This is a genomic window from Flammeovirga agarivorans, from assembly GCF_012641475.1.
Taxonomy (GTDB): Bacteria; Bacteroidota; Bacteroidia; order Cytophagales; family Flammeovirgaceae; genus Flammeovirga; species Flammeovirga agarivorans.
In genome coordinates this window covers 403,699-634,384 of sequence record NZ_JABAIL010000004.1, presented here as the reverse complement: position 1 = coordinate 634,384, position 230,686 = coordinate 403,699, and the positions used below count along the sequence as shown (strand labels likewise).

Annotated in this window: 190 protein-coding genes and 1 tRNA gene (2 of these 191 running past the window's edge); 88 read left to right on the top strand and 103 right to left on the bottom strand. The window is 32.9% G+C overall.

Features of this window, described 5'->3' with window-relative positions; translation table 11 throughout:
- Positions 1-1,343 carry the 3' portion of a methylmalonyl-CoA mutase gene (scpA, locus tag HGP29_RS15480; protein WP_168883325.1) on the top strand. It extends 805 nt beyond the left edge of the window, so 1,343 of the gene's 2,148 nt are visible here — the last part of the coding sequence; its start codon lies beyond the left edge, outside the window; it ends in the stop codon at positions 1,341-1,343.
- A gap of 43 nt (positions 1,344-1,386) precedes the next feature.
- On the opposite strand, the gene HGP29_RS15475 is transcribed toward scpA, so the two are convergent.
- The 12 genes from HGP29_RS15475 to HGP29_RS15420 all read right to left on the bottom strand — a co-directional run bounded on the left by HGP29_RS15475 (position 1,387) and on the right by HGP29_RS15420 (position 22,790).
- Positions 1,387-3,015: a mechanosensitive ion channel family protein gene (locus tag HGP29_RS15475; protein ID WP_168883324.1), complete on the bottom strand. Its 1,629-nt coding sequence runs from the start codon at positions 3,013-3,015 to the stop codon at positions 1,387-1,389.
- 77 nt (positions 3,016-3,092) lie between these two features.
- Entirely contained in the window at positions 3,093-4,208 is a 1,116-nt protein-coding gene (locus HGP29_RS15470; protein ID WP_168883323.1) for a hypothetical protein, read from the bottom strand.
- Positions 4,209-4,225: 17 nt separating this feature from the next.
- A complete protein-coding gene (locus HGP29_RS15465; RefSeq protein ID WP_168883322.1) occupies positions 4,226-6,793 on the bottom strand; it encodes a TonB-dependent receptor in 2,568 nt (855 codons plus the stop codon).
- Between the two features lie 215 nt (positions 6,794-7,008).
- Entirely contained in the window at positions 7,009-8,433 is a 1,425-nt protein-coding gene (locus HGP29_RS15460) for a hypothetical protein (protein ID WP_168883321.1), read from the bottom strand.
- 20 nt (positions 8,434-8,453) lie between these two features.
- Positions 8,454-10,985 (bottom strand): TonB-dependent receptor, encoded by a 2,532-nt coding sequence (locus HGP29_RS15455; RefSeq protein WP_168883320.1) that lies wholly within the window; start codon positions 10,983-10,985, stop codon positions 8,454-8,456.
- 463 nt (positions 10,986-11,448) lie between these two features.
- Positions 11,449-13,221 carry a 30S ribosomal protein S1 gene (gene rpsA / locus HGP29_RS15450; protein ID WP_168883319.1) on the bottom strand — a complete coding sequence of 591 codons (1,773 nt, stop codon included), beginning with the start codon at positions 13,219-13,221 and terminating at the stop codon, positions 11,449-11,451.
- A 287-nt stretch (positions 13,222-13,508) separates the two neighbouring features.
- Positions 13,509-15,479, bottom strand: a complete 1,971-nt coding sequence (ispG, locus tag HGP29_RS15445; protein WP_168883318.1) for a (E)-4-hydroxy-3-methylbut-2-enyl-diphosphate synthase — start codon at positions 15,477-15,479, stop codon at positions 13,509-13,511.
- A gap of 231 nt (positions 15,480-15,710) precedes the next feature.
- Positions 15,711-16,631, bottom strand: coding sequence for a helix-turn-helix domain-containing protein (locus HGP29_RS15440; RefSeq protein WP_168883467.1), 921 nt, complete (start codon positions 16,629-16,631; stop codon positions 15,711-15,713).
- A 343-nt stretch (positions 16,632-16,974) separates the two neighbouring features.
- Positions 16,975-17,457 carry a flavin reductase family protein gene (locus HGP29_RS15435; protein ID WP_168883317.1) on the bottom strand — a complete coding sequence of 161 codons (483 nt, stop codon included), beginning with the start codon at positions 17,455-17,457 and terminating at the stop codon, positions 16,975-16,977.
- Positions 17,458-17,483: 26 nt separating this feature from the next.
- On the bottom strand, positions 17,484-19,370 hold the full coding sequence (locus HGP29_RS15430) for a GAF domain-containing protein (RefSeq protein ID WP_168883316.1): 1,887 nt from the start codon (positions 19,368-19,370) through the stop codon (positions 17,484-17,486).
- Positions 19,371-19,410: 40 nt separating this feature from the next.
- Positions 19,411-20,403, bottom strand: coding sequence for a DUF4249 family protein (locus HGP29_RS15425; protein ID WP_168883315.1), 993 nt, complete (start codon positions 20,401-20,403; stop codon positions 19,411-19,413).
- Positions 20,404-20,408: 5 nt separating this feature from the next.
- Positions 20,409-22,790 (bottom strand): TonB-dependent receptor, encoded by a 2,382-nt coding sequence (locus tag HGP29_RS15420; RefSeq protein ID WP_211093307.1) that lies wholly within the window; start codon positions 22,788-22,790, stop codon positions 20,409-20,411.
- 247 nt (positions 22,791-23,037) lie between these two features.
- On the opposite strand from HGP29_RS15420, the gene HGP29_RS15415 reads away from it, so the two are divergent.
- The gene (locus HGP29_RS15415; RefSeq protein ID WP_211093306.1) at positions 23,038-24,594 is read left to right on the top strand and encodes a glycerol-3-phosphate dehydrogenase/oxidase; all 1,557 of its coding nucleotides are present in this window, start codon (positions 23,038-23,040) and stop codon (positions 24,592-24,594) included.
- Between the two features lie 38 nt (positions 24,595-24,632).
- Here the strand turns inward: HGP29_RS15415 and pafA are convergent, their stop codons facing one another.
- Entirely contained in the window at positions 24,633-26,303 is a 1,671-nt protein-coding gene (gene pafA / locus HGP29_RS15410; protein WP_168883314.1) for an alkaline phosphatase PafA, read from the bottom strand.
- Between the two features lie 110 nt (positions 26,304-26,413).
- Positions 26,414-27,394, bottom strand: coding sequence for a GSCFA domain-containing protein (locus HGP29_RS15405; RefSeq protein ID WP_168883313.1), 981 nt, complete (start codon positions 27,392-27,394; stop codon positions 26,414-26,416).
- A gap of 109 nt (positions 27,395-27,503) precedes the next feature.
- On the opposite strand from HGP29_RS15405, the gene HGP29_RS15400 reads away from it, so the two are divergent.
- Positions 27,504-28,457, top strand: coding sequence for a transketolase family protein (locus HGP29_RS15400; RefSeq protein WP_168883312.1), 954 nt, complete (start codon positions 27,504-27,506; stop codon positions 28,455-28,457).
- 96 nt (positions 28,458-28,553) lie between these two features.
- On the top strand, positions 28,554-30,575 hold the full coding sequence (locus HGP29_RS15395) for a tetratricopeptide repeat protein (protein WP_168883311.1): 2,022 nt from the start codon (positions 28,554-28,556) through the stop codon (positions 30,573-30,575).
- A gap of 66 nt (positions 30,576-30,641) precedes the next feature.
- Here the strand turns inward: HGP29_RS15395 and HGP29_RS15390 are convergent, their stop codons facing one another.
- Together HGP29_RS15390 and HGP29_RS15385 are read right to left on the bottom strand one after the other, a co-directional pair.
- Positions 30,642-31,217: a Pathogenesis-related transcriptional factor and ERF protein gene (locus HGP29_RS15390; RefSeq protein ID WP_168883310.1), complete on the bottom strand. Its 576-nt coding sequence runs from the start codon at positions 31,215-31,217 to the stop codon at positions 30,642-30,644.
- A 70-nt stretch (positions 31,218-31,287) separates the two neighbouring features.
- On the bottom strand, positions 31,288-31,575 hold the full coding sequence (locus tag HGP29_RS15385) for a hypothetical protein (RefSeq protein WP_168883309.1): 288 nt from the start codon (positions 31,573-31,575) through the stop codon (positions 31,288-31,290).
- Positions 31,576-31,873: 298 nt separating this feature from the next.
- On the opposite strand from HGP29_RS15385, the gene HGP29_RS15380 reads away from it, so the two are divergent.
- The 4 genes from HGP29_RS15380 (at position 31,874) to HGP29_RS15365 (ending at position 36,993) form a co-directional block, all read left to right on the top strand.
- Positions 31,874-32,152 (top strand): DUF2061 domain-containing protein, encoded by a 279-nt coding sequence (locus tag HGP29_RS15380; RefSeq protein ID WP_168883308.1) that lies wholly within the window; start codon positions 31,874-31,876, stop codon positions 32,150-32,152.
- A 90-nt stretch (positions 32,153-32,242) separates the two neighbouring features.
- Positions 32,243-35,812 (top strand): caspase family protein, encoded by a 3,570-nt coding sequence (locus HGP29_RS15375; protein ID WP_211093305.1) that lies wholly within the window; start codon positions 32,243-32,245, stop codon positions 35,810-35,812.
- Between the two features lie 2 nt (positions 35,813-35,814).
- The gene (locus HGP29_RS15370) at positions 35,815-36,390 is read left to right on the top strand and encodes a Maf family nucleotide pyrophosphatase (protein WP_168883306.1); all 576 of its coding nucleotides are present in this window, start codon (positions 35,815-35,817) and stop codon (positions 36,388-36,390) included.
- 3 nt (positions 36,391-36,393) lie between these two features.
- Positions 36,394-36,993: a DUF445 domain-containing protein gene (locus tag HGP29_RS15365; protein ID WP_168883305.1), complete on the top strand. Its 600-nt coding sequence runs from the start codon at positions 36,394-36,396 to the stop codon at positions 36,991-36,993.
- A 59-nt stretch (positions 36,994-37,052) separates the two neighbouring features.
- On the opposite strand, the gene HGP29_RS15360 is transcribed toward HGP29_RS15365, so the two are convergent.
- Complete coding sequence (locus HGP29_RS15360) at positions 37,053-37,298, bottom strand: hypothetical protein (RefSeq protein ID WP_168883304.1); 246 nt, start codon at positions 37,296-37,298, stop codon at positions 37,053-37,055.
- A gap of 171 nt (positions 37,299-37,469) precedes the next feature.
- On the opposite strand from HGP29_RS15360, the gene HGP29_RS15355 reads away from it, so the two are divergent.
- The 5 genes from HGP29_RS15355 to HGP29_RS15335 all read left to right on the top strand — a co-directional run bounded on the left by HGP29_RS15355 (position 37,470) and on the right by HGP29_RS15335 (position 40,979).
- Complete coding sequence (locus HGP29_RS15355) at positions 37,470-38,159, top strand: pseudouridine synthase (RefSeq protein WP_168883303.1); 690 nt, start codon at positions 37,470-37,472, stop codon at positions 38,157-38,159.
- The gene (locus tag HGP29_RS15350) at positions 38,156-39,007 is read left to right on the top strand and encodes a CvfB family protein (protein ID WP_168883302.1); all 852 of its coding nucleotides are present in this window, start codon (positions 38,156-38,158) and stop codon (positions 39,005-39,007) included. Before HGP29_RS15355 ends, HGP29_RS15350 begins: the two co-directional genes overlap by 4 nt.
- 130 nt (positions 39,008-39,137) lie before the next feature.
- Positions 39,138-39,695 carry a SiaB family protein kinase gene (locus tag HGP29_RS15345; protein ID WP_168883301.1) on the top strand — a complete coding sequence of 186 codons (558 nt, stop codon included), beginning with the start codon at positions 39,138-39,140 and terminating at the stop codon, positions 39,693-39,695.
- An 11-nt stretch (positions 39,696-39,706) separates the two neighbouring features.
- Positions 39,707-40,096: a DUF1987 domain-containing protein gene (locus HGP29_RS15340; protein ID WP_168883300.1), complete on the top strand. Its 390-nt coding sequence runs from the start codon at positions 39,707-39,709 to the stop codon at positions 40,094-40,096.
- Positions 40,097-40,211: 115 nt separating this feature from the next.
- Positions 40,212-40,979 (top strand): hypothetical protein, encoded by a 768-nt coding sequence (locus HGP29_RS15335; protein WP_168883299.1) that lies wholly within the window; start codon positions 40,212-40,214, stop codon positions 40,977-40,979.
- Between the two features lie 39 nt (positions 40,980-41,018).
- Here HGP29_RS15335 and HGP29_RS15330 read toward each other — a convergent pair whose 3' ends face one another.
- Complete coding sequence (locus tag HGP29_RS15330) at positions 41,019-42,362, bottom strand: hypothetical protein (RefSeq protein WP_168883298.1); 1,344 nt, start codon at positions 42,360-42,362, stop codon at positions 41,019-41,021.
- 269 nt (positions 42,363-42,631) lie between these two features.
- Between HGP29_RS15330 and HGP29_RS15325 the strand changes: the two genes are divergently transcribed.
- Entirely contained in the window at positions 42,632-43,657 is a 1,026-nt protein-coding gene (locus HGP29_RS15325) for a rod shape-determining protein (RefSeq protein ID WP_168883297.1), read from the top strand.
- Between the two features lie 190 nt (positions 43,658-43,847).
- Positions 43,848-44,123, top strand: a complete 276-nt coding sequence (locus HGP29_RS15320) for a hypothetical protein (RefSeq protein WP_168883296.1) — start codon at positions 43,848-43,850, stop codon at positions 44,121-44,123.
- Positions 44,124-44,183: 60 nt separating this feature from the next.
- Here the strand turns inward: HGP29_RS15320 and HGP29_RS15315 are convergent, their stop codons facing one another.
- Positions 44,184-45,215, bottom strand: coding sequence for a guanosine monophosphate reductase (locus HGP29_RS15315; RefSeq protein ID WP_168883295.1), 1,032 nt, complete (start codon positions 45,213-45,215; stop codon positions 44,184-44,186).
- Positions 45,216-45,309: 94 nt separating this feature from the next.
- On the opposite strand from HGP29_RS15315, the gene HGP29_RS15310 reads away from it, so the two are divergent.
- The 4 genes from HGP29_RS15310 (at position 45,310) to rplI (ending at position 47,504) form a co-directional block, all read left to right on the top strand.
- Positions 45,310-46,266 (top strand): CobW family GTP-binding protein, encoded by a 957-nt coding sequence (locus HGP29_RS15310; protein ID WP_168883294.1) that lies wholly within the window; start codon positions 45,310-45,312, stop codon positions 46,264-46,266.
- A gap of 137 nt (positions 46,267-46,403) precedes the next feature.
- Entirely contained in the window at positions 46,404-46,772 is a 369-nt protein-coding gene (rpsF, locus tag HGP29_RS15305; protein WP_168883293.1) for a 30S ribosomal protein S6, read from the top strand.
- Entirely contained in the window at positions 46,772-47,026 is a 255-nt protein-coding gene (gene rpsR / locus HGP29_RS15300; protein ID WP_168883292.1) for a 30S ribosomal protein S18, read from the top strand. The genes rpsF and rpsR overlap by 1 nt, the downstream gene beginning before the upstream one ends.
- Before the next feature lie 34 nt (positions 47,027-47,060).
- Entirely contained in the window at positions 47,061-47,504 is a 444-nt protein-coding gene (gene rplI, locus HGP29_RS15295) for a 50S ribosomal protein L9 (protein ID WP_168883291.1), read from the top strand.
- Positions 47,505-47,614: 110 nt separating this feature from the next.
- Here rplI and HGP29_RS15290 read toward each other — a convergent pair whose 3' ends face one another.
- A complete protein-coding gene (locus tag HGP29_RS15290; protein WP_168883290.1) occupies positions 47,615-49,252 on the bottom strand; it encodes an acyl-CoA carboxylase subunit beta in 1,638 nt (545 codons plus the stop codon).
- Between the two features lie 310 nt (positions 49,253-49,562).
- Here HGP29_RS15290 and HGP29_RS15285 point away from each other — a divergent pair, with 310 nt between their 5' ends.
- The 6 genes from HGP29_RS15285 (at position 49,563) to HGP29_RS15260 (ending at position 63,815) form a co-directional block, all read left to right on the top strand.
- Positions 49,563-50,543 (top strand): isoaspartyl peptidase/L-asparaginase family protein, encoded by a 981-nt coding sequence (locus tag HGP29_RS15285; RefSeq protein ID WP_168883289.1) that lies wholly within the window; start codon positions 49,563-49,565, stop codon positions 50,541-50,543.
- Between the two features lie 43 nt (positions 50,544-50,586).
- A complete protein-coding gene (locus HGP29_RS15280; RefSeq protein ID WP_168883288.1) occupies positions 50,587-52,800 on the top strand; it encodes a GH92 family glycosyl hydrolase in 2,214 nt (737 codons plus the stop codon).
- A 58-nt stretch (positions 52,801-52,858) separates the two neighbouring features.
- On the top strand, positions 52,859-55,051 hold the full coding sequence (locus tag HGP29_RS15275; RefSeq protein ID WP_168883287.1) for a glycoside hydrolase family 20 protein: 2,193 nt from the start codon (positions 52,859-52,861) through the stop codon (positions 55,049-55,051).
- Positions 55,052-55,073: 22 nt separating this feature from the next.
- On the top strand, positions 55,074-58,109 hold the full coding sequence (locus HGP29_RS15270; protein ID WP_168883286.1) for a GH92 family glycosyl hydrolase: 3,036 nt from the start codon (positions 55,074-55,076) through the stop codon (positions 58,107-58,109).
- Between the two features lie 51 nt (positions 58,110-58,160).
- Positions 58,161-60,401 carry a GH92 family glycosyl hydrolase gene (locus HGP29_RS15265; protein WP_168883285.1) on the top strand — a complete coding sequence of 747 codons (2,241 nt, stop codon included), beginning with the start codon at positions 58,161-58,163 and terminating at the stop codon, positions 60,399-60,401.
- Between the two features lie 168 nt (positions 60,402-60,569).
- The gene (locus tag HGP29_RS15260) at positions 60,570-63,815 is read left to right on the top strand and encodes an MFS transporter (protein WP_168883284.1); all 3,246 of its coding nucleotides are present in this window, start codon (positions 60,570-60,572) and stop codon (positions 63,813-63,815) included.
- A gap of 54 nt (positions 63,816-63,869) precedes the next feature.
- On the opposite strand, the gene HGP29_RS15255 is transcribed toward HGP29_RS15260, so the two are convergent.
- On the bottom strand, positions 63,870-64,337 hold the full coding sequence (locus HGP29_RS15255) for an NDR1/HIN1-like protein (protein WP_168883283.1): 468 nt from the start codon (positions 64,335-64,337) through the stop codon (positions 63,870-63,872).
- Between the two features lie 372 nt (positions 64,338-64,709).
- On the opposite strand from HGP29_RS15255, the gene HGP29_RS15250 reads away from it, so the two are divergent.
- Entirely contained in the window at positions 64,710-66,377 is a 1,668-nt protein-coding gene (locus HGP29_RS15250; RefSeq protein ID WP_168883282.1) for a coiled-coil domain-containing protein, read from the top strand.
- Here the strand turns inward: HGP29_RS15250 and HGP29_RS15245 are convergent, their stop codons facing one another.
- The gene (locus tag HGP29_RS15245; protein ID WP_168883281.1) at positions 66,378-68,801 is read right to left on the bottom strand and encodes a PspC domain-containing protein; all 2,424 of its coding nucleotides are present in this window, start codon (positions 68,799-68,801) and stop codon (positions 66,378-66,380) included. It lies immediately after the preceding gene.
- 274 nt (positions 68,802-69,075) lie between these two features.
- Between HGP29_RS15245 and HGP29_RS15240 the strand changes: the two genes are divergently transcribed.
- Entirely contained in the window at positions 69,076-69,744 is a 669-nt protein-coding gene (locus HGP29_RS15240) for an FKBP-type peptidyl-prolyl cis-trans isomerase (RefSeq protein ID WP_168883280.1), read from the top strand.
- Between the two features lie 106 nt (positions 69,745-69,850).
- On the top strand, positions 69,851-70,315 hold the full coding sequence (locus tag HGP29_RS15235) for a hypothetical protein (protein WP_168883279.1): 465 nt from the start codon (positions 69,851-69,853) through the stop codon (positions 70,313-70,315).
- 92 nt (positions 70,316-70,407) lie between these two features.
- Here the strand turns inward: HGP29_RS15235 and HGP29_RS15230 are convergent, their stop codons facing one another.
- Together HGP29_RS15230 and HGP29_RS15225 are read right to left on the bottom strand one after the other, a co-directional pair.
- Positions 70,408-70,812: a SiaC family regulatory phosphoprotein gene (locus tag HGP29_RS15230; RefSeq protein ID WP_168883278.1), complete on the bottom strand. Its 405-nt coding sequence runs from the start codon at positions 70,810-70,812 to the stop codon at positions 70,408-70,410.
- 122 nt (positions 70,813-70,934) lie between these two features.
- Entirely contained in the window at positions 70,935-71,630 is a 696-nt protein-coding gene (locus HGP29_RS15225) for an SIR2 family NAD-dependent protein deacylase (RefSeq protein ID WP_168883277.1), read from the bottom strand.
- 97 nt (positions 71,631-71,727) lie between these two features.
- Between HGP29_RS15225 and HGP29_RS15220 the strand changes: the two genes are divergently transcribed.
- From HGP29_RS15220 to HGP29_RS15200, 5 genes are read left to right on the top strand one after another with little or no spacing between them, the layout of a single operon-like run.
- Entirely contained in the window at positions 71,728-72,645 is a 918-nt protein-coding gene (locus HGP29_RS15220; RefSeq protein WP_168883276.1) for a 1,4-dihydroxy-2-naphthoate polyprenyltransferase, read from the top strand.
- 12 nt (positions 72,646-72,657) lie between these two features.
- Positions 72,658-72,993, top strand: a complete 336-nt coding sequence (locus HGP29_RS15215) for a tetratricopeptide repeat protein (protein WP_168883275.1) — start codon at positions 72,658-72,660, stop codon at positions 72,991-72,993.
- Positions 72,983-74,353 carry an exodeoxyribonuclease VII large subunit gene (gene xseA / locus HGP29_RS15210; protein WP_168883274.1) on the top strand — a complete coding sequence of 457 codons (1,371 nt, stop codon included), beginning with the start codon at positions 72,983-72,985 and terminating at the stop codon, positions 74,351-74,353. Before HGP29_RS15215 ends, xseA begins: the two co-directional genes overlap by 11 nt.
- 47 nt (positions 74,354-74,400) lie before the next feature.
- A complete protein-coding gene (gene xseB, locus HGP29_RS15205) occupies positions 74,401-74,607 on the top strand; it encodes an exodeoxyribonuclease VII small subunit (protein WP_168883273.1) in 207 nt (68 codons plus the stop codon).
- Positions 74,608-74,623: 16 nt separating this feature from the next.
- A complete protein-coding gene (locus HGP29_RS15200; protein ID WP_168883272.1) occupies positions 74,624-75,862 on the top strand; it encodes an ABC transporter permease in 1,239 nt (412 codons plus the stop codon).
- A gap of 223 nt (positions 75,863-76,085) precedes the next feature.
- On the opposite strand, the gene HGP29_RS15195 is transcribed toward HGP29_RS15200, so the two are convergent.
- The 3 genes from HGP29_RS15195 to HGP29_RS15185 all read right to left on the bottom strand — a co-directional run bounded on the left by HGP29_RS15195 (position 76,086) and on the right by HGP29_RS15185 (position 81,782).
- Positions 76,086-78,497 carry a thiamine pyrophosphate-dependent enzyme gene (locus HGP29_RS15195; RefSeq protein ID WP_168883271.1) on the bottom strand — a complete coding sequence of 804 codons (2,412 nt, stop codon included), beginning with the start codon at positions 78,495-78,497 and terminating at the stop codon, positions 76,086-76,088.
- A gap of 311 nt (positions 78,498-78,808) precedes the next feature.
- Entirely contained in the window at positions 78,809-80,293 is a 1,485-nt protein-coding gene (locus tag HGP29_RS15190) for an MltF family protein (protein ID WP_168883270.1), read from the bottom strand.
- Positions 80,294-80,372: 79 nt separating this feature from the next.
- Positions 80,373-81,782 (bottom strand): PP2C family protein-serine/threonine phosphatase, encoded by a 1,410-nt coding sequence (locus HGP29_RS15185; RefSeq protein WP_211093304.1) that lies wholly within the window; start codon positions 81,780-81,782, stop codon positions 80,373-80,375.
- Positions 81,783-82,002: 220 nt separating this feature from the next.
- Between HGP29_RS15185 and miaA the strand changes: the two genes are divergently transcribed.
- The 3 genes from miaA to HGP29_RS15170 are packed head-to-tail and all read left to right on the top strand — an operon-like array spanning position 82,003 to position 84,539.
- A complete protein-coding gene (gene miaA, locus HGP29_RS15180) occupies positions 82,003-82,962 on the top strand; it encodes a tRNA (adenosine(37)-N6)-dimethylallyltransferase MiaA (protein WP_168883268.1) in 960 nt (319 codons plus the stop codon).
- 38 nt (positions 82,963-83,000) lie between these two features.
- Positions 83,001-83,753, top strand: a complete 753-nt coding sequence (locus HGP29_RS15175; RefSeq protein WP_168883267.1) for a DUF4184 family protein — start codon at positions 83,001-83,003, stop codon at positions 83,751-83,753.
- 24 nt (positions 83,754-83,777) lie between these two features.
- A complete protein-coding gene (locus HGP29_RS15170) occupies positions 83,778-84,539 on the top strand; it encodes a DUF4184 family protein (protein WP_168883266.1) in 762 nt (253 codons plus the stop codon).
- Between the two features lie 7 nt (positions 84,540-84,546).
- Here HGP29_RS15170 and HGP29_RS15165 read toward each other — a convergent pair whose 3' ends face one another.
- Together HGP29_RS15165 and HGP29_RS15160 are read right to left on the bottom strand one after the other, a co-directional pair.
- Complete coding sequence (locus HGP29_RS15165; RefSeq protein WP_168883265.1) at positions 84,547-85,188, bottom strand: YceI family protein; 642 nt, start codon at positions 85,186-85,188, stop codon at positions 84,547-84,549.
- 45 nt (positions 85,189-85,233) lie between these two features.
- Complete coding sequence (locus HGP29_RS15160) at positions 85,234-85,740, bottom strand: HIRAN domain-containing protein (RefSeq protein ID WP_168883264.1); 507 nt, start codon at positions 85,738-85,740, stop codon at positions 85,234-85,236.
- Positions 85,741-85,890: 150 nt separating this feature from the next.
- On the opposite strand from HGP29_RS15160, the gene HGP29_RS15155 reads away from it, so the two are divergent.
- A complete protein-coding gene (locus HGP29_RS15155) occupies positions 85,891-86,466 on the top strand; it encodes a hypothetical protein (RefSeq protein ID WP_168883263.1) in 576 nt (191 codons plus the stop codon).
- A 43-nt stretch (positions 86,467-86,509) separates the two neighbouring features.
- Here HGP29_RS15155 and nadE read toward each other — a convergent pair whose 3' ends face one another.
- From nadE to HGP29_RS15095, 13 genes are all read right to left on the bottom strand, one after another.
- The gene (nadE, locus tag HGP29_RS15150) at positions 86,510-88,501 is read right to left on the bottom strand and encodes an NAD(+) synthase (protein WP_168883262.1); all 1,992 of its coding nucleotides are present in this window, start codon (positions 88,499-88,501) and stop codon (positions 86,510-86,512) included.
- Between the two features lie 152 nt (positions 88,502-88,653).
- Entirely contained in the window at positions 88,654-90,090 is a 1,437-nt protein-coding gene (locus tag HGP29_RS15145; protein WP_211093303.1) for a ferrous iron transporter B, read from the bottom strand.
- Positions 90,080-90,856, bottom strand: coding sequence for a FeoB small GTPase domain-containing protein (locus tag HGP29_RS28745; RefSeq protein ID WP_211093302.1), 777 nt, complete (start codon positions 90,854-90,856; stop codon positions 90,080-90,082). Before HGP29_RS28745 ends, HGP29_RS15145 begins: the two co-directional genes overlap by 11 nt.
- The gene (locus HGP29_RS15140) at positions 90,843-91,805 is read right to left on the bottom strand and encodes a metal-dependent transcriptional regulator (protein WP_168883261.1); all 963 of its coding nucleotides are present in this window, start codon (positions 91,803-91,805) and stop codon (positions 90,843-90,845) included. The genes HGP29_RS28745 and HGP29_RS15140 overlap by 14 nt, the downstream gene beginning before the upstream one ends.
- A 166-nt stretch (positions 91,806-91,971) precedes the next feature.
- Positions 91,972-92,571 (bottom strand): OmpW family outer membrane protein, encoded by a 600-nt coding sequence (locus HGP29_RS15135; RefSeq protein WP_168883260.1) that lies wholly within the window; start codon positions 92,569-92,571, stop codon positions 91,972-91,974.
- Between the two features lie 9 nt (positions 92,572-92,580).
- Positions 92,581-93,240 carry a DUF4136 domain-containing protein gene (locus HGP29_RS15130; RefSeq protein WP_168883259.1) on the bottom strand — a complete coding sequence of 220 codons (660 nt, stop codon included), beginning with the start codon at positions 93,238-93,240 and terminating at the stop codon, positions 92,581-92,583.
- A gap of 260 nt (positions 93,241-93,500) precedes the next feature.
- Positions 93,501-93,902, bottom strand: coding sequence for a YkvA family protein (locus HGP29_RS15125; protein WP_168883258.1), 402 nt, complete (start codon positions 93,900-93,902; stop codon positions 93,501-93,503).
- Between the two features lie 71 nt (positions 93,903-93,973).
- Positions 93,974-96,244: a M1 family metallopeptidase gene (locus HGP29_RS15120; protein WP_168883257.1), complete on the bottom strand. Its 2,271-nt coding sequence runs from the start codon at positions 96,242-96,244 to the stop codon at positions 93,974-93,976.
- A 66-nt stretch (positions 96,245-96,310) separates the two neighbouring features.
- Positions 96,311-98,653 carry a M1 family metallopeptidase gene (locus HGP29_RS15115; protein WP_168883256.1) on the bottom strand — a complete coding sequence of 781 codons (2,343 nt, stop codon included), beginning with the start codon at positions 98,651-98,653 and terminating at the stop codon, positions 96,311-96,313.
- Between the two features lie 195 nt (positions 98,654-98,848).
- Positions 98,849-99,976, bottom strand: coding sequence for a glycerate kinase (locus HGP29_RS15110; protein WP_168883255.1), 1,128 nt, complete (start codon positions 99,974-99,976; stop codon positions 98,849-98,851).
- 1 nt (position 99,977) lies between these two features.
- Entirely contained in the window at positions 99,978-101,102 is a 1,125-nt protein-coding gene (gene dprA / locus HGP29_RS15105; protein ID WP_168883254.1) for a DNA-processing protein DprA, read from the bottom strand.
- A gap of 170 nt (positions 101,103-101,272) precedes the next feature.
- The gene (gene rsmA, locus HGP29_RS15100; protein ID WP_168883253.1) at positions 101,273-102,067 is read right to left on the bottom strand and encodes a 16S rRNA (adenine(1518)-N(6)/adenine(1519)-N(6))-dimethyltransferase RsmA; all 795 of its coding nucleotides are present in this window, start codon (positions 102,065-102,067) and stop codon (positions 101,273-101,275) included.
- A 112-nt stretch (positions 102,068-102,179) separates the two neighbouring features.
- Positions 102,180-105,653 (bottom strand): VPS10 domain-containing protein, encoded by a 3,474-nt coding sequence (locus HGP29_RS15095; protein ID WP_168883252.1) that lies wholly within the window; start codon positions 105,651-105,653, stop codon positions 102,180-102,182.
- 420 nt (positions 105,654-106,073) lie between these two features.
- Here HGP29_RS15095 and pdxA point away from each other — a divergent pair, with 420 nt between their 5' ends.
- From pdxA to HGP29_RS15075, 4 genes are all read left to right on the top strand, one after another.
- Positions 106,074-107,429: a 4-hydroxythreonine-4-phosphate dehydrogenase PdxA gene (gene pdxA / locus HGP29_RS15090; RefSeq protein ID WP_168883251.1), complete on the top strand. Its 1,356-nt coding sequence runs from the start codon at positions 106,074-106,076 to the stop codon at positions 107,427-107,429.
- Positions 107,430-107,450: 21 nt separating this feature from the next.
- Positions 107,451-107,885 carry a DUF3299 domain-containing protein gene (locus HGP29_RS15085; RefSeq protein WP_168883250.1) on the top strand — a complete coding sequence of 145 codons (435 nt, stop codon included), beginning with the start codon at positions 107,451-107,453 and terminating at the stop codon, positions 107,883-107,885.
- An 8-nt stretch (positions 107,886-107,893) separates the two neighbouring features.
- A complete protein-coding gene (locus tag HGP29_RS15080) occupies positions 107,894-108,373 on the top strand; it encodes a Fur family transcriptional regulator (RefSeq protein ID WP_168883249.1) in 480 nt (159 codons plus the stop codon).
- A 142-nt stretch (positions 108,374-108,515) separates the two neighbouring features.
- Positions 108,516-108,860: an Imm51 family immunity protein gene (locus HGP29_RS15075; protein WP_168883248.1), complete on the top strand. Its 345-nt coding sequence runs from the start codon at positions 108,516-108,518 to the stop codon at positions 108,858-108,860.
- Between the two features lie 74 nt (positions 108,861-108,934).
- On the opposite strand, the gene HGP29_RS15070 is transcribed toward HGP29_RS15075, so the two are convergent.
- From HGP29_RS15070 to HGP29_RS15050, 5 genes are all read right to left on the bottom strand, one after another.
- Positions 108,935-109,438: a hypothetical protein gene (locus tag HGP29_RS15070; RefSeq protein WP_168883247.1), complete on the bottom strand. Its 504-nt coding sequence runs from the start codon at positions 109,436-109,438 to the stop codon at positions 108,935-108,937.
- A gap of 190 nt (positions 109,439-109,628) precedes the next feature.
- A complete protein-coding gene (gene deoD / locus HGP29_RS15065) occupies positions 109,629-110,333 on the bottom strand; it encodes a purine-nucleoside phosphorylase (protein ID WP_168883246.1) in 705 nt (234 codons plus the stop codon).
- A 21-nt stretch (positions 110,334-110,354) separates the two neighbouring features.
- Entirely contained in the window at positions 110,355-111,500 is a 1,146-nt protein-coding gene (locus tag HGP29_RS15060) for a phosphopentomutase (protein WP_168883245.1), read from the bottom strand.
- Positions 111,501-111,513: 13 nt separating this feature from the next.
- Positions 111,514-112,179 (bottom strand): deoxyribose-phosphate aldolase, encoded by a 666-nt coding sequence (deoC, locus tag HGP29_RS15055; protein WP_168883244.1) that lies wholly within the window; start codon positions 112,177-112,179, stop codon positions 111,514-111,516.
- 158 nt (positions 112,180-112,337) lie between these two features.
- Complete coding sequence (locus HGP29_RS15050) at positions 112,338-113,642, bottom strand: thymidine phosphorylase (protein WP_168883243.1); 1,305 nt, start codon at positions 113,640-113,642, stop codon at positions 112,338-112,340.
- Between the two features lie 65 nt (positions 113,643-113,707).
- Between HGP29_RS15050 and HGP29_RS28740 the strand changes: the two genes are divergently transcribed.
- The 4 genes from HGP29_RS28740 (at position 113,708) to HGP29_RS15030 (ending at position 119,111) form a co-directional block, all read left to right on the top strand.
- On the top strand, positions 113,708-115,708 hold the full coding sequence (locus HGP29_RS28740) for a peptidylprolyl isomerase (RefSeq protein WP_211093301.1): 2,001 nt from the start codon (positions 113,708-113,710) through the stop codon (positions 115,706-115,708).
- A 94-nt stretch (positions 115,709-115,802) separates the two neighbouring features.
- A complete protein-coding gene (locus HGP29_RS15040) occupies positions 115,803-117,203 on the top strand; it encodes an SPOR domain-containing protein (protein ID WP_168883242.1) in 1,401 nt (466 codons plus the stop codon).
- On the top strand, positions 117,203-118,255 hold the full coding sequence (locus HGP29_RS15035; RefSeq protein WP_168883241.1) for an o-succinylbenzoate synthase: 1,053 nt from the start codon (positions 117,203-117,205) through the stop codon (positions 118,253-118,255). The genes HGP29_RS15040 and HGP29_RS15035 overlap by 1 nt, the downstream gene beginning before the upstream one ends.
- Positions 118,256-118,361: 106 nt before the next feature.
- Positions 118,362-119,111 (top strand): hypothetical protein, encoded by a 750-nt coding sequence (locus tag HGP29_RS15030; RefSeq protein ID WP_168883240.1) that lies wholly within the window; start codon positions 118,362-118,364, stop codon positions 119,109-119,111.
- A 57-nt stretch (positions 119,112-119,168) separates the two neighbouring features.
- On the opposite strand, the gene HGP29_RS15025 is transcribed toward HGP29_RS15030, so the two are convergent.
- On the bottom strand, positions 119,169-120,680 hold the full coding sequence (locus HGP29_RS15025; protein ID WP_168883239.1) for a peptide MFS transporter: 1,512 nt from the start codon (positions 120,678-120,680) through the stop codon (positions 119,169-119,171).
- 221 nt (positions 120,681-120,901) lie between these two features.
- On the opposite strand from HGP29_RS15025, the gene floA reads away from it, so the two are divergent.
- Positions 120,902-121,906: a flotillin-like protein FloA gene (gene floA, locus HGP29_RS15020; RefSeq protein ID WP_168883238.1), complete on the top strand. Its 1,005-nt coding sequence runs from the start codon at positions 120,902-120,904 to the stop codon at positions 121,904-121,906.
- An 81-nt stretch (positions 121,907-121,987) separates the two neighbouring features.
- On the opposite strand, the gene HGP29_RS15015 is transcribed toward floA, so the two are convergent.
- The 3 genes from HGP29_RS15015 to HGP29_RS15005 all read right to left on the bottom strand — a co-directional run bounded on the left by HGP29_RS15015 (position 121,988) and on the right by HGP29_RS15005 (position 127,765).
- Positions 121,988-123,865, bottom strand: a complete 1,878-nt coding sequence (locus HGP29_RS15015; RefSeq protein WP_168883237.1) for a peptidase U32 family protein — start codon at positions 123,863-123,865, stop codon at positions 121,988-121,990.
- 196 nt (positions 123,866-124,061) lie between these two features.
- Entirely contained in the window at positions 124,062-125,363 is a 1,302-nt protein-coding gene (locus tag HGP29_RS15010; protein ID WP_168883236.1) for a dicarboxylate/amino acid:cation symporter, read from the bottom strand.
- 257 nt (positions 125,364-125,620) lie between these two features.
- Positions 125,621-127,765, bottom strand: a complete 2,145-nt coding sequence (locus HGP29_RS15005; RefSeq protein ID WP_168883235.1) for a S9 family peptidase — start codon at positions 127,763-127,765, stop codon at positions 125,621-125,623.
- Between the two features lie 151 nt (positions 127,766-127,916).
- Here HGP29_RS15005 and HGP29_RS15000 point away from each other — a divergent pair, with 151 nt between their 5' ends.
- Together HGP29_RS15000 and HGP29_RS14995 are read left to right on the top strand one after the other, a co-directional pair.
- A complete protein-coding gene (locus tag HGP29_RS15000) occupies positions 127,917-128,426 on the top strand; it encodes a thioredoxin family protein (protein WP_168883234.1) in 510 nt (169 codons plus the stop codon).
- 95 nt (positions 128,427-128,521) lie between these two features.
- Positions 128,522-130,507 (top strand): ATP-binding protein, encoded by a 1,986-nt coding sequence (locus HGP29_RS14995; protein WP_168883233.1) that lies wholly within the window; start codon positions 128,522-128,524, stop codon positions 130,505-130,507.
- A gap of 59 nt (positions 130,508-130,566) precedes the next feature.
- Here the strand turns inward: HGP29_RS14995 and HGP29_RS14990 are convergent, their stop codons facing one another.
- Together HGP29_RS14990 and aat are read right to left on the bottom strand one after the other, a co-directional pair.
- Positions 130,567-132,021 carry an aminoacyl-histidine dipeptidase gene (locus HGP29_RS14990; RefSeq protein WP_168883232.1) on the bottom strand — a complete coding sequence of 485 codons (1,455 nt, stop codon included), beginning with the start codon at positions 132,019-132,021 and terminating at the stop codon, positions 130,567-130,569.
- A gap of 53 nt (positions 132,022-132,074) precedes the next feature.
- Complete coding sequence (aat, locus tag HGP29_RS14985; RefSeq protein WP_168883231.1) at positions 132,075-132,779, bottom strand: leucyl/phenylalanyl-tRNA--protein transferase; 705 nt, start codon at positions 132,777-132,779, stop codon at positions 132,075-132,077.
- Positions 132,780-133,036: 257 nt separating this feature from the next.
- On the opposite strand from aat, the gene HGP29_RS14980 reads away from it, so the two are divergent.
- The 4 genes from HGP29_RS14980 (at position 133,037) to HGP29_RS14965 (ending at position 138,076) form a co-directional block, all read left to right on the top strand.
- Positions 133,037-134,308 carry a T9SS type A sorting domain-containing protein gene (locus HGP29_RS14980; protein ID WP_168883230.1) on the top strand — a complete coding sequence of 424 codons (1,272 nt, stop codon included), beginning with the start codon at positions 133,037-133,039 and terminating at the stop codon, positions 134,306-134,308.
- A gap of 100 nt (positions 134,309-134,408) precedes the next feature.
- On the top strand, positions 134,409-135,299 hold the full coding sequence (gene folD, locus HGP29_RS14975) for a bifunctional methylenetetrahydrofolate dehydrogenase/methenyltetrahydrofolate cyclohydrolase FolD (protein WP_168883229.1): 891 nt from the start codon (positions 134,409-134,411) through the stop codon (positions 135,297-135,299).
- Between the two features lie 100 nt (positions 135,300-135,399).
- Positions 135,400-136,044 (top strand): 7-carboxy-7-deazaguanine synthase QueE, encoded by a 645-nt coding sequence (locus tag HGP29_RS14970; RefSeq protein WP_168883228.1) that lies wholly within the window; start codon positions 135,400-135,402, stop codon positions 136,042-136,044.
- A gap of 196 nt (positions 136,045-136,240) precedes the next feature.
- A complete protein-coding gene (locus tag HGP29_RS14965) occupies positions 136,241-138,076 on the top strand; it encodes a TrkH family potassium uptake protein (RefSeq protein WP_168883227.1) in 1,836 nt (611 codons plus the stop codon).
- A gap of 3 nt (positions 138,077-138,079) precedes the next feature.
- On the opposite strand, the gene HGP29_RS14960 is transcribed toward HGP29_RS14965, so the two are convergent.
- From HGP29_RS14960 to HGP29_RS14940, 5 genes are all read right to left on the bottom strand, one after another.
- The gene (locus tag HGP29_RS14960; RefSeq protein WP_168883226.1) at positions 138,080-139,204 is read right to left on the bottom strand and encodes an acyltransferase family protein; all 1,125 of its coding nucleotides are present in this window, start codon (positions 139,202-139,204) and stop codon (positions 138,080-138,082) included.
- Between the two features lie 69 nt (positions 139,205-139,273).
- A complete protein-coding gene (locus HGP29_RS14955; RefSeq protein ID WP_168883225.1) occupies positions 139,274-139,666 on the bottom strand; it encodes a methylglyoxal synthase in 393 nt (130 codons plus the stop codon).
- 113 nt (positions 139,667-139,779) lie between these two features.
- The gene (locus HGP29_RS14950) at positions 139,780-141,012 is read right to left on the bottom strand and encodes a hypothetical protein (RefSeq protein ID WP_168883224.1); all 1,233 of its coding nucleotides are present in this window, start codon (positions 141,010-141,012) and stop codon (positions 139,780-139,782) included.
- 210 nt (positions 141,013-141,222) lie between these two features.
- Complete coding sequence (locus tag HGP29_RS14945; RefSeq protein WP_168883223.1) at positions 141,223-142,059, bottom strand: hypothetical protein; 837 nt, start codon at positions 142,057-142,059, stop codon at positions 141,223-141,225.
- Positions 142,060-142,196: 137 nt separating this feature from the next.
- Positions 142,197-142,661 carry a GreA/GreB family elongation factor gene (locus HGP29_RS14940; protein ID WP_168883222.1) on the bottom strand — a complete coding sequence of 155 codons (465 nt, stop codon included), beginning with the start codon at positions 142,659-142,661 and terminating at the stop codon, positions 142,197-142,199.
- A gap of 68 nt (positions 142,662-142,729) precedes the next feature.
- On the opposite strand from HGP29_RS14940, the gene HGP29_RS14935 reads away from it, so the two are divergent.
- The 3 genes from HGP29_RS14935 to HGP29_RS14925 all read left to right on the top strand — a co-directional run bounded on the left by HGP29_RS14935 (position 142,730) and on the right by HGP29_RS14925 (position 146,566).
- Positions 142,730-143,962 (top strand): oligosaccharide flippase family protein, encoded by a 1,233-nt coding sequence (locus tag HGP29_RS14935; protein WP_211093300.1) that lies wholly within the window; start codon positions 142,730-142,732, stop codon positions 143,960-143,962.
- Positions 143,952-144,722: a hypothetical protein gene (locus HGP29_RS14930; RefSeq protein ID WP_168883220.1), complete on the top strand. Its 771-nt coding sequence runs from the start codon at positions 143,952-143,954 to the stop codon at positions 144,720-144,722. Before HGP29_RS14935 ends, HGP29_RS14930 begins: the two co-directional genes overlap by 11 nt.
- Before the next feature lie 119 nt (positions 144,723-144,841).
- A complete protein-coding gene (locus HGP29_RS14925) occupies positions 144,842-146,566 on the top strand; it encodes an ABC transporter ATP-binding protein (RefSeq protein ID WP_168883219.1) in 1,725 nt (574 codons plus the stop codon).
- Positions 146,567-146,628: 62 nt separating this feature from the next.
- Here the strand turns inward: HGP29_RS14925 and HGP29_RS14920 are convergent, their stop codons facing one another.
- A complete protein-coding gene (locus tag HGP29_RS14920; protein WP_262889532.1) occupies positions 146,629-149,613 on the bottom strand; it encodes a T9SS type A sorting domain-containing protein in 2,985 nt (994 codons plus the stop codon).
- Positions 149,614-149,669: 56 nt separating this feature from the next.
- Here HGP29_RS14920 and HGP29_RS14915 point away from each other — a divergent pair, with 56 nt between their 5' ends.
- The 10 genes from HGP29_RS14915 (at position 149,670) to HGP29_RS29080 (ending at position 160,097) form a co-directional block, all read left to right on the top strand.
- A complete protein-coding gene (locus HGP29_RS14915; RefSeq protein ID WP_211093299.1) occupies positions 149,670-150,338 on the top strand; it encodes an NAD-dependent epimerase/dehydratase family protein in 669 nt (222 codons plus the stop codon).
- Entirely contained in the window at positions 150,316-151,161 is an 846-nt protein-coding gene (locus HGP29_RS14910) for a sulfotransferase domain-containing protein (RefSeq protein ID WP_168883216.1), read from the top strand. The genes HGP29_RS14915 and HGP29_RS14910 overlap by 23 nt, the downstream gene beginning before the upstream one ends.
- Positions 151,161-152,375 carry a glycosyltransferase family 4 protein gene (locus HGP29_RS14905; protein ID WP_168883215.1) on the top strand — a complete coding sequence of 405 codons (1,215 nt, stop codon included), beginning with the start codon at positions 151,161-151,163 and terminating at the stop codon, positions 152,373-152,375. The genes HGP29_RS14910 and HGP29_RS14905 overlap by 1 nt, the downstream gene beginning before the upstream one ends.
- Positions 152,376-152,380: 5 nt before the next feature.
- Positions 152,381-153,385 (top strand): glycosyltransferase, encoded by a 1,005-nt coding sequence (locus HGP29_RS14900; protein ID WP_168883214.1) that lies wholly within the window; start codon positions 152,381-152,383, stop codon positions 153,383-153,385.
- A gap of 489 nt (positions 153,386-153,874) precedes the next feature.
- A complete protein-coding gene (locus tag HGP29_RS14895) occupies positions 153,875-154,681 on the top strand; it encodes a putative capsular polysaccharide synthesis family protein (RefSeq protein ID WP_168883213.1) in 807 nt (268 codons plus the stop codon).
- Between the two features lie 11 nt (positions 154,682-154,692).
- Positions 154,693-155,703 carry a glycosyltransferase family 2 protein gene (locus tag HGP29_RS14890; RefSeq protein WP_168883212.1) on the top strand — a complete coding sequence of 337 codons (1,011 nt, stop codon included), beginning with the start codon at positions 154,693-154,695 and terminating at the stop codon, positions 155,701-155,703.
- Positions 155,700-156,830 (top strand): glycosyltransferase family 4 protein, encoded by a 1,131-nt coding sequence (locus tag HGP29_RS14885; RefSeq protein ID WP_168883211.1) that lies wholly within the window; start codon positions 155,700-155,702, stop codon positions 156,828-156,830. The genes HGP29_RS14890 and HGP29_RS14885 overlap by 4 nt, the downstream gene beginning before the upstream one ends.
- Positions 156,823-157,722 carry a glycosyltransferase family 2 protein gene (locus HGP29_RS14880; protein WP_168883210.1) on the top strand — a complete coding sequence of 300 codons (900 nt, stop codon included), beginning with the start codon at positions 156,823-156,825 and terminating at the stop codon, positions 157,720-157,722. Before HGP29_RS14885 ends, HGP29_RS14880 begins: the two co-directional genes overlap by 8 nt.
- Before the next feature lie 81 nt (positions 157,723-157,803).
- Positions 157,804-159,030, top strand: coding sequence for a glycosyltransferase (locus HGP29_RS14875; protein ID WP_168883209.1), 1,227 nt, complete (start codon positions 157,804-157,806; stop codon positions 159,028-159,030).
- Positions 159,027-160,097: a glycosyltransferase family 4 protein gene (locus HGP29_RS29080; protein ID WP_168883208.1), complete on the top strand. Its 1,071-nt coding sequence runs from the start codon at positions 159,027-159,029 to the stop codon at positions 160,095-160,097. Before HGP29_RS14875 ends, HGP29_RS29080 begins: the two co-directional genes overlap by 4 nt.
- Here HGP29_RS29080 and HGP29_RS14865 read toward each other — a convergent pair.
- The 3 genes from HGP29_RS14865 to HGP29_RS14855 are packed head-to-tail and all read right to left on the bottom strand — an operon-like array spanning position 160,080 to position 163,752.
- Positions 160,080-161,441, bottom strand: coding sequence for a hypothetical protein (locus tag HGP29_RS14865; protein ID WP_168883207.1), 1,362 nt, complete (start codon positions 161,439-161,441; stop codon positions 160,080-160,082). The two genes, HGP29_RS29080 and HGP29_RS14865, sit on opposite strands and share 18 nt — an antisense overlap.
- Before the next feature lie 14 nt (positions 161,442-161,455).
- Positions 161,456-162,667 carry a PAS domain-containing protein gene (locus HGP29_RS14860; protein WP_168883206.1) on the bottom strand — a complete coding sequence of 404 codons (1,212 nt, stop codon included), beginning with the start codon at positions 162,665-162,667 and terminating at the stop codon, positions 161,456-161,458.
- Positions 162,664-163,752: an NAD(P)/FAD-dependent oxidoreductase gene (locus tag HGP29_RS14855; RefSeq protein ID WP_168883205.1), complete on the bottom strand. Its 1,089-nt coding sequence runs from the start codon at positions 163,750-163,752 to the stop codon at positions 162,664-162,666. The genes HGP29_RS14860 and HGP29_RS14855 overlap by 4 nt, the downstream gene beginning before the upstream one ends.
- A gap of 104 nt (positions 163,753-163,856) precedes the next feature.
- On the opposite strand from HGP29_RS14855, the gene HGP29_RS14850 reads away from it, so the two are divergent.
- Together HGP29_RS14850 and pssA are read left to right on the top strand one after the other, a co-directional pair.
- A complete protein-coding gene (locus tag HGP29_RS14850; protein WP_168883204.1) occupies positions 163,857-164,498 on the top strand; it encodes an MBL fold metallo-hydrolase in 642 nt (213 codons plus the stop codon).
- 24 nt (positions 164,499-164,522) lie between these two features.
- On the top strand, positions 164,523-165,200 hold the full coding sequence (gene pssA, locus HGP29_RS14845; protein ID WP_211093298.1) for a CDP-diacylglycerol--serine O-phosphatidyltransferase: 678 nt from the start codon (positions 164,523-164,525) through the stop codon (positions 165,198-165,200).
- Positions 165,201-165,270: 70 nt separating this feature from the next.
- Here the strand turns inward: pssA and HGP29_RS14840 are convergent, their stop codons facing one another.
- Together HGP29_RS14840 and HGP29_RS14835 are read right to left on the bottom strand one after the other, a co-directional pair.
- The gene (locus tag HGP29_RS14840) at positions 165,271-166,449 is read right to left on the bottom strand and encodes an AI-2E family transporter (protein ID WP_168883203.1); all 1,179 of its coding nucleotides are present in this window, start codon (positions 166,447-166,449) and stop codon (positions 165,271-165,273) included.
- A 127-nt stretch (positions 166,450-166,576) separates the two neighbouring features.
- The gene (locus tag HGP29_RS14835) at positions 166,577-166,897 is read right to left on the bottom strand and encodes a DUF3276 family protein (RefSeq protein WP_168883202.1); all 321 of its coding nucleotides are present in this window, start codon (positions 166,895-166,897) and stop codon (positions 166,577-166,579) included.
- A gap of 156 nt (positions 166,898-167,053) precedes the next feature.
- On the opposite strand from HGP29_RS14835, the gene HGP29_RS14830 reads away from it, so the two are divergent.
- From HGP29_RS14830 to HGP29_RS14810, 5 genes are all read left to right on the top strand, one after another.
- Positions 167,054-167,836: an RlpA-like double-psi beta-barrel domain-containing protein gene (locus tag HGP29_RS14830; RefSeq protein WP_168883201.1), complete on the top strand. Its 783-nt coding sequence runs from the start codon at positions 167,054-167,056 to the stop codon at positions 167,834-167,836.
- Between the two features lie 12 nt (positions 167,837-167,848).
- Complete coding sequence (locus tag HGP29_RS14825; RefSeq protein ID WP_168883200.1) at positions 167,849-168,643, top strand: septal ring lytic transglycosylase RlpA family protein; 795 nt, start codon at positions 167,849-167,851, stop codon at positions 168,641-168,643.
- Positions 168,644-168,710: 67 nt separating this feature from the next.
- The gene (locus HGP29_RS14820; RefSeq protein WP_168883199.1) at positions 168,711-169,622 is read left to right on the top strand and encodes a DUF58 domain-containing protein; all 912 of its coding nucleotides are present in this window, start codon (positions 168,711-168,713) and stop codon (positions 169,620-169,622) included.
- 193 nt (positions 169,623-169,815) lie between these two features.
- Positions 169,816-171,186, top strand: a complete 1,371-nt coding sequence (gene hisS, locus HGP29_RS14815) for a histidine--tRNA ligase (protein ID WP_168883198.1) — start codon at positions 169,816-169,818, stop codon at positions 171,184-171,186.
- A gap of 85 nt (positions 171,187-171,271) precedes the next feature.
- Positions 171,272-172,297, top strand: coding sequence for a DUF481 domain-containing protein (locus HGP29_RS14810; protein ID WP_168883197.1), 1,026 nt, complete (start codon positions 171,272-171,274; stop codon positions 172,295-172,297).
- A gap of 82 nt (positions 172,298-172,379) precedes the next feature.
- Here HGP29_RS14810 and HGP29_RS14805 read toward each other — a convergent pair whose 3' ends face one another.
- From HGP29_RS14805 to HGP29_RS14780, 6 genes are all read right to left on the bottom strand, one after another.
- Positions 172,380-173,444 (bottom strand): M42 family metallopeptidase, encoded by a 1,065-nt coding sequence (locus tag HGP29_RS14805; RefSeq protein WP_168883196.1) that lies wholly within the window; start codon positions 173,442-173,444, stop codon positions 172,380-172,382.
- 49 nt (positions 173,445-173,493) lie between these two features.
- The gene (locus HGP29_RS14800; RefSeq protein ID WP_168883195.1) at positions 173,494-174,147 is read right to left on the bottom strand and encodes a metal-dependent transcriptional regulator; all 654 of its coding nucleotides are present in this window, start codon (positions 174,145-174,147) and stop codon (positions 173,494-173,496) included.
- A 33-nt stretch (positions 174,148-174,180) separates the two neighbouring features.
- Positions 174,181-175,293, bottom strand: coding sequence for a glycosyltransferase family 4 protein (locus HGP29_RS14795; protein WP_168883194.1), 1,113 nt, complete (start codon positions 175,291-175,293; stop codon positions 174,181-174,183).
- Between the two features lies 1 nt (position 175,294).
- Positions 175,295-176,317 (bottom strand): acyl-CoA reductase, encoded by a 1,023-nt coding sequence (locus HGP29_RS14790; RefSeq protein WP_168883193.1) that lies wholly within the window; start codon positions 176,315-176,317, stop codon positions 175,295-175,297.
- A 67-nt stretch (positions 176,318-176,384) separates the two neighbouring features.
- Entirely contained in the window at positions 176,385-177,059 is a 675-nt protein-coding gene (locus tag HGP29_RS14785; RefSeq protein ID WP_168883192.1) for a DUF4159 domain-containing protein, read from the bottom strand.
- A 108-nt stretch (positions 177,060-177,167) separates the two neighbouring features.
- Complete coding sequence (locus HGP29_RS14780) at positions 177,168-177,869, bottom strand: 16S rRNA (uracil(1498)-N(3))-methyltransferase (RefSeq protein WP_168883191.1); 702 nt, start codon at positions 177,867-177,869, stop codon at positions 177,168-177,170.
- A 146-nt stretch (positions 177,870-178,015) separates the two neighbouring features.
- Between HGP29_RS14780 and HGP29_RS14775 the strand changes: the two genes are divergently transcribed.
- The 7 genes from HGP29_RS14775 to HGP29_RS14745 all read left to right on the top strand — a co-directional run bounded on the left by HGP29_RS14775 (position 178,016) and on the right by HGP29_RS14745 (position 184,127).
- The gene (locus tag HGP29_RS14775; RefSeq protein ID WP_168883190.1) at positions 178,016-178,546 is read left to right on the top strand and encodes a YceD family protein; all 531 of its coding nucleotides are present in this window, start codon (positions 178,016-178,018) and stop codon (positions 178,544-178,546) included.
- A gap of 19 nt (positions 178,547-178,565) precedes the next feature.
- Entirely contained in the window at positions 178,566-178,772 is a 207-nt protein-coding gene (gene rpmF / locus HGP29_RS14770) for a 50S ribosomal protein L32 (RefSeq protein ID WP_168883189.1), read from the top strand.
- Between the two features lie 155 nt (positions 178,773-178,927).
- Positions 178,928-179,914 carry a beta-ketoacyl-ACP synthase III gene (locus HGP29_RS14765; RefSeq protein ID WP_168883188.1) on the top strand — a complete coding sequence of 329 codons (987 nt, stop codon included), beginning with the start codon at positions 178,928-178,930 and terminating at the stop codon, positions 179,912-179,914.
- Positions 179,915-179,997: 83 nt separating this feature from the next.
- Positions 179,998-180,567, top strand: coding sequence for an elongation factor P (efp, locus tag HGP29_RS14760; protein ID WP_168883187.1), 570 nt, complete (start codon positions 179,998-180,000; stop codon positions 180,565-180,567).
- Between the two features lie 83 nt (positions 180,568-180,650).
- Positions 180,651-181,163, top strand: a complete 513-nt coding sequence (gene accB / locus HGP29_RS14755) for an acetyl-CoA carboxylase biotin carboxyl carrier protein (protein ID WP_168883186.1) — start codon at positions 180,651-180,653, stop codon at positions 181,161-181,163.
- A gap of 64 nt (positions 181,164-181,227) precedes the next feature.
- Entirely contained in the window at positions 181,228-182,571 is a 1,344-nt protein-coding gene (gene accC, locus HGP29_RS14750; protein ID WP_168883185.1) for an acetyl-CoA carboxylase biotin carboxylase subunit, read from the top strand.
- Positions 182,572-182,861: 290 nt separating this feature from the next.
- On the top strand, positions 182,862-184,127 hold the full coding sequence (locus HGP29_RS14745) for a tyrosine-type recombinase/integrase (RefSeq protein ID WP_168883184.1): 1,266 nt from the start codon (positions 182,862-182,864) through the stop codon (positions 184,125-184,127).
- 14 nt (positions 184,128-184,141) lie between these two features.
- On the opposite strand, the gene HGP29_RS14740 is transcribed toward HGP29_RS14745, so the two are convergent.
- From HGP29_RS14740 to pyk, 9 genes are all read right to left on the bottom strand, one after another.
- On the bottom strand, positions 184,142-184,567 hold the full coding sequence (locus HGP29_RS14740) for a DUF2147 domain-containing protein (protein ID WP_168883183.1): 426 nt from the start codon (positions 184,565-184,567) through the stop codon (positions 184,142-184,144).
- 21 nt (positions 184,568-184,588) lie between these two features.
- On the bottom strand, positions 184,589-185,938 hold the full coding sequence (locus HGP29_RS14735; RefSeq protein ID WP_168883182.1) for a TolC family protein: 1,350 nt from the start codon (positions 185,936-185,938) through the stop codon (positions 184,589-184,591).
- A 74-nt stretch (positions 185,939-186,012) separates the two neighbouring features.
- Positions 186,013-186,690 carry an L-serine ammonia-lyase, iron-sulfur-dependent subunit beta gene (sdaAB, locus tag HGP29_RS14730; protein WP_168883181.1) on the bottom strand — a complete coding sequence of 226 codons (678 nt, stop codon included), beginning with the start codon at positions 186,688-186,690 and terminating at the stop codon, positions 186,013-186,015.
- Positions 186,691-186,829: 139 nt separating this feature from the next.
- Positions 186,830-187,927, bottom strand: coding sequence for a Nif3-like dinuclear metal center hexameric protein (locus HGP29_RS14725; RefSeq protein ID WP_168883180.1), 1,098 nt, complete (start codon positions 187,925-187,927; stop codon positions 186,830-186,832).
- 69 nt (positions 187,928-187,996) lie between these two features.
- On the bottom strand, positions 187,997-188,875 hold the full coding sequence (locus HGP29_RS14720) for a universal stress protein (protein WP_168883179.1): 879 nt from the start codon (positions 188,873-188,875) through the stop codon (positions 187,997-187,999).
- 84 nt (positions 188,876-188,959) lie between these two features.
- Entirely contained in the window at positions 188,960-190,165 is a 1,206-nt protein-coding gene (locus HGP29_RS14715; protein ID WP_168883178.1) for an alpha/beta hydrolase family protein, read from the bottom strand.
- Positions 190,166-190,213: 48 nt separating this feature from the next.
- Positions 190,214-191,125 (bottom strand): DMT family transporter, encoded by a 912-nt coding sequence (locus HGP29_RS14710; RefSeq protein ID WP_168883177.1) that lies wholly within the window; start codon positions 191,123-191,125, stop codon positions 190,214-190,216.
- Between the two features lie 107 nt (positions 191,126-191,232).
- Complete coding sequence (locus tag HGP29_RS14705; protein WP_168883176.1) at positions 191,233-192,312, bottom strand: LptF/LptG family permease; 1,080 nt, start codon at positions 192,310-192,312, stop codon at positions 191,233-191,235.
- A gap of 296 nt (positions 192,313-192,608) precedes the next feature.
- Positions 192,609-194,039 carry a pyruvate kinase gene (pyk, locus tag HGP29_RS14700; protein ID WP_168883175.1) on the bottom strand — a complete coding sequence of 477 codons (1,431 nt, stop codon included), beginning with the start codon at positions 194,037-194,039 and terminating at the stop codon, positions 192,609-192,611.
- A gap of 161 nt (positions 194,040-194,200) precedes the next feature.
- Here pyk and HGP29_RS14695 point away from each other — a divergent pair, with 161 nt between their 5' ends.
- Positions 194,201-194,968 (top strand): geranylgeranylglyceryl/heptaprenylglyceryl phosphate synthase, encoded by a 768-nt coding sequence (locus HGP29_RS14695; RefSeq protein ID WP_168883174.1) that lies wholly within the window; start codon positions 194,201-194,203, stop codon positions 194,966-194,968.
- Between the two features lie 35 nt (positions 194,969-195,003).
- Here the strand turns inward: HGP29_RS14695 and HGP29_RS14690 are convergent, their stop codons facing one another.
- From HGP29_RS14690 to HGP29_RS14645, 10 genes are all read right to left on the bottom strand, one after another.
- A complete protein-coding gene (locus HGP29_RS14690; protein WP_168883173.1) occupies positions 195,004-196,362 on the bottom strand; it encodes a DEAD/DEAH box helicase in 1,359 nt (452 codons plus the stop codon).
- A 22-nt stretch (positions 196,363-196,384) separates the two neighbouring features.
- Positions 196,385-197,194: an N-acetylmuramic acid 6-phosphate etherase gene (gene murQ, locus HGP29_RS14685; protein ID WP_168883172.1), complete on the bottom strand. Its 810-nt coding sequence runs from the start codon at positions 197,192-197,194 to the stop codon at positions 196,385-196,387.
- Positions 197,195-197,252: 58 nt separating this feature from the next.
- The gene (locus HGP29_RS14680; protein WP_168883171.1) at positions 197,253-198,065 is read right to left on the bottom strand and encodes a hypothetical protein; all 813 of its coding nucleotides are present in this window, start codon (positions 198,063-198,065) and stop codon (positions 197,253-197,255) included.
- Between the two features lie 228 nt (positions 198,066-198,293).
- Complete coding sequence (locus HGP29_RS29075; RefSeq protein ID WP_168883170.1) at positions 198,294-199,043, bottom strand: TrmH family RNA methyltransferase; 750 nt, start codon at positions 199,041-199,043, stop codon at positions 198,294-198,296.
- Positions 199,043-200,200 (bottom strand): serine hydrolase domain-containing protein, encoded by a 1,158-nt coding sequence (locus HGP29_RS14670; RefSeq protein WP_168883169.1) that lies wholly within the window; start codon positions 200,198-200,200, stop codon positions 199,043-199,045. Before HGP29_RS14670 ends, HGP29_RS29075 begins: the two co-directional genes overlap by 1 nt.
- A 9-nt stretch (positions 200,201-200,209) precedes the next feature.
- Complete coding sequence (locus tag HGP29_RS14665; protein WP_168883168.1) at positions 200,210-200,821, bottom strand: fumarylacetoacetate hydrolase family protein; 612 nt, start codon at positions 200,819-200,821, stop codon at positions 200,210-200,212.
- A gap of 80 nt (positions 200,822-200,901) precedes the next feature.
- Entirely contained in the window at positions 200,902-201,690 is a 789-nt protein-coding gene (locus HGP29_RS14660) for a zinc ribbon domain-containing protein (protein ID WP_168883167.1), read from the bottom strand.
- A 181-nt stretch (positions 201,691-201,871) separates the two neighbouring features.
- Positions 201,872-201,945: transfer RNA gene (locus HGP29_RS14655), tRNA-Ile, on the bottom strand.
- 189 nt (positions 201,946-202,134) lie between these two features.
- Positions 202,135-203,745 carry an adenine deaminase gene (gene ade / locus HGP29_RS14650; RefSeq protein WP_168883166.1) on the bottom strand — a complete coding sequence of 537 codons (1,611 nt, stop codon included), beginning with the start codon at positions 203,743-203,745 and terminating at the stop codon, positions 202,135-202,137.
- Between the two features lie 110 nt (positions 203,746-203,855).
- Positions 203,856-204,461 carry a porin family protein gene (locus HGP29_RS14645; RefSeq protein WP_168883165.1) on the bottom strand — a complete coding sequence of 202 codons (606 nt, stop codon included), beginning with the start codon at positions 204,459-204,461 and terminating at the stop codon, positions 203,856-203,858.
- 263 nt (positions 204,462-204,724) lie between these two features.
- Here HGP29_RS14645 and HGP29_RS14640 point away from each other — a divergent pair, with 263 nt between their 5' ends.
- The gene (locus HGP29_RS14640; protein ID WP_168883164.1) at positions 204,725-206,356 is read left to right on the top strand and encodes a GMC oxidoreductase; all 1,632 of its coding nucleotides are present in this window, start codon (positions 204,725-204,727) and stop codon (positions 206,354-206,356) included.
- 2 nt (positions 206,357-206,358) lie between these two features.
- On the opposite strand, the gene HGP29_RS14635 is transcribed toward HGP29_RS14640, so the two are convergent.
- The 5 genes from HGP29_RS14635 to HGP29_RS14615 are packed head-to-tail and all read right to left on the bottom strand — an operon-like array spanning position 206,359 to position 211,260.
- On the bottom strand, positions 206,359-207,144 hold the full coding sequence (locus HGP29_RS14635; protein WP_168883163.1) for a C40 family peptidase: 786 nt from the start codon (positions 207,142-207,144) through the stop codon (positions 206,359-206,361).
- 9 nt (positions 207,145-207,153) lie between these two features.
- Positions 207,154-207,777, bottom strand: a complete 624-nt coding sequence (locus HGP29_RS14630) for a hypothetical protein (protein ID WP_168883162.1) — start codon at positions 207,775-207,777, stop codon at positions 207,154-207,156.
- A 47-nt stretch (positions 207,778-207,824) separates the two neighbouring features.
- Complete coding sequence (locus HGP29_RS14625; RefSeq protein WP_168883161.1) at positions 207,825-208,838, bottom strand: potassium channel family protein; 1,014 nt, start codon at positions 208,836-208,838, stop codon at positions 207,825-207,827.
- Positions 208,839-209,849 (bottom strand): UDP-N-acetylmuramate dehydrogenase, encoded by a 1,011-nt coding sequence (gene murB / locus HGP29_RS14620; protein ID WP_211093297.1) that lies wholly within the window; start codon positions 209,847-209,849, stop codon positions 208,839-208,841. It abuts the gene before it with no gap.
- 52 nt (positions 209,850-209,901) lie between these two features.
- Positions 209,902-211,260, bottom strand: coding sequence for a UDP-N-acetylmuramate--L-alanine ligase (locus tag HGP29_RS14615; protein ID WP_168883160.1), 1,359 nt, complete (start codon positions 211,258-211,260; stop codon positions 209,902-209,904).
- Between the two features lie 251 nt (positions 211,261-211,511).
- On the opposite strand from HGP29_RS14615, the gene dnaB reads away from it, so the two are divergent.
- Complete coding sequence (dnaB, locus tag HGP29_RS14610; RefSeq protein ID WP_168883159.1) at positions 211,512-213,191, top strand: replicative DNA helicase; 1,680 nt, start codon at positions 211,512-211,514, stop codon at positions 213,189-213,191.
- 38 nt (positions 213,192-213,229) lie between these two features.
- Here dnaB and HGP29_RS14605 read toward each other — a convergent pair whose 3' ends face one another.
- The gene (locus tag HGP29_RS14605) at positions 213,230-214,219 is read right to left on the bottom strand and encodes a M48 family metallopeptidase (protein WP_168883158.1); all 990 of its coding nucleotides are present in this window, start codon (positions 214,217-214,219) and stop codon (positions 213,230-213,232) included.
- 119 nt (positions 214,220-214,338) lie between these two features.
- Between HGP29_RS14605 and tamL (HGP29_RS14600) the strand changes: the two genes are divergently transcribed.
- The 3 genes from tamL (HGP29_RS14600) to rlmD are packed head-to-tail and all read left to right on the top strand — an operon-like array spanning position 214,339 to position 218,932.
- The gene (tamL, locus tag HGP29_RS14600; protein WP_449401707.1) at positions 214,339-216,966 is read left to right on the top strand and encodes a translocation and assembly module lipoprotein TamL; all 2,628 of its coding nucleotides are present in this window, start codon (positions 214,339-214,341) and stop codon (positions 216,964-216,966) included.
- A 31-nt stretch (positions 216,967-216,997) separates the two neighbouring features.
- Positions 216,998-217,507 (top strand): 2-amino-4-hydroxy-6-hydroxymethyldihydropteridine diphosphokinase, encoded by a 510-nt coding sequence (folK, locus tag HGP29_RS14595; protein ID WP_168883156.1) that lies wholly within the window; start codon positions 216,998-217,000, stop codon positions 217,505-217,507.
- A gap of 12 nt (positions 217,508-217,519) precedes the next feature.
- Positions 217,520-218,932 (top strand): 23S rRNA (uracil(1939)-C(5))-methyltransferase RlmD, encoded by a 1,413-nt coding sequence (gene rlmD / locus HGP29_RS14590; protein WP_168883155.1) that lies wholly within the window; start codon positions 217,520-217,522, stop codon positions 218,930-218,932.
- Between the two features lie 37 nt (positions 218,933-218,969).
- Here rlmD and HGP29_RS14585 read toward each other — a convergent pair whose 3' ends face one another.
- The 3 genes from HGP29_RS14585 to HGP29_RS14575 form a co-directional block, all read right to left on the bottom strand.
- A complete protein-coding gene (locus HGP29_RS14585) occupies positions 218,970-219,284 on the bottom strand; it encodes a hypothetical protein (RefSeq protein ID WP_168883154.1) in 315 nt (104 codons plus the stop codon).
- Between the two features lie 113 nt (positions 219,285-219,397).
- Positions 219,398-219,808 (bottom strand): hypothetical protein, encoded by a 411-nt coding sequence (locus tag HGP29_RS14580; RefSeq protein WP_168883153.1) that lies wholly within the window; start codon positions 219,806-219,808, stop codon positions 219,398-219,400.
- A gap of 102 nt (positions 219,809-219,910) precedes the next feature.
- Entirely contained in the window at positions 219,911-221,011 is a 1,101-nt protein-coding gene (locus tag HGP29_RS14575) for a hypothetical protein (RefSeq protein ID WP_168883152.1), read from the bottom strand.
- 98 nt (positions 221,012-221,109) lie between these two features.
- On the opposite strand from HGP29_RS14575, the gene HGP29_RS14570 reads away from it, so the two are divergent.
- The 3 genes from HGP29_RS14570 to HGP29_RS14560 all read left to right on the top strand — a co-directional run bounded on the left by HGP29_RS14570 (position 221,110) and on the right by HGP29_RS14560 (position 223,883).
- Complete coding sequence (locus HGP29_RS14570; RefSeq protein ID WP_168883151.1) at positions 221,110-222,108, top strand: DUF6588 family protein; 999 nt, start codon at positions 221,110-221,112, stop codon at positions 222,106-222,108.
- Positions 222,109-222,304: 196 nt separating this feature from the next.
- A complete protein-coding gene (locus HGP29_RS14565; protein ID WP_168883150.1) occupies positions 222,305-223,549 on the top strand; it encodes an aminotransferase class I/II-fold pyridoxal phosphate-dependent enzyme in 1,245 nt (414 codons plus the stop codon).
- A gap of 157 nt (positions 223,550-223,706) precedes the next feature.
- On the top strand, positions 223,707-223,883 hold the full coding sequence (locus HGP29_RS14560; RefSeq protein WP_066207506.1) for a histone H1: 177 nt from the start codon (positions 223,707-223,709) through the stop codon (positions 223,881-223,883).
- A 58-nt stretch (positions 223,884-223,941) separates the two neighbouring features.
- Here HGP29_RS14560 and HGP29_RS14555 read toward each other — a convergent pair whose 3' ends face one another.
- From HGP29_RS14555 to tamL (HGP29_RS14535), 5 genes are all read right to left on the bottom strand, one after another.
- Positions 223,942-224,487: a DUF6913 domain-containing protein gene (locus HGP29_RS14555; RefSeq protein ID WP_168883149.1), complete on the bottom strand. Its 546-nt coding sequence runs from the start codon at positions 224,485-224,487 to the stop codon at positions 223,942-223,944.
- 1 nt (position 224,488) lies between these two features.
- Entirely contained in the window at positions 224,489-226,513 is a 2,025-nt protein-coding gene (ligA, locus tag HGP29_RS14550; RefSeq protein ID WP_168883148.1) for an NAD-dependent DNA ligase LigA, read from the bottom strand.
- 29 nt (positions 226,514-226,542) lie between these two features.
- On the bottom strand, positions 226,543-226,935 hold the full coding sequence (locus HGP29_RS14545; protein WP_168883147.1) for an HIT family protein: 393 nt from the start codon (positions 226,933-226,935) through the stop codon (positions 226,543-226,545).
- A gap of 9 nt (positions 226,936-226,944) precedes the next feature.
- Positions 226,945-228,612 carry an ABC1 kinase family protein gene (locus HGP29_RS14540; RefSeq protein WP_168883146.1) on the bottom strand — a complete coding sequence of 556 codons (1,668 nt, stop codon included), beginning with the start codon at positions 228,610-228,612 and terminating at the stop codon, positions 226,945-226,947.
- A gap of 239 nt (positions 228,613-228,851) precedes the next feature.
- Positions 228,852-230,686, bottom strand: the 3' portion of a protein-coding gene (gene tamL / locus HGP29_RS14535) for a translocation and assembly module lipoprotein TamL (protein WP_168883145.1). The gene runs 469 nt beyond the window's last position; the window shows 1,835 of its 2,304 coding nt (coding positions 470-2,304); the start codon falls outside the window, past its right edge — the gene reads right to left on this strand; the stop codon is at positions 228,852-228,854.

The following is a 230,686-nucleotide window of genomic DNA, read 5'->3' as shown; positions in this document are numbered from 1 at the left end:
ATTTTGCTCCACGTTTATCCTTCTTCTGGGCAATTGGTATGAACCATTTCATGGAGATTGCAAAAATGAGAGCAGGTAGAATGTTATGGGCTAAAATTGTAAAACAATTCAAACCTAAAAACCCTAAATCAATGGCCTTGAGAACGCACTCTCAAACTTCAGGTTGGTCATTGTCGGAACAGGATCCTTTTAACAACGTAGCTAGAACAGCCATTGAAGCAATGGGAGCAGCATTAGGTCATACTCAATCATTGCATACCAACGCATTGGATGAGGCCATTGCATTACCAACGGACTTCTCTGCAAGAATTGCTCGTAACACTCAGTTATACATCCAAGATGAAACAAATGTGTGTAAGGTAATTGACCCTTGGGCTGGATCTCATTATGTGGAATATTTAACACATGAAATTGCACATAAAGCTTGGAAACTTATCGAAGAAGTAGAAGAGCATGGTGGTATTGCAAAAGCCATTGAAAAAGGTATTCCTAAAATGCGTATCGAGGAGGCATCTGCAAGAAAACAAGCTAGAATTGATTCTGGCCAAGATACAATTGTGGGTGTTAACAAATTTATCGCAGACGAAAAGACAGAAATCGACGTTTTAGAAATAGATAACACTGCAGTTAGAGAAGGACAAATTGCTGGATTAAAGTCTCTTAGAGCAAATAGAGACCAAGCAAAATGTGATGCTGCATTGAAAGCTATTGAAGAAGCGGCAGCAACTGGAAAAGGTAACTTACTAGAGTTAGCTGTAGAAGCTGCTAAATGTAGAGCGTCTTTAGGTGAAATTTCTGATGCTATGGAAAAAGATTTCGGAAGATATAAAGCTACAATTCGTAACATTTCAGGGGTATACTCTCATGAAGTAGCCGGTGATAAAGCATTTGCTGAGGCAAAGGCATTAGCCAATGAATTTGAGAAACTTGAGGGTAAACGTCCTAGAGTAATGGTTGCGAAAATGGGACAAGATGGCCATGATAGAGGAGCTAAAGTAATTGCAACATCATTTGCAGATATTGGCTTTGATGTAGATATGGGTCCACTTTTCCAAACTCCAGAAGAGGTAGCAAGACAAGCGGCTGAAAACGATGTAGACTGTGTGGGTGCATCTTCATTAGCGGCTGGTCATAAAACTTTAATTCCACAATTAATTGAAGAGTTAAAACGTCTAGGACGTGAGGATATTATGGTATTTGCAGGGGGAGTTATCCCTGAGCAAGATTATCAATTCCTTTATGATTCTGGTGTAGCTGCGATCTTTGGTCCAGGTACAAGAGTTCCTTACTCTGCTAAGAAAGTACTTCAAATCTTGTTAGAAGATGAGCAAGTGGAAAACTAAGGACATATTTTAAAATTTGAATAGATAATAAGGGTATCTCTTTTTAAGTGATACCCTTTTCTGTATCATTATTTATTTCATCTTCATTATTAAAATAAACCGTTTGAGTTGGGAACGCAAACTCAACACCTATTTCTTCCGATAAGCGAATGATTTCTAACATAATTTCTTCTCGAGCTTGAAGCTCAATAATCCTCTCATTGGTACAGATGTACATTTGAAAAAGAAGATCTAACGAACTTGGCCCAAACTCATTTAGATGTACATAATAAGCATCAGGTTTACTTAATGGATGATTTTTGATAATCTCTCTAATCTCATTTGTAAACTTAATAATCTTTGTCCTCGGAGTATTATAAGTAATCGAAATCAAGGTTCTAAACCTTCTTGAGTTACGCATTCCTTTATTATCAACTCTATTATCTGATAATAAACTATTCGGGAATACCATTACTGAATCTTCAAAAGTTCTAACTTTGGTAGAACGGAATCCAATTTCCTCAACCACACCACTCAAATTATCGATTTCAATATAATCTCCAACTCTAAACGGCTGATCGGCAAAAAGCATAATGGAGCCAATAAAGTTTTTTACTGTGTCTTGAGCAGCAAAAGCGATGACAATACCACCAAATGAAAGTCCTGCTATAAAGTTGGTGATATCATACCCAAGCATATTAAAGAAAATTCCTATACCAATTAATACTGCGAAAATCCTCATCGAGGTTTTCACAATAGGAGATAGGTTCTCATTAAAGTTTAATCTATTGTATTTTGTCTTGTGATACATCTGATACACAATAATATCAACAGATCTATAGAGTATTAGTAAAATAGCGATGCCTAATAATACTCGTACAACAGTAGAAAGGTAATAAGATAAATCACTATCAATCAAGAATAATGGTAATAGCCAATTAAACATGTATAATAGAATAGCATAGTTTACGGGCTTGATAAAATGATTTATGATCCGATCAAGGATAAAGCTTTTATAATCTGGGTTAGTGATCTTAAGAGTGGCAAACTTTAATAAGTAGTTCAATAAATAACCCACTATTACTAACATCAGGATTAATGAAAATAACGATGTGATTTGCCATGTATCTTTCCCTAATAGTTGATTGTTATTTTGTTTGATTTTTAAGACAAACTCAATAATTTTTCTTGAGATGCCTGGATAGATTTCATTAAATATATAAGGAATCCTTTCGGATGTATATCTTGAGAAGTACCAGTTTCCATCTGAATATTTAATAAGATAAATGTCAGGGTATTTATCTGTTATAGTAAACCTTCTTTTGTTTGTCTTTTTATCCACATAGTTCTTAAGTAATGAAACATTAGTGTTGTGTGGATAAATACCTTTGGCACTTAGAATAAGTTTTAAATCTTCTGCTAACTGTTGTCGTTTTTCTATTGAACCAATATTTTTATTAAATACTCTCGCAGCAATTCCAGGATGAAAATTATCTTCATCCAAAAAGTCATACAATGTATGAAAAGTATGGTATGGACTACTTAATGAATATTCGAAACTATCAATTTTATGATATGAATAAAACTCATGATCCTCAGGGAAACTGATTAGTGAATCAAGAGATTGTGCATTCAATTGAATGGTGAAAAATGAAAGTAATAATAAAAATAGTTTACTGATTGGTTTTACCATAATAGAAAAAATCTTAGACTAAAAAGAGGCATCAAATCAACGATGCCTCTATATATACTGTAAAAAGTCAATTATGTTTACGGTAAACTTGCCTGATAGTTTCCTGTAGTAGGAGCAGTACCTGTTGGGTAAACCGCATAATTCACTTTTATAATATCACCATCTTCAATAACAATCTCACTTTGAGCATTTAGAATGTTTCCAATTTTTCTATCGATATCTTCTTGTGAGTTATATCTAGTATCAAAATTTGGATAACTTTCCCCTTGTGTTTTATAGTCTGCTTCTGTTAAAGTATACTCTTTGTCATGTGTGTCTCCGCCTATGTTTGTAAAAGTATAAACTGGAGCAATCTCCCAAGCCTGTAAATCTACTTTCCATTTAAAAGCATCGGTAGCAGGGTAGGTATCTGCTGTATAACTCCAGGCAGAATTGGTAAAGCTAAAGTAAACAACATACTCTTCGTTTCCGTCTCGATTATATACTTCATATTGTAATACTTGAACATCACCTTCATTAGCATAAGGGTTGAAGAACAAATTCATCCAAGTAGTCATACGCCCTAGACCATCATCTTTAGACCCGAAATTACTATGTGACTGATCCATTGCAGTATAATCATCAGCAGTAAGTACATATACTTGTTCCCAAGCAGGACTTCCTGTGGCAATATATTGGATTAGAGTGTCACTATGAGTTGTACTTCCATCATAGTAATTTGCTGTTAAAGCGACAACATCTGTTCTTGTAGCTGTTTCTCCATAAGTTGCTGTCCAAACAGAATCGACAATGATAATGGATTGACTTAGAGATAAAGAACTAAATGTACCAAAGCGATCGTAATCCGCCTGAGTTGCTTGATATTGTAATGAAGTGCCTTTGAATAAAGGATCATATAAGTTGTAAGTCGCGTTTAAGATATCGCCATCAACACCTACAAATTTTTGATCCAGAATTTGTGCTACACCACACGTATCATTATCTGGAGGGACATTTGCTGAAAAACTTTCAAAGTTTTGTACATCTTCTGAACAAGATAATCCATAGTCATCTGATGTAAGAGTGTAAGCAATTTCTGTAGGGGAAACTGCTGAACTATTCTCAAGTTCTTTATTTATATCTTTCAGTGGATCGCAGGAATTCAATCCTAATATGCCTATGAGTACGCCTGCAATTTTATATATATTTTTCATTATCAGAGTATTTCAAATTAGAATTGAACTTTTAAAGAAGTCGACCATGTTGTACCTGCTCCATAGAATACCTGAGCAGTTTGGTAATCATGAGTAGAACCATCAAATGCATCTGACACATATTTTACATTACCAACATTGTTGACTTTAGCATTTAAACTTGCATCAAATGGTCCCATAGGGAATTTATAACTAGCGAATAAATCGAATAAGTTATAAGTAGGAACTTGCCATGAATCAACACTTTTCTCAGGGCTATCTAATTGAGTAACATTGAAATTAGCGTATAATCTATCTGCTATATTCCAATCTGCACCAACTTTTAAACCACCAAGAACTAAATAACTAACACCGATAGCACCAGTAGTCTGAGCCGCGTCACCTACATGAACGCCTTTAGCATAGATATCAACTTCACCAACTACTTGTTGAGTGTTATCTAGGATTGGAACACCTAATACATCACTGTTCCATTTCCAATCACCATAAGAGAACATCGCTGTGATATTCAACTTATCAGTAGGGCGAATAACAAGGTCTAATTCAACACCCATGTGTAAGGCATCGATACCAGGAATATTTGCCGAGAAAGTTTCAGATGAATTGTCCGGTCTTACGGATGCTCTATAGTACTTGTCTTTCCATGTAGTATGATAAAGGTTAACATTACCAGAAACTAATTTACTTCTGTAGCCATATCCTACTTCAAAGCTTAGTGCTTTTTCATTTACTACACCTGTATTTGTGTCGTTTGTGTAAGTAGGCCAAACACTATTAAAGAAGGGTTGTCTTGAAAAATAACCTGCATTGACAAAAACATTGTGATTTTCATTTAGGTTATAGTTAGCACCACCTTTTATATTATATCCAAAGAAGCTTTGCCAATCAGTGGCTTGGTTTTCAGGTCGATATTGTAAGTAATCGATTCTTTGGAAAGATTGGTTAGATATTGATGCAGAAACAAAAGCAGAAAGTGCATCTTTAGAATACTCAGCTTGTGCAAATAAAGCTTGCCACCATACTAGGCCATCATTGTTATATTCTACTTTATCACCAACCTTAGAAGGTCTAGCAAATGAGCCAGGAGCTCCAGCTTCAGCACCACTTAAGGCAGGGTCCATATAGAATTGACCTCCTAATAAATCTTTTACTTCCCTGTAGTGATTGCCTTCATAGTATCTGATATCAAGACCGCCAGTAAAGGTGATATAATCAGAGAATGTTGCTGTAAGTGTAGATAAACCTCCATACCATTGGTGGTTGTTTACACCATTTACAATGATAGATTCTGAACCTTGTCGACCAAGAGCAACATTTTCATCAACAATTCTATCAATATCAATAACACCGTCTCTTCTGTAAGGGGAGCTCCAATTAGGAGAGAATTTATCTACACCTACACCTCGAGATCCACCACCTCGACCAATAGAAGCATAAACTACAGTAGCAAGGTCTAACTTGTCATTGATGTTATAATACCAGTTTAATGACATTTGAGGTTTGTGGTAATAGTTCTCTCTAATATTAAAAACTTCACCATTTCTATACCCCCAATCACCGTTGAATTTTATTCCTCTACCGGATTCTTGATAATCCAATAAGTTCAATTTATTTGATCTTTGACCATGAACTTGAGGTGCTCCAAATACAGTAAATGATAATTGATGTTGAGCGTTAATTTCTTTTGAAACGTTGGCAAAGTAGGAGTAACCTTCAAATTGTGTTGCATCTACAAATCCATTACCAGTAGTTTTTGCTCCTGAAACAGTGATTGCCCATCCGTTTTCGGTTTTACCAGTAGAAGCCGTAAATGCTATCTTATTATAATTATTGTTTCCTATTCCGTAATACACGCTACCACCTTTTTTTGCATCGGTAGTTCTCGTTAAGATATTTATCGTACCACCTACAGATGGTACAGCAACTTTAGAGGCTCCTAAACCTCTTTGAACTTGCATTGTTCTTGTAACATCTGAAAGTCCTGCCCAGTTTGACCAATATACGGCACCATTTTCCATGTCGTTTACAGGAACACCGTTAATCATCACCGCAATATTTTCAGAAGAGAAGCCTCTAAGATTAATTCTTGAGTCTCCAAATCCGCCACCAGATTTTGTAGCATAAACCCCTGGAGTAGATTTTAATATTTCAGGAAACTCTTGAGTACCAAGTTTTTCTTCAAGTACTTCTGGTTTTACTGTGGAAACTGCAACAGGTGTCTTACGGTCTACTGCAACAGAGGCTACTACTTCAACCTCTGCAAGGCCAATAGCATCTGATTCCATGTAAATTTCACCCATTTCAACAGTAGCACCATTGAAATCCACTTCCGTTTCTATGGATTGTAAACCAACAAATGAAATTACCACCGTAGCAGTTCCAGTAGTATTGGATTTTAATGCAAAGTTTCCATCAAAGTCTGAAGTTGTCCCTGTGGTGGTACCCTTAATAATAATAGATGCACCAATTACAGGTTGATCTATTTCTTTTTCAATTACAGTACCTTTAATGATTGTAGTCGCTTCCTGGGCATACATTAATTGAGAGAGCAATGTACATAGAAGCAGCAAAATTGCCTTTTTCATAAATTCTTTATCGTATAGAATTGTAATAATGAATAGATTGTTTTTGAATTGTGTTTTTGAGTTATGATTTGATAACTATATACAATATAAGTAATAGAGTTTATGTTAAAAGAAATTTCGTATCGCCTTAAATATATTGCCTCTCAGTTTCTTAGAAAAAGAAAAGGCCAACAAGAAATAATCCTGTTGGCCTCTTTTTTTGATTGGAAATCTACTTAGTTTCTTTCAAAAGTTTCAGTAGCTCCAGAGTAAATATAGTTTCTAGAAACTTCATTAGTACCGTTGTCATAGTACATGTAGTTTACGATAACTTCTTGTCCATCCTTCATTAAATCTGGATAGTTTTCAGTTAAGATATGATTGATTTTTGCATCAATGATATTCTCAACAGGAGTACCCTCAGGATATTCACCTTCAACGTTGTCATAGTAACCGAAGTTACCATATTTGTCATCTCCAGTTACTGCATAATCAGCAGTTGTTAAAGTAATTACTTCAGCTAAAGATACTTTCCAAGCAGTCTCTGCATGTAAGTACTTAAACTTGTCAACAGTTACAGTATTTTCTTCGAAAGGTGCTACTTCGTTCCACATACCTGCAGTGAATGTATATTCTGCTAAATAGTCGTCTGTAGATCCACTTACATAAGCATCATAACTTACTCTAATATTATCGCCTTCTTGAGCGTAAGGGAATTTTAGAGTTAAGAATTGAGGTAAGTAATTTTGGTAAGCAGTAGCTCCTGAGAAGCTATTGTATTCTAAACCAAATGAAGTATAATCCGCATCTTGTAAAGTATCATATTCATGAACAAGAGCATCTGTTGCAATTACAGCCCATTTAGCTTCTTCACTTTTCTGGAAGAAATTAACTTCATTAGAGATGTCACCAATTTCACCAACTTTATAAGCTACTTCAATTTGACTTGCAACAGCTTGGTCTTCATTTAATGTATTTAAAATCTCAGTGATTTTAGATTCAACATTATCTGTTGGTAAGAATTGGTATGTACAACCAGTTAATGTATCCGCAGCATAAGTAATTGTATCTGTACCTGCCTTGTATACTTCGAAAATTACGTCAACAGTTTTTGTTCTGTCGAATGATCTGTGGTTCTCAAGGATGTCACTAATCATTGCGTCTAATCTGCTGTCATAAGTATAACCTTTGTAGTCTCCTTCGTCATAATCTGACTCACTGAAGTTAGGGTATCTGTTTCCAGCAAAAGTGTAATCATCAGAAGTTAAAGTGATTTCTTCTTCAGCGTCTGCTTCAGTTGGTAACCATCCTTCACTTTCTAAGCAATACTCATTACCAGTAATTTGGTAATGCTCGTTTTGAAGATAAATTTTTGGAGCTAAGCTCTGAGTTAATAATGTATACTCAACTTCAATTACTCTTTGATCAGTATAAGAATTGGCATTATATGTCTCCGATAATTGTACTGGGATATCAGTGTGAGCTTCATTGATCGTAGCGAAAACTCTATCATCTTCAGAGATAACTAATGATGAAGGAATTGCATCATTTTCTCTTTGAAGCTTTAAATCTTCTTGTGTCTCATTATGTAACTCCTTGTAAGGATCACATGAAAATAGACCTGCGGCTACTGCTGCAATATATATTAATGACTTTTTCATTTTTCTTAATTAAGCTTTGATTAGAAGTTTAGTTTCATACCCATGTTCCAAGTTCTACCTAAACCGTAGTAAACTCTAGTAGCAGATTGTGCAGTGTGGTCAGCACCATCTTGAGCATCTGTGATGTACTCAACATCGAATAAGTTGTCAACGTTGCCATAAAGAGTAGAGTTTAATTTACCGATTTGGAATTTGTAACGGATATTGATATCAACTACGTTGAAATCTTCCATCTTCCATGCTTCGCTTCTGTCTTCTGAATCGTTACGACGAGTAGGGTCGAAGTCAGCATAATTGTTTCCGAAGAAGTTATAATCAACACCTAATTTTAAACCTTTTACTAATTCATAATCGAAACCAAGTGCAGCAGTTGTTTGAGCAGAGTTACCTACATGTAGGTCTTTGATAAATACGTTTACTGAATCAACAACTTGATTATTTTGGTCGTAAATAGGTACATTATTTAAATCATTATCCCATCTCCAGTCGCCAACAGAAAGCATACCGTAGAATGATAATTTGTGATTCACCTTGTACTTCGCATCCACCTCAATACCTTGGTGAGTAGCATTTACACCTAATAAGTTTGCAGTGAAATCTTGGTTGACTGTTCTTGTAAATGAACGGTCTTTCCATTGAGTATGGTAGATGTTCACGTTAGCATTGAACTTAGCTGAACGGTAACCATAGCCTAATTCAAAAGATAAGATTTTTTCATTTTCCGCATCTTTGTTTCCATCGTTAGTGTAATTAGGGAAAACAGAACGGAAGAAAGGAGCTCTTGAGATATAACCTGTATTGAAGAATACATTGTGGTTATCTGTTAAGTTGTAGTTTACACCACCTTTTGCACTGTAACCTAAGAAGTTGTAGTTATCAGACTTTTGATTCTCAGGAGTGTAGTTAAAGAAGTCGTAACGAACGTAAGTCGTTTGAGATACAGCTGCAGATACAAAAGCAGAAAGTCTATCTTTAGAGTACTCTAATTGTCCAAAACCACCTAACCAGTATACTTCACCATCATTGTGGTAAGCTACTTTGTCGCCAACAACAGCTTTTTGATTTGGAATGTTTACGTTAGATGTATTTAAGAAGTATTCGCCTCCTAATAAGTCTTCAACTTGTCTGTAGTGTTCGCCATAGTAGTATCTTACATCTAAACCACCCATGAAAGTTAAGTAATCTGTAAGTTTATTATCATAAACAGATAATGCACCTACCCATGTGTGATTGTTATTTGATGATCTTAAGATAGTTTCTGATCCTAAACCTTGCTCAGCTAAAGCTACGTTTTCATCTCTGATTTTCTCAAAGTCGATTTGACCATCAGCTCTTCTGTAAGCGTCAGTATCTTTAGAAGTACCTAAGAAACCAGTACCGCCACCTTGACCGATAGAAACATAAGCAGATGTACTTAAGTTAGACTTTTCATTGATTGTCCAGTAGTGGTTCAATGAAATTTGCGGCTTATGGTAGAAGTTAGTGAATAAGTTGTATTCTTGACCGTCTAAATATCCCCAGTCTGGGTTATATCTGATACCACCATTCTTTTGGTAATCTTCGATACCTTGGTTGTAACCATTTCTTTGGCCGTGAGTTTGTGGTGCACCAAATGCAGTGAATGAAAGCATGTGGTTCTTGTTGATCTCTTTTGAAACGTTCAAGAAGTATGAGTAACCTTCAAACGATGTAGCATCTACAAAACCTTGACCTGTTGTTCTTGAACCAGAGAAAGTTACAGCAAATCCATTATCCATTTTACCAGTTGATAATGTTAAGCCGATCTTTTCTCTACCGTCATTACCAATACCATAGTAAACGTTACCGCCTTTGTCAGCATCAGTAGTTTTAGTAAGGATGTTGATTGTACCACCAATAGAAGGAACAGCTACTTTAGAAGCACCTAAACCTCTTTGTACTTGCATTGATCTAGTCACGTCAGATAAACCAGCCCAGTTCGACCAGTATACAGAACCGTTTTCCATATCGTTAACTGGCACACCGTTGATCATTACAGCGATGTTAGCAGAAGAGAATCCACGAAGGTTAATTCTTGAGTCACCATAACCACCACCTTGTTTAGTAGCGTATACACCAGGAGTCGATTTTAATATTTCAGGAAATTCTTTTGTACCTAATTTAGTTTCGATAGACTCAGGGTTGATTGTAGAAACTGCAACCGGAGTCTTACGGTCGATTGCTACAGAAGCAATCACTTCCACTTCATTCAGACCAATTGCATCAGAAGCTAATTTTAACTCACCGAATGAAACTTCTTCACCAGTAAGGTTTACTTCTTTTTCAATTGATTTGTAGCCAACAAATGAGATGATGACTTTTTTTGGACCTTGTTGTTGAGTTCTGATAGCGAACTCTCCATTGAAGTTTGTAATAGAACCTGTTTTAGTTCCGTCAATAACAACCGTAGCACCGATAACTGGGTCTTTAGTGTCATTGTCAATTACAATACCTTTAATCAAGGTTGACACTTCTTGGGCAAATGTTGAAAATGAAATCAACGTTGTTAGAAGCAGTAAATAAAACTTTTTCATAAAAAGAAAAAAAGTTAAATGTTAGATGGAATAAATTTGAAATTGTTCGCCACAAAAGTATACATACAATCGATATCTTAAAATAGTTAACATTAATCTTAATATTGTTAAATATTTAAAACCTTCAAATTCAGTGTTTTACGGATTGTTAATAATAATAAATGAATAATAATTCATGATAAGTTAACATATAAAACGAATGTTAACTACCTGACAGTTAGTGTATTGCGTAATTTAATTTATTGCATTTTAACATAGTGAAGATTGTTTGTTTTATAAAAATAGGCTGATGTAGAATAATCTTTTGCTGATTGGGTAGTATTGCAATTATTTTTTCTTTAAACAGAATTTAAGTTTTCTCTTTTCTGTTTGGGTAAAAATTTAAAAAATAAAAAAACACCCTATCAACTCAATGATAGGGTGTACCTGTATGCTATAAATTAAAAGCTTTTGTAATCAGAGATTACTTCTTGTCTTTTAATTGTTGTTTCAAGTTAGCTAAAGCATCTAAATCACCTAAAGAAGTCGTAGCTTCTTCATTTGACGCTGCTTGTGCTTTTCCGCCACCTTTCTTAGGAGCCGCTTTTTTGCTTGGAGCTGGATCCGAGTAAGTGTGAACGTGAGAAAGAAGGATTCTCTTATCCTCTTTTGAGAATTCTAATACTTTGAAGTCTAAAGACTCACCAGTTTCTGGTGTAGAACCGTCTTCTTTCTTCAAGTTTTTAGTCATTGCGAAACCTTCGATACCGTATGGTAATTCGATAACTGCACCTTTGTCTGATTTAGAAAGGATAGTACCTTTGTGCTCAGAATCAATAGTAAATACAGTTTCGAAGTGCTCCCATGGGTTTTCTTCTAATTGCTTATGACCTAAAGCTAAACGACGCTCCTCAGGGTTGATCTCAAGAACGATTACGTCTAATTTCTCACCTTGTTTGATGAACTCAGATGGATGCTTGATCTTCTTAGTCCATGATAAGTCAGAAACGTGAACTAAACCGTCGATACCTTCTTCTAATTCTAAGAATAGACCGAAGTTAGTCAAGTTACGAACAACGCCAGTGTGTTTAGTACCAACAGCGTACTTGTCTAATAAGTCTTGCTTAGTCCAAGGATCTTCAGTTAATTGCTTGATACCAAGAGACATCTTACGCTCGTCACGATCGATAGTTAATACAACTGCTTCGATTTCGTCACCAACTTTGATGAAGTCTTGAGGGTTACGTAGGTGTTGTGACCATGACATTTCAGAAACGTGGATCAGACCTTCAACGCCTGGCATGATTTCTAAGAATGCACCGTAATCAGCAACGTTTACGATTTTACCTTTAACTTTAGCTCCAACTTCAACATCTGCACCAAGAGAATCCCAAGGGTGAGAAGTAAGTTGTTTCATACCTAATGAGATACGTTTCTTGTCATCATCAAAGTCAAGTACAACAACGTTAACTTTTTGGTCAAGCTGCAATACTTCCTCTGGATGAGAAATACGACCCCAAGAGATGTCTGTAATGTGAAGAAGACCATCTACACCACCTAAATCGATGAATACACCGAAGTTTGTCATGTTTTTGATCACACCTTCCAAGATTTGACCTCTTTCTAGGTTGTTCAAGATGCGTTGTTTTTGCTCTTCCAAATCCTTCTCGATAAGGATCTTATGAGAAACTACAACGTTATCATTTGCGTGGTTGATTTTAACCACTTTCAATTCCATCTTCTTACCAACGAATACGTCGAAGTCACGGATAGGCTTCACATCAATTTGAGAACCTGGCAAGAACGCCTCGATTCCAAAGATATCAGTGATAAGACCACCTTTTGTTCTACGCTTAACAACACCTTCGATAACAACGTCGTTATCAAGAGCATTTTGGATATTCTCCCAAGCGCGAACGATTTTAGCTTTTCTTCTAGAAAGAACAAGTTGACCGTGATTGTCTTCTTGTTGCTCAACAAATACCTCAACTTCATCACCTACTTTTAGGTCTGGAGTGTCACGGAATTCGTTTGAAGGAACTAAACCATCAGATTTGAAGCCGATGTTTAAAACTACGTCACGATCAGTAATAGAAACTACAGTAGCTTTAACTACTTCCTGCTCGTTAAGTTGGTTTAATGTACCTTCGTACATTTTTAACATTTCTTCTTTTTCGGCAGCTGAATAACCGTCACCGAATGCTGATTGTGAGCTTTCAAACTCGTCCCAGTTGAAGTCTTGTGATTGTTCTGACATAATTGTAATAGCACTTTTTACGCCCTTACGTTAGTGCTGTCACGTAAGAGATTAATTTTAAATATGTTATAAATTTGTTGACCCCAGAGCTAGTACGTGGAAAATCAAACAGTCGAAATACAGAGCTAGTACGTGTATTTCGGCCTGCAAAGATAGTGAATAATTTTCAATATTAAAAAACTGACTATAGGTGTAATGTTAAGAAGGGTAAATGTGAATCAGAACAGTTTTATAAATTAAGAGGGTAAAAAGAAAGCCTATTGTTAAGAAAACAATAGGCTTTTATATTATGCTTCGATTTCGCTGGTTTCTGGTTCAAACCAATTGCCATCTCCATCAATAATTTTTATCAGTTCATCTACAGCACTTTCAGAAGGGACGCCTCTTTTTACTACATCTTGGCCTCTATATAAGGTAATCTTTCCTTTACCAGAACCAACATATCCATAATCAGCATCTGCCATCTCTCCAGGGCCATTGACAATGCATCCCATAATACCAATTTTCAAACCTTTTAGATGATCCGTTCTTTTTCTAATCATCGCTGTTGTCTCTTGAAGATCGAATAAAGTACGTCCACAAGAAGGACAAGAGATGTATTCGGTTTTTGTCATTCTTGTTCTTGCTGCTTGAAGGATACCAAACGCAAGGCGATTACTTGTAGTTAATTGATCAAGTAATTCTTCTTTATTGTTTGAAGGAAGCGGTTTTAAGAAAACGCCATCACCTAAACCATCTATTAAGACACCACCAATATCCGTTGAGCTATATAATTGTAGTTCATCTGGAGTGACATTCTTATAATCTCTTTCAATGACAACAGGGCAACCAACATTAGCAGCATATAATTTAAATAAGATAGCCCTTAACTCAGGCATTGTATGAGAGTTCTCAGAGAAAATCCATAAGACTACAGTTGTATCTTTTGATAAATCCTCAATAACTTGCTCATTAATATCATTGATATTTCCTCTGACAAAGTTTAAACTATTGTGCTTGATAGCAGAAGAAAAATAGTTCTCAACAGAGAATAGTGGATAGGTATCCATATTAGATTGCCAAATATCAGCATCTACAATATTTTTCATCCCGCTAGGTGACATAAATGGGAGAGGTGCTTTACCTGTATAAATAAAATCAGCACCATGGTCTGACATTCCCCATTTGTCAGTTGCAGGAAGATAATGATGCCCGATACTTTTAAGATCTGACATTTGTATGTTTTCCACTTCACTAAAGTCAGCAATTACTCTTGGAACGTTATGATCACCAAAAGTATCTACCTCGATAGTTTTACGTCTTTCGTATTGGAAAGGGTTTTTGGGAGAAGCATCAATTGTTGTATTAATTCGATCTGCAGTAGCTGCTCTATCATCATATCTGTTGATAAGGGCTGCTGCAACTGGAGCTTCCGCTTCTGGAGCTTCTGTTAAAGAAACACGAACCGTGTCGCCAAGCCCATCTTCAAGCAAAGTACCAATACCAACAGCAGATTTAACTCTACCGTCTTCACCATCACCTGCCTCAGTTACACCTAAATGAAGAGGATAGGGTTTGAGCCCTTCTTCTTGCATTTTCTGTACAAGTAGGCGATAGGCCTGAACCATCACTTGCGTATTACTTGCTTTCATTGAAAGAACAATATTGTGATAGTCTAAGTCATTACAAATCCTTAAGAACTCAAGAGCTGATTCTACCATGCCTAGTGGAGTGTCTCCATATCTACTTAGGATACGATCAGATAAAGAACCATGGTTAGTACCGATACGCATAGCAGTCCCATGTTCCTTACAGATTTCCACAAGTGGAATAAAACGTTCTCTAATTCTTTCTAACTCTGCTTGATATGTTTCATCATCATATTCAATGAAATCAAATTTCTTTTTATCAGCATAGTTACCCGGGTTGATACGTACTTTTTCAACGATCTTTGCTGCAACTTCTGCAGCATTGGGAGTGAAGTGAATATCGGCAACTAATGGGACATCGTACCCTCTTGCCTTTAATCCTTCTTTTATATTTTTAAGGTTCTCAGCCTCTTTAATACTAGGAGCAGTAATTCTAACGTATTCACAACCAGAATCTACCATTCTTATTACTTCTTCGATAGATCCTTCTGTGTCCATCGTGTCCACTGTTGTCATAGACTGTACTCTAATCGGGTTTGAACCACCCATTGGAATACCTCCAATTGTTACTTCAACAGTTTCCCTTCTCTGGTAAGAGTTAATATCGTCACAATACCAATTTGTGTGCATAACTACAATTCTTCTTTTAAACGTTATTTGTGGCAAAAATAGGGATAAAAATTAATTAAGAATGATGATTTAAAAATAATAAAGAAGTTTAAACCTACATTTTTAAAATTTGATTTAAATCAGGAATACAACCCTGTAACTATCAAATAGTTTTAAGAAAGAAATAAAAAAAAGAGACTCACAAAAAATGAGTCTCTCACCTGATATCTTTAAGATGTGGATTCTTTCCAACTAGACATTCATTAATGAATCTCTTCTACGCATTTTACCTGCTGGAATACCAAACATCATTTTAAATCTTCTACAGAAGTAAGCTGTATCTTTGTACCCAACCTCTGAACCAATTGCTCGAATACTCTTTCTAGAAGTACGAAGAAGCTCAACAGCTTTCTCCATTCTTTGGTATTCAATGTAATCTTGTGGGTTAATACCTGTCAACATCTTAAAGTATTGCCCAACATAGTCTTCAGATACATTGGCAACATTTGCTAAAATTTTGTTAGACAAATCGCTAGATAAATTGTCTTTGATAAAATTGAAGATATCGATTAGACGAGGATCTTTAAAGTAGTTGCTATTTGTAGCAATTTGCTCAACAAATAGTTTCTGCTCTAATACATGTCTAAACACTTCAATGACAGCATACTCAGTTAAGTTCGTAGCAATACGGTCTTTGCCTGGCTTTTCGCCTAAAGATTCTTGATAAATTTTATCAATAGCCTCATTAACTTCTACTTGCTCCGGAATAATAAAAGGGGGGATGTCAAGAGAATTAAAAAAGTTTACTGAATCAAAAGCCTTGGCGTCAAAAGTTACAGAAGTGAAACTAGTTTGTATGGTATGGATAGATACATCGTCAGTGATTTTTCTTAAGTATGAGTCTCTATCGTTAATAAAACTTTCGTTAGTAACTTCAGTAGTATCAGAATCACCAAAAGTGATTTCGACAGATTTACCACCTGGAATAAAAACTAGGTCACCTTTCTTTGCTATTTCATCTTCGGTGATTTGGATAACGCCTGATTTCACCTGGATGACAGTGTTTTGTACGTCGTAGAAGTTAGAAACTTTTACAGAACGTATTACATTCAGACTGTTGGATCTGATAAACTTGATGTTTAATGATTCAATAATTTTGTTGTACTCTTCAATCATAGTCATTGTAAATTAATGAGGAGAAATACTATTAACTACACAGTTATTGGGTTCGTAATCTTAAATGAATTATATAAATTGTACAATTTCTAAATTCGTTTACCTGATTAATTATTGGACAAAAATAGGATAAAAACTATGTAACAATAGTTAAAATTAGTTCCATATCTTAAATAAAGTAATAATGAATCTTAAAATCAAGCATTTTTTATTTTATTTTTTTTGGTGATGGGTCGTTTTTATCTTGAATTAGTCCAAAAAAAGACCCCGAAGGGCCTATTTTTATGTTTTTTGTAATCATCTTATTTACAAATAAATATCTGTAATTGGGATAATTATATTATTTGATGCTAGTGTATTTACCGTTTCCGTACAGTAAAGGTTTGTCATTTTCATCAGAAAGAGTAATCTCTGTAATCTCCCCAATTAAAATGTTATGTGTAAAACCATTATGAGCTTCTATCAATTTACAGTGGATAGTTGCTAAAGCACCTTCCATTGATTTATACTGTCCTTGATCAGCCCATTCAACAATGGAAAACTTATCGTCACCTTGTCTATCAGTATAACCGGCAAATGTATTTGAAACAGCTTCTTGGTGCTCATTCAAAAGGTGAATCGAAAAGGTTTTATTTCGTAAAATCACATCATGAGCTTTACTCTGTTTGTTGACACATACTAGAAGACTAGGAGGAGTGTCTGATAGGGAAGTTACGGCTGTTGCTGTTAGTCCTTCTTTTCCTGAAATTCCTTCGGAAGTAACAATTGTTACAGTTGAAGTGATGCGTCTCATTGCCGCTTTAAATAATGCGGAATCAATCATTTTTTGTTGAGTTGTTGTGTCCAAAGTTATTTCTTGTTTCGTAAATCTTGGTGCAATTTACCAATTTCCAGTTCAAGCTCACTAATTCTTTGATGAGCTTTATTCAACCTATCTTTGGTATTTATGTTCATTAGTAGACTTTCCTTCATCGTTTTCTCTTGTTCAAGAAGCTGTTCGTTCTTTACTTGAGCTCGATCAAGGAGAACCCTTAGTTCTTTCTCTTTTTTGTCTTGTTCAGAAATGTCCTGAATATAGGCAATGCGTCTTAGTTGTTCGTTTGTAGTAATCTCAGTAATAAAGATTAGTGCAGTGAATACGTCTCCATTTGCTCTTTTGAGTTTCATCGTTCTACGATTATTCACTGCTCTTTCAAAACTTTTACCTAAAACATCTTGGATTTTCTGTCCTTCAGCAACGATACCAATTTGGAAAATATGAGAAGCTGCAGGGTTTAATCTAAGTATATTGCCTTCCTCGTCAAAAGCAATCATAGCATCCATTGCTCTTTCAAAGAATAGTAAACTTTCTTCTTCTTGTTCCTCTAACTGCTTTTGCTTAATCTCCATCTGACGTTTAGTATCTTGGAGTAGCAACATATTTTCCTTTAAGGTCTCTTCCTTATTTTTTAGGATGTCGTTGGTCTTTTGAGAATCTTCTAGTAACTCATTAGTTCTATTTTGAGAGTTAATAGTTCTTATCGTTAATGCAATAGAAGGTGCGATTTCCGTAAGTAATGCTCTTTCTTGCTCGGAGAATTCACGCAATGAAGCTACTTCAATGACACCGACCACGTCCTTATTTACAGAAAGCGGTACGATAAAGATATTTTTTGGTAGAGATTCGCCAAGACCAGAGTTGATCGGCGTATAGTCCTCAGGAATATTTGTAATCAAAGTAGGGGTGTTCTTTAGAAATACTTCACCAACTTGACCTTCACCTACATTATATTTATCACCTACCTTTTTTCTACGGTGTTCGCTGTAGCAGGCGCTAATTTCCAATTGCTCAGTTTCGGGATCGTACAAATAGAAAGCTCCTAGTCCCGCATGAAGGTATTCAGTGATCTCTCTTAATGTTTTCGTACTTAACTTTTTGATATCCTTTACAGAAAGTAAAAGCTCACTAATAGAACTTAGACCAGAGGCAATCCAACCTTGTTTTTCAACACTTTCTTTCTGTTCACGGACCTGATCTCTCATACTAATTAATAAGTTACCAAGAATGTCGTTTTCATTGATATCGTATTTTTCATATAACTTATCATTAGCAATATCTTGTGCAAGCTTTGTATTTTCTTCAATATGCATTTGATCTTCTAAGAAAATAGCATATCGAGCATTTCTGTAGGATTGATCTTTAAGCCTAGCTGCAATAAACAAGCAAATACCAAAATAGAAGAAAGTGATTAAAGGTACTGAGACCAACCCTTCGTAAGATCTATTTTCTATACTCTCCTCTAAAAGTCTCGTTAACCACATGTCTGTCCCCAAAAGGGATAAGGAAACATACATTAAGAAGGTCAACATGAAATATATGGTGAGAACTGTCCAGGACTGATACATAGTCAGTAATGTCAATGCTCCAAAAAAAGCGAATTGTGCATAGGGAAAGTTGGGGGCAACGATCAAATACTGAACTTGAAATAAGAAAAATGTAAACGCAAGAATATAACGCGGAGAGGTGCTATTTGTACTATTGTAGAGTAAAATGAAGTAGGCAATAGAACAAGCAGAAGCTAACCCTAATGCGATAATCCATTTTCCTGTTTCAAAAGAAAGACCAATAGCAAGTGCAAACATACCTAATAGGGTATATTGCATACTTCTGTCTATCAGTTTGTAACTTTCAGAATAATACCCTTCTACGCGTTCTCTTGATGGGTTGAATTTTTCGACATCCTGTTGAATCGACATATAAAAAAATCTTCTTCTATGATAAATCTTTCCTTATGAATTAACGATCATCATAAGGAGGCTTACTATTAATACGATAGCCAAGCGAAGTTATTGCGGAACCACAGAAAACTCCAACTACCATACCCTCAGTTGCTTCGTTAGAAGCTTTAATATTTGAAGGTACATTTGCTAAAGGAGTAGCAAAAAGCCCTCCATTTGCCATAGATGACTTTGATCTACTCATAAAATCAAACGCATCTTCAGTCATAGAATGTATTTCACAATAAACGGTATCACCCACTTCATAAAACTTTTCCCCAGCATCTGCTTCTTCATCAGATAACACTGGATTGATTCCTAATCTTACAGGTGGAATAAAAACGGTGGGTTCCGTAAGAATATTACCGTAATCACTTCTACCAGGAGTAATATCAAAGGCTAGTTGCATCTCCGAAGATTTATTTAAGAAAGAACCATTTTTCCAAGTCTTGATCCAATAGCAGTCAGCAGGTCCTGCAAAATCTTTAGCCCATAATTCACCATAAATCTCATCATCTTCTACCTTTTGACCTTTATCGGTCATAAATACTAATGAATCGATAACTGGTACTCTTTCAAGAGATGTAAAAGCTTCGAAAGCTAAATCTTTATCGTCAAAATTTACAGATACTTCTAATTTGTAGTAATTATTGTAATTGCCATCACTGTCTCGGTCAAAATCTCCAGGACGTTCCCTTACAATTAATGTATCATCAATAGATGATGGTGTCCAAGTATAATATCCGTTTTCATCATAAGTGAAATCCATGACTTTATTATTTACAAGGTCGTGTAATTTGACAACTGCATTTTCGACAGCGGGAGGAGTGTTATTATCAAAATAGCCTACTGTTGAAATTAAACGGATACGCTGTTCTTCAAATTTATTATTAACCCAGCCATCAACTACAATTTGTGCTCTACCTGTTTCAAGATCTACATCAATAACATCTTCACAGGAGAAAAAGATAAAAATTGAAAATAGGAGATATATGTTTGCTAACTTTTTCATTTTGCTTACCATTTAAAATTGTATGAAACCGATGGGATAATAGTACCAATCACAGAAAGGCGAATGGCTTGATTAGGGGCTGGTTGCCCTTCAGGTGGTCTTTGTGCTGAAGGTTGGAAGTAGACAGAATATGGATTTCGTCTTGCATACGTATTGTAGAAGCCAAAAACCCAATAATGTTCCCATCTTTTATCTGGTTTCTTTTTACCATTAAGTGTAGCGGAGATATCCAATCGGTGGTAGTACCCAATACGTTGATTGTTTCTAACTCCATCAACATTATGAGGGACACCATAATCTTGTACCACAATTTGATTGGTAGGGAAGGTAGTTGGAGTTCCTGTTACAAAATTGAAATTGGCAGATAAACTCCAGCGTTCATTGATATCATAAAAACTACTTACTGTTAAGTTATGCGCTTGATCGAAACGAGCAGGATAGTATTCACCTAAATTAATACCATCAGTTTTTTGTTCTGATCTGGCAAAAGTATAACTCACCCATCCTGTAAGCTTACCTTTATTCTTTTTCATGTATAATTCTAAACCGTAAGCTCGGCCTTCTGATGGTAATAAATCGCCTTCTAGATATTCATTTAAAAGAATGTCAGCACCATCAATATAATCAATTAGGTTTTGAAGAGGTTTGTAATAAACTTCTCCAGAGAACTCAAAAGTATTTTCTTTAAAGTTTCTGAAATATCCTAATGCGTATTGATCTCCAATTTGAGGTCGGATGTTATTCGTACTAGGCGACCATACATCTAAAGGTGATGCTGCACTGGTATTAGAAATTAAGTGAATATATTGAGCCATTCTGTTGTAGCTGGCTTTTAATGAACTTTTCTCATTGAATTGATATTTAACAGCAAATCTAGGTTCTAAATTATAGTAGGTTTCAATAGGCTCCCAAGCTTCATACGTTTTTTCAGACTCAAGAATTGGTTCTTTTCTAGTGTTTGGAGGAGCAGGGGCATATTCATATGTAGTGGCAGGTCCCATATACGAGAAAGTAGAAAATCTTAATCCATATTGTAAGGATACCTTTTTTGATAATTTTTGATCATTACCGATGTATAAGGCATTTTCCCAGCCGTATTGTTTTGCCAATGAGAATGGAGGAAGTTCTTGTCCACCACTTTTAGCAGTTGTTGTACCAGGTGAAAAGTCATAGACAATAGATTGTCCACCGAATGTGATTGTATTTTTTGTTCCTAAGTACCAAGTCAATTCAGGTTTTACTGAGTAAGTTTTTACTCTAGAATCCCATTCGAATGAATCTTGAGTATCATTTACACCTAAGTGATAGTCGTAATCAGAAATATATCCTGTAACATTCATAAATAACTTTTCAGTGAATAGGTGATTCCAACGAAGAGTTCCGGTAACATTACCCCAATTGGACTCAAAGATATTTGATGATCCAAAGGTATCTCGTCCCCAATATCCTGAAACGAATATTTTGTTGTTCTCATTAATATCATAGTTGATTTTAGCGGTAAGATCCCAAAAATTAAACTTTGAGCCACTTAAGTCATCATTTAAGAAAGGAGCAGCAAGAATATCAATGTAAGAACGTCTACCACCAATCAGGAAAGACATTTTGTCCTTAATAATCGGTGCTTCAACAGTTAATCGACTGAAAATTGCCCCAATACCACCTTGAACTTTCAATTGCTTACTATTACCTTCTTTCATTCTTACATCAAGAATAGACGAGAGACGGCCACCGTATTGAGCGGGAATACCTCCTTTAATTAATTTCACATCCTTAACTGCATCTGGATTAAATACAGAAAAGAATCCGAAGAGGTGAGAGGAATTGAAAACAGGGGCTTCATCCAAAAGGACTAAGTTCTGACCAACGCCACCACCACGAACATTAAAGCCAGTAGCACCTTCGCCAACAGTACTTACTCCAGGTAAAAGTTGAATGGACTTGATGACATCTACTTCGCCTAATAATGCTGGTATTTTTAAAATGGTTTCTATTTCCATTTTTTGAGTACTCATTTGTACATCTGCAACGTTAGCATCCTCTCTTTCACCTGTAACTACTACTTCAGCCAGTTCAACGTCGGCACTTACTAAGTTAATATTTAACTTTTGGTTGGCAGTGAGACTAATTTCTTTATTGAAAGTCTGAAAACCGACAAATTTGAAAGAAATATTATGAGTGCCTTCAGGCAGAGTAAGTGAGTAAAAACCGTAAGGATTAGTAATTACTCCAGCTTTAGCTTCAGCAGAATAAACAGACGCCCCAATTAGAGTTTCTCCAGAGGAGTTATCTTTTACATATCCACTAATTGTAAACTGCTTTTCTTGAGCAATAATTACCTGACTTATCAGCAAGAATAGCAAGGCAATGGTTAGCTTGATAGTTCGCATAAAATTTGGATAGATTGAATAGTTCAAGTTAATAGATTGAAAGAAAGATGATTTCTATAACACAACTACTAAATAAGTACAATTTTGTTTTCAAATTGCAATATTCACTGAATAAATTTAGCAATAATCGGTTTTTAATTGATCTAATTTTCTAAACCCTGTTTTTTGTAAATATTCCTCTAAAAAAGACTGACCTATTAATCTTTATTCTTAAATTAAGATATATAAACACAAAATAAACAAGACCATGATAAACCGAGAGGAAATTCTCAAAAACATAAATGAGACTGACAACTACGACGTAATTATAATTGGAGGTGGAGCAACAGGTTTAGGTGCTGCCCTCGATAGTACTTTAAGAGGATACAAAACCTTATTATTAGAACAACATGACTTTGCTAAAGGGACATCAAGTAGAAGCACCAAACTTGCACATGGCGGTGTTCGGTATTTAAAGCAAGGAGATGTGGGTATGGTAAGAGAAGCGTTGAGAGAACGAGGTCTAATGAAAGAAAATGCTCCACATCTAGTTCATGATCAAAAATTTATTGTTCCAGTTTACGATTGGTGGGACGCACCTTTATATACAACAGGTCTAAAGGTATATGATGTCATGGCAGGCGACTTAGGTATTGGCCCGTCAGAAATGATATCAAAAGAAAAGACCTTATCATTAATCCCTAACTTAAATGAAGAAGGTTTAATTGGCGGTGTACTTTATTATGATGGGCAGTTTGATGATGCTAGACTAGCGATCACTTTAATGAAAACAATCCATGATTATAAAGGTGACGTTTTGAATTATGCCAAAGTAGTATCATTAAAAAAAGATGAGAATGGTAAAGTTTGTGGTGTAACATTTAATGACCAAGAAACAGAAGATACTTATCAAGTTAAGGCTAGCAATGTGATAAATTGTACAGGTGTCTTTGTTGATGAAATTTTAGCATTAGATGAAAAAGAACACAAGCCAGTTGTAAAACCAAGTCAAGGGGTTCATATAATTTTAGATAAAGAGTTTTTACAAGGACAATCTTCTATTATGGTACCAAGGACAGAAGACGGGAGGGTATTATTTGCAGTGCCATGGTATAATAAAATTGTTGTTGGAACTACAGATACACCATTAGATGAGGTGTCAGAAGAACCAAGAGCGTTAGAAGAGGAAATTGAATTTATACTCAAAACAGCAGCAAAATATTTAAACGAAGAACCAAAAAGATCTGATGTGAAAAGTGTTTTTGCAGGATTACGACCATTAGTGAAAACTGAAGATGAGGAGACCAAGAAAATCTCTCGTTCACATAAAGTAATTGCCAGTAAGTCCAAGATGATAACAGTCGTTGGAGGTAAATGGACAACTTATCGACAAATGGCAGAAGATACAATCAATTTAATGGAGAGAATGAACAATGATGTGGGGGTGCATTGTATTACCAAAGACGTTTTACTTCATGGATATAAAAAAGGAGTTGATCGGTTAGATTTTAGAAGTGTTTATGGTAATGATATCTCTAAAATAGATAAGTTGATTGATGAAATTCCTGATTTACAACATAAAATCCATAAGAATTTGCCTTATAGATTTGCTGATATTGTTTGGGGTGTGACCCATGAAATGGGAAGGACTTTAGAAGATGTCTTAGCAAGACGAACAAGGTCGTTACTTTTGGATGCTAAGGCAAGTATTGAGGCAGCACCTGAAGTGGCAAAACTTATGGCTAAATATTTAGAAAAAGATGACGAGTGGGTCAACGATCAAGTGAAAGATTATACTGAGTTGGCCAATGGTTACCTTTGTTAAAAAAGAAGCAGTTAGTTGAAACTAACTGCTTCTTTTTTTTAATCTTCATCCTCTAATGGAATAATGATTGGATCACTATAACAACCTGATGGATAGTTCATGTTTAAGAATGAACAAATGGTTGGTGCAATTTCAGTAATTGTATGAGGAGCATGAGTATATCCCGATTCAATTTTCCAACCGTAGAACATAATAGGAACATGAGTATCATATCTATATGGAGAGAAGTGAGTTGTACCACCTTTTCCATAATCAACATTATGAGACTTTAATACACCATATACATCTGGTGAATACCTTGGGTTAAATCCGTTATATATTAAACCTTTATAGCCAAGTGTATATTCATTTCTTTCTAAGTCCTTGCCTAAAATTGCAGCTGCATATTGAGGCATCGTCATAAATGCTTCTGCAGTAGCAGCTTGAACTTCCTCTAGATCAAGTTTCTTTTCAGCAATAAGGTTTCTATCTAAGTATAATTGACCAGAGTAATTGGAAGCAACATATTTTCCTTCGCCAAACTTCTCACTTAAGTAAGCATCAATTACTTTAGTATCTTCTTTGCTTTTGATATTTACGGCTTCGAAATTCATGCGGTCTCTCATGAAACCAGCATTTTGGGCTCCGGCATGGTCAGCAGTTAAGAAAATAACATAATTTCCTTCGCCTACTTTTTCATCTAAGCTTTTGATAAGAGTAGCAATTTCTCCATCAAGTTTAATGTACATATCTTCTACTTCCATAGATTGTGGTCCATATGCATGCCCTGCATAGTCTGTAGAAGAATAAGAAACACCTAAAAGGTCAGTGAAATTATCTTGACCTAAGCCTTCATTATCTAAAATGTTGATAGCCATTTCAGTGACAACAGTATTTCCATAAGGTGTACCTTTAATGATGTCATATTTTCTACCTGACTTTGCTCTTACTCTATCAGCTGCTACACCTTTCTTAATATCATATGGGAAAGTGGGTTCAGATTTACCAGGGAAAAGTGATTCATAGGCAGTGCTGTCTTCTGTAGAGGCAGTATATCTATCCGCAGGTAATGAAAGCTCCCAAGTAGATTTTAAATACTGATCAATGGGTCTTTTCTTAGCATTGTTCATTTTTTCAATCCATTCCGGTAGGTTTTCCATATAGAAAGATGAACTAATCCAGTTACCAGTTTTATCATCTAACCAATAAGCACCATCAGCTCTATGCCCAGCAGGTAAAACTGCAGATCTATCTTTAATTGAAACCGTATACACTTTAGATCTAAAATTACTTGCCCATTTCAATTCATCAGATAAGTTAGTAACTGCTAATCGGTAAGGTGATTTTTTGCCATTTTTAGTATCGGCACCTACCGTAGTGTATCTGTCGTCGTCTACACAATACACAGATTTTCCTTTCTCTCTGTCATAGAAATGGTTGTTGACAATCGAGTGATAGGCAGGGCTTGTTCCTGAGTATACTGAAGCATGGCCAGGACCGGTAACCGTTGGAGCGTAATTATATTGACCATTTCTTACGAAATAACCTTCATCGACTAATTTTTTGAAACCATCCTCACCAAAGTTATCCCAATAGCGAGAGATGTAATCGTATTTCATCTGATCAACGATAATACCTACAACTAGTTTTGGTTTATCTTCTGTAAATTGAGCAAAAGCTGATACAATAGCGCTTGCTACAAGTAAAAATGATAGTGTAAACTTTTTCATTTAGTGTATAATTGTAATGTGTTATGATGCAATATTAAGGTAAACAACTGTTTTAATTGATAAAGCTCTGCTTTAATATTTTTAATTAATGGTAATGATTTTAAATGTATTTATTGCTTGATGATCTGTTCATCAATTATTGATATAATATCCTCTGTTTTAAACTTTTTTATTTGTAAAGCTTTAGTCTTTAACTTTCTTAAAAACTTTTGGTGTGCTTCAGTTTTTGGGTTAAATGGCCTGTGATTTACCCCTTGGATAATCTTTTCCCAATCTCTCATAAGAGGGTAACAGTTTTCCTCAATCAAAGAGTTCTTAAATTGCTCCCAAATATATTTGATAGCTAACTTTGAAGGATGTACCATATCCTCAGCGTAATATCGATAATCTCTTAAATCATCCATCATGATTTCATAAGATGGAAAGTAGTGTACATTATTATGTTCCTCTTCAAAAAGATGACAAGCATATCTTAATAATGATTTACTTAAACTGTTATCCACCAATCCATTTCTAAAGTGACGAATAGGAGAGACTGTAAATATTATTGTGGTAGACTTTGGGAGTAGAGCATATAATTTTTGAAATGATTGCTGTATTTCATCTATGGTCAACAGTCTTTGTCTAAATTCTTTGGCAGGAACCTTATGACAATTGGCTACAATTTCATTATCGGAGCTTCTTTCAAAAACAAAAGAAGTTCCTAGCGTAATAAATAGAAACTGTGTAGTATCTAATATTTTTTTTACTGTATTATGAGTCGAATTGATTTTAGATTTCAATTCTTCTAAAGAATGAGCTGAAATATCTGAATGAAAATCGAAATGTCTGAAGACATTTTCTACTTCAACGATTTTATGATCATCAATAATTTTCCCTTTTATTGAAGTGGAAAGATTATCAAAAATTGAGATAGGGTTATATAAAGTTCCGTAAGGGTTGGTGGTAATTTGAAAGCGGTAATCACTTAACTTATTTCCTATATTTTCGGAAAAACATGACCCGATTGAGAAGATATTTGAGCTATAATCAATTTTTTTATCAAATTCTTCTACTAAAACAGGGGTCCTGAATGTATCATTTTGCATCATTTCGACAATATACAGTTTTGTTACATAAATAATTTTGTGAACAAGAAGACAAACCTTAGATTTGTACCCGAATTTATTTGAAAGAATCAAAATTACTTCAAATACACTAATGAAGAAGTACACATACACAGAGAAAAAAGATACTCGCTCAGGATTTGGTGCGGGCTTACATGAACTAGGTAAGATGAACGAGGACGTGGTCGCATTATGTGCAGACTTAACAGGTTCTCTTAAAATGGACGCTTTCAAAAAAGATTTCCCTGAGAGATTCTTTCAAATGGGTATCGCAGAAGCGAACATGATCAACGTTGCAGCAGGTATGACTGTTGGTGGTAAAATTCCTTTCACAGGTACTTTTGCTAACTTCTCTACTTCTCGCGTTTATGATCAAATCCGTCAGTCAGTAGCTTACTCTGGTAAAAATGTGAAAATTGCAGCTTCACATTCAGGTTTGACTTTAGGTGAAGACGGAGCAACTCACCAAGTATTAGAGGATATCGGAATGATGAAAATGCTTCCGAATATGACTGTAATCAATACTTGTGATTTCAACCAAACTAAAGCGGCTACAATTGCAGCTGCTAAACATGATGGCCCTGTTTACTTACGTTTTGGTCGTCCTGCAATTCCAGTATTCATGCCAGAAGGTGAATTTGAAATTGGTAAAGCAGTGATGTTAAACGAAGGTACAGACGTTACTATCGTTGCGACAGGCCACTTAGTATGGGAAGCAATCCTTGCAGGTGAGAAATTAGCAGAAGAAGGTATCTCTGCTGAAATCATCAACATTCATACAATTAAGCCGTTGGATGAAGAGGCTATCTTGAAGTCTGTTAAGAAAACAGGTTGTATTGTAACTGCTGAAGAGCACCAAATTGCTGGTGGTTTAGGCGAAAGTGTTGCAGGTGTTTTAACAACAAAATTCTTAGCACCTCAAGAATTTGTTGCAGTTAATGATACATTCGGTGAAAGTGGTACTCCAGCTCAATTAATGGAGAAATACGGTCTTACATCAAATGACGTAGTTGCTGCTGCTAAAAAAGCAATCGAAAGAAAAGGATAATTTTTTCTTTATAATGATATATAAAAGAAGCTAGTTCTTATATTTGAACTAGCTTCTTTTTTTTAGCTCAACTAAACACTACTCTAGACATATTTAATGAAATTTATTCCTTTACTACTGATCTGTATCTTCTTAACTGTAACATCAAACGCTCATATTCATACTTCACAAACAACAACTCCAAAGTTTGATAGCTTACTGACACTTTTTGAGAAGAAGGAAATTTCCGATTCTTTAAGAATTGAAATTGCTTTGGAATTGTCATGGCTAAACAGAAATGTCTCTCCGGATAATGCATTCCTATATGCAAAAATTGCTGAAGATTTCAGTAAAGAGAATCAATTAAAAAAACTAGAGGTAAAGGGAATTGCATTTCAAGGTATTGCACTTAGAAATAAAGGGGAGTATCAAAGAGCAATGAAGAAGTTTATGTTAGGTTTAGACAAATCTAACTCTATTGATGCTGAAGAAGATCAAGCTTATTCCCATATTAATATTGCAAGTGTCAATATCTATCAAGAAAATTATGATGAAGCTACTGTCCACCTAGAAATGGCAGAGGTGTTGGCAAATAAATTAAAAGACTACAGAATACTTGGATATATCTTTACCAACTATGGTAGGGTTTATGGAGGGACTGGTTTATATAATAAAGCCGTTAAGAATTTCAATAAAGCTTTAGAACTTAGAGAGAAAGAAAATGATATTTATGGTCAGGTAGTCACTTATTCTGATATTGGTAATGTATATCTTGAGATTGGTGATGTAGACCAAGCATTAAAGTACTTAACAGCATCGTTGGAACTAAATGAAAAAAATGTTCATGATGCCGATAATATGGTTAGTACCTTAACTGATATTGCCGTAATTTATAGAGAAAAAGAAAAGTTTCGAAAAGCAATACATTACGCAAAAAAAGCAGCAGATATCTCTGTTAATTCTGGCTTAAGACATATGGCATTAAATGCCTTTATGGAGCTAAAAACCATTGAAAGGTTAAGAGGGAAATATGATCAGGCATTACGTTACGATGATTTGATTGAGTTATATAGAGATTCTATTTTCAATGAAGATATTCGACTGAAACTAGCCGAAATGAATGTTCGTTACTTAGTGGAACAGAGAACAAAAGAAAATGAAATTCTAAAAAAGGATAAAGAGATTAATGAAATCATGCTTGAAAGACAAACGGTGATTTCCTTTTCTGCATTTATCTTAATTTTAATACTCTGCTTGTTCGTCTATTTCTTATTTATTGAAAATAAAAATAAGAAAGTAGTAAATAATAAACTCCAACTACAAAAAAATGAATTGGAGATGCAATCCATTGAGATCAAACGTATCAATACATTATTGAAAGCAAAGTCTCAAGATATGATGGATAGCATCAATTATGCTAAAGGAATTCAAAGTGCTATACTTCCAAATTGGTCATATGTAAAACAATTTATTCCCAATTCATTTGTATTCTTTGAGCCAAGAGATATTGTATCAGGTGATTTCTATTGGTATAAGCAAATAGATGAGCAGAGAGCAATATTAATTGCTGCCGATTGTACAGGACATGGTGTCCCTGGTGGATTTATGAGCATGGTAGGGGAAACAGCTTTGGAATATATTGTTGATTCTCAAGATATCTATGAACCATCAAAAATTTTAGAAGAATTGCATTCTAGGTTATCAAGTATTCTTAGACAAAAGAAATCTGGGAATATGGATGGTATGGAAATCGCCATTTGCTTGATAGATCAAGAGGCAGAAACAGTACAATTTGCAGGAGCTGGGATGTCTATGACAATTGTAAATAATAAAGGACATGAAATTATAAAAGGAGCTAACAGAGGAGTTGGAGGAGTAAATTCGTTCTCAACAGCACCTACATATGTTTTCGACCTAAAACCATCCAACATGTTTTTCTTATATTCTGATGGATATGCAGATCAATTTGGAGGGCCAAAGGGTAAAAAAATGAAGAGCCCTAACTTTAGAAAAATATTAGAAGCTTGTTACCAAATTCCATTTAAAGATCAAAAGCAATTTATTAAAACACAGTTCGATTCTTGGAAAGGAGATGAGGACCAAGTTGACGATGTTATGGTAATTGGTTTTAGCTGTTAAAAAGATAACGGGACCACTATGTGAGTGGTCCCGTTATCTGCAATGTGTATGTTCTTATTGCTTAATTTATTCACCCTGTTCAATTTCTTCTATTTTCTTAATAGAAGATTCTGATACTTTATTTAAGTTTCTAGTTTTACCAAAAAGCTCGATAGATTTCTTATTATAAGCTAAAGCAGCTTCTTCGGCAGTAGTGTAGCTTCCCAAAAAGATTGGTTTTCTGTCTTTGTAAATTACAGCCTTATAACGGTTTTTCTCTTTTAATACACCGATATAACCTGTTTTATTAGTAGAAGTACGAGTGTTCCTCTTTATTTCGGAGCGGTTCGAATATGCTAAGTTCTTAATACGGCAATCTAGCCTGTTTCCATTAATGATTCGAATTAATGTACCTTCATTGTCTTCTTCTTTTTTAAGGAAGTTTTCAGCAACAAATTTGTGCAAATAAATCGTATCAGTTTTGTATTTACCATTGCTTTGTTTCCAAGACTTTTGGAAAACAGCTCTTCCTGAAGAGTGTTCTCTAAGGTTATAAACAAAATCAATGCTTTTTAAATAAGGATTAGAACATAGATACTCATATACAAAATCATCCACAATGACTTGATTGGGAGAGTTCTTTAGTTGAATTTTTATTAGCATAATGATAAAAATGCAATGAGTAAGTTAAAAAAAATTGAAAGTTATGTTGAAGAAAGATTGAGAACAAATATTAGAGACTTAATGCTGGTGCTGCTACACGTGACTTTTTCTTCTGTTTGGCTGTCTCATGTTTTTGTTTTCCTGAATGCCAGCATTTGTTTGAGATTTCAATAACATCATTCTTTCTTTTTTGAGAGATGCTGTATTCTCCGCTGATTCCTTTATTGCCAATTTTAGTTTTTACAGAATCTGATGCTCTGATAAAACCAAGTTCTTTAAGCTTTTCCGATATCTTACTAAAGATTAATGCCATTTTAGCATCTTCACTTTCCCGAAGTAGTTGGTTTCTGTAGTTCATCAGACTGCTTAAGATTAGTCCATAGTCCTTGGTGCCCACAACTCGCTCCTCACCAGGATAATTTTTTCTTTTTCTCATCAGTTGTTTGATTATTATAGCAACGTGTTTCGCTAAAAATATTATAGTTTTGTTAATTAAATCAAATACATTGAATTATACAATATTTTCAAAAATTATTTCAATGAAAAGGGGTAATTCAAATAAATAAACAATTTCAATTTTGACTTTTATTTTCTTATCACTATAATTGCCTACAGATTTAGTAGGGTAATAAGAAATTGGTTACAAATAAACTTTTATGTTAGCAGATAAATTAATAGAACACAAACTTGAACAGTATAAAGCTGAGGAAGAAGCTGCTGAAAAAACAGGTGTTAGGACTAAGCCTAAATGGGTTAGTGTTGCTAAATCTGTATCATGGAGAATGGTTGGAACAATAGATACAATGGTTATTTCTTACTTTATTACAGGTGAATTAACAATGGCTATCTCTATTGGTTCTGTAGAGGTTTTTTCTAAAATGGTCCTCTATTATTTCCATGAAAGAATTTGGGAGAAGTTTACATCAAAATTTTAATGATACATACTTAGTGATTTGTATCTTTACTCTAATAAGGGTAAATCAACTATGAATCCAACAAGAAAAACTATTCAAATAGGGAGACTAATGATTTGCATTGGTCTCTTTTTTTATGCTGCCTTATTAAAAGCACAAGAGAATAATATTGCTATTACTTTTTCACAAGGCCACTTAGGTAAAGTTAATGCCTTGGATATTTCCAATGACGGTAACCTTGTAATTTCTTCTGGGGAGGACCGTACAATAAAAATTTGGGATGCTGGTCAAGAGCGCTTATTGAGAACTATAAATGCTCATGATATAGCTATTACCGATATTTCCTTATCTAGGAATAACGAATTTATTGTATCGGCAGGTTTAGATCATTCTGTAAAGGTTTGGTCTGCCAAAAATGGGATGTTGCTCGCTTCTTTAAGAAGTTTACCTGAAGCGGTACAAGAAGTGAGATTTCAGAAGAACCTGATCCTATATATTAATGCACAAGGGCAAGTGTTTTATTGGGATTGGAGTAAATCAAATAAAAATGAGCTGATAGACTGGTCTGATGAATTGAAGAGTGGTATTTCAACTTTTACGACTTTTGGGAAACAAAATCAGACTATTTTTCTCGGTAAATTTAATGGGGATGTCCAGGAATGGAATGTGGTGACAAAAAAAATGAAGAGACATCACATTCTTCATAATGATTGGGTCGCAGACATTGTTTTTCTGAAGAAACGAAAATTAGTAGTTAGTGGATCATGGGATGGATCTTTAGTTTCATGGAATTTATCTACCGATTCTACCCATCATAACGGGCATTTACCGGATGGTACGGGAGTGAGAAGCATGAAATACTCAGAGTCTATCAATCAATTGATTGTGACGTCTTTAGGAGATCATGCTTATATCTATGATATCGTTGATGATAAATTAGTTTTAAAAGAGAAGTTCGAAGAGAGGAATATTGTTACAACTTCATTTAATAAAGATGGGAATGTTGCTGTAGTGGCATATAAAAGTGGTGAGATCTCTATGTGGGAAATGGAGGGGATGAAACTTGTGAGCTCTTGGAAACCCATAAAGACAAAGGCCAAAGAGTTTTCTGTTTCATTAGAAGTAGGTGCAATTGCCGTTGCTTCTGAAGATGGAAATGTGAGATTGTGGAATGTTGGGAGTAGAGATGACCTTAAAAAAATAGAAGCACATACGAAGGATATTTCGAAATTAGAATTTTTGAAAAGAGGAGATCTATTAACAACAAGTTTGGATTCAACAATTAAGATTTGGGAAGGTATCAATAACTTTCAAAAGAAAATTGAATTTAAACACTATGCTCCAATTGTACATACTCATGTTTTACATAACGACTCATCAATAATTTTCACAGATGATAGAGGGGATATATTTTTATCAAACCCTTATATCAACCCTGATTCTGCACGAAAAATACATAGCTCGTTTGCTAATATTACTGCCATTACTTCCAACCCTAGAAAAAATAATGTGATTATGGCATTTTCTGATCGAAAGATTGGAGTTTTGGATTTGGATTCAAATAAGATTGTAAATTCTTTTTCAAGTAAAGATTGGTATATCCATTCTATGACTTTCAGTTCGGATGGAAAATATTTAGTGGTTGGAGGTAAAAACAAGTTAAGTATTTGGGACTTGGATAGCCGAACTTTACTAAGAAGTATTCCAGTTAAACATAAAATCCTAAGTGTATCATATACTTATGATAATAAATATTTAATTGTATCGGAGGAGAATGGAACTTTAAAGACATATACACCAGACCTATCGCAAGAAATAAACATCTATAACCAAAGTACTGGTAATGTTATTCAAGTGGCAGATTTTCCAGGTAAAGATGTATTCCTAACCTTATCAAGTGATTATAATGTAGGTATTTGGGATTTAGCGTCTCCTTATAAATATGGAGGGGTATATACGAATGGTGACTCAGGTTGGTTGGTAGAACATTATTCTGGATTATTTGATGCTTCTGAGTCAAATATGAAAAACTTATACTATGTAGTAGATTCTGAAATTATTGATCTCCATCAACTACAAGATATGTATTGGGAACCTGGGTTAGGGACAAAGCTATTTACTGGTAATGATTTAAGACCGGTACCTAATCTTCATGAGATATCTTTATTCCCATCGGCATCTCTTTATAAAAGAGAAAATAAACTAATTATAGACGTTGAAGATAGAGGTGGAGGAATTGGTCGAGTGTCAGTTAATGTGAACGGTAAAGAAGTACTTTCAGATATCTCAAAATATAAGAGTACTAAACCCATTAAGAAACTTAATATCATCTATCAGAATACATCAAAACAACGATATGTAGTACCTATGGATAGTATTAAGTACTTATTCCAAGGTGGAGAACTTAATGATATAACAATTAATGTTGAAAACCTCGATGGTACTTTATCTGGAAGAGGATTAACCATAAAGCACAAAGCCTCTAAGGAAGATAAAACCGTACCTTCTTTCTATGGTATCGTTATTGGAGTTTCCAATTACAGAGGAAATACACTTGATTTGAAATACGCAGCCAAGGATGCAGAGCAAATTGCAGCTTCAATAGAAGGTGCTGCAACAGGTTTGTTTGGTGAACATAGGGTAAATATTGAGTTATTTACGACAGATCAAGAAGAGGATAATTATCAGCCTACAAAAACAAACATAAAAAATGCTTTTGACTCATTAGCAACACGGATGAACCCATCAGATGTTCTCTTTATTTTTATGGCAGGGCATGGTATGTCACAAATGGAAAAAGATGGAGATGAAGACTTCTATTTTTTAACTAAGGATATGATTACTGCGGATATCAAGGATGAGTCTATAAAAAATAATTATTGTATTGCTGGTAAAGAATGGATTGAGTGGATGAGGAATATTCCTGTGACGCGACAAGTATTTATTATGGATGCATGTAATGCGGGGAAATTTGCAGAAACGGTCATTGCCATGAGGAATGTTGACGAAGAGGCGATACGTTTAAGAGCTCTAGAAAGAGTACGTACTCGTTCAGGAATGTATTTGTTGGCAGGTGCTGCTGCAGATAAAGTTAGTTATGAATCAACAATGTACGGTCAAGGTCTACTTACTTATTCTATTCTGGACTATCTGAAAAGTGGTGATTTAAGACAAGGTGAATTTTTAGATGTTCAAAGAATGTTTGGTAATTCTGTAGATGAAGTACCAAGGTTAGCCGAACGATTTGGGGCCATGCAACAACCTGAAATGAGAATTCCTACCGGTGGAGATAGTTTTGATATTGGAAGGGTGACGGATAATGTAAGAGATAACATCGTTTTATATTCAACATTGTCTAGAATAACAGGTTCACAGTTTGAAGATGGTCAGTCTTGGTTGGACCCATTAGAACTAACAAAAAAAATTGATAAAGCATTATTAGCTCAATCAGAAGGGAAAAACACTGGATACAATTCTTTCACATTTACGCCAAATGCAAATGGTAGTGATGTGTATCAATTAAGAGGAAAATACGTGTCTTCAGGATCTGGAACTAGATTGATGGTTAAGATTATTTCAGATAATGAAGTGAAACATTCTTTCAATGTTGTGGATGCAGATCAAGAAAAATTAATAGATAAAGTTATCTTTGAGGTCATTTCGTATTTTCAAGATATATAAACATGATTCAATTAAAAGGTTATGAGGTGATTTTAGCCTCAAAATCACCTAGGAGAGCTGAATTGTTAAAAGGATTGGACATTGATTTCAAAGTTGAAGTAAGGGAAGTTGATGAATCATATCCATCAGATATAGAAATAGAAAAAGTGGCAGAATATATCGCAGGATTAAAGGCTGCCGCTTTTGAAGACTTGTCCTCAAAACAACTTGTTATTTTCTCTGATACTGTTGTAGTGGTAAACAACAAAGTACTAGGTAAACCTAAGAGTAGAGAAGAGGCATTTGAAATGATTCAATTGCTTTCCAATAATGTACATCATGTGTATTCTGCTGTTTATATAAAAACGGAAGATAAAGAAGTAAGCTTTACAGATGTTGCAGAAGTACATTTCAATTCGATTTCTTTAGAAGAAATGGAATACTATGTAGATCATAAAAAACCATTTGATAAAGCAGGAGCATATGGTATTCAAGAATGGATAGGCATGGCTTTTATTAAAAAGATCAATGGTTCATATTTTACTGTAATGGGCTTACCAACAGAGAAATTATATTCAACTTTAAAAGAAATTATTTAAACTATGAGTACTGTGATGTGGATACTCCCTGTGATCTCAGCAGGTATAGGATGGGTAACAAACTATGTGGCTATCAAAATGTTATTTCATCCAAGAAAACCAATTAACTTAGGTTTATTTACACTTCATGGGGTGTTTCCAAGAAGGAAAGAAACATTAGCAAGAAGATTAGGTGTAATTGTTGAGAAAGACCTTTTTACACCAGAGATGATTGTCGATAAGCTTAATACAGAAGACAATAAGGCTAAACTAAAGACTGCAGTGATGAAACGAATCAATGAATTTGTTGACGAGAAGGCTGTGCAATTTGGCCCAATGTTGCAAATGTTTGGTGGCGATGCAATTATCGATCAAATTAGAACTGGAATGGAAAAATCAGTCGATGATATGATTCCAAAACTTATGGAAGATATTGGCTCTAATATCACCTCTATTAGTATTGAACAGATAGTGTATGAAAAAGTAATGGATTTTTCTGATGAAAAGTTTGAAGATCTTTTAATGGCTGTAATAAAGTCTGAACTTACATTTATTGAAATAATGGGAGCTGTTTTAGGTTTCTTTATTGGTTTAGTTCAGGTGGCTATTTTAATGATGCAATAAATAATCATATATAATTGAAACGGGCCTATGTCTTAGTATTCTGACATAGGCCCGTTTTGTTATTTTTTCTTTTTTGGAACATAAATGGTCATATCCTCATCGACCTGTATTGCTTTTTCAAACTGCTCTGAATATTGAGGTTGTTGATGTCTTGTTTGTTGAGAATGAAAGTTGTTCACTTGCTCTTGTTGCATTTTCATCAATCGCTTTGATAAAACGTTCATCAAAAATTTGATAATAACTTTAGAATAACGTTTAAATAAGAAAGCAAAAGCAAAAGCAACTATTAATATCTTTAATAACATAATTATTAATTGCTGTAAAAATTCGTAATGTTTATATATAAATAATCATTTTCACAAAGAAATGATTTTATACCTTGTATATTTGTTCAAGTGCAAATATAAACAGTTATATGTACGTATACAGGTACATTAGCGTTTATTTTTCAGCAGTTTTTAAGCAAAATTTAATAAATGTTAGACATCTTATACAGAGATGATCATTATGTGGCCATTAATAAGCCGTCAGGTTTAATGGTTCATCCTTCAGAATTAACCGGAAAAGAAGGTGAATTTGCCATTCATCTATTGAGAGATCAAATCAATCAATATGTTTATCCTTGCCATCGTCTAGATCGAGCGACCTCTGGAGTACTAATTTTTGGACTGTCTTCTGAAGCTTGTCAGAAATTTCAGGAATTAAATAATGAAAATGGTGATGTTGACAAACGATACCTATCATTGGTAAGAGGTCATCTTTTAGAAGAAAAACTTTGTACAAAAGATATAAAAAATCGTTACGACAAAGTATATAAGAAAGCTAAAACATTCATTAAACCTATTGCAAAGGTAGAACTGAATATTCCTGTAGGTAAATATCAAACCTCTAGGTATACACTTGTCGAGTCTAAACCTTATACGGGTAAAACACATCAAATTAGACTTCATTTAAGAGGTGAAAACCATCCAATTATTGGAGATAGAAGATACGGAGATCATAGACATAACAATATGATGTTGGAGAATTTTCAATTGGATAGGTTGTGGTTGCATGCCTCAAAGTATTCATTTATTCATCCCTACCTTAATACAATGGTGAGTATTCAAGCTGACTTGCCAGAAGATTTTCAACAATTATTAAACAAATTAGAGATTAAGATATGAATAAAATACTTGTAGGCTCGTACAATGACCTCGAAGTATCTAGAATTACTGACTTTGGTTATTTCTTTTCAACTGAAGAAGGTGATGTTTTTATGCCTATACGTTTAGCCAACGAAGAGTTAAAAGTAGGGGAAACAACTACTGTTTTTATATATACTGATAATGAAAGAAGATGGGTAGCAACTCATGAGAAGCCAAAAGGTATCGTAGGAGAGTTTACTACATTGGAATGTAAAGACACTAATAAAAATGGAGCATTCCTAGATTGGGGTATCTCTAAAGACTTATTTGTGCCATTTTCTGAGCAGTCTGCAACTCACCCGATGAGAAAAAAGAAGACTTACACGGTTTATGTCGACTTAGATCGTAAAACGGGTAGGGTTTTTGCTACATCTAAATTACACAAACACCTGAATACAAATACTTCAGATTTTTCGACTAACCAAGAAGTATTTATGTACATAGCTCAAGAAGTTGAATTGGGTTACGAATGTATCGTAAACAGGAAATGGCTGGGTTTGTTATATAAGAATCAAATTTACTCTCCTCTAAAATTAGGTAAGGTTGTAAAAGGATATATCAGTAATATACGACCTGATGGAAAACTTGACTTGACTACTGCAAGACCTGGTTATCATGAAGAAAGTATTGAGAAAACGGCAAAGACATTATTGTTAAAAATGAAAAAGACTGGTGGTTTTATTCCTTTTAACGATAAGAGTCATCCAGCTGAAATCAAGAAAGAATATAAAATGAGCAAAAAGCAGTTTAAACAAATATTGGGTTATTTGTATAAGATGGGAGTGGTAAAATTCACTGCTGAAGGGACTGAACTTGTAGATTTTTAATATTTTGCAATAAATTTTTTAGAAAACATTTTGAATACTAGATGAAGTTAAGGTAATTGTATACAATTAATTTTTCTCATCTGATATAAAAAATGAGAGCTTGACAAAATTGGATAACACTATAATAAAAGTGCATTCAGAAGTAAATTCTCTATATGAAAAGCTGAGGGGAGCAAATGGTAAAGAACTATTTGCTTTCAGAGGCATGATGAATGATGACATTTTAGGAGAAATACTGAGTAGAGTTGAAGACGCACTATCTGAACAAGAATCACTGATGAAACTTCAGAGAAGAATCAATGTGATTGCTGTAGAGATATTGCAAAATATTTTCCATCATTTTGAAGGAATTGAAGCCAACTCAACAGTTGATCCTAAAACGAATGTTGTTCTATTTCTACTCTCTAAAGATGTAGATGCCTATTATATTGTCGCAGGCAATTATGTGCCTATCGAGACAGCTAACTTTCTTAAGGAAAGGATTGACTCTATTAATGAACTTTCTGTTGATGAGTTGAAAAAACGTTACAGAAAAGTTTTAAGTAATGGAGATTTTTCGGAGCAAGGCGGAGCCGGCCTTGGTATCATTGATATTGCAAGAAAATCTGGTCAAAAACTAGACTATGATTTTACTAGTACTGATGACACACATTCCTTTTTTACTATCAAAGTTAGCGTACCGATTTAACCTGCACAAAAATGAAAGATTTTTTAAAGAAAGATACACCAAAGACTCCTCTAATTCAGATGGAATATGAGAGTGGTCATTTTCTTATATCAGGAAGATCGATTCCTGAAAATTCTATTGAATTTTATAAACCTTTGTTCGAGTGGATGGATGAATACAACACCAAGCCACAAAGCAAAACTATTTTCGACGTTCGTCTTGAATACTTTAATACCTCATCATCAAAATGTTTAGTTGAAGTTTTTAGAAAACTTGAATTACTAAAAGCAAGTGGACATGATGTTGAAGTAAATTGGTATTACGAAGAAGACGACGAAGATATGCAAGAGTCTGGAGAGGATTTTAAAGAAGTTATTAAACTTCCAATTCACATGCATATTCTTGAAGAAGAAGACGAATAAAATAATTTTAAATAGGATATCTTAAATACATTTAAGGTATCCTATTTTTTATTGGAACAAAAGTGGGGGGAATTATGTTCTCGAGGTTAAATCAACCAGTTTACTACATTTACCCATGAAGACTACTTATAACCTAATATTAACGTTATTATTCATTTCCTTTATTTCTTGTAATAGTTCTAGTGATGTTCAACCTGTTTCTGAAACAGGAACAATTGAAGTATCCCTGAATTCACAACTAGAATATTCTACATCAAATTTAAAGTCCTCAACAATAAAGGTATTACCAACGATGCCGTTATTGATCGATTCAGTTCGTTTTATTATTGATGATGGAAACGAGGAAGTTACCCATGTAGTTCCTCCAACATCTTTGTTGATAGGTAACGAGGAGCCCATACTATCTTTATCTGGATCAATGGTAGGTGACTATGATCTAGAAATGGAAACCATTAGATATGGAGATAATCAGATATGGACAGAAAGATTAGATGTTCGTTCTTCTCAATCCTATAATTTTAGCGTTGGTAGAGATAGTGTTACCTCATTAAATATACAAGCTACAACCAACCGTAGTTCAATATTGGTTTTTCCTGAAAGTAATATCACAACAATAGATAGTGTTGTAGCCAATAATGCTTATTCATTTTCACAAGTTCCAGAGAGTTCTACTTCCTTTTATGCTTATACTAATGAGGGAGGGAGTAATAATATCAAAATATATTATTCTGAAAATGGACAGCATGGTATGGTTGAGACAAATGTGACGCATGTGGCAGGTCAGGCCTCATTTATAGAATTAAAACCTCGAACAGGAAATACTAATATAGATATAGATTTTAGTCAGCTTTTTTCTAATCAAAATCATGTAGAGTTAGATTAATAAAAAAGGCTACCAATTAATACTTGGTAGCCTTTTTTGTTATATCTGAGGATCATTATCGATTGCTGTTTGTATCAGATTGTCTACAAATACCTTTGCTTTCTTAGGTAATGAGAGGACAATTTTTCCTGATTGGTACAGTGGTAATTGATCAAATATTTTTTCAATTTTATCAAGTTCATTACGGTTGAGCTTAAACTTGTGTAATTCACTTTCAAATGATTTTTTGTTTTTGAAGACAGCATCTAGAAGGTTAAACTGTTCATCTGTAAATATTAATTCACCAATTGATGAACCGATAGATTCTACCTCATTTCTTTCGATTTGATCCATGAGGAAGAAAACTTCAATATCAATTCTTTCTTCATCGTCATTCTCATTTTCTATGAGGAACTGATTTTCGTAAACCAAGAATATATGAGTAATTAATTCCTGTTGGGATTCAGAAAAGTATTTTTTTATTTCACTCCATTCAATTTCTTCAGTGAAAGCTCTTTTTAAACTATCTAACTGTTTCTTGTTGTATTTAGAATCACCTATTTTGATGAATCCTTTGTCATTAAAAACAGCATCCAATAATTTGAGTTCAGCCTTTGAAAAGTTGTTATCGGCAAAAATGGATGATTCATTATTATTCGAAGTAGATGAAGATTCTATCTCAAATAATTCTTTAATACTGAAGGTGTGGAATTCATCTTCTTCCTCTTCATTTAAGTGAGAACACTTTTCAAGGATTCCAAGAATAAAGTTCTCTTGGTCTAAATTAAGAGGAGTATTTTCAGGGTATTCTAAAGTAGAAATAATTTCTCTCACATAATCCAATTGAGCAAGATTAAAGGTTAACTTTCCAACAGTTACCTCTTTTTTATTCTTTGTTTCATCCTCATGAATAATAGAAAGAAATCTAAACTCATCATCAGTAAGTGTAGTAGAATTAGATAAATCACTATCTCCAAATTCTCTTTCAATTTCGTTCATCATGAAAAGAACAGAGATATTCTTAAGCGAATCAATTAATTCCCAACGGTTTTCATCTTCAAATTCCCAATCAGTTTCTACTTCATCCAATTTTGTAATAATTGGAGTTAAGAAATCCGTTTGGATAGAATCTAACTTAATTGTTGCTAACTGAGGTAGAAATGACTTACGGTTTTTCTGACCCAAATCAAATGAATCCAGTAAAGACTTTAATTTAGCAAGAACACTTTCAGAGAATTGAGGAAATAATGAGCTATTGATTTGCTCACCAGTATCATACAATAATTTAAGGAATTCGTACTCATTTTTAGAGAAAATGAAATCATCAGAAACAGGAGTGATGTTATGGGCTTCCAAATCTAAGCGATCACTTTTCTCTAATTCATAAAGTTCATTAAGATGCATTCGATTGATTTTTTAATGATTTTCTTAAATACTTCCTCAAGTATACTTAGTTTGCATCGAATTACATAGTAAAAAAACAAAACAGATGTAAAAAAAGTGATGTAATTTTTACACATACTTTCTATTTAGAGTATGTTTTTGTTGATTTGCAAAGTTAAAGTTTAAGCTAAGGCATAAACTGTCTTAAAGGGCAACATTTTGACGGATTTAATAACCTAGCAGACTTGAGTAAATACAATAACTTGAAACTGATAGCAAAAATATAATATATGGGATTATTTGATTTCTTTTCTAGCGATTTAGCAATTGACCTAGGCACAGCAAATACTCTGATTATCCAAAAAGATAAAGTGGTAGTAGACGAGCCTTCAATCATTGCATTGGATCGTCAGAACGGAAAAGTTATCGCGGTGGGTAACAAAGCCATGCAGATGCATGAGAAAACTCACGAAAATATTAGAACAATTAGACCTTTAAGAGATGGTGTAATTGCCGATTTCCATGCTGCTGAACAAATGATACGTGGTATGATCAGAATGATCAACCAGGGAAAAAGATTCTTCACTCCATCTCATAGAATGGTAATTTGTATTCCTTCTGGTATTACAGAAGTTGAAAAACGTGCCGTTCGTGACTCTGCTGAACATGCAGGAGCTAAAGAAGTATACATGATTCCTGAGCCAATTGCTGCTGCTATTGGTATCGGTATTAATATTGAACAGCCAGTAGGTAGTATGATTGTTGATATTGGAGGTGGTACAACTGAAATTGCAGTAATTGCTCTTTCTGGTATCGTTGGTGATCAATCAATCAGAACAGCAGGTGATGTATTTACAAGAGATATTCTTGATTACATGCGTCGACAACATAACCTTTTAATTGGTGAACGTTCTGCCGAGAAAATTAAAGTAGAAGTAGGTTCTGCTTTAACAGAATTGGAAGAAGAAATCGAGCCATTCGAAGTACGTGGTCGTGACTTGATGACAGGTATTCCTAAAGTAATTACTGTAACATATTCTGAAGTGGCTTATGCAATTGATAAGTCAATCTCTAAGATAGAAGAAGCTGTTTTAAGAGCTTTGGAAACTGCTCCTCCAGAATTATCCGCTGATATCTACGATAGAGGTATTCACTTAACTGGTGGTGGTGCATTATTGAGAGGTCTCGATAAAAGACTTTCAATTAAGACAAAACTTCCAGTCCATGTTGCTGATGACCCGTTAAGAGCGGTAGTTAGAGGTACAGGTCAAGCATTAAAAGATCTAGATGATTATAAAGCAGTATTAATGACTTAATAGCTTTATAGTTTATTATATAAAAACTCTTTAGTAGAAGGTTATCTTTTACTAAGGAGTTTTTTTTTGTTTACTAATCATAAAAAATGACAAGTTCATTGATATATGGTAATTATTTTCTGATTTCTCTCGTATATAACATTGTTTACTATTAAACAATCAATTAACTATTATAATCTATATTACTACAGTGAGAAGAAATTTCAGGTATTTAGTCCCACAAACTACGATGTCATTAAATGAAATAGAAAAGGTGATTACCTCATGGGAAGTTCCATTTATTTTCGAAGGAAAAGAAGTGAAAGTTTTTAATATTGGAAGAATGATCGAGATATGTATCAATTTCAATACCGTGATGAATGGAGGGAAGCTAGTGCAGAAAAATAAGCTTTCTAAAGTACGGAAGTTACAAATCCATGAATGTTTCGAAAAGAAAATATTATTAGAGTTAGTTCATGATAATTAAAAAAACACCCTGTTATCAATATAGATAGCAGGGTGTTTTACATTATGTTAGGTGTATATATTATCTTACACCATGTGCTTTACTTTCGTATAAGCCTGATGAAGTCATTTCTACAAACTCTACCTGACCTTTCATTTGGTCGATAGCTGTAGCTCCTTGGTAAGTCATACCAGAAGCAAGACCTCCTAAATATTTTTTGATAATAGGTTCAACTGGCCCTTTATAAGGGACCAAAGTCTTTTCACCTTCGACAGAAATTACTTCTCTCGATTTTTTATTGTCTTTTTTCAATTTACTGATCGCAGCATCAAAAGAGGCCATACCTCTATAAGTTTTGAATTTGCCTTCAGTAGTAGTGATCAATTCACCTGGAGCTTCATCAGTACCAGATACGATTGAACCTACCATTACATTATCAGCACCAGCTCCAATTGCTTTAACAATATCACCTGGAGTTTTGATGCCACCATCTGCACAAATTGGAATACGATCACCAACAGCTTGATAAACATCATCAATGGCAGTTAATTGTGGTACTCCTGAACCTGTCATGATACGAGTAGTACACATAGAGCCAGGGCCAATACCAACTTTTAATGCATCTGCACCCCATTCTAAGAAATCTACAGCTGCATCGCGAGTGGCAATGTTACCAACCATTACATCAATTTGAGGATAATTCTTTTTGATGAATAGAAGAGTCTCTTTTGTCATTTCAGAGTGCCCATGAGCAATATCTAAAACAATAATATCGACCTTAGCTTCTGCAAGTGCTGCTAATCTTTCTTCATAATCTTTAATACCTAAAGCAGCTGCACATAAAAGACCTTCTGCCTTAACTTTTTTTACTTCTTCAGCTTGCTCTTCAATCGTTAAAAAACGGTGAAGAACACCTAAACCACCAAGTCTACCAACTGCAATACACATATTGCTTTCGCAAACTGTGTCCATGTTAGCAATTAAAACTGGGATATCAATTGAATGATTTTTAGTTACTTTAGTAGTAAATTTCACATCCCTACGAGATTTGATGGTGTTGTATTTAGGTACAATTAACACGTCATCAAAACTATATGCCTTTCTGATTTTCATACTGAAAGATTATACTGTAATTTTACATTCACAAAACAAACAAATATAATGTTTTCAATGCAATTGCATTGTTAATGAGTTGTGAATAAATATTATGGAAAATAAAATAGGTGTGACCTTGATCACAGGGTTCCTTGGTGCAGGCAAGACCACTTTTCTTAACAATTTAATCGAAAAATATCCGAATACAAAGTTTGCCGTTATCGAAAATGAATTTGGTGAAGTAGGTATTGATGGAGGATTAGTTGTAGATAAACAAGAAGATATATTTGAGCTGTCTAATGGATGTATTTGTTGTAATCTAAATGGTGAGCTAAGGGATATACTTAGAAAACTATTACAATGTGAAAATAAGATAGACCATTTATTAATTGAGACTACTGGAATTGCTGAGCCTAGCGCTGTCGCCGCTGCTTTTGTAGGTGATCCAGGTATTGCAAGTATTTTTGAAATTAATGCGACTGTAGGTTTAGTAGATGCTAAAAATTTTGTGCAGTCATTAAGTGATCATGAGGTAGCATTAAAACAAGTCGCATTTTCAGATATATTATTTCTTACCAAATGTGATTTAGCGACTGAAGATGAAATCAAATCTGCTGCATTACAGGCAAAACTTATTAATCCTGCAGCTTTTGTTGAAAGAATTTATAATGGTGAAAAAGTAGAGAATGATATTCTTTCATTGAATTCTTACAATGCAAATAAAGTGGAAGAAAGGACGAGCTTTATTCAACATCACCATGAGCATCAACACGGAGATGTAGTTTCTTATTCATTCACTTTTGAGGGTGGAGTAGACCCTGTGAAGTTGGAAATGTGGCTCTCGGTATTATTACAATTACAATATGAAGTTATCTATCGCTTTAAAGGGATCTTCAATATTAAAGGAGAAACGAATAAAGTAATTGTACAAGGTGTTAGAAATGAATCAAAAATTGTAATAGGGAACCCTTGGAAACCTTCAGAAGATAAATTGAATAGGATAGTAGTAATTGGAAAAGGTATCAAAAAGGAGGCTATAGAGAGAAAAATTAAGTCCATCCTAAGATAGATGTTTTCTAAATTCTTGTTAATCCATAATTTCATTTCGGATAATTGTTGGGTTTAAAATGAAAAGTTCTTACTTTTGCAAACCCGAAAAGTATTCGGGTAATGAATTTTTGAATTTTTCAAAAAATTTTATTTAAAATGGCAATTAAGCATTATGAAGTAGTCTTCATCGTGACACCTGTGTTGTCCGATTCCGAAACCACGGAGACTATTGCTAAATTTGAAGGTCTTTTGAAAGGTGCAGATGCAGATGTGTACCATTCTGAAGATATGGGACTTAGAAAGTTAGCGTACCCAATCGACAAAAAGTCTACGGGTCACTACCACCTGTTTGAATTCAAAGCAGATCCGTCAATCATCGCTAAATTCGAAATCGAATTAAAGCGTGACGAAAACATCTTACGTTTCTTAACTGTCTCTTTAGACAAGCACGGTGTTGATTTCAACGCTCGTAGAAGAAATGGTGAGTGGGCAAAAAAATCTGAAACTGAAGAAAAATCGGCATAATGAGTCTCCAAAACGAACCTATCAACAGAAGACAAGAGCGTACTAAAAAGTACTGCCGCTTCACAAAGTACGGTGTGAAATACATCGATTATAAGGATCCTGAATTCTTATTAAAATTCTTAAACGAGCAAGGTAAAATTTTACCTCGTCGTATTACAGGTAACTCGCAAAAATTCCAAAAGAAAATTGCTAGATCTGTAAAACGTGCTCGTCAACTTGCTCTTCTACCTTACGTAGCAGACGGTTTAAAGTAATCTTTATTAGATATTTAAAAATTTATCCTTAATCATGGAAGTAATTTTAAAAACAGATATCAAAGGTTTAGGTTACAAGAACGACATTGTTAACGTTAAACCTGGATACGGTAGAAACTATTTGATCCCTCAAAACTTCGCTACATTAGCTACGCCAGCTAACATTAGCATGAGAAACGAAGAGATCAAGCAAGCTGCTCACAAACTTGAAAAAGTTAAGCAAGATGCTGAAGCATTAGCAGCTAAAATTGGCGAAATGACTTTAACACTTACTGCTAAAGCAGGTGAAAGTGGTAAAATATTTGGTGCGGTTACTCCATTGCAAGTAGCTGACGCTTTGAAAGCTCAAGGTTATGATATTGACCGTAAGCGTATTGGTTTCAATGCTGAAATCCGTATGTTAGGTGAGTATACAGCTATCCTTGATCTTCACAAAGAAGTTCAGCACGAAATTGCATTAGAAGTAGTTTCTGCATAATTAAAGTTTAAGAATTTACTGCCGTTAGGCAGCAATCTTATCACTTTGAGTTTTTTCCTTAAGAGGCTTTCTGGTTTTTATCAGAAAGCCTCTTTCGGTTTTATACAATTCTATGTCTGAATAACACCGACATTATATCTTTTATCTGTTTTGTTTTGGTTGGCAGCTTCTATCCCAAGCGAAATATACTTTCTGGTTTCTTCTGGCTTAATAACTTCATCAACCCATAATCGAGCAGCAGCATAATATGGAGATAGTTGATCATCATATTTAGCTTTAATTTCATCAAAAAGTTCTTTCTCTTCTTCTTTCGAAAGCTCTTTTCCTTGTGACTTTAGGGTGGAAATTTTTATTTGTAGAAGAGTAGTAGCAGCAGATTTCCCAGACATAACAGCTATTTGTGAAGTAGGCCAAGCTAACATTAATCTTGGATCATAGGCTTTGCCACACATGGCATAATTACCAGCACCGTATGAATTACCAATCACTAATGAAAATTTAGGTACAACAGAGTTACTCATGGCATTAACCATTTTTGCTCCATCTTTTATGATACCATTATGTTCTGAACGGGATCCGACCATAAACCCTGTTACATCATGAATAAATAATAAAGGAATCTTTTTCTGATTACAATTCATGATAAAACGAGCTGATTTGTCAGCAGAGTCAGAATAGATAACTCCACCCATTTGCATTTCTCCCTGCTTTGATTTCACAATTTTTCTTTGATTAGCAACAATACCTACAGCCCAGCCGTCGATTCTTGCATAACCACATAAGATACTTTGTCCATATCCTTCTTTGTATTGATCAAATTCAGAGTTGTCAACCAATCGATGTATCACCTCAAGCATATCATAAGGCTTTGTTCTGTCTATTGGGAAAACATTTTCGATGGTACTGATACTTTCTTTTGGAGATTGTGAAGGTTTTCTATTGAAACCAGCTGTGTCATTCTCTCCAATTTTGTCCACAAGCCTTTTTATTTGCTCAAGACATGCAGTATCATCTTCACATTTATAATCTGTAACACCAGAAATTTCAGAATGTGTACTTGCTCCGCCCAAGGTTTCATTATCGATGCTTTCTCCAATAGCGGATTTCACTAAGTAAGAGCCTGCTAGGAAAACTGATCCTGTGCCATCAACAATTAATGCCTCGTCAGACATAATGGGTAAGTAGGCACCTCCTGCAACACAACTTCCCATGATTGCTGCAATTTGTGGAATACCTTCAGAAGACATGATCGCATTATTTCTGAAGATTCTTCCAAAGTGTTCTTTGTCTGGAAAAATTTCATCTTGCATTGGAAGGTATACTCCAGCACTATCCACGAGATAAATGATGGGAATTTTGTTTTCAATGGCAATTTCCTGTGCTCTGAGATTCTTTTTTCCAGTTATTGGAAACCATGCACCGGCCTTAACGGTAGCATCATTGGCAACGATGACGCATAGTCGATCGGAGACTTTGCCCATAACGACGACGACACCTCCAGATGGGCATCCGCCATGCTCTTTGTACATTTCATCTCCTGTAAAAGTACCGATTTCAATACTTTCATTGGGGAAGTCAAGTAAAAGATTCACCCTTTCTCTAGCAGTAAGTTTTCCTTTAGACTTGTGTTTTGCAATCTTCTTTTCACCACCGCCAAGATGAGTGGTTTTTCTTTTTGCGTCAAGTTCATTGAGGTAAGTAGCTAGTGTTTTTTCTGAGTGTTGATTTTGTTTAGTAGAATAATTCATATGTGTTATATACTGGGTTTGATGCGTGTTTAAATCATCAATTCAAATTACAAGTACATATTGAAGGAACAAATTTTTTATAGAAAAAACATTCCACAGAATATACATTTCATGAATTAATTCTAGTCTTTAGTCCGATGAATTCTAAATAAAAACTAAAATATTGTTTCATCTCATACTGTTTCTTGCATGATATTGTTAATATTTATCATTAATCGAAGCTTGTTTGTGCGTTTTTGTGCGTATATCTGCTTGAGTGTGTAAATTTAACACGAATAAAAAATTACCGTCAATACATACAATCACGATTATGCGTACTAGAAGAGAATTTCTCAAATTTTCAGCATTAACATCAGCAGCTTTAGTTACTCCACAATTATCAACATTTGCTTTTTCAGGTAAAAGTAAAGGCACAAAACCAATTATGATCTCAACATGGAACCATGGTTTTGGTGCAAATGCAGCAGGATGGGAAATACTAAACAAAGAAGGTTCAGCAATGGATGCTATAGAAGCAGGGGTTAGAGTTCCAGAAGCAGATCCTAACGAAAGAAGTGTTGGATATGGAGGTCTACCTGATCGTGATGGTAAGGTAACATTAGATGCATGTATCATGAATCATAAATATGAGTGTGGTTCAGTAGCGTTTTTAGAAGATATTATGCATCCTATCTCAGTTGCTAGATTGGTAATGGAAAAAACGCCTCATGCAATGCTAGTAGGTGAAGGAGCTAAACAATTTGCACTAGAAGAAGGGTTTAAAGAAGAGAATCTTTTGACACCAAAATCTGAAGCAGATTGGAAAGAATGGCTAAAAAAATCAGAATATAAACCTGTTATTAATATAGAAAACCATGATACTATTGGAGCACTAGCATTAGATGCACAAGGTAATTTAGCTGGAGCTTGTACTACTTCAGGTGCAGCGTACAAAATGCATGGTAGAGTTGGGGATTCTCCTTTGATTGGTGCAGGACTTTTTGTTGATGGAGAAATTGGAGCAGCTTGTGCAACAGGACTTGGTGAAGCAGTAATTAGAACGGCTGGTTCAGCAATGGTAGTTGAGCAGATGAGAAATGGGAAATCACCAAAAGAGGCTTGTGAGATTGTTGTTAAAAGAATCATCAAAACTCATCAAGATAAAATGGAGAACCTTCAAGTAGGGTTCTTGGCTTTAAATAAAGACGGTGAATATGGAGGCTACAGTATTAGAAGTGGATTTAACTTCGCTGTAGTTGATAATACTAACGGGAATAGAATGGAGGATGCTTCATTCAAAATGAAATGGTAAAAAACTTAGTTAAAATTCTACTTACTTCAACGATTGATAAATAATGAAATCTAGATTACTACTATCCTTGGTAACTATTTTTATAGTTGCTGCCTGTGGCACAAAGGAAAAACAAACAGAAACGAAAGAAAGATATACATCTTATGTAAACCCATTTGTTGGTACTGACGGACCTGGTAATACATATCCAGGAGCAACTGTACCTCATGGTATGGTTCAATTAAGTCCTGATAACGGCATTTCTGGTTGGGATAGAATTGCAGGATATTTTTGGCCAGATTCAACAATAGCAGGTTTTTCACACACCCATTTATCAGGTACAGGTGCAGGTGATCTGTATGATATCCTTGTGATGCCTTTAAATAGTAAGAGTACTAGAATGGTAGAAGAAGGTGGAAATCTAAGACCTGTTTCTCTTTTCTCTCATGATCAAGAACATGCGGAACCTGGCTATTATACCGTTGACCTTTTAGATTATGATATTAAAGCGGAGTTAACAGCTACATCTAGAACGGGTTTTCATAAATACACTTTCCCAAAGGATAAAGAGTCTTTTATTCTTTTCAACTTAGGATATTCTCTAAACTGGGATGGACCCACTGATACCTATATTAAAGTAGTTGATGAAAAAACAATTGAAGGTTATCGTTTTTCTTCTGGTTGGGCACCTGAACAAAGAGAATACTTTGTAGCTGAGTTTAGTCAACCTTTTACCAAGTACCAATTAATTAATTCAGTAGATGGTAAAAATCTAAAAGAGATAAAAGGAGAAGAGGTAAAAGCGAAGAAAACGAGAGGTTATTTCTTCTTTGATACTCCAGAGGTAAAAAATGAAATTTTAGTGAAAGTAGGTTTGTCAAATAGTAGTATTGATGGTGCTAGAAAGAATTTGCAAGCCGAAAATACGGGTTGGGATTTTGCAAAAATCAAACAACAAGCCTCTGATACTTGGGAAGAGGAACTGAAAAAAATTGAAATCGTAACCCCAAATAAAGAATATAAACGAGTATTCTATACTGCAATGTATCAAGCTTTATTAGCTCCAACTTTACTTTCTGATATAGATGGTAATTATAAAGGAGCAGACCAGAAAGTGCATAAAGCTGAAGGGTATGATAAGTATGATACTTTCTCACTTTGGGATACTTACAGAGCAACACATCCATTATATACTTTAATTCATACGAATAGAGTACCTGACATGATCAATTCATTCTTATCTCATTACGATGAAACAGGATTACTTCCTGTATGGTCAATGAAAGGTAATGAAACAAATATGATGATTGGTTACCATGCTGTTCCTGTAATTACCGATGCATACTTTAAAGGAATTAAAGGATTTGATGTAAAAAAGGCTTACGAAGCTTGTAAGGCTTCTGCAATGAATGAGCAAGGGGATGCAATGGCTGATTATATGAAATTTGGTTATGTTCCATTAAACTTCGATCACGAAAACTGGTCTGTTTCAAAAACATTAGAATATGCTTATGATGATTGGTGTATTGCACAGTTTGCAAAAGATTTAGGGAAGATGCAAGATTACGAATACTTCTCAAAAAGAGCTGAAAACTGGAGAAATGTTTATGACAAAGAATCTAGCTTTATGCGTCCAAAAGATGATAAAGGAGAGTTTATTAAAGATTTTATAGCAAAAGATTATACAGATCATTTCTGTGAGAGTAATGCTTGGCAATACTTCTGGTATGTTCCTCAAAATGTTGATGGTTTAATTGAGTCAGTTGGAGGAGCAGAAAGGTTCGAACAGAAACTGGATTCAATGTTTTCTTATTACCCAACAGCAGATGATAAATTACCTATTTTCTCAACAGGTATGATCGGTCAGTATGCTCATGGTAATGAACCTTCTCACCACGTAGCTTATCTATATAACTACATCAATAAGCCAAAGAAAGGACAGAGGGTATTAAGAGAAATCATGGATACACAATATAAGTCAACACCTGATGGGGTATGTGGTAATGAAGATTGTGGACAGATGTCATCATGGTTTATCTTAAGTTCATTAGGTATTTATCCGGTGAATCCTGGTAATGCAGTGTATGATTTAGGAACACCATTATTTCCTAAAGCTACTGTTCACTTAGGAAATGGTAAAACACTAACAGTTATCGGACACCAAACAAAAACAAACCCTACAGTTACAAAAGTGATGTTTAATGGTAAAGAGTTGAAGGACCTAACTATTACTCATCAGGAGCTTACACAGGGCGGTACCTTAGAATTTTTACAATAAAAAAAATATACCCACAGTATTTAATTACTGTGGGTTTCCCATAATTATCAATCAAGAAATGAAATTACTACTACTAACGCCAATCATCTTACTAATCCAAATAACCAGTGTTTTTGGACAACAACCTTCACTAGTACCTCAACCCAAAGAAATTCGTTGGGAAAAAGGGAACTTTATATTGACTGAAGATATAAAAATCACAAAGGGAAACTCAGATTTACCTTTGGATTACTTTATTAGTCAGTTAAAGTTTCAGACTGGTATTCAAATCAAAGAATCCTTAGAAGATTATGCGGATATAACATTGAATATAGTAGATGAAATTCCTTTAGGAGAGGAGGCATATATCTTAACTGTAAAAGAAAAGAATATTGATATAACCGCCCATAACCAACAAGGGTTATTACATGGATTATCCACTTTGCTTCAATTGGCAAACCTCGATGCAAATGTACCATGTGTTGATATTCACGATGCACCAAAATACCCTTGGAGAGGATTAATGTTAGATGTAAGTCGACATTTCTTTACAATTGATGTCGTTAAAGAATACTTGGATTTAATGGCTTATTATAAGTTGAATAAATTTCATTGGCATTTAACTGAAGACCAAGGTTGGAGAATAGAGATTAAAAAATACCCAAAACTGACAGAGATAGGTGCTTGGAGAACAGAAAGTGACGGCTCAAAATATGGCGGTTTTTATACTCAAGAACAGATTAAAGAAATTGTTGCTTATGCAGCTAAAAGAGGAATAGAAGTGATTCCCGAAATTGATATGCCTGGCCATATGTTAGGAGCGTTAGCAGCTTATCCAGAATTATCATGTACAGGAGGCCCATTCGAAGTATGGACACGTTGGGGTGTAAGTAAAGATGTATTATGTGCAGGAAATGAAGAGACATATCAATTTATAGAGGATATCTTAGAAGAAGTAATTCCATTATTTCCTAGTAAATATTTTCATGTGGGTGGAGATGAATGTCCCAAAGACCGATGGAAAGCATGTGATAAGTGTCAGTTGAAAATTAGAACTGAGGACCTAAAAGATGAACATGAATTACAAAGTTATTTTATTCATAGAATTGAAAAGGTAGTCAACGAAAATGGAAAACAGATAATTGGTTGGGATGAAATTCTAGAAGGTGGCTTATCTCCAACCGCGACTGTACAATTATGGAGAGATTGGCATGATCCAGAGGCAGTTGGCAAAATTGCCAAAATGGGAAATGATGTGATTGCTTCTCCAACTAGTGCTTGTTATTTTGATTATGATATTGTAACAACAGATGTAGCTCAAGTATATGCTTATAATCCAACACCTAAAGGTCTTTCAAAAGAGGATCAGAAACATATATTAGGTGGAGAATGTACTGTTTGGACAGAAAGAATTCCGGATAAAAATAGAATAGATTTTCAAGTATTCCCTAGGGTCTTAGCATTTTCAGAAGCACTGTGGAAAGGAACAAAAGAGGATGGATTCCATGCTTTTGAAGAAAGAATGTTAGGCCAATATCCAATTTTGGATAAAAAAGGTGTTGCATTTGGTCCATCATCTCAAGTAATGGAAGTGACAACCGAAGAAAAAAATGAAAAATTGGAAGTTTCTGCGAATCTATTGATTGATAATGTGGATTTGAAATATAAAAGTCCAGATCAAACTACATTTACAGAATATAAGAACACTATCCAAGTTACATCATCAGGAGAAATTGTTTTTCAAGCATTTATGGGTGATAAAACATATGGAGACCCTGAGAAAGTAAGTTTCGAAATTCATAAAGGCAATCAAGCTGAATTGAGCTTAATAGATTTACCTTCAACTCCTTATCAAGGTGTTGGTGTAAATAGTTTAATAGATGGAAAATTAGGGAACCCTGAGAAGTTTAAAAATTCAAATTGGATTGGCTTTAATGGATCGTCAATTAATGCAACTTTTCAGTGGAAAGAATCGATTAATATAAAAAGCATTGAATTTAATACTTACGATGAAGTAGCATCATGGATTATGGCACCAAAAGAAATAGAGATTGCCTATTCATTAGATGGTAGCTCATTTAAGAAGTTAAAGACTAAAATCGAAATCACTAAAATCAATCAAAGTAACCATTATCAAGTCAAATTTAAGAAAGAATTGAAAGGTGTGAGAGCCTTAAAATTACTGATTGAAAATGGAGGGTTATTACCTGAAGAGCATCAAGGAGCAGGTAACCCTTCTTGGTTATTTGTCGATGAAATCATTATTAAATAATACAATCTTTTAAAAAATAAATATGCGTCACTATTTCATTTCATTACTCATCTTGCCATTCTTGTCAAGTTGTGTGAAAAATTCAGTTACTAAAGCCAGCAAAGAAAATATACCGGCTTCTTATACAGATTATGTTGATCCATTTATTGGTACGAGTGCACATGGCCATACATTCCCGGGAGCAACTGTACCTTTTGGTATGGTACAATTAAGCCCTGATACTGGAATTGAAGGATGGGACTGGTGTTCAGGATATCATGCTTCTGATAATTCAATTATGGGTTTCTCACACACTCACTTGTCTGGTACTGGTGGAGGTGATTATGGCGATATATTATTAATGCCAACGGTTGGCGAAGTAAAAACAGAGCCAGGATCAAAAGAGAATCCAGATGAAGGTTATAGATCAAGATTTGAACAGGTGAAAGAAGAAGCTTCACCAGGTTTTTACAGTGTATTTTTAGAAGATTATAATGTTACTGCTGAATTAACAGCAACAACAAGAGTAGGTGTTCATAGATATCATTTTCCAGAAACTGAGGATGCTCATATAATTGTCGATTTAAAACACGGAATTTCTGATTCTGCAAGAGAAACTTGGTTTCAAGTAACTGGAGAGAATGAGATTGTTGGTTTAAGAAGATCTTCAGGTTGGGCAAGAGATCAGTATGTATATTTTGTAGCTCAATTCTCGAAACCTTTCAAATCAATTCAAGGGGTATCTGCAGGGCAAACTATAGATAATCCACAAAATGTGAAAGGTGATGATGTGAAAGCAGTAGTTAATTTCTCAACTAAGCAGGATGAAGCTATAGTTGTGAAAGTTGCTATTTCTGGGGTGAGTGTTCAAGGTGCTAGAAAAAACTTGGAAGCTGAAGTGCAAGACTTTGATTTTGATAAAGTGAAAAATCAAGCAAAAACAACTTGGAATGAAAAGCTATCAAAAATTGAAGTAGAAGGTGGTGATCAAGTGAATAAAACTATTTTCTACACAGCACTATATCACTCTATGATCGCTCCAAATGTATATATGGATGTTGATCATAATTATAGAGGAATGGATCATAAAATCTATAAGGCAGAAGGATTTACTAATTATACTTTATTCTCATTATGGGATACATTTAGAGCCACACACCCATTATTTACTTTAATTGCACCAAAGGAAAATAACGATTTTATTAAATCGATGATTGCAAAGTACGAGCAGTCTGGTCAGTTACCTATTTGGGAATTATCAGCGAATGAAACCGGTACAATGATTGGTTTCCATTCAGCTCCAGTAATTGCGGATGCTATTTTAAAAGGACAAGGAAACTTTGATCAGGAATTAGCTTATCAGGCATTGGTAGCAGCTGCAGAAGATCCAAGAAGAGGCTTAAATTGGTTTAACTCTGAAGGTTTTATTCCAGTGGAAAAAGAAGCAAATGCGGTATCGAAAGGGGTTGAGTATGCATATGATATGTGGGTTGTAGCACAAGTAGCTAAGAAATTAGGTAAAACTGAAGATTACAAAAAATATAGTAATAGATCATTAAACTATAAAAACCTTTATGATTCTGAAACAGGATTCTTGAGAGGTAAAAATATGTATGGTGTATGGGATGAGCCTTTCGACCCAATGGCAATTTCATTATTAGGAGCAGGAAATTATACAGAAGGTAATGCATGGCATTACAACTTCTTTGCACCTCAAGATATCAATGGATTAATTGAACTTCATGGAGGCGATCAGGCGTTTGTGAAGAAAATTGATGATATGTTCTCACAAGAAGCTGTAAATGATAATCATATGGCTCATGATGTGACAGGACTTATTGGGCAATATGCACAAGGTAATGAGCCATCGCATCATGTTATTTATCTATACAATTATGCTGGAGAACCGTGGAAATCGCAAGCTCGAATTCGTCAAGTAATGGACGAAATGTATACTTCAGAACGTGATGGATTATGTGGTAACGAGGACTGTGGACAGATGTCTGCTTGGTATGTTTTCTCTGCAATGGGATTCTATCCAGTAAACCCTGCTGATGGACAATATGCTATCGGTAGCCCTGTTTTTGGAAAAGTGACAATACATTTAGATAATGGAAACGATTTTGTGATTGAGGCTGAAAACAATAATGTAAACAACACTTACATACAATCAGCTAGCTTTAATGGGTCTGAATACGACAAGACTTTCATTACTCATAATCAAATTGAAACAGGAGGTGTGATAAAGTTAACAATGGGAGATACACCTTCAGAATGGGGTAAAGAAAAATCAGCTAGACCTACTTCTTATGCTGTACCTCCTTCAGAGGCATTGTCTATCATTGATACAAAAGAGGAAGTTTTTAGACCTTATATCACTAATAAATCGGTCATTTTTAATTCAACAATTGATGTATCATTGAAGGATGTGACACCAGAAGTAGATATTTACTATACTATTGATGGAACTACACCTGATATTAATTCAACGAAGTTTGATAAACCATTTAAATTAGAAAAATCTACTGTTGTTAAGGCTATTGCAGTGAACAGTAAAGGAGTTTCTAGTAAAGTATCTGATTTTGAATTTAAGAAAGCTTACTTTAATACAGGTGAAGAATATCCTAAGTTAAGCATCAACTATGAAAAAAATGCTACATATGATGCGGGTAATAATGGTATCTTGGATGGCGTTTATGCATCAGATAATTTAAGAGATGGTAAGTGGGATGGCGTTTCAAAACAAAACCTTGAGGCAATAGTAGATTTAGGGCAACCTGAAGAATTACATCAAGTGTCTATGGGATTCTTAGAAAATACAAGTTCATGGTTATTCTTACCTAAGAAAATTGAATTCTTAGTATCAAATGATGGAGAAAACTATACTAGTATTGGAATTCAAGAAACTAAAATGCCAAACGATCACCCAATTATTAGTGTCACAAGATTTACTGAAAAAATTGCTGGTGAATATCGCTATGTGAAGGTAATTGCAACTCCTTTTGAGGCAATTCCAAATTGGCACCCTGGCGCAGGAAATAACCCTTGGTTATTCTCAGACGAAATTGTTATTGAGTAAAAATAAGATGCCCACTATTTATTAATAATAGTGGGCTAAATAGCTAAAACGATGAAAAAAATACTTCTACAACTACTTTTGTGTATATCCTTTATGGGGTATTCACAAGATTATACTACCTACGTTAATCCCTTTATTGGTACTACAAATTATGGAGCAACAAACCCTGGAGCAATAGCACCAAGGGGTATGGTTTCTGTTGTACCTTTTAATACATCAGGAGAAGGAAATACTCATGAGAAAGACCAGAATTGGGTATCTTTTCCTTATGCTTATGAAAACAAGATTTTTACAGGATACAGCCATGTCAATCTAAGTGGTGTTGGTTGCCCTGATTTAGGTGCCGTTATTCTGATGCCTACCACAGGTGAACTAGAAATCGATCCTAAAAAATATGGATCTTTATATTCTGAAGAAAAAGCACAGGCAGGTTTATATTCTAATCATTTAGATAAATATGATGTCGATACAAAAGTAACGGCAACCCAAAGATCAGGTATCAGCAAGTTCTCTTTTCCAGCCGGACAAGCCAATATATTAATGAACCTTGGTCAAGCTTTATCCAACGAAAGTGGGGGTATGATTAAAGTGGTGAATGATCAAGAAATTGAAGGAATGCGTATGGTGGGCTCTTTCTGTTACAATAATCCAAAAACAATATACCCTGTTTATTTTGTGATGAAAGTCAACCATAAAGCAGGTAAAGTTGGTGTTTGGCAACAACATAGAAAGATCGAAGGGATCGAAGCACAATGGATGTCCGCTTACAATGGACAACAAAGAATTATTGAAGATGCCTATTATCCAATTATTGGAGATTCATTAGGCGCATACTTCTCTTATGACTTTGAACAGCCAACTGAAGTTGAGGTAAAAATAGGTATATCTTATGTGAGTATTGAAAACGCAAGAGAAAATCTTGAAACTGAAGTGGCTAACGTATCATTTGATGAAATTGCTCAGAGATCAAAAAATAACTGGAACGATGTATTGTCAAAAATTGATGTAAAAGGTGGTTCTAATGATGATAAAACAGTTTTCTATACAGCATTATATCATTCAATGATACATCCTAATGTTCTCAGTGATGTAAACGGAGAATACCCAGCAGCTAAAACCAGAAAAACTAAAATTACTGAAGGAGAAAGATATACTGTCTTTTCATTGTGGGATACCTATAGGAACTTACATCAACTAATGACTTTGGTGTATCCTGAGCAACAGTTAAATATGGTAAATTCCATGTTGGATATTTATGATGAAACAGGTTGGTTGCCAAAATGGGAATTAAATTCAACTGAGACTTTTACAATGGTTGGTGATCCCGCTGCTATTGTAATTTCAGATACTTACATGAGAGGTTTAGATCAATTCGATCAAAAGAAAGCATTTGAAGCAATAACCAAAAGTGCTTACCCTGTAGATGGAGGGAATCCTGTAAGACCTTGTATTGATGATTATATTAAGTACGGATACATTCCTGTTGAAGATGAATTGGATAAGAAATTATGGGCTTCAGTATCTACATCTTTAGAGTATAATATTGCAGATTGGAATATTGCTCAATTTGCTAAAAAGTATGGTGATGAAGATAAATATAAGGAGTTCTTGGCAAGGGCAAATGGTTATAAAAAATTATTTGATAAAGAAACGGACTTCTTAAGACCAAGACATAAAGATGGAACTTGGTATTCACCTTTTGATCCAAACCATGGAGCAAACTTTGAACATAATGTTGGTTACGTGGAAGGGAATGCTTATCAATACAACATGATGGTGCAGTATGATATTCCTGGATTGATCAAACAATTTGGTGGTAATAAATCATTTACAAAACGTTTGGATGAAATATTCTCAACTGGTCAATATGATATGGCCAATGAGCCAGATATCGCTTATCCTTATGCTTATAACTATATCAAAGGGCAAGAGTATAAAACTCAAGAAAAAGTATTAGAACTAAGAGAAAAGTACTTTACAAATCAACCGGATGGTATTGCAGGTAATGACGATACAGGAACAATGTCAGCTTGGGTTGTATTTTCTATGATGGGAATTTATCCGGATGCTCCTGGTACTCCTCAATATGCGATGACAACTCCAGCTTTCGATGAAATAAAAATCACTTTAAATGACCAGTTCTGGGATAACAAGGAAGTGATTATCAAGAAAACAGGAGGAGACTCTAATAGAATAGCTTCTATTAAGATTGATGGAAAAACAATCAAAGGGTATTTTATCCAACATAAAGATCTAGTGAAAGCAAAAGAAATTACTTTTGTGATGAAATAGAACAAAACTAATAGAACTAAAAGGCAGTGCTTAGGCATTGCCTTTTTTTATTGGTATGATATTTTTAGGTAAAGGTGAAAATTGTTTCTATTTTCATTATCTTCAATTGAGACAATTTTTTGATGAGTTTTCTAGATTCTCTCTAACATACTTTCTTAAGAATAAACTATGAAAAAACTATTACTCAATATGGTGGGAGGCCTTCCCTCGGAATGGGCTAGAATTGCAGCCTTGCTTACATTAGGCTTCTTCACTGGTATATTCATGGCGAGTTATAGTGTATCTATAAATACCTTATTTATTTCTCAATTTGGGAATGAAAATGATTTCCCTTTAGCTTTGGTTACTCAAGGTATTTTAGGGATAATCTTTACCATTTTATTTTCAAGACTTCAGAATATTATTGGCTTTAGAAAGCTCGTCTATTATACTTCAATTATCATTTTACTAATAGTAGGGTCTATAGCAACCTCTTTATTAATACTAGAGAAGAATGATATTGTTGTTTTCTTAGGGTTTGCGACTCTTGGACCAATTGCATCGATATCGTTATTGATATTTTGGGGTGCTTTTGGACGACTATTTAACTTTACTCAAAGTAAAAGATTATCTGGTGGTATTGATACGGGACAAGCTGTAGCAACAATTTTAGCCTTTTTCTCTGTTCCTTTAGTTCAACAATTACTTCCATCTTTAGAATACCTGTCTCTTATAGGCGTCTTATCCTATGTTGGCTGTTTCTTTTCAATCGTTTATATCCTAAGGAAATTTAAAATGCATTCTGCGGAGGCGTTGACATTAGGAGGGAACTCAAATGAAGACAAAACAAAAAGAGTTAAGCTTCGAGATTATAAAAGTTACTTTTTTGTGATAAGTATCTTTGTTATGTGTTCTAGTTTTTCTGCTGCATTTGTAGACTATTCTTTTGTAACTGTCACTCCTCAATATTTCTTGGAAGAACAGGAATTAGCGAATTTCTTGGCCTTTTTTGAAGCATTTGTAATCATCGTTTCTTTCTTAGTACAGACGTTTTTAAATGATAGAATATTGGAGGTTTATGGTTTGCAATATTCATTGATGTTACTCCCTGGTATATTAGTTTTCTTCTGTGTTATTGACTTGGTTATCGGATCATTATTTGGACATGATCAATCATCCAATGCTTTCTTAATGTTCTTCTTGATCATTAGTATGTCAAAGCTAGTAACAGATGCATTAAGAGACTCCCTGGAAAACCCGACAGTAAAAATATTCTTCTTTCCGTTACCATCTGAAATTAGATATGAAGCTCAAACTCTTGTTGAAGGTACAGTTGCTCAATTTTCAACACTAGGTGCGGGTATACTTATGATAGGTATCTCAAAACTCAATAGCTACAATATCCTTTATAATAACTTTGTGATATTTGCAATTGTAGGCGTTTGGGTTTTTGTGACTTTCAAAATGTATAACCAATATAGAATTTCTCTTCAAAACTTATTGTCTGCCAATTCAACAGAGTTGGATTATCATGATTCCGTTGGACATAGATTCAAAAATAATAAGATTCAGAATCTATTACAGATGCGTTGGAATAGTGTTCCTCAGAAAGTAGCTCCCTTATTATTTAAGTTAATTGAGCGTTTAGATATTTTTCTTTATAGAAATATTCTCTCTGATGAAGGTAACTTACTTCGTTTCATCAATAAGAGAGAGGCATTAATGAAAATCAAAGAGTATAGTATCTATGAGAGTATTCCTGCCTTAGACAATTTCTCAAATGGTTCTTTTGATGATGATGATATTTTGCTTGTAGTTGCTAAGAACTTAAGTGAAGAATTGAATGCTGAAATAACGCTTGAAATAAATGATGAGAACATTCTGTATTTATCGAAATCATCCACTCCATCTGATAGAATTAGAGCTGCTCGATTGATGTTTAATGAATACAAAGAATCGTATGATGGAATTATTTCAAGGTTAATTCGTGATTATAACTATCAAGTAAGGGTAGAAGCGATGGGATTGGTTGGTCATCATAAAATTTCAACAATGATTCCAGCATTAGTAGAACGTTTATCAATAAAAGGAGATGAACGTATTGCTCTTTCTGCAATTATTGCAGTTGGTGAATCTGGCGCTAAAATCTTAGAAACAGCTTTCCATAAAAACGGTCAAGTACAACAAACCAAACGTCTGATATTACAAGCTTATGCTAAAATAGGTAGTGAAGAGTCAGTACAATTATTGGCGGATAAAATTACTTCACCAGAACGTAAAATATCTTATGAAGCATTATCATTACTTAGTGAACTTGGATGGAATGCAGAAGATGAATACAGTCAACTTTTCTTGAAGGAAGCATTAAAAAGAGAGGCAAATAACTGTTATTGGAATATCGCTACAACTTTAGAAATAGGTGATTCTAAGGAAACGACTTTACTTCATAGAGCTATTCAATCAGAGATATTGGATAACTATAATCAGATGTTCCTTATCATGAATATGCTTTATGACAGAGGTTCACTAAATTTGATCAGAAAAAACCATGAATTAGGTACAGCTGATAGTATCGGTTATGCCGTTGAGCTTTTAGATGTACTGATAGATGAAGATATAAAAGCATATGTATTACCGTTATTTGAGGATATAGGAGTCGAAGATAGGATTAAAAAACTATCTGAATTATTCTATAGAGAACAATATTCTAGTGAATATGTATTGGTTAGATTAATTACTCGAGATCCAAACTGGTTGTCATCATGGGTTAGAGCTTGTGCTTTGTATGCTATTTCGTATAAACCCGCAATTATTAATTCTGAAATTATAGTAGGGCTGTTATTTGACAGTGAGTTGTTAATGTCAGAAATGGCAGCATGGATATTAACCGTAAACTTCCCTGAATTACTTGAAGAAGCATATCCTAGGCTATCACAATCAAAAGAAGCAGATATAAGAGATAAAATGAGGTCTATAGAAAACATGAAATGGACCAACGCACCACACTTAGTGTTCTCAAAAGCTCTCTATTATTCTAATTTATCAGAGTTTCATGGTTTAAGCGGTAACGAACTAGTAGAAATTGCTTCTATAAGTTCTATCCGATTTGTAGAAGCGGGTAAAAAATTAGGTACTGCTGAGGAATTAAAAAGAAGTGGATTATTTGTAGTAAAAGAAGGTGAGCTTGGAATAGGAGAAGGAGATGAGCATACAATTCTATATAAAAAACGTAGTTTATTAGGTACTTATATCTCTCCACAGTCAGATGCATGGATAGGAGATTGCTATGCAATTGAAGATACTAGTTTGTATGAAATTGACGAAGAGTCATTCTTCTTATTGATGACTACAGATATGCACATGGTAGAGCTTATTATGAATAACGTTAGAAGGTCCTTTAGGACATCTATTAATCTTCAAAAAGTTGCTCTATAAAAAATGGCATTCACTGATAAGGTGAATGCCATTTTTTGTAATTCAATATTCTAATTACATGTTTAGTCCAATTTTTTCTTTTTGATCGAATGGAACTTTAAATGTAACTCCAATTACTTTAGTTTTGATATATCCAGTATATCGAACTTCAAAATCTTCACCAGTAGCCATGTCAATCAAACCTCCAAGGAAGTTAGAAAATAAAGCTTTTGGAGGAAATTGAACTTCCAATGGAAGACTAAACTCGGATTTCTTTTTTGCCTCCGAAGAGACTTTCTGATCAACGTTTCCAATCATATTACCATTGATTAAAACATCGACATGAATCTCTTCAATAGTGATTGACACACCATTTGGATTATATAATACGGCATCTGCTTTCACAACAAAATTCCCATCTTCTAATGAGAACATTTCCATATTTTCTAATGAAACAAATTCTGGAGATTCTGGTCCACAAGATGTTGTAGAGAGTAATACAATAAGTGAAAATAAGTATTGAAAGAATGTTTGAGTTCTCATTATAAAAAAGTGTATAATCTGTTTATAAAAGTATATTACAATTATAGTTCTATTTTAGAAAAAATACCCAAAATAATAGGATCAATCCAAGGATTTAGCGTATTGAAAAAAGATCGAGTTGATAAAGAGAAATAATTAAATGACCTTTATTTATTGAAATAAAGACTATTTCATAAACAAAGTGGTAATAATTGTTAATTGATATAACAAAGAAGAATTATAGAGGTTTTTCGTGTTATTTTTGTTTAAATCTATGGTTTACATTGACTACTCACAAAATATTCTATCTGTCTCTCGTAAATATAGGTTACCATTTTATGACAATTTGCTGTTGACTTTAATAAACGAAATAACCTAGATTTTAGGAACATTATGACAATATCATCAATGATTCAACCCGAAAAGAAAGTACACTTTTTCCAAATTATAGAATTCTCTGTATATCGTTTCTATGTTCTATTAAAAGAAGGAAGAGGCAATATCGGAGATGGCCGTCAATGCTTTAAGTTGAAAGGTAGAGGTGTGAACCTCTATTCGAAAAGAGATTTTTTAGAATATAACGATATCGAAGAAGGCTTTTTTGATGAGCTATGCCATGAGTTGTGGATAGTTTCAAATAAGACTCCAAATTGGGATATCGACAGACTGTTTGCTTATAAAAATGAAATAACTGAAAATGTTCATAACATCATGGAGGCAAAGACCTTAAATGATTTAGAACTTTATATCAGTGATTCAAAAACGGCAAATTTTATTTTTACTTTTTTGATGCATTTTTCAAATACATCTCTCAATGTTAATCATGGAGAAACTCCTGAACCAACAGAAAAAGAGATAGAAAAAGTTGTGCATGAAACAATTGAACCAGATTCATCCTTTCATGTAGAAATATTAAACCGTTTTCAAGTTCTTGAAAATAGAGTGAAAAGCCTTGAGACGGAAAACAAACGCTTAGAAACTCAAGAAAAAGACTATATCGATAAAATTCATCAGTTAGAGTCTGAATTGAAACGTATTGATAAAATTGATGAGACTTTAGAAATGATTCATATCGCTAGAAAAAAGTCTCTTCAAGAAATATCAGATAATACAGACCAGAAATTCAGTGATCTTATTGAAAAGATTAATGGATTGAAGGAAAATAGCTTTAACAAAGAGTCTATCCGTGAGTTTTTGGTGAAACTTGAAAACATGGAAACTCAGATTTCTGATATTAAATCAGAATTTGTAAAAGAAGATGCTCTTCAAACGTTTACAATGCAATTAGAGAAATTGAATAAAGAAGTGAATCATATCTCTGATGAACATGGAAACGAGTTAAAGAAAATAGAACTTCGATTTACTAAGATTAAAGGAGAACGTTTGGAGCTTCGTGATAAGATGGAACTTATTGAAGAAGTGACAAAGGAGAACTTTGAAAAGATTGAAAGTAAGTTAAGCGATGAGGTAGAACAAATAGGCAAGATTGCTGATGAAATGACTCATCGTCAACAAGAGCTTCAGACTTTATTACAATCACAAATTGTTGAAAATAAAGGGCATGTGGATCAAACATTTGAAAACCTGGCAACAATTATTGATGAAGTAAAAGAAAAGCAACATGATGCTTGGATCAAAATCAATGAACTAATTGGGAAATCTAAGGATTCACAGGGTAGTGGTTCTTCAGATTCTAATACTAAGATGGTTATTGAACCAACTAAAGTTGAGTCTGATTCAAGTATAAAATATATAGATGTTTTTTATGCTGAACCTGATGGGAATGGCTTCTTAACCAACTTGTCAAGTAAGAAACTTTCTTACAAACATGTATACAAAATCAATGTAATTGATGATGCTACAGCAGATTTTGAGTTTGTCAATGATGATGAATCTACAAGGACATTAAATATGAATCTAGCTGTAATGTTTGATGAGTATATGGTGGATAATGGAACAAAAGGACCAAGTATGTCACTTTCGTTATATGGCGAAGCCAAAAAGGTGAGAGGCTTAAATGCTTGGAGAGTCAGCAAAAAAGCAATGATCACTAGACGTTAACTAACGTTGTGTATGATTTTCTAAATGGTTAGGGTTGCCAGATATGGTTACTTTACTCAATGTAGATTGAAAGATTGTGGCATTATTAGAGGCGTGTATGTTAATTTCAGACACGCCTTTTGCTTTTGCCTTAATATCTTTTGTTTTAAAATCTTGACCATTGAAAATACTTCCACCATTTGTCATTAACAGAACATCGTCACAATTTCCATTAACATCTAATTCGGCAGCTCCTGAAAGATCGAAAGCTGTAAATTTTGCTGATAAATCATAAATATCAGCCTTTACATTTCCAGCTAATTTAATAGCTAACGAATCGATTTGTACAGGTTCATCAATTCTAAGATCACCAGTTCCTTCAAATTTTAATAACTCTATATTGTTTGTCATGATCACAATATCAGTGAAGTTATTCTTGTTCTCAGAAGGGTAGACTCTTAAACTATTACCGATCTTTTTAATATTTAATGGGTTGTTATTGTCTTTCTTATACTTTACAATTGAACCTTTTACTCGATGGTCAACTTTCAAATGCAGGTTGATATTTCCATAGACAATAACGGAGTCGAGTGTATTTTTGAATTTCTTGTATTCAATATATGATTTAGGCCTTGAAGGTGTTGGTGTTGGTCTTGGAGTTTGGAAAGAAAATAAGTTTCCTGTAAAAACATCAATATCATGATGATTAAAAACTAACAATTCATCGGCATTTACAATATGAATACTTTCATGAGATAAATATTGAGATAAGTCTTTGTTTACCTTAAATGGAACACCTTCTGGAATAAAGACCTTTAGTTTTAATTTCTGTTTTCTATATTTTGCCCCTCTTGGAAAACTAAAGTGAGATGAAAGAATCACTTTATTCTCTTTAATCATGGATAAGTAATCGATGGCCTTCGCATTTTTAATAGCATTCTCTCTTGTTTTACCTAAACCTTCTTGTAAGAAAACAAGTTTTAAGTCCTTACCGTCGTAAGAATCCAAATCAATGTCCACTTCGTTTAAACCGATTTTCCCAACCTTATCGTACTGTAAGTCAATAAAACCGTTTTTTATCGGAATAAAAACTTCTTCTTTATGCGTAGCTTGATTATCAAAATTATGTACAGACATATTTAATGCTGTAAATAAAAGGATACTTGAAATAACACTAAGGACTAATAAGAAGATGATTGGTGTGGTCTTAACTACTTTCTTAAAAGTCATTAGCCCGACGGACAAAATCAGTGTTAATGATACTACAGAAAGTAACTGGATAAGACTAATAATGGCTGTTGTATTCGGAATACTATACTGAATTGTCATCAATAGGTTTCTATCAATATCAGTAAGAATTTCATTATTTATATCAGATGAGACGTATGTCATTACATCATGTAATGGAATTAATTTCAAGGCTATGCCTAGAGCAGGGAAGCCAATGAAGATCATTGAGATAGAAATAATAAATAAGATAGCTCCAAAAACAAAGCTAACGATCTTCAACAATTCAAATAGAAATGGGCTGACATTAATGTTTCCAATATATTGACCAACTTTATTAAAAGCATTCTGAATCGTTTCTTGGTTTATATTATTGTCCTGTAAGGTCTTAGTGAGATAATTCTCAATCTCCTCTAAGTTAAATGCCTTGCCTTTACTTTGAAATTTATCTTTTAGGGTTCTAGAATAAGGTGTAACCACCCAAATCACAATATATAACAGTATAAAGGGTTTGTAGAAATAAGCTAATAGGAGAAAAGTAATGCGAATAGCATGTATGTTTATACCTAAATAATTACTTAATCCAGAACTTATTCCAGCGATCACTTGATTCTCCTTATCTCTAAAGAATAAGCGAGTATTTTGATTTCTTTTAATATTACGTTGCTCTGGTAACAACATCCATAGTGTAAGATAACCAAGAAAACAAATGACAAGAGGTACTTTTGAAGTACCCAATACCATCAATGGGAACAAACATAAAAGTCTAATCCATAATGGGTCTGTATTAAGTATATGAGCTATACCCGCTGCAACACCACCTATTTGTTGTCTATCCGTATCTCTATATAGTTTATGGAAGAACTCCTTAATAGTATCAAGAGTGACATTATTTACTAAGGAAAAAGATTTCTTCTGATCGAAATTGGTAGAAAAATTTGTGTTCTTTTTGAACTTTGGAAGCTCAAATCCTTCCGGAGTACCCAATATCTCAATACATTCTATAACTTCTAATTCCGATAAGAAATCAAATTCGTCTTTTACGTATGGAATTAATAACTCAGAGAGTTTGTACTCTAATTCTGTGATAATGAGTGAAGCATCTTTAAAATTCTTCAGATGTTGTTGAAGGGCATACTTGTAGTTCACCAAAATGTCCTTTGCATCTTCAGTTATTTTAAAATTCGTATTTCCAATATGTATACTACTTAGTATCACTCAATAGAAGTTTATTAATAATTAGGTACTATTTACATCTTAATATTAATAGAATGGAATCTAAAATCTTACCAATACATTGTTTTTGTTAATTAATTAACTGTAAAACATTGATAAACAGTATATTGACTATTATTTTACTATTAGTGATGCTATTATTAAACTTTTTTAAGAGTGTTCATTTTTGTACAATTTGAACACAAATAATTATTATATATGGACTACTTTCTTATCTTTATAGTATCTAATTTTACAAAACATCATATTATTAAACATGAAATTTTTTATTGGTTTTATCTTTCTTCTGTATGGTTTTACAGCAAACGCACAATGCGAAAAGTGTCCTCCTACAGACGAAAAAGCTAATTATTGTTATACTGATACTAGATTTGAGGGTTTGTGTGCTAAATTTGTTTCAGATAAGCAATACTTTTATTTTGGTAAAAAGAAAAAAGCTAAACGAATTGATATCAACTTTGATAAAGCAGACGATTTATTGACATATAAGGGTTTAACTCTTGATAAAAAATTAAAGCTAACTGCTAATGATTTATTATTTATTCAATTAGCCATTGAAACTTGGAACGTTGAAAAGAAGAAAATTGGTTATGATTTTCTAAGTTCTGGTTTAGGAATAAAAGTATTGAAAGAAGGTACAGGTGAGACACCTCAAAAAGGCCAAGAAGTAGTAGTACACTATTCAGGTTTTTTAGAGAACGGTGAAAAGTTTGATAGTTCAAGAGATCGAAATAGCCCTTTTACGTTTAGAGTAGGTGTAGGCCAAGTGATCAAAGGTTGGGATGAAGGTGTTTTAAATCTTCCAGTGGGATCCAGAGCCATGTTGATGATCCCTTCAGAGTTAGGTTATGGCTCTAGAAATGTTGGTCCAATTCCAGCAAATTCGACCTTATATTTTGACATAGAAGTCCTTGACGCTAAATAAATTGTTAATGAATTTAATTTTTTAAACTTTTTTGGGTTGTTATAGAATCTTTTTTAGTCTTAAACGCGTTTATAAGTGTAAGACATCCATTTAAAATTCTGCTATTATGAGTATTAAAAACATTCTATTTTCAGCCTTTATTTTTTTCGGTTTTTCGTCAAATATTTTTGCCCAAGGTCTTAATAGTTACGATTTCTTAACTGATGAGACTCAGGAAATTATCAACGACATCGAAAAGAAGAATGATATTTTAGAGAATACTCAATCTATTGTAGTAAAAGAAAATAATGGAGAGAAATATGATTTAGAATATTCGAAGTTTTTTGAAAATAAATTTAATAAAGAAGGAGATGATAAATTAAATGTTTTATCAAATTCTGATTCAGCTTTAACCCCAGTGGTTACAATTAACAATGGGGGGAAACCAATTTATAAACCTGTTGCTGAAGCAGTATCAGTTGTACAATCTGATGGAACAAATGTTTACTATGCAAACAGTGATAAAATCATGGGAGCTAGTAATGTTTTACCTGGTGCTAGAATTTTAGTAATCTCTTTAAAGAAAGAATAACACTTAATATATAAAATGTAGAAAGGCTTTTTGATTTAAATCAAAAAGCCTTTTTTTATTTCTTGCTAAGTGTCACAACTAAAATAAATTTCTTAGCTAGCAATTGAATGTGGTTTATCAGATAATATAGTAGAGATATGTACACTAGCATCTTCTGCTAAGTCATCAATATCTTCGATCAGATCGTCATCACTTTCTGATACATACCATACAATAGATATTGTTTTACCTTTTGATTGCCAATCTTTTAGACACTTAAGAATGTTATAAATTCCCTTATTTGATGCAGTATCAAAATAGCTAACACAAAAGCTTAAAGAAAAATGTTGGTTTGTCATAAAATAGTCATCAATCCACATGACAATGTCATTATAAAGTTGATGTGCATTAGGGTGGTAAGATTCGCCGATAATGCTTCCTTTTCTTTGAGCTGATTGAAGGCAAATTTGTGGGATTTGCGCATTTTTGTTCTCCTTGTTAATTATTAAATCATTCATTGGATCAGTTAGTTCGAATTATACAATCGGAATACACAAATGTGTTAATACACAGAGTTTATACTGTAATTATAACGTAATGAGTACACTTATACAATTTGTTCTTTAAAAAATTATACGAATTAACTGATTTTCATGAAATAATCCATTAAAGCAGGGAGCCCAATTGTACCGTTTTCTTTTATACAATGGACCTCTGACTTATTAATATTTTCAGGAATATTTGGATCAACCAAGAATAACTTACAATTTTTTGAAGTGTAATGTAACAAGCTTGCAGCAGGATAAACTTGTAATGATGTTCCTACAATTACGAAGTAATCAGCTTCAGAAGTAAGTTGCATAGCTTTTTCCATCATTGGTACATCTTCTCCAAACCAAACAATATTTGGACGTAATTGACTTCCTTTTTCACAGAGATCACCCATGTCGAGTGAAGTTCCTTCTATTGGGTAAATTAATGACTCATCCGCAGTACTTCTCGATTCAAATAATTTACCATGGAGGTGTAAAACATAAGAAGAACCAGCTTTTTCATGTAGGTGGTCTACATTCTGAGTAATGATCTTTACATCAAAATATTTTTCTAATTCAACTAATGTAAGGTGACCTTTGTTAGGTACTGCATCTATTCCTTGTTCCCGTCTTTTATTATAAAACTCTAGGACTAACTCAGGGTTTTTCTCCCAGCCAATAGGAGAGGCAACATCCATAATATCATGACCTTCCCATAATCCATCACTTCCTCTAAATGTAGCTATACCACTTTCGGCACTAATACCTGCACCAGTTAATACAACGATTTTCTTTTTTTTCATGAAAAATTCCTTTTAAACGTTGTATAATATATGTGTAAATGTCATTTAAAGAAAGTATTATTGTCAGAAATTAAAACACTTAGAATTTTAAGAATTTATGAAAGCTTGGATTCAGGCATTTAGATTAAGAACTCTACCGCTAGCTTTATCTAGCATTATATTAGGTAACTTTTTAGCTTTTAGATCATTAGAGGATTTTTTTAGTAATAAGATATTAGGCTTTACTATACTAACAACTGTATTATTACAAATACTATCCAACTTAGCAAACGATTATGGTGATTCAATACATGGTGCAGATCATGAAGAAAGAGAAGGACCACAAAGAGCTGTACAAAGTGGACAAATTACTTTAGGTGCAATGAAAGCAGCTGTAATTCTCTTTAGTGCTCTTTCACTATTGAGTGGTCTTTATCTATTATATATAAGTCTTACTAGCTGGGAAGAATTTTTATCATTCCTAGGATTAGGTATTTTATCTATCATAGCAGCGATAACTTATACTGCTGGAAAAAAACCTTACGGTTATGCTGGACTTGGTGATTTAAGCGTAATGATATTTTTTGGTTGGGTAGGTGTTATTGGTAGTTATTATTTACAGGTGAAAACATTTGACCTATCATTAATATTTCCTGCTACTTCTTGTGGTATGTTGGCAGTTGCAGTATTGAATGTGAATAATATCAGGGATATAGAATCTGATATAAAAGCAGGAAAGAAATCAGTTCCTGTAAGGATAGGACGAAAAGCAGCAGTAATGTATCATTGGGTACTATTATTTGGGGCTATGATTTGTGGTTTAGTTTATGTTTATCTCAATTATTTTTCTCCGTTCCAATGGTTATTTGTACTTACTTTTCCATTGTTGAGAAAAAATGGTTGGGCTGTTACTAAACTGACACAACCTGCAGAGCTTGACCCATATTTAAAACAAATGGCAATGACTTCTCTTTTGTTTTCTTTGACTTTTGGAATTGGACAGGTTTTACCAAACTACATTAGCTTACCTTTTTAATTTAGATCAAAAATGAATCAGCAAAGATTAGATCAATTGTTTGACTTCTATAAAGAGGACCCTAACGATCCTTTTATAATATATGGTATTGCCACTGAATATGCTTCTGATGAAGATTGGGATAAGGCTTTAGAATATTATAAGATCTTACTAAAAGATCATGAAGAGTATGCTGGTACATATTACCATGCCGCTAGAGCTTTTGCTGAAAACGGTCAATCAGAAGAGGCTGAAGCTGTATACGTAAAAGGCTTAGAAATCTGTAAGAAAGTAAACGATCAGCATGCCTTGAAAGAACTTCAAACTGCTTATACAAACTTTCAATTAGAAGACGACGATGAGTGGTAAAAAAGTATTTTCTCTGACGAAATTAAATACTAGTATTGGAAAGCACCTTAACAAAGTTTCAGGTGCTTTTTGGATTAAGGCAGAAATTGCACAATTAAATTTCCGTTCGGGGCATGTATATCTCGAATTTGTAGAAAAAGAGGGTGATATGATTGTTGCAAAATCTAGAGCCACAATTTGGAAAGGAGAATATCAAGTATTTGAACATCGTTTAGGGGAGTTACTTTTTCAGGTTTTAAAACAAGGAGCTGAAATTATAGCTGAAGTAGAAATATCTTTTCATAACGTATATGGGCTTTCCTTAAATATTTTAGATCTCGATGATAGTTATACTATTGGAGAATTAGAGAGAAAGAGAAAGCTTGCCATTGAAAAACTATATAAGGAGGGTAAGGTTGAGCTTCAAGGAAAGTTGAAATTACCTATTGTGCCTCAAAGATTAGCAATAATTTCTTCTGCTATTGCTGCAGGATATGAAGACTTCATGCATCAATTAAAGAACAACCAGCAAGGATACAAATTTAAGATTGACCTATTTGAAACTGCAGTTCAAGGTGATAAAGCGACTTCTATGCTTATTGAGCAATTGAAGAAAATTCAACTTTCGAATGAAGATTATGATGCAATAATCATTATAAGAGGCGGTGGTGCAAAGATGGATTTGTATGCTTTTGATCAATATGAAATAGGAAAAGAAATATCAAAAGCATCGATTCCTGTGATAACAGGGATAGGGCATGAAAAAGATGAAACAATTGCTGATATAGTTGCTTTCCTCAATTTGAAGACGCCAACTGCCGTAGCAGAATTTTTGATTAATAGAGTGTATACCTATGATCAAAATATAGAGATTCTCTTAAATAATATTAGTGACGATATTAAGGACTTAGTAGAGGATAATAGATACTCTTTCGAATTACAGGTGGCAAAGCTTTTTCCTAAATTTTCTAGTAGGATTATAAATGAATCAAATCATTTAAAGCTCTCTTATTCCAAAATCAAAGAAAAATCATTTTCTCAATTAAATAGAAATCAATACCAGTTAAGCCGAAGTAGTGATTATTTAAGAAGTCTTCCTAGTCAACTAAAATATAGTAGGAAGGAATTGGATAACTATCTATATCGTATTGAGAGGGAAATAAAATCTACAATATCATCTGAAGAGAAAAATATTGAACTAATTGACCTTAAAATCGAAAGTAAGGATCCTCAACGAATTTTAGAAAAAGGTTATTCAATGACTGTGAAAAATGGCCGATTAATAGATCCAAATTCTATAAAGGAAGGAGATGTACTAGAAACAAGGACAAAAGATCATAGAATTGAGAGTATCGTTAAGAAAATTGATAAATTAATGTAATAATTGTATTCAGAGACTGTAAATTGCATCTCGAATTGATTTTACTTATGTCAGAGCAAAAAGAAAATATAACCTACGAAGCCGCTTTACAGGAACTTCAAGAAATTCAGAATAAATTGGATGGAGATGAAGTGCCTATAGATGACCTTTCTAAATTGGCTAAACGAGCAAAAGAGTTGGTAAAAATGTGTAAAGAGAAACTCGGAACCATTGAATCTGAACTGACAGATATTTTTTCAGAAGATAAAGAATAATGTATTCATTATATAAATGAAAGGAACATCAAATCTACCTTATTTTATTTCTAAACGGCTAAGTGCTCACCGAAATAATTCTTTTACAAAATTAATTTCTAAGATTGCTATAGGCAGTGTTGCTTTGGGAGTTGGAGCATTAATTCTTGCTTTTTCTATTTTTTATGGTTTCAAAGAAGGAATTGAAGACAAGTTATTTCTTCATGTTGGTCATATGAATGTAGAAAAATTTACGATGAACAGGAGTAAAGAAGAACCTCCTGTGAACGTAAATAATTCCGATCTATATTTAAAGAAGGACAGCTTGCCTAAGGTTAAGAACGTATATAATTACGCACATAAATGGGGGCTTTTAAAATCTAATGACGAGGTCTCAGGTATTCTAATTAAAGGATTATCTAAAGATTATGATATAAGTCGTTGGGAAAATGATATGGTCTCTGGAAAATTTCCTGATTTGGAGAGCTTAAAAAATGGTTCAAAATATATTGTTATCAGTCAAGTGATGGCAAAGAAAATGAACTTAAATGTAGGAGATGATATTATAGTCTATTTCATACAACAACCTCCAAAAGCAAGGAAAATGAAAGTCTCGGGAATCTATAATACAGGTTTGGAAGATTTTGATGAATTAGTTGCCTATGGTGATATCAATTTAGTTAGAAGACTAAATTCTTGGGGAGATTCATTAGTTGGAGGAATGGAAATTCTTATCGATAACTTCGATGAATTAGATGCAGTTGGAGAGGAGATTGATGAAAACTTTGTGGATGTACATCTGATCATGCGAAGTGTGAAAGATAAATATGCTCACTTTTTTGATTGGTTTCAGATGTTGTATAACAATGTTTGGATTTTCTTAATTGTTATTATCAGTGTTGCCATATTTAATGTGATCTCCATTATGTTGATTCTCATCATGGAAAGAACAGCGATGATTGGTACTTTTAAAGCCCTTGGAGCGACTAACAATTTACTCCAAAAGATCTTTATTTATGATGGGATAAGAATGGCTGTAAAAGGGATGATTATCGGAAACCTAATCAGTTTAGGTTTCGGTGTTTTACAATTGAATTTCAAATTAATTCCACTGGAAGCATCTACTTATTATTTGGATTATGTTCCATTTAGTTTCCATTGGGATACGATTCTATTTGTGAATTTAACTGTGATATTATTAACTTCAGTAGGGCTTCTAATACCTACTTCTATAGTTTTAGGTATCTCACCAATAAAATCTATAAAATTTAATTAGGTGAATTTATCTTAAAGATGTAGAATTCAAACAATTTGATCTTTCTATCACTTGTAGAAAAAGATAAAAATTATAAAATTTGTACTGAGATTAACTTGTGAGGAACTCCCTCGAAATGCAGCAAGTTATTTTCTAAGAAACCATCTCAATTGAGGTGGTTTTTTTATAAAAAAAGAGAGTGATTCACTATGAATCACTCTCTTTTTTAGTTATTGAATATCTATTAATAAATCTCAGGGAATGTAACTGGATCTACTTCATTCATAATATTATATGCAGCTTCAAATATATCTTCTGCGTTTGGTTTAGAGAAATAATCTCCGTCTGTTGAGTAAGCAGGTCGATGAGGACGAGCAGCAATACAAACTGGACTAGAATCTAATAAATCAAATGACTGTTGTTCATCAATCACTTTTTGCATCAGATACCCTGTAGTACCACCTGGCATATCTTCATCAGCAAAAATTACACGGTTAGTCTTTCTGATAGACTCTTTAATCATATGATTTACATCAAATGGTAGTAAAGTTTGAACGTCAATTACTTCAACATTAATACCAATTTTTGCCAATTGATCTGCTGCTTCCATCACGATTCTACACATAGAACCGTAAGTAACAATAGTAATATCAGACCCTTCTCTAATGACCTCTGGAACACCTAATGGCGTACAAACATCGTCTAAATTATTTGGCATTTTTTCCTTTAAACGGTAGCCATTTAGACATTCAATGATTAAAGCTGGTTCATCTGATTTCAACATTGTGTTATAGAAACCAGCAGCTCTAGTCATGTTACGAGGTACTAGGAAATTAATACCACGAAGTGAATTTAATAATGCGGCAATAGGAGAACCAGAGTGCCAAACACCTTCTAGTCTATGCCCCCTTGTGCGAATAATAACAGGAGCCTTCTGTCCACCTTTAGTACGGTATTGTAAACAAGCTAAGTCGTCTGATAAAGTTGACATAGCATAGTATATATAGTCCAGATACTGAATTTCAATAATTGGTTTTAAACCTCTTAATGCAGCTCCAATACCTTGACCTAAAATTGTAGTTTCTCTAATACCCGTATCAGTTACTCTGATTTCAGAATACTTATCCTGAAGGCCGGCGAAACCTTGGTTTACGTCACCAATTTTACCTACATCTTCACCAATCGCGAAAACTCTAGGGTCTTTTTCAAAAATCTTATCGAAGGCAGCCTGCATAATTTCTCTACCATCCACCATTGGTGAATCTGGAGAATATTCAGGAGCAACAGGAGGTATCTTTAAAGCAGCCTCATCAGATTCACTATATAAATAACTGCTGTATCTATCGTAGTTTTCTTCTTTTACTTTTTTCAACCATGCTTGCATTTCTGCTTTAACAGGAATGTTTTCAAATCGCATCTCTCTAAGTGCTTTTTTCACAATAGAAATAGCATCTTTTCGAATAGGATTGATGGTCTTTTGTAATTCTTTTGAAAGACGAAGAATATCATTGTTTTGAGGAAGAGAACTTGTAGCTCTTTTTAATAGATCTACTGCCACCTCATAATCTACTTTCATTGATGCCTTGAAAGCATCCCATGCAGCTTTTCTTTCTTCTTTTACTTTATTTAGTGCTGATTTTTCAATAGCATCAATTTCATCTTGAGTAGCAAATCCTTCATCAATTGCCCATTCTTTCATTTTTTTGATACAATCAAACTCATCTTCCCACTTTAAACGATCCTCAGACTTATATCTTTCATGAGAACCAGAAGTAGAATGTCCTTGTGGTTGAGTAACCTCAATAACGTGGATAATTGCAGGAGTATGATTCTTTCTAGCTAAATCAACAGCTTTTTTATATGTATCTACTAAAGCAGGGTAGTCCCAAGCCTTAACAGTAAAGATTTCTAATCCGTTTGTGTCTTTTTCTTTTTGGAATCCAGATAGAGCAGCAGAGACATTATTTTTTGTCATTTGATACTCATTTGGAACAGAAATACCATAACCATCATCCCAAATAGATGTGATCATTGGAATATTTAAGACACCTGCTGCATTAATGGCCTCAAAGAACATGCCTTCAGCAGAAGAGGCATTACCGATAGTACCAAAAGCTACTTCATTACCATTTACTGAGAAGTTTTTGGCAATTTCAGCACCATTTAAGTCTTTATTTTCTCTGTATAACTTTGATGCATAAGCTAGACCAACTAATCTTGGCATTTGACCTGCTGTACAAGATATATCAGAGCTTGAGTTTTTTTGTTTAGTAAGATCTTTCCAAGATCCATCAGGGTTTAAGCTTCTTGTTGAAAAGTGAGCATTCATACAACGACCCGCACTAGAGGGGTCTGCTTCAACATCTGTATGGGCATATAGTTGAGCATAGAATTCTTGGATAGATAATTCACCAATGGCAAACATAAATGTTTGGTCACGATAATAACCTGACCTGAAATCTCCATTTTGGAAAAATTTTGCCATGGCCAATTGAGGTACTTCTTTGCCATCACCGAAAATACCAAATTTGGCTTTTCCCATGAATACCTCTTTTCTACCAATTAAACTAGCGTGTCTACTTTCGATTGCAATTCTCAGGTCTTCGAGGACTTCCTCTTTTGAGAATTTATAATCTAAATTTTGCTTTGTTGTCATCTTAAATGTTGGACAATTTCAGACTTTGATGTCGAATGTATATGTGTTACTTGTAAGGTCCTTGTGGTTAGTATTTACAAGTACAGATTTAATATTTAACGCAAAATTAAGAATAAATAATCGTCTTTTAAACCTAAAATAACTAAAGTGTAATATATACGCTAAAAAACCTATTCTAGAATTCTTCTAGTAAGATTGTAACCTTCTTAATGCTAATGAGTTAGAGGTTACAGTCTTAAAATTGATGATTTTAATTAATCATTCTCCTAACATTGAAAAAGCCTATCAAATTGTATCTGACAGGCTTTTTTCTATTGATTTGCATCGAGAAGTTCTTTATACCTTTCGTATCGATCTAAGATACTTTGTACATAATTGACAGGTTCTTTCCCTCTGGCATATCCAAATTTCACAACCTCATCTCTATAGTATTTTTTATGACTCTTCAGGAGCATATATTTTTCAACATTACCATTCCAAACATTGGGGTCATGGTTAAATTTCTTAGCTAATCTTTGAGCATCAAGAACATGTCCTTGGCCAGCATTGTAAGAAGCTAATACAAATTTAATTCTTTCGTTCGGATCTTCGATACCATCCCAGAAGCCTTCAAGCCACTTTAAATATTTAGTGCCGGCTCTTACATTTTGTCTTGGATCTCTTGGGTTGTTGGCTCCATATTGTTTTGCAGTTGCAGGCATTAATTGCATTAAACCTACAGCACCAACCCATGATTTTGCTTTAGGGTTGAATTTAGATTCTTGATAAACCAAAGATGCTAAAAGCCTCCAATCCCAACCTAAAGGTTTTGCTTGTTCTTTTATAAGGTCATCATATTTAGAAAGTAAACCTCTATGTTCAATAGTACTAAAATACTTACTGTCGAACCTTTTGTGTTGAGCCCTTGTATTCTTAAAGTATTTATTATAGATCACATAAAAATCAGTGGTGTTTTTCATTGAATCCAGCCAGTGACTTACTTTATCTCTTAAGAGAGGGGATTGCTTTCTTGTTGCCCAAGCGATACGTTGAGGAAAACTGATTTCTGTCTCAATATCCAGCTGTGGGTAATAGGTATTATTTACTTTAGCTATATTCTCATCAGCTACTGTGTAATTGATTTTACCTTCAGCTACTCTGTGAATTAATTCCTCAGTAGAGATGTTTTTGTTTTCTAATACAATATTGATGTCTTCACCAGTTTCATCTTCTAAGTTTTCTAATCTTAATTGATAGGGAGTTCCTTCTCGAACATGAACTTCTTTATCTCTTAGTTCAATTACATTTCGGATTACTGCTTTATCAATTTTATGTTTTGGAAGATGTCTCCAGTTCTCAGGTTTTCTTTGTACCAATACCTGTTTGATATTCATTAATGAGCTTGTGAAATCAACAAGTTTTTGCCTTTCTTTTGTGATAGCTAAACCATAAGCAATAATATCACCTTCACCTTTTTGTAAAGCAATTCTAAGGCTATCACTATTGGTTTTTACTTTTACATGAAGTTCTAAGTCTAGATCATCAGCAAGTCTTTTTAAAAGTTCATACTCATAACCCATAGTTTCACCTTTATATACAAAATAAGAGGTAGAGCTATAAGCAGTAAGAGCAATTAACTTTCCTCGTTCTTTTATATCCGATAAATCATGGTTGCTATAAATAATTTCCTCTTTTTCGGGTGTGTCTACAACAACTTCGGTAGCTTCTGATACATCACTTTTTTTTGATGTATTACATGCAGACAGTATGCTAAAAATAAAGAAATAAGAGATAATAGTGTAAAACCGAACTATCATGAATTAGTTGTTAGTAAAAAATTAGTCCTTAGCAAAGATACTATTATAACCGACAATAAATGCCAAAAGTTAATTTTTTTTAATCTATAGAAAACCCAATAACAAGTACGTCGTCTGTTTGTTGTTCGTCTTTTTTCCAATAGTTAAATGTACTATCCAATAGACTGTTTTGAACTTTCATACTCATTGTATGGTGCTTAAATAAAGTTTCTTTAAGTCTTTTGGGCATAAATTTTTTTAATTTTTCACCACCAAATTGGTCTTGGAAACCATCACTATACATGTAAAAGCACATCTTCGAATCGTATGGAAACTCGTGTTTTGTAAAATCCTTGGGAGCTTGGTCAGGATGGAACATACCGATAGGTTGTCGGTCTCCCTTTATTACTATTAGCTCATTATCCTTTGTATAGCATAATGGATTTTTTGCACCAGAAAACGAAACTATCTTCGTTTGAGTATTGAAAACGGTTAGGGCTAAATCCATTCCGTCTTTATTGTTTGTAGTTTCTTGCTTAAGCTTTTTTCTTATTAAATAGTCTAATTGGTTAAGAATTTCGGCAGAATCAAAAATCTGACGATTAACAATAATACTGTTTAAAGATTCTGCTCCTAAGAGAGACATAAATGCACCCGGAACACCATGACCTGTACAATCAACTGCTGCAATCACAATAAAATGATCTTGTTTATAAAACCAGTAAAAGTCACCAGAAACAACATCTCTAGGTTTAAAGAGAATAAATCCGTCTTTTACGATTTCATTAAATCGATTGGTTTGGGGTAAAAAGCAACTCTGAATTTGTTTGGCATAATCTATACTTTCAAAGATAGAGTGGCTCATAGCTTCTATTTCTGTGTCTTTAGTTTTTTCAAGTTCAATATAAGCTCCCTCTAGTTTTTTATTCGACTCTTTCAGCATATCATTCATCACAAAGATCTCCTCGGAGTTTTGTCTTACTTCTTCTTCTGCAGCAATTAATTGGGCATTTGTTTCGACCAATTCATCCATTGTCTTTAATTGCTGATCAACAAAAAACTTTGACAAGAAGAATAGCATTGAAGATATCATTGAAAAATTAATCAGTAATAGAATATTAAAGATCTGATAATTTCTTAACTGTTTTGGGGTAATGTATTCAATTTCATGGTCTACTAAGATGACAATGCCGAGTAATACTACAAAGATTCCGAGCCAATACATTAAGGCTTTGCCTTTGTAGAATGCAAGTGTTGCAGTAAGTGCAAATAAGGACCAAATCATTACAACACCAGTCGATTTTGCTCCTCCTAATATTAATTGAAATATGAAAGGCAAGAGGATAGAAAAGAAAGTTTGTAGTGCTTTATGAATTGCTTTGTCTTCTTTCTTTACCCAAAAATAGATATTGAAAATACTAAAAATTACATAACCTATAGGGATAACGCTAGCTATATCAAGTTCGAAATATAAAGACAATAGCCCCCAAGTGAAACCACCTATGGACATAAAACATGAGAATAGGAAAAAGTTTCTATCAGCTTCTCTCTGAGTGCTTTTTAATATTGATTTTCTTATATTTTGTTTTAGGGCCTTTAACACTGAAAGTTTAGAGTAGAGGTATTCAATTTTAATGACAAACCAAATACTAAAGTTCTGTAATCGATGTATTACATTTGTTATATTATAATATCGTATTCTTTTTTGAAGAACGTCATTGAATATTAGTATGTCACAAGAAAAATCTTTAAATAATACTCCATTAATTGTTATTACAGGGCCAACAGCGAGTGGTAAAACATCTTTAGCAACTCATTTATCCAGTCAAATTGGTGGAGAAGTAATTAGTGCTGATTCGAGACAGGTATTCAAAGGGATGGATATTGGTACTGGTAAAGACTTGTCAGAATACAAAATCAAAGGAAAAGATATTCCGTATCATCTCATTGATATTTGTGAGCCAGGTGAAGATTTTAATCTTTATTTATTTCAAAAACTTTACGCAGAATCTGTTGATACAATATTAAAAAATAATCATATTCCTATTCTATGTGGAGGAACAGGTTTATATATTGAAGCCGTTACTTTAGATGGTTATGACGAAGTTTGGATTCCAAGGAATGAAGCATTGAGGTCTGAATGGGAAAACCAATCTCTAGAAGATATGCAAAAGTTTTATCTTGAATTGGTACCTAATAAAAAAAAACAATTAGAAGGGATTGGCCATAGAGCCAGATCATTAATGCGAGCTATAGAAATAGAGTATTTTCTGAAATATAAACCCGAAACACATTATAAACCCGTAGAATTTAAGAACCTTCCAACATTTAATTTTGCAATTAATATTGATCGAGACACAAGGTGGTCAAAAATAGAGAGAAGGTTAAATGAGAGGTTAGAAGAAGGGATGATTGATGAGGTGAAATCATTACTTGAGAGAATAGAGTCAGGAAAATTAAAGTCTTATGGTTTAGAGTATCGTCATATTACTGAGTATCTTGAAGGAGAGATCACATATGATGAGATGAGAGAGGTTTTATTGAAATCAATACAACAATTTTCAAAACGTCAAATGACGTGGTTTAGGAGAATGGAGAAAAAAACGAAGATAAATTGGATGCCCGTAGAATGGGAATTAGAAAGGAAAATCGAATTTGTCAAAGCAACTATTAATTCCTCCTCTAAATAATTAAATTATACTATCATTATTAATCACTCATTGTTAACATGCCCATTACTTTTGCACACACGGCATATATATTTCCTTTTAAAAAAATAAAGCAACTTTCTTTTATAGGGTTGTTGCTAGGTAGTATTATTCCAGACTTTGAGCATTTATTTATTTTAGACTTTAGCTCAAAATTTGGCCATACTTTATTAGGGGTTTTCCTATTTGATATACCCGTAGCATTAGCTTTCTATTTTATATGGAAAAAAATATGTTTCCCGGTACTAAAAGAAGTTTTACCATTTGAAATAAATGATAAACCAAAAGCTTTATCAATAAAGTGGGTATTAGTCTCAATTATTATTGGAATTGGATCTCATCTTATTTTAGATGGGGTAAGTGGAACCAATGGTTTCTTTGTGAAAAGACTTCCTATACTTTCCACTGATTTATCGAGGTTCGGCTATAACCATATTAAGCTTTTTATTTTTAATTGGTATACATTCTCAATTCTAGGTACATTCATTGTTTTTATTCAGATTGTAAAATATATATCTAATTGTACCTTAAAAAAGATATATGACCATTTGTATTATTTCTTTTTTATCGAAATGCTTACGATAGCTGAAATGATAGTATTTATAAGAATGTACAATATGACTTTGCCAGATAATTATTTAAAAACAGGAGTGATTGTTTGCGGGTCGTTGATGTATAGTTTAATATTTACATCATTTCATTGGAAATATTTGATCAAAAAATTGAAACTAAAAAAGGAAGCTAAACTAAAAGAACAGAAAATCATGTTGTAATGAATTATAACCTTAATTAACTATATGCCCATTCCTATTGCTCACCCAATGGCAGTCTTGCCATTATTTAGGTATTCTCATTTTCTATCTGTTTCTGCTTTAATTATAGGAAGTATGATACCAGACTTTGAACACTTCTTGGAATTACAAGTAAGTGATAAAGTAGGGCATACAGTATTTGGAATTTTCTTATTTGATATTCCGGCGGGTTTAATGATTTATTATTTGAATTATTGGATCATTCGTCCGGTGTTGACCAATGTAAGCCCAATACGGTTCCATGTGTATTATGAACAAACCCGACATTATTCATTTTTCCAGATATTATTTTCTTTATCTGTAGGTATTGCTACACATTTTTTATTGGATGCAATTACAGGAGAGGAAGGGTATTTTGTCAAAGATTTACCTTACTTATTTACTGAAGTGCAAGTAACCGATACCATAACGATGAATATTCATTTAATAATATGGATAGCTGTTTCAATTTTTGGAGCATTAAATTGTTTATGGTTAATCATTATATCATTTGACTGGAAGAAGACTTATGTTAGGGTGAAAACGAGTTTCTGGTCAATTCAATTCTTTATCGAAGTGACTTTTGGTATTTTCTTGATAAGTACATTCAGGTATTATGTTTTAGGAGACCCAATGATATTATGGAATTGGGGAATTGTGATTGGAGGAGCTAGCTTCTTTTCTTTAAATATCGTTTGCTTTAGATGGTGGCTTGCATTACATGGAAAAATAAAAAAGCCGCACTTTTTAAAGAAGTACGGCTTGTGATTTTGTCTTAGTTAGAAGCTAATTTTGATTTAATTACCAGATCAACTTCAGACCATAATTTACTTTTACCATCTGCACCTTTGTGTAAGTCATAACAGATCTTATTTAATGCGTCGATAGCTCCAATACCATCCCAATTAGCTACATCAATTGCACCTTTTACAAGAACAACATTGTCGCTTGCTTTTGCTGTTAATTCAACATCTTTTGTAATGTTATTCATAGTGATACTTACTAATGCTTTTCCATTAGACACGCTTTTTATAACACCAGAGATGTTTTCAGTAGAAGCTAAAGTACCAAAGAAATACTTCACAATTTTACCGTTTCTGCCTTTATCATTTGTTTCGATTGAGCTTACTGGAATTGAAAACTTTAAGTTATTCAAGATATCGATTGGGTTGCTTACTGAAGCCTCAGCAGGAGTAGCTTCAAATTGCATAAACTTACCACCAACAGGAACTTTATCAGTAGTTTTAAAAGCTGTAAATGCAACTTGAGTGGCCGCTGCATCATAAGAGTAAGAAGCACTTTCTGTAGCTACTTCCTTTTTATTTGAAGTTTCTTCTTTTGATGAGTTTGAAGGTGATGAACAAGCTACCGCTGAAAGTAATAAGATACCGATAAGGCCTTTTGCTAGATTTTTCATTATAAATGAACTTTTATGTTTAGTTATTAAAAGGATTGTCTAATCCTATTGTTTTTTAATTTTCCTACTATAACGCTGCAATTCTATATCACATTCTAATACACCGCCTTTCTCATATATTTTAGAGACTTTTGCTTCAACAGGAGATCTATTAATTAACCTAGATTTTATTTCTAGTGAAGCATCCATATCTAAAAATCCAATTTGCTTACCATTTAATCGCATGATTTTAATAGCGGCATTGTCATATCGATTCAACTCATCGGGAATAAGCATAAGAAGTTCACCTTCTTTTGTTGCTTTTAGAATTGTCTGACGATTTTCTCCTGTATCATCATTAGCATATCTTGTACCAGCAACTTTTGAAGATGTAGGTTCAAGTTTAGTTAGGCAAGAAGGGTCATCAAACCTTCTCATATACCTGTCATATCTGTCCATCTCTAGCTTTTTTTGTGCTTGGATGGCTTTTTTCTTTTTCTTACTTTTTTGATTAAGAATTAAAAAAAATATTAATAATCCGCCAATAACAATTAATGCTAATACAAGAGTCATATTCAGAGTTTAGTTATAGTATTTTTCTCGAAATTAATAGAAACCTTCAGTTCTTAAAAAAATACATGAAACAATTTTGTAAGAATGATTATATTTATGCTTACAATCATGTAATTAATATTAACTCAGATTTTTTTAAATAAAACCAATATGGATAGTATTCAAGAGATCATTTTTTCAATAATTGGAGTTGGAGTTTATTGGTTTCTCTCAAATTTGGGTAAGAAATCAGAGAAAAAGAAACCTCATCAAAATATTACATCACAGAATATTGTTCCTCCAAAGGAAGAAGAATTTGTAGAAAAGGAAGACTATCCCGAAGAGTTTCAGAAACAACCTTCATCAACTCAGGCTCCTGCATCTTTTAAAGATTTATTAAACATATTAATTGATCCAGGTAAAATTCAGGAGCAACAACGTCAATTAAATCCACTAGATCCAGAAAGAGCGGAAGAGGAGTTAAGGGAAGATTTAAGAGATTATAACCCCACAAATGTATCTCCACTAAGAAGAAATAATTCTCCTGTAGATGATGATGATTATAATTGGAAGGATGATTATGTAGTTGATGATATTGAGGAAGAGAGGAAAGAACGAAGAAAGAAGAGAAACGCTAAGCCAAAAAAGAAAAAAGCTAAGAAAGATATTTCAGGACTATTTAAAAGTCCTAATAGAATTAGAGATGCTTTTATTATGAATGAAATTCTTCATAAAAAGTATGATTAATAAAAAAAGCCTGTCGATTAGTGATTTCGACAGGCTTTTTTTGTTATAGCTCTCCAAGTTCTTGATTGAATCCTCCTGATAAAATTGGGAATCTACACCAAGTTTTAGGATCGAGGTTTTTATCATCCAAATGGAATGAAGGAGCATAGCGTTCTCTTTTCCATTGATTTCGACTCCAAAGCCTAAAGAATTTTGTGATCCATGCATTTATAGTTTCTTGAGAAGCCTCTGGGTGATTTGCAGAGAGGAAAAGCTGACATTCTTTTGGAGATTTTTTATCTCTGATTGCTAGCTTTTCAATTTCTTCTAAAATATCATAAGGCATTAAATCTGCTTCGTCGGTTTGTTTAGAATCTTTTGGACGTAATTCTGCAGTAGGTTGCTGTTCATTCACAAACTTAAGAGCAGGAATATTCCATTTGTTGTCAAGTCCATTTGTTTCCATCCAACGTAACCAACTTCTAAGGTAATTTTTGTCGATACCAGCAATAGGACTTAAACCTCCAGAAGTATCACCATCCATTGTTGCATAACCAACGGCAGCTTCTGATCTATTTGAAGTAGATAATAATAAAGCACCATTAATATTAGCTAACATCCATACGGAAGGGGCGCGTACTCTCGCTTGTATATTTTGTAATGTGATATCATCGGTATCCCAACCTAATGATCTGCCAAGCGCATTTTCTATAGCATTCACATACCCTTTAAACATTGGGTTTACATTGACATTATAGAAAGTGGCCCCAACAGCTTTTGCTAATGATTCAGCAGCATTTAAAGTGACATCACCAGAATTTTCAGTCGGCTGATAAGCAGTCGTTAGAATTAGCTCGCAAAGTGCTTCATCTGTATCACATTCCTTTAAAGTAGAGAAGTAACTTAATTTCTTTTTAAACCCATCTATACCAAGGTCTTCAATACCCATTTTAATCATTAAATGAATTAATGTGACAATGGCAGAAGAGTCAGCACCTCCAGAAAGGGATACCACAAATCCTTTAGAGAAACTTTTCCTCATGTAATCAAAAAGTCCTAGAGCAACGGCTCTACCAAATTCTTCCTCTTTGATATTTACAGAGTGCTCCCAACTTTCTTCAACTGGAATATGTTTCTCAGGGACTGTTCTTGGGATTTCGAAAGATGAATTAACGACTGTATGACTTGCTGTACCTGTATTGGAAGTATGACTTTGAATTTGTGCTAAACGAGCTACATCTAAATCAAAAGTGGCAGTTGTTACTTTGTAATTATAAAAGGCAAACCTTTTACTAATAGACAAAAGCTTTCCAGATAGCGCGATCATAACACCTCCATCATAGATTGCCCTGCCAGATTCATTACCTAACAGATTGGCATAAATGTAACCAACGCCATAAGCTCTTGATCCTTCAAGTACAAAACGTTTTCTAACATCTAATTTATCAAAAGCAAAATGACTAGCAGAAGGATTTAGAATGATATCAACACCGTTGGCGTACAAAGATCGACCTGGTCTATTGGCTACCCAGGCATCTTCACAAATTTCAAAACCAATTCTTACGCCTTTTACATCAAATAAGAGATCTCCAAAAGGGAATGAATTTGTTCCTAGTACTGAAGTGAAATGATCATCAAAGGTTATAGTACCACTTTCACCGTCTTTCCAAGGAGTGAACCATCTTGGTTCATAATGTATACCATTCCCCGCAAGATGCTTTTTGGCAACAAACCCAAGGATTTCTTGATCAGCAATTAAAGCAACAGTATTGTATAGTTTATTTTGATGTCTTAAAGGCAACCCCACAGAAACAACTAAATCTTTTGTGTGTGGTAATAATTGACCCAATAGTTTTAATGCTTGCTGCTCTGTATTTGGAGCATAAAAAGCATCTTCACAACCGTAGCCAGTAAGACATAATTCTGGTAAACAAAGGATTGAGACTTTATTCTCCTTAGCGGTATTTATTGCCTCTAATATATTTTGAAAGTTGTTGGTCCAATCCAATGGAGTTTGGTTAAGTTCTGCACCACCAACTTTAATTAAATTCGTCATATTTATCGTTTTGAATGATCTTACAAAAATAATGAATTACACCTGATTTTAATGTGATGCATTACTTTTTAAGATGATTTCTAAAATTTCTTAGATCAAAAAAGGTTCAAGCATCTGATATACTTGAACCTTATCATAAATGAAATGTTTTTCTAACTTAATAAGTAATAACATTGAGTGACTATGAAGCAAACTAAAAAGCCCATAATTACAGGTAGGATAGATGCTACTGTAGTCCACTTGATACTATTTGTTTCTTTGTAAATAGTGTATATGGTTGTACTACAAGGGTTATGGATCAGACTGAATAGCATGACATTGATGGCTGTCAATAAGGTCCATCCGCCTGCAACCAATACATCATGTGTATTTGACATACTGTCTAATTCAAACATAACACCATTGCCTTCTCCATATCCTGTAATTGTTGTTGTCATAACAGTCAACATTAAGATGGTAGGCATCACAATTTCATTGGCAGGGATTGCAAGTATATATGCTAGTAGAATCACCCCGTTTAATCCAATTAACCAACCAAAATAATCGAAAGAATGTATTAGCCATTCTGCGATGGAAACTTCACCAACATTAATATTACATACTAACCAAATCATTGCACCAGCTGGAGCGGCAAATAAACATGCCCTCCAAAGAACGATAAGAGTTCGATCAATAAGTGAGGTATAAATTGTCTGAAGGATTCTTGGCTTACGGTAAGGAGGAAGTTCTAATGTAAATGATGATACTTCTCCCTTTAACATGGTTTTGGATAAAAACATTGATACCAAGAATGTAAGAGTAATTCCTAGTAGTGCTACACCAATAACTGCAGAAGTAGCAACCAATGTTTTATACTGATCAGGTACCATAGCCCCAATAAATATGGTAGCTAATAGTATTTGAGTAGGCCAGCGTCCATTACAAAGTGAAAAGTTATTGGTGATAATGGCAATTAATCGTTCTCTAGGACTATCAATTATTCTTGTAGCAACAACACCTGCTGCATTACACCCAAAACCCATACTCATAGTTAATGCTTGTTTTCCATGAGCCCCAGATTTCCTAAACAACTTATCTAAATTAAAAGCAATTCTAGGTAAGTAACCAAGATCTTCTAAAATTGTAAACATTGGGAAGAAAATAGCCATTGGAGGAAGCATCACTGATATTACCCAAGCGAGACTTAAGAATACACCATCCACCAAGAAACCAGATAACCACCATGGTAATGTAGAAGAGGTAAATTCTCTAATCCAAACATAGACGTTATCTAATAATATAAATGCTAAAAATTGAGAAGGATAGTTTGAGCCTACAATTGTTAACCATAATACGATTGAAAGTACTAGAAACATGATAGGGAAGCCCCATATTGGACTTGTAACAATTCTATCTACTGCTCTATCGAAATTGAATTTCTCCTTTTCGTTTGTTCTGATTACTGTTTTGTCTGCAATGTTTGCTGCATTTGCATATATACTTTCTGACAGTTGATCATGAAAATCTTGCCCAACTTCCCATCTTGTTTCGGCAGCTTCATTTAAAAGATCATCAATACTTTGAGGTTTGTCCATTATTTTATCTGTCATTTATAAATTCGCCATTTTTGATGGCTTTTATAATATCTTGATCTCCATCCAATAATCGAAACGCTATCCATCGGCTATTTGGTAAACCGGGGTAGAGTTGTTCGATTGATTTTTGAATTTTATTGATCTCCTTGTCTATTCTTTTAGGAACATTTTTTATTCTATGTGGCTGACAAATAATTTTACCTTGAGCTACATCGTCTACTGTTCTTAAAAGTTCAGATATACCTACACCTCTAATAGCGGAAGTTTCTACGACTGGAATTCCGAGTTCTTTAGAAAGTGTTCGGGTATCTACTTCAATATTATGTCTTTTTGCTTCATCGATAAGGTTCACACACAATACAGCCTTATCTGTGATTTCTAATATTTGTAAGGTAAGATTTAAATTTCTTTCGAGTCTACCTGCATCAACTACTATGATGGTAACATCTGGTTTTCCGAAAAGTATAAAGTTTCTTGCAATCTCTTCATCTTCTGAAGTAGACATTAAGGAATAAGTACCCGGTAAATCTATAAGTTTATAACTACTGTCATCGTAAACAAATCCACCTTCAGCTCTTCCAACTGTTTTCCCAGGCCAATTACCTGTATGTTGCTTTAAGCCTGTTAAACTATTAAATACAGTACTTTTTCCTGTATTAGGGTTTCCTGCTAAGGCAATGACATAATCACTATTTTCAATTTCAACACCCAATCTTTTTAATCTTCCATTGGGATTCTGTTTGCATGTATCACAAACAGGACTTGTATTATTTTGTGTCATGATCTAATTTTTTAATTAAAATCATATCTGTTTGTTCTTTTCTTAGTGCAATTAAAGTCTCTCTTATCAAGAAAGCTTTAGGGTCTTGCATTGGGCTAACCATTCCAATGCTAATTTTTGTTCCCTTTACAAAACCTAAATCCAATAATCTTCTCCTATTGATGCCTCTACATTCAGAAGATAAGCCAGTGATAATGGCTTTTTCATTAGATTTTAATGCAGTGAGTCTTATAACACCCATAGGAATGTCATCAAGTTGTTCAATAATTACTACCTGAAGATTTTTTGCTTCCTTTTTTGATAGTTTGAGATGTTTCCCTTCAGTATAATAATCGATAGTACCATTGGATTGTTTTTGAACTTTCATGATCGATCCCATGTGTATCTCCTTTTTTATCAGAGATTTATAGATGTCATGTGGCTCATCTTCCATATGGATAATTTTAACGATGGTGCTTGATGTAACTAAATTTAAAGTTTTACCTTTTAGTTTAGGTAAGACACCATCTTTTGTTGGAATAGGATCTCCATGAGGATCAAACTTAGGGAAGCCTAATTCCTTTTCCATATTATCTACCTGTTCATCCGTTAAAAGATGCTCTTTTTTTTCAGCCTTATGATGCCAATTAGATTTAGAAAAGCCCGTTTTTTCGGCTAGATATTTCTCGTAAATCCTATGTTTTCTTATCAGTTTTATTGCTCTCTTTTTTCCTTTTTCTTCAATCTCAAAGTATTCTTTATCCTCTGATATTTCATTGTAGAATAGGAGAGTTGCTATCGCTTTCTCAATCGAATCTTGGGGATAGTCTAGTTTTTCTAAAATATCCTTTTTACAAATAGTTAACTTGTCCTCATTTATTTTGAAGATGATTTTTAAAATATCTTCTTCAATAAACATTTGAGGAGTAGAGTTCCATTTACCTGTTATCCAATTGATAATACTTCTCATTTAGAACTTTCTTAGAAAATTTACGACAGTGTATTCATGCTTTATTACAAAAATAAATATAATTTTTAGGCTTACCTAAAAATGTTTAATGATATACGTCAAATAATACAAAAAAGGCAAGTGATAATATCACTTGCCTTCATATTTACAGGAATTGCAGTTGTTTTTATAAATCAAAAGCTAATCCAATATTAAATCCCCAATAAGATTGAGCATCAAAACCACCAGCTGCTGCTGCGTAATTGTATTTAATATTCGTATGGAAATATGTTGTATTACCAATCGGTACTAATACACCCACTTCAGGAGCAACATTGAAATGCCATTGTTTGCCTACTGAAGCAATTGAACCAATTTGGCTAGTGTATTCATAATGAGCTGCACCAACACCAATTCCTGCATAAGGTCTTACACCACCTTCAAGACCGAAATAATAGTGATAAGTCGCCATTAATGGAAATTGGTCAATATATGAATATTCTTGACCAGAAAGATGACCATCACCATCTGGTAATGGTACCGTCGTATACCCTTTGCTTTGGTAGAATCTTTGATACCCTACAGAGAAGCCTAAACTCATTTGAGGGTTTATAAATTGACGGTATTCAAAAGTACCACCTCGGAAACTGGCATCATTAATAAATGCGTTTGTATTCCCTGAAGGAACTGCCATACTATATGACAGTGAAATGATCTTATCCTGAGCAAATGTAGCACTAGTAGACAATAGTACTATAGATGCTACTAAAGTAAATAATTTTCTCATTGTCTGTTATTAGTTAGATGCTTGAATGTATTCTGATTGTGTAAACATTTGGATGATATTCTTTTCTACTCTTCGAATTTCATCTGCTGTATTTGTTGTGTATCCATTCGTTACACCTTCCCATAGAATAGGGAATTCTACTTCTTCTTCAGCCGGAAGGTTTACAGGTTCATTATCAGCAATCTCAATTAGCACAGTTCCTTTTTGGTATGCGGCAACACCTCTAATTGGATATCCATAACCTGGGTAACCCCAACCTGGGAATCCCCATCCTGGATAACCCCAACCTGGGTAGCCACCCCACCAATCCCACCAAGTGTAGACTGTTGTGGTTGTTACTGAATAACACAACGCAATGATGTCGGGTTTATCATTGCTAGTTTCAGGAATAAAAGTATAGCCTCTGTCTTCTAACTGTTGTCTAGTGGTTTCAAGTACCTTAATGTCAAATTCTGTTGGTTCGTATTCTGTAGTGTCACCTACATGAACTACTTTCCAAGGAATGCCAAAAGTCTTAGCTTCGGCAAATTCATCCACTTTCTCTTTGTCGTAATTAGTGATAACAACGTCATAGTCCGAAACATATTCAGGACCCTGAGGATTACACCCTATCAACAATGCAGTCAGTATAGCCAGCATTGAGATACTTTTTAATCGATAAGTTTTCATTTTGATAGATGGTTTGGTAATCGTTTAATAAAATTAAGTTTCTGATAATGTTTTATACCTTTCAGACATAGAAGGGTTCCAAGGGGACAGTGTTTTTAGTTATAATTAATAGAGATTAAGCTTTTTTGTTTTTTCAGTAAATTGATGGTGTTAAAATTAAATTATTTAAACAGGTTGATAGTATTGTACACAATAAAAAAAATCCACTCTACATAACATGGTATAGAGTGGATTTTTTGAAATATTTTATTGTATACTTATTAAAAATCGACTTCACTTTCTGTAATTGCTTCTTTAAAAATCTTTTGTATTTGTATCAATGCTTTTTCTTTATGTTCTGGTTTGATATGCATTGCGACTGTAACAAATGCAGAAGTTAATGCTGCAAGATCATCAGTAAAACCAATCCCTGGAGCTATATCTGGAATTAAATCAACGGGTAGAATAAAATAACCTAAAGCTCCCATGATGACTAACTTTGAAGCATAGGGTGTATCTTCATCTAGCATCGTATAATAAAGTGTGACGGCATAATAGGTGATTTTTAATCCTGCTTTTCTCGCAAATTTCATCACTTTAGACCAAAAACCTTTATCTGTAAATTTTGAGGAAAATTTTATCAGTTGTTCTCCAGCGAGTTTAGCAATTTCTGTTTTATTCATTATTCATACATTCTAATGTGTATAATAAAAATAACAAAAAAGCCATCATTCTTCAATGATGGCTTAAAAGATTAATGCTTTTTTGATTTATATAATTTAAACCTATTTACTTCTTCATGTCGAGGGAAGTAATTATTGGAGTAATCAATATCTGCAGTTTCTTTATTTGGATCTAGTGTAAAAGAACTTACTTCTTGATCTAAAATAAATACTTTTGATACTACTTGATCACTGTTCTTCCAAATCTCGGCTGGGATATACCTTTTTTCTTTGCTTCCATCTTGATATGTAAACTCAATAATGATAGGCATAACTAAACCTCCAACATTCTCAAAATCTACTTGATAAATGTGCTTATTTTCTTTAATCCAAGCTTTATCATTTTCGTTTAATGAGGCATCGTATTTTTTATATCTTTCTACATCTTCTGTGTTATAGTCATATTCATCATAACTGTTGTAGAAGTCTTTTAACTCTGGTTTTTTCTCCAAACGAGTTGTTAGTCCTTCTTCTTGATTATGAATAGTAGTGATATCTGGAGTTTTCTGATCTCTTTCCGCTTTCAATCTAGCAGATTCAATCTCTGGATTTTTTGTATTCAGTTGATCATAAACAACATTTTTAATACTTATATCACAAGGTTCAATAGTATAGAACCATCCTCTCCAGAACCAATCTAGATCAACCCCCGAAGCATCTTCCATTGTTCTAAAGAAATCAGCAGGAGTAGGGTGTTTAAACATCCATCTATTAGCATAAGTCTTAAATGCGTAATCAAATAATTCTCTACCCATAACAGTTTCTCTAAGAATATTTAAAGCCACTGAAGGTTTAGAATACGCATTCCATCCAAACTGATGAATTGACTCAGAGTTAGTCATAATAGGAGATATGTTGTCGGGGTTACCTTTCATATAATCGACAACAGTTCTTGGAAAACCTTCCATAGATGGATAATTTTCTTCCCACTCTTGTTCTGCAACGAATTGTAGGAAAGAGTTTAAGCCTTCGTCCATCCAAGTCCATTGTCTTTCATCAGAGTTGACAATCATAGGGAAGTAGTTGTGACCTACTTCATGGATAATCACTGAAAGCATTCCATACTTAGTACGTTTCGTATAATGCCCTTCTTTATCAACTCTACCATAATTAAAACAGATCATTGGATACTCCATACCGTTGTTTGCTTCAACAGAAATTGCCACTGGATATGGATAATCAAATGTCATTCTGCTGTAAACATCTAAGGTATGTGCGACTGCTTCAGTAGAATACCTGCTATATAATTCATAAGCTTCTTTAGGGTAATAGGACATTGCCATAACAATTTTATCGCCCATTTCTACTCCCATAGCATCCCAAATAAATTTTCTTGAGGAACCTAATGCAAAGTCTCGAACGTTTTCAGCTTTATAATGCCATGTTGTTGTTCCTTTTACTTTCCCTTTCTTTTTCTCTTTTTTGATGACTTCTTTCTTAGTGACAATTTCGATAGGTTTTTCACTATATTTTGCTTGTTCTAATCTTTCTCTGATTTCTTCAGATAGGATAGTAGAATCTTGTAAAACACCTGTTGCACCAACAATGTGATCAGCAGGAGCTGTGAATTTTACATCGTAATCACCAAAAGTTAAAGCGAACTCACCATTACCCAAAAATTGTTTGTTTTGCCATCCATTTACATCATCATAAACAGCCATTCTTGGAAACCACTGAGTGATGGTATAAAGAGTGTTGCCATCAGCAAAAGTTTCGTAACCACCACGGCCACCCATCAGTTTTCTATCATTAATATTATAGTACCATTTGATATTGAAAACGATATTTTCATTTGACTTCAATACTTGAGGTAAATCAATACGCATCATTGTCTGATTGATAGTGTAGGGAAGTGGTTGCCCATTTTGGTCTGTTACTTCTTGTATTTTATGGCCACCATCATAGTCAGGATACCCATCTATTCTTGCAAAATCTTTCGGGCTTGCAGTTTCTTTAATTTTATTTTGAGAGATCTTATAAGTATTAGAATTAGTAGCTCTCATATTCTGATCCAGTTGTACCCAAAGGTACTTTATTGGACTCGGTGAATTATTAAAATAAGTAATGGTCTCTTCACCATGTAACTGATTCTTAGCTTCATCAAGTGATGCTTCAATTACATAATCGGCTTTCTGTTGCCAATATTTATGCCCCGGAGCACCTGATCCTGTTCTGTATGAATTAGGGTTGGGAAGTTCTTCGTCTAATTGTTTAAACTTATTGTTATTATAGCTCTCCTTTTGCCCATAAACTAAAAGAGAACCTAGCGATAAGATTAATATAAGAGGGAGTTGAAATCTCATTGGTTATAAAATAAAAATCGACCTACAAAGTGAAATGTAGGTCGATAGTTTAATATTGAAAAAGAATTACTTTTTGTTCTTCTTTGCTTTTTGCATTGGATTAAGACGTCCGCTGTCATAAGTTCTTGGTTGGTTAGCACCAGACTTATACAATTGGAATCTACTTACTTCAGGCTTACGCGGGAAGTAGTTGTTGTCTGTATCGATATCGGCTGTTTCTCTATTTGGATCTAGTACAAACTGAGTAACCTCTTTTTCACATACAAATACTTTAGAAACCACTTTGTCATCTTTTCTCCAGATTTCAGCAGGAATGTACTTTTTATCTGATGAACCATCTGCATATTGTAGTTCAATGATAATTGGCATTGGTAAACCACCAACGTTTTCAAAGTCTACTTGATAAACAAAATGTTTCTTCGCTAACCATGCTTTATCCGCTTCGTTAAGACCAGCTTTGTATTTCTTGTAGTTTTCATAATCTTCCAGATCAGCATCTAGAGGATCATAGCTATTGTAGAAATCTTTTAATTCAGGTCTTTCGTCCACACGAGTCACCAATTTAGCTTCTTCGTTGTGGATCGTTGTGATATCCTTCGGTTGAGCATCTCTTTCTGCTTTTCTTTTCGCTACTTCAACTTTAGGGTTTTGAGTATCTAATTCCTCAACAGTAACCTCTTTAATAGAGATATCTACAGGCTCAGTAGTAAAGAACCAACCTCTCCAGAACCAATCTAAGTCTACTGCAGAAGCATCTTCCATTGTTCTGTAGAAATCTGCTGGTTTAGGGTGCTTGAAAGCCCATCTTTGAGCATACTCTTTAAAAGCGTAATCAAAAAGCTCTCTACCCATAATTGTTTCTCTTAAGATATTAAGAGCTGTAGCAGGTTTTCCGTAGGCATTATTACCAAATTGTTTTAATGACTCAGAGTTTGTCATAATAGGAACAATATTGTTTTGCTCACCTTTCATGTAGTTAACAATATTTTCAGCTGGTCCTCTTCTAGAAGGATAACCATCTTCCCATTCTTGTTCAGCTAAATATTGGCAGAAAGTATTTAAACCTTCATCCATCCAAGTCCACTGACGTTCGTCAGAGTTGACAATCATAGGGAAGAAGTTGTGACCTACCTCATGAATAATTACTGAAATCATTCCGTACTTAATACGAGGAGAGTAAGTTCCATCTTTTTCTGGACGACCATAGTTGAAACAGATCATAGGATATTCCATACCGTTTGATGCTTCTACAGAAATAGCAACAGGGTAAGGGTAATCGATTGTATACTTAGAATACACTTCTAAAGTATGAGCAACTGCTTCAGTAGAATATTGTCCATACAAAGGATTTGCTTCTTTCGGGTAGTATGACATTGCCATTACTGTTTTGCCATTGATGTCAACACCCATAGCATCCCAAATGAATTTACGTGATGAACCAAAAGCAAAATCTCTTACATTATCAGCTTTATAATGCCAAGTTTTAGTATCCGTTGCTTTAGATTTTTCCTTTTTTGTCGCTTCCTTTTGAGAAACGATAACTACTGGTGTTTCAGAAGTTTTTGCTTTCTCAAATAAATCAATCTGCTCTGAAGTTAAAACATCTTTAGGGTTTTGTAATTCACCAGTTGATGCAACAATATGGTCAGATGGTACTGTGATTTTTACATCATAGTCGCCAAAAGTTAAAGCAAACTCACCATTACCTAAGAATTGTTTGTTTTGCCAACCGTTAAAGTCATCATAAACAGCCATTCTTGGGAACCACTGTGTGATAGTGAAAATTGTATTGCCATCTTCCGCAAATGTTTCATAGCCACCACGGCCACCCATTAATAGACGGTCATTGATGTTGTAATACCAATCAATGTTAAATGTAAACGTTTCACCCTTCTTTAATTCTTTAGGAAGGTCAATACGCATCATTGTTTTATTGATTGTGTATTTTAGAGCGTTACCGTCAGCATCAGTTACTTTTTGAATCTTATGGCCACCATCATATTCTGGAAAGCCATCGATTGCTGCTAACTGATTGATATTTGTTTTTTCACCAATGTGATTCTGACGAATTTTGTAAGTGTCAGAATCAGTAGCTCTCATATTTTGATCTAATTGGATCCATAAATATGTAAGAACTTCAGGCGAATTGTTGTAATAAGTGACAGTTTCAGAACCAGTTAATCTTTTTTTGTCCTCGTCAATTGTCGCTTCGATAACATAATCTGCTTGCTGCTGCCAGTATTCTGGGCCTGGGGCACCGGCTCCCGTTCTGTAAACATTAGGCGTAGGAAGTTCTTCGTCTAACTGTTTGAATTTGTTGTTGTTATAGAATTCTTTCTGTCCAAAGCTGTAAGATGTACATGCTAATGTTATGAACAGAGAAGCTACCAATTTGATAGTCTTTGTCATAGAGGTGGAAGTTGCTAATTAAATGAACTTTATGTTTAAAAAATCGGATAATGGAGATTGTATTCAACAATACCGATTAATGGTAGTATTAGAAATTTTTCTCTAAATAAGATGAGATGGTTTCCAACGTCTCGCAATTTGATAAAAAATATCCTATTTTTTTAATCTTTTAATAAGAAAAATTAATTATCTGAGTTATTTATCCAATGATAAGATTTTAGTAAACTGTTGTATACATTCACTTAAATTCTTCTTCGTATTTTTTATCGCAGTATCAATAGAAGTAAACTCATTATTTATTGAAAAAATACAATAAAATGGATTCTTTGGGTCGTTGGAATTAATATCACTACTCCCAACAAATGCGATGACAGGTTTATTATATTTATTTCCTAGTTGAGCGATTTGATAGGGTAATTTTCCTTCCAATGATTGTTGATCAAACTTTCCCTCTGTTGTAATAATTAAATCACTCTTTTCAATAGAATCATGAATATTTAGAAGTTCCATCACAAACTCACTACCGTTCATAATATGAGCGTTTAGAAAAGAATAAAAACCTGCGGCTGTTCCTCCAGCAGCACCACCACCTTCTAATTGAATAACCTCTTTATTTAACATTTTCTCTGTGAGAAGTCCTATATGATGAATATTACTTTCTAAAAGTTCTACTTCAGATTCGGTGGCTCCTTTCTGTGGGGCAAATACATGAGAACAACCATTTTTACCAACTAATGTGTTTTTTACATCCACAGCAAGATAAAAATCTATACCTCCAATTAATTCTATTAGATCAGTATCATCAAACTTTTCAATAAGATGTAAATTTCCTCCTTTAGGAATAATCTTTTGGTTATCGAATGTATAACACTTCAAACCTAACTGATATAATGCACCTAGACCAAAATCAGTGGATGCACTACCACCTAAACCAATAATTATCTCTTTGCAACCAGATGAAATAGCATGTTTAATCGCCATACCAAGACCTTCGGTATTTGCTTCTAATGCATTAATAGGACTAGGAGTAATTGTTGCAATACCACATAATGATGCTAAACTCATCACAGCAGTTGCGTTATTTATCCGATAATACCCAGATTGAAATGGCCTACCAATAGGATCTACTGATAGAACATTGATCCAATCTGCATTCTTTTCTTTTGCAATGACGTGTTCAAATCCATCACCACCATCGGCTAATGGTTTCATTATTATCTCATCATCAGGTCGATGAATTGACCAATTCTTCTTGATTACTTGGGCAACGTCAAATGCAGAAAGGCTACCTTTGAATGCATTTGGGGCTACTAATATTTTCATTTTATTGTTTTAGAGAATACATATTGCCAGGTTTCATTTTTACCATACCCTTTAATTCAAGCTGTAAAAGAGTACCGGCAATTTTAGGAAGCGGAGTTTCTGATTGAATAGCAATTTCCTCAATATGAAATTCGCTTTTTTGAAGTAATGATACAACAGTTTTTTCTTCATCACTAAGATTTTGAGTGTCGAAGAGTTTAGTTTGGCGAGTAGGAGCACTCGAAGTTAGATCCCAATTCATTTTAGTAATCACATCCTTTATTTCGGAATATAAATGAGCCTTCTGGTATTTGATCAAGTTATTACAGCCTTCTGCTAAAGGATCATTAATTAACCCCGGAACTGCAAAAACATCTTTATGATAGCTATTACCGATATCTGCCGTAATTAAAGCACCTCCTTTCTTTTTTGCTTGTACAACAATGATAACATCGGCAAGACCTGCAATGATTCTATTTCTAGCAGGGAATTTTGGGCCATCAGGCTCTGCGTCCATCAAGTTTTCTGTAATTAACCCACTTTTTGGATCTTCAATCATTTCTTGAGCAGTTTTTTTATGAATTGCTGGATAGACCTTGCTTAAGCCATTAGCCATAATTCCTACTGTGCCCAATTGATTTTGTAATGCAGCTCTATGTGCATAAATATCTATGCCATACGCTAATCCACTAACAATGCATAAGTCCTTAAATTGAGATAAGTCGGAAATAATTTTCTCCGTTACTAGTTTACCATACTGATTGGCTCCTCTAGAACCTACAATTGCAACGGTTTTCTTAGAGTGTAAACTTTTAGCTTGACCTTTTAAATACAACAAATAGGGGGCATCTTTTTGGAGTTTTAATCTAACAGGAAATTCCTTATCTGTGTATGTAAGTATTTTTACATTGGAAGCCTCAATCTTTTTTACTTCATTTTCGATTTTTACTAACTGAGACCTGTATTTATCAATAACTTGAAGTGTATGAACTCCAATACCATTGATTTTATGGAGCGTATTTTTTTTTGCTTTAAAAACTTCTTCTGCAGAACCTAAATGACTTATTAATAGTTTGCAAGTTGCACCTCCAATACCTGGAATATTATTTAGCCAAAGTTCATAGAACTTATCTTGAGTAATTGTCATGTTTTGAGCTTGTGATTCGTTAAGTATATTTATTTTGCTCAATTTAATAAAAATGACTAAAAATCAAGAGTGTATTGATAATAAAATAAACATAAAGGGTGACGGTAATAAAAAAAAGGCCTAAATACTGATGATAAATATTTAGGCGTTTTTTGAATATAAGCAACAAGTTAATCTTGTTGTTTTTTTCTATCTTCTTCTACATTACAAGTTAATTCAATAAAATCTTCTACAGTTAATGCTTCGGCTCTTTTATTGAAAATCTCATTTTTAAGAAGTTCAGGAGATAACCCCATAGGTTTCATTGCGTTTCTTAAAGTCTTTCTACGAGTAGAAAAAGCTTGTTTAACTACTTTGAAAAAGAGTTCTTCTGAACATGGAAGTTGCTTTCTATCGTTTCTCCTTAAAGAAATGACAGCAGAATCTACTTTTGGAGGAGGATTAAAAACGGTTGGAGGTACAGTAAATAAATAATCTACATCATAGAAAGCTTGTACAAGAATTGTCAATATTCCTGCAGTTCTACCACCTGTTTTACATGCAATCCTATCAGCTACTTCTTTTTGGATCATTCCAACACATTCAGTGATTTGATCCTTATGAGCAAGGATCTTAAAATAAATTTGTGTTGAGATATTATAAGGGAAGTTACCAATTAAACCAACGGGATGTGGTGCAATTTTATCGAAGTCAAGTTTTAAGAAGTCACCTTCAATAACTTGTTCTTGAGGCATTCCCACAACATCTTTAAGGTAATGTACAGATTCAGTATCAATTTCAATGACTGTTGTTTTGTACTCCTCTTTTTTCAATAATCTCGTTGTGAGTACACCAGTACCTGGACCGATCTCATAGATTTCATTATACCCACCATAAGAAGACATTGCGTCTACAATGTCTTGTGCAATTTGCATGTCTTCTAGGAAATGCTGTCCTAAATGTTTTTTAGGTTTGACGTAAGCCATATATTCAAGAACCCTTTTTTATTAGTGAAGGATGATTTTTTTACAAAGGAGTGGGATTTATATCTAGAAAACAAATACTATAACATTCGTTTATATAGGAAAATGAGGATGATTACCTTCTTGCAATTGGTTCCTCTAATTTGTAAACAAATCGATGCGTAGAAATTTTATTGTCAATTTCAAGGTTCAAAATATAAATACCAGGGTTGAGTTGAGGTAAGACTAAAGGAAATTTATTCCAACCTTTTCTTAATTGGATATTATCCCTTTCGAGGATAGTATTACCAATAAGGTTAATCACTTTTAGTTTCATCGGTTTCGGATTATTGGCCAAAACTTCAATGTATAATTTATTATTAGTGATTTCTGTAGGATAGATATGAGATTGGACCTGGAAAATATCTTTGAAATCGACATCAGGAAGATCCTTCTGATCATCTACTTGTATTTCCAAAGAAGTTACTGCCCATCCCCAGTTTGGTTTTTTATTATCTGAATTGAACTTGAAACGAATAATAATTTCATCATCAGGTTTAAAGAAATTCAATAAATTGATTTCGTGTTTTACTGATAGGGTTTGAGCTCCTTTTGCTTCTTTTTGCTCGATAAAATATCTCCAATCTGGATTAAATGTTCCATTATAAGGTTTATTTAATTCTACCCAATGGACACCATCATTACTGCCTTCAAGAACAACAGAGTCATCATCCTTAGATAGTAGTGCTACATCTTTATAAGAGATTTTTGAATTCTCTTTAGCGACTTTTATGGGGTGTTTAAAGTAAGTAAATGATGTAGTATTGTTTCTGTAATAATGATCAGAGTGTAAGTTCGTACCATAAAAACCTACCACATTATCTTTAAGAACTAAAGCATCACCAGAAAACAACTCTTCTGCTTTATTAAAATCGACCTTTATGGAAGTTATAGTACTATCATAGTGAATCGTTTGAATCGGTTTCAGATTTGATCGGTAAGATAATCCATCCTTATAAACTACTAGTTGAGTTTGATCTGATTTTATTTGATTTCTATATTCTGTTTGATGCTGATAATCTCCTTTTGGTAATGCTATGATACTATCACTTAAAATGGTTCCTTCCTGATCGATTAATGCAATAGAGTCAATCGATTGGGTAATCCCAAATTCAATAAATTGCCCATCCGGTAAAGTATGTTGAGTGATGATTTGTGGTTGAGGCCCTTCATTCAATGATAAAGACCATATACCTCTTCCTTGAGTAGAAACTAAAACTTCACCTTTTTGATATTTCAATTTCCAAATGCCAATGGTTGGTATGTTACTATTTAGTTTATGCCAAGATTTTCCAGCGTTTGTACTTTCGAAAATGCCAATTTCAGTGGCAGCCCAAATTAAGTGGTTATTAAAAGGGAATACCAATAGATCATTAACACCTACATCAGGGAAACCATTGGTAGAACTATCTGAATTAACAAAGCCTGTGAGGTCTTCCCAGTTTTTTCCAAGGTCTTGTGACTTTAATATTTTAGCAGTTTTCCCAAATGAAAATAGGGCATATGCTGTTTCTTTTTCTATTGGATCCGTAACAATCCCTGATATTTGACCTAAGTTAAGATTAGTAGGAAGTGAAGTGGGGGTAAATGTTTTTCCTTTATCTGTTGAAACTTGAATTTTGTTCTTTTCAGTATGACCACTTCCTGCCCAAATGATGTTTGGGTCAACAATTGAAACATCGAGGTCCATATAATCGGAGAATTCCCAAGCATTTTTTATTTCAGAGAGCTTCCAAGTGCTTCCAAAATTCTTTGAAATCCATATTCCATTTTCTCCTAAAGCATATACCATATCTGGGTTCGCTTTATCATTAATCATCTTTGTGATGAACGGAGAACGACCATCTTCTTTAAAGATATCTAAAGATGATTTCTTGAAGTTATAACCCCCATCAACAGATCTGTAGATATTGTTATTATATATACTTACCAGGATTTTTTGTCGATTTGATGTATGCCATAAAACATCAAAACCATCACCTCCTAGAACATTTCTGAATGATTCTAGGCTATCACTTTGGCTTACACTAATCCAAGATCCATTTTCAATAGAACCACCTATAATATGTTTTTTATCAGGTGAAATATCAATCCCAAAAAAGTGTGTTGAATTGATTGTTCCACTTCTATAATGCCATTTATTTAGATTGTTTATGTCATCACTAATGTAAATACCGCCATCATTAGCAGATATCATTCTATATATATTACCTTTCTTAATCATCTTTAGTTGATGATGATCAGGGTGTAAGCCATTTTTTACAATCTTTCCATTTTCTGAAATATATTGGTTAGGACCATGATGCTCACCATAAGCATCACTTACAATATCAATATCAGCTGTTGCATTCTTAAAGTCTTTGATATTTACTTCCCAAATATTGATACCTGCAACATAGAATGTAGTTTCTTTTTCTGGATGGTACAGCAATGTATTGTTGTACCAACCTTGTCCACCAAGCAGTCCTGTTTCAATATTTGTTTGAAGTTTCTTCCAATGATAACCACCATCATTCGAAAGGTATAGAACACCATCTTTTTCTTTCTTTCCGCTAAATGAAGTGATAACTACATTGGAATCAAAAGGAGAGACTATTAAAACACTACGTCCTGTTTTGGGTAAGTTAGAGTCAATTTTACCCCAGGTTTCACCAGAGTTTATTGATTTAATGATACCCGAATTCTTTATTGTAGCATAGATGATATTACTATTTTTATGGTCGAGAGTTAACTGTTGAATCAGTTGATTCGAATGGTAAACTTCTTCCCAATTCAAACCTCCATCAGTAGTTTTTAGAATTAATGAATGGAATTTCTTATTTGTATCTTGATATGCAGTTCCAATTAATATTTTATTCCCATCCTTTGCATCAATCACCATACTATTAATACATTGGAATCGAATATCGTTAATAGTAGAGGGTAAAATATTCCAAGTTTCACCAGAATCAATTGATTTGAGTAAACCAATACCATTTTTGATATTCAACTTCCCAAAAGTTTCTCCTGTAATTGCAAAGAAGGATGAGTCCTTAGTATTATATTGGATATCTCCAATAATCGCATTAGGTAGATTCTCTGTGACACTTTTCCAGTTTTTACCATTATTGGTAGTTCTCCAAATATCACCACCATATGCTCCAGCTACCCATACTTTATTAATAGAGTCTAGTGGGCAGAAAGCTATAGATCTTATACTTCCTGAAACATTAGATGGTCCTCTTTCAGTAAATTGGTAAAAACGTTGACTACTATCTACTGTACTATTATTGATGGCTTCTGTTATATAGCCTATAGAATATTCGGGAGAAGAATCGCCCGTTTTTGTCTTTAGTTTTTGTAAGATTTTTTGAATTTTATTGGGTCTATCAGCTTTAATCTGAGTGTGATAATGGTTTTCTAATGCCAACGAATTTTGATCATTAGTAGAAAAATCAGTGTATATAAATTCAGTATCCTCTGAAGAGGGGATATAAAATAGGTTATAAGCTATAGCACTAATAAAAATGCTAATAAAGATAATATATAATAGGTAGTAAAGTCTATTCATAAAACTGCACAAATGCAGATAGATCTAATCAGTTGCTGGTTTGTTTTCTTGTATTCTGCTTATCTGCTTAAAGGCAAAATATTATTTCCCGATTAGAAGTTGTTTCAAATTACTATATACACATTCCGAAGTAAAATTAATTAAAAAAATACAATTTGTGTTCTCATATTATCATAGTATAAGATCTATTGAGGTACATTAAGATTCAAAGGGTTTTATATAAAATAAAAATGTTTAAACCTTAGATGCATCGATCTAACTTTTGAATAGATTCATTGAAATGAATTTCAGGCTTAAGAAAATTTTATCACTTTCTTACTAGAATAATACTATTTCATTACAATTATAGTGGCAAAATTGTTACTTTTGATAGATAATACAATCATAAATTAACAAGCAAAATTTGAGCTTGAATTCCTTATGAAAGATAAAACTCAGAAAAATAGAAAATCAAATAAACCGCGTATAGGTATTACTATTGGGGATTATAACGGTATTGGACCGGAGGTTATCGTCAAAGTTTTACAAGATAAGCGAATCACAAATATATGTACACCAATTGTTTATGGTTCTGGTAAGATACTTACTAAGTATAAAAGAATCTTAAGCATTGAGGACTTTACTTATCATCAGTACAACAACAATAGCTATATTCATGATCAGAAGATCAATGTCGTAAACTGTTGGACTGAGGTACAGGAATTAGATCCTGGTAAAGTAACTCAAGAAGCTGGTAAATGTGCTTATTTGTCAATATCAAGAGCCTCTGAAGATTTGAAATCTGAATTGATTGATGCAGTTGTTACAGCACCAATTAATAAGGCAAACATTCAGAGTGAGGACTTTAAACATGCAGGTCATACGGAGTATTACCAAGAAAACTTTGCAAGTGGAAGAGATACTTTAATGACTCTTTGTTCTGGCGATTTAAGAGTTGGTGTAGTTACTGGTCATATACCAATTAAAGATGTAGCCGCATCTATCACAAAGGAAGCTGTATCTTCTAAATTGAATGTGATGATTGAGTCACTGAAAAAGGATTTCGGTATCATAAAACCAAAAGTAGCTGTTATGGGATTAAATCCTCATGCTGGTGAAGATGGTTTATTGGGTGATGAAGAAATCAATGTGATTTCACCAGTTATCAAGGAGTTCAAGAAAAGAGGAAACTTAGTATTTGGACCTTTCCCTGCTGACGGCTTCTTTGGAACAATGTCATTCAAGAATTATGATGGCGTACTTTGTATGTATCACGATCAAGGACTTATTCCATTTAAATTACATTCTTTTGAAAGTGGTGTAAACTATACTGCAGGTTTAGATATCGTAAGAACTTCTCCTGATCATGGAACGGCATATAATATTGCTGGTAGAGGTGTTGCTGATGAAACATCTTTTAGGGAAGCATTAATGCAAGCAGTTGATATTGTTAAGGTACGTTCTGGAGAAATTGAGAATCAAATCAGACCTAACGCAAGACAGTTACTGCAAGACAGAAAAGACCAAATCAAGAATCAGAAAATGGTACTTGATGGTAATGCTGGAGGAGAAGAAGAATTTGACTTAAGTGAGTTAGAAGCTGGCGAAAGAAAAGAAGCTCAAGTAACTCAACAACAGAAAATGTTGGAAAATAAAGCCAAAAATCAAGGTGGAGGTAAGTTCCAACATAAACAGAAAAGAGAGCATTGGAAGCCTAGAAAAAATGGAAATTTTAATAAAGGTGAACATAGGCCTCAAAATGAGCGAGATAAACCTCAGCAAAATAAAAATGATTAGTTAATTTCATATTTTTGTGATATGAAAAGAGTATTGATATTATTTGTCTTATTCTTAACCTTTTCTTCATTTAGTTCTGAAGAGGATGGAATATGGAAAACACTACTAAATGTAGGTTGGGAATATAAGTACAGTGAAGAATTTGAAATGGATATTCCTTTCCCAATTTTCACTGACGAGATAAAGGCAATAGAAAATAAAGAAGTCAAGATTACAGGATTTGTCTTACCTGTTGAAACAGAAGATAATTCTATAATGTTATCTGTATATCCTTTTTCTAGTTGTTTTTTCTGTGGAGGTGCTGGACCAGAATCTGTCATAGCAGTCTTTCTAAAAAACCAAAGAGAAATTGGTGAAGAAGAAATAACCTTGAAAGGTGTTTTGAAGTTAAATGATGATGAAACAGGCTTAATCTATGAATTAAGAGATGCTGTTGAAGTCAACTCAAATTATTAAGTAATTATATGGAAGAGATTAAAGAAATATTCATTAAGTACTTAGAAGATAAAAAGCTTCGTAAAACTCCAGAGCGTTTTGCTATTATGGAGGAGATATATAGCAGAGGAGGCCATTTTGATGTGGAATCTTTATATATTAATATGAAGAATAAAAACTATCGAGTGAGTAGAGCTACAGTGTACAATACCTTAGATTTATTACTTGATTGTGATTTAATTACAAAACATCAGTTTGGAAAAAACTTGGCATTATACGAAAAGGCTCATGGCTTTAAACAACATGATCACCTAATTTGTAAAGAATGTCATTCTATTTTTGAATTCTGTGATCCAAGAATACAAAAAATCCAACAGATGGTAGAAGAGATCTATGGTTGTGAAATTGATAGCCATTCTCTAAACTTTTATGGTATTTGTAAAAGTTGTTTGGATAAGAAAAAAGAAGAAAAGACCGAAGAACCTGTTGAAAAGGGTGAATCTCTTTAATAAATTGAAAACAAAGAGTGCTATGTTGAGAACAACGTAGCACTTTTTTTTGTACCTTAATTTATGAACGTATCTAGATTACGTCCTTTGTATTTATCATTGTACTATCAAAACTATTGTATCATATAATTTACTTGAAGCCATGGAAAACACTTATCCATTTAAGGTTGATTTTGAAAACCTTACTTTTGTCGCTGAAATTGAAAGTTCAAACTTATTTTCAAATTACTTCCCACTTTTTGCTAAATATCAATATGAAGGAAATGGTTATGCTTGGGAAGGGCTGATTGTTCAGATCATAGAGAAGAAAAATCAGGAATTACTGAATTACATTTCTTTTGATCCTGAAGCAGGTTGTTTCTACGCAAAGTGTAGTAACGCAGAGATACTTAATGAAGTACTACAAATTATTGTCCCAGCATTTTCTAATCTAGAAGTTTTGGAAGACTATATTCAAAATGCAGATAGGGAAAGAATCGATGACTAGGTTTTATTCATAATAAAAAAACGCCTCAACTATAATGCATTAGTGAGGCGTTTTTATGTATTGAAAGATTTAATTTAATCTTCTTCAATAGCTGTTTTTTTGAATACAACAAAGTATGCACCCATCCAAACAAGGGCTAATACCCATAGAATCATTGGTGAATATTCAACTTTTATTGCATAAGGGTCATGTCCTTGCTCTGCATAAATTACTCCTAATACTGTTAAAAGTAAGAAGTTAAATATAGTGGCCATGCCTTTTGTCCAGCCTTTCATTTTTTCCAAGAAAACTTCTCTGTGTTCCGAATCATTAAGCCAAAAACTTGAGTTTGGTGCTAAAATCATTGGTTTTGGAAAATAAAGAATACCATTACCAATTGTCACAAAGAAAATGTTGACTAGCATTAAACTTCCCATCGATGCATAGAAGAAAGCATTCTTTGTTAGGATTAATGCTTCTGAAGATGCTGTTTGGTGTAAAACAGTTACCCCTTCATCAGGTAAGTATATATAAGCGAGTAATGCTAAACCTAAATAAATAAGTAAAGAAAGACCCCACAAATATTTAATATATTTCATTGATTTGAAGTTTGATTGACTACGTTTAATTTATTCGCAAATATAATGTTCAATACCTTAATTTTTCGTTAATAACCAATGTTTTTAAACGAATAATCATGAATCATTTTAGGTAATTAAAGATTGTTGGAATAAAAAAAGCCAACACCTTAAGTTAAAGTGTTGGCTTAGATATATTTATATCACAAACTTATGAAATAGCAGTTTCTAATGCGATTTCCATCATATCTGTGAAAGTATTTTGACGATCTTCAGAACTTAACTCTTCACCTGTTACTAAGCTATCAGAAACAGTAAGAATCGTTAATGCTTGAGCATTGAACTGAGCTGCAATCGTATACAAAGCTGTAGTTTCCATTTCAACAGCTAATACGCCATATTTTGCCCATTTTTTCCATTCGTCTTGGTCATCTCCATAGAATGCATCTGATGATAAGATATTACCATTGAATGGAGTAATACCTTTTTTCTCTGCTTCTTCATTTGCTTTCTTTATTAAAGAAAAACTAGCAGCAGGAGAGTAGTCTTTTCCACCAAATCTATTTTGGTTGAAAGAAGAATCTGTAGATGCAGACATTGCAAAAACTAAGTCTCTTGGTTTAATATGCGGTTGCATAGAACCACAGCTACCAACACGGATTAATTTGCGAACATTAAATTCAGTAATTAACTCATGAGCGTAGATACCAATAGAAGGAATACCCATACCTGAACCTTGAACAGAAATTTTATGTCCTTTGTAAGTTCCTGTATAACCTAACATCCCTCTAACATTATTGTATTGAACTACATCTTCTAAGTAGTTGTCAGCAATAAATTTAGCTCTTAATGGATCACCTGGCATTAAAACAACCTCAGCAATATCTCCTGGTTTTGCACCTATATGTATACTCATTTTTTCTTTTATCTATTTGTGTTAAACAATCATTGAAGCAAAGCTACCTGTAGATGGAGCTTCACCTAATAATAATTCTTCGATGGTAGTTCCGATATCTGCAAAAGTAGACCTAAAACCAATATTTACAGGTTTTACTTTTTTACCGTATACTAAAATCGGAATATGTTCTCTTGTATGGTCAGTACCTTTAAAAATAGGGTCATTACCATGATCTGCAGTAATGATAAGTACATCATCATCACCCATAGCAGATGTAATCTCTGGTAGACGTTGATCGAAATATTCTAAAGCATCACGATATCCAATTAAGTCTCTTCTATGACCAAATAGCATATCAAAGTCTACTAGGTTAGTAAAGATCAAACCATTGTTATCTTGTTGTAGATACTCAATTGTTTTATCGATACCTTCAGTATTACTTTTTGTATAAACATGGTCAGTAAAACCTTTTCCAGCATATATGTCGAAAATTTTACCAACGCCAATAGAATCTTTACCCGCTGTCTTGATACGAGTTAACATGTTATCTGAAGGCTCAAGAGAGTAATCATGACGATTGGCTGTTCTTGTATAATTACCATCAGCACCTACAAAAGGCCTAGCGATAACTCTACCTACTTTTAACTGTTTTCTAGCAATTTCACAGTATTTGTAAAGATCTTCTAAAGGAACAATATCTTCATGTGCAGCAATTTGGAATACTGAATCTGCCGAAGTATAAATGATCAATTTGCCTGTAGCGACATGTTCATCACCTAATTCATTAATGATTGCAGTACCCGAAGCTACTTTATTGCCGATAGTACCTTTTCCAGTTGCTTCTTCGAAGGCTTTCATGATATCCTCAGAGAAACCGTTTGGATAGGTAGGAAAGGGCTCTTCAAGGATCTGACCAGCAATTTCCCAATGTCCAGTGGTTGTATCTTTACCTTTAGAAACTTCCTTAGCCATACCATAAGCAGCAGAAGTAGTTCCTAAAGGAGGAATACCATATAATGGAGCAATATTTCCAATGCCCATTCTGTGCATATTAGGGATATCTAAACCTGCACTATCAGCAATATGCCCTAAGGTATTGGCACCTCTGTCACCATATTCATCAGCATCAGCACTAAAGCCAATCCCTACACTGTCTAAGACAACTAAAACAACTCTTTTTGCCATAATTAAGTAATGATTAGTAGCTTCCTTCGTCAGCTGTACCTCCTTGAATGATTTTGATTCCGCTCGAAGTACCCAAACGAGTAACACCCATATCAATATATTTTTGAGCTGTTTCGAAATCTCTCACTCCACCACTAGCTTTTAAAGCAGCTTTTCCTTCGACAGCATCTTTCATTAATTGAATATCCTCATAAGTAGCTCCACCAGTACCAAAACCTGTAGAAGTTTTTACGAAATCAGCGTTAGCATTTACTGAAAGTTTAGAAGCAGTGATTTTTTCATCGTCAGTTAAGTAGCAAGTTTCGATAATTACTTTCAATACTTTATCACCAATAGCTTCTTTGATTTGACGAATCTCATTTTCAACATAAGCATTATCACCATCTTTAAGTCTTCCGATGTTGATTACCATGTCAATCTCATCAGCACCGTTTTCAATTGCAGTTTTTGCCTCAAATACTTTTGAAGCCGTATCCATCATACCTAATGGGAAACCTACAACTGAGCAAACTGCAACTTCGCTTCCGTTAGTATGTTCTTTTGCTAAAGGAACATAAGCAGAATTTACACAAACAGAGAAGAAATTATATTGTTTTGCCTCTTCACATAGTTGAATGATTTGAGCCGAAGTAGCATTGGCAGCAAGGATAGTATGGTCAATATATTTCGCAATACTCATGATGATTTATTTAATGTTATATATGTATTTAAATGAGTTTATGTTGATGAAATCATCAAACATTTCAGAAAGTTAAATTAAATGTCTGTTTCTACTGTGGAAACTTTACATTTATTAGAGCTTTTTACTTACCAGAATGATGATTATCTATTATAAAATTATTGAATATCTAGGATGATATTTGGTGTTTCAATGGCTGTATCAGAAAATGTATAGGCACTTTCAAGGAGAGTGATAGCATCTTTCAACTTTTGATTTTCTTTGTTGTAATGAAGTGTAGCTAATGTATCACCTTTTTGAACTTTACCACCCACTTTTTTATGAAGCATAATACCAACTGCTGGGTCAATAATATCTTCTTTTGTTTCTCTTCCAGCACCCAACATCATTGCAGATGTACCCACTTTTTCGGCTTTTAATGATGATACATAGCCATTTTGTGGAGCCTTAAGATCATAAGTGAATTTTGCAGTGATAAATTTATTAGGGTCAGTAATATAAGAAGCATCACCACCACAATCTTCAACAAAATCATGAAGAGCTTTTACTGCTTCTCCCGATTTTAATTTTTCTGTAGCTTTTTCTATTCCTTCTTCAAGTGTTGTTACATCGCCCTTTTGTAATAAAGCAATACCAGTGATGGTTGTAATCAGTTCTTCAAAATCTTTAGGCCCTTGTCCATGTAATGATTGTACAGCTTCAAATACTTCTAATCCATTACCAATAGCATTACCCAATGGATGTTCCATTCCACTTAATACAATGTGAACTTTTCTGCCAAACATTTCACCAATACCTCTCATGATGTTGGCGAGTTGCTGAGCATCTTCTAAGTTTTTCATAAATGCACCATCCCCAACTTTCACATCAAGAATAATCCCATCACTACGGACTGCAAGCTTTTTACTCATAATGCTAGATGCAATCAAAGGATAACTATTTACTGTTCCTGTTACATCCCTTAAAGCATATAGTTTCTTATCCAATGGAACGATATTATCCGTTTGTCCCATAATACCTATGCCTGTATGTTCTATGGATTTTACCATTTCTTCTTCTGATGAAGGAAATTTAAAACCTGGAATGGCATCAAACTTATCTAATGTGCCCCCTGTATGACCAAGGCCTTTTCCAGACATTTTTGCGGTACCAATTCCAAAAGTAGAGAGTAGTGGGGCTAAAGCGATACTTGTTTTGTCTCCAACACCACCAGTACTATGTTTATCAATTAAAAATCTACTAACACCTTCTAACCTAATTTGATGGCCAGAATCTCTCATTGTTTCAGTTAGTGTTTTTAATTCATGGTCTGTCAATCCATTTAAGAAAACTGCCATCAGAAAAGCAGACATTTGATAATCTGTTACTTCTCCTGAAAGATAACTTTGTAGAAATGCTTTTAACTCTGTGTCGTTTAATTCTTGGTGATCCCTTTTCTTTATGATTATATCTACTGCGCGCATATTTTTTTTGAATTGGGGTTTATATTTGGTTATTTTTAGTTGTTTAAAAACTAATCTTATTAATAATGAGTCAATTCAATACTTCCGTATTCTTTTTCATTTCAATTTTTTGTTTTGCCCTCCAATCTTGTTCAGATGGAACAGATGACCAAACTGAGAAAATTAGCTTTGAGAACAAATTTAATGATTCAAAGATAAGAGCAATATATAACAGTAGGGATAAACGCAATACGAAAGAATTATTAACTTATTTAGACCAAGATTCCATTTATCAAATTGAAGCTTTAATAGCTTTGGGTTCTGTTCAGGATACTTCTGCTTTGCCAGCTTTAAAACAAAAACTAGAAACATCTAATTCATTAGATATAAAGATAGCAACAGCTTTTGCTATTGGTCAAATTGCAGACCCATCAATTAATCCTTTTCTTATAAAATTCATTATTGATCATGAAAAAGAAACAGAATTGTTGAAATATGTTTTCGAGGCATTGGGACATTGTGCTAACGATGGAGCTATTTATCTAATGACACATTTCGTTTTAAGTGACGAGCATGTGATGAAAGGAATTGTAAAAGGCTTATATAGAGCAAAAACATGGCAAGGGTTTGAGTCTTACGATGCTGCAGAACAAGTCATGAGAATCTTTACAAAGTCAAAAGATACAGAAACAAAAGAATGGTGTAGTGCATATTTTGCAAGATTGAGTTCTTCAAATATGGTAGCTACATTCAATTCAAACATTTTCGCGAATGCAAGAAGGAATAATAATGAATTAATCCGATCTAATTTTGCTTTATCGATCGCAGCCTTTTCAAAAGGTGGTGGCAGTTCTACGGCATTAAAGAAAATTCTTCATGAAGAGAAAAGTCCTATGGTCTTAGAAAGTGCATTAATAGCAACTGAGAAAATCAAATATGATGGAATGGTTGAAGAAACAATGGCTTTTCTAAATCATGAAGATCCAATCGTAGCTTCTGTTGCTGCATCGAAACTTTATAAAAAGTTAGGATGGAAAGAGTCTAAGCAAGTCTATCAAGTGGCTAAAGATATGAAACATCCACATGCTCAAGCTTTAGCTTTAAAAGCGGTGATGTATGAAAGAAATAAGCAGAAAGATATTTATAATTTCACTAAAGGTTTGTACGATCAGGCATCAAGTGTTTATGAAAAATGTTATTATTTAGACGCTTTAAGTAATTCTAAGCTTGGAAAAGATCTAGTGTTTGAAACATGGAAAACAACAACTGAGATTCCACTAAAAACTAAAGCCATCGAATTATTAATGCGAGAATATGCCTCTGAAAAATCTTTGAATAGTAAAGAAGGTGCAGAACTTGGAAGAATCATATCAGATGCTTTAAAAACAAAGGACGTTGCACAAATCTATACAACATGTTCTTTTATGCAGAATAATAGTAAGAAATTTAAAAAATATTACCCTGCAGTACAGTTAATGGAGGAAGTGAAAACTTCTTTAGAACTCCCTCTTCAAGTAGAAGCTTTCATTGAATTAGAAAAAACAATTGCTCATTTAGAAAGTAAAGAATATAATTATGATGCTCCTAAAGAAAACAAAGGAGTTCAATGGGACTACATTAAAAAGATTAAACAAGATCAAAAAGCAATAATAAGTACGGAAAAAGGAGATATTACAATTGCTCTAAAGGTAAATGAAGCACCAGCAACTGCAAGTATGTTTGTTAGTTTAGCTGATAGTGGATTTTATGATCAACTACATTTTCACCGTTTAGTGCCTAACTTTGTTGCTCAAGGGGGCGACCCAAGAGGTGATGGATTTGGTGGATTAAATTACTCTATTCCATCAGAATTTACGCAATTGGAATTTACAGAAGGTTCATTAGGAATTGCATCAGCAGGAAAGGATACGGAATCTTGTCAGTTCTTTTTTACGCTAGTGCCTACACACCATTTAGATGGTAGATATACAGTCTTTGCTCAAGTAGTTGAAGGTTTAGATATTATGAGAAAGATACAGTATGGTGATAAGATCAATAGTATTAAGATTGTGAGGGAATTAGAGGTGTCAGATCAAAAAGCAATATAAAATATTCGGAATACTAATATTTCATGCTTTTATTGTATTTTTACAGCTATTCAATAATGTTACATTGCATTATTTCACTAACAGTTATCGTAAAATGAAACAAGTAAAACTACTAACATATATTTTCTTATTCATTTCACTAGGCTTTACTTCTTGTGCTGTAGAGCAGTTTAGTGAAGAGAAACCATTTTCTATAAAAGTGGCTTCTTTTCGTGAATTTGATGAATTAGAAAATACGATAGATAGACTAGAGGATCTGGGTTTAGAACCTTACGCAATCACTCAAGTTCATGAAGATTATGGCAAATGGCACCATATTCTATTAGCTTCTGAGCTATCATTAGAAGATGTGCTAGCCAAGAAGATGAATATTGAGGATACTTATGGTCTGAATAATCTGGAAGTTCAAAATTATAATAAAGTAGCTTCTGAAATGATTCCTCTTGAAGAAGATCAGGTAGATAACTTTCCTGTAACATGGACAGCGTTAGATCTATTATCACAATTGCCATATAGTAAGAATTTTGTTCTTAAAAGTGCTAAATCATTACATTACTATGAGGATATAAATGTTAGATCAAATACGATCAGTAGAAATGTGTCATTTGACTTTCCTAGAGGTATTTCTATCAAAGATTTACAAAAGAATGCTGAAGAAATTGTAGAAGGTAAATTCAAAGACCCATTATCAAGAAAAGAGTTGACTGTACATATTGTCAAGCTTAAAGAAAAAAACAAACTAGATAAAGAGCCTGCAAAACAATTCGCAGAAAAGATTTTAGACTCAAGAAGATATAATGTGAAGAAAATGTCTGAGTTTAAAAGTGAGAATAATTGGGGCATGACAGGATATGAAGTAACAGTTAACCCTAAAGGCCTAAAATCATATGTTGTTCAACAATCTGCTTCAGGGTTAATTTTAGCTTTTGTACAGTGTAATGAGAATGATTTGAATCTAATGAAGCACTTTGTCAACTTAATTGGAGATGAAAAATCAATAGATTCTTACAATAGTGTGAAGAGATTATTGGGAGCATTTCCAGATATCATGATGACAACTGAAAGATTGGTTGCCTTTGATTTCTTTACAAAAGAAAGCCTAAGAGGAAGGAACGCAATGATGGAACTAGGAGAGACCGGTCTTCAATGCTATTTTGAAAACTCTGAGAAAGGGACTCTAGTTTATCAGTTGGAAAATTTCAATGACCAGTCAACAATCGATAAATTATTTAAGTCTAGATACGAGAGTTATTTAAAAGATAAGACGGTTGACAAGGTATTATTAGGTAATCGAGATGCTTTTATATATAAGGTAAGAAGAAGGGATCCATCCACTCGTAAAATGGGAATGATGGCTGAATCTTTGATTTTCCAAAACGATAAAGAAATTGGTAAGATATCTAATTTTAAAAAGGGAACTTACCAAGAAGAAGAATTAATTCAGATTCTTTCCAACTTTCGCTTAGGTGACGAATACCAATTAAATAGACTATAATGCTGCGTTTCGATTATATCAAAAGGACTTTACAATTTAATTTTCCTGCAAAAACTTCAAGAGGTGCAATAAGTACAAAAGATTGCTTTTTGGTTAAAGTTTGGGATGAGGATACTCCTGAAATTATTGGTTGGGGAGAGTGTAATACTTTAAAAGGGTTAAGCATTGATCATTTTGAAGATTATGAAGTAAGGTTACAAAATTGGTTAAATGAGTTGAATAGGATAAATGTTTATCTTGAAGATCTGCCTAATTTAATTGATAAAGAGAAGTTGCCAAGCTTTTACTTTGCTATCGAAACAGCCCTTTTAGATCTAAAAAACGGCGGTAAGAAAATCATATATGATAATTCTTTTTATAAAGGAACACCAATTCCTATCAACGGTTTAGTTTGGATGGGTGATCACAGTTTCATGAAAGAACAAATTGATCAGAAACTAGAGAAAGGGTTTGATTGTATCAAGATTAAGGTAGGAGCTTTAGACTTTGAACAAGAACTATCTCTTCTTAAGTACATTCGAAGTGAATATTCATCGGATAAAATTACATTGAGGGTGGATGCGAATGGTGCTTTTAATATTGAAGAAGCATTAGAAAAGTTAAAACGACTTTCTGATTTTGAGTTACATTCTATTGAACAGCCGATATGGGCAGGGCAATGGGAGGAAATGGCCAAATTATGTGAAGTCACTCCAATCCCTATTGCTTTAGATGAAGAGTTAATAGGAGTTTCAAGCAATAAAAAAGAAGCTTTACTAGACACGATAAAGCCACAGTATATTATTTTAAAACCAGCATTAGTTGGAGGCTTAGAGGCCTCTGCTGAATGGATCACCTCTGCTGAAAAAAGAAATATTCCTTGGTGGATGACTTCTGCATTAGAATCAAATATTGGTTTAAATGCAATCGCTCAATTTACTGCCAACTACCTAATTGATAAACCTCATGGATTAGGAACAGGGCAATTATATCACAACAATTTTGAGTCTCCTTTGACTGTTGCTAAGGGTGAGTTATATTACAATTGTGACAAGTCTTTTGTAATTAATTAATCAATAGGTTACAAAAGATTACATTGTACAAAAGCCGGATAATTTGGATTTTTAGTCCAAAAAAAGATAATTACTTTTAACCCGAAAGAATTATCTAAATATAGACATGAAACTTAAATACTACTATTCGTTATTCGGCTATTTATTTCTCGTATTAACTAACATGGTTGAGGCTCAACAGATGACTTCTGTAAACGAGCTGGAGAAATTCTACAAAAAGCATAAACACACTTTACCTAACCCTTCTGAAGGCTGGCAAGAAGTCTGGATAATTATGCCAAAAGAAAAAGACTTTATCAATGAACATCAAACAGAACTTGTCAATGCAAGAGTTTATGTAGAAGATGGAGTAATCTCAAAAGTTTATTATGATAATGATAAATATGTTGAGAATGTATATGGCATTGATAAAGTAAAAAATGGATCAGCATCCTTTCAAAAGGTTTATTTAGACTTGAATTACAATGTAACAGAAGTATTTACTGCTTTTACACACAAAGTAATTTTCAAAGACCATCAGGCGGATGTTCAATCACCTATTGAGCAGGATTCCTATCATGGTAATGTGGTTTTCTTCTCTAATGAAAAGAAAGTAGACAAACATGGATATTATGTATTTGTCAAGGATCTAGATAATGATGACTATGATTTCCTAGGTTACCTTAATAAAAAATGTAAAGATGAAGCAGACTGTGAATCTTTAGAAAGTTTGAGAATACCTTTAAGAAGAGGGAATTATGAAGTATTCACTGTCCAAAATAAAATTCAATTTGACCGAAGGATGCCAATGAAGAAACATGATTTAATCGTTGCAGAAAATCAATGTCAAATGATAAAGTTAGAAGCAAATAACTAAAAGAAAAGGGATATGAAAATTAATTCATATCCCTTTTTTTATATTGGTAAAGATATCCTAGTGAATACCTTTCATTAATCTATTTAAGATTGGTGATACAGCAAAGGCTACTAATGCTGCAATAAATGCATATGCAGTAATAAAGTAGAAGGTATCAAACCCAAAGTCTTGAGAAATTTTAGTCATTGATGCTGCTAAGTAATTACCTAAGGCAATTGAACCCATCCATAGACCCATCATTACTGAAACAATTTTTGGAGGAGATAACTTAGTGATCATTGAAAGACCAATTGGTGACATAAATAATTCACCTACAGTATGGAATAAATAAACCATTACCAACCACATAGGAGAAATTAGTGCTTGAGATTCTTTATATGAATCATTAGCGATTGCCATGATACCAAAACCTACTCCTAAGAATACTAACGATAAAGCGAACTTTACAGGAGTTCTTGGGTTTAAGTTAGCATCACTTAATCTAGTCCACATAATTGTGAAAACAGGAGCAAGGATAATAATGAATACGGCATTGATAGATTGGAACCATGAAGCTGGAACTTCAAAACCAAAAACATCTCTGTTTGTGTATTCATTGGCAAATGTGTTGAAAGATGTACCTGCTTGTTCGAAACCTGACCAGAATACAATATTGAATACCGCTAAGGCTAAGATTACACCAACGCGACTCCATTCCGTAGAACCAGAAGTGTTTTGGAAAATAGTAAAACCTAAGTAGCTAAAACCACCAACAGCAATTACTTTAACAATCATATCGATGATGTCACCATCAATGTTTACGATACCCCAGATTACACCATATGTAATTGCAGCTAATCCAATTACGTAAACTAAAATGTTGATCCAATCACCTTTTCCTAATTTAAATTTAGAAGTAGGGTTATCTTTTGGAGGTAAACCTACTGCATGTCCTGTTTCTCCACTCAATACAGATGTTTCTCTAATAAAGAACCAGATTGTAGAAGCAACCATACCGATACCAGCAGCCATAAATCCATATTCCCAACCTACTTTCTCAGCTAATGAACCACCAACAAAGTTAGTGACGAATGCACCCAAGTTGATACCCATATAGAAGATTGTAAAACCACCATCTTTATTTGGGTCATCTGAGCTATATAGACCACCAACCATTGTAGAAATGTTTGGCTTAAAGAAACCGTTGCCTATTATCAAAAGACCTAAACCTAGGTACAATGACATTTCTCTTGCAGACACTAATTCTGTTAAACCATATCTAACAGAAGCTGCCATAGTAAACTGACCCAAGGCCATTAGTAAAGCACCAATGTAGATTGATTTTCTTTGACCAATAAGTTTATCAGCCAATATACCGCCAATGATAGGAGTCACATAAACTAGAGCAGTAAAGATACCATAGATGCTGTATGCTTCAGTTTTCTCTAAACCGAAACCACCATCCATTAAAGTGGCAGTTAAATACAGAACGAAGAAACCACGCATTCCATAGTAGCTAAAACGCTCCCAGAATTCAGTGGCAAAAAGTGTGTAAAGGCCTTTAGGATGACCCGAATGTGTTTTGCTCACAATATTTTTGTTTTGGTTAGTAATAAAAAATAAAATCTTTATTCAATGAAAGTTCGAAAGTGTTCAGTTATTCATTCCACTCTGATAATTGAATTGTGAACTGCAAATATCTAAAATTTTAGCAAAAGAAAAAGTTGATATTAGACATCGTTACAATCATTTTAATATGTTATATTACACTTTTAATATAAACTAGTATAAAATTAAACTAAAATTAAGAAATGACTTTATCTCTTATCGCTGTAATTTTAGTTCTAGGTATCGCAGGTTTCTTTACATTAATGTATTTCGTACCTGTTAACCTATGGATTACAGCAATTTTTTCAGGAGTACGTATTAGCTTAATTAGCCTTGTAACTATGCGTATTCGTAAAGTCCCACCTAAAATTATTGTTAACTCATTAATTACCGCAACTAAAGCTGGATTAGAACTAAGTACTACAGACTTAGAAACACACTACCTTGCAGGAGGTCATGTTCCTTCAGTCATTAAAGCTTTAATCTCGGCAGACAAAGCAAACATTCCATTGTCATTTAAGTTGGCAGCAGCGGTTGATTTAGCGGGTAGAGACGTATTTGAAGCCGTTCAAATCTCCGTTAATCCTCAAGTGATCAACACTCCATCAGTATCTGCTGTAGCACAAGATGGTATTCAACTTGTAGCAAAAGCAAGAGTAACGGTTAGAGCGAATATCGCTCAGTTAGTAGGTGGAGCTGGTGAGGAAACAATATTAGCACGTGTTGGTGAAGGTATTGTAACATCTATCGGTTCTTCTTTATCTCATAAGGAAGTATTAGAAAATCCAGATAAGATTTCTAGACTTGTTTTGGAAAAAGGTTTAGACTCGGGTACAGCATTTGAAATTTTATCAATTGATATCGCTGATATTGATGTGGGAGATAATATTGGAGCCAAACTTCTAACGGACCAAGCAGATGCAGATCTAAAAGTTGCAGAAGCAAAAGCCGAGGAAAGAAGAGCTATGGCGGTTGCAGTTGAGCAAGAAATGAAAGCCAAAGCTCAAGCATCAAGAGCAAAAGTAATTGAAGCTGAAGCAGAGGTCCCATTAGCAATTGCGGAGGCATTTAGAAGTGGTAATCTAGGTATTATGGATTACTATAAACTTAAAAACCTTCAGGCAGACACAACCATGAGAGATTCTATTGCTGAATCAAGCAAGGATGATAGTGGTTTCTCTAGATCTGAAGACGAAGATGAAGAATAAATCTAATTAGATTCATCATAAAAAAGCCATACATTGTATAATAACAATGTATGGCTTTTTACTTTATACTATGAGCTAATTCTAGCTGTTTACTTCTTCTTCTTCAGGTGCATCATCAATCATCATGACACAATCCTTACAATTGAATTTAAGTTTATATCGGTCTTTTTTCGACTGTAAGAATAAAGGATACTTTACATTTTCCGGTGGTGTCACAAATGTTTCATATTCATCACATAACCCAATTTGGTATCGTAAACAGTGCTTTGTTGTCATCAAGCGAAGCTTACTTTTATCTTCTCTTCCTTCGAACCCTTCTTCAATTTCAGTAACACCATGTTTAGCATAAAATTGACGAGCAAGCTTATTTAATACATTACCATGATGATCCCACTTTTGAATTTTAGCAGGGAATGGGTAGCTGTCATCAATTTCCGTGTTTAACCTTGGAGCTTGTTTGTATTCAGCATTTCTTTTAGCCTCAAAAGCATCGATAAGATCTCTTCGCATTTGATTCAACTTACCACTTGGAATAAAAGGTAATTCACCTTTTGGAAGGGTAACCTCATTGATTAAGAAAATTGTATTACCCGTCTTCTTTAATGACTTTTGTAAATTTTGTTCAGCTTTCTCTTTATTGGATGCCACTTCAAATGGCTCTTTATAGCTTTGTGACAATGAATTTCCATATATATCTTTGATTGACAAAGTAATAGTATGGTTTTTCCATGTCATCGAGATATCACTCTCAATTTTACGAACGGTTTTTTGAGATTTAAGTTCTTTATTGAATGCTTGATCATAATTTCTATAGATTTCTGCACCAACTCGAACTCCCATAACTAACGAAGTTTTAATCCAGCCTTCATTATCAACATGCTCAACCTTCATTCCTTGAAGTTTTTCATATTTATCATAGAAACAAAGACCATCTCCAGGAATAAGTTTTTTGCCATCTTGCATTTCAACAAGATACTGATTGGCTTTGATTTGTTTTACAACACCCACTTTATCGCCTATGGCTTTAGGTGAGTCGAAGTGAACAATCTCAGGGTTTCTTTTTTCGTAAAAATAGGTAGTAAAGCCTCTATTATAGGTCTTTTCCATGGCAGGGTCAAAGTCCAACGTTGTTTTTCCTTGGGAATCAGCAGTGAACTCGTTACCATATTTATCTAATACAAAGTCAATACGCTTTCTAAAACTACCAACTTGATTAATGACATAGGACTCATCCTTTAATCTACCTTCAATTTTAAATGATTTGATACCAGCTCTAGCAAGAGGTAAAACATAGTCACTCAAATTAAGGTCTTTAAGTGATAGTAAATGTTTCTGGTTGGCCAGCTTTGTACCATTACTATCAACTAAATCAAACGGTAAACGACAAGGTTGACCACATGCACCTCTGTTAGCAGATCTGTCACCTACGTTATTAGACATATAACATTGGCCACTAAGACTAACACAAAGAGCTCCAGCAACAAAGGCCTCTAATTCTACATTCGTCGCTTTACCAATTTCTTCAATGTCTTTAATTGAGCATTCTCTTGCTAAAACTACTCTATCAAATCCTACTTTTTCTAGGAACTGAACTTTCTCTAAATGTAGGTTGTGAGTTTGAGTACTTGCATGTAAAGGAATAGGAGGTAAGTCCATTTCTAACATTCCCATATCTTGAATGATAAGAGCATCAACACCTGCATCATATAACTGCCATGCAAGTTTATGTGCTTGTTCCAGCTCATTATCAAAAAGAAGCGTATTCATTGTAGCAAAAATCTTTGAATGGAAACGATGTGCATGTTTCGTTAATTTTGCTATATCTGAAACGCTATTGCCTACAGCATCACGAGCGCCAAAATTAGATGGACCAATATATACTGCATCAGCACCATGGTTAATGGCAGCCATACCTATTTCTATATTCTTAGCAGGAGCTAATAATTCAAGAGACCTCATGTAAAGTGTTAAAGTGATGAGAATTGTCTGCAAAGATAAGAAAAAAGGGAATCAAATAGTTTTATGATTCACCTTTTAAATGTAAATGATCGAAACAAAAGAGTTCTGCCATTTACTTTCATAAATATCTCAAATAAAAAAACAGCCAACTTCTTAAATTGAAATTGGCTGTTTCTTCTAAAGACTAAGGAAAAGTTTATTCAGCAGTTTCTTCAATCTTTGGTTTATTGCCTACAGAGCGATCAACTAAAATTGCTACTGAAGCGTCTCCAGTTACATTCACTACTGTTCTAAACATATCAAGAATTCTATCTGGTGCAAGAATTAGTGCAATACCCTCAGAAGGTAATCCAACTTGTTCAAGAACAATAATTAGCATGATAATGCCAGCACCAGGAACTGCAGCAGCACCTATTGATGCTAATGTAGCTGTAATTACAATAGAAAGTTGTTCGCCTAATGTTAAATCAATACCAAATACTTGAGCAATAAAAACTGCAGCAACACCTTGGTATAGACATGTGCCATCCATGTTAATAGTTGCACCTAATGGCAAAACAAAACTTGTAGTTTCTTCGGATACACCTAATTCTTCTTCAACTTGCTTCATTGTTACCGGTAATGCTGCAGCAGATGAACTTGTTGAAAACGCCATCATCTGTGCAGGGAAAATCCCACGGATGAAAGTCGAGAAATTTACCTTTGCAAATACTTTTAGAATAGTAGGATACACTACAGTAATCATTATAGTTAATCCCATTACAACTACTAAAGAGTAGAAACCTAATGCAATTAATAGTTGAGATGCTTTGGAAGGATCGTCTCCGGTGAAATCTGTAATTAGTGATGTGATTAATGCGAATACACCATAAGGAGCAAATAACATAATAAGATCAACCATTTTTAAAATGACCTTATCAAGACTATTGAACAAGTTTTTAACAGCCTTACCATGTTCAGAAGGAATTGCAACTAAAGCAATACTAAATAATATGGCAAAGAAGATTACTTGTAACATATTACTGTTACTGCTCATCGCATTGAAGATATTACCGGGTACCATATCTAATAATGGCTGTAATGGGCTTCTTTGTTGAACAGCTAAAGCCATCTGCGTTTTGGAAGAGGCAGTATCAGCAAACTTGGTTAAAAAGGTCTCTCTTAACTCGTTGGAAAAGCCTGCACCGGGTTGGAAAAGGTTAACCAGAACTAAACCGATAGATACAGCAATAATCGTTGTTGTTAGATAAATTCCAACAGCTCTACCACCCATCTTTGATAATTTAGAAAGGTCTGTCATGGATGAAACTCCATTAACCAATGAAATTAATACTAGAGGAACGGCAATTAATTTTAGTAGACGGATGAAGATTGTTCCGAAAGGTTTAATCCAATCACTAGAAAACTGGGCAAGTCCGGCATAACTTAAAGATAGACCTAGAAAAAGGCCTAAGACCATACCAATGATGATTTTCCAGTGTAATGCAAGTTTTTTCATTTCTATAATTTATCTCTTTAAAAAGATGTAAATCTGATTTTAATAGTTGATCTATGTAACACGTTGAGTTTGTGTATTTATTACAAGTAGCATAGAGTTGAACATGATCTAATTTCAACTTATTGATAAAATAAATACACAATAGATTTTCAATTTAGTCTCGAAAATAGAAATAGTTACGGTCTTTTGTAATTATTAAGTAAATAAAAGCATAAAAAATAAAAAGAGCTCCTTGTTGAAGAAGCTCTTTTTATGAATTAATTCATCAACTCTGCGTCAATGTACATTAATACCTTATTCATTAAATGCACTCTATCTTTGCCTCTTACATTGTGAGGGTGTCCAGGGTAGGTAAAGAAGTCGACTTGTACTTCATTACTGACACATTCTTGTAAGAACCTAAATGAATGTTGAGGAACTACAACATCATCAATCAAACCATGTATAATTAAAAGTTTATCTTTCAGAAGGTCTGTTTTATTCAAAAGACTTGCTTTTTCGTATCCTCCAGGATTCTTCTGAGGTGTTGACATATATCTCTCACCATACATCACTTCATACATTTTCCAATCCATAACAGGACCACCTGCAACACCAACTTTGAAAGTTCCTGCTGTTTTTGTCATAAGTGATGTTGTCATAAAACCACCATAAGACCATCCATGAATCGCCATCTTGTCTTGGTCAACATAGGGTAAAGATTTTAAATATTCTACACCTTTGATTTGGTCTGCAATTTCTTCTTCACCTAAATGTAAATGGGTTACTTGTTCAAACTCTTTACCTCTGTTTTCAGAGCCTCTACTTTCTACAGTGTAAATGATATATCCATTTTGAGCTGCTGTTTGCATCCAGTAAGATGCTCCTGCATTCCAACGATTAGTGATAAGCTGCACTCCGGGACCGCCATATACATAAACTATAACAGGGTACTTCTTATTCTTATCGAAGTTAGATGGTTTTAACATTCTTGTATTCAAAATTGTTTTTCCATCAGCAGCTGTAATTGTACCTAATTCAACAGGAGAAACATTGAAATCAGCTAATGGGTTTTCTGCGTCAACAATAGTTTTTATTACTTTACCATTGCCATCAAATACAAATTGTTTGTTTGGTGTTGTTGTATTTGAAAAACTTGCCAAGAATAAATTGGTGGTAACATCGTACTGAACACCACTGTATACACCAGATAAAGATGTGATTTTCTTAACAGTTTTCGATTTAATATTCGCCTTATAAACTTGACGATCTAACCCATTGTTATCCGTTCCTAAAACATAAAGATTTTGGTTCTTTCTGTCAAATCCAATTACATCCATAACGACCCAATCACCTTTTGTGATTTGAGCTAATTCTTTACCATCAGTGTTGTATAGATAGACATGTTCGAAACCATTCTTTTCTGTTCTCCAGATAAATTCTGTAGTACTGTTTGGTAAAAATTCCATTGGATGAGTTAACGATAAGTATTTATCATCTTTTTCCTCGAATAGTGTTTTTACAAACGCACCAGTAGAAGCATCATATTGGTTAAGTACTAGGTGGTTTTGGTCTCTATTTAAAATTCCAATAAAGACAAACTTTTCATCAGGACTCCAAGCAATATTAGTAAGATATTGTTCTTTTGGTCCTTCTGTATTTACTTGGATACTTTTCTGAGCAGCTACATTGTAAATGTGAAGAGTCACTTCTTCAGATTTTTGCCCTGCCATTGGGTATTTAACTGGAGCTTCTTTAGCAGGTATTGATGAAATATCAACTAATGGATAGTCAGTAACCATTGTTTGATCATTTCTGTAATAAGCTAGAGCTGTTCCTTTCGGTGACCAATAAGTACCTTTATGGATTCCAAATTCATTTCTATGAACTGTTTTACCAAATTCTATTGCTTTATTAGTCTCATGTGAGATTTGAATTTCTTTACCATCAACAGAGATGAATAAATTATTCTCTTTTGTGTAAGCAGAATTTTTGAAATCTTTTGTGAAATCAACATTTGCTCCATCAAAAGTGGTAGTCACTTGAGATGTTTTACTGTTAAGATCTGTATGATAAACTTTGTTATTGAATTGGAAGACAAAAGAAGAACCATCAATAAATTCTACTCTAGGCAGTCTTGAAAGTTTTTCTAATTCTGAGTTTGATTTTTTCAGTTCTTCTAAGGAGATAAGTGAAGTAGAAGTACCTTTTTTTGCATTTACTTTAAGAAAAGCATCTTTTGTTGATTCAACATAGTAGCCTTTGCTATTAGGTAACCATTGTACTGATTTGTATTCTGGGTAGAGTGACCAATAGCCAACAATACCGTCTTTAATACTTAATTCTTTTTTTTGTGCATTTGCTGAAAATACCATCAACAATAACATCACAAAAAAAGAAGTTGAGTATGCAATTCGTTTCATTAAAAAGAAAGATTTTAAATGTATATGTGTTTAATCAGCAACAAAAGTATAGAATAGATTTTTTAATTAATAAACTTTAAATTTAGATAATGTTAAAGTTGAAGAAAAGTGAATTAAAATCATTTATCTTCAACATTTAAAATGCACAACAATGAGAGTCTTAATTATCCTTCTTATTCTTACTTTTAGTAATACTGCTTTTACTCAATCCAAAGTAGAATGGTTAACATTCGAAGAGGCATTACTTAGGAATAAATTAGAGCAAAAACAGTTTATGATTGATATATATACTGATTGGTGTACTTGGTGTAAAAAAATGGATAAAACTACTTTTTCAGATCCCAAAGTTGCCGAATATATCAATGAAAATTATTATGCCGTTAAGCTGAATGGAGAAAGTCATCATGAGTTCCAATTTCAAGGCTCCTCATTTACTGAAGAAGAGCTTGCTGCATTATTATTAAATGGGAATATGAGTTTTCCAACCACTGTTTTTATATGGGTTAAAGGGGATGAGAATTTACAAGCAAATCCTTTACCTGTACCGGGTTATCAGTCTAAAGATAAAATGCATTTAATATTATCTTTTATGCATGAAGCAGCATACGAGGGTGTTTCTTTTGAAGATTATAAGATTGAATATAAGTCACCTTATTTTTAAGAATTCCAATCAAATATTTTCAAGAGAATACTTCCCAACTCTAAATATTTTTCCTACATTATATTTTGCTATTACATTCAACTAACACTACTCCTTTGAAGCTATTATACTTTCTATCTTTTCTTCTACTATCATATCATTTGTTTGCGGTTGATCCTCTAGCATCAAAACGTCAAAAAATAGATAGTCTTAAGCAGGTGAATTTCCAACATGAAATGGATGATCATAACATTGATGCATTGTTTCAGTTGTCGGGATTATACTATCAGTATGCTCCAGATTCTTCGATCTATTATCTCAATCAAGCACTTAAAATCGCTCTTCAAACATCTAATCAAGGACATTTACAAAAAGTGTATCATAGGAGAGGCGTTGCAAATTTTTATAAAGCCGAATATGGTGAAGCCTTAAAAGATTACTTTGAAGCAGCAAAGATTTCAGAAAGTTTAAAGGATACTTCTCATTGGAATAACTCAATTCAAAATATCGGTAAAGTATATGAAGTTCAAGCTGAGCTTGATAAAGCATTAGAATACTATCAAAAAGGATTCTCATTACTAAATGACAACTCTTCCGATGAATTGAAAGCACTTGCTTTTAGTAATATGGCGAATATTAATACCTACATGGAAAATTATGATGAGTCCATATCATATCATAAACAGGCTTTGGCTATTCGACAAAAGTTATACGAAGAAAAGAAGAAAGGAAGTAGAAACGCTTTAGCATATTCTTATAACGATATTGCTATAGTTTATCTTCGACTAAATAAGACAAAGCAGGCATTAAAAGCTTATCAGGCATCTTATAAAATACTTAATGAAATCAATGATATTAGAGGTCTAATTCATGTTTGCTCAGGACTTTCAGATACCTATAGGACATTAGGAGATAATCGTAAGGCTTTAGAGTATGCGAAAAAAGGGTATAATCTGGTTCAACAGACCGGAGCAAAATTAGAATTGGTTTCAGTCGCTTATCAGCTAGCAGTATTATATGAAGAGCAAAAAGATTATTACCAAGCGTTAAAGTTCCAGAAACTTTCTCATGATATGTATGATAGTGTGTACAATCAAGAAAAGATGAGAGAGATAGCTGATCTTGAAAATCAAGTTCGATTTAGTCAACAGGAAGCTGAAAATAGATTATTAACAGAACAACAAAAACTGCAAGAATTAAAGATGAAGAAACAATGGTTTTTTCTTTTTTCAATTATTGTAATCTGTTTAATACTTGCAGTTTTCCTAGCCTATATTATCAAACAAAAGAACAAGAAAAAAACACTGGCAGAAAGATTAAGTTTAGCCAATGAACAATTACTAACCCAACAGGAAAAATTAAAGGTATCTTATCAAGAGATTGAGTGTCAGAATGAACGCTTAAATACATTAAATGAAGAGAAGAATCATTTAATAGGTGTAGTTGCTCATGATTTGAGAAACCCTTTAACGTCAGCATTAAGTTTATCACAAATTTTAGAATCAGAGCTTAAGGATGAAGAACAAGAATGTATTTCTGGTGTAACAAGGGCATTATGGAGAATGCAGGAAATGATAACTAGAATTCTAGATGTTAAAGCGATTGAGGCGGGGCACTTAAATCTTGAAATTGTAGAATTTGAATTGGATGAAGTGGTTGAAACGGTAGTTGAGCAACTGACAAAAAAAGCAGAAAGAAAAGGAATAGAGGTGTATCAACGATTAAAGCCTTGTGTAGTATTAGCTGACCCTAACGGAGTTCGTCAGATTCTCGAAAATCTATTGTCAAATGCAATTAAGTTCTCTCCAAAAAATGAGAGGATCGATGTTGAAATAGAGTTTTGTGATCAAGAAAAGGTAAGGTTATCAGTACGAGATCATGGACCTGGCCTTTCTTTAGAAGATAAGGAAAAGCTGTTTGGTAAGTTTCAACGTTTAAGTGCAAAACCTACTGATGGAGAATCATCTACAGGGCTAGGATTAAGTATCGCAAAGAAATTTACTGAGGCTATGAAAGGAAAGATTCATGTTGAAAGTGAAGAAGGTAAAGGAGCCAAGTTTATAGTTACTTTGGTTCGGAAGGTGAAAATGGAAACGAGATAAATTCTATTTAAAATAAAAGCTCATGATTTGTAACCATGAGCTTTTATTATTTATATCAATTATTTCTTGGCTACTCTTTCTAGAGTCATCACTAAGAAATCCCAGAATCTATCAACGGTACCAATCTCACACATCTCATCAGGAGAGTGAGGATTTTTAATTGTAGGTCCAAATGAAATCATATCGAGATTAGGGTAATGGCTTCCAATAATTCCACACTCAAGACCTGCATGTACTGCATTGACAATAGCAGGTTTATTGAAATATTCTTGATGAATCAATTTCATTTCTTCAAGAATTTCAGAATTAGCATTTGGAGTCCATCCTGGGTAAGCTCCACCATGTTCAACATCACCTTTTGTAATTGCAAATGCAGCATCTAATTGTTGAGCTACATCGTATTTTGCTGAATCAACAGAACTACGAGTTAATGATTGAACTATTACTTTTCCTTCTTTAACAAGCACTCTTGCCATAGAGGTCGATGTTTCCACTAGGCCTTCCAACTCATCAGACATACGGATTACACCATTTGGTGCAGCATAAATCGCAGATACTAATGCGTCTTGAGCAACAACATCCATTACTTTAGCTGGAGTATCAATAGATTCAATATTGATCACTAAGTTGGGTTCTGTTACATGTAATTCCTTTTGAATAGTTTTTTCATACTCTTTTACGTAAGCAACAAACTCATCAGCACTTTCTGGAGCAACAACTACATTGGCAAAAGATTCTCTAGGAATTGCATTTCTTAATGATCCACCATCAATTTCTGCAATCTCTAACCCGAATTTCTGACGTGTACCCCAAAGTAAACGGTTCATTAATTTATTCGCGTTGCCTCTTCCTAAATGAATTTCACAACCAGAGTGTCCACCTTTTAATCCTTTTAGTTGGATATGGTAAGCAGAACCTTCAGCTGCAACTTCGTCATAAGAATAATTTACATTAGTATCGATACCACCTGCGCATCCAATACATAGCTCATGCTCGTCCTCAGTATCTAGGTTTAAAAGAATATCACCAGTAAGAATACCTGGCTCTAAGCCAAAAGCACCAGTCATACCTGTTTCTTCATCTATTGTAAAAAGACCTTCAATAGGACCATGCTTTAGATCTTTAGAAGCAAGAACACCCATAATTGTCGCAGCACCAATACCATTGTCTGCACCAAGAGTTGTTCCTTTTGCTTTTACCCAATCTCCATCTATATATGATTGAATACCATCAGTGTCAAAATCAAAATCAGTATCGGCATTTTTTTGATGTACCATATCAATATGTGCCTGAAGTACGATACCTTTTCTGTCTTCCATTCCTGGAGTAGCAGGCTTCTTTATGATAATATTACCTGTTTTGTCGACGATGGTTTCTAACCCTAAGTTTTCTCCAAATTGTTTAGTGAATGCAATAATTCTTTCCTCTTTTTTAGAACCACGAGGAATTTCATTCATTTTTTCAAAGTTCTCCCAAATTTGTACGGGCTTTAAACTTGCTACTTCTTTGTTCATGTTTATATATGATTATTCAAATGTTAGTTGAAATCTGTATTGATTTTTATCAATTAATAGAAGTCGGTTCGGAATTTTTCATTCCAATCTTCCTTCACAAATTCTCTTTGTTGATTTCTATCGACCGTCAATAAAAATGCTTCCCTAGGAATTTCTTCAGCACCTAAACTTTCTAAGTGATCTGTATGCATCTGACAGTCTATGATATCAAAGTTATGTTCTATTAAATTCTTACACAAAGTAATGAAGCCATATTTAGAGGCATTACTTTTATATGAAAACATAGATTCTCCGAAGAAGGCATTCTTCATGGCTCCGCCATATAAACCACCAACTAATTCATCATTGTCCCAGACCTCAACTGAATGCATAAAACCAATGTCATGTAATTCAATATAAGCTTCCTTCATTTCATCAGTTATCCATGTTCCACCTTGATCAGGACGATAGATGTTTTGACAAGCCGTAATGACCTCTCTAAAAGCTTGATCAAAAGTTACACGATATTCATTTCGTCGAAATAACTGACGCATACTTTTAGAGACTTTAATATTCTCTGGGTAAAGTACACATCGAGGGTCGGGAGACCACCATAATAACGGATCTTCTGGATTAAACCATGGGAAGACACCTGAGGCGTATGCTTCAATAATTCGTTTTGGAGATAAATCGCCACCAACAGCTAAAATTCCACTTTCATCGGTAAGTCTAGCTGGAGGAAACATCACATTGTCATCTTCTAACTGAAATATTGGCATATAAACGTTTTATTAATTGATTTATCAAACGGCACTCAATTTACAATTTTACTAATGAAAAATAAATCAGTAAATGTTTATTCATTTATTTTTAGAATATATTATTAACTATCGCCTTAAAAATAGCCTAATTTACCTTTGAAGTAGAAATGATGTAGTGCAAATAAATTATTGTAGTGGTTGTTTTTGATAATAACAGGATATACGAGCATAAATTGAAATTGACTTTTTAATCTCTATCAAAAACAAACGCTGACATGAGAACTACTTTATTTCTTTTATTAAAATTAATTCTCATTCTGCTTGTTAATCCAGCAGAAGCCAATATTCATTTTTCTTTTGATCAAACAATTAATACAGAAAGTACTTTTACAGATGGGGCAGGGATATATGTCGACCCAGGAGTAACTTTAACCATAACAGAAAATGTGACTTTCAATGGAAACTTAACGTTGCAAAATGGTGCATCATTAATTGTAACCAATGGTGCATTTGTTAGCATATCTGTTAATTTGAATCTTAATAATTCAACACTTACTATTTCTCAGAATAGTATTGTAGATGTGATTAATGGTCAATTGAATCTGCAAGGTTACGGTGGAAATACTGATAAAGTAGTAATCGATAATGCAGCATTGTTTGTAGATGAAATCCATGCACAAAATATCGGTGGACATGAAATTGAATTGAATAATAACAGTTTGTTACTTGTCAACGATTTCATTCAATACAATCAAACACTTACTACTAATACTAAAAATGGAGCAGTCGTAGTAGGAAACAATGTTCAAGGAGCTAATGTCAATTTAGATTTTGGTGATAGTTGTGGGGATTTAGACGGTAGTTTCTCATGTGATACTTTTGAACGAAGTAGTGCAGATATAGCTGACATTTCTAGAATTATTCAATATGGGCGTCAAGAAATTGTTGCGGGTACAGACTTTAACACTGTAGTAGATTACATACAAGGCGGAGGAGATTTTGAAGATGGATATGATTTGCCTGTTGAGCTAGTTCTTTTTGAAGGTTATATAAAAGACAATACTACTAATATAATTTGGGAAACAGCTACGGAAGAAAACAGTGATTATTTTATACTTTATTACTCAAATGATAAAAAGAATTGGAAAGAGGTAAATAGAGTAAATGCGGCAGGTAATTCGAATGGTTTACTTCAATATCAAATAATTCATGAGATAGAGTCAGAAGTATCAGTACATTACTATAAGTTACATCAAATTGATTTCGATGGTAGAGAAGAAGTGTTTGAGGAAATTATGATACGTTCTCAGTACGAGTTTGCCGAACCTTCATTTACTATAAAAAATGCATCTGTTCATTTAGACTTTCTAGATAATACATCACAGAAACATATTGAGATATATGATGTAATCGGAAATCTTGTTGTTAGTCGTGATGAAACCGAGTCGCAAATTTCTATTCAATCGATAAATAAGGGCAAAATATATATTTTAAAGGCCATGTATGGTCGACAGTATTACATCAAAAAGTTTGTGATATTAAATTAAAATGAACAATCGTAAAAAAATATTTGTGAATCGTAATGAAAAACTGATCCAAGTCACTATTTTTGTGGGTCTATAAATTTTAAGTGCGAAATCAAATAACATGCAACTAATTGACGGAAAAGCAACTTCAAATGCAATCAAAAAAGAAATTGCTGAGGAAGTAAGAAAACTGACTGCCGAAGGAGGCAAGAAACCACATTTAGCCGCTATTTTAGTTGGTGAGGACGGTGCGAGTAGAACGTATGTTAACCATAAAGTAAAATCTTGTGAGCAAGTAGGTTTTACTTCATCGTTATACAAGTTTGATGCAGACATCACAGAAGAAGATCTTCTAAAAACAATCAAAGAGTTAAACAATAATGATGATATCGACGGATTTATTGTTCAACTTCCACTACCTAAACACATCAACGAAACAAAAGTAACGGAAGCAATCGACCCTAATAAAGATGTTGATGGTTTCCACCCAACAAACTTGGGTAAGATGATGTTAGGTCTTCCAACTTTCCTTCCTGCCACTCCATATGGTATTGTTCAATTATTGGATCGTTATGGTATCGAGACTTCAGGAAAGAAATGTGTAATTATTGGTAGATCTCATATTGTAGGTACGCCAATGAGTCTTTTGATGTCTAGAAATGCAAAAGTAGGTAACTGTACAGTAACTCTAACACATAGTAGAACACAAAACTTAAAAGAGGAATGTCAGCAAGCTGATATCCTTATTGTAGCTTTAGGTAGAGCTGAGTTTGTAACTGCTGATATGGTAAAAGAAGGAGCTGTAGTTGTAGACGTTGGAATTACAAGAATTGATGATCCTTCCAAAAAATCTGGTTTCAGCCTTAAAGGTGATGTGAAGTTTGACGAGGTAGCTGAAAAAGCTTCTTGGATTACTCCAGTACCAGGTGGCGTAGGTCCAATGACAGTTGTTTCATTATTAATGAACACTTTGGAAGCTGCAAGAAGAAAATCTGTTAAGGAATCAGTATAGATTAGTATAATCGCAAAATATTTTTATAATTTTGCAAATCGAGTCCTTTAAGGGTTCCCTCACCCCTTAAAGGACTTTTTTATCTCAGAAAAAAGGAAACATGGTTAAGCATTTAGAATATACTACCAAAGAAAAGGTACAGAAAGGACTTTCACTTCCAGTAATGGAGGCGTTTTATACAATTCAGGGAGAAGGAGCATTTTCAGGTCATGCAGCTTATTTTATAAGATTAGCAGGTTGTGATGTTGGATGTGTTTGGTGTGATGTAAAAGAATCATGGGAGCAAGACAAGCATCCTGTTCTTGATATTGAAGAAATTGTTGAAGATGCAAAGAAACATCCTGGTCGCTTAGCTATTATTACAGGAGGAGAGCCATTAATGCATCAATTAGGGCCATTAACTGAGATGTTGAAAAATGAAGGTTTCTCGATCAATATTGAAACTTCAGGAACTCATCAATTTACTGGTCACTTAGATTATGTTTGCTTGTCTCCAAAGAAATTTAAAGCTCCAGTTGATGAAGCTTATGATTTAGCAGATGAATTTAAAGTGGTTGTATACCATAAATCAGATATTAAGTGGGCTCTTGGTTTGGCAGAAAAACTTCGACCAGAATGTAAATTATATATTCAACCAGAATGGTCAAAAAGAAGTGAGGTGACTCCAATGTTAGTCGATTTTGTTAAAGAGAACCCAGAATGGCAATTGTCATTACAAACTCATAAATATATTGACATACCTTAATTTTATTTTTAGGGTCCACCAATTATAAGAAGGATTATGTATATAGAAGTACATAATCCTTTTTTTGTGCTTATACTTTCCTTTTCATCACTTAAAATCATAAAACTTAAGTCAGAACTATTAACTCTTAAACCATAAATCCTTAACTTAGTATTTAGTTTTTAATTTAGATTTTTTAGTACACCTTACTTTTCGAATGCGCACAGGTACCAAAGACTTCATCAACCAATGGCTGTTCAAGTATCAAACTACTGTATTTAGATATGAAAGGTTATCTTCAATAGTTACTTCGTTTGTTGCTATCGTATTAGTGATTTTTGAATATGGATTTTATTTAGAGAAAACAGATATGCTGTTTATCAGAAGTATAATCCCATTCTTATTCTTTGTTTATATCACTAATTATATTCTTAGAATTATTTTCACCAATTACCGTTGGAATTATATAAAATCCACTTGGGTAGAAGGCTCCTTTTTGGCTCTAATCACTTTTATAGGGCTATTTCATTTTTTTGTAGGATTTCACTTTGATCCTGAATCTAATGCGAATTATCGCCATTTCCTTTTTGGTGCATTAGTATTTCTAGTACTTGTAGAGTCTACAAAAGCTTCAGTGATACTTTCACAATTTAAAATAAAGCCATCTACAACTTTCATTTTTAGTTTTATCTTTTTGATACTTTTTGGAACCTTTTGTTTGATGCTTCCAAAATCTACTATTGGAGAAACTAGTATGAATTTCTTGGATGCTTTATTTACTTCAGTAAGTGCATCATGTGTAACCGGTTTAGCGGTGGTAGATACAGGCCAATATTTCACAGAAAAAGGACAGCTAGTAATTCTTCTATTAGCTCAATTAGGAGGTATCGGAATCGTATCATTTGCAACATTCTTTGCGACTTTTATGTCAAAAGGTGTTTCGTTAAAGCATAAAACGATCATTCAAGATGTATTGAGTTCAGAAGACCTTTCTTCGGCAACGGGTTTATTAAGAAAAGTAATTTTCTTGACACTATTGATTGAGATATTAGGAGCTATTGCCATTTTCTTTGCATGGGATAGTTCTTTGGAGTTTAACAGTATGACACAGAAGGTGTGTTACTCAATTTTTCATTCAGTCTCCGCTTTTTGTAATGCTGGTTTTAGCTTATTCCCAGATAGTTTAAATACAAGTATTACAGGGGATGATACCACTAGATTTTTTCATCATGGAATAATAGATCTCAGGCATATGTATGGCCTACACATGGTTATAGGCATCATTATTATTTTTGGTAGTTTTGGTTTTACAACGATTGAAGAAATCTTTTCACCCAAAAAGATAAAAGATAGATTAAAGAACCCTTGGAAAAAATACTCTATTGGAACTTCTATCAGTTTATACTCAACTATTATTTTGATAATTGTAGGAATGCTGACAGTATTTTTCTTAGAAATTGATTCTTTAAGGGAAGATAGATCACTTGTAGAATCGCTTATAGCTGCTTTTTTCCAATCAGTAACTACTAGAACGGCAGGTTTTAACTCAATGGATTTTGGAAGTATGCGACCGGCTACAATTCTTGTGATGATTTTCTTAATGTTTATTGGTGCAGCGCCTGGTTCAACAGGTGGAGGTATAAAGAGTAGTACCTTTTATCTGTTATTGCTTAGTTCTATTGGTATAATAAGAGGACAAGAAAGAATAGTGGTGCGAAAAAGAACAATATCAGACGATAACATTAAGCGATCATATTCAATTTTTATGTTCGCCTTAATATATAATATGGTAGCTCTATTTATTCTTAGTATCACTGAGTTAGATAATCCAAATATTGATATTCTACCTTTAATATTTGAACAAATATCAGCTTTTGGAACAGCAGGTTTAAGTATGGGTATTACAGGCGAGTTGTCATCAATTGGTAAGGTGGTGATAATCTTATCCATGTATATTGGTCGAGTAGGAACACTTACTTTAGCCTTAGCATTAAGTTCTACTGTAAATACGAACTCCTTTAAATATCCTGAAGCTCATGTTATGGTAGGGTAATTTTTAACGATAAAACCTTTTTAGTTTTAAAAAAAAAAGCTCAAAATATTGATAGCTAAACCAAGAAATAATAAATGTGAGAAATATTATTGTAATGTCAACTGATAACGATTTAGTAAAACTTTGTTTATATAAGGTATTTCGTAGACAAACATCGATAAAGTTCATTATAATTGGGTGAAGTAGATAAATACTATAAGTTATTTTACCCATTTTAATGAGAATACTTGATTCATTTAAACTTAAAAAAGATATCTTTTTTGTTAACGCTAGTGAAGCAATTAAAAACGTAAAAAGAATAGATTTTATTAATCTTCCAAAGATAGGATTATATTCTCCGAAAATAAATTCCGTTCCATAGAATAAGACAAACAGTATAAAAGATAGGGTTGTTAAGTGTGACGCAGTATTAGTCTTTTGAAATAAACGATAGACTATATCAAATTCTTTAATTATTAATGCAGCTAACCCTCCAATTATTAAATCAATAAGAACTGAAAAAGTATGAAAATATAATATTGTAGGATTTCCGGAGTTATTGTGTCTAAAATTCAAAGAAAACATTCCTATCAAAAGAATAATGTAAATCCAAGACTTTCTTGGTAAGAAGAAAATTAATGGCCATAATAAATAAAATTGTTCTTCAACCGATACAGACCAAGTAACATTTTGAGACATTGCACTATGTCCAAAAAAATTATCAAAAATATTAATAATATCAAAATTACTTAAAAAGGAGAAATAATATAAGCTATTTGATTTGAGAGTATTATCTATACCTAAAAAACCTTTTAACGTTGGTTGTAAAATAAATGTAATAATTAGCACAGCATAATATAGTGGCCATATTCTTAATATTCTTCTAATATAAAAATGAATTAAATTTAATTTCCCCTTATAATCAATTTCAGTTATGATAAGAAAAGTAATGAGAAAACCACTTAAGTTAAAAAAAATAGAAACACCAGTACCACCATTGAATAATGTTTTAAGTATAATAAGTAGAGTTGTATTTTCTTGGTAAAACCTTTCTAAGGTTTGAATTATTGTATGGTTAAATAAAACCATTATCGCTGCAATAAACCTTACGAGGTCAAGATTTTTAAAATAGATGCTTTTATTATTCATATTAATTTTTCATTGCTAAGATATGTTAGTAATACCTTAGCAATGAAATGACTTTTATTGATAGTATTGTTAATTATGCCCCACTAATTGCTTAAGTCCAGACATTACTAATTTTCCTGAAGCTGGATTAGTAGCTAAAGGAATATCATAAAGGTCGCAAACTCTCATCAGCATTTGTACATCTGGTTCGTGTGGGTGCTTTCCAAGTGGATCTCTAAAGAAAAATACTGCATCTACATCTCCTTCGGCTACCATCGCAGCAATTTGAGCATCACCACCTTTTGGACCTGAAAGTTTACAATCTACTTCCAATCCTGCCTTCACTAAGTGACTACCAGTTGTACCTGTAGCAACAATTTGTACACCAGAAAGTAGGTCCATATAATCTTTAAAGAAACCAACCATTTCAGCTTTTTTGCCATCATGGGCAATCATAGCCACCCTTTTTAATTCTTTGTTCATAGTTTATTGTTTTTCGATTTCGTTTCAATTTATGTCTTATTTCTTCATAGAAACATGACTTTTATTAGTTGAATAGATTTTACTCCAATAAGTAAGTGAAATTAAAGTATTTATTATTCAACCTCCTTGGATTCTTCTTTCTTTTCTTTCTCTTGATCTTTTTCTTCAATCCATTCTTTATAGAATAAAAGTCCTTGTTCAACAGCATACATATAAAATGATAAGACAAGTACTGTGATATGGATATTAAATAATGTGTAGGAAACTACAGACATTAAACCAAAGAAAACAAGGTAAAATAAAGAGTCTTGTAGTAATTCAACCAAGAAATGATCTGAATCAAAGAATTTACCCATAAAAACAGTGACAGGGTCTTGGAATGTTAATGCTTTATGAGAGATATAAGTAAAACATAAAAAGACAAAGAGGAAGAAGCCAATAGTGATTTTATTATAACCTCTTTCTAATGTTAAGAATGCATTGACAAGAATAAGTGGACCAGGCATAAAACCATAAATCGTTTTATGAATATCTCGATCCTCGAAATCGCCTAAAACGATAATTCTATCTTTGGTGTATTCTTCTGTGAGAAATGGAGGTAATGATAAGAACTCTTTCAGTTGAAGATACATGTAATCATTCTTTACAAAAATGTCATAAGGTCGAATAGGGTAGTCTAAGATATATCCATTAAGGATGTAGTTCCCTCTAAATTTATTGAATAAAAATCCTTCTTCTATTTTCTCATTATGGATATTCTCAGCCATAATTAGAGGTGTAGACTTTAAAGAGTCACCTTGTATTAAATGGTACTTTAATAAAATAGTCTCCTCATGATTTAATTCCTGAACTTGAAGGTCACTTAAACCTAATGGGACTTTAACCACAGGGAATTTAGGAACACTTCCTGGACCTTTATGATAGGAAACAATAGTATTCTTCACCTTGGCAAACTCAGCCTCCATTAAACTATCATCGTCAGATTCATCATAAAAGCGAATATCAATCAGAGCATATTCATGATTATCTGGATTTTGATTAAGTGTTTGTAAGAACTTAGTGACTGACTTCCTATTTGTAATATCAACATTACCAATAACAAAGTCATTAGTATCTTTTTTTGCTGTTAAATCTTTCTCCCAAGAACAATTAATAAATAAAAAACGGTCTTTAGAAGGTTTGTCTTCTGCTTTAAATAAAGTGTTCTTGACCATTGACATGGTCTCAATTAATAGAATTTCATCGGGCATTACATATACTATAGACATGTAAAACATTAACCCAATGATCATTATAATGGCATGAATTGAAGAAATACCCCACATTAATGGTTTATTTCTCTGCATTCTAAAAATTATACGATCTGAAGTTTTTTTCTTCGTATCAGACATGAAAGAGGTTAGGTTTATGAATTAATTCAAAAAATGATAACTGTTTATCAGTAAAAATATTAATTCAATTCTTATGCTAGAAGGTTCTAAGAGATTATTTTTTATAAAATTATAATAGATCAGTAACAAAAAAGGTATTTACTGTTTGAGCAAATACCTTTTTCGTTATATAATTTCCATTTCTTTTGTCCATTGATTGAATATTTCAATGTCAACTTTTCCATAGATATCTAGAACATATTGATAAAGTTCTTCTCGAACTGCTTGGTCTTTTTCATCTTGATACTTTACAAGGAACTTCTTTAATGAAAGTAATTCTTGTTTCAATTTTGTTTCATCAACAAAGACAGGGTGGAAACTTCCAACATGTTTCGGACTAGGTTTTCCATTTTGCATATTGATATAATAAACATCGACCATATCAATACTATCTAAACTTACCCCATCAAAAAGCTTTGTTGGTTCAATAATAATTTGATTTTCTGTTCCATAATTAGGGACCCAACGGTTGTAAGGTTCATTGTTAGAGGTAAATCTTACCGCCATTTTACGCTCTTCATCTAGTGGATAACGTAATTTGTCTACTTCCAAAATCACAGAGTCACCCATAAAGACATAAGAACCTCCATTAAAGTATTTTGAAATATCATTGGCATTTCCAAAAGTTACTCGGCGAGTACTCATTTGTTTATTTACTTGAACAGGAAAAAGTACTTGAGAAACCATACTCATAAATTCCCCATCAGCATTTTTTTGGCTCTTACTGCCATCCAATAACATCTTACCCTTACTTTTCTGAATAACGATTGCTTTTGAACTCGCATCAGCAAAAACTAAAGAAGTACTTTCGTTAATCATATCACCAGTCTGTAATACAGAATTAGTAGCTGGATTAGTAATATTGCCAGATACATGAAGAACATACCAATCTTGAGCAAAACTAGATGTAAAGCTTAGCGTAAATAAAACAGAAAAGGCGAGATATATTTTTTTGAAGTTCATTCTATTATTTCAACTACTTGATAAAGATGTCTTTGTTAAGACAATTATGTTATGTGTTTCGACATTAAAGATAAGAACACTGAATAAGTTTTGAAATAAAAAAGTCGATGGTGAAGTATTCAGGTCTTATGATGAAGTTAATATTTAACTTTCTGAATTGTAAAAGTTTTTTTGCCGGCAGGAGTAATCACATCTACAGAATCACCAATTGTTTTGTTCAACAGTGCTTTCCCGATTGGTGATGCGATAGAAATTGATTGTTTCTTGATGTCAGCTTCATCAGGTCCAACTAATCTTAAAGTCATCACATTATTTGTTTGATCTTTAAAAGTGACAAATGCACTAAACATTGCTTTATTCTCATCAATTTCTTGATCAAAAACTTTTACATTTCCGATTCGTCTTCTAAGGTAAGTTAATCGACCATCAATTTCTCTCAATTTTTTCTTACCATATATATATTCAGCATTCTCAGAACGATCACCCATAGCTGCCGCTTCAGAAACTGCTTCAGTAACAATTTTTCTTTCTTCCCAAAGAACCTGCACTTCTTGTTGCAAGCCTTCCATTCCTTCTTTTGTTATATATGCTGATTTGCTCATATTTGTTCAATTTTAATAGCAAATATACTTTTTTGAGGATCAATCAGCCAAAAAAACAGTAATTTTGTTTGTCATTCAAAATAAACAAAGTGGATAATCAGTTAATAAAAAATTTATCTTGGGAAGCATCATCTAAAATTATCGTTCAATTGATGAGTTTAGGTAATGCACTTGTGATGACAAAATTATTAACACCAGAAGATTATGGAATATTTGGAGTATTGCTCACAGTATTTATGGTTTTCTCTATTCTTCAAGATTTAAGTTTAAATGAAGCTTACATTCAATTTGGAAAGCCCTCTGAAAAACTATTAAATACTGTGTTTTGGAGTTTAGGGTTTTTAGGAATCGTTTTCTTTGTTCTTTTTAATCTCTTAAGTTTTATTTTCGGGATATTTAATCTTATTGAATATCATGTTCATTATTATATTTTTCTTAGCTTCCTATTAATTCTAGCAGGGTTTGGAAGAGGAGTAAGGATGTATGCCATCGTACAAAGTAATTTTAAAGCTATTGCTATTTCAGATGGTTTATCAATTGTAATTTCATTACCTATTGGTATTCTGATGGCCTATAATGGATTAGGTGTATATTCATTGATCATTCAATTTATCTTAAAGTATTCATTACAACATTTTATTCTTTGGTTCAAATTAAAATGGTTACCACGGTTTATTTTCGATTTTCAAGAAATTCAGAATCTAAGAAAATTTTCTACACAAAGAACCTTACAAAAGGTGTCTGACCATGTATTTGATAATTTTGATGTAATTGTTCTTCAATATATTCATCCGGTTAGTACCGTTGGGAGTTACGTTAAAGCTAAATCATTTGCGAATCAAGGTTCTAGCACTTTTTCTCAGTTATTTCAGCAAGTAATTTTTAGATATTCTTCATCTAAAGAAGAATTTGAAAAAAGAAATATTTACTATTTACTTCTTTTGATATGTATACTCACTTTACCATTAGCTATTTTTTTCAATTTCTATGGAGCCCAATTGTTTACATATCTATTTAGTAGTCGATGGAGTTTTTCTGGTGAGTTGTTTTCTTTATTATCCATTATCATTTTTCTTCAACCTTTGATCTTTAATCTAGAAACCACATTAAATGGATTAAACAAAGTAAAAGAAGTCTTATTGGCTAATTTTTTCACGAAGGTTTTAATTGTATTGGGTATGATAAGTTTATTTTTCATCTCAATAAATAGATTTATACTTATTTATCTAACAAGTAAGCTTATTCAGTTATTGATATTATGTATGTTATTTTATAAGATAGACTTGACTAATGAAAAATAAATTGAAATATGATTTTGTAGTATTGACTCCAGGGAGGGCAGGGTCCAATCATTTAATGTATACTTTAAAAAAGTCTACGGATGCTTTGATTGACTTTGAAATTTTCAATCAAGTTTCATGGGAAGAGGAATCATTTAATGTGTTCATTAATCAACATAGACGATATAAAACTTTAGGCCTCCTTTTCAATAGAAATATTATTAGTCGTGTCAAATTTAATTTTCCCTTAGAATATTTAATAAGAAAATTTCTATATAATTATTCAAATAAGAATCAGAAAAGAGGGTTTAGGCTGACGTTCGAACAAGCTTACAGGTATCCATATGTATTAAAATACCTAGTGAAAAATAACATCAAGATCATTTTTCTTGATAGGGAGGATACATTATCAATGATAATTTCATTATTAAAAGCTAGAAAAACATTAAATTATCTTACTGACAAAGTAGACCAAGAATCTCAAAAGACCTTTTCATTTTCTCCTCCAATGGTTTTACAACACTTGTTGGATTATAAAAAAGAAAAAGAATATATAGAGAATCACTTCATTCAATATTCTAATATATATAAACTAACGTATGAATCTTTATTTTCTGATTATGAAAAGGAATATTCAAATATCTTATCTTTTTTGTCTCTTATTAATAAAGATAACAAAATCCATTATACTGCATTAAAAAAGATCAATAGCCAACCACTCAAAAAATGGGTAGAAAATTATGATGAAATCATATCATATATTAAAAATAACCCCCACTAACCCTAAAAATTTATCATCTGTAGGGATATGTAGAAACTTATCTATTGTCTCTTTTACACTAGTGATTACCTAAATTTTTCTACCTTTGTTTCATTATCGACGTACAAAGAATTTTTTAAATGAAAATCATTTTTCAAACCCTCCAGTTTATTCGATCAATTCTTCCAAAAGATCAAAAATTAAAAGCGGTGGGTGTAAGTATACTTCTTTTTATTAACTCCGGGCTAGAACTTATTGGTCTTAGTGCTATGCTCCCTGTATTTGCCGTATTATTAGAAGATAATATGGTTGAGAAATATACTTGGGCAAATTGGATTTATACTACTTTTGGTTTGACTGATGATAAGCAACTTATTGTTTTGCTAACTACCATTTTATTTATAGTAGTAGCAATAAAGAATGTTGGAGGTATGTTCATTGTAAAGGAGCAAAGTAAATTTGCAATGGGTTTATATACTGATTTCACAAAAAGACTACATAAGATTTATTATAGAAAAGGTTTTTTATTTTTTAAAGATAAGAATTCAAATATTTTATTTAGAAATATACATCTAGCGACTCAAAACTTTGCAAATCAACAATTTTTAGGTGTCTTAAATATTATTAATGAATTAGCTATATTATTTTTAATCGTTTCTAGTATTGCAATTTATGATATCCAAATCATAGGTTTGTTGGTTATTATAGTTATACCAGTATTTTTTATATTTTTTAAATATGTTCAGAAAAGATCTTTGAAAATTAGTGATGTTAGGAGGGATGTAAACCCAAGACTAAGTCAGAATATCTTTCAAAGTATTTTTGGGTATGTAGATGTGTTGATTTCAGGTACAGAAGATAAATTTCGAGATAGAATTACAAAAGATGTTGACGCACTTGCTAATACAAATATTAAAAGTAATATATATAATCTTGCACCTACAAGAGTTATTGAGACCTCTTTAATGTTAGCAATTTTAGTTATGAATGTTTATGGCGTTTACTATCTTAATTCAAGGTTAGAGTTGTTACAATTATTAGGTGTATTCGCTATTGCAGGATTTAGAATTATGCCATCAATTAATAGAATGATGACATATATTAATGGGTTAAATCAAAATAAATGGACATTTGAGGTTCTAGAACCATTAAAGACAGAAACACATTACCAAAAAGAAATTCAGAAGGAAATATCTTTTGAGGTTGAACTAATATTGGATAAAATAGATTTTCATTATCCTGATAACAAAGTTAATATTATTGATAATTTTTCTTTAGTTATTAAAAAAGGAGAAACAATAGGATTGATAGGAGCATCTGGTTCTGGTAAAACAACTATTATGAATATTCTTCTGGGATTTTTGAAAGTGACAAAAGGTGAATATAGAATTGACAGTCAAATTTATGGCCCAGAATACGAAGATGCTTTTTTTAAAAAGGTTGGTTATGTTCAACAATCAGTATATATCATTGATGCATCTCTTGCGGAGAATATAGCTTTTGGCACCTCGAAAAAGAATATAGATTATAAAAAAATTGACCAAGTGTTAAAGAAATCAAGCCTTTGGAAAATAGCAAATAATCTCCCAGAAGGAGTGCATACAAGGATTGGTGAGAATGGAACAAAGCTTTCTGGAGGTCAAAGACAAAGAGTAGGAATCGCAAGGGCATTATATTTTGATGCAGAGATATTATTCTTTGATGAAGCAACCTCTGCATTAGATACTGAAACTGAAAAGGAAATTACAGAATCGATTAATAAATTATCACATACCGATGATCTTACAATAATTATTATTGCTCATAGACTATCAACATTAGAAGGGTGTGATAGAATTATTGATTTAACTCCAGTAAAGGTATAATTTATTTAAGTCAACAAACCTTTTTGAATAAATTTTGACTTTCTATTTATGGTGTAATTAAACTACTCTTTAATAACTTTTTTTCTTATTGTACCTTTATTTGTAATAATAGTTACCATATATAACCCACTCGTTAAACTTTTAATGTAAAGTTCTCTAACTGTTGTAGAAATAGAATTGTAGGGTGTTTCTTGTCTTACACCACTAGTATTATGTAGAATTACATCAACAATCCTAACATCATCTCGAGATTGTACTTTTAGATAATTTGATGTTGGATTTGGGTATATTAAAATTCGGTTATCTAAGTAGGGGACTGTACTCGTTACTTCACCATCAACTGATATATAATATGAGGTAAGAAGAGTATTGATATATCTTGAATTGGTTATTGTATAATTATAATCACCAGTATTGTTTACTCTAAGACTATCACCAATTTCACCATTAATAGCATCGCCATTTCTATACCATTGGTAAAAATCATTTTCAGTGATTATGTCATTTGGTATATATATATAATTGAACCCATTTTCAAGAGTAACTGAAGTGTTTTCATCTCCAATATACTTTTGATTGGAATAAACAAAATTACCTCTACCATTACTTATATTGATAGAAACTTTATCTAATTCAGAAAAGGGAAGGTGATTACTTGAGAAATTTGCATATTCTAAGTTTTGTAAATCACCCATATTATCCGGTAATGTGTATATATTATTATTTGCAATATTTAGTGACTTTAGTTCATCAAGCTTAGTAAGTTCGTCGGGGAAATTATCTAAATTTTTACTCCACACATCTAAAGATACAACTTGACTTGTTTCTCCATTAACAATAACTCCTTCCCATGTACCAACAGGATCTGTAATATTCCAATTGATGGTATTTTGACTATTTTGATCAATTAAAGTTATAAGTGCAAGCGAGTCATTTGGATTTACTTCATCAGGTGAAACAAATATATTTGAAGTGATGAGGGTTAAATCTGGTAATTCATTGTTATTAATGAGGACATGAAAAGTACCAAATTGATTATTTACTAAATACTCTTTGTCCGTTGCTCCTATAATTAAATCGTTTTCAAAATACCATTGGTATAAGTTATTAGTTATTGTTGGATCGATAGAGTCATCTACAGAAATTGAAATGATACCAGCCGTTGCAATATACTGCTCCTCGCCTGCAGCTCCTTGTGGTGCATACTCAAATGATGGAGGATTTATTCCATTTTTAATTAACAATAAATCATCAAAAGTTAGAAAGTTATTTGAGGCATTGATGTGGCCTGCCATGGTTAGATTATCTATTTGATCACTTATTGTTGTGATATTATTGTTATTAAATATAAAATCAGTTAAAGCAGTTAATTCATAGATCTCAACGGGTAATTCGGATATATTATTATTTGAAAAATCAAGGTACTTAAGAGTAGTACTTAATTGATTAATACTTATTGGTATTGATGTGATATTATTGTTATTTACCTCTAAACTTTCCATCAATGATAAGTCTCCAATATTTGCTGGGAGAGTTTCTAGATTTTTACTGTTTAGTTGTAGAGACTGTAATCTCCCACCTCTAAAAGTAACTCCTGTCCATGTAGATAGAGGTTGGTCTAAATCCCATCCCAAAGTGTTATCGGAATTTAATTCAGCAATGCTTCTAACAATAATAGAGTCTTGGTCAAAAAGATTCTGATCAAAGATAAAAATATTGTTTTGATATAATGTGAGTTCACTAAAGTCATTATTTCTTATTTCGCAGTGATATATACCTACGTCTTTTACTTTTATAGTTCTTAAAGTGTCTTCAAAAAGAAGAACTCCATCTTTATACCAATCATATATATTATTTCCTGAATTATTTGTTATTGCTGGATCAACACTTAGCTGGATTGAATCATTAGTAAAACCAATTGATAATTCTTCTCCTAAATTCGCTTGTGGAGAATAAGTAAACAACATAGAAGGAGTTAACCCTTGTGTTGAATATAAATCATCGAAAACAAAATAATTATTTTCTAATATAAGTGAATCTAAGCCTGTTAGATTTTGGATGTCACTAGGTATTGTATGTAAACCTTGATTATTAATATCTACTGCAGTAACTTGGTCACCAAGATAACCTGAGTGGGTTATTCCATTCCAATCTTTTACTCTTAGTGTTGAACTCCAGTTTAAATTATTGGTTGGGTTATTATTTGATAAACTTTCTAGTGCTAATGAATCTGTCCAAAAGGGTCCGGCATTTATTGTTGAATATTTTCCAGAAGTAACATTGTTGAGTTGGCTGAAATCATTATTACTAATAACAACATAAAATTCAGCATTTTCATTAATAATTATTGATCTACTGTTTGAATTAATTATTAATTGTCCATTTTTAAACCATTGATAACTATTATTGACAGCAGAATCAGGTGCAAATAGTTCTGTGGTATTATTATAAAAGAATGTAGTGTCACTTGAGATAGTATTTTGTGTTGAATATGTAATTACATTATTGGAGAAAAAATAATTAGGGAGTGTTTCTAGACCACTATAGCCTAAGTTGTTATTGTCAATTAAAAAGCTTTGTATATTTTCAAAGTTTGAAAAACTTGATGGTATTGATTTAATGTCATTTGCTGTTAAAGAAATTCTTGTCAAATTAGGGCATTCAACTAATGTACGCGGTATAGTAGTAATTCTATTGTTGTATAGTGTTAATCGTTCTAAATGATGAAGCATGTTAATTTTTGATGGAATGTTTTCTATTTTTGTATTGTTGAATTTAATGTATATTAAACTGTCTATATTACAAATTGATTCACTGAAAATAGGAGTATTTTTATTCACTACACTGATTTCTATTATTCTGTTATTTTTTATAGTTATTCCCTCCCAATTTTTCAGTTCATTAGAGGTGTCCCAGTTTAAAGTGTTATTCGGATTTTCAATATAAAACTCTAATAAAGCAATAGAATCGTTTGCTATATTTTGTGAATAACAAAATGTGTTTATTGTTGCTAAAAAAAGGATTATGTATGTGAATTTTATATTCATGATATCAATTATTAAAAAAATAAATATACCAAATTTTAATGATAATAGGTAATGGAATGTTAGCAAGAGCTTTCATTGAATACAATGAAATAGAAGATATAGTAATCTTTGCTTCTGGTGTATCAAATTCACGAGAAACTAGAGATGAGGAATTTTTACGTGAAAAAAGATTGCTCGAGGATGTAATATCAAAATACCATAATTCCGTAATAGTATATTTTAGTACTTGTAGTATTTACAATAAAGCATTATCAAATAGTAAATATGTACAACATAAAATTTTATTAGAAAATTTAATTACAAGCAGATGTAGTAGTTATAGAATATTTAGACTTCCCAATGTCGTAGGAAAAACAACAAATAAACAAACAATAGTGAATTATTTTGTTGAAAAAATTGAATTAAATAACGAAATATTTGTGTATTCAAACTCCGTGAGATATTTAATTGATGTAGAAGATGTTTTAAGAATTTGTAAACCTCTAATTTTGGCTAGTGAAAGCATAATTAAAAATATACTGTTGAATAATAAAATTAATGTAGTCGAGATCGTTGAATTACTGAGCGGGATATTAGATATAAAGCCTAAGGTGAAAATTATACAAAAATATGACGATTTAACTATCGAAAAAGAAGAGTTATTGAATTGCGATATAAATTACAATTATAATTTATTAAATAAATATTACAATAAGAAAAGTAATGAACTTAAAAACAAAACTTAAATCTTTATATCTAGGTACTAAATTTCCTGATTTTGTTATTATAGGTGCACAAAAGTCAGGGACTACCTCATTGTATTATTATTTAAATTCAATACAAAACTTAAGAGGTTCCTTAAGAAAGGAAAGTCAGTTTCTTATAACAAATGAACCCATTGTAAACTATGTGAATGAATTTAAATTTTCTTTCAATAGAGAAATAAAATATTTTGAAGCATCACCTGAATATTTAGTAAATCAAAACTTTCCTAAAAGAGCCTTTGAAGTAAATGAAAAAATGAAGCTTATTTTATTACTAAGAGATCCTGTTGATAGAGCATATTCTGCTTGGAATATGTTTAAAAATATTTTTGATAATAATGAGCAAAATTTAAAATTTCCCTTCTTTTACAATAGGTTAACTGAAGAATATAAAGAAAAGTGGTTGAGATTTAGCTCAATTTCAGATTTTCATAAGACAATTAAAACTGAAATTCAACAACTTAACTCCATTGATCTTGAAAATTATATTTATGATATGCCTGGTGTAGTATATCATGGAATTTATCATATACATTTAAAAAGAATATTAAACTACTTTGACCTGTCTCAGGTTCATGTTATAAATTATTCAGATTTTATCAATAATACTAAAGAAGAAATGGAAAAACTTCTTGATTTCATTCAAATTCCTTTTTCTCAATTAGATGAGAACGTGATTAATAATAATTATTTAAAAGGAAATTATACAGCTGAAATTGATGGAAAATCTAAGTTATTATTAGATGATTATTTTGAAAATCATAATATTAAACTTAATGAATTATTAAATAAGAAGGTTTTTTAATGAATATCTTATTATCAATAACAAATTTACATTTGGGTGGTGCACAAATGTATGCTTTAAGACTTGCGGAATCTTTATCAAAGGAATTGGGTACAAAAGTATATGTTTATGATCATAATCCTGAAGCTGTAAATAAGGGTCTTCTTGATACTTATAAGGATAGAGTATCTATTAATACTTTTTCATATAATCCAGTTGTTTTATTTTTTATATGGAAAATTAATGCAATTATTCTGAAATTCGGTTTTAAATTTAGATTCAGGGATTTTATAAATGAGTTTTATTTTAAAAGATTTATAAAGATTAATAATATTAATATTATTAATAGTCACATGTATGCATCTGATAAAATTGTGTCATTTTGTAAGCTTAAAACTGATTTGAATTTTAAGTTTATTATTACCATGCATGGTGAATATGAGTTAAATAAAAATGAGAAAAAAGAAAAGATAAATTTAGAAAAAGAATATAGAACTATCATTAATTCTTCAGATGGGATTATATATACCGCAGACAAAAATTATAATGCTATTAAAAATTATCTCTTAAACGATCAATTAATCGAAAAACATTATATAGCAATTCCAGACTTGTTAGACTATAAATTAACTAAAAGGGATGTTCTTTTTCAAGAATTAGGAATAAGTCAAGATACTTTCATCCTTGGGATGGTTTCAAGAGGAATTCCAGAAAAAGGATGGGAATTATTGTTACAGTCATACGAGTTATTGAAAAAAGAAATTGATCGCGAAATTTGTTTGATATTAATCGGTGATGGAGAATACTTATCGAAATTAGTTAAAGAATATTCTCATTTAGAAGGAATTCATTTATTACAATTTGAATCAAATCCTTTGGATTATCTTTATTATGTTCAAATTTTCGATTTAGCTTTTCTTTTAAGTTATTTTCAAGGAGAAAGTGTACCTAATGTAATCATTGAATATTTATATTTTAATAAACCTATTATTGCTTCAGATATTGGTGAAATTCCAAAAATGATATGTGATGAAGCGAATAATCAAGCTGGGGATATAATTAAAAATTCTACTGATGGAAAAGTTAATATCAAAGAGGTAGCCAATGTAGTAAATAAATATATGAATGATCTTAACTATTATAATTATAAAAAGAGAATTACAGGTGAGGCATTTAAAAAATTTAAAATAAAAGAATGTACTGATAAGTATATTTCATTTTATAAAAAAGCTTAATAATAATGTATAAAAATATTTCATTAATTATTTGTTGTTTTAATAGTGAAAAAACTATTGAAGTTTGTTTAGAAGCAATAAAGAGACAAAAAAATCTTCAAAACATTAAGTTCGAAGTCCTCTTAATAGATAATAATAGTACTGACAGAACAGTTGAAAAAGCACAGAAGCTTTGGGGAGATTTTAGTATGCCATTAAAAATAGTTAAAGAGAATAAACAAGGACTTTTATATGCTAAACTCAAAGGATGCAAAAAAGCTTCATATGATTTATTAGGTTATATTGATGACGATAATATTTTACATGATGATTGGGTTCAAAAATCTATTAGTTTTATGAATTTAAACCATGATTGTGGTGTGTCTGGAGGTGAAAACTTTCCATTCTACAAGATAACACCTCCAAATTGGTTTAGTAAATATGAAAAACATTATGCTGTAGGTAAACAAGGTTCTCAACTAAGTGAAGATGTAACTGAAACAAGAGGTTTTGTATGGGGGGCCGGTATGGTTATTAAGAAAGATATCATAAATAAAGGATTAGAAAGAGGGTTTTCTTTTGTAAATGTAGGTAGAACATCAACTTCATTAAGTTCAGGTGAGGATGTTGAATTTTGTTGGCTAGTTAGAAAACTTGGAAAAAAAGTTTTTTATAATGGTGATCAAAAGTTAAAACATATGATATCACCAAATAGGATGACTTGGGATTATCTATCTAATCTTCAACTTAAATTTGGGAGAGCGTCAGTTTGGTTTGATGTTTATGAGTACTCATATTCAAAATATAGAATATTTGGTAGTAATATATTAATTATAATTAAATTATTATTCGGTAGTTTTCTTAAATATTTAGGGAATTTAACTAAATACATGATGTCACCTAAAAATAAAGTAGATAATATATATTTTCTAAAAACACAATTTTTTAAAGGTCGGATTTTAGAGTTGTCAATAAAAAATTATTTAATAAATTCTGAAAAAATTGATAAGATAAATAAATCATTATCATAATGTGTTTAATAAGTTTAATTTTATTCATGTAGATAAAACAAATGTAAGTTCTATTAGGAATGCAATATCAAAATATTGTTATAGCCCTTATGAGAGAAATATTCAGTCTTTTTAGAAAAAGTTGACATAAAATGTCACTCTGAAAAATTTCATGAAAATATGAGATTATCAGAATTATCAAACTCTTTGAATGAAAAAGAGTTTGATAATTTCTTTAAATTTGCCTTTGATAGGAATCCATGAGATTGGATGAAGTTGAATTCTCATTATTATCAATTTGAATAATTCTAAATAAAATAGGGGAATAGTGGGTTGATTTAATTGGAAAGTTCGAGAATTTAGATAAAGACTTTGAGGAAGTGTGTGAATATTTGTCAATATTCTGTTCGTTACTAAAAATTAATAAGACTAATAATAAAAATTATTATAATATTAAAACAAAAGATTTAATATATAAACATTATGAAGCTGATATTTTAAACTTTGGTTATGAATATTAAAAACTTTTTAAGAAAAATCACTATATTTTTTAGGTCTGTTATTCGGTTTGTTTTTTATAATCTAAAAATAAAAAATGAAATTATTTTAGTTTATACAATGGGTAAAGTGGGTTCTTCATCAGTCTTTGACTCAATAGAGAAAAATAACCCATATTCATATGTTTTTCATGTTCATTTTTTATCTAATAACTATTTATATAAGATTTTACCCAAACTAGATAAAGTCTTTTTGATTAATATAATAAAAGGTGAAAAGGTATTAAAAGTAATTAATAATTTTACAGGGTGTAGGTTAAAGATTGTCACTTTAACAAGAGAACCTGTAAGTAGAGCTATATCTGATATGTTCCAAAATTGGAATTATAAATATGATGATATTGAAAATATTTCAATAGACATTATATATAACGATATATTAAATTCAAACTTTGAATATACATCAAATTGGTTTGAATATGAATTTAAAAAATATTTAAACTATGATATCTATAAATACAAATTTGACAAAATGAAAGGATATCAAATTTACAAAAGTGAGAAGTTTGATATTCTATGTATAAAATTAGAATTGTTAGATTTAGTTTATAAAAATGCCTTCAAAGATTTTTTTGGGGAGGATATAATTTTGATGAACACTAATAATTCAAAATCAAAAAAAGGGAATGAAAGTTTTACTTTAATTTATGATAAATTAAAAATCGATACTCATAAATTGAATAAAATATATAATACCAAGTATATGAAGTACTTTTATACTTCAAAGGAAATTAATTCTTTTAAAGAGAAATGGTCATAAATTATATGTAAATGGATACTAAGAAAATTTCTATAATTACACCAAGTTTTAATCAAGGAGAGTTTATTGAAGAAACAATTTTGTCAATAATTAATCAAGGTTATAGTAATTTAGAATTTATAGTAATAGACGGAGGAAGTACTGATAATTCTGTTGATATTATAAAAAAATATGAAAACCATATAGACTATTGGATCAGTGAAAAAGATAATGGGCAGTCAGATGCTATAAATAAAGGTTTTCAAAAAGCAACTGGTGAAATAATTACTTGGATTAATAGTGATGATTTATTAGTTGAAGGAACACTTAATAAGATAAATGATTTTTTTCTTAATAATAAAGATAATGTAGGTGTTATCTATGGGGTAGTAGAAGAAATTGATGATAAGGGAAAGCATATTAAATATCAAGAAGGTTATTCAAATCCATCTATAGAAAGATTTTTATCAGGAATGGCATTTTCACAACCATCAGCTTTTTTTAAGCGAAAATACTTATTAAATGTAGGATATTTGAATACGAATTATTCATATGGAATGGATTATGACCTTTTTTCTAGATTGTCATTAAAATGTTCCTTTATAAAAGTAGAAGATGTTTTTGCAAAATACAGATTTCATAAATCAAGTAAATCAATTAGCCAAGGTGATTTATTTATTGAAGATTGGAGGGAAATATTTATTCAAAGATGTATTGATATAGGAAGTCAATACATCTTAGATGTTTTACTGAATTTAAATCTTTGTGAATCTAATATAAACTTCTCAAAGTTCAGAGTGAACAAAAACTTATTGAATATTGATGAAAAGAAAACACTCTTTTATTTTTTGTCTTATTATTTAAAATCCAAATACAATGAAGGTGATTTTACTGAAAGTAAACGAATTGCTACTTATATAATTAAAAATTTTAATCATAAATGGATTGAATCTGAAAAAGGGTTAAAGACTATTTTTCAAAGATTAAAATACCCTTCTATTTTTATTAAAATTTTAAGAACTTTAATTAGAAAATCTAAATGAAATTAGCATTTTTTACTTCCCATATAGATAAGTCATTACAATGGTTATGGTATGCTGAATCTTTGAAAAATAATTCAATAGAACAATATCACATTGTAATAGGACTTAATAAAAAAGAACCTTTTTTTGTTAAAGACTTGAAAGGAATTGGTGTAAATGTGCTTTATTTACATCATAAGGGATCCTACGATTTCTTTAAAAATATTATAAAATCATATAACTTTTTACAAAGTTATAAAGTTGATCTAATACACACTAGTCTGCCTTATGGAAATATTATAGGTCAAATAGTTGCTAAATTATTAAATGTTAAAACTGTAACTACTTGCGAAAATGTTAGTTGGGCGAAAGACTTTAAAAGTAAAAAACAGGAAATTATTGATTTATTCACATTTAAGCTCTCAAAAAATATTATAGCAACTACTGATACTGCTGCTGAATACCTTAAGAATAATTGGCCTATAAAACCTGAAAAAATTCAAAAAATATATCATGGTTTAAAACAGGAAGAATATCAAAATATTTCTGATGATAGAGTTTTTAATCTGAAAAGAAAATATGCAATTAATGACAATGATTTTATAATTGGAATGATTGCAAGAATGGAATTTTGGAAAGGCCATAAATATGCAATAAAAGCTATATTTAGACTCAAGGATAAATATCCAAATATAAAATTGTTAATATTTGGCGCTGGTGGCGAATTTCTACCAAAATTTAATGAATTAATATTAAAGTATGACTTGAAAAATCATGTATTTTACCATGGCTTTTCAGATGATCCAATAGGTCTTTTTAAACTTTTTAATGTGCATTTACATGTTCCTATATCAAAATATGTTGAGACAGGAGGAATTAATATAATTGAAGGAATGATTTCAGCTTGCCCACAAATTTTAACCCTTTCAGGCTATGCTGCACAATCAGCTGAACATTTGAAAAACGCTTATGTAGTAGATTATAAATCAAGTGATTCTATTGAAAAAGCATTAGTATATTCAATAGAAAATTATCAAAAAATGAAAGATTTTTCAATTCAAGCCCGTAAAGACGCATTAAATATTTATAGCAATAAAGTGAAAGTTCAAAAACATTTAGATTTATATAAAATAATAATAAATGAATAATTCCCCTTTTTTTTCAATCATAATTCCTTGCTATAATAGAGCAAATTTTATAAAAAAAACTCTAGAATCGGTATTAATACAGGATTTTAATAATTTTGAAATAATCATTGTAGATGATGGTAGTTTTGATAATACGAAAGAGATTATAGATTCATTTGGTGATAGCAAATTACGATATTACTGGAAGGAAAATGAAGAAAGGGGAGAAGCTAGAAATTTTGGAATAAGAAAAGCAAAAGGGAAATATATTGTTTTTTTAGATTCTGATGATATAATGCTAAGTAATCATTTAAAAATACTTTACAATAATATTATCAATAATCAAAAATACATTTTTTTTGCAACAAAATATAATATTGTGAACGAAAAAAATATCATTATCGACTCTCCTTTAAAAAAATATGAGTCAGGTGGTTATGATTATAGAGTAGTTCTCAAGGGAAATCCTTTTGCATGTAATTTTTGCGTTAAGAATAGCAAAGAGAAATTTCAACTATTTGAGTCAGATAGAAGGTACTCAATAATGGAAGATTGGATGTTTTTAGTCGAAAACTTGATCAATAATGAAATATTTATTATTGATCAAGTGACTATTCATATGATAAACCATGATAATAGGTCAATGACTGAAAATAATCAAAAAGTAATAATAGCTAGAGAAAATGCTTTATCTAAGCTTTTGAAAAATGATAATTTATCAATTAATAATAAGAAAATATTAATTGGTTATAGTGCGTATTTTTGTGCAATTCATTCATATTTGGATAATAATAGAACTCAGTCAATTAGATATATTTTAAAACAATTAAAATCTAATGGATTAAATATCAATTCTCTAATTTTATTAATTAAATCTCTAATTGGATATGAAGTTATTAAAAAATTAAAGTGATATACAAAATTTGATGTAAATTAATTTACTTGCTCCTTTTTTATATAAAAAGTTAGCTTTCATTTTGCTTTGTAATAATTTATGAATATTCTAGTAACGACATATTGGAGTTATAATGATGCTTTAATACAAACTTACACTCTTCCATATTTAAAAATAATCAACAGAAATTTACCAGAAAGGTCTAAGATTTATCTGTTAACCTTGGAACAAGAACATCAAAAAATTGACCTAAAAGAAAGAAGTAAAATTGATTCTTATTTAAGTCAGTTTAATATTGAGTTATTACCTTTTACTTACTCAAGGTTTGGAATGCATTCGATGATCAAAATGGGTATTACTTTATTAAAACTCATAGTTTTCTGTTTTAAAAAAAATATTAAAATCATTCATTCATGGTGTACACCAGGAGGTGCAATTGGTTATATTTTATCGAAATTGACAAGGAAAATATTAATATTAGATAGTTATGAACCACATGCAGAACCTATGATAGAAGCAGGAGAATGGAAAAAAAATAGCACAGCTTTTAAGATTTTATGGACTCTTGAAAAACTTCAATCTAAACGTTCTAATATAGCTATTGCTTGTGTTAGCGAGATGAGAAAGTATGCACAAGAAAAATTTAATGCAGATTTTGAATATTTTTATGTAAAGCCTGCCTGTATTGATTTTAATCAGTTCTCTTATGCAAACAGAAAAAGAAAAGAGTTATTAAATAAATATAATCTTGAAGATAAAATTATTGGGGTTTATGCAGGTAAGTTTGGCGGTTCTTACTTGAGTCAAGAAGTCTTTGACTTCTTTTCGGTAGCTGAAGAATATTGGGGAGATCGATTCCGATTGGTGATGTTGAATAATCATTCTGAAGAAGAAATTTTAAGATGGTGTGAAAAGGCAGGCCTAAGTAGAGGTAAAGTACTTAAGTTTTTTGTACCTCATTCAGAGGTAGCTGATTATATAGGTCTGGCTGACTTTGCACTCACACCCTTTATTCCAGTTCCTTCTAAGAGGTATGGGACACCAATTAAAACAGGAGAATACCTAGCTTTGGGTTTACCTGTAGTGATTACGGAAAATATTTCAGATGACTCCGAAGTGATAGAAAAAAATGGAATAGGTTCAATTATGAGAAAATTTGATAAACATTCTTATTTGCAGAATTTATTAGAAATTGAAAATATAATTAACTCAATGAGCAGGGAAGATCTGTATCTAAAAATTAGGGCAATAGCAGAAGAATATAGATCTTTTTCAAAAGCTGATATAGCTTATAATGAAATTTATGGAAAATTACTTTCAAAGTGAAAAAACTACTAATATTAGCTCCTTATCCTTCATCAATCGCTCCATCTCAGCGATTTCGATTTGAACAGTATTTAGATTTGATTAGAAAGAATGATATAAAATATGAATATCATTCTTTTTTAACCTTAGATGCATGGAAAATTCTTCACCAATCAGGATATTTTTTTCAGAAGGTATTGGCTATATTAAATGCTTTTATGAAACGATTTCGTTTAATGTTTCAATTAGGTAACTTTGATATGATATTTATCCATCGAGAAGCATCTCATATTGGACCTCCTATTTTTGAGTTTATCATAACAAAAGTATTAAGAAAGAAAGTTATTTATGATTTTGATGATGCTATTTGGTTACCCAACTATTCTGAACATAACGCAAAATTTAATAAACTGAAGATGTATGGTAAGGTGAATTGGATTATCAAATGGGCTTCTGTTGTTAGTGTAGGAAACCAATATCTTAAAGGATATGCAAAAAAGTATAACCAGAATGTAGTCATTAATCCTACTACAATTGATACCGAGAATTACCATAATCCTTCACTCTTTAATAAGAAGGAGAATACAAAACCAATTATTGGTTGGACAGGGACATTAACCACTGCACAATATATTGAATTTCTAATCCCTGTATTTCAAAAATTGGAGAAAATCTATGATTTTGAGTTTAGAATGATTTCGAATGAAGATCCTAAATTTCCTATTCAATCACTTGTTTATAAACCTTGGTCAAAAGAGACAGAAATTCAAGATTTAATACAATTTGATATAGGTATTATGCCCCTGAAAGATGATATCTGGGCAAAGGGGAAGTGTGGTTTTAAAGCTCTTCAGTATATGGCATTAGGAATTCCTGCTATAGTATCACCAGTGGGAGTGAATATAGAAATTGTAGATGACGGTATTAATGGTTTTATCTGTTCTTCACAAGAGGAATGGTATCATGCATTGTCAACATTTTTAGAAAATGCGTTTGAAAAAAGTATGTCTATTGAAGCTAGAAAAAAAATTGAAGAAAATTATTCTGTTCAATCGAATCAAGATAATTTTCTATCTTTTTTTGAATAATTTTTTTCTTTTTGTTTTAACAATATACTGATAATGTATAACAAGAAATAATGTATAAAAAGGCATCATTGGAGTTTTAAAACGCTGTAATACTCCATAATTAAATGAAATATATCCTGCAATAAACCCAAAAAATAGAGCATAACTCAATACAAAGCCAAGGTGTGGGTCTGTGAAAGTTTGTTTTACTGTTTTTATTAAACCAACTTTTAAGAGAACATATATTGTTAAAATTAAAAACAAAATACTTTCTCCTGCTCCCATTAATTGTACAGCCTTTTTTGCTTCCCAAGGGAATGGTCTAAAAAGTGTGAAACTAATGGCCTCTGGCATAGACTTTAACATACCTAAAAGGCTTAAATCTCCAGCTGTACTTAAATGATAGGCAGAAGTATCACCTCCTCCATGACCTCTACCTTTACGCCATGCCCCTCCATGATCACTTTGAAAACCATTGATGGTTTTTTGAGCTTCAACAAATTCATCATTATTCTCAATATATTCTTGAATTTTAGGAATCATAAGAAGCAGAACTAATGGTATTGTTGAGATTAGTATAAATGAAAAAATATATTTTACAAGTAAAGGTATCTTGTTAAAATAAAATAAAAATAACCATAAAGCTAAACAAGGTAAAAGAACATAGATTGTAGCTCCTTTTACCACTTTTATTAATGTAAAGAGTAGAATCAGAAAAATAAGTGATAAAAATAAATCTTTTCTTTTAAAGGCAACATTACAGAAATAAAAAACAAAAAAACCAATGGCTCCTGTTGTGACCGTTTCTTTCATAATTCCACTACTCCAGAATAAACAAGAGGGAATGAAAAGTATTGAAAAGCATATTAACTTATAATTTTCTTTATAAATGCTACAAAAAAGTTGTGCTAATTTCCAAGAGCCAAGGAATGACCATAACCCAAATAAAAGAGAAGTAGGATAAAACGTTTTTAATGAAAAAAATTGTACAATGCTTGAAATTTGTACCATGAGCCAAGTACTATTATTTTTTTTCATATACAACATACCTAGGTAACGAGCATTTTCTCCTTTGATATTGGAACCATTGTACATAAGTGTTTCATATCCAATATTTGGAGAATCAAAAAATGCATCTACTATAATACCACCTTGTTTAAAATACTCAATCGTATCACCACCACCATAATAAAACTGATATATTATACAAAAAGCTATTGAACCAATCATTTTAGCATGTAACCCCCACCAAAAATATTTACGAGTGTATTTATTTGTCCACTTTTTTGCAAAGTATGGTGCTATTAAAAAATAAATCACACATAAATAAATAGGTGTGATTAATAAGTTATATAATGGATCCATTTATTTGAGGATTTTTACTTCAAAACCACAAAACTAACAACAACTCCTTCATCAATCTTAACACTGCAAATACTTACGCCATTTCTAAAGCCAGTATTTGGGTTATACACTTCTATATGTTTTGATAATTGAGGTTGTCCAGTTTGTTTAGTTAAAATCATTGGATGTTGTTCTGAAGGAATTTCAGCATCAGTTCCTTCGATATAAATTTTTCGAACATCGAGGAGGTCTTCTTCGGTTTCTGGTTTTATGCCTTTACCTAAAATCTCCTTTGCTTTATTATTGACAAATATAGGAATACTATCTTGATCTGTAACCATAATTCCTATAGTCGAATTTTCAAAAGCTTCAGTAATGATATGACTTTGGGTAGGGGAAGCATGTTCAATATCTTTTGATTGATATTTTTCTAGTTGCTGTTTTGCCCACCTTAACTCTTCTAATTGAGCATGATACCTTTGAGTTACTTCCTCTTCAGTCTCTGGTGCTAGAAGAGTATTGTTGTTATTTCTGGAAAGCTCTAACTCCATAAATATATTTTGCCAATCTTCAGAAACTTCTCTAGAAAGTTCACTACTTATACCTTGAGCCTCAAACTCTAGGTGTTTTATAAGTTTTCCTACTGGTTTATACACCCAATTTTTGTTGGATGAATTTATACTGAAGTAAAAAATACTAAATAAGATAATACTCAGAAGTGCTAATGGAAAAGTGTTGATGCTTTGCTGTAGCCAAAGTTCATATTGGTTAATTACTAATGCAATGGAGCGATCATTACTTTCACTAACATTGACTCTGGAAATGAAATACCCTTTATAGATCTCTTTTTCCTTAAACCTATTCTTTTTAAATCTACCTAATAGGATAGAAGAGACTTTATTTTTTGAATGCTTCTCAAGAATATTACTTTCATCTGCATTTTCTATCCAATAAAGGGGTGTGCCTTTATCATTTAAAAAATATACTGATGAGTGAGTGAATTTATATAACTCAAGGCCACTATTTCTTACTTCATCAATTGTCTTTTTTATTTCTTTAGAAGCAATTTTATACTGAAGTAATGCTTGGGAGTTTTTAATTGCTTGATGTAAGAAATCTTTTTCTTGTTGAACATCAATAAAAACTTTGACCATACTACCTGAAAGTATAATAATCAACATCACAATATATAGTACTGTTGACTTAACTTGAAGTTTAGAAAATATAGTATTCAGTTGAGTATTCATACTTTAGTATTCATTTGTATTCTTTGCTGTTTCGATAATCTATTTAATCTTACATCTCTAGGTAATTCTGTTCCCTTCTCAATGTGTTCAATTAATAAATTAGCGAAATATGGGCCTAAAGATACACCTTTTGCACCTAACCCATTAAAAATGTGAATATTTTTATTTTCCTCAGAAGTTCCTATAAAAGGTCGTCTGTCAAAAGTAGCCGGTCTAATACCTGACCAATGATCTAGTATTTCATATTCATCATTTACCAAATTATCTACTTTTTCTAAAAGTTGTCTTTTACCTTTTTCCGATGGGGAGTCCATATCTTCAACTCTTTCGTAGGTTGCACCTAACTTGCAAGTACCATTTTCATCTATAGGTAGTATAAAACCATTCTTATTTAGAATATGGTGGAAACGGGCATTTTTGAATTTTATAAGTAGTAATTCGCCTTTTACCGGTCTAAAATCTAACGTTGGAAAGAAAGGATTATTTTCTACTTTATTGCCTTCAGAAAAGATAATATGTTTAGCTTCAATATTTTTATAGACAATTTTATTGTCATTATGGCTTAAGGCTGAGTGATCAAACTCTTCGTTTATTAACCTTCCTTCTACTTTTGCTTTTTCTAGAAAAGCATCTAAAAAAATAGGAATGTCAACATAACCTGATCTTGTAATTTCCATTCCACCAAACTTTGGCTCTACGAAATCTTGATATAAACCGTCTTCATGAAATTTAGCGATATAACCATCATATTTTTCATCCGCACTTGCACTAATCCAATCGGTTTGTTTTTCTTGAGAATCGAATGGGAAATATAAATTGATAGGTTTAAATGATGTTGTATTATATTTTTGATCAAATTTTGGATAAAAATCATCAAGTGTTTTCCAAAGGTCATCACAAAGCCATGTTTTCACCATCTTGCGCCCTGTGATAGGATTGTATAAACCTCCAGCTACTCTTGATGAGTTTTTTTTGACTCCATTATCAATTATTCTGTACGAAAAACCTTTATTTTCTAAAGTTTCTGCTAAAATTGTCCCTGCAAGTCCTTGCCCTACGATTAAATAATCGATGTGATCTGTCATACTAAATTTCTAATTGTAAATTTGTAGACAAATATAATCATTCATAGGTTCTTATGGACTTAGAGTTAATTATTACTTTTTTATTCTGAGAAAAATATATTCATATGATACAAATACAGACTTTCACATTTAATCCATTTCAAGAGAATACTTATTTAATTTGGGATGATACCAAAGAAGCAGTTATTGTCGATCCCGGTTGTTATGATGCTTCTGAGCAATCTCAATTAAAAGCGTTTATTGAAAACAATGATTTAAAAGTGGTGAAAATTGTAAATACACATTGCCATTTAGATCATGTATTTGGGAATAAGTATTGTCAAGATACTTTTGGTGTAGCATTATATATTCCAAAGGGGGAAGTAAGTACTTTGGCGTCAGGAAAAGAGTCTTGTATGCGTTATGGTATTCCAGGTTTTGTAGAATCTACTGCTGATCAATTATTAGAGAATGAAGGTCAAATTACATTTGGTGATTCAGTTTTAGAGATCTTGTATGTTCCTGGACATTCACCTGGTCATTTGGTATTTTACTCTAAGGAAGATGATTTAGCCTTAGGTGGGGATGTTTTATTCAAAGGTTCTATTGGTAGAACGGATCTACCTGGTGGAGATCATCAGACTTTATTGGATAATATAGCAAATGTAATGTATAAACTTCCTGACCAAACAAGAGTATACCCAGGGCATGGTCCTTTCACAACAATTGGTGATGAGAAAAGAAGTAATCCTTTTGTAAGAGGGTAGAACAATTAAAGCTATTAATTTAATATGATAAAAAAACATATACCTAATGCAATTACATGTTGCAACTTATTGAGTGGTTGTCTTGGTATATCCTTCTGCTTTGATGGTAACCTAATTTTAGGAGCATCTATGATTTTAGTAGGAGCAGGCTTTGACTTTTTTGATGGGTTTGCCGCAAGAATGTTGAAAGTGTCTTCCCCTGTTGGTAAAGAATTGGATTCACTTGCAGATATGGTCACATTTGGTGTATTACCTGCAGTGATCATGGTTCATTTACTACTGCAGACAGATGTGTTTCATGAATATGTTCCTTACTTAGGGTATATTATTGCAGCATTTTCTGCTGTTAGGTTAGCAAACTTTAATGTAGATGAGAGACAATCGGATGGATTTATTGGTGTTCCTACACCGGCAAATGCCATTCTAATAGGGTCATTACCTTTAATTATGGATATGTATCCACAGTATTCAGAAGTAATTTTGAATCAATGGTTATTATTAGGGATAACAATTGTGATGTCTTTTTTATTGAATGCTGAAATTCCTCTAGTGTCGCTAAAGTTTAAGAATTTTGGTTGGAAGGGGAATGAACCAAGGTATATTATGATCATCACAAGCATTGTCTTGCTAGCAATATTCCAAGTAGCTGCACTTCCTATGGTAGTAGCCACACAAATTATTGTCTCTATCATTTTTAGATGATATTTTTAGGAGACATCAAAAAAGCGTTTATTCATAAATTGATTTTAATGAATAAACGCTTTTTTATTTTCTAACTATCTTTCTTCAGTAGTTTCAACTTTTTCTTTGTAGAGAATATTTGATATTTCTTATAACCATAAAGGAATTCTTCTAATCCTACTTTTAAAATAGTAAGGGTAGGAATAGCGAAAACCATTCCTAGAACACCCCCTAATGCTGACCCAATGAAGACGGCTAGGAAAATGGCTAATGGATGTACTTTTACACTACGTGAGAAGATAATAGGCTGTACAGCGACGTTATCTACAACTTGTACAACGGCGAATACAGATAATATTTTAGCTCCAAGAAATAAATAATCAGCCATTTCGACTAATGAATCATCTGTCAAAATTCCGACAAACATACCGAAAGTAAAACCTAAAAATGGCCCAAGATAAGGGATTAGGTTGGCTACAGCTGCAAAAACTGCAATAGTAATGGCATACTCCACATTGGCGATTTTTAGTCCAATTGTAGCAATAGAGAAGATACTTAACATCTGTAGAAATAATCCGAGTAAATAACTAGAAAGCAGTTTTTCAGTTTTTATAATTGCAGATATAGATACTTCAAAATATTTATTTGGAATTAGAGTGATTATTTGTCTTCTGAATAGCCCTGGATCATTTAGAAAGAAGAACGTAATAAATAATACGGCCATTGTACCAACAGCAAAATTACCTGTTAATGATATCAACCCGTTAATGACGTTCTTAATTGAATCACTTTTAATTAATGAATTGATATTTTCTAGTACTTGATTCAATAAGAAACCTTGTTTCGCTTCTGGCATGATATAGTTCCTGATCAAATCCTCCATGATATAAATGGGACCTTCGACTACATTGACAAGTTCGGATGGATTCTTTTCAGATAATACTCCAATCTGACTTTTGATTAATGGATAGAAGAGGAATACAAATAAGCCGATGATGGCGAATAGTAGTATAAATGAAAATACTACAGCTAATGGTCTTGGAAAACGATAACCAAATACATGAAGGTTCGCAAGGTAGTTTGTTGGTGTTTGTAGTATTGATGATATTATTAAAGAAATAATTAGATAGGCTAATACATCTTGAAGTTGTACAGCTAACCAAGAGAAAACCAAAACACCACCAATTGCTAGTATTAAATTGGTAAACGATCTGAAGAACTTGGCTACAGAAGCAATTTCTTTGAATGAAGTATTGTTCTTGTCGGACATTTTTGATGATGGAGTAATAAACAGGGAGTAGGATTTAAGTATTGATTTAAAACTCCCTTATTTAAATATAATAAGGCCCTCGCTTAATTAAAAACGAGAGCCTTGTTAGATTACATCTAGTTGCTCATTAATAAGACAAATCGTTGTCTAGTGGCTCACTTTGGTAATCATTGTCAGTGCTTTCATTGTAGTCGTCGTAGTCAGATAGAAGATCATTCTTCACTTTATCTACGCATTCTCCAAGAGCATCAACAAATTTGTCAAAGTCTTCTTTGTATAAGAAAATTTTATGTTTTTCAAATACAGGCTGATCATCTTTAAAGCGTTTTTTACTTTCCGTGATTGTTAAGTAATAGTCGTTAGAACGAGTGGCCTTAACATCAAAGAAGTAGGTGCGTTTTCCGGCACGTACTTTTCTCGAAAAGATTTCTTCTCTTCTCTCTTCCACAATCCTTATCTTTTAGTTCAATTACGTCTTAAATTTTTATATAACATTTAAAAAATGCAAGCTAATTCGGAAAAAAATGCACTTTATTTATACTTTATTTTAAAAATTCAAGATCTGTGAATTTTTTTCGTATCTTAAAAGTTCGTTTAAATTTCAATGAACAAACAAGCCTATCAAAAATTGAAAGTATTTGTCCTATTATTATCATTTTTTTGTATTTCTGAATTCACGAGCGCCCAAACTATAAGTACCATAGGTCATACTGAAATAGGTGAAGCATCCTATTATCCAGATGATCGAAATGGTAGAATCACAGAAGGTGGTTATAAATATGATAAGAACGCAATGACAGGAGCACATGCTCACTATCCTTTTGGGAGTATTGTAAGCGTAAGAAATGTAGATAATGGGAAAATAGTTCAATTAAAAATCATAGACAGACCATACACTCAACAACGTATACTTGATGTGACCTATGCAGCTGGGCAAAAGCTAGATATGATAGGGAAACAAACGGTTACCGTTGAGGTGATTCTCGTTGATACCCCAGCAACGCTACGCAAAAAGAAAGAAAAGGAAAGGAAAAAACAGTTAGCTGAACAAGAAAGACTAAAAAACTCTGGTTTTAATGTAGATGTATCTCTTTTCAAATCAGATGGTTCTCATCATCTAGATGGATCTATTGCAGATATTACGGGTTATGGTATAGTATATGCTCAATCAGACGATATTGAATTTATAATAGACCAAGCTCACACTTTAAGAGAAGACTATTTATTTTCAAAACTATATATCCAAACAGGTTGGTCTGAAGGTAATCGTGTATATCGATTATTAATTGGTAACTTTGAGGATAAGGAAGATGCTTCACCACTTTTAGAATTGCTTAAAAGTATTGGAACTTCAACAAAAGAATTGCGAAAGCATTTTATTAAATAAACGTATTCATTAATGATGCATTTGAGAAAGAATTTACTGCTTATAACTTTCTTATTGATCTCCATTGTCACATTTGGACAAAAAAAAGTAGGAGATACTAAAACAGGACAATCGTCTTACTACGCAAATAAATTTCATGGAAGGAAAACTGCAAATGGTGAACGATTCAATATGTATGCCTTTACATGTGCACATAGAGAGCTTCCGTTTGACACTTATTTGAAAGTAACCAATCTTAAAAATAAACAATGGGTTGTTGTAAGGGTAAATGATAGAGGACCTTTTAAATCACATAGGATTTTAGATTTATCAAAAGCAGCGGCTGTTAAGATAGATATGGTTCAAGATGGGATTGCGAATGTCGAAATTGAAATCCTTTATATCAATGGTGAAGGAACAAAAGTAAAAGAAGGTACAAGTGGTGGATCATCCGATGCCATTACTTCTAAAGATATTAAGAAAGATAAAAAGCCCAAACCAACTACAGTTACAACAACAACAAGCACATCAAAAAACTCTAATTATGGAGCTCCTGGCACATATAGTATATGGGGAACATCAAAAAAGATCAAAAATGGTTATGGTATACAAATGGCATCATATAGCGATTTGAAGAAAGCTATTAATGCCGGAAAAACTGCAAATAAAAAGGGGTTAACTGAAGTATATATTCAATCGGGGTGGTCTAATAGTAAACAAATTTATCGTTTGTTATATGGAGATTTCTCACAAAAAGAAGCAAAGAAAAATGTTTCAAAGGTGAAATCTAAAGGATATAAAGGTGCATTTGTCAAAAAGCATTTGTAACTTCTTTAACCATTATAATATTTAATGGTTCGAGTTGTTCGACATAACTATATCTACCAATCAAAATATGATACAAGAAATTTCTTTTGATACCATCCGCCAATACGGCAATATAGAACTCTTAGCGAAACAAATGGTAGAGGGGTTTATTACAGGATTACATAAATCTCCTTATCATGGTTTTTCAGTTGAATTTGCGGAACATAATTTATATAATCCAGGAGAAAGTACTCGTCATATAGATTGGAAAGTATACGCAAGGACAGATAAGCTTTTTACAAAAAGATATGAAGAGGAGACAAATTTAAGAGCTATGATTATCTTGGATCGTTCTCCTTCGATGTATTATCCGGATAAAACTTACGATAAGATGGCTTTTAGTACTCTAGCTGCGGCCTCTTTAGGCTATATGCTACAAAAGCAAAGAGATGCTGTTGGTTTATGTACATTCTCGGATGATATAGAAGAAATTACACCTGTAAAATCTACCAAAACTCATATACATCAAATTTTTGTAAAGCTTCAGCAGATGTTGGAGAAACCTCCCACTCAAAAAGGGACTCATATTGCTAAGGTGCTTCATCAAGTAGCTGAAACGATTCATAAAAGATCATTAGTGATTATTTTTTCAGATATGATGGGACAGATGGGTAATCGTGATGAAATGTTCGCTGCATTACAACACCTTAAACATAATAATCACGAGGTATTACTGTTTCATGTTGCTGATCATACTACGGAATTGCAACTAGAATTTCCCGAAAGACCAATGGTTTTTGTAGATGTGGAAACAGGACAGAAAGAGAAATTAAGACCATCACAAATTCGAGAAAAATATAAAAATACTATCCAAGAACTCTATCACGATTTGAATGTGAAATGTGGTCAATACAAAATTGATTATGTAGAAGTAGATAGTAAAAAAGATATTGATCAAGTTATTTTACCTTACCTCATTAAAAGAACTAGGATGAGGTAATAAAAAAATTAAGAGTTAATACATTGGTGTTAACTCTTAATTTTTTTATTACCTATTGAAGTCTCATTTTCTTAAAAATAATAGTCTATAACCCAATACTTAACTTGCAACAAATAAATCTTAAGTCATAAGACTTAACTCTTAATAAAAACTTCCTTATTTTTGCACCATCAAAAATTAAAATACACAAAGCATGGGTAAGCAGAAGCCTACTATTCCTAAAGGTACAAGAGATTTTGGACCAGAACAGATGGCCAAAAGAACATATATTTTAGAAACTATTAAGACTGTTTATAAAAAGTATGGATTTCAGAATTTAGAGACTCCAACTATGGAGAATTTATCTGTTTTAACAGGTAAATATGGTGATGAAGGAGACCAACTTTTATTTAAAATTGTCAACTCAGGAGATTACCTTAAAAAGGTAAAAGCTGAAGACTTAGAAAAGGGAGCAAAGATTATGCTACCTAAAATTTCTGAGAAAGGTCTAAGATATGATCTTACTGTACCTTTTGCTAGATACGTTGTAATGAATCATGGAAACCTTAGTTTCCCGTTCAAACGTTATCAAGTGCAACCTGTGTGGAGAGCGGACAGACCACAAAGAGGTCGTTATAGAGAGTTTTATCAATGTGATGCGGATGTAGTAGGTACTGACTCATTATTATGTGAGGCAGAGATCTTAGCTATGATGGGTGAGGCTTTAACTAACTTAAAGGTTACGGATCACACCATCAAGTTAAATAACCGTAAGGTACTTACAGGTATTGCAGAAGCGATTGGTGAAAACGGTAAGGAATCTGAATTATGTGTAGCCATCGATAAGCTAGACAAAATTGGTGTTGATAAAGTAAACCAAGAACTTGTTGAGCAAAGAGGATTCACAGAAGATGCAGTGAGTAAGCTTTTACCAATTTATGAAATGTCAGGTTTTACAGAAGAGCGTATAGAGAAAATGAAAACTTTCTTAGCATCTTCTGAAATTGGCCTAAAAGGAATTTCAGAATTAGAAGAAGTATTTAATTTTACAAAAGTAATGGGAGTTCCAACTGAAAAGGTAGAATTCGATGTTACATTAGCTAGAGGTTTGTCTTATTATACTGGTGCGATCTTCGAGGTGAAAGTTAATAATGCCAATATGGGCTCTATTTCCGGTGGAGGTAGATATGATAACCTTACTGGAGTATTTGGTGTTGAAGGCCTTTCTGGTGTTGGTTTTTCTTTTGGTGTAGATAGAATCTATGATGTTCTTGAGGAATTAGATTTATATCCTCAGTCAGCAATTGAAACAACCAAAGTGATGATTACAAACTTTGATAATGCTGGTAGAGATTATTGTTTGCCACTACTTCAGAAGTTAAGAACGGCAGGGATCAGTGCTGAGTTGTATCCAGATAACGCCAAAATGAAAAAGCAGATGAATTTTGCGAATAAAAAGGGAATTGGATTTGTTGTTTTGGCTTGGGAAGATGAAATGGCCCAAGGCAAGTTCTCTCTAAAGAATATGGAAACCGGAGAGCAACAATTACTCACAGATGAACAGATTATAGAAGTTTTAAAATAAATAAAGAAAAACACGTCACCCAAAATGACGTGTTTTTTTATATGCTTATTCTACTGATAAGTGTATGATTTATTTTTTGACTTCCATGAAAAGGAAACCTATTTTTTTATTTACATTATTTTTATTTCTCTCCATAGTAAAAATAAATGGACAAACGAATTTGGATACGCTTACATTCAATAATGGAGACGTAATGATCGGTGAAATAAAATCTTTCAATAAAGGTGTTTTTACGATCAAAACAGAATACAGCGACAGTGATTTTCAAGTCAAATGGAAAGGCTTAAAAAGAATTCAATCTAAGACTGATTTTATTATCACACTTGAAAATGGCAATCATTTCATAGGTAATTTAAGAGATGTGATTGACGACTCTGTGACGATCCAGAGTCAATATATCTCACATAAAGTAGATTTAGAGGATCTTGTTCATTTACAGCAAGTACATTCAAAAATGTACAAGAAATTACAAGGTGGAGTAGACCTTGGTTTCAGTTTTACAAAAGCGAACCATTTGTCTCAAATAACAGCTTCAACCAATTTAAATTTCACAAATAATTTTTATCAGATTGGAATTACAATGGACAATCTATCATCAACACAAGATGATGTGGATCCCATTCAACGTAATAATGCAAATGTTGCCTTTGCTTATTTTTTACAACAGGATTACTTTCTAATATTAAACAATGGGATTTTAACGAATACTGAGCAATCAATTGATCTTCGTTATACATTACAAGTGGGTTCAGGAAAGTATTTAGTTCATACAAATAAAGCGAATTGGGGTATGACATTAGGTGTCAACTACCTTACTGAAAGCTTTACCAATGATTCTCCTCCAAATCAATCAATAGAGACATTTTTAGGTACCCAAATTAATATTTTTGATGTAGGTGATATCGATATCTATGTTCAAGCAGTTGGCTATAAAAGTATAACCGAAACGGATCGTTGGCGTTGTGATGGAAATACAAACTTTAAATATAATCTACCATTTGATCTTTATTTGAAATTTAGTTATTCAATGAACTATGATACTAATCCAGCAGAAGTAGGAAAGGAGCTAGACTTTGTTTTTACAACTAGTTTTGGATGGAATAATAAATAAAGCAGCAAGTTTATGGTAATTAAAAAGCAAGGCCATATTAAAATATAACCTTGCTTTAAATGTATTGATTTAGATTGAAGTTCTAATCATTAATGACGATACTATCAATTTCTGTGACAGCCTTAACGCATAAGTCTATCATTGCAACTACATCAGTAGGGTGTGCCATTTCTGTAGTTTGATGTAGATATCTCATAGGAATTGATAAGGCTCCTGCGATAGATCCATTTTTCGGCATTCTTTGGATATTCGCAGTGTCCGTTCCTCCAAAAGGTAAAACCTCAGGCTGATTAGTAATTTCATTTTTCTCAGCTACAGTTTCCAAATATTCTACCATTCGTCTATCACAAATTGTCCCTCCATCAAAATGTTTAATAGAAGTGCCTTTACCCATTTGTGTGACGTAATCCTGTGGTGATAAACCAGGGATATCATTTGCAACAGTAACGTCAAGTGCAATGCCGAAATCAGGTGACACACCATGTCCAGCAACTTGAGCACCTCTTAAACCAACTTCTTCTTGTACTGTAAAAACACCATAAACGTCTACAGGTACGTCTTGATTTTTTAGTGCTTTCATCACTTCGACAAGTGCATAGACACAAACTCTGTCATCTAAAGATTTACCATTAATAAGGTCTCCAATCATTTCAACCTCTTGCCATCTTGTAATAGAGTCTCCAATTTTTACGTGTTTCTCTATTTCTTCTTTAGAAAGGCCACAATCGATAAAATATTCTTCATTTGTAACCACTTTCTGACGTTCAGCAGCTGACATTGAATGGATTGGTTTGCAACCCATAACGCCTAAAAGATCTTTTTTTCCATGAACTTTAACTCTTAAAGATGTAAGAGTTTTTGGATCAAAACCTCCTAAAGTTTGAAAACGGATATACCCATTATCATCAATGTATTTTACCATAAATCCAATCTCATCCATATGAGCAGCAAACATAAACTTCTTTGCATTTGCAGTGTTGGATTTTTTGATAGTGATAAGATTACCCATGTTATCGACATAGTAATCATCAACGATATCTTTTAATTCTTCGATTAATAGTTTTCTGACATTTTTTTCAAAGCCAGGAGCCCCAGAAGTTTCACTGATCTTCTTTAATAAGGGCATATCAATTCTATCTAAACTCATTGGGTTTAAGATTAAGGTGAGGAGAGAGAAATATGAATCAATTAAATCTCTACTCTTGGACTAATATATTTTCTGAAACTAGGGCAGAAATGATTTTTTTATCTCTACCATCAATTTTAATTTCTAATGATTCGTCAAAATCAATTTTATCAGTGACCTGAATTTTAGAGCCGATACCAATACCAACTTTATCTAAATACTGCAGCAGACTGCTATTTTCATCTTTTACTGCAACAACAGATGCTTCATCATTTATTGCGAGTGTAGATAATTTAATAGCTTCAAGATCTCTTAATTCCCCATTTTTATCAGGAATTGGATCACCATGTGGATCGTGTTTGGGAAAACCAAGAAATTGATCCAAACGTTCTATCATACGCTTAGATTTGATATGTTCAAGCTGTTCTGCAACTTCATGAACCTCATCCCAATTAAAATTTAGCTTTTCTAATAAGAACACTTCCCAAAGGCGATGCTTTCTAATTATTAATAAGGCTTCTTTTTCACCTTCTGCAGTTAATGTAGTGCCTTTGTATTTTTGATAATGGATGACACTCTTGCTATTTAACTTCTTAATCATGTCTGTCACAGAAGCAGGCTTTGTGCTTAAAGCTTCAGCAATAGCATTTGTACTTACAGGTTTTTGTTTTGCCGATAAGTGGTAAATCGTTTTTAAATAGTTTTCTTCGGAGTGACTAAACATGTTATATGTGTAAAATTTTAGAAGAGATGCAATTTATAAGGTTTGTATCACATTTAACAACTTTTCTTCTTCAGATTTCCATAAAGCGTTTTTGTCAGGTCCTTTTCTATAGGGTTTATGTGTTTGGATTTTATCAAAAATTGAAAGAATATCTGATTTTTTATTAAAATCGATGAAAATACTAGAATTGGTAGGTGTGGTGATCTCTTCCCAAAGACTATTATTTTGTATGATCATAGGGATGCCCAATGCTAAACCTTCATACATTTTAGTAGGGATACAATTTTTGGTACAAGGATTTTCGGGATAAGAGAGAAGAAGGTAACTCGCAGTGAGCATTTCCTTAATAATTTTACTATGTGGAATAAAATCAGTGATGCCAATACATTCTACATTATGAACCTGATTTATCTTCTTAAGCTTTTCGATAATATCACTCTCATATGCTTTACCTATCACTGTGAATTTTATGGTAACAGGTTGTTTCTTGCAACTATTTAATAGCTCAATAAATTTTATTGCTTCATTTATTCCAAAAACTCTTGTTAAAGAACCACATATCACAAAGTGTAAATGGTCAGTTGAGGGAATAGTATTGAATAGTTTGCCTGCATACTTATTTTCAAGTACAGTGGTTTTATACAATGGGAGTTGTTTTTCCTTTAGGTATGTAGTTTCTGCACTGAAAATATGATCAAGATATTGAAATGAGAAGACCTCTATTTGATGACTTAAAAATGATAAAACCTTGGATTTCCATGCACTACGATAAATTTGTGATTTGAAATTCAAAGGGTAATTCTCTAGCATATCATATATGATCTTCACATTCGGATTTAGTTTTTTATAGAAAACTAAAGCTGGTAGAAGCTCAATCGTATGGATAATAATAAGATCAATGTTCTTCTGACTCTTTAAAAAAGAAAAGAAGCGTTTATTCCCTTTTATACGGAAAAACGCTTCTTTTTTATGATTTGAGAACAAAGGGACAAATGTAATGTTTGGTAAACACGATGGAATACCATCATTTTCTGTTCCTAAGATCTGAATATTTGTATTTTGAATTTTAGCAATACTTTGTCCTATTTTCTGATAAACACGACTATCATCAACCGGTTTTAATACAGAAGCGAGGACTACATTCATATTATGCTAAAATTGGTGATAAAAACTCTAAAGTATCTACATTATCTGCATATGTATCTACATTAGGGAACTGAGCTTGTCCAAAATCTTCTGAACCAGCCAACCATTGCCCGTCAGTGACAATACATTGGATCTTTTCTTGATTTTCAGATAATTTTAATTTTAGTTCCTGTCCATTTTCATATTCTTCATAATAAAGTACAGAAATAGGAGAGACCATATCTTCACTTTTTGTAAGAATCAAACCACCATTATCTAAATGCTCTACCTTATTGACTAAGTAGATCGATTTATTATAATCGTAGTTATTTGCATATTTATGGTTGATGATTGTCTCTTTTGCTCTATCTTCCAACGCTTCCATCAATAGTTTGTGATCATAACCTGCTGGAGTATAGATTTTAGAGATATTTCTACATCCTAAACCATAATATAAGAAGATATCATCAGCCAACTTTGCAAGTGTCTCTTTAGACTCATCTCCACGGATAACCGCAACTGACGATCTATTAGCTCTAATGATATTAGGGAATTTACTAAAGTATTTTACAAAGTATCTAGTACTATTATCAGAACCAGTTGCAATCACTTTGTCAATATTTTTTGCAGGTTCTTCTAAGAAAATAACGCGATCTTTAAACCTTGGTTCCAATTGAATTAACCAATCAAGAAGTATTTTCATCAAGAAAGTATCTTGAGAACTCAACTTAGCCATCAAAGTATTACCTGAAATAAGCACAGATAATGCATCATGAAAACCAACAGCAGGAATATTACCAGCCATTACAACCAAAACATTTTTTGGGTTTTCTTCAGTAGATGTATAAGATGATACCCAATTGGAAAGTGTATCTTTTTCCAACATTTTTGTTATCCCCTTAATAGCATTTCCAACAGTTGTCTCATTAAACCAACCATTGTCATCATTTGCTCTTCTGGATAACATTTCAGAAGTTTCTGTGTCTAGTGTTCTCAGTTTATCACCTAATGCTACAAAAGCATCAATTCTTTCTTGCAACTTCATAATTCCTCATTATTTCTAAAAACAGTGCAAATCAAACTGAAAAGAAATGATCAAACAAGAAAATGTACTAAAAATCGGTTAATGCAAAGGAAATAATGTTAGCACCCATTTTTAAAGCCTTTAATCTCACTTCATCTGGATCATTATGTATTGATTGGTCTTCCCAACCATTACCCAAATCTGATTCATAACTGTAATAACAAACTAGACGTCCTTCATAGATTAGTCCAAACCCTTGAGCAGGTTTGCCGTCATGTTCATGTATTTTAGGAATCCCATTAGGGAATTTATAGGCCTGATGATAAATAGGGTGATCAAAGGGTAATTCAACAAAGTCTAATTCTGGAAATACCTTTTTCATTTCAAGTCGAATAAACTTGTCTAATCCATAATTGTCATCTACATGTAAAAAGCCTCCATTTGTTAAGTATTGCCTTAAATTATCAGCATCTGAATCTGAGAAAACAATATTTCCATGACCTGTGAGGTAAACATATGAATAGTTAAATAATTCAGGGCTTCCTACTTCTACTATATCATCATCAACATCTATATTAGTACCTAGTTGATCATTACAAAAATCAGCAAGATTAGGTAGGGCAGTCTTATTTGCGTACCAGTCACCACCACCTTCATATTTTATTTTTGCAATTTTCAATGAAAAGGAGTTTCTAGAAACTTGTCCTAAAACTGAGGTTTGAATGATTAATAATGTAAAAGCTAACCCAAAAAATAATTTCATATTCTATTCTTTAATTCAGATTCATTGTTTTAAATGTAAGAGAACAAGCCTCAATATTAATTTAGTGAAATATTACTCTAAATAATATAAAAAAGGATAATATTCATTTTACAAATCAATCATATTCATAATTTGAACTGCAACTATACCCGCTGTTTCAGTTCTTAGTCTTTCTTTACCTAAACTCACCCATTCAAATCCATTCTCTTTGGCTAATTGAGCTTCATCCTCTGAAAAACCACCTTCAGGTCCAACTAAAACTATAGTATCTTCATTATTATTAAGTTTCTTAAAGAGATGTTCTGTTGATACTGTAGGTACGTATGCGATAAATTTCCCTTTATGGTTACATGTAAGTACATCTGATACAGATTTTACTTCGTTCATTTCAGGTAACCAAAATTTTCTAGACTGTTTCATCGCGGATACAGCAATTCGTTCTAATCGCTCTAGCTTTATATTCTTTCTTTCTGAGTGTTTAGAATAGAAAAAAGTAATACTACTTACACCGATCTCAATGGCCTTTTCAAGAAAGAATTCTATACGGTCCATGTTTTTAGTAGGAGCAATGGCAATATGTACATGAGCGCCAGCTTTATGCATTATCTCAACATCTAACACTTTTACTTTACATTTCTTTTGATGAGCGTCTGTAATTTGACAATGATATCTATGTCCTTTACCATCCATTAAATGTAAATCGTCGCCAATATTCATTCTGAGCACTTTAACAATATGTTTTGAATCTTCAGAAAGTAATGTAACTTCTTGATCATCGGGACGTATATCTTTATGGAAAAATAATCTCATGTTGGTCTTTTATCTTTGAAAATCGTATTTGAACATAAAAATAAATGACTTTTACATTTATTTCTCAAAAATTGCAATGAAAAGATAAGAATTCCTTTTGTTACATGATTTCATTTTGTATTTTTGCAAGCCAAATCAAATAAGAGGTGAATAAGAAAAAACCATATAGTATAGGAATTGCTGGGCTGAAAAATGGTAAGCACCAGTTTGAATTGGAGTTATCGCAACAACTTTTAGATTTATTTGAATCTGAATTGATGGAAAATATTTCTGGAAATGCGATATTGCACCTTGCAAAAAGCGAAACTGCTGTTGAAGTAGAAGTGGAGCTTGATGCAAACGTTACTTTGTTAAGTGATAGAAGCCTTAGAGAATATGAGCAAAAGTTAGATGCTCATCAAAAAGTATTCTTTAAGTTTTCTGATCATTATGAGATGCTTGAGGATGATTTAATTAAAATCCCATTTAATGAGGATTCTATTGATTTTTCTCAAATCATTTATGATTTAATAGCATTATCACTTCCAACAAAAAGACTTCATCCAGACGAAGAGGAGGAAGAAGACTTATTTTACACTACTTTAGAAGAGGGTGAAGAATTGGAAGACGAAGTAGAAGACGAGGAAGAAGAGAAATCTAATGATCCTCGTTGGGATATTTTGAAAAAACTCAAATGATATATATTAAGAATTAAAAATGGCACATCCTAAATCGAGAATTTCGAAAGCTTCGAGAGGTAAGCGTAGAACGCACCTTAAGATGGATAAACCTACAATCTCTTTTTGCCAAACAACTGGTGAAGCACACGTAAGACACCGTGCTTTCTGGGCAGATGGTAAAATGTATTATCGTGGCCAAGTGGTTATCGATAACTCAACAGATGTAGAAGAAGCAGCTGAGTAGTTTTATTCTACTTAGAATCAAGCCAATCCTTAAAAAAGGATTGGCTTTTTTTTATACTTTATATGGATTTTAAAAGAGTTGTTTATCTTTGCCTTTTGAAATTTGATTTTAATTGATGTTGAAATCAAAAAAAGAAAAGAAATACCAATATTACTATGGCATTAAAAGCAGCAATTAAAGGCGTAGGAGGATACGTTCCTGATTATGTTCTTACCAATCAAGAACTAGAGACAATGGTTGATACAAATGATCAATGGATTCTAGAGAGGACAGGTATATCAGAAAGACGTATTCTTAAAGGAGAGAATATGGGTACTTCCTACTTAGGTATTCAAGCTGTAAAACAATTATTAGAAAAAACGAATACAGATCCTTTGGATGTGGATTTAATTTTATGTGCTACAGTTACACCTGATATGTTTTTCCCTGCAACAGCAAACATTATTGCTAAAGGAGTTGGTGCTGATAATTCTTTTAGCTTCGATTTAGGTGCTGCCTGCTCAGGTTTCTTATATGCATTAAGTACTGGATCTCAATTTATAGAAACAGGAAAATATAAGAAAGTTGTTGTTGTTGGAGCTGATAAAATGTCAAGTATTGTTGACTATACTGACCGTACTACTTGTGTTCTTTTTGGTGACGGTGCTGGAGCAGTGTTATTAGAGCCAACTGAAGAAGAAGAAGGAGTTATGGACTTTATTCTTAAAAGTGACGGTGTTGGTGAAGAATACTTGAATATGAAAGCAGGTGGATCTAGAATGCCAGCTTCTCATGAGACGATTGACAATAAATTACACTATATTTTCCAAGCTGGAATGCATGTATTTAAATATGCAGTAACATCTATGGCAGACGTTGCAGCGGAAATTATGGATAAAAATAAATTAGAAGGTGATGATGTGGCTTACTTAGTACCTCATCAAGCTAATAAAAGAATTATTGATGCCACTGCCCAAAGAATGAATGTGGGTGACGAAAAGGTAATGATGAACATCAATAAGTACGGAAACACCACTGCTGCAACTATTCCTTTATGTCTTATGGATTATGAAAATAAGTTAAAAAAGGGAGATAATCTTATCTTAGCAGCCTTTGGAGGTGGATTTACTTGGGGTTCTGCTTATATCAAGTGGGCATACTAATATAAAATTTATATTTTTGCTTTTGGTTGAGTTTTTGATTCTAATCAAAAGCAGCATTTTAAAACAGATTAGATTTAATATAGATGGCATCTACAGCTGATTTTAAAAACGGACTTTGTATCGAATTTAACCACGATGTTTTCGCTATCGTGGAATTCCAACACGTAAAACCTGGTAAAGGTCCTGCGTTTGTTAGAACTAAATTAAAAAGTATCCGAACTGGAAAGGTTATTGACAACACTTTCACAGCAGGTCACAAAGTGACTACAGCTCGTATTGAAAGAAGAGAACATCAATATTCTTATCAAGACGATATGGGTTTCCATTTTATGGACACAAACACTTGGGAGGAGGTAACTTTACCAGAAGACCAAGTTCCAAATAATGATTTACTTAAAGATGGTATGAGTGTTGATATCTTATTCCACGTTGAAGCAAATGATGAAGTAGTAGGTTGTGAACTTGCTCAATTTGTTGAAATGGAAGTGACATACACTGAACCAGGTATTAAAGGTGACACAGCAACAAACACATTAAAGCCAGCTACAGTAGAAACTGACGCTCAAATTATGGTACCATTGTTTGTGAACACTGGAGATATTATCAAAGTGAACACACAAGAGCGTTCTTATGTTGAACGCGTGAAAAAATAATAGTATTTAATCTTATACAATAAAAGATATTGGGAACTGTAACAATATGTTTACAGGTTCCAATTCTCACACACTATCACATTATGAAAGCACCAGAGGTAAAAGATCTGATCAGCTTTATTGCAAACTCAGGTTTGCAAGAAGTAAATGTAGAAACTGCAGAAATCAAACTTCACGTTAAGCGCAACCCTGAAGCAGCTGCTGTAGCTGCACCTGTTGCTGCTCCAGTATTAGCATCTGCTCCAGCTGCACCTATCGCAGCACCTGCACCAGTTGAAATTCCTGCTGCTGCACCAGCACCAGCTGTTGAAGCTCCTGCTGCAGCTCCTGAAGCACCAGCTGCTGATACATCAAACTATATCGAAATTAAGTCACCAATGATTGGTACTTTCTATACAGCTCCAAACCCTGATTCTGATATGTTCGTTAATGTTGGCGATACAGTAAAGAAAGGTGATGTTGTTTGTATTATCGAAGCAATGAAATTATTTAACGAGATCGAATCTGAAGTATCAGGTAAAATCGTTAAAATTCTTGTTGACAATATGTCACCAGTTGAATACGATCAACCATTATTCTTGGTAGATCCGGCTTAATCTTTACACCAAAGATTTAAGTCCACAATTATTTTATTTTTTTACTAAATAAATTTGGGGCGTCGTGTTCAAAAAAATATTAATTGCAAATAGAGGTGAAATTGCATTACGTGTGATCCGTACTTGTTCTGAGATGGGGATTAAAACGGTTGCAGTTTACTCAACAGCAGATAAAGAAAGCTTGCATGTCAAATTTGCAGACGAAGCCGTTTGTATTGGACCTGCACCAAGTACAGAGTCGTACTTAAACATTCCAAATATTTTAGCAGCAGCTGAGATTACTAACTGTGATGCTGTGCATCCTGGTTATGGTTTCTTATCTGAAAATGCTAACTTCTCACGTATTTGTGAGGAAAACAACATTAAGTTCATCGGTGCTTCAGCTGATATGATCGAGAAAATGGGTGATAAGGCAACTGCCAAAGCTACAATGAAAGAAGCTGGCGTACCTACAATCCCAGGTTCAGAAGGTCTATTAGATTCTGTTGAACAAGGTTTAAAAATCGCTGAGCAAATTAAGTACCCAGTGATTTTGAAAGCAACTGCCGGTGGTGGTGGACGTGGTATGCGTATCGTTAATGGTCCAGATGAATTCCAAAAAGCTTGGGATTCTGCTCGTCAAGAGTCAGCTGCAGCATTTGGTAATGACGGTATGTATTTAGAGAAGTTCGTTGAAGAACCTCGTCACGTTGAAATCCAAATTGTTGGCGATAGTTCAGGAAAAGCATGTCACTTATCAGAAAGAGACTGTTCAATCCAACGTCGTCACCAAAAGTTGACAGAAGAAGTACCTTCTCCAGCTTTATCTCCAGAACTTCGTGAGAGAATGGGACAAGCAGCTATTAAAGGTGCTGAGAAAATTAACTACGAAGGTGCTGGTACTGTAGAATTCTTAGTAGATAAGCATGGTGATTTCTATTTCATGGAAATGAATACTCGTATCCAAGTAGAGCACCCTGTAACTGAGCAAGTAACTGGTTTTGATCTTATTAAAGAACAAATTAAAGTTGCTGCAGGTGAGAAAATTACTGGCAAGAACTATACGCCAATGGCACATTCTATCGAATGTCGTATCAATGCGGAAGATCCTGCTAATGATTTCAGACCAAGCCCAGGTAAAATTACTACTTTGCATATTCCAGGTGGCCCTGGTGTACGTGTTGATACACACGTATACTCAGGTTATTCAATCCCACCTAACTATGACTCAATGATTGCTAAATTAATTGTTACTGCGGAAACAAGAATTGAAGCGATTAAAAGAATGAAACGTGCTTTAAATGAGTTTGTAATCGAAGGTATTAATACAACAATTCCTTTCCATATCAGACTTATGGATAATGAGCAGTTCCAATCTGGTCACTTTACGACTAAATTTATGGAAGAGTATACTTACGATACACTGTAAACTTTTTCCTTAAAATAGATTTAATAGAGGAGTTCTTTTAAAGAGCTCCTCTTTTTTTATCTATCAAAGAATGTTTAATATTAATCTAAAAGCATTGATTATAGAATTAATATTTCAAATAGAATTCGAGATAAATCTATTCAAGTGCAAATACATTGAAATTTATATAACACAAAATATAGAAGTGAACATATATTTAGATGGTATATATTCTTTATAAAATCGTTATTTAGTTTATATTTTAAGTATATTTGATATATAGGTTTTTAATTAATTGAATATTTAATCAAATGATTAAACTAAAAGCACTTAAAACAACAAATCATATAATTGCTAATCAGGAAAGCTATCTTTTTAAAAAAGATATTATTGATCAATATAAAAGGTATCTGCTAGAAGATGACTGGAATAAAAATGAGCAGCAATTAGTCATGAAATCATTGACATCATTACGTTATTTTTTAGTGTTTTTGATAGAATTTAAACAAGGAAGGTATTACAGAAATGCTTTTAAAGATTATACAGAGTATTTACAAAGTCTAGTAGAAACCAATGAAATAAATACAATTAAGAAAGCACAAAGAAGACAATATGCTCGAAGAATAAACCTGGAGAATAAATTGGGCTATCTCAAATGGTTAGAAGTAACCAAGATTGATGGGGTACAAGAGGATAAAAAACTTTTAAGCAATACTTGGGACGAAAGGTTTTTACTTTGGCTAAAATCGAAATCAAAATTAAGAAGGGATACAAATTACCCAAAGGCAATAGGAAATGTAGTAAAACTCTATATTCAATACTCTTTTGATGAGTATCAAAAATTTGTACTAAATGATCTTACGGTTAATGCCTTTTTAAGGAATAATGCTTCCTTAAAAATCACTACACTAAATTTTTACTTAACTGCCCTTAAACGATTTGTAGATTTTTTGATAGAAGAAAATGTGAGCAATATTTCACAAGATGAAATACTGAAAGTGAAAAACCTTAAAGCACTAGAAACTTCTGATGAGGTAAATAGAATAAGAATTAGTGAGAATGATTTAAAAGAAATATATTCCAAAGGAAATCAATATCAAAAGATCATTATTGTATTAGGAGCTGGAATTGGTTTAAGAGGAAGTAGCATGGTTCATCTTAGAAAAAAAGACATCAATTTTAAAACTAAGAAAATCAAAATTTGGGCAAAGGGAAAAAATAACAAAATCGAGTTACCTATAAATAAAGATGTCTATGATCATTTAATAAATTATTGTGAAGGACTAGATGATAACGATAAGTTATTACCTCAGAATTCAACCTCTTCTTTATCAAAATATTTTTCTGATTATCTACATAAAATAGGGAAGAAAGAAATAGAAAAAAATGGAGAAGTATATGGTTTAAGTCTACATAATTTGAGACATACTTTTGCTTATAACTCCTTAGATAAGCATGGGCTTTTATTGACATCTCGATTATTGTGTCATGCTACTACTGAAGTAACTGAAAAACATTATTTAAAAGATAAAATAAGAGACGAATTAGAACATTTGTACGATAATGAATACAAATAAAAAAAGAGTAGATATTATTCTACTCTTTCCCAAGTTTGTGTCTTGTACATAAAACCGAGGTAACCTCGTACTTGAAGTTTTCCATTCTCTACCCAAATTTTACCATTGTAGATCTTGCCGTTTTCAGGTTTTAGAATTTTTCCATCAATCCATTGATCTCCATTCTGTTCCATATCCCAGATGATCTTCATACCAACGATTTTCTGGTTCTTAAATTCATCTGAGCATTTTTCACAAATACTATCTTCGGGATCTGATAATAATTTGATGATTTTCCCAAACATCTTGTCTCCATCTTTGTAAATTTCGACATAAGCTTTTGCTTGGTCTGTCTCATCATCAATTGTTTTCCAAACACCAAATACCGAAGATTCTTGAGCATTAACATGGTTAATGAAGAATGCAAAAATTAGAGAGAATAAAAATAAAGTTCTATTCATTTTAATAAATTATATACACTACTATTCAATTACAATTTCTTTTCCTGAATAAAAATCCAGAATTTTCTTAGAGAAAATAAATTGATATTTTGAACGATTTAATTCTGCTTTAGCTATGTTTAAATTATTTTCAGCAACGACATAATCTGTTGTTGAAGCAGCTCCGGAAGTAAACCTTTTATTTACAGAACGGAACTGTTCTTCTAACGATTCAACTGACTTTTTATTTGATATATATGTTTTTTGTGCAGATAAAGCATTAATATATGCTTGTTCAATATTCTTTCTTAGATCATTAAGTTCTTGTTGTAATTGAACTTCATTTTTCTTTATCGTAATTTTAGATTTATTGACTGCTGTTTTTACATTTCTACGACTATAAATCGGAATATTTAATTGCAATGTTGCCACTTGACTAAAGAAATTCTCGAACTGTGTTCCTAATGAATTATCATTTGGATCAATAGGGTTCGTATAGTTTGATGAATAACTTGTGTTAAGGTTCCCATTGAAGTTCAGACTAGGATAATAGTCTGCTTTAGCAATTTTCTTTTGGAATTCAGCAACTTCGATATTTTTCTCAGCTCTTTTAATCTGAGGCATAATCTCCATAGATTCTTGAAATACAACATTTGATGGTACAAACTTCATTGTTGTATCAGGTTCACTAAGTTCCGGAATTTCAATAGAGAAAAGCGTATTAAAATCTAATTGCATTGACTGCTTTAAAGTTAATAAAGCAATATTGTAGGAGTTCTCTGCTTCAGTTAATTGCCTTTCTGTATCAGCAAACTGAGACATAAGATCCAATAATTCTGATAAAGGAGCAGACCCTGCTTCAACAAGCCTTTTTGTTCGGTCAACTTGTTCCTCTAAAGTTCTTACCCTCTTTTTCGAAATCGAAACATTTTCCCATTTAAAAATCACATCTAAGTAATTTTCCGTTACTTGAATGATGATATCATTTTCAATTTTCTCAACACCATATTCAGAGCTTTCAATATTAGCTTTTGTCTGCTTAATAGTGTTTGAAATCTTTCTACCATTAAAAATTGGTACACCTACAGTAGCACCAAAACTACCCGTATTAATACTTTGTTGGGTAAAGACGTTGGTGGTAGGATCGGGGTTTAAACCTCTATTGAAGCTATGTTGATAAAAACCAGATACATTAGGGTATCTTTGGGATCTTGCTTGCTTGTATTCCTCAGTTCTTTCGTCTACATCATAATCCTGTAATTTAACGTATAAGTTATTTTCAATGGCATATTCTACACACTGTTTATAATTCCATAAACTATCAGGAGTTTGTGCTGATAATGACGATGACGATGAAAGTAAAAATATGAAGAGTTTGTGTCTGAATTTCATAATAAATGCATGAGCACTTAATCAAAAAAATATTTATTGCTATAAGTTAAGAAAGAATTATCTCCTTTCTTAACTTAGTCGTCCACATTTGGTAAAAAAGTTACATTCAATACCCATTTAATACTTTTTAGATATTCCATAGTTATATCTCTTGGTGCTGAATCCATTTCTATAAATTGACATGCCGTTTGGTGTTTACCTTTTCTAGAAACTGTCATTTCTGCGATATTGACATCTTCTTGTGCCAATAGATTTGAGATAAATGAAATAGCTCCTTTGCGATCTTCTGCTGTAACCATAAGAGTGGGAGAGTTAGCACTAAAATTTGAAGAATATCCATCTACTTGTCTGATAGAAATAATTCCTCCGCCTTTACTTACACCTACAATTTCTGTTTTAGTTTCTCCCTTGGTTAGGATAAGTTTTATTGTGTTAGGATGGTGTGCCGAAGCATTCCCCACAGGTCTGAATTCATAGTCAAAGTTATTGGATTCAGCAATATCAAAGGCTTGTTTGATATTAGGGTCATCGGTACTCATTCCCATTAATCCAGCAATAATTGCCTTATCGGATCCGTGACCTTCGTAGGTTCTTGCAAAAGAATTATAAAAAACGATTTCTGCTTTCTCTGGAGTTCCTCCTAACATTTTATGTCCAACTCTTCCGATACGAACAACTCCTGCGGTATGAGAACTCGATGGACCAATCATGATGGGTCCAATCATGTCAAAAATACTTGATTTTTCGGCCATTTATTTTGTGTATATGTTTATAGTATGTGTAACCGCAAAATAAGGTATTTAATTCTATAAATAGAATTATTTGAATACAAAAAAATAGTCACTCTAATGAATAAAGTGACTATTTTATACAGTAAATCAGTATTGAAATTTAAGCGAAATACTGAATAGGATTTGTATTAACCTCTGTCTTATAAATCTTATGATTCTCTATTTGATCTTTTAGATAATCAATAAGAATGTCAGAAGTGAACTGTTCGCTTTCGAAGTGTCCAATATCAGCAATCATAATTCGATCTTCAGCATCAAAGAATTCATGGTATTTAAAATCACCTGTGATAAAAATATCTGCATTGACACCAATTGCATTTCTTAAAAGGAAACTGCCTGCACCCCCGCAAACTGCAACCTTTGAAATTGTATCTTTAAGTACCTTTGTATGTCTAATTGTACCACACTTAAAAGTCTCTTTTACCTTTGATAAAAAATCATTTACAGGTATTGGTTGAGGTAGTGTTCCATACATGCCGGAGCCAATAGAGGTATTTGTTATCTCTAAAGGGGTAATATGGTAAGCTACTTCTTCGTAAGGATGACTTTGATGCATTGCACTTAACACTTTCCCTTTTAGGTGTGCATTAAATTGAACTTCAATTTTTACCTCTTTGATCTTTTCTAATGTATTTTTATTACCTAATGTAGGATTCGAACTATCATTACCTTTAAAGGTTCCTGTTCCCTCTGTTCTAAAACTACATGAAGTATAATCACCTATAATTCCCGCTCCAGCATCAGCCAAAGCATTTGCTACTTTATCAACATTTCCTGAAGGAACAAATACTGATAATTTCTGAATATTATTCTTTGTAGGAGATAAGATATTTAAGTTTTTTAATCCTAATAGTGAGGAGATCTTATAATTCACACCATGACTCATATTGTCTAGGTTAGTGTGGATAGCATATATGCTTATATCATTTTTAATGGCTTTAATAATTGTTCTTTCAACATAATTTTTGCCATTAAATCTTTTTAATCCTTTAAAAACGATAGGGTGGTGAGCAACAATTAGATTACAGTTCTTTTCTATAGCTTCATCAACAATTTCTTCAGTGCAATCTAAAGAAACTAAAATTCCAGTTACTTCATCATGACCACTGCCTGTTATTAGTCCGGCGTTATCATAACTTTCTTGGTATTGAGATGGAGCTAACTGCTCTAGTAAATTGACTATATTTTTAACTTTCATATTCGTAAAATAAATAAAGCTCGAATCTAATGAAACGAGCTTATATTTATATAAATAATTGATATTTTATTAATCGTGGTCTTCCATTTTTTTGTTGAAAGTTAATACCGGACGAATAGCATGATTTGCAACTTCTTCTGCAATACTTCCCAATAAAATATGTTGAATACCTGTTCTGCCATGTGTTGACATAGAAATCATATCAGCATCGATAAATTGAGCAAAACCTCTAATTCCTTCTTCTTCAGAAAAGTCATTAAATGTATGAACTTCATAATTCTCAAACTTATTATCCTCCGCAAATTCTTCTAACTGTTGAATTGAGAATGGGGTTGCTTCGAAGTTACCAGGTGTTATTACTTTAACAAAATGAATTGTAGCATCATATAATGATTGGAAAAGTTTCAGTGTAGCGATAGCACCATCACTTACCTTATGAAAGTCAGCTGCATAAACTATCTTCTTGGGAGAAAAGTGACTTGCTTGTTTCTTGATTGTTAACACAGGTACTTTAGATAAGCGTATGATTTTTTCTGTATTGGAACCTATTAGATATTCATCTAGCCCACTAATTCCTTGAGAACCAATAATAATAAGGTCCGTTTTATCTTTAACAACAAAATCAGCTAAGTGTCTTTGAAGTGAATCAAACTCTATATGTTTTTCAATTTTAATATTAGGGTTTTCTTCAATAATTTTATTGATTTTATTATTGACTACTTCTTGTAATTTAGTGGTGTAGTGGCTGTAAATTTCAGGATCATCCATGCCAATATCTCCAGCACCAAATACCGATAGGCTATCATAATGGTTTATTGTTGGGATATCAATTACATGTAATAATGAAATCGAGGCGTTATTTAATTTTGCAATTTGAACAGCTACCTCTAATGCATTTGTAGCTTCTGGTGAGAAGTCTGTTGGGACAAGGATATTATGAATTTTCATTTTCTTAGGTCTTTTAATTATTTATATCAATATACATCTTCTGAAATTAAAATTCACTGATCATTGTCAATAAAAGTGTAAAATTTACAAATCTGATTGAAGTGATTTTATTTCAAGAAATGCATGAATTAAAGCTGGGATTGAAGCATCTGCATGGCTATCTCCTTCGATACTTTCAAATGTGACATTTAAATTTTGAGATTCTAATTCATTAAATAAATTTTGTGATGAAGAGTAGGGTAGAATCTCATCGTTAGGGGAATGGTACAAAAATATTGGGATATTAGTATTTATAGTTCCAATTGAATTATTATTCAGATGTTGATACATACTATTATCAGAATTACCATTTTTCATCTCACTGATAAAATTGCTATTAAACAAAAGATGGAGAGAATCTGGCAATATGTCATTTACCTCAGAAGTAGATAAATTACCATTTAATATAGTGGGAATCTGTTCCGCAATATCTTCATGAAAATAACTTTCTAATCCAGAAGTTTCGTTGTAGTAAGAATAATAGGAATAGATCACTAATGCCAGGAATGCAGGAGATGTGTGGGTTTCTTCTTTTAGTATCTCTTGCATCACATAGATCAGATCATACCCACCAGCTGCGGCTAAACATGCCTTCACCTCAAAATTATCGGGCAATCCTGCGATATTCTCTAATTGTGTCAAACTAGAATACCCGCCTTGTGAGTATCCAGAAATAAATACATCATTAGAAGTGTCTTTATTAATTTCCTCTAGTAATGTACTCGTAGCTTTTACTAAATCATAAGATGAATTCGCTGTTTTATCATTAATATAATAATATTGAGGAATTGTAGATGAGCTTCCAAAACCTATGAGATCAGGTGTCATTACGATAAAATCTAAAGCAGCACCAAATTCATAAGTGGGTATTGGACTTACACTAGGAGCAGCTGTATGTTCAATGATTGTCCCTCGGTTAAGTAATATCAAGTCATTCTGAGAGTTCGTACTTGGGACACTAACCACTCCAGAAGCCTCTATCAAATCATTATTTTTATCTTCTGTAAGATATTTTACTGAATAGGTTGTGATTCCATTTTGAATATAAGGCTTAGCCAATGACAATCCTCCAAAATCAGCAAGAGTAAGTAATTCATTTTGTGAAAATTCTGATTTTATTTCATAGGATACTAGTTGACCAGCCTCAGGTAGTGTTTCGTTTTCAGGTGAGTTATCATCATTATTACATGAGAAAACTATGGATATAAGGACAACAAGAAAAAGTTTATTCTTAAAAGAGAAAGAGCACATACGTTTTTATTTTTAAGTTATAACGCAATGTGCTCTTTCACAAATTATTTATCCTTTAATCGCTTCCTTGTGTAATGCTTTACGATTCGAAGAGCGTCTATTATAGTTTTTCTTTAGAACCGGATAGGACAATACCGAAAGTAGAATAATTCCTGCTCCAACATAAAAACCAGGTGACATCGTCTCTTTTTCTCCAAATAGAATCAGTGCTAAAAGAATACCATAGATAGGTTCTAAGTTTACAGTTAGATTGACCTGAAAAGCACTTAAACTCTTTTGTATCTCTACACATACAGCATAAGCAATTGTAGTACAAACGATTGACAATACTAACAAGTAAAAGGTATCCATCATTGAAGGAACCTCCAACCAAGTTTCTCCTTCCGAAAGAAAAGGTAATGTAATTAAAGCAGTTAATGCTCCTCCTATCATTTCATAGAGAGTGATTTTAGGAGAGGAAATGCTCTTAACAAACTTTCCATTAAGTACACTAAATAGTGAACCTACAAATGCAGCTCCAAGTGATAAGATCAGACCTAAGGCATGATCAAATTCAAATTGGAAAATGATATATAAACCAATAATAACGAATAAACCGAGAATTACTTCGTAAGGTTTAATACTCGTTTTATTAAATAGGGGTTCTATTATTGATGTGAAAAGGGCGGTGGTCGCAATTCCTGCTAGACAAACACTGACCTTCGATATTTTTGCAGACGTAAAAAATAAAATCCAATGCAATGCTACTAAACTACCCGTAAGTATAAGTTTAATGGCATCTTTGGAAGATACTTTCATTTCCCAACCTCTTAATTTCATAAATACACCCATTGATAAAGCAGATATCAATGTTCTGTAAAATACTAGTTGGAAAGAATCCATCTCGATGAGAACACCGAGAATAGCCGTGAAGCCCCATATAAAAACTATTATATGAAGTTTAATTTGTTCGTTGATCATTCGGCGGAAGTATAAATATTTACGTTTAAAATTGGATGTGCAAATGTAAAAAAAAGAGTCTAACTTTCATTAAGTCAGACTCTTCTTTTTAATATCTATTGTGATAATTATTTCTGCACTCTCAAGTAGAGGTATATGGTCACAAAGAAGAATATTATATTTGGTAGCCAAGCTGCTAAGAATGGACTTAATGTATCTGCTTCTGCAATTGCTCTACTCATTAACACCATTAATAAGTATACAAAGGCGAGAATAAAACCAACAGCGATAAGGAAACCTGAACCGTGTCTAGATTTAACTGAAGACACACAAACTCCCATCAGAGTAAGTATTATAATCGCGAAAGGATAGGCATACCTTTCATATAATGCATTTTCATAAACACCAAGATTACCAACTCCTCTAGATTTTTCTTTTTCAATATATTCAGAAAGCTCTGGGTTAGTCAAAGTCTCATGAAGTGCATATTTACTTTCAAAGTACTTTGGCTCCAGATTCAATTTCATTTTCAAGGAATTTCCTTTAGAGTATTTTTGAGAACCATCAGCATTAAAGATGTATTTCTCGTATTTATCAAAAGTCCATTCTTGATTTGTAGAATCCCATTGGATTCTGTTTGCTGAGATCTTTTCTAATAATTTATTTCCATCAAAAGTTTCTAAAGTAGGTCTATAACCTCTTTTGATTCTGTTATTATAAGATTCAACATATAAGTATGTAGAGTCACTTACTCTGTAATGAATATCTCTTTCATTGAAATAGTAGGGGCTTTTTAGGTATTTAATTTCAAAAGCCACTCTAGTTTTTGATGAGTTTGGAACAACCCAACCTAATAAACCGAAGATCACTAAACCAACAATTGTTGCACCTACAAAGTAAGGAGCAAGGAAACGTTGATATGAAACCCCATTACTAAGAATTGCTACAATTTCTGTATGAGAAGCTAAGCGAGCTGTCAAGAATACAACAGCGATAAATATAGATAATGGACTAAGTGTATTCACCCAGTGTATAAATAGGTTAACGTAATATTCTGAGAATACGTAACCGAAATCTAATCCATGCTTTAAAAAGTCATCTTGTTTCTCTGTATAATCTACAATACAAACAATGATGTTTAATAAAAGGACTACAAAAATAAATGTCTTAAAAAACTTTTTGAGAATATACTTATCCAGAAGTTTCATATGTCTGTCGTATGAATTTTTATATGACAATTTGCCCGAAGGCTTATCAAATACAAAAAACGAATTCCTTTGGTAATTTTCCAACGTTAAACTCAAATTGATTGGACAAATCAACTTCTTTTAACGTTGTTTCACATCAAAAAAGGAAAACATAATTTGTGTTTTTTACTGTTCAGTATTTATCAGCGTACAGCCTAAAATACATCTTTTCAATTTGGGGCAAATTTGTATAAAAAACAAAGCCTTTCAAGAAAGAAAATCTTGAAAGGCTTTGTTTTTTATATGAAATAGTTGAATTACTCAACGATATCAATTTTCAAGCTATTTGTTTTACCTTTCTTAGTAAGAGGTAAAGCAGCGATATTTACATATCTGTCACCTTTAGCAAGGAAACCTTTTTGTACTAAGATTGCTTCAACTTCTTTGAAAGTTTCAGTAGAAGATTCTTTTGGTACAAAATGGAATGCTTTAACACCCCAAACTAGGTTTAATGTAGCAGCTAATTTTTGGTCAGAAGTGAAGATAAAGATTCTTGTATCAGGACGGTGTCTTGAGATACGAGAAGCAGTAAATCCAGTTGAAGTTAAACCAATAATAGCTTTTGCTCCTAAGTCTTTTGAGATTGCAGCAGCAGATTGAGCAATTAAGTTACCTGCATAGCTATCTAATGACTTATCGAAATCATAAGTCTTGTTGTAGATTTGAGAAGCTTGACGCTCAACAGCAGATAAGATTCTAACCATTGCTTGAACAGTTTCTACTGGGTAATCACCAGCAGCTGATTCAGCTGATAACATTACTGCGTCAGCACCGTCATAAACAGCGTTAGCAACGTCATTTACCTCCGCACGAGTAGGACGAGGGTTAGTGATCATTGATTCCATCATTTGTGTTGCAACGATAACTGGCTTACCAGCTTTGTTACACTTAGCGATGATTTCTTTTTGGATGTTTGGAACATCTTCGAATAAGATTTCAACACCAAGGTCACCACGAGCAACCATGATAGCATCAGTTACTTCTAAGATAGCATCAAAGTTTTCGATTGCTTCAGGGCGCTCAATTTTAGCGATCACTTTAGCATCTGAACCTTTAGATTTGATGATTTCTTTTACTGATGTAATATCTTCTGGAGTTCTTACGAAAGAAAGTGCTACCCAGTTCACACCTGCTTCTAAACCGAACTCTAAATCTCTTCTATCTTTTGCAGTTAAAGAAGCTTCAGAAATGTTTGTATCAGGTAAGTTCATACCTTTACGAGACTTTAATTTACCACCGTGAACAACTTCAGCGATGATTTCATTTCCTTTTACTTCAACAACTCTTACACACAAGTTACCATCATCAATCATGATATTGTCACCTGCTTTAACATCTTTTACGATATTAGTGTAAGTAGTAGATACTTTTTCTTTTGTACCAACTACAGGAGTGTTAGTGATGATGATTTGCTCACCTTCAACAATTTCTACAGCACCGCCTTCCATCTCGCCGATACGGATTTTAGGACCTTGCAAATCTTGTAAAATCGCCGTATTGTGACCGAACTTAGAGTTGTATTCTGCTACCCAGTTAATAACTTTTTGGTGCTCTTCATGAACATCATGAGAGAAGTTTAAACGGAATACATCAGCTCCTGCGTGGATTAACTCAAGGATCTTTTGTTTATCTCTTGTAGCTGGTCCAATCGTAGCGACGATCTTAGTTTTGTTGATTGCGATACTCATAGTTTTTAATTAACGAATATATATAAAATTGAAATGATCGAGTTAAATTACAGTTTTATAAAAACTGTTCAGTAATTTTGACTCTCTTGTTTGAAACACATGCGAATTTATTAGATTCCAAATAAGGGTGCAAATTATATTTAATCATCTTATATTAACAAATGCAATTATCCATCGAAAAATGGCTTTTAGATAGAAAATTGAGGTCAAAAAAGACGATCGCCATCCTCATCGATCCCGATAAGTGGTCAAAAGAAGTACTTTTTTTTCTAAAAAATGGCAATAAAAATCACCTACCTGATTTTTTTTTAGTCGGAGGCAGTCTACTGTCATCGAATGCACTTGAAAGTACGGTTCTTGATTTACAAACATTAGGAAAACCAGTGATCCTTTTTCCTGGTAATTCTATGCAGGTAACTTCCCATGCAGATGCGATATTATTTATGTCTTTACTTTCTGGGAGAAACCCCGATTTTTTAATTGGACAACAAGTACAAGCAGCATATCAGGTGAGGGAAAGTAATTTGGAAGCAATACCCCTTGGCTATATTTTAATTGAAAGTGGTGTCACTACTTCTGTACAATATATAAGTAATACTGTACCTATTCCATCCAATAAAAATGATATTGCTATCAGTACATCAATAGCTGGAGAGCTTTTAGGAATGAGAGCTTTTTATTTAGAAGCGGGTAGTGGGGCAAAAAATTCTGTTCCCAATACAATGATAAAAGGTGTTAAAGAAAATGTAGATGGGCTATTATTTGTTGGAGGTGGTATAAGGGATATATCAACTGTTGATGATAAATTTAGAGCAGGAGCTGATATAGTTGTCATAGGAACTGCATTTGAAAACAACCCAAACTTTTTAGAAGAGTTGTATCAATACAAAGAGCAATATAATGCAACAAAAAAATCTTCACATTTATAATTATGTGAAGATTTTTGGAATAAGAGTTTTAATCCTTATTGATTATTGTTTTTTGGTTTGTAATACCTTTTTCTTTGCTGTGAGGAATTTGTAGAACCATCATTTGATCTTCGCTGATCATTATTTCCTTGATATCCACCACTTCCTTTCTTTTTGTTATACTGTTTGTTATAACCACCTTTATTCTTATTGAAATTTCTGTTTTTTGAGAAAGGCTTCCTATGTTGCTTTTTTCGTATTACAGGAGAATATAATGGCCCTTGACCAAGAAAAGGAGGGTTTTCACCTTTCTGAACATCAATTCCTATTAATTGTTCAATTTTAGCAAACGATGTTTGTTCTTTGGGGCTTTCATTGATAAATGTTACAGCTAAACCTTCTCTAGATGCTCTAGCTGTTCTACCTATTCTATGAACATAATCTTCTGGATCTTTAGGTACATCGAAATTAATAACCAATTCTACTGTTTCAATATCAATACCTCTAGAAATGATATCTGTACCTACTAAGATCTTTGTTTGCTGTGCTTTGAACCTTAATAAAACTTCTTCTCGTTCTTTTTGATCCAGATCCGAACTTATTCCTTCAGCACTTAATCCTCTCTTTTTCAATAGGTTTGTTACTTCAGTAACTTTGGATTTTGTACTTGTGAAAATAATAACACTTTCATATTCATCCTGTCCAACAAGAAAGTCAACCATAGGACCTTTTTGATTGTCATACAATAAGAATGCTTTTTGTGTTACATTTTTTGAAGTTTTGGAGATAGCGATATTTATCTCTAATGGATTATGAAGTAATTCTTTTGCTAAAGTCCTGATTTTAGGAGGCATTGTAGCAGAAAAGAATATGTTTTGTCTCTTTTTTGGTAGGTGAGAAGCAATTTGTAAGATGTCATCATGGAATCCCATATCTAACATTCTATCTGCCTCATCTAGTATCAGGTTTTTTACTTTATCTACATTTGCTCCAATATTCAAATGTGATAATAATTTACCTGGAGTAGCAACAATAATATCAACACCTCTTTTTAATGCGTTTCTTTGGTTAGAAAAGCTACTAGAATCTCCTCCATAAACAGGAATTGAAGTTACAGGAGTGAAATAAGATAACCCTTGAATTTGATGATCAATCTGTAAAGCTAATTCTCTTGTAGGTACAATTATGATTGTATGTGTATCAGTACCATCATAATCAGACATATGAATCTGGTGCATAATTGGAAGTAAAAAAGCTGCAGTTTTACCTGTACCAGTCTGAGCACATGCAATAAGATCATTCCTGTCTAAAATAGCAGGAATCGCTTGTTCTTGGATAGGAGTAGGTTCTCTAAAATTCATAGAGTAAATACCATCCAAAAGATCATCGTTTAAATCAAAATCGTCAAAAGTCACCTTATTTGAGTTATGTGTTATGTTAATTGTTTAATTTATTAAAAGCTTCAATAGCTTTTCTTACTGAAGAGTGTTTTTCTAAGAGATCTTGAGCAAGGTCTTCATTTGCACCGGTTTCATCGATGACCATTTTAAGTGCTCTTTTTTCAAGCTTATGATTGGTTAATTGCATATCAACCATCTTATTGCCTTTCACTTTACCTAACTGAATCATAACGGAAGTAGAAATCATGTTTAATGAAAGCTTTTGTGCGGTACCCGCCTTCATTCTTGTACTACCTGTTACAAATTCAGGTCCGACAATAACTTCTACAGGATAATTCGCTACTTCAGCCATTTTACTATTGGGATTGCAAACAATACATCCTGTAAGAATGTTGTTTTTATTTGCTTCTTCAAGACCTCCAATTACATAAGGAGTTCTTCCGGAAGCAGCAATACCTATTAGTGTATCGTTTTCACCAATATTATACTCTTGTAGGTCTATCCAAGCCTGTTTTGGATCATCTTCAGCATGTTCCACTGCCTTTCTAATCGCTCCATCTCCACCAGCAATAATTCCAATGACAAGATCAAATGGAACACCAAAGGTAGGAGGGCACTCAGAAGCATCAACTATTCCAAGTCTTCCACTTGTACCTGCCCCGATATAAAACAATCGTCCACCATTTTTCATTCTGGGAACGATCTGCTTTACTAATTCTTCAATTTGTGGAATTGATCTCTCAATTGCTTGAGGAACGGATTTATCTTCTTTGTTCATGGAATGTAAAAGTTCATTTACATCCATGTTCTCAAGATTATTATAATTAGATGATGATTCTGTGATCATATATTAATTCATTTTTCTACGAATTTACAAAATAAAGACGTAGAAAAAAGAAATGCGTCTAAATCTGTGACATTATGTATTCAATTTGTTCTTCAGCTGGAGAGATATCTTCCCATATAGTATTGAGAAAACTTTTTGTTCCTTCTGTACTTAAATCAACAACACCGAAAATATAATTTGAACAATCAGATTTATTTTCAAGTGAAATACTATGAATTAACTTTTCACCTACCTTTTTAATATTCACCTGATTGTTATTAAAATCTACTTTTGCTTCTAATCGGTAGATTTTCTTTTCTCCACCGATCAATATATTATTCATAAGCTCAAGAGAATAATCAATACTTGTTTCTGCTTTAAGTGGTAAAACAAAACAACTTAATTGTTCATTGATCTTTTCAACATAAACTTTACTGTTATTCGCTTTCTTAATAAGCTTATTGATATTTTTTGACAAAGAAAGTGCGTTAGGGTTTACTTTCTTTGCGAAGTAATAATTACTAGGAAATTCATCATTTAGAATTAATCGATCTGCGAAAGCAATATCATGCCATGATATCTTTTCATTTAAGTGAGCAAGATCTATTAATTCTTTTTGAGTATATGCCACTGTATCTTTCCATATAAACTGACTCATGATTTCATCATCTGTCATGACAAGATGAGCTGCATACTCTAATGAAATTTCACCATCTGTATATAAACAAACATCAGTATTTGAGGAATTTAAAACTCTTTCAACCCAATTAAATTCTTTGTCCATTTTAATCCATTTTGCCAAAGAATTATTCCCTGTAGGAGCGAATAAGATTGTACCACCTTTCGCCGTCGGAAGAAAATTAGTAATTGTGATAAAGTTCTTTAATTTCATAATGTTTGGATAGCAATGTTTCTTGATTCTCATAAACATAAACAAAGATTTCAACACAAAAGATTCATTTTGATTATGAATAAATGTTTATGAACTAAAGAAGCATTTAGTTTGTTTTAGTTGATATTTATAAAAAATAAGCCTTCGTTAGTATTACCTTAATTTATTAGAGAAAGCTGTAAAAAAATAAACTTCTCTTAGTGAAGAAGTTTATTCTCTTATATAAAGTTACACTCTTTTGATATTATCACAAATAATTGCAGTAGCAATTGCCACATTTAACGATTCTGCTCCTCCATATTTAGGAATCGTGATCTTAGTGGAAAGGATTTTATGGATTTCATCACTAATGCCATGAGATTCACTACCCATTACCATTATACTTTTTCCTTTTGGCTTGAAATCATGAATATTCTCTCCATTCATATCCGCACCAATTATTTGAATTCCTTTTTCTTTATATTCAGATAATTGTTCTACTAGATCGACAGTATGGAATTTAATCCTTGTAAAAGCACCCATACTTGACGCAATCACTTTAGGAGCAAAGGCATCAGTACATTGTTTCGATAAGAAAATATTTTTAATTCCATACCAATCTGCAATACGTAAAATGGTTCCTAAATTCCCTGGATCTCTTACATCGTCTAAAGCAATACTAAACGAATCAAGGTCATCAACTGAAGGAATTGAGAAAGAAGGCATTTTTACAATAGCTAACCCTGTATCATTAGTTTGCAAATGACCATTTTGCTTTAGAAGAGTAGGTGTTGTAGTGTCATCAATAACCTTTGAATTAAATTTATATTGATCTAATAATGGTAGAAGTTTTTCTGTATGAAATAAAGCTTCTATTTCTAAATCAGATCTAAATAATTCTTCAAGGTTTTTATACCCCTCAACAATAAATTGTTGTGTTTCTTTTCTTTTTTTCTTTTGAAGTAATGCTCTTACTTCTTTACTCCAACGTTTATTCACTATTTTCTTCTTTTGAATTCTGGAATTTCTAAAGCATCATATACTGCATCTAAATTTACAAAAGAATGATTGACTCGATTACTTAGTATAATTAAGAATGCTTCTGTTTTAGGAAAATGAACGAACATAGTAGAAAAACCTCTCCACCATCCTCCGTGATACACAACGATGTCTTTGTCTGAAGTTTTAAATAACCTCCAGCCATAACCATAATTGTAGTTTCCTTTTCTTAGAGGGCTTTGAAATGTATAGGCTTCTTCTAAAGTCTCTTGTTTTAATAAAGAGTCTTGTAACAAAGCGACATGCCATTTAAACATATCTTCTACATTAGAATAAACGCTTTTATCACCTAAAACTCCATTTAAAAAGAAATCTTCGTACTGTCTACCTCGACCAGTATGTCCAATAGGGACATTCTCTTGGTGAACTTTCTTATCGGTAAAAGTGAAAGTACTATCCATATGTAATGGAGTGAAAATTCGATCATCAAGAAAAGTCTCAAAAGATTGTCCTGATACTTTCTCTACTATACCTGCCAATAACATATAGTTAGAGTTTGAGTATCTAAATCTCTTATCAGGTGAACCATATTTGCCTGGAGCAAATTCAGTAAGATATTCGATACACAATTTATTATAAATGGGAGATTGCTTATCCTTAATCTTTTTGTCCATTAAATAGATATAGTTTGGCAGACCTGATCTATGATCTAACAACATTTTAATGGTAATACCTGGATAAGGTAAATCAGGGAAGAATTTATTTACACTATCACTATAGGATAACAAAGAGTCTTGTGCTAATAACATTATTGCAGCAGCAGTAAACTGCTTAGATACAGAAGCCAATTGAAAAGGATCATCATCTTGTAATTTAATCCTTCTTCTAATATTTCTATATCCGAATGCTTTTTTATAAACAATCTGTTTATTCTTTCCTCCTAAAACTACACCATTGAACCTTCTTTTTTTATGTAACTTATTAAAGGTTGAATCAAAAATATGATAGTAAAAATCTTTTTCTGATTGTGTTAGTGTATCTAGGGTAAAAGTACTTTGAGTAAGAACCTCTTCTTTATTGCTCTTTTGCTCTTCATGTTGTTTGCATGAAGTTATAATGAGACAACTGAAAAGAAATATGAGAATATTTTTAATCACTATTTATTACTATTTCACTTCAAAATCTAAAAGCTTTTTTCCTTCGATAAAACCTTCAATTTTATCTCCAATGGCTACAGGACTAACGCCTTTAGGAGTTCCTGTAAAAATAAGATCACCCTTTCTTAGGGTAATATATTTAGAAACAAAAGCTATAATTTCATTGACATTCCAAAGCATCATAGATGAGTTACCATTCTGTTTTTCCTCACCATTAAGTTTTACACTAAAATTGATGTTCTGAATATCTTCAAATTCAGAAATAGGGGTGAACTCAGAAATTGGAGCACTTCCGTTAAAGCCTTTTGCAAGGTCCCAAGGTAATCCTTTCTCTTTTAATTTAGTTTGTACATCTCTTGCAGTAAAATCAATACCTAAAGCGACTTCATCATAATATCTTGAAGCAAACTTTTCTTGAATGTATTTACCTTCTTTACAGATTTTTACAACTAATTCTACTTCGTGGTGAATGTCATTTGAAAATTCTGGATAATAAAAAGGGGCATTGTTACGTAAAACAGCGGTGTCTGGCTTTGAAAATATTACGGGTTGATCTGGTCGTTCGTTATTTAGTTCTTCAATATGATCAACATAATTTCTGCCAATACAAATAATTTTCATGTCAAGAATAATTAATGTGGTAAAAAAAAGCCCGATAAATAAACTCTATCGGGCAATTTTTATGAGATATTCAGTACTATTTATTTTTTAGTAGCTGCTTTTCTACCTCTTGTAGATCTACGTTTTGGAGCTGGTTCCGGCTCTTCGATGATTTCCACATCAGTTAGAACTCTACCACAGTGCTCACAAACGATTAGTTTCTTTTTCTCACGAATATCTGCTTGTCTTTGTGGTGGAACAGTATTGAAACAACCTCCACAAGCACCTCTTTTTACAGATACTACAGCAAGACCATTTGATGAATTTTCTCTAATCTTATTATAAGATCTTAATAATCTCTCATCAAGATGTTTAGTCGCTTTTTCTCTTTGCTTAAGAAGCTTTTGCTCATCAACTTCAGATTCAGCCATGATTTCATCAAGCTCACTCTTTTTAGTTGAAAGATCTTTTTTACGCTCCTCAAGTTTATCTTTAGTGCTCAATACACGCTCACGCTTAATTTTTTCTTCAGCTTCGTTATCACGAATCTTCTTTTGAGCTACTTGAATATCAAGATCAAGCATTTCCATCTCTTTAGTAATGGCATCAAATTCACGGTTATTTCTAACGTTCATTTGTTGTTCTTCTAAATAGACGATACGCTTTTTGAAGTCTTGAATTTTACCTCTGTATTGATCAATATTTGCCTCAACCTCCGCAAGATCTCTTTTTAAGTTTTCTATGCGTGTTTCGAAACCTACGATCTCATCCTCTAGGTCTTGAACTTCTTCTGGCAAGTCGCCGCGTAATTTGCGGATTGCATCTAGTTCGCTATCGATTTGTTGTACTTTCGAAAGCGCCTCGATTCTTTGGGCGACAGTATTCTCCATAGGGATTGGTAAAACTAATTGTTGACATTAAATTTCTTTTGTGCACTCAAATTAACTAAAAATGCACGAAATGCAATTTTACTAAATAAAATCGTAATAATCTGCATTAATTAGAATTAATAACGATTCAATTTAATATTTGAATACAAAAAAAGGCTAGTAGTAGTTACTAGCCTTTCAGTGCTCCCAACTGGGCTCGAACCAGTGACCCTCTGATTATGAGTCAGATGCTCTAACCAACTGAGCTATGGGAGCTGCTTTTCTTATTGAAAGCGATGCAAATATAGAGGATTATTATTTTACAATGCAAAAGAAAAAATAAAGTTTTTTGTAACTCTTTTTTAATTGATTGTATTACAATAGCTTATTTTTGAAAATCTTTTTAAGAAAATTCTTCTGATATTACAATTTCCATTTAATAAACATTCATTTACTCTTTTTTACTTAATCTGTCAAAGAGACAAACTCAAATTTTTGGCCATCAAATAGCCCTTTATCACTTAATTTTAATGCAGGAATCACTAAAAGAGCCATAAATGACAGTGTCATATATGGATCATGAAGAGTAGAACCTAAAGATTTAGCAATTTCTAACAATTCATTATATTTTTCTGCAGCTACTTCTCCAGATAAATCAGACATAAGTCCTGCAATTGGTAATGGAAAACTAGTGACTTCATCGATATTTGATACTGCAATGCCACCTTTCGTTCGGATTACCTCATTTACAGCCTTGATTATTTCCTCATCATTTACACCTACTGCAATGATATTATGACAATCATGGGCTACGGTAGAAGCTATTGCACCTTCTTTTAAACCGAATCCTTTGATATATCCAATTGATGGTGGTGCATCATTATATCGATTAATGACAACCATTTTTAAAGCATCTTGTTGTCTTAGCTGAGAACTATCTATTATTTCAGAAGAAGTGATCAATTGTCCATCATGAGCTACAATTGTTCTGACTTTTTTATCCTTTACACTGACCTGTATCTCTTCAACCATTTTATGAGAACAATTGAAATTATTGATTAATGTAGGAGTTGGGGTAGTGAATAATTCTCGTCCATTTTCAGCTACTTTTTCACCATTAATATAAGTAGCAACAGGCTTAAATTGGGTCATGCTTTCTATTACAACAAAGTCAGCAAAATCACCTTTTCTTAATTGCCCTACGTCTAAGTTATAATGGTTGATAGGATAGATGGATGCAATTTTGATAACTTCAAATAAATCAGCCCCAATATCAAATGATCTTCTAATAAATCGATCTATATGTCCATTTATTAATTCATGAGGATGGGAGTCATCTGTACAAAACATTAATTGCTCTGTATGAGATTTTAGTAAAGGAGATAATGCTTCATAGTTTTTAGCTGCACTACCTTCTCTAATAAGAATTTTCATACCTGCATTTATCTTGTCCAATGCTTCATCAAGCTCAATACATTCATGATCCGTTGATATACCTGCCGAAGCATATTTTTCAGCATCTTTTCCTTTAAGACCAGGTGCATGACCATCTATTGGTTTATTACTTTCTTTAGCTGCTTGTATTTTTTTATAGACCTCTTCATCATTATTCAAAACACCAGGCCAATTCATCATTTCTGCAAGATATTTGATCTCATTTTTAATCATAAGATTCTTAATATCTTTAGAAGTGATTCTTGCTCCTGAAGTTTCAAAATCGGTAGCAGGAACACATGACGGAGCCCCGTAATTAAATTTGAAAGGCGTTTTTTTCCCTTCCTCTATCATATAATTAACGCCCTCAACACCCAGTACATTAGCAATTTCATGTGGGTCTGATACTGTAGCTACAGTCCCATGTCTCACAGCAATTTTTGCAAATTCAGTAGGAGAGAGCATACTACTTTCTATATGTATATGGGCATCTACAAAACCCGGCATTATGTATTTATCGGAACCTTTAGCCTCCTCATCATATCTAATATCTTTGATGTGCTTTCCAGCTATTGTTAATTTTCCAGGGTAGATGATTCTTCTATGAACATCTACAATATTCCCAAAGATAATCTTCTCCATTTAAGCTATGTATGAGTTAATAAAATCAATATCAAAAAAGCCAAAACACCTCTTCATAAATAGAAAATTGTTTTGGCCAGTATAGTTATATATACAATTTACGGTTTTTCTTAGAAAACCAATGCATAAGATAATGTTATATCAAAACGACTAACAGACATATCATTTCCTTCTACTCTTGAAATGTCTGAAATACCAGTAATATATCTAAAATCTACCATGATATTATCTACCATGGCTCCACATCCAAAAACAAGTGATACATTACTATCATTCATGTATCGATGAACATTTCTATCATAAGTAGATCCACTTTCTGTATATGAACCATCCATTACTTTGGTAGGGCCATTTTCTTTAGCTTTTGCTAAGATGCTCACCATTGGACCAACATTAAAGAAAAACCTTGTTGTCTTACCAAAACTGAACTTCGCTAGAATAGGAATATCTACATAATTTAAATCAACAGTGGTCCCGCTACTTTTTGTACTCATCATGGTGTATAAGCACTCTGTTTGAAGGGAAAATAAATCACTTGTGGCTGCTTCTATTACACCGCCAAAAGTTAAGTTGGGTTTATATGAGAAATCCTCAGTTCTATTCGAACGGATTTTACTAATGTTCGTACCTACTTTACCTGCAATCATAATTCCTTGGGCTGAAGTGAATCCTACTATACCAAGAAAAAAAATGAAAGAAAGAAATAATTTTTTCATGAAACAAAAAAGTGAATTTGCAGTGCTTATTGTCATTTGACAACAAAAAATCTATATAAAGTTAGAGAATATAAAACTATTTTCCATCACATAAGATTGAAGAAAAGAAAGAAATAACCCTGATTTACAGAAAACATTTTTATTCTCAATAAGATATAAAACAAAGAAATAGAAAAAGGACGCCTTTTATTTTGAAGTGAGTAAAAATTCATTCATTTTAGAAAAACTAACATCCGCACACAAAAAACAACACAATTAGCACTATGATTTACGATTATGTCATTATTGGTTCTGGTTTTGGAGGAAGTGTCTCAGCAATGCGTTTAGCAGAAAAAGGATACAAGGTTCTCGTTATTGAAAAAGGAAAGAGGATTGATGAAAAAAAACTACCAAAATCAGATTGGAACATTCGGAAATTTTTGTGGGCACCAATATTAAAATGTTTTGGTCCCCAAAGTCTAACTTTCTTTAAAGAAGTATTTATACTTGGGGGTGTTGGTGTTGGTGGAGGGAGTAATGTTTATGGCAATACTCATATGTATCCACAAGATCATTTTTTTGAAAATGCAGCATGGTCACATCTTGATGAAGATTGGAAAAAAACGCTTTTACCTTTCTACAACAAAGCAAAGTTTATGCTCGGTACTATCCCTTTTACAGACTTACATGAAGAAGACTATATCTTAAGGGATGTTGCAAAAGAAATGGGAAAAGAAGAGTCATTTGGTGGAGTTAATGTTGGAGTTAATTACAATAGTAATGGAGCTAATGAATCAGATCCATATTTCAAAGGTTTAGGGCCTCAAAGGGGAGAATGCCAAAAATGTGCTGGATGTATGCTTGGATGTCGTTATAATGCCAAGAATACATTAGAGAAAAACTATTTGTTTTTTGCTGAAAAGTTTGGAGCTGAGATTTTGCCAGAAACAAAAGTTACAAACATTGAATACAATGATGATACTTACTCAATCATTGTAGAAAGTAGTACTTCGTTATTATTTAAAAATAAAAGAACAATTAAAGCAAAAGGCCTTATTGTAAGTGCAGGAGTAATAGGAACCATGAAATTACTTCTAAAAGAAAAATATGAATCAGGTAATCTGAATAAATTATCTAAGCAACTGGGGAAATTTATTAGAACTAATTCTGAAATGCTTTGTGGTGTTACTAATGCAGATAGAAAGCTTAACAACTCTGTAGCAATTAGCTCATACTTCAATCCGGATGAAAATACTCATATTGAAGTTGTAAAATATAATACTGAATCTGGTGCCATGGGTAGGATGGCGTCTTTGGCGACAGGTCCTGCCCAAACGGGTATTAGAGGAGTGAAACTTCTTGGAAATATAATTACTCAACCATTTAATTTTCTAAAAAGTACTTTTAAGCTCCATAAATGGGGAGATACATCTATTATCTTATTAGTGATGCAATCTTTAGAAGAGAGTTTAACCTTACAATGGAAGAAAACTAGCTTTGGAGGAAAACTACGATTTGATCCAAAAAACAGTTATGCAGTACCCGCATATATAGATATTGGTCAAAAAGTATTGAAGAGATATGCTAAAAAGGTAAATGGTGTACCATTAAATGCTCTATCTGAAATTATTATGAATACACCAATGACTGCACATATATTGGGAGGGTGTTCAATGGGTAAAGACGAAAATGAAGGTGTGGTAAATAACAAGTTTGAGGTACATAACTACCCCAATATGTATGTCCTTGACGGTTCAATTATCCCATGTAACTTGGGTGTCAACCCTAGCTTAACCATTACTGCTTTAAGCGAATATGCTATGTCAAATATCCCAGAAAAAGAGGGGAATAGCAATATAAGCTTGGATGAACAACTAGCCAATATCAATTCACAAGAATCATCAATGATAGACTAATTCTATTTTAAAAACTTTGTAGTGAGTCGTTGAATATGACTTAATTGGTGTGTCTGCTTTCCTTCTTGGTTACTGAAAATACCATCCTTTGTAAGAATATCTTCTCGCACATAATGTGAAGCATGAATAATTTTACCCTTGTCAGATATAATTCCAACATGGGTTATTCTTCCTTTATCATTATTGAAAAAGGCTAAATCTCCAGGTTTAGACCTTGAGAAAGTTATTTTCTTTCCAATCTCAGCCTGTTGATAAGCATCTCTAGGTAATTGAATACCATGTGCTGCCATTACCGTTTGAGCTAAACCAGAACAATCGATTCCAAAGATAGAACGACCTCCCCATAAATACGGAACTCCTAAGTACTTATTGGCTGTGTCGATAGGATTATCTTCATTATTTGAAGGTAAGACACTATGTAATTGAGCATATTTCAACTGCATATTATCACACTTCTCATAGTGAAAGGGTAATGTTGAGCCTACAGAAAGATGTATGGTCTTTTGATTGTCAAAAATAGGGTATATAGGTCTTGTCACTAAAGGATGCTCAGTTTTAATGTATCTATCAGCATATTCTGGAGCTATATCACTATGTTGTCCAGTCGTAATATACCCTTCATAACCATCTTTCAACATCTTAATTTTCATCCATTCTTTTGATCTGTTAACTGATAAAACCTGATAAGCTTCACCGTATAACAATTGGGAAATCATCTCTGATGTATGAGCTGCCTTTCCTCGAACAGCGAGAGTACTATATATGCAAAGTCCAAATGTTGGCTTCATGAAAACGTATTATTTTTTAGCTTTACTGTATCTTGTTGCAAAGCTAATATTCGCAGTAATGTTAAAGTTGCTAGAAGTATTAGGTTCTTCATAAATAGCATAATGACTCTTTATGTAGAAATAGTTCAGAGAAATCTCTAAAGAAATTTTCTTTGTCCAGAAATTTCCAATACCAATACCAATACCATAGATATCTCCATATCCATCGAATTTGGCAATGTTTTCTTCTACTGTATAAGTAAGTTGGTTTTTACTTCTTGCATAAGATAATTCAGTAAACAGACCATGAAAGAAATACTTTCTTATTCTTGGTCCGCCACCTAAAAATAGTTCTACGTTTTTGTTACTATAATCAAAAGATACAGTTCTAAGACCTCCATATAAGAAACCTCCAACCCAAAACGTATTGCAAATATAATAGCCTGCATAGAAGCTACCAAAAACATCAATAAGAACACTACTATTTGTAAAGGCAAGGTCTTGGTTTTGATAGGCAACACCTAATCCATAGCCAAAACCCAATTGTACCTGACCTTTTTGAGTTTGGAATAAGAAATTCTCTACTTCATCATTTAAAATATCAAGTGAGTCCAAGTTTTCTACTTCTTGAGCAATACTTTTTGTAGTACTCAAAAGAAGAATTAGTAGTAGTATTTTATAAAAATGTAAAATTGAATTCATTAAACTATTGATAAGCGCTCATCAATATACGCTTTTTCTTCTTCATTTGTCATGACTAGAAGAACAGAAATAGGAGAAAAAGTCTGTTCCAGAGCAGGTTTGAAATACCATTCATGTCCTTCTCTTATGGCAAGAACTAGAGTAGAGGGCATTTCGTGTATTTTTAATGACTCCAATGTTTTACCGGAATAATTTGATGGAATTTTAATTTCTTCCAATCTAAACATATCCGTTTTATCTCTTCTAACAATATCTAGAAATGTAGTAATGTTAGGACGTATCATTTCCATCGCCATACGACGACCACCAATAGAGTGTGGAGAAACAACTTCATTGGCTCCAACAGACAATAATTTACTTTTGAAAGATGGACTTTTATTGGCTGAGACAATTCTTAATTCCTCATTCAATTGCCTTGCTGATAATGTCGTTACAAGATTTAGATTGTCATCATTAGTACAAATAAAAATACCAGATGCATTTTTAATTCCAGCAGAATTTAAAGTATCATCTAGAGTACAATCTCCAACTATGCCATATGCATGTTTGTATGATCGTCTATATTTATGATAAATTTCTTCATCACTCTCTATAAAAACAAACTGATGTCCGGCTCGATCCAATTCATCAGCAATTCTGATTCCGACTCTTCCGAGACCACAAATAATGTAGTGTTCTGATAAATTATTAATCATTCTAAGTGTTCTTCTTCTAATGAATTCTTCTTGGATATGTCCTTCTAAAAAGAAAGCTGAAAGTGATGTGGCAATGTAGGTAAATGTACCAATTCCTGAAAAAGCAATAAAAATTGCGAAAACTCGACCAAAAGGATTATTTTCTAGTGGAATAACTTCTCCATAACCAATTGTTGTAATTGTAATTGCAGTCATGAAAAATGCATCCATTGGATCTACAGGTTCATGTGCTGCATACATAAAACCAACAGTTCCGAGAATTAAAATAAAGATAATAACTCCAAAGGCAGGTAGTATTTTTGACAGGAGTGCCCTCATCTAGATAATATTTACTTCAGGTTCTATTGTTACTCCAAATTTAGTAAAGACATCCTGCTTAATAGTTAAAGCAAGATCCCATGCTTCTTCGCCAGTGGCTCCACCATTATTTACAAGTACTAAAGCTTGTTTTGGATAGGTACCAACATGTCCTTTTGATTTTCCTTTCCAACCCGTTTTTTCTATTAACCAACCAGCAGGAATTTTTGTGTAGTCATCCCCAACTTTATAATGAGGGGCTTCAGGATATTGATCTAGAATCTTTTGTGCCTCCTGATTAGGTAAAACAGGGTTCTTAAAGAAGCTTCCGCAATTACCTATTTCTTTTGGATCAGGTAATTTTGAATTTCTAATATCAATAATTACTTGAGCGAGTGTTTTTGGAGTAATTTCCTGTATATTTTTTTCTGCAATCGTATTTTCAATGATTCCATATGATGTATTGAAAGCCCATTGCTCTTTTTTATTCAGAGTGATAGTAATCGAAAGAACAGTAATTTTACCTTTAAACTCATTTTTGAATATACTGTTTCTATAACCAAATAGACATTCTTCATTGGAATATACCATCACTTCTTTTTTCTCATGATGATAAAATTCTACTTCATCAATTACATCTTTTACTTCGGCACCATAAGCACCAATATTTTGGATAGGGGAAGCACCAACCGTACCAGGTATTAAAGCCAAGTTTTCAATCCCTTGCCAATCAAGGTCTGCAGTTCTCAAGACAGTTTCATGCCAATTCTCACCTGCACCAATCTTTATTTGAACAGCAGAATTGTTTTCATGAACGACTTCAAATCCTTTAATTTCATTTTTGATAATTAAACCATCATAATCTTTTGTAAACAACAGGTTACTTCCTCCACCCAGAATCATAAATTTAGATGGGGTAGTATCAAGGATTTCTTTTAAGTCGTCTAATGATTTAATAATAGAAAATTGGGCTGTCTTTACTTTCGCTCCAAAAGTATGGAATGGTAATAAAGACTTGTTAGTTTCAATCATGATAGTTTATATTAAAAACCTCCCACTTTTTAGAGAGGGAGGTTATAAGTTGTTATCCAATTTTTTCAACTAGTTCATCTAGTGGAAGCTGATTAAATCTTCCTGATGACATCAATAACAGATTTCGTTTTGACCAATCTATACTTAGTAGTCGCTCTTCTAATTCTTTTTCATTAGTGAAAACTTCTACATTTTTCTGGTCAAATGCTTTATATACATCTTCTTTTGTAATGGTTTTCAAGCCTTTGTTTTCAACAACTTTAGGATTGAAATAAACCAATGGAATATCCGCTTCTTTTAGAGTCTTACTGTATTCTGATAAGAATGAATCTGTAAGACTACTAAATGTGTGTAACTCTAAGCATGCAACAACCTTTTCTTTGTATTGCTTCGCTAAAGCATGTACAGTGGCTTTTACTTTCGAAGGAGCATGTGCAAAATCTCTGAAGATTTTAGTAGTTCCTGAATCCTTTAAAAGTTGCATTCTTAAAGCGGCACCTTCAAAAGTGGCAATAGCTTCAATAAATTCATCTCTGCTTACATTTAGACGTTTACAAACTTCCATGGCAGCAGACATGTTTTGCAAGTTGTGATCACCAAAAACTATTGTCTCTGTATTTACAGAACCTGCAGTAATGATTGTTTTGCCATCTTTTACTTTAGATTTGATCTTATCGTAAGGGATAACATCAACATCTCCAGAAACAGGTGTTCTTTTAACAAGTTTCTTTAATGGTTTATCATCTGATGAATAGATTAAAGCACCACCTTTTGGAGAGTTTTTAATAAACTCCTCGAATTGCTGCTCATAACCTTCATAAGTAGGATAAACATTTATATGATCCCAAGCGATACCAGTAATAATACCAATATGTTGGTGATAATGTAAAAACTTAGGCTGAGGGTCTAAAGGAGATGATAGGTACTCATCGCCTTCCAAGATGATTACTGGAGCCTTTTCTGTAATTTTCACAGGTCTGTCTACACCTTTTAATGATGCACCTACTAAATAATCACAGTCGATATTCCAGTATTTTAAAACATGAATTATCATAGAAGAGACAGTAGTCTTACCGTGGCTACCAGCTACAACAATTCTTTGTTTATTTTTAGTCTGAGAGTATACATATTCAGGGAATGAATAGATATTCAGCCCTAGTTGTTTAGCTTTAACTAATTCAGGGTTATCCTTTTTAGCATGCATACCCAAAATAACAGCATTGATATCTTTTGTAATGATATCAGGATTCCAACCCATTTCCTCAGGTAAAAGGTCAAATTCCTTTAAATTGGATAGTGCAGGTTCATAAATCCCATCGTCTGAACCACTAACATTATAGCCCTTTTGCTTTAGTGAGATAGCAAGATTATGCATGATACTACCTCCAATTGCAATAAAATGAACTCTCATATATGTATTTAGATATCTTTTCTATTCATTAAGTAAGGCAAAAATAAAAGAATAGATGTATTTAACTGAATTATTACTCAATTATTATCAGAAAACGAAAACAATAATCTAAAACTTAAGGACAAAAAAATCCTGTAGAAGAAAAAATTACTCCTTTCAATTTCAAGAATAAACATTTTTTCTCTAATAAATTTGATAACGTTTCTAACCTAATAAGCAATATTTATTGGAAATCTGCTTAATTTTGTAAAATGGATAATAAACCAAACAGTTCAAGAAGTAGTTTAATTCAATCGGCCTTCGGTAATAACACTCCCGATCCCGTTGGATTAGACCTTATGAATGCCAAGAAAAGACCTTGTGATCATGATTTAGAGCGTGCCACATTAGGTGCTTTAATCTTGGAAAAAGAGGCCTTGAACGAAGTTATTGAAGTTTTAAAGGCGGATTCTTTTGATAGAGAAGCCCATCAATTTATATATAATGCAATTGTAGGTATTTTCAACCGATCAGAACCGGTGGATGCGATGACAATTGTGACAGAATTACGTAAGTCTGGTGAATTAGAAAAAGTAGGAGGAGTATCATATATCGCTCGTCTTACTCAGAATGTAACGTCATCAGCCAACGTACTTCATTATGCTAGAATTTTACAGGAATATTCCATTAAAAGGAAATTGATAAATGTTTCTAATGAAATTCAATTAAAAGCATATGATGATACTACAGATGTTTTCGAACTTTTAGATAAAATGGAAAACTCATTATTTGAGGTTTCTGAAGAAAATGTCCGAAAAAATTATGTAGGCATGAACGAGGTTGTTAAAGAAGTTTTCCTAGAACTAGAAGAACTTCGTGACAACACAGATGGTATGACTGGTGTTCCTTCTGGTTTCACTGGTTTAGATAGAGTGACATCTGGATGGCAACCTTCCGATTTAATTATTATTGCAGCCCGTCCTGCCATGGGTAAAACGGCATTTATTTTATCTGCTTGTCGTAATGCTTCCATAGGTTTCGGAAAAGGTACAGCAATATTTTCTCTTGAGATGTCAGCGGCACAGTTAGTAAAACGTTTAGTATCTGCTGAAGCTGAATTGGAAAGTGAGAAACTTAAAAAAGGACAATTAACAGATGAAGAATGGAGACGCTTAGTTGACAAAACAGCAAGTCTTTCTTCAGCTCCAATTTATATTGATGACACTCCTGCACTTACCGTACTTGAATTACGAGCAAAGTGTCGTCGTCTAAAAGCACAACATGATATCTCATTAATTGTAATTGATTACCTTCAATTAATGAGTGCTGGAGATAGTAAATCTAAAGGTAACCGTGAACAGGAAATTGCCTTTATTTCACGATCTCTTAAGCAAGTTGCAAAAGAATTAAATGTACCTGTTATCGCACTGTCTCAATTATCTCGTGCCGTTGAAACTAGAGGAGGAGATAAGCGACCACAATTATCCGATCTTCGTGAATCTGGATCGATTGAGCAAGATGCTGACATGGTTATGTTCTTATACAGACCAGAATACTATGGTCTTGATGAGGACGAAGAAGGAAACTCTACAAAAGGTATGGGTGAAGTTATTATCTCTAAAAACCGTAGTGGCGGTTTGGAGAATGTTCGCCTTAAATTTATTGGTCAATATACTAAGTTTACTGATTGGGAAGATGGTTCATTTATGGGAGATGACATCATGCCAATGGATATGGGTGGCTTTGCAGGTGCTCCTCCAATGCAATCTAATATGCAAAGTGGAGAGGTAACTTTTGATCAGATGAATGCATTACCTCCAGACCTAGATATGGGAGATTCATTTGGAGGCAATAATCAAGATGAAGGTCAACAATTCCAAACGTTACCTTCAAAGATTAATAGGGATGAAAATAATCCTCCGCCACCACCATCAAATGAACCACCATTCTAATAAAAAAAGCCTCAGTAAGTGTATTACTGAGGCTTTTTTTATTCTTCTTTATCTTTCAGATTTTGATAAAGGTTTTTGATGTAATCAGAGGCTTGTTTTGCTGTTTCTACAAAAGGTTGAGACATCTGGTTAAAATCATCATAATAGCTTTCTTTCGCTTCTTTTGAATCATAACTAATATCCGTTTCTAGGTTATAATTACCATTCAGTATTAAATCATATTCTCCACTTTGTACCCATTTCATCAATTCATTTATCCTTGAAACAGGGAATGGGTGAGTTTCGAAAATAGTATTGAAGAATTTATGAGTATTATCAAGCATTGTATTACTCTCTTCATACTCTTTTGCCTGTTGGAGAAATTCACCTAAATTCATTTGATCAATGAGGTTGCCACCAGCCGTCTTCATTAATAAATTTATAGATGTCTCAGGGTTTTGCGTAACTAATAAACTTGCTCTATCAGCAGATAATTCACTTTTCCGTTGCCATTCTTTTAATCCCGCTATTATCCCCAATAGGGCTGTGTTTCCTAATGGAATACCTAAATCAACGACAGAGACTTTTAAAAGAATACTAAGTAAAGTATGATACAAAACATGGCCACTAAGTATATGTCCTAATTCATGTGCTATAACAGCCTGTATCTCATCATCATTAAATGTCTCTAAAATCGATGAGTTAAGAATGATAAATGGATTTTCTACCCCTAAGGCTCCAGCATTTAAAATTGGACTTTGAGATACATAAATCTCAGGAATAACTTCAACGTCTAGTATTTGACAACATTCAACTAATAACTGATATATTTTAGGGAATTGTCTTTCGTTACATCTTACGGATGAAGCTAGCGTCATCATTCGAAGAGATTTTTCAGTTGATTTACTTATCACAAATTTTACAACTGTATCTAACCCTTTTATTTTTTTGAGTGATTTTAAGGCTACTTTATCTACAGGATGTTCCCAGGCAGCGGCCTTTATATTTTTGAAATGTATTTTTCTGATTTTTAAACTTTGATTTGCCATAAGTTAATCGTTGATAGATGAAGTTATAAACAAGATACAACGAAAGAAATTAACTAAGAAATCTATAAGTATCTGAGAAAGACAATCATGTTTAAAAATCATATATCTAATCAGAATAATTGTCTTTGTTATACTTTAGAATAGAGTATATTTGTTTTGATAGATCACTTTTTATTAGTAATAATTTTTCAATAGAGTTGTTTAACTACCGTCAAACGATATTACTTTTCTCACTATTTTTCCTGTCAGCTTGTGTTTCTTACAAAGAGTTGGAACAGGATAAAAGTCTTTTGGTAAAGCAGAGATTAGAAGGGGTTAAATACACTGACAAATCTTCTTTGGAATCGATAATAAGGAAAAAACCTAACCGTACTTTCTTAGGTACTGAAATGAGGATTCCTTTGTATGCTTATCAAAGAGGTTACAAGTATTACGTGAAAAATTATTCTAAAGATAGTATCAAATTAGTTGACGCTACTGAATATTGGGAAACGCTAATTTCTGCAAGGGAAAAAGAGTTAACCAAACAAATCAAGATAAACAGAGATAGCCTAAATTATTTATACACTCAAGATCTCTATGATTCCTATGAGGATATTCATGAACTTGAAAAACAAAGTATCAAAGACTCAGTTAAAGGAATTCGTAAGCTAAGAAAACTGAAGTCTAAATCTATTTCGAAAACTGATAAACTCACGGAAAGAGTTGAAAAAGGGAACTGGTTGATGAAATCTGCAGGAGAGCCTCCTAGTTATTTTGATCAGGACGAATCAGAAAATAATGCAAGAAGTATTGAGCGAGCACTTGTTCAAAGAGGGTTCTTAAATGCCTCTGTAACCTTGGAATTCGATACCTTAAAAAATAGTACTTATCCCTTTATTAGAGAGACATATACTGTTGATGAAAAAAGGCAATGGTTGATTAATAAAATTGCTTATGATGTAAAAGACAAAGCAGTGTATAATCAGATCCTTACTTTTAATAAAAAAAGTTATTTGAAAGTAAAAGGGAAGTACTCCGAAATAAAACTTCAGCAAGAAAGAGCGAGAATAAATAAGCTTTTAAGGGATAACGGATATTTCGATTTTAATAGCTCTTATATTAAATATGAGGTCGATACAAATCATCAACATGGTAAACTTGATATTAAAATCATTATTGATTCACCAGCTGATAAAGAAGCACATACAAAGTATTATGTAAAAGACATTTACGTTGAGACTGATCCTAATGATAAATCAGAAGCTGATACTACAAATTATGAGTCTATTACATATGTTGAGCATAAAAAGAAATACAAAGAAAAAATTCTAAACGGGAAGTTGGCATTAAAAGAAACCACACCTTTCAATGAATCGCTAACTAATGACACTCGTTTTTTCTTGAGTCAGATGGATGCTTTTAAATTCGTCAATATCGAATATGTAAAACAAGGCAGTGACTCTTTAAATGCATTGATTTATACCAGTTCATTTAATAAGTATCAGTATGCGTTCGAAACAGGACTAAATGTTAGTAGATCTTTACCAGGTCCATTTGCTAGTGTCTCATTAAAAACAAGAAATATATTTAAGGGTGCGGAGTCTTTAGAATTCAGAGGTCGTTTTTCTTTAGAAGCTCAGGCTAGTGTTGCTGAAACAACAAATGACATTTATAATGGTACTGAATATGGTTTAAGTGCTATTCTTAAGATACCTAGACCACTAATACCTTTTTCATCTAAGCTGAATGATTTATACTACTATCGTACTGCAAAAACCAATATAATTGGTGATGTTGCTTATGTAAGTAGACCTGAATATACCAGATTAAATTTGAAAGGTGAGTTTGGTTATGAATGGAGAAATAGAAAAGATGATCTATTTGAATTATCGCTAGCGGACTTGAATGTAATCAATACACCATTTTTAAGTAATCCATTCAGAATTAGGTTACAACAACTTGCCGAACAAGGAAACACATTACACTATTCTTTTGACAATTCTTTTGTATCAAGTATGCACTTGGGAGTTTCGAGAATGAGAGGAGAGTACATCACCAGTTCTTCAAAATCATCTTACATAAAAGTTTATGGAGAGATTGGTGGTAATGCACTAGACCTTGTTAATCAATGGACGGGAAGTGAACCAGGATCCATCTATGGTCTACGTTATTATAAGTTTTACAAATTGTATTATGACTTAAGAAGGGTTGTTCCTATTGGTGAGAAAAAGAAACATTTCTTTGCTTCAAGAATACATATGGGTATTGCTAAATCATATGGCGAGGTGGATGCCTTACCTTATGAAAAGTATTTTTTCTCAGGTGGTGGTAATAGTAATAGAGCATGGAGACCAAGACGATTAGGTCCGGGTTCTTATACACCTCCACAAAATGAAAATGGAACATTCGATTATAGCTATGAACAACCAGGTGATATTATTATTGAATTAAATGCTGAATGGCGTTACAAAATCACTAGGCTTTTCCAATGGGCATTCTTTATTGATGCAACAAATGTATGGTTGATTGAAGAAGATAAAACTAGACCAGGAGGCAACTTTGAATTTAGTCGATTCTGGAAGGAATTTGGAATTGGTGCAGGCTTCGGTGCCAGAATGGACTTCTCCTTCTTATTAGTAAGATTGGATATCGGTACAAAAATCTATGATCCAGCAAGAAAAGAAGGGGATAGATTTGTTGCAGGATATAATTTTTTCGGAAAAGGCACAACAGAATTTAATATAGGTATAGGGTATCCATTCTAATTCACTATTTTTGCAACCTAATTATAGAAATATGACAAATAGCGTTGTAATATTATTAGGTGCAAACCTTGGAGATAAATTTTCTACTATGGCAAATGCTGTAGAAGAATTGAAAAATAGTGTAGGTGAAATCTCAAAAATCTCTAGTATTTATGAAACAGATGCTTGGGGAAAGGAAGATCAACCATCATATCTAAATCAAGTTGTAGAAGTACAAACAGGTATTTCTGCTGATGATCTAATACATATCACACAAGATATTGAAAATAAATTAGGACGTGTCCGAAAAGAAAAATGGGGTGCTCGTATCATCGATATTGATATACTTTTTTACAATCATGATATCATTGATCTAGAGAACTTAAAAGTTCCACACCCTTGGCTTCAAGAGAGACGTTTTACATTAGAACCATTAACAGAAATTTTACATAACTATATACATCCAGTTTTAAATCTGTCAATTAGAGATTTACTTTTGCAGTGCGATGATCCTTTAGAGGTCAAAAAATTGGTAAAGGAAACAAATCATCCTACTTATTAATCTTATTTCAAGATGGGAAGAAGAAAGAAAAAAAACATAGTTTTAGAAAATATAGAAATTATCGATGTTGGAGCTGAAGGAAAAGCTATAGCAAAAACAGAAGATAATATGACTGTCTTTGTAACAGGAGCAGTAACAGGCGACGTATGTGACCTTCAAGTAACAAAGAAGAGAAAGTCATATATGGAGGCTAAACCTATTAAATTCCATAGTCAATCAGATAAGAGAATTGAGCCTTTCTGTGAGCATTTTGGGCTTTGTGGTGGTTGTAAATGGCAAATGTTAGATTACAAATGGCAATTGCATTACAAGCATAAACAAGTGGAAGATCAATTGTCTCGAATCGGTAAAATAGAATTACCAAAGTTCAACCCAATCCTTGGTTCTGAGAAGACAAAGAACTACAGAAATAAGATGGATTTCACATTTACTTCTAGTCGTTGGCTGACAAAAGAAGAAATGGAAACTGGTGGAGAAAATATCGAAAGAAGAGGTGTTGGTCTTCACCTTCCAGGTATGTGGAATAGAGTACTTCATCTAAACGACTGTTTCTTACAAAATGAACCAGCAGATGAAATCAGAAAAGAAGCTTATAAATATATCTTGGAAAATGATCTTACAACGTTTGATCATTACGAACATACAGGTCTATTAAGAAACTTAATCATCAGAACTGCTTCTACAAAAGATTTGATGGTTATGGTACAGTTCTATGATGACAATCAAGAACAAATAGATGGGTTTATGGAGCATCTAAAAAACACGTTTCCACAAATCACATCCTTGTTATATGTTATCAATCAAAAGAAAAATGACAGCTATCAGGATCTAGATTTTAAAGTATACAATGGCAAAGAGTATATTGAAGAAGAGATGGAAGGCCTTAGATTTAGAGTAGGTCCTAAATCTTTTTATCAAACTAACTCTGAACAGGCGTATACTTTATATAAAGTAGCTAGAGACTTCGCCAATTTAACAGGTGAAGAAAGAGTTTACGATTTATATACAGGTACTGGTACTATTGCTCAATTTGTTTCTCGTAAAGCAAAAGAAGTGATTGGTATTGAGTATGTTGAAGATGCTATTAAAGACGCAAAGAAAAACTCTGAGCTAAATAGTATCGACAATTGTAAGTTCTTTGCAGGAGATATGAAAGATATCCTTACAAGAAACTTTATTAAAAAACATGGAGAACCTGATGTAATTATAACAGACCCTCCAAGAGCTGGAATGCATGAAGATGTGATTAAACAAATTCTTGAGGTAACACCAAAAAGAATAGTTTATGTCAGTTGTAATCCTGCTACTCAAGCAAGAGATCTTGCACTTTTAGATGAAAAATATAAAGTCACTCAAGTAACACCGGTTGATATGTTCCCACAAACATATCATGTGGAAAATGTAGTAGCTTTAGAATTAAGATAAAAAAGAAAGGTGATCATTTATTTGATCACCTTTTTTCTTAAATAAAATCAGACTTTAGAATAACGAATTTTTCACCCACCTTTAAAGTTTCATATCCTTTTTGTTCTTCATAAATCGTTTTAAGAAGAAGTACATGATTCCAAGTTACTGAAGTGGGGTCTAAGCCAATTGCAGTAAATAGCCTTCTAGTAAGTGTAAAGAAACCATCTCCATATTGAATGGTCATGATAATCTGCTCGACTTTCACAGTATTAGTTTTTATGATTCTCTTTTCGTTGTTAGCATTAGTACTGTGCGAGATCGACAGGAACAAGAGGGTAGAAGTTAGAAATACAAAAAATAGCTTTTTCATTTGAGAGTAATATTTATTAGATAATTAATTGACTAACACAATTATAATGTAACATTGTTACTTTATCAAGTAAAATATGCAATTTTTTTAATAAAATTATTAACAGAAATCAACTAGGAGAGAAGCCACATTTTTGCTTCTTCAATGGATATAAAGTATTGATAATCATAACCTAAGTAATCACCTGAGTTTTCAATGATATTTTCCACACTTACTTGAGAAAGGAAATCTTGACTTACAATCAATGCATATTTCGTGATGTTACTTTTGACTAATTCCTTTCTTGCGAAATTAGAGGACCATTCTTGGGTAGCGACACTAATCTGGAAGTTGAAGTTTTGAAGGTCAGTTATACAATAAGTGGGTTTATATTTTTTGAAAAGATCAATCCATATCATCACTTCATTTTTATATTCTTCATCAGTTAACATAGAAGTATCTATATCAAACCAAGAATTAATTATGATTTGATTTTCTTCGTCCAATTGAATAAGATGAGCTGCTGTTTGATGAATAGTCTGCATTTAGCTATTTTGATTATTATAAAGAGATCATGTAGTAGAGTATGAAGATAGATATATATGTAATAAAATAAAACACTATTTAACATAACATAAATTATATTATTACCACCCAAGGAGCCTTTCCATACATTTTTGCATAATAATGTATTCATTCTGAATAGTTAAAGGTGTCTTTTTAGCTAATTCAACTATTTTCCATTCATGCTTAGTATCTTCATCAATTTGATCTGAGACACAGATAATACCGATATTTTCATACTTACTAATAAAATTTTGAGCAGCATCAATGTATTCAGTATTTAAAGGAATACCAATATAGAAATAATCACAATAGGCACTTTTCTTGATTATTTTCTGTCTATTTTTCTGAAAATCAGATAACTCTGTAATCACTTCAACTCCAACTACTTGTGGTCTTTCTGCTGATTCTTTTTTAGGTCGAACCAATGATAAAATATTAATCTCGGTAAAAGCAGCTAATTGAAACGCAATCAGGTGTTCAAACTTGGAAGTAAAATCAACGTTAAATGTTCTTGCTAACCATTGTTCTGATCTTAAAGCATTGATAATATTAGCTCTTGCAACGTTTTCGCTTGATAACTTATACTTTTCCATCTTCTTCAGATCTTCCCAATACTTATCCATTGTATTGGTCTTGACATGTTCATTCTTTTTCGATGATGGCATATCATAAGGAACAACAAATTGCTTTTTGTTGGCCTTGTCATCTAAAGCTATAGGTTCATCTTTTTTTCGACCTCTTTCTGTCTTCCCTCCTTTTAATGGTCTATAAATATTCCATAACTCCCTTAATTCATGACGCATATTAGCTCCCTCAATCATCTTATTTTTCACCTCTTCGACAATTCTAGACGGAGCGATGGTTCTGACCTTACTAAAAGTTTCAAGTTGCTCAGGAGTAGTTTTCACAATAGACTCATCCATTTCTGTAATATCGGAATAACCTAGAATTTCCATATACAGTTTTGCACCAGATCTTGCTCTCCAGAGGGTGGATATATTAATACCATTTTTCTGAGCCAAGCTTTTAACGTATTCAGTAAATGATCTTGCTCTTAACTTATAAAGTTCAGCAGATTCAATTCTATCCAATAACTTTGCTACTCTTAGCCAGTTTCTCCTATCCTTTTGAATTAATATCTCAAATTCAAGTTCTATTTGTTCTAATTCATTTAATTGCATAGTTGCAAGTTGCAACTTATAATCAATAAATACAATTATATTGTATCAATGTTTAAATAGAATATTTATATTGTATTGAATATTCTAAAATCATTATTTTGAAAAGATATATACTTTCAATATTTCTATTTTTTAATTTATATCACTCATCCTATTCTCAAGACATTTTATCTTTATTCTCAACAGAGGGACAAAATGCTCAAAATACCAGTTTAGAACTTTTCAGAAGGTATACTCAACCCCTATCTGAAAGTTATGCTTGGGCAATTAGTTTAGGATGGAATCACACTGCTCGACCACATAGACCTATTGGTTTCGATCTAAGTATTGGAACTTCTGCTATATTATTAGCTCCCGAACAATTATACTATACAGTAGATGATTTAGAAGGAGTTAGAGTGATTTCCGGTACAAATCGTTTACCTACCTTCTTCGGGTCAAATACTAATACTTCTGTAATCGGTGTAAAAAACGATGATGGCACTGAAGCCATTATTCCAGCTACTCAAGGTGTAAATATTGACTTTGCAGTACTGCCTACAATTAAGTTTGGTCTAGGTGTATTTAAGAATACTGAATTATTAGGAAGATTATTTCCTAAAGTAGAATACAATGGAATTGTTATGAGAATGTGGGGAGCTGGAATAAAACATAATATCATCCAATGGTTCTTTAAAGAGAAATCCCCCTTTGATTTAAGTATATTCGGAGGTTATACAGAAGCTCTAGGGAAATATCCGGTAGATCAATCAGGCGTTACACCTGTTGTTAATCCGGGGAATTTAGAATTTGAAACTAGAGGTGGAGATTTTGAAGCAATAATTTCTAAGACCTTCCCCCTACTCACAATTTATGCAAGCACAGGATTTGTATATAGTAAGAACACAACTACTCTTGTAGGTGATTATAGATTAGAGAACAATACAGATCAAACATTAAATATACCCGATGAAGGTGTCATCGATGTTTATGAACTTAAAGCATGGAAATTTACAGGTGGTGTAATGCTGAAATTTGGTCTAGTTTTCATAAATGGAGATTACACTTATGCCGAATCGCATCAGTTTAATGCGGGTTTAGGGTTAACATTAAAATAAAAGCAGGCAAATTTTGTTAAGAATTCTTAAATGCAACGTATAAATGCTTTTTTTAAAGCCTAAATAAACGATTTTTGTAGCTGCGTTTAGAATTATGGCGTTTCTTGCCCCTTTATGTGGTGTGTAAAGACTACCATACTCTAAACATTTTGATTGTAAATAGAATAATGTTTCAAACATTAAAATAGACTATATCGTGGATTTATTTGAAAAACTTCTTCAAGATAGAGGACCGCTAGGGTCTCACTCTAAAATGGCTCATGGTTATTATGCTTTCCCTAAACTTGAAGGAGAAATTGCTCCTCGCATGACCTTCAGAGGTAAAGAAGTATTGACTTGGAGTTTAAACAACTACTTAGGACTAGCAAACCACCCAGAAATTAGAAAAGCTGATGCTGATGCTTCAGCAGAGTTTGGTTTAGCTTACCCAATGGGTGCACGTATGATGTCAGGTAACTCTAACTTAATCGAAGAATTTGAGTCAGAGTTAAGTTCTTTTGTAGGTAAAGAAGATACAATGGTTTTAAACTTCGGTTACCAAGGTATCATGTCTGTAATCGACGCATTACTTGATAGAAAAGACGTAGTAGTTTATGATTCAGAATGTCACGCATGTATTATTGATGGTTTAAGAATGCATGTAGGTAAACGTTTTGTTTTCCCTCACAATGACATCGAGAACTGTGAAAAGCAATTACAAAGAGCGACAAAATTAGTTGAAGAAACTGGTGGTGCTATCCTATTAATTACTGAAGGTGTATTCGGTATGTTAGGTGACCAAGGTAAACTAAAAGAAATTGCTGCATTAAAAGATAAATACCAATTCCGTATGTTAGTTGATGACGCTCACGGATTCGGTACATTAGGTAAAACTGGTGCTGGTGCTGGTGAAGAGCAAGGATGTCAAGACGCTATTGATATCTACTTCTCTACTTTCGCTAAGTCAATGGCTTCAGTTGGTGCATTTATTTCTTCTGACGAGCAAGTGATTGAATATTTAAGATACAATACTCGTTCTCAGATCTTCGCTAAGACTCTTCCAATGCCATTAGTAAAAGGTAACTTGAAGCGTTTAGAGATGCTTCGTACAATGCCTGAACTAAAAGATAAGCTTTGGGAAGTAGCAACTGCTTTACAAAATAGCTTGAAAGAAAATGGTTTCGATATCGGTTTAACTGATACTCCTGTTACTCCAGTATTCTTACAAGGCGGTCAGAACGAAGCAGTAAACATGGTAATGGACTTAAGAGAGAACTTTAACATCTTCTGTTCAGTAGTTGTTTACCCAGTAGTACCAAAAGGTGTTATCATGTTGAGATTAATCCCAACAGCAACACATACTATTGCAGACGTAGAGGAAACAATCAGTGCTTTCAAAGCTGTGAAACATAAATTAGAATCAGGTGAGTATGCAAATGCTGAACCTCAAATATTCTCGTAAGGAATTAAGATTCAATTTAACTCAGAAAAGGATAAAATTTCGTTTAAAAAAACGGATTTTTATCCTTTTTTTATGTCTAAAAGTTGTTCTATTTGAAAGAAATTTTATAAATTGTGGTACACTTAATTTAATTCATCGATAGAAATTAAATACTAAAATGGACAAATTCACAGAACTTAAAGAGCTTATCCAGCAAACTGAAGAAGACGCTCAAAAATTTTATAACAACAAAGTAGCGGCTGCTGGTACTCGTGTTAGAAAAAACATGCAAGACATCAAAAAACTTGCTCAAGATATCCGTCTTGAAATCCAAGAGATCAAAAACAACGGTTAATTCCAAATTGATCTTTTCACAAAAAAGGGGTTGAATCTAAATTCAACCCCTTTTTTATTTATTTATGCATCTTTTTCAAAATATCGATACTCTCTCTTATCCTTTCAGTAAATGATAATTGATCGTAACTTAATTTCATTTCATATGCTGAAACATCTTGATGTTCACCTAATGCAATCCGACAAGTTGAGTGAGATTGGTAGGCTAGCTGATCTAAGATCTTTGAAATACCATATGTGAATGTAAAAAGATAATCAAACTTCTTTTTGATAAATAATTGAAGATGACTTTCAACATTTTTCTTATTCCAATTTATCTTTGAAAGTGGAATAATTTTATATTCAAAAGGAACATCAAAATCTATCCTTTTCTCCTCTGTAATGAAGATGATCTCAAGATTCTTTACCGTTTTTGGTAAAATTTTCTCAATAATTCTACTCTCATTTAGAGTTGATTTTAATTGTTCTAGATCTTTAATGTAAAATAAAACTCCTACCGAAGTAGATTCTTCAAATGGTAAATCATTATTATGCTCTATTCCACTCTCCTTTTTGGTGGATGAGATCTTATGTCCGAGTAGTTTGTTTCTAAAAATATCTAACATATTACTCAGTGATTAATTGTTTGAAATCTTCTTCTGTTAATACTTGAAGTCCTAAATCTTCAGCTTTTTTAAGTTTAGAGCCGGCTTTTTCTCCTGCTACTAAATAATCTACATTTTTTGAAATACTTGTTTTAACCGTTCCTCCATGAAGCTTAATGAGATCATGGATCTCATTCCTTGAAAATTCATAGAACTTACCAGTACAAACAAAAGACTTGCCCTCTAAAGTATCTAGTGTATTTTTCTTTTCAAGCTTAAACTGCAAACCAGCTTCTTGTAGTCTAGTGACTAAGGCTTTATTTTCTTCAACAGCAAAGAATGAAACAATCTCTTCGCCTACCGTATTACCAACATCATATAATTCAGAGATTTGCTCAATAGTTGCTTTCTCCAATTCTTCTATTGTTGGGAATGCTTCGCAAAGCTTTTCAGAAATAGTACTACCAACATTCCTAATTCCGAGAGCAAATAGTACTCTTTCATATGGAATGCTTTTCGATGCTTCTATTCCATTCAATAAATTATCAATAGACTTCTGTTTAAAACGTTCCATTACTGATAATTTATCACTATCCAATTGGTACAAATCTGCAACATCTTTTATCAATCCTTTCCCAATCAATTGATCAATGGTCTCTCCACCAATTGAATCAATATTCATGGCTTTCCTACTTACAAAATGTTGGATTCTCCCCTTAACCTGTGGTGGACAAGTTTCCTTATTAGGGCAATAGTGTTGAGCTTCACCTTCTTTCCTTATCAGCTCAGTATCACAAGCAGGACAATGAGTTATAAATTCAACAGGCTTATTTTTTTCATTTCTTTCTGTTTTATCAACTCCTGTAATTTTAGGAATGATCTCACCACCTTTTTCTACATATACCATATCATGATAATGCAGATCCAGCCTAGCAATCTCATTAGCATTATGAAGCGAAGCTCTTCTTACAGTAGTTCCCGCTAGCTGTACTGCAGCCAAGTTAGCTACAGGAGTAATTGCCCCTGTTCTACCTACTTGGTAAGTAACAAACTCTAATTCTGTTTTTGCAGCTTCAGCTTTATATTTATATGCAATAGCCCAACGTGGGCTTTTAGCCGTATTACCTAATTTTTTATGGAACTCTTCTTTATTCACTTTGATAACTACACCATCAGTTTCTAATGGCAAGTCGTGACGTTTTTTATCCCATCGAGTAATATAATCCCAAACACCTTCAATTGAATTTTCTTTTTCGAAAGTTGGTGATAAGTTAAAGCCCCATTCCTTGAGCTTCACTAAGCCATCATAATGTGTATCTATCCCCTCAATTTCTGTCACTATTCCATAGACATACATATCCAGTTTACGCTCTGCCACTTTTTTTGGATCTTGTTGTTTCAAAGCTCCTGCTGCTGCATTTCTTGGATTGGCTAAAAGGGGTTGAGGTTTATTGCCTTTACTGATTCTTTCCTCATTTTCGATAGCAATTTTTTCATTATTGATATCAAAAGATTTCTTACTCATAAAGACCTCTCCTCTCACTTCAAATTGTGATGGGTAATCTCCGTTAAGTTGTATTGGAATTGATCGAATAGTTTTAGCATTTGCTGTAACATCATCTCCTTTAACGCCATCTCCTCGCGTTACAGCTCTTACGAGTATTCCATCTTCATAAGTCAAACTTAGAGCAACACCATCATATTTCAACTCACAAACATATTCTACATCTTCATTTAGATCTTTTATCGTTCTTTCATTGAAGTCTAAAAGATCTTCTTTATCATAAGTATTTGATAAAGACAACATAGGTACATTGTGAGCAACGTTTTCAAAATTCTTAGTTGGCTCACCTCCAACTCTTAATGTTGGGGAGTTTGGTTTGACTAATGAAGGAAATTCTTCTTCGATTCTTTGTAGTTCCTTTAAGAGTTGATCATAATCTTGGTCAGAAACATCTGATACTCCTTCTTGATAATATTTTCTATTTAGCTCATGTAGAGTTATCGATAACTCCTCTACACGTTTTTCTGCATCGTTAATTTGCATATAACCTAATAAAGTGAATTTAGTTAGTACTATTCAATGTTTGATTTGATATCGTTAGCGATTCCAGCTAACTCTTCCGGTGTTAATTTTAATTTATGTTCAAAATTCATGTCAGACATACCATTAATTGGAATGAGATGCATATGTGCATGGGGAACCTCTAATCCTATCACTGCATGTCCTACACGATTACAAGGGAATACTTTTTTGATGGCTTTAGATATTTTCTTAGCCACAACATATAGACCCGCCAAAGTTTCATCATCCAGATCAAACATATCATCTACTTCCTTTTTTGGAACTACTAGTGTATGTCCCTTTTGTACTGGGAATATATCTAAGAATGCATAATAATTATCATCTTCATACACTTTGTGTGATGGTATTTCTCCTGCAATGATTTTTGAAAATATGGAAGCCATTTTTATAATTTATTTCTTTTTTGGTTTAAAAAATAGATAGATCATCATGAACAATGACATAGTGTAACCTAAAGTACTTAATAAAGGCATACCTAAAAAGTTTCTTTGCGAATAAGGTATTGGAGCCGTCATTACAATACTGGAACTCACTAAAAATGCAGCAATGATGATGACTATATTAAGATTGGATGCAGATTCACTTTTCTGTTGAATATAACTCTCCAATCCTTTATGCTCAAAGTTGATTGTTAATTTACCTGTTCTCGTCTTCTTTAAAATATACCTCACTTCCATTGGGAGGTTATAAATTAATGATGAAATCTGATAGAACGAGTAATAAAAGTCTGAGCTTAAATTTTTAAATGAAAATTGTTCTTTTGCTAGCCTTTCAGCATAAGGTTCGATTTCTGGAAGTACTTCTAAATCTGGACATAATACATTTACTATACCTTCAAGTATTGCTAGTGCTCTTAATATTAAAAATATACTTCCAGGCACAGCTAAATGATGCTTGTAGATTATCGTTTGCAAGGCAGTAGTTATTTCAGCCATGGTTGCATCTTCATTACCATGGGTATAATATCTATCCACCATCTCACCTAAGTCTTGTTCAAGCATTTTTGAGTCTTCAATATTCGAATCTCTTGCTATTCTTCTTAAGTGAAGTGCCATACCTCTAGCATCTCCTCTTGACATCGATGCTAAAAAGTTTGCTAAACCAAATCGTTGCTCTTTTGACAACCTCCCTATCATCCCAAAATCAATGAGAATAATAGTTCCATCCGGCCTCACTAACACATTACCAGGATGAGGGTCTGCGTGAAAAAAGCCTTGTTCAAAAATTTGATTTAAATATATATCTACACCTTTCTGTGCGATGGTTTTAGGGGTTAGACCCCATGAAGTAATCGTTCTTATATCTGTAACCTTACAGCCACTTACATATTCCATGACTAAGAGTTTTCTTGTTGTAAACTCTAAATATGCATATGGAATATGAAGGTTTTTATTTTCTTTATTTGCTCTTCTGAATTGAACTAAGTGCTTGGCTTCAATCGTATAGTCTAATTCATTTCTGATACTTTCTTCAAAAGTTTCAATAATTTCATCAGGGTTGAGAATACCATGTCGATTAAAGAATTGATGCGTATGTCTAACAAATTCCCTTAAAAGCCTAAGATCGGTATGAATTTGTTCTCTTGCCCCTGGCCTTTGGATTTTAAGTACGACATCTTTCCCATTTTTTAATCTAGCCCTATGAACCTGACCAATACTTGCTGCTCCTAATGGTTTGTTATCAAAAAATGAGACAAAATCATTTAAGTTCATCCCTGTTTCCTTTTCAACAATCGCCATTGCTTCATCTTCAGAAAATGGGGCAACATTATCTTGCAGCTTTTGAAATTCCTCTATTAAATCTTGAGGAAGAATATCTGGTCGGTTACTTAGTGTTTGAGCAAATTTGATAAAAGTAGGTCCTAATTCTTCTATCACCATTCTAATCCTTTCCGATCGACTATACTTAAGTACCGGTTTGTTATTTCTTTTCCAATCATCAATAGGTACAAACCTATTCAATGATGTAGTTGAAACAACATCTTCAAAACCGTATTTCAACAAAATTTTAATGATCTGCTGAAGTCTTTGGAAATTTTTTACTTTGGTTGAAAAAAGCATTTATACGTTTTAAGAACTACTTTATAGTAATTTCTACTCGAAAAAAAATACGAGGATAATTAAAAATTAATAGTGATGAAACACCTTTTATAAAGAATGAATTCTCACTCCATACAATTTACTGTATACTCTTTTAAAATTACTTTATTCTGTCTGAATTTTTAATAAAATACCCTGTTAAAATAACAAATAAGGCTATAATTAGAAAAAGGAGCCTTCATTAAAGCTCCTTTTTTGTATTAGAATGGATATCCTATTGCTAAATTAAACACGAGTTGATTCCAACTTGGCTTCTTTATCACCCACTGATCACCATCATCTGGTACATAAGGAACCCTTAATGGCATGGCAAAATCAAATCTTAAAACGAAGAACTGCAGATCAATTCTAAGTCCGACACCAGCCCCTAAGGCAAGTTCATTTAAAACATTACCTAATTTGAATTCACCTCCTGGTCTTGTTGGATCTTCAGTAGCTAACCATACGTTACCATAATCAAAGAATGCTGCCAATTTTAGGTATTGATGTAAATCATACCGGTACTCTAAACTACCTTCAATTTTAATATCACCACCTTGTTGACCAAATGATGATCCACTTTCGTCCAAATCGTCTGATGGCTCAAAACTACCAGGTCCTAACGTTCTTGACTTAAAAGCTCTGATTGAGTTAGGTCCACCTACAAAGTACTGTTTCACAAAAGGCAGTGCTGTCGAGTTTCCCCATGGTTTGGAATAACCCACCACAAACCGGGTAGCCATCTCACCTTTTTTAGAGGTTTTAAAATAAAATCTAAAATCGTTGGTTAGCCTAACATATTGTGAGAAAGGATTGCCAAAAATCTCATATTGTCCTGTTTCTGGATTTTTTTCAGCTCCTGTAGCTTGCATCGCTGCATACCAAAGGTTACCTGAAATATCTATATCTCCTTTATAATAAAAGCTTGAGTTCTTTTTTGTTTTATCCCAATGAGGAGCATATTCAAAACTATAATTAGACCCAAGAATAAACTGATTTCTGAATGTTTCTTCTAATGACGGAAAAGCATCACCAAGATCAGTACTATCATTCGATGAGATCGCTTGGAAACTAATAGATATAGGGTTTAAATTATGACGCACAGATTCATTCGTTCTCCAATCAAAACCATATGATGTATTAAAATAGTTCATAGAGTATGAGGGGAAGAAATGATAACGCTTGAACCCTAAACCAAAGTTGGTATATGGAATATAAAAATCTCCACCAGGTCTTACTTTAAATGGAGCAATTACTCTAGGGATCGATAATTTTGTGTCGACACCATACCAGAAGATAACATCAACTCCATTGGATTTTCCACCAAATTGTTTTTGAACACCTGTGAAAAAAGTGACAGAGAATTTTTCAGCTCCACCAAATGTATTTCTATTCTTCCATGTTAAATCTAATTCAGGACCTGTATAACCCGTCGACCAAGTTGACATTGAAAGTTCTGTAGATAATGAATGCAATGTCACTTGTGACATTTTAGCGTTGACATTCATCTTACCAAAATCAGGATCAGTAGTCGGCTTAGGTTCAAACTCCATGTTTACATAACGGAAAACTCCTAAACCTGAGAACTGCTTTAATGTTGCTTGATGTTTATGTCTTGAATAGATATCACCACTTCTTAGCTGTAGTGTTTCATCCAGAATTTTTGGCTTTAGATTGACAGGGTCACCTTTATAAATCACCCCAGTATCCATAAGCACATTCTGATGATTTCTCTTTGAAACATTTAACCCATCTAAATCAAAGTCAGGCTGGATCAAAACTGTATCAATAGAATAAAGTCTTTTTACCTTATCAGGCATTTCTTTAAAATAGGCCTTGACATTTACTGTTCTGTCTTCATTTGCAGAATCGAGATCAAACATCAAATAATTTGAACTAAAGAAATAATAGCCACTATCTTTTAATGCATTGTTTATACGTATTCTTTCGTCTCTAAATTTCTGTAATTGATATCTATCCCCTTTTTCCAAAACGGATTCACTTTCAAGAGCTTTAATCTTTTCATTAAAAATATTCTCTTGTTTCAATACCCATT

What these genes read in the sequence shown, in the direction of transcription:
- HGP29_RS15475 (WP_168883324.1), bottom strand. Translation starts at nt 3,015, where the DNA reads ATGGTAAAACCAATCAGTAAACTATTTTTATTATTACTTTCATTTTTC.
- HGP29_RS15470 (WP_168883323.1), bottom strand. Translation starts at nt 4,208, where the DNA reads ATGAAAAATATATATAAAATTGCAGGCGTACTCATAGGCATATTAGGA.
- HGP29_RS15465 (WP_168883322.1), bottom strand. Translation starts at nt 6,793, where the DNA reads ATGAAAAAGGCAATTTTGCTGCTTCTATGTACATTGCTCTCTCAATTA.
- HGP29_RS15460 (WP_168883321.1), bottom strand. Translation starts at nt 8,433, where the DNA reads ATGAAAAAGTCATTAATATATATTGCAGCAGTAGCCGCAGGTCTATTT.
- HGP29_RS15455 (WP_168883320.1), bottom strand. Translation starts at nt 10,985, where the DNA reads ATGAAAAAGTTTTATTTACTGCTTCTAACAACGTTGATTTCATTTTCA.
- rpsA (WP_168883319.1), bottom strand. Translation starts at nt 13,221, where the DNA reads ATGTCAGAACAATCACAAGACTTCAACTGGGACGAGTTTGAAAGCTCA.
- ispG (WP_168883318.1), bottom strand. Translation starts at nt 15,479, where the DNA reads ATGCACACAAATTGGTATTGTGACGATATTAACTCTTACCAGAGAAGG.
- HGP29_RS15435 (WP_168883317.1), bottom strand. Translation starts at nt 17,457, where the DNA reads ATGATTGATTCCGCATTATTTAAAGCGGCAATGAGACGCATCACTTCA.
- HGP29_RS15430 (WP_168883316.1), bottom strand. Translation starts at nt 19,370, where the DNA reads ATGTCGATTCAACAGGATGTCGAAAAATTCAACCCATCAAGAGAACGC.
- HGP29_RS15425 (WP_168883315.1), bottom strand. Translation starts at nt 20,403, where the DNA reads ATGAAAAAGTTAGCAAACATATATCTCCTATTTTCAATTTTTATCTTT.
- HGP29_RS15420 (WP_211093307.1), bottom strand. Translation starts at nt 22,790, where the DNA reads ATGCGAACTATCAAGCTAACCATTGCCTTGCTATTCTTGCTGATAAGT.
- HGP29_RS15415 (WP_211093306.1), top strand. Translation starts at nt 23,038, where the DNA reads ATGATAAACCGAGAGGAAATTCTCAAAAACATAAATGAGACTGACAAC.
- pafA (WP_168883314.1), bottom strand. Translation starts at nt 26,303, where the DNA reads ATGAAAAAGTTTACACTATCATTTTTACTTGTAGCAAGCGCTATTGTA.
- HGP29_RS15405 (WP_168883313.1), bottom strand. Translation starts at nt 27,394, where the DNA reads ATGATGCAAAATGATACATTCAGGACCCCTGTTTTAGTAGAAGAATTT.
- HGP29_RS15400 (WP_168883312.1), top strand. Translation starts at nt 27,504, where the DNA reads ATGAAGAAGTACACATACACAGAGAAAAAAGATACTCGCTCAGGATTT.
- HGP29_RS15395 (WP_168883311.1), top strand. Translation starts at nt 28,554, where the DNA reads ATGAAATTTATTCCTTTACTACTGATCTGTATCTTCTTAACTGTAACA.
- HGP29_RS15390 (WP_168883310.1), bottom strand. Translation starts at nt 31,217, where the DNA reads ATGCTAATAAAAATTCAACTAAAGAACTCTCCCAATCAAGTCATTGTG.
- HGP29_RS15385 (WP_168883309.1), bottom strand. Translation starts at nt 31,575, where the DNA reads ATGAACTACAGAAACCAACTACTTCGGGAAAGTGAAGATGCTAAAATG.
- HGP29_RS15380 (WP_168883308.1), top strand. Translation starts at nt 31,874, where the DNA reads ATGTTAGCAGATAAATTAATAGAACACAAACTTGAACAGTATAAAGCT.
- HGP29_RS15375 (WP_211093305.1), top strand. Translation starts at nt 32,243, where the DNA reads ATGATTTGCATTGGTCTCTTTTTTTATGCTGCCTTATTAAAAGCACAA.
- HGP29_RS15370 (WP_168883306.1), top strand. Translation starts at nt 35,815, where the DNA reads ATGATTCAATTAAAAGGTTATGAGGTGATTTTAGCCTCAAAATCACCT.
- HGP29_RS15365 (WP_168883305.1), top strand. Translation starts at nt 36,394, where the DNA reads ATGAGTACTGTGATGTGGATACTCCCTGTGATCTCAGCAGGTATAGGA.
- HGP29_RS15360 (WP_168883304.1), bottom strand. Translation starts at nt 37,298, where the DNA reads ATGTTATTAAAGATATTAATAGTTGCTTTTGCTTTTGCTTTCTTATTT.
- HGP29_RS15355 (WP_168883303.1), top strand. Translation starts at nt 37,470, where the DNA reads ATGTTAGACATCTTATACAGAGATGATCATTATGTGGCCATTAATAAG.
- HGP29_RS15350 (WP_168883302.1), top strand. Translation starts at nt 38,156, where the DNA reads ATGAATAAAATACTTGTAGGCTCGTACAATGACCTCGAAGTATCTAGA.
- HGP29_RS15340 (WP_168883300.1), top strand. Translation starts at nt 39,707, where the DNA reads ATGAAAGATTTTTTAAAGAAAGATACACCAAAGACTCCTCTAATTCAG.
- HGP29_RS15335 (WP_168883299.1), top strand. Translation starts at nt 40,212, where the DNA reads ATGAAGACTACTTATAACCTAATATTAACGTTATTATTCATTTCCTTT.
- HGP29_RS15330 (WP_168883298.1), bottom strand. Translation starts at nt 42,362, where the DNA reads ATGCATCTTAATGAACTTTATGAATTAGAGAAAAGTGATCGCTTAGAT.
- HGP29_RS15325 (WP_168883297.1), top strand. Translation starts at nt 42,632, where the DNA reads ATGGGATTATTTGATTTCTTTTCTAGCGATTTAGCAATTGACCTAGGC.
- HGP29_RS15315 (WP_168883295.1), bottom strand. Translation starts at nt 45,215, where the DNA reads ATGAAAATCAGAAAGGCATATAGTTTTGATGACGTGTTAATTGTACCT.
- HGP29_RS15310 (WP_168883294.1), top strand. Translation starts at nt 45,310, where the DNA reads ATGGAAAATAAAATAGGTGTGACCTTGATCACAGGGTTCCTTGGTGCA.
- rpsF (WP_168883293.1), top strand. Translation starts at nt 46,404, where the DNA reads ATGGCAATTAAGCATTATGAAGTAGTCTTCATCGTGACACCTGTGTTG.
- rpsR (WP_168883292.1), top strand. Translation starts at nt 46,772, where the DNA reads ATGAGTCTCCAAAACGAACCTATCAACAGAAGACAAGAGCGTACTAAA.
- rplI (WP_168883291.1), top strand. Translation starts at nt 47,061, where the DNA reads ATGGAAGTAATTTTAAAAACAGATATCAAAGGTTTAGGTTACAAGAAC.
- HGP29_RS15290 (WP_168883290.1), bottom strand. Translation starts at nt 49,252, where the DNA reads ATGAATTATTCTACTAAACAAAATCAACACTCAGAAAAAACACTAGCT.
- HGP29_RS15285 (WP_168883289.1), top strand. Translation starts at nt 49,563, where the DNA reads ATGCGTACTAGAAGAGAATTTCTCAAATTTTCAGCATTAACATCAGCA.
- HGP29_RS15280 (WP_168883288.1), top strand. Translation starts at nt 50,587, where the DNA reads ATGAAATCTAGATTACTACTATCCTTGGTAACTATTTTTATAGTTGCT.
- HGP29_RS15275 (WP_168883287.1), top strand. Translation starts at nt 52,859, where the DNA reads ATGAAATTACTACTACTAACGCCAATCATCTTACTAATCCAAATAACC.
- HGP29_RS15270 (WP_168883286.1), top strand. Translation starts at nt 55,074, where the DNA reads ATGCGTCACTATTTCATTTCATTACTCATCTTGCCATTCTTGTCAAGT.
- HGP29_RS15265 (WP_168883285.1), top strand. Translation starts at nt 58,161, where the DNA reads ATGAAAAAAATACTTCTACAACTACTTTTGTGTATATCCTTTATGGGG.
- HGP29_RS15260 (WP_168883284.1), top strand. Translation starts at nt 60,570, where the DNA reads ATGAAAAAACTATTACTCAATATGGTGGGAGGCCTTCCCTCGGAATGG.
- HGP29_RS15255 (WP_168883283.1), bottom strand. Translation starts at nt 64,337, where the DNA reads ATGAGAACTCAAACATTCTTTCAATACTTATTTTCACTTATTGTATTA.
- HGP29_RS15250 (WP_168883282.1), top strand. Translation starts at nt 64,710, where the DNA reads ATGACAATATCATCAATGATTCAACCCGAAAAGAAAGTACACTTTTTC.
- HGP29_RS15240 (WP_168883280.1), top strand. Translation starts at nt 69,076, where the DNA reads ATGAAATTTTTTATTGGTTTTATCTTTCTTCTGTATGGTTTTACAGCA.
- HGP29_RS15235 (WP_168883279.1), top strand. Translation starts at nt 69,851, where the DNA reads ATGAGTATTAAAAACATTCTATTTTCAGCCTTTATTTTTTTCGGTTTT.
- HGP29_RS15230 (WP_168883278.1), bottom strand. Translation starts at nt 70,812, where the DNA reads ATGAATGATTTAATAATTAACAAGGAGAACAAAAATGCGCAAATCCCA.
- HGP29_RS15225 (WP_168883277.1), bottom strand. Translation starts at nt 71,630, where the DNA reads ATGAAAAAAAAGAAAATCGTTGTATTAACTGGTGCAGGTATTAGTGCC.
- HGP29_RS15220 (WP_168883276.1), top strand. Translation starts at nt 71,728, where the DNA reads ATGAAAGCTTGGATTCAGGCATTTAGATTAAGAACTCTACCGCTAGCT.
- HGP29_RS15215 (WP_168883275.1), top strand. Translation starts at nt 72,658, where the DNA reads ATGAATCAGCAAAGATTAGATCAATTGTTTGACTTCTATAAAGAGGAC.
- xseA (WP_168883274.1), top strand. Translation starts at nt 72,983, where the DNA reads ATGAGTGGTAAAAAAGTATTTTCTCTGACGAAATTAAATACTAGTATT.
- xseB (WP_168883273.1), top strand. Translation starts at nt 74,401, where the DNA reads ATGTCAGAGCAAAAAGAAAATATAACCTACGAAGCCGCTTTACAGGAA.
- HGP29_RS15200 (WP_168883272.1), top strand. Translation starts at nt 74,624, where the DNA reads ATGAAAGGAACATCAAATCTACCTTATTTTATTTCTAAACGGCTAAGT.
- HGP29_RS15195 (WP_168883271.1), bottom strand. Translation starts at nt 78,497, where the DNA reads ATGACAACAAAGCAAAATTTAGATTATAAATTCTCAAAAGAGGAAGTC.
- HGP29_RS15190 (WP_168883270.1), bottom strand. Translation starts at nt 80,293, where the DNA reads ATGATAGTTCGGTTTTACACTATTATCTCTTATTTCTTTATTTTTAGC.
- HGP29_RS15185 (WP_211093304.1), bottom strand. Translation starts at nt 81,782, where the DNA reads ATGTCCATAGGTGGTTTCACTTGGGGGCTATTGTCTTTATATTTCGAA.
- miaA (WP_168883268.1), top strand. Translation starts at nt 82,003, where the DNA reads ATGTCACAAGAAAAATCTTTAAATAATACTCCATTAATTGTTATTACA.
- HGP29_RS15175 (WP_168883267.1), top strand. Translation starts at nt 83,001, where the DNA reads ATGCCCATTACTTTTGCACACACGGCATATATATTTCCTTTTAAAAAA.
- HGP29_RS15170 (WP_168883266.1), top strand. Translation starts at nt 83,778, where the DNA reads ATGCCCATTCCTATTGCTCACCCAATGGCAGTCTTGCCATTATTTAGG.
- HGP29_RS15165 (WP_168883265.1), bottom strand. Translation starts at nt 85,188, where the DNA reads ATGAAAAATCTAGCAAAAGGCCTTATCGGTATCTTATTACTTTCAGCG.
- HGP29_RS15160 (WP_168883264.1), bottom strand. Translation starts at nt 85,740, where the DNA reads ATGACTCTTGTATTAGCATTAATTGTTATTGGCGGATTATTAATATTT.
- HGP29_RS15155 (WP_168883263.1), top strand. Translation starts at nt 85,891, where the DNA reads ATGGATAGTATTCAAGAGATCATTTTTTCAATAATTGGAGTTGGAGTT.
- nadE (WP_168883262.1), bottom strand. Translation starts at nt 88,501, where the DNA reads ATGACGAATTTAATTAAAGTTGGTGGTGCAGAACTTAACCAAACTCCA.
- HGP29_RS15145 (WP_211093303.1), bottom strand. Translation starts at nt 90,090, where the DNA reads ATGACAGATAAAATAATGGACAAACCTCAAAGTATTGATGATCTTTTA.
- HGP29_RS28745 (WP_211093302.1), bottom strand. Translation starts at nt 90,856, where the DNA reads ATGACACAAAATAATACAAGTCCTGTTTGTGATACATGCAAACAGAAT.
- HGP29_RS15140 (WP_168883261.1), bottom strand. Translation starts at nt 91,805, where the DNA reads ATGAGAAGTATTATCAATTGGATAACAGGTAAATGGAACTCTACTCCT.
- HGP29_RS15135 (WP_168883260.1), bottom strand. Translation starts at nt 92,571, where the DNA reads ATGAGAAAATTATTTACTTTAGTAGCATCTATAGTACTATTGTCTACT.
- HGP29_RS15130 (WP_168883259.1), bottom strand. Translation starts at nt 93,240, where the DNA reads ATGAAAACTTATCGATTAAAAAGTATCTCAATGCTGGCTATACTGACT.
- HGP29_RS15125 (WP_168883258.1), bottom strand. Translation starts at nt 93,902, where the DNA reads ATGAATAAAACAGAAATTGCTAAACTCGCTGGAGAACAACTGATAAAA.
- HGP29_RS15120 (WP_168883257.1), bottom strand. Translation starts at nt 96,244, where the DNA reads ATGAGATTTCAACTCCCTCTTATATTAATCTTATCGCTAGGTTCTCTT.
- HGP29_RS15115 (WP_168883256.1), bottom strand. Translation starts at nt 98,653, where the DNA reads ATGACAAAGACTATCAAATTGGTAGCTTCTCTGTTCATAACATTAGCA.
- HGP29_RS15110 (WP_168883255.1), bottom strand. Translation starts at nt 99,976, where the DNA reads ATGAAAATATTAGTAGCCCCAAATGCATTCAAAGGTAGCCTTTCTGCA.
- dprA (WP_168883254.1), bottom strand. Translation starts at nt 101,102, where the DNA reads ATGACAATTACTCAAGATAAGTTCTATGAACTTTGGCTAAATAATATT.
- rsmA (WP_168883253.1), bottom strand. Translation starts at nt 102,067, where the DNA reads ATGGCTTACGTCAAACCTAAAAAACATTTAGGACAGCATTTCCTAGAA.
- HGP29_RS15095 (WP_168883252.1), bottom strand. Translation starts at nt 105,653, where the DNA reads ATGAATAGACTTTACTACCTATTATATATTATCTTTATTAGCATTTTT.
- pdxA (WP_168883251.1), top strand. Translation starts at nt 106,074, where the DNA reads ATGAAAGATAAAACTCAGAAAAATAGAAAATCAAATAAACCGCGTATA.
- HGP29_RS15085 (WP_168883250.1), top strand. Translation starts at nt 107,451, where the DNA reads ATGAAAAGAGTATTGATATTATTTGTCTTATTCTTAACCTTTTCTTCA.
- HGP29_RS15080 (WP_168883249.1), top strand. Translation starts at nt 107,894, where the DNA reads ATGGAAGAGATTAAAGAAATATTCATTAAGTACTTAGAAGATAAAAAG.
- HGP29_RS15075 (WP_168883248.1), top strand. Translation starts at nt 108,516, where the DNA reads ATGGAAAACACTTATCCATTTAAGGTTGATTTTGAAAACCTTACTTTT.
- HGP29_RS15070 (WP_168883247.1), bottom strand. Translation starts at nt 109,438, where the DNA reads ATGAAATATATTAAATATTTGTGGGGTCTTTCTTTACTTATTTATTTA.
- deoD (WP_168883246.1), bottom strand. Translation starts at nt 110,333, where the DNA reads ATGAGTATACATATAGGTGCAAAACCAGGAGATATTGCTGAGGTTGTT.
- HGP29_RS15060 (WP_168883245.1), bottom strand. Translation starts at nt 111,500, where the DNA reads ATGGCAAAAAGAGTTGTTTTAGTTGTCTTAGACAGTGTAGGGATTGGC.
- deoC (WP_168883244.1), bottom strand. Translation starts at nt 112,179, where the DNA reads ATGAGTATTGCGAAATATATTGACCATACTATCCTTGCTGCCAATGCT.
- HGP29_RS15050 (WP_168883243.1), bottom strand. Translation starts at nt 113,642, where the DNA reads ATGCGCGCAGTAGATATAATCATAAAGAAAAGGGATCACCAAGAATTA.
- HGP29_RS28740 (WP_211093301.1), top strand. Translation starts at nt 113,708, where the DNA reads ATGAGTCAATTCAATACTTCCGTATTCTTTTTCATTTCAATTTTTTGT.
- HGP29_RS15040 (WP_168883242.1), top strand. Translation starts at nt 115,803, where the DNA reads ATGAAACAAGTAAAACTACTAACATATATTTTCTTATTCATTTCACTA.
- HGP29_RS15035 (WP_168883241.1), top strand. Translation starts at nt 117,203, where the DNA reads ATGCTGCGTTTCGATTATATCAAAAGGACTTTACAATTTAATTTTCCT.
- HGP29_RS15030 (WP_168883240.1), top strand. Translation starts at nt 118,362, where the DNA reads ATGAAACTTAAATACTACTATTCGTTATTCGGCTATTTATTTCTCGTA.
- floA (WP_168883238.1), top strand. Translation starts at nt 120,902, where the DNA reads ATGACTTTATCTCTTATCGCTGTAATTTTAGTTCTAGGTATCGCAGGT.
- HGP29_RS15015 (WP_168883237.1), bottom strand. Translation starts at nt 123,865, where the DNA reads ATGAGGTCTCTTGAATTATTAGCTCCTGCTAAGAATATAGAAATAGGT.
- HGP29_RS15010 (WP_168883236.1), bottom strand. Translation starts at nt 125,363, where the DNA reads ATGAAAAAACTTGCATTACACTGGAAAATCATCATTGGTATGGTCTTA.
- HGP29_RS15005 (WP_168883235.1), bottom strand. Translation starts at nt 127,765, where the DNA reads ATGAAACGAATTGCATACTCAACTTCTTTTTTTGTGATGTTATTGTTG.
- HGP29_RS15000 (WP_168883234.1), top strand. Translation starts at nt 127,917, where the DNA reads ATGAGAGTCTTAATTATCCTTCTTATTCTTACTTTTAGTAATACTGCT.
- HGP29_RS14990 (WP_168883232.1), bottom strand. Translation starts at nt 132,021, where the DNA reads ATGAACAAAGAAGTAGCAAGTTTAAAGCCCGTACAAATTTGGGAGAAC.
- aat (WP_168883231.1), bottom strand. Translation starts at nt 132,779, where the DNA reads ATGCCAATATTTCAGTTAGAAGATGACAATGTGATGTTTCCTCCAGCT.
- HGP29_RS14980 (WP_168883230.1), top strand. Translation starts at nt 133,037, where the DNA reads ATGAGAACTACTTTATTTCTTTTATTAAAATTAATTCTCATTCTGCTT.
- folD (WP_168883229.1), top strand. Translation starts at nt 134,409, where the DNA reads ATGCAACTAATTGACGGAAAAGCAACTTCAAATGCAATCAAAAAAGAA.
- HGP29_RS14970 (WP_168883228.1), top strand. Translation starts at nt 135,400, where the DNA reads ATGGTTAAGCATTTAGAATATACTACCAAAGAAAAGGTACAGAAAGGA.
- HGP29_RS14965 (WP_168883227.1), top strand. Translation starts at nt 136,241, where the DNA reads ATGCGCACAGGTACCAAAGACTTCATCAACCAATGGCTGTTCAAGTAT.
- HGP29_RS14960 (WP_168883226.1), bottom strand. Translation starts at nt 139,204, where the DNA reads ATGAATAATAAAAGCATCTATTTTAAAAATCTTGACCTCGTAAGGTTT.
- HGP29_RS14955 (WP_168883225.1), bottom strand. Translation starts at nt 139,666, where the DNA reads ATGAACAAAGAATTAAAAAGGGTGGCTATGATTGCCCATGATGGCAAA.
- HGP29_RS14950 (WP_168883224.1), bottom strand. Translation starts at nt 141,012, where the DNA reads ATGCAGAGAAATAAACCATTAATGTGGGGTATTTCTTCAATTCATGCC.
- HGP29_RS14945 (WP_168883223.1), bottom strand. Translation starts at nt 142,059, where the DNA reads ATGAACTTCAAAAAAATATATCTCGCCTTTTCTGTTTTATTTACGCTA.
- HGP29_RS14940 (WP_168883222.1), bottom strand. Translation starts at nt 142,661, where the DNA reads ATGAGCAAATCAGCATATATAACAAAAGAAGGAATGGAAGGCTTGCAA.
- HGP29_RS14930 (WP_168883220.1), top strand. Translation starts at nt 143,952, where the DNA reads ATGAAAAATAAATTGAAATATGATTTTGTAGTATTGACTCCAGGGAGG.
- HGP29_RS14925 (WP_168883219.1), top strand. Translation starts at nt 144,842, where the DNA reads ATGAAAATCATTTTTCAAACCCTCCAGTTTATTCGATCAATTCTTCCA.
- HGP29_RS14920 (WP_262889532.1), bottom strand. Translation starts at nt 149,613, where the DNA reads ATGAATATAAAATTCACATACATAATCCTTTTTTTAGCAACAATAAAC.
- HGP29_RS14915 (WP_211093299.1), top strand. Translation starts at nt 149,670, where the DNA reads ATGTTAGCAAGAGCTTTCATTGAATACAATGAAATAGAAGATATAGTA.
- HGP29_RS14910 (WP_168883216.1), top strand. Translation starts at nt 150,316, where the DNA reads ATGAACTTAAAAACAAAACTTAAATCTTTATATCTAGGTACTAAATTT.
- HGP29_RS14905 (WP_168883215.1), top strand. Translation starts at nt 151,161, where the DNA reads ATGAATATCTTATTATCAATAACAAATTTACATTTGGGTGGTGCACAA.
- HGP29_RS14900 (WP_168883214.1), top strand. Translation starts at nt 152,381, where the DNA reads ATGTATAAAAATATTTCATTAATTATTTGTTGTTTTAATAGTGAAAAA.
- HGP29_RS14895 (WP_168883213.1), top strand. Translation starts at nt 153,875, where the DNA reads ATGAATATTAAAAACTTTTTAAGAAAAATCACTATATTTTTTAGGTCT.
- HGP29_RS14890 (WP_168883212.1), top strand. Translation starts at nt 154,693, where the DNA reads ATGGATACTAAGAAAATTTCTATAATTACACCAAGTTTTAATCAAGGA.
- HGP29_RS14885 (WP_168883211.1), top strand. Translation starts at nt 155,700, where the DNA reads ATGAAATTAGCATTTTTTACTTCCCATATAGATAAGTCATTACAATGG.
- HGP29_RS14880 (WP_168883210.1), top strand. Translation starts at nt 156,823, where the DNA reads ATGAATAATTCCCCTTTTTTTTCAATCATAATTCCTTGCTATAATAGA.
- HGP29_RS14875 (WP_168883209.1), top strand. Translation starts at nt 157,804, where the DNA reads ATGAATATTCTAGTAACGACATATTGGAGTTATAATGATGCTTTAATA.
- HGP29_RS14865 (WP_168883207.1), bottom strand. Translation starts at nt 161,441, where the DNA reads ATGGATCCATTATATAACTTATTAATCACACCTATTTATTTATGTGTG.
- HGP29_RS14860 (WP_168883206.1), bottom strand. Translation starts at nt 162,667, where the DNA reads ATGAATACTCAACTGAATACTATATTTTCTAAACTTCAAGTTAAGTCA.
- HGP29_RS14855 (WP_168883205.1), bottom strand. Translation starts at nt 163,752, where the DNA reads ATGACAGATCACATCGATTATTTAATCGTAGGGCAAGGACTTGCAGGG.
- HGP29_RS14850 (WP_168883204.1), top strand. Translation starts at nt 163,857, where the DNA reads ATGATACAAATACAGACTTTCACATTTAATCCATTTCAAGAGAATACT.
- pssA (WP_211093298.1), top strand. Translation starts at nt 164,523, where the DNA reads ATGATAAAAAAACATATACCTAATGCAATTACATGTTGCAACTTATTG.
- HGP29_RS14840 (WP_168883203.1), bottom strand. Translation starts at nt 166,449, where the DNA reads ATGTCCGACAAGAACAATACTTCATTCAAAGAAATTGCTTCTGTAGCC.
- HGP29_RS14830 (WP_168883201.1), top strand. Translation starts at nt 167,054, where the DNA reads ATGAACAAACAAGCCTATCAAAAATTGAAAGTATTTGTCCTATTATTA.
- HGP29_RS14825 (WP_168883200.1), top strand. Translation starts at nt 167,849, where the DNA reads ATGATGCATTTGAGAAAGAATTTACTGCTTATAACTTTCTTATTGATC.
- HGP29_RS14820 (WP_168883199.1), top strand. Translation starts at nt 168,711, where the DNA reads ATGATACAAGAAATTTCTTTTGATACCATCCGCCAATACGGCAATATA.
- hisS (WP_168883198.1), top strand. Translation starts at nt 169,816, where the DNA reads ATGGGTAAGCAGAAGCCTACTATTCCTAAAGGTACAAGAGATTTTGGA.
- HGP29_RS14810 (WP_168883197.1), top strand. Translation starts at nt 171,272, where the DNA reads ATGAAAAGGAAACCTATTTTTTTATTTACATTATTTTTATTTCTCTCC.
- HGP29_RS14805 (WP_168883196.1), bottom strand. Translation starts at nt 173,444, where the DNA reads ATGAGTTTAGATAGAATTGATATGCCCTTATTAAAGAAGATCAGTGAA.
- HGP29_RS14800 (WP_168883195.1), bottom strand. Translation starts at nt 174,147, where the DNA reads ATGTTTAGTCACTCCGAAGAAAACTATTTAAAAACGATTTACCACTTA.
- HGP29_RS14795 (WP_168883194.1), bottom strand. Translation starts at nt 175,293, where the DNA reads ATGAATGTAGTCCTCGCTTCTGTATTAAAACCGGTTGATGATAGTCGT.
- HGP29_RS14790 (WP_168883193.1), bottom strand. Translation starts at nt 176,317, where the DNA reads ATGAAGTTGCAAGAAAGAATTGATGCTTTTGTAGCATTAGGTGATAAA.
- HGP29_RS14785 (WP_168883192.1), bottom strand. Translation starts at nt 177,059, where the DNA reads ATGAAATTATTTTTTGGGTTAGCTTTTACATTATTAATCATTCAAACC.
- HGP29_RS14780 (WP_168883191.1), bottom strand. Translation starts at nt 177,869, where the DNA reads ATGAGATTATTTTTCCATAAAGATATACGTCCCGATGATCAAGAAGTT.
- rpmF (WP_168883189.1), top strand. Translation starts at nt 178,566, where the DNA reads ATGGCACATCCTAAATCGAGAATTTCGAAAGCTTCGAGAGGTAAGCGT.
- HGP29_RS14765 (WP_168883188.1), top strand. Translation starts at nt 178,928, where the DNA reads ATGGCATTAAAAGCAGCAATTAAAGGCGTAGGAGGATACGTTCCTGAT.
- efp (WP_168883187.1), top strand. Translation starts at nt 179,998, where the DNA reads ATGGCATCTACAGCTGATTTTAAAAACGGACTTTGTATCGAATTTAAC.
- accB (WP_168883186.1), top strand. Translation starts at nt 180,651, where the DNA reads ATGAAAGCACCAGAGGTAAAAGATCTGATCAGCTTTATTGCAAACTCA.
- HGP29_RS14745 (WP_168883184.1), top strand. Translation starts at nt 182,862, where the DNA reads ATGATTAAACTAAAAGCACTTAAAACAACAAATCATATAATTGCTAAT.
- HGP29_RS14740 (WP_168883183.1), bottom strand. Translation starts at nt 184,567, where the DNA reads ATGAATAGAACTTTATTTTTATTCTCTCTAATTTTTGCATTCTTCATT.
- HGP29_RS14735 (WP_168883182.1), bottom strand. Translation starts at nt 185,938, where the DNA reads ATGAAATTCAGACACAAACTCTTCATATTTTTACTTTCATCGTCATCG.
- sdaAB (WP_168883181.1), bottom strand. Translation starts at nt 186,690, where the DNA reads ATGGCCGAAAAATCAAGTATTTTTGACATGATTGGACCCATCATGATT.
- HGP29_RS14725 (WP_168883180.1), bottom strand. Translation starts at nt 187,927, where the DNA reads ATGAAAGTTAAAAATATAGTCAATTTACTAGAGCAGTTAGCTCCATCT.
- HGP29_RS14720 (WP_168883179.1), bottom strand. Translation starts at nt 188,875, where the DNA reads ATGAAAATTCATAATATCCTTGTCCCAACAGACTTCTCACCAGAAGCT.
- HGP29_RS14715 (WP_168883178.1), bottom strand. Translation starts at nt 190,165, where the DNA reads ATGTGCTCTTTCTCTTTTAAGAATAAACTTTTTCTTGTTGTCCTTATA.
- HGP29_RS14710 (WP_168883177.1), bottom strand. Translation starts at nt 191,125, where the DNA reads ATGATCAACGAACAAATTAAACTTCATATAATAGTTTTTATATGGGGC.
- HGP29_RS14705 (WP_168883176.1), bottom strand. Translation starts at nt 192,312, where the DNA reads ATGAAACTTCTGGATAAGTATATTCTCAAAAAGTTTTTTAAGACATTT.
- pyk (WP_168883175.1), bottom strand. Translation starts at nt 194,039, where the DNA reads ATGAGTATCGCAATCAACAAAACTAAGATCGTCGCTACGATTGGACCA.
- HGP29_RS14695 (WP_168883174.1), top strand. Translation starts at nt 194,201, where the DNA reads ATGCAATTATCCATCGAAAAATGGCTTTTAGATAGAAAATTGAGGTCA.
- murQ (WP_168883172.1), bottom strand. Translation starts at nt 197,194, where the DNA reads ATGATCACAGAATCATCATCTAATTATAATAATCTTGAGAACATGGAT.
- HGP29_RS14680 (WP_168883171.1), bottom strand. Translation starts at nt 198,065, where the DNA reads ATGAAATTAAAGAACTTTATCACAATTACTAATTTTCTTCCGACGGCG.
- HGP29_RS14665 (WP_168883168.1), bottom strand. Translation starts at nt 200,821, where the DNA reads ATGAAAATTATTTGTATTGGCAGAAATTATGTTGATCATATTGAAGAA.
- HGP29_RS14660 (WP_168883167.1), bottom strand. Translation starts at nt 201,690, where the DNA reads ATGGAGAATACTGTCGCCCAAAGAATCGAGGCGCTTTCGAAAGTACAA.
- ade (WP_168883166.1), bottom strand. Translation starts at nt 203,745, where the DNA reads ATGGAGAAGATTATCTTTGGGAATATTGTAGATGTTCATAGAAGAATC.
- HGP29_RS14645 (WP_168883165.1), bottom strand. Translation starts at nt 204,461, where the DNA reads ATGAAAAAATTATTTCTTTCTTTCATTTTTTTTCTTGGTATAGTAGGA.
- HGP29_RS14640 (WP_168883164.1), top strand. Translation starts at nt 204,725, where the DNA reads ATGATTTACGATTATGTCATTATTGGTTCTGGTTTTGGAGGAAGTGTC.
- HGP29_RS14635 (WP_168883163.1), bottom strand. Translation starts at nt 207,144, where the DNA reads ATGAAGCCAACATTTGGACTTTGCATATATAGTACTCTCGCTGTTCGA.
- HGP29_RS14625 (WP_168883161.1), bottom strand. Translation starts at nt 208,838, where the DNA reads ATGAGGGCACTCCTGTCAAAAATACTACCTGCCTTTGGAGTTATTATC.
- murB (WP_211093297.1), bottom strand. Translation starts at nt 209,849, where the DNA reads ATGATTGAAACTAACAAGTCTTTATTACCATTCCATACTTTTGGAGCG.
- HGP29_RS14615 (WP_168883160.1), bottom strand. Translation starts at nt 211,260, where the DNA reads ATGAGAGTTCATTTTATTGCAATTGGAGGTAGTATCATGCATAATCTT.
- dnaB (WP_168883159.1), top strand. Translation starts at nt 211,512, where the DNA reads ATGGATAATAAACCAAACAGTTCAAGAAGTAGTTTAATTCAATCGGCC.
- HGP29_RS14605 (WP_168883158.1), bottom strand. Translation starts at nt 214,219, where the DNA reads ATGGCAAATCAAAGTTTAAAAATCAGAAAAATACATTTCAAAAATATA.
- folK (WP_168883156.1), top strand. Translation starts at nt 216,998, where the DNA reads ATGACAAATAGCGTTGTAATATTATTAGGTGCAAACCTTGGAGATAAA.
- rlmD (WP_168883155.1), top strand. Translation starts at nt 217,520, where the DNA reads ATGGGAAGAAGAAAGAAAAAAAACATAGTTTTAGAAAATATAGAAATT.
- HGP29_RS14585 (WP_168883154.1), bottom strand. Translation starts at nt 219,284, where the DNA reads ATGAAAAAGCTATTTTTTGTATTTCTAACTTCTACCCTCTTGTTCCTG.
- HGP29_RS14580 (WP_168883153.1), bottom strand. Translation starts at nt 219,808, where the DNA reads ATGCAGACTATTCATCAAACAGCAGCTCATCTTATTCAATTGGACGAA.
- HGP29_RS14575 (WP_168883152.1), bottom strand. Translation starts at nt 221,011, where the DNA reads ATGCAATTAAATGAATTAGAACAAATAGAACTTGAATTTGAGATATTA.
- HGP29_RS14560 (WP_066207506.1), top strand. Translation starts at nt 223,707, where the DNA reads ATGGACAAATTCACAGAACTTAAAGAGCTTATCCAGCAAACTGAAGAA.
- HGP29_RS14555 (WP_168883149.1), bottom strand. Translation starts at nt 224,487, where the DNA reads ATGTTAGATATTTTTAGAAACAAACTACTCGGACATAAGATCTCATCC.
- ligA (WP_168883148.1), bottom strand. Translation starts at nt 226,513, where the DNA reads ATGCAAATTAACGATGCAGAAAAACGTGTAGAGGAGTTATCGATAACT.
- HGP29_RS14545 (WP_168883147.1), bottom strand. Translation starts at nt 226,935, where the DNA reads ATGGCTTCCATATTTTCAAAAATCATTGCAGGAGAAATACCATCACAC.
- HGP29_RS14540 (WP_168883146.1), bottom strand. Translation starts at nt 228,612, where the DNA reads ATGCTTTTTTCAACCAAAGTAAAAAATTTCCAAAGACTTCAGCAGATC.